Source organism: Nonomuraea sp. B19D2, from assembly GCF_040137845.1.
Lineage (GTDB): Bacteria > Actinomycetota > Actinomycetes > Streptosporangiales > Streptosporangiaceae > Nonomuraea.
In genome coordinates this window covers 1-202,422 of record NZ_JBEFAK010000017.1, presented here as the reverse complement: position 1 = coordinate 202,422, position 202,422 = coordinate 1, and the positions used below count along the sequence as shown (strand labels likewise).

The following is a 202,422-nucleotide window of genomic DNA, read 5'->3' as shown; positions in this document are numbered from 1 at the left end:
GGCGGGGGGGGCGGCGGGGCGGCACCACGGCCGCCGCGCCGCACGGCCAGAGCCTCTTCTAGCACTCGATCACGTTGACGGCGAGGCCGCCGCGTGACGTCTCCTTGTACTTGTCCAGCATGTCCCGGCCGGTGTCGCGCATCGTCTTGACCGCCTTGTCGAGCGAGACGAAGTGGCGGCCGTCGCCGCGCAGCGCGATCCTGGCCGCGGTGATGGCCTTGTTGGAGGCCACCGCGTTCCGCTCGATGCACGGGATCTGGACCAGGCCGCCGATCGGGTCGCAGGTCAGGCCCAGGTTGTGCTCGATGCCGATCTCGGCGGCGTTCTCCACCTGCTCGGGCGTGCCCCCGAGGACCTCGGTGAGCCCGGCGGCGGCCATGGCGCAGGCCGAGCCGACCTCTCCCTGGCAGCCCACCTCCGCGCCGGAGATCGAGGCGTTCTCCTTGATCAGCACGCCGACCGCGGCCGCCGTGAGCAGGAAGCGGATCACGCCGTTGTCGTCGGCACGGGGGATGAAACGGGTGTAGTAGGTCAGGACGGCCGGGATGATGCCGGCCGCGCCGTTGGTGGGGGCGGTGACGATGCGGCCGCCGGCGGCGTTCTCCTCGTTGACCGCCAGCGCGAAGAGCGTCACCCAGTCCATGGCGTGCAGCGGGTCCTTCTCCGGCGACTCACTCCGCAGGCGCCGGTGCAGCCCGTTCGCGCGCCGCTTGACGCGCAGCCCGCCTGGCAGCACGCCCTCCCGTGAGATCCCGCGGTGCACGCACTCGGACATGACCCGCCACAGGTCCAGGATCCCCGCGCGGATCTCCTGCTCGGTGCGGCCGAACGCCTTCTCGTTCTCCAGCATCAGCCGGGAGATCGACAGGCCGGTGTTGGAGCAGTGCTTGAGCAGCTCCTCCCCGGTGGTGAAGGGGTAGGGCAGGACGGTGTCGTCCGGCTTGATGCGGTCGGCGCCGGTGGCCTTCTCGTCCACGACGAAGCCGCCGCCGACCGAGAAGTAGACCTTCTCCCGCAGTTGCTCGCCGTCGGCCGTGTACGCGGTGAAGCGCATGCCGTTCGGGTGCTCAGGGAGGGAGAGCTTGCGTTCGAAGATCAGGTCCTGGCCGACCACGAAGGGGATCTCGTGCGTCCCGTACAGCTGGACCGTGCCGGACTCGCGCATCCGGGCCAGCCGGGCGTCGATGGAGTCGACGTCCACCAGCTCGGGCTTCTCGCCGGAGAGGCCGAGCAGGACCGCCTTGTCGCTGCCGTGGCCCTTGCCGGTCAGGCCGAGCGAGCCGTACAGGATGGCCTCGACCTGCGCGACCTGCGAGAGCAGGCCGTCGTCGTGCAGGCCGCGGGCGAACTTGTGCGCGGCCGCCATCGGGCCTCCCGTGTGGGAGCTCGACGGGCCGATGCCGATCTTGAACAGGTCGAAGACACCGATGCTCATGTCAGGTATTCCGTCGCCGCGTCCAGCAGCCACTCGGCCAGGTAGGCCGCGAACGACGAGCGTACGAGCACCAGGAACCCCTCCTGCTGGGGCAGCAGCACGACCTGGGCCCGCGCCAGCGTGGTCTGCGCGCACGAGCCCGGGCCGAACACCGAAGGGTGCAGGTCGATCGCACATCCGTGGGCCAGCAGATCGCGGGCTCGCGGGCCGCCCACCAGCAGGGTGGTGCGCTGCGCCGAGACGTCCACCACGGACCCGTGCCGGTCGCCGAGGGCCGCGCGCACCGGCTCGGCGGCGTATTCCCCGTCAGGGCCGATCACCAGCCACTCGTCGGGCCCCAGCCAGGCCACCGTCACCTCGCCCGACCGCACGGTGGTGCCCGGCGAGACCGGCAGCGGGACGCCGAGGGCCGCCCCGATGTCCGCGGCGGCCGGGCTCTCCGGGTCCACGCGCACGTTGACCTGGCGAAGAAAGGGGATCTCGGCCAGTGTCAGCGCCTCACTCTTCGACGCGGTCGCGAACCGGTCGGCGAAGGCCGCTGCCGGACTCCTGCGCTCAGCCATCGCGGCGCGCTCCTTCCGGGTCGTACAGAACGTGAGAGGTCACGGTGACGGGCACCAGCCCGTCGCCGACAGGGGCGTAGAGGCGCGCGCCGACGCGTTCCCGCCCGCCGCTGACCAGGGCCAGTGCGAACGTACGGCCCAGCGCGGCGCTGCGGTAGCTCGAGGTCACGTGCCCGAGCATCGGCACGGGCGGCTCCGGCAGGCTGGAGAACTCCACCAGGTGCGTCCCCTCGGGCAGCAGCAGCTCAGGGTCCTCCGGCAGCAGCCCGACGAGCTGCTTGCGGTCCACACGCGACGTGTCCGCCCGGGCGAACGACCGCTTGCCGATGAAGTCGGCCTTCTTCTTGGAGACCACCCAGGACATGCCCAGGTCCTGCGGCGTGATCGTGCCGTCGGTGTCCTGCCCGACGATCGGGTAGCCCTTCTCGGCGCGCAGCACGTGCATGGTCTCGGTCCCGTACGGCGTGACGACCTCGGTGCCCATGATCGCCTCCCACAGGGCCAGGCCCTCCCATGAGGTCACGTTGATCTCGTAGGCCAGCTCGCCGGAGAAGCTGATCCGGCACACCCGCGCCGGAATGCCCGCGACCTCGGTCTCTCGCCACGTCATGAAGGGGAAGTCGGCCGCGCCGACGGCCAGGCCGGGGGCGAGCCCGGCCAGCACCTCACGCGACCCGGGACCGACCAGCGCCACAGTGGCCCACTGCTCGGTGACCGAGGTGCAGTGCACCCGCAGCCATGGCCACTCGGTTTGCAGCCACTCCTCCATCCAGTCGAGGACGGCCGCCGCGTTGCCCGTGGTGGTGGTGACCAGGAAGTGGTCCTCGGCGAGCCTGATGACGGTGCCGTCGTCGAAGACCATGCCGTCGGCCCGGCACATCACGCCGTATCTGATGGCGCCGACGGCCAGCGTGCTCATCATGTTCGTGTACAGCAGGTCGAGGAACGCCGCCGCGTCGGGTCCGATCACGTCGATCTTGCCGAGCGTGGAGGCGTCCATCGCCGCCACGCCTTCCCGCGCCGCCCGGCATTCTCGCCGGACCGCGGCCTCCATGTCCTCGCCGGGGCGGGGGTAGTACCACGGCCGCTGCCACTGCCCGACGTTCTCGAACAGCGCGCCGTGAGCGACGTGCCACTCGTGCAGCGCGGTGACCCGGACCGGGTCGTGCAGCGCGCCGCGGTCGCGACCCGCCAGCGCCGCGAAGCTCACCGGCGTGTACGGCGCGCGGAACGTCGTGCTGCCCAGCCCTCCCACCGGGACACCCAGCGCCTGCGCCGCCACGGCCGTGGTCAGCAGGCCGGAGGTCTTGCCCTGGTCGTGGGCGGTGCCCGCGGTGGTGTAGCGCTTGACATGCTCGACGGAGCGCAGCCCCGCACCGGTCGCCCGCAGGACGTCGGCCACGGTCACGTCCCGCTGCAGGTCGGCGAAATGCGTCCCGTAGTCCTCAGCCGGCACCAGCCAGTACGGCACGCCCGCGGTCACGTCTCCGGCGGCCGCCCCCACGACCTCGACCGCCTGCCGCGACGTGCCGGGCACGAGTGTGCCCAGCGCCTCGTCGTAGCGCAGGGTTCCGCCGGACTGGCTGAACAGGTGCACGACCGGGTTCCACCCGCCGGAGACCAGCAGCAGGTCGGCGTCGAGGGCGCGCTCGCCCGTAACGGCTCCGGTCCCGGTCAGCCGTCCCACCAGGACCGAGGAGACCTCCGGGTCGCCCAGCGCGGTGGTCACCACGTGTCCGGCCAGCACCTCGATGCCTCGCGCGGCTGCTTCGGCCCGGTACGGGGGCTCGGGCCGCACATCGACGATGGCCGCTACCTCCACGCCCACGCCGACGAGGTCGAAGGCGGCGGCGTAGGCGCTGTCGCCGGCCGTGAACACCACCGCGCGACGGCCGGGGAGCACGCCGTACCTGTTGACGTAGGTCCGCGCGGCACCCGCCAGCATCACCCCCGGCAGGTCGTTGCCCGCGAAGGCGATCGGCCGCTCGTGCGCGCCGGTCGCCAGCACGACCCGCCGCGCCCTGATGCGCCATATGCGCTCCCTGGCCACGTGTGCCGGAGCCGCGCCGCCGAGGTGGTTGGTGCGCCGTTCGACGGCGACGAGGTAGTTGTCGTCGTAGTAGCCGAAGACCGTGGTGCGCGGCAGCACCGTGACCTCGGGCAGGCCCGCCAGCTCGGCCGCGACCGCCGCCGCCCACTCGGCGCCCGGCCGGCCCTCCACCTCTTCGGCGGTGCCGAGCAGGCCGCCGCCGGGCTCGGGCCGCTCGTCGGCGAGGATCACCCGGGCGCCGGTGCGCGCGGCGTCCCTGGCCGCGGCCAGCCCGGCGGGGCCCGCGCCCACCACCAGCACGTCGCAGTGGGCGTGGATGGCGTCGTAGCGGGCCGGGTCCGGTTCGGCGGCGAGGCGGCCCTGACCGGGGAGCCCGCTCGCGACCAGGCCGTCGTACAGCTCGACGGTGGTCGCGGTCAGCATGGGCTCGGGGAACGGCGCCTCGATCTGCACCAGCGCGCTGGGCTCCTCGCTGCCCGCGGAGAAGACGCCGCGCGGGCGGCCCAGCTTGACGCTCGTCGCGACCTGGCGGACGCCGTTGGCCAGCAGCGCCGAGGCGAGCGTGTCGCCGGGGTGCCCGGTGTAGTCGCGGCCGTCGAAGCGGAAGCGGAGCGTGCGGGTGCGGTCGATCCGCCCGCCGGTCTCGCGCCTCACGGCGTCACCGGCCGGGGCTCGCCCACCCGGTAGACGGAGTGGATCTCGTTCGTGGCGGTGTCGCGTACGGCGTTGAACCAGCGGCGGCAGCCCGCGGAGTGGCTCCACCGCTCGGCGAACGCCCCCTTGGGGTTGTCGCGGAAGAACAGGTAGCGGGCCCACTCCTCGTCGGAGAGCGCACCCGGGTCCTCCGGGTAGGCGACGTGGGCCTGGCCGCCGTAGTGGAACTCGGCCTCGTCGCGAGGGCCGCACCAGGGACAGGGGATCAGCAGCATCGTGGCGTTTCCTCAGTGCGCGACCGCGGCGGCGCCGTGCTCATCGACGAGCGCCCCGGTGACGAAACGGTCAAGGGAGAAGGGAGCATTGAGCGGGTGCGGCTCGTCGTTGGCCACGGTGTGGGCGAAGCACCAGCCCACGCCCGGTGTCGCCTTGAAGCCGCCGGTGCCCCAGCCGCAGTTGAGGTAGAGGCCCTCGACCGGGGTGAGGCCCATGATCGGTGACGCGTCCGGGGAGACGTCCACCACACCGCCCCAGGTGCGCAGCACGTGCGCCCGGGCGAAGACGGGGAACAGCTCCAGAGCCGCGGCCATCTGACTTTCGATGATGTGGAAGGCGCCGCGCTGGCGGTAGGAGTTGGCCGCGTCGATGCCTGCCCCCATGACGAGCTCGCCCTTGTGCGCCTGGCTGACGTACACGTGCACGGCGTTGGACATGACGACCGTGGGGTGCACGGGCTCCAGCAGCTCCGAGACCAGTGCCTGGAGGGGGTGGCTCTGCAGGGGCAGGTCGATCCCCGCCGTGGCGGCCACGACCGAGGTGTGGCCGGCGGCGCACAGCGCCACCCGGCCGGCCGCGATCGTGCCGCGGGTGGTCTCCACGCCGGTCACCCGGCCCTCGCTCACCCGCAGCCCGGTGACCTCGCAGTGTTCGACGAACTCGACGCCGAGCGCCGCGGCCGCCCTGGCCAGCCCCCACGCGACGTGGTCGTGTTTGGCGATCCCGGCCCTGGGCTGGAAGGTGGCGCCCAGCACCGGGTAGCGGACGTCGGGGGAGACGTTGACGATCGGGCAGACCTCCTTGACCTGCTGGGGGTCCAGCCACTCCGCGTCCACGCCGTTGAGCCGGTTGGCCTCGACCCGTCGCACGCTGTCGCGGACGTCCTGGAGGCTGTGCGCGAGGTTGAGCACGCCGCGCTGGCTGAACAGCAGCGGGTAGTCGAGCTCCTCCTCCAGCCCCTCCCACAGCTTCAACGCGTGCTCGTAGATGCCGGCGCTCTCGTCCCACAGGTAGTTGGAGCGGATGATGGTGGTGTTGCGGGCCATGTTGCCGCCCGCGAGCCAGCCCCGCTCCAGCACGGCGACATTGGTGATGCCGTGGTTCCTGGCCAGGTAGTAGGCGGTGGCCAGGCCGTGCCCGCCGCCTCCGACGATCACCACATCGTAGGACGCCTTGGGCTCGGCCGCGCTCCACAGCCGGTCGGGGTGCTCGGGCAGGTCGGCGCCCGGGGTGCGAGGGCTCATCGGACGCCTCCGTAGAGCGGGTGCTTGCCGGCCAGGGCCTCGACCCTGCCGCGCAGGAAGGACACGTCCGCCTCGGGCAAGAGCGCGTGCACGATGATGTCGGCCACCTCGCTGAAGTCGCCGGGGCCGAACCCGCGCGTGGCCAGCGCGGGGGTGCCGATCCGCAGGCCGGAGGTGACCATCGGCGGGCGCGGGTCGAACGGCACCGCGTTCCTGTTCACCGTGATCCCGGCGGTGTGCAGCCGGTCCTCGGCCTGTTTGCCGTCCAGCTCCGACTCGCGCAGGTCGACCAGGACGAGGTGCACGTCGGTGCCGCCGGTCAGCACCTGCACGCCGGCCTCGGCGGCGTCGGACGCGAGCAGCCGGTCGGCGAGGATCCTCGCGCCCTCCAGCGTGCGCCGCTGGCGGTCGCGGAACCCGTCCGCCGCGGCGATCTTGAACGCGACCGCCTTCGCCGCGATGACGTGCTCCAGCGGCCCGCCCTGCTGGCCGGGGAAGACCGACGAGTTGATCTTCTTGATGAGGTCGTCCGTGGAGAGGATCACCCCGCCGCGCGGCCCGCCGAGGGTCTTGTGCGTGGTCGTGGTGACGACGTGGGCGTGCGGCACGGGGGAGGGGTGCAGGCCCGCGGCCACCAGGCCGGCGAAGTGCGCCATGTCGACCATGAGGTAGGCGCCCACCTCGTCGGCGATCCTTCTGAAGGCCGCGAAGTCCAGGTGGCGGGGATAGGCCGACCAGCCGGCGATGATCAGCTTGGGCCGGTGCTCGCGGGCCAGCCGCTCGACCTCCTCCATGTCCACCAGGTGGTCGCTCTCGCGCACGTGGTAGGCGACCACGTTGTACAGGCGGCCGGAGAAGTTGATCCGCATGCCGTGCGTGAGGTGGCCGCCGTGGGCCAGGGCGAGGCCGAGGATGGTGTCGCCGGGTTCGAGCAGGGCGGCCATGGCCGCGGCGTTGGCCTGGGCGCCGGAGTGCGGCTGCACGTTGGCCGCTTCGGCGCCGAAGAGCGACTTCACCCGGTCGATGGCGATCTGCTCGATCACGTCCACGTGCTCACAGCCGCCGTAGTAGCGCCGGCCCGGGTAGCCCTCGGCGTACTTGTTGGTGAGCACCGAGCCCTGCGCCGCCATGACGGCGACGGGCGCGAAGTTCTCGGAGGCGATCATCTCCAGCGTCGAGCGCTGGCGGTCCAGCTCGCCGTCGATGGCCGCGTGGATCTCCGGGTCGACCACGTCCAGCGGAGTGTCGATCATGTGACGTCCTTTCCTAACCGCGCAGCCGCTGCATCGTGGGGTCGAAGAGCGGTTCCTCGGCGACGACGGCGCGTACTCTCCGGTCGAAGTAGCCGATGGTCACCTCCTGGCCGGGGGCCGCCAGGGAGGCGGGCAGCCAGGCGTAGGCGATGCCGCTGCCGATCGTGTATCCGTAGGCGGCGCTGGTGACGTAGCCGACGGCGCCGTCGCCGTCGTAGACGGGCTCCTTGCCCATGACGAGCTCGTCGGTGAGCAGGCACGTGAGCCGGCGGCGCACCGACTCCTTGCGCTCCAGCAGCGCCTCGCGGCCGACGAAGTCTCCCTTGTCCAGCTTGACGGCGAAGCCGAGCCCGGCCTCGTACGGATCGTGCTCGAAGGTCATGTCCGTGCCGAAGGACCGGTAGCCCTTCTCCAGGCGCAGGCTGGTGAAGGCGCCGCGGCCGCCAGCGAGTACGCCGTGCTCCTGCCCGGCCTCCCACAGCGTGTCCCAGAGCTTGAGTCCCAGATCGGCGGTGGTGTAGATCTCCCAGCCGAGCTCGCCGACGTACGACAGGCGCAGCATGGTGACCGGCACGTTGCGGATGTAGCCGCGGGCGCCGCGGAAGTAGCGCAGCGCGGTCAGGTCGATGCCGGTCAGCGGCTGGACCAGGTCGCGGGCACGCGGCCCCCACACGCCCACGCAGCAGGTGCCCGCGGTGATGTCGCGGACGTGCACGTCACGCGGCCGCCGCCGGTCCAGCCAGTCGAGGTCGAGGTTGCCGTTGGCGCCGAGCTGGAACAGCTCGGGCCCCAGCCGCGCGACGGTGATGTCGCTGCGGATGCCGCCGTCGGTGTCGAGGAGCAGGCAGTACGTCACGGAGCCGACGGACTTGTCCACGTCGCCTGTCACGAGGGACTGCAGGAAGCCCACGGCGCCCGGGCCGCTGACCTCAAGGCGCTTGAGCGCGGTCATGTCGTACATCGCGACGGATTCCCGGGTGGCCTGCGCTTCCGCGCCCACGATGGGCGACCAGTACTGCGCGGCCCAGTCGCCGGGCTCGGGGATGTCACGGCCCTGCAGCAGCGGGGCGTTGGCGCCGTACCACTGCGGCCGCTCCCAGCCGGAGGCCTCCAGGAAGATCGCGCCGAGCTCCTGCTGGCGGGCGTGGAACGGGCTGGTCCGCAGCGGGCGCGGGTGCTCCATGGGCTGCAGCGGGTGGATGATGTCGTAGACCTCGACGTAGTTCTGGCAGCCGCGCTCCAGCACGTAGTCAGGCGCGAGCTGGTGCGGCTCGAACCGGTTGACGTCGCATTCGTGCAGGTCGAAGGAGGAGCAGTGGCCGTCGACCAGCCACTCGGCCATGGCCATGCCGACCCCTGCGGAGTGGGTGACCCAGACGGCCTCCGCCACCCAGAAGCCCTTCACGTCCCGCGACTCGCCCATCAGCGGCATGTGGTCGGTCGTGAACGAGAACAGCCCGTTGATGCCCTCCTCCACCTTGGCCGACTGCGTGGCGGGCAGCAGGCTCTGGGTCTCGGTCCAGGCGTCGGCGAAGTCGTCGGGCGTGAAGGTCAGCACCGACGGCATGACCTCGGCGGCGTCGATCGAGAGGATCTCGTCGGGGCTGATCGGCATCGGCCGATGACCGTAGTAGCCGATGCCCAGCGTGTCGTACCGTTCCCGGTAGTACAGATCGGCGTCCTGGTGGCGCAGGATGGGCCTGGTCGCCTCCTCGGTCTGCCCGGCCAGGTCGGGGATCTGCCCGGTCCAGGCCAGCTGGTGGGCCACCGGCGTGAGCGGCAGCTCCATCCCGACCATCCTGGCCACCCGCGGCCCCCAGATCCCGGCGCAGCAGACCACCAGGTCGGCGGGGATCTCGCCCTGGTCGGTGACCACCGCGGCGACCCGGTCGTCCTCGGTTCTGATGTCCAGCACCTCGTGCCTGGCCAGGACCCGCACTCCGCGCTCCATCGCCCTGACGAGCTGCGCGTTCACCGCCTTGACCGCCTTGGCCAGCCCGTCGGTGGGGATGAACAGGCCGCCGAGCACCCTGCCGGGGTCCAGGAGCGAGTGCTTGGCCACGCACTCGGCGGGGGAGAGCAGGTGCGCCTCCAGACCCCACGACACCGCCCAGCCGTGGCGGCGGCGCAGCTCGGCGAGGCGCTCCGGCGTGGTGGCCACCTCGAGCCCGCCCACCTGGTGGAAACTGTCCAGCTCGACGAACTTCTCCACGGTGTAACGGGCCATCTGGGTCATGGTCTTCGAGCCGTTCGTCTGGAAGACCAGGCCAGGAGCGTGCGAGGAGGAGCCGCCCGTCTCGGGGACGTCTCCCTGGTCGACCACTGTGACGTCGGTCCAGCCGCGGGCCGACAGCTCGTCGGCGAGTGCCGCGCCGACCACGCCGGCCCCGATGATGACGACTCTCGGGCCCGTCATAGCCACCTCCGTTGTTGCGAAATATGCAACCCAACGCGCTTTCCGCAACAAGCGTCGCTTGCGGGGTTGCGGGTGTCAAGAGGCGTTCTGTCTAATTCCGTACGCTCTGGCCGGCTCGCTGAACGCGCGCGAACCCGGCCCGATCGCGGGGTGCGATCGTGCCGGGTTCGCACACGTAGGTCAGCTCTTGGGCAGCCAGGCCTTGACCTTGTCCGGGTTGCCGGCCACCCACTTGGCGGCCGCCTCGTCGGCGGTCATCTTGTCCTCGGAGATGTACTTCGCCACGAGGTTCTGGTCGTCGTTGGTCCAGGTGAAGTTCTTGACCAGCTGGAAGGCGGGACTGCCGGAGTCGGCGAACTTCTTGCTCACGATCTTGTCGAGCACGTACGGCGGGTAGTCGCAGGCCACCTTGGCCGGATCGGCGTCGCAGCCCTCGGTGTACGCGGGCAGGTTGACGCGGACCAGTTTCATCTCCGCCCAGAACCACTGCGGGTCGTAGAAGTAGGCGAGCAGCGGCTTCTTCTGTGCCTCGGCCTGCCGGAACGAGGTGATCAGAGCCGCCTCGCTGCCGCCGGTGACGACTTTGTAGTTCAGCTTGAGGTTCTTGACCAGGGCCTCGTCGTTGGTGACGTACGACGGATCACCGTCGAGCAGTTGACCCTTGCCGCCCGACTCGGAGGTCTTGAACAGGTCGGCGTACTTGTTGAGGTTCTTCCAGTCGGTAATGTCCGGGTACTTCTCGGCCATCCACGGCGGCACGTACCAGCCGATGGTGCCCTTGTTCCCGGTCGGCCCCGCGTCGACGGCGACCTTCTGGTCCTCGATGTACTTCTTCTTCAGGTCGGCGTGGCCCCAGTTCTCCACGATCGCGTCGACCTCGCCGGTGCCGAAGCCCTGCCAGGCCACCTCTTCCTTGAGGTCCTTCTTCACGACCTTGCAGCCCAGGTTCTTCTCGGCCACGTGGGCGATCACCGCCGCGTTGGCCTCGTAGCCCACCCACGGGTTGATCGCGAGGTTGAGGGTCCCGCACGCCTTCGCGCTGCCGCCGCCGCCGGCGGCAGCCGGGGTCTCGCCGACCTTGGCTCCCGCGCAGGCGTTGAGAAGGAGGCCCATGCCGGTTACCAGGACAAGTGCCCGGATCCTCCCGCTTCTTGAATTCATCATGTGGTCCTCCTGATGGTTCCCCGGGCCGGCGCGGGCCCGTGTCGGTTACTTGTGCGGTTGCCCCCTGTGAGCGGCCGCGTCTGCGCGCTCTGTGGCGGCGCGCATGATGCGGTCGAGCACGATGCCGAGCACGACGATCGCGAGCCCGGCGGCCAGCCCCTTTCCTCTGAGCTGGTGCTGCGAGAATCCGGCCACGACGTCGTAGCCGAGCGCCCCCGCTCCCACGAGGCCGCCTACGACGACCATCGAGAGCACGTAGATGAGTCCCTGGCTCGCCGCCAGTGTCACGCCGCTGCGGGCCATCGGCAGCTGGACCTTGGAGATGAGCTGCCAGGTGCTCGCCCCCGCCGAGGTGGCGGCCTCGACCGTGGTGGGGGAGACCCGTCTGATGCCCTCGGCCACCAGCTTGATCGCGACGGGCGCCGCGAAGACCACGGCCGCGATGATCGCGGTGAACCGCGTCGGGCCGAACAGGCCCAGGATCGGCACCAGGTAGACGAAGGCTGGCATGGTCTGGCCGGCGTCGAGCACGGGGCGCAGCACGGTGTCGGCCCGGTCGTTGCGGCCCATCCACACCCCCAGCACCACGCCGAGAATCATGACCAGGATCGTCGCGACCAGGGTCGAGGCCAGCGTGACCATGCTGTCCTGCCAGAGCCCGAGCAGGACCAGCGCCGCCAGGCCGACCGCGGTCGCCAGGGCCGCCCGCGCGCTGCCCACCAGCAGGGCCACGGCCACGATCACGGCGAAGACCAGCCACCACGGAGAGCCGGTCAGCAGCGACTCGAACGGGTTGAGCAGCCCGTTGGTGAGCAGGTTCTTGACCGCGTCGGTGAAGCCGACCAGGCTGTCCTGCGCCCAGGCGCTCGCCCCGTCGGCGGCGCGGCGCACATAGGGGCCGACGTTGGCCTGCACCGGGAACTCCGCCGCCCAGACGTAGGTGTACGACAGATAGCCCAGCACCGCGGCGACGCCGAGCACGCCCGTCACCTGCAACCGCCGAGCTCCGGGAGTGAGCAGCCGGCCCGCCCTGCGCTCGGCCTCCACCCGGCGGCTGGCCGCCGAGGTCACCCGGTCGAGCACCACCGCCATGATGACGATGGCCAGGCCCGCGTTGAACGCGGTGCCCACGTCCAGGGTCTGCAGCGCCTTCAGCACTGTCTTGCCCAGGCCCGGCGCGTCGATGAGCGCCGCGATGGTGGCCATGGACAGGGCGGCCATGATCGTCTGGTTCACCCCGACGATGATCGTCTGCTTGGCCATCGGCAGCCGTACGAGCCGTAGCGACTGGGCGGTGGTGGCGCCCAGCGAGGCCCCCGCTTCGAGGGTGTCGGGCGAGACCTGGCGGATGCCGTGGGCGGTGATGCGGATGGCAGGCGGGACCGCGTAGATCATCGTGGCGACCGTCGCGCTGGCCGGGCCGATGAGGAAGAAGAGCGTGAGCGGCGCCAGGTAGACGAACGTCGGCATCGTCTGCATGAAGTCCAGCACCGGGGTGACCAGCCGGTGGAAGCGGTTGCTCATCCCCGCCCACACCCCGAGCGGGATGCCGACGGCCAGCGACAACGCCACCGCGGTGAGCGTGAGGGCGAGCGTGTCCATGCTCTCCTCCCACAGCCCGAGCAGCCCGAAGGAGATCAGGCCCGCCGCCGTGAGCAGCGCCGACTTCCTGTTGCCGTACAGCAGGGCGATCGCGGTCGCCAGGCCCGTCACGCCCAGCCAGCCCAGCACGGGGACCGGGCGCCCGAAGGACGGCTGGCTGATCAGCGCCTGGACGAGCGTCACGGCCTGGTCCAGGAAGAGCCGGATGTAGTTGACGAAGTAGAGGAAGAACGGATTGCTGTTCCTGCCGTCGTCGATGGCGTCCATGGCCTCGTTGAGCGTGCTGTGCAGCGGCGTCAGCTCGGCGCCGCCGAGCTGCAGCGTGTCGCGCCCGTTCAGCAGCGCCCACCCCAGTACCCAGAGCGCGAGCACCGCCAGCAGCAGGTACTTGCGGCCGCGCAGCCGCGTGGTCACCGCCGTCACAGCGCTTGTCGCCTGGCCCGTCACGGGCGCCATCAGGACTGCCCTCCCGCGATGACCTCCAGGATCTCCGCACTGGTGACCACGCCCAGCAGGGCGCCGTTCTCAGTCACGCGGACCGGCCGGTCGGCCGACATCACGCTGTGCACCGCGTCCCGGATGACCACGTCGGGGCCCAGCTCGGGCCCGTCCAGGGGCTCGTCCGGCTGCGGGTCGCGCATGATCCAGCGCAGCGTCAGCACGTGGGAACGCGGTACGTCGCTGACGAAGTCCTTCACATAGTCGTCGGCCGGCGCGCCCACGACCTCGTCGGGCGTGCCCATCTGGACCAGCTCTCCGTCGCGCATGATGAGGATGCGGTCGCCCAGCTTGAGCGCCTCGCTCAGGTCGTGCGTGATGAAGATCATGGTCTTGCCGACCTCGTGGTGCAGGCGGATGACCTCGTTCTGCATCTCGCGCCTGATCAGCGGGTCGAGCGCGGAGAACGGCTCGTCGAACATCAGCACCTCCGGGTCGGCGGCCAGCGCGCGGGCCAGGCCGACGCGCTGCTGCATGCCCCCGGAGAGCTGGTCGGGATAGCAGTTCTCGAAGCCGGTCAGGCCCACCAGCCCGACGACCTCGCGCGCCCTGACATAGCGGTCCTGCTTGGGCACGCCGCGGATCTCCAGCCCGAAGGCGACGTTGTCCAGCACGCACCGGTGTGGCAGCAGGCCGAAGTGCTGGAAGACCATGGCCATGCGGTGCCTGCGCAGCTCCCGCAGCCGCTTCTCGTCGGCCTTGCGGACGTCGTCGCCGTCGAGCAGGATCTCGCCGGCCGTCGGCTCGATCAGCCTGGTGAGGCAGCGGACCAGGGTGGACTTGCCCGAGCCGGACAGGCCCATGACCACGAACACCTCGCCCCGCCGTACCGAGAAGGACACGTCGCGGACGGCGGCGACGCATCCGGTCTGCTCTTTCAGCTCCATGCGACTGAGCGTGCTGCCGACGACGCGGTCAGCCTTGGGCCCGAACACCTTCCAGAGCCCCTTCACCTCGAGGATGGGGGGTGTCTCGGTGCCGAGCGGAGTGCGTTCGGTCAGTGACGGTGCGGTCATGACCACCTCTTGTTCGTCAGGGCGTTAGTTCGCTGGGAACCACCGCTGGGGGCGTGGGCGGATGTTCTGCCAGACATGCTTGATCTCGCGGTACTCGTCCAGGCCGGTGGGCCCGAGCTCACGGCCGATGCCTGACTGCTTGAAGCCACCCCACTCGGCCTGCGGCACGTAGGGGTGGTAGTCGTTGATCCACACCGTGCCGTGCCGCAGCCGGCCCGCCACCCGTTGCGCCTTGCCGGCGTCCTGGGTCCAGACCGCGCCGGCCAGGCCGTACTCGGTGTCGTTGGCGAGGCGCACGGCCTCGTCCTCGGTGGTGAAGCGCTCGACGGTGAGCACCGGGCCGAAGGACTCCTCTCGCACCACGCGCATGCCCTGCTTGCACTCGTCGAGCACGGTGGGGCGGTAGAAGAAGCCGTCGCCCGCCACGCGGTGGCCGCCACAGCGCAGGACGGCGCCCTCGGCCAGGCCCGCCGCCACGTACTCCGCGACCTTGGCCAGGTGCGCCGCGGAGATCAGCGGGCCGGTGTGCGCGTCCGGGTCGAAGGGGCCGCCCAAGCGGATCCGCTCCGCCCGCCGTACCACCTCGTCGACGAAGACGTCGTGCAGCGAGTCCTCGACGAGGAGGCGGGCGCCGGCCGAGCAGACCTGGCCCGAGTGCAGGAACACCGCGGTGAGGGCGAAGTCGACCGCGGTCTCGACGTCGGCGTCGGCGAAGACGATGTTGGGGTTCTTGCCGCCCAGCTCGAGCGCCACGCGCTTGACGGTGGACGCGGCGCTCGCCATGATCCGCCGTCCCGTGGCCACGCCGCCGGTGAACGACACCAGGTCCACGGCGGGGTGCTCGGCGAGTGGCGCACCCGCCTCGGGGCCCGGGCCGAGCACCAGGTTGGCCACGCCCGCGGGCAGGCCCGCCTCCTCCAGAGCGCGCATCAACAGGATCGAGGTGCTGGGTGTGAGCTCGCTGGGCTTGAGCACGAAGGTGTTGCCGGCGGCGAGTGCGGGGGCGACCTTCCACGTCGCCTGCAGCAGCGGGTAGTTCCACGGCGTGATCAGGCCGCAGACGCCGACGGGCTCGTGGACGATGCGGCTGATCGCGTCGTCGCGGCCGGTGTCGATCACCCGCCCCGCGTCGGTGCCGGCCACCCCGGCGAAGTAGCGCAGGCTGGCGATGGAGTCGTCGACGTCGTACTCGCTCTCCACGAGCCGCTTGCCGGTGTCGCCCGACTCGGCCCTGGCGAACTCGTCGCGGTCGCGTTCCAGCAGGTCAGCTACCCTGTAGAGGAGCGCGCCGCGCTCGCGGGCCGGGGTCTGCGGCCAGGGGCCCGCGTCGAAGGCGTGCCTGGCGGCCTCGATCGCGGTCGCGGTGTCGGCCGCTGTGGCCTCCGCGACCGTGGCCACCAGGCTGCCGTCGGCCGGCGAGTGGATGTGCCGCCGCCCGCCGGCGATCGGCCTCGTCCACTTGCCATCGATGTAGAGGTCGGTCATCCGGCACACCTCAGATCGTTGCGCATTGCGCAAACTAGTGCTCAATGGGGAACAGGATTGACCGGTTGCTGGGGGTTCGTCAAGGCCCTGGGGGAATCACTGGCCGAAACCATACGTTGTGATGAAGTTTCCCCCTTGGTCGGACAGTGGTTCCCGTCTTGACGGACCGGCTCCTCTCGGTTCACGCTGTTGCGTATAGAACACCAAATTGCGTAATGTGCAACCCCAAGGGAGGGGCGATGGCTCCTGGGCGCGAGTTCATCCTCACCGTCTCCTGTGCTGACAAGCCGGGCATCGTCTACGCGGTGAGCAGCTTCCTCATCCAGCACGGTGGGAACATGCTGCAGAGCAAGCAGTTCAACGACCGCAAGGGCGGCGGCTTCTTCATGCGCGTGCACTTCGCCTCCCAGGACGGGCTGGAGGAGCTGCGTGCGGGCTTCTCGTACGTCGCGGAGTCCTTCCAGATGAGCTGGCAGCTCAGGGACGCGGCCATGCCCATCCGTACGCTGATCATGGTGTCGAAGTTCGGTCACTGCATGAACGACCTGCTCTTCCGCCGCCGGGTCGGCGGCCTGAACATCGAGATCCCCGCGGTCGTCTCCAATCACCCGGACCTGGAGCCGATGGCCGCCTCCTACGGCGTCCCCTTCCATCATGTGCCCGTGACGCCGGACGGCAAGGCCGAAGCCGAGGCCACGGTGCTGCAGCTGGTCGCCGAGTACGAAGCGGACCTGGTGGTGCTCGCCCGCTACATGCAGGTCCTGTCGGACGACATGTGCAAACGCCTGGAGGGGCGGGCGATCAACATCCACCACTCCTTCCTGCCGGGCTTCAAGGGCGCCAAGCCGTACCACCAGGCGCACGAGCGGGGCGTGAAGCTCATCGGGGCGACGGCGCACTATGTCACGGCGGACCTGGACGAGGGGCCCATCATCGAGCAGGACGTGGCCAGGGTGGACCACGAGCTGGACCCTGACGACCTGGTCGCCGTCGGCAGGGACGTCGAGGCTCAGGTGCTCGCCAGGGCGGTGAAGTGGCACAGCGAGCAGCGGGTGCTGCTCAACGGCGACCGCACGGTCGTCTTCCGCTGATATTTCGGTGTTTGAGGCGGTTGTTGGAGGCGGTGGGGGAGTCCCCACCGCCTCCGTCGTTGTCTAGGAGCGGTGCCGGTAGAACTCGGTCGTCTCCGGCGGCAGGGGAGTGTTGCCGAGGATCAGGTCGGCCGCCTTCTCCGCCAGCATCATGACCGGCGCGTAGATGTTGCCGTTCGTCACGTACGGCATGGCCGAAGCGTCCACCACCCGCAGCCCGTCCACGCCGTGCACGCGCATGCTCTCGGGGTCGAGCACGGACATCTCGTCGACGCCCATCCGGGCCGTGCAGGAGGGGTGCAGCGCCGTCTCGCCGTCCTTGGCCACCCAGTCCAGGATCTCCTCGTCGGTCTCGACGGAGGGCCCCGGTGACAGCTCGCCGGTGCTGTACTCGGCCAGCGCGGGCTGGTCGAGGATGCTCCGGGTCACCCGTACGGCCTCCACCCACTCGCGCCGGTCCTGCTCGGTGGAGAGGTAGTTGAAGCGCAGGGCGGGCTTTCGCCGCGGGTCGATGCTCTTGATCTTCACGGAGCCGCGGGCGTCCGAGTACATGGGGCCGACGTGCACCTGGTAGCCGTGCCCGCCCGCGGGCGCGGAGCCGTCGTAGCGCACCGCGATCGGCAAGAAGTGGAACATGAGATTGGGGTAGTCGACGTCGTCGTTGCTGCGTACGAAGCCGCCGGCCTCGAAATGGTTGGTCGCGCCCGGCCCCTGGCGCAGGAACAACCACTGGGCCCCGATCCACGGGTGGCGCCACTTCTGCAGGTTCGGCTGCATCGAGACGGGCTTGCCGCACCCGTGCTGGATGTAGACCTCCAGGTGGTCCTGGAGGTTCTCGCCCACGCCCGGCAAGTGGTGCACGACGTCGACGCCGAGGGCGCGCAGCTCGTCGGCGTCGCCGACCCCGGACAGCTGGAGGAGCTGCGGCGAGTTGATCGCGCCGCCACACAGGATGACCTCTCCCGCTCGCACGGTCCCGCCGTCGTACTCGACGCCGACGGCCCGCTTGCCCTCGAAGAGGATCCGCGTCACGAACGTCCGCGTCCGCACTGTGAGGTTCGGCCGCTTCATCACCGGGTGCAGGTACGCCCTGGCCGCGCTGAGTCGGCGACCCCGCCGGATGTTGCGGTCGAAGCGGGCGAAGCCCTCCTGGCGGTAGCCGTTGACGTCATCGGTCAGCGGGTAGCCGGCCTGCTGCACCGCCTCGAAGAAGGCCGTGAAGAGCGGCGTGCTCGCCGCCCCCCGCTCCAGCGCCAGCGGTCCCGCGTGGCCCCGCCAAGGGGTGCCCGGGTCGGCCAGGCAGTTCTCCATGCGCTTGAAGTAGGGCAGGCAATGGGCGTAGTCCCAGGTCTTCATTCCGGGATCGGCGCCCCAGCGCTCGTAGTCCATCGGGTTGCCGCGCTGGAAGATCATGCCGTTGATGCTGCTCGAACCGCCCAGCACCTTCCCGCGCGCGTGGTAGATCCGGCGGCCGTGCATGTGCGGCTCGGGCTCGGACTCGTACTGCCAGTCGTAGAAGCGGTTGCCGATCGGGAAGGGGAGCGCCGCCGGCATGTGGATGAAGACGTCCCAGGGGTAGTCGGACCGGCCTGCCTCGAGCACCAGCACTCGCGTGCCCGGATCTGCGGAGAGCCGGTTCGCCAGGGCACAGCCCGCCGAGCCGCCTCCGACGATCACGAAGTCGTACTGCTGTGACGTCATGTTGCCTCGCCTCGCTCGCGCGTTTCAGGGAATCGTAGCGTTATGCGCATTTCGTTGCACTACTCGCAACAACAGATCTTTTTTGGGGCTTCGGGTCGCGTGAGTTCCTTAGAGCACTTAGAGTTTCGCTATGAGCAACGAATCCGGCAGCGGAGGCGTGCAATCGGTCGACCGAGCGATCAGCGTGCTCGAGATCCTCTCCCGCCGGGGTGAGGCCGGCGTCAGCGAGGTGGCCGCCGAGATCGAGGTGCACAAATCCACCGCCTTCCGGTTGCTCGGCGCCCTGGAGGCGCGCGGCCTGGTCGAGCAGGCGGAGGACCGGGGCAAGTACCGCCTGGGCTTCGGCATCATCCGCCTGGCCGGAGGCGTCAACACCCAGATGGACCTCGGCCGGCGCAGCCGTCCCATCTGCCAGCGGCTGGCCGAGGAGATCGGCGAGACCGTGAACATCGCCGTGCTCCGCTCCTCCTACGCGGTCAACCTGGACCAGGTGCGCGGGCCGTCCGCCGTCACCGCCTACAACTGGGTCGGCCAGCTCACCCCGCTCCACGCCACCTCCAGCGGCAAGGTGCTCCTGGCCCACCTCGACGACGGGCAGCGGGCGAAGCTGCTGTCGGAGGGGCCGCTGGAGCCGCTCACGAGCCGCACTGTCACCGACGTGGCCGAGCTGGAGAAGCAGCTCGCCGAGACCAGGAAGAGGGGCTATGCCTACTGCCTGGAGGAGCTGGAGGACGGGCTGAACACCATAGCCGCGCCCATCCGCTCCTACCACGGGGACGTCGTGGCCGCGGTGAGCGTCTCCGGGCCCGCCTACCGCTTCAACGCCGAGCGCATGCACGAGCTCTCCTCCGTCCTCATCAGCGGCGCCGACGAGATCAGCGCGCGGCTCGGCTACTCGGGCTAGCCCGCGCCAGCCGCACCACCACGCTCTTCGACGTCGGAGTGTTGGACGTCTCGGCCACCGAGTCCAGCGGCACCAGCACGTTGGTCTCGGGGAAGTAGGCCGCGCAGCACCCGCGCGCCGTCGGGTACGAGATCACCCTGAAGCCCTTCGCCTTGCGCTCGCCGTCGGGCCACTCGCTGATCAGATCCACCACGTCCCCATCGGCCAGGTCACGCTCCGCCAGATCGTCGGGGTGAACGAACAGGACGCGGCGGCCCGCCTTGACCCCGCGGTAGCGGTCGTCCAGGCCGTAGATCGTGGTGTTGTACTGGTCGTGGCTGCGGACCGTCTGCAGCAGCAGCCGTCCCGGTGGCACCCGCAGCACCTCCAGCCGGTTGACGGTGAAGTTGGCGCGGCCGGTCGCGGTGGGGAACCGGCGCTCGTCCCTGGGCGCGTTGGGCAGCGCGAAGCCAGCCTCGGCCCGCGCGTTGAAGTCGGTGAAGCCGGGAACCACCCGGGCGATGCGGTCCCTGATCGCGCCGTAGTCGCGCGCGAACTCGTCCCAGGGCACGCGCGGGTCGTCGCCGAACAGCTCGCGAGCCAGCCCGCACACGATGGCCGTCTCCGACAGCAGGCTCGGTGCGGCGGGTCCCAGCCGGCCCTTGGAGGCGTGGACCAGGCCCATCGAGTCCTCCACCGTCACGTAGCCCGCGGCGTCGCGCTCGGTGCGGCCGAGCGCCGGCAGGATGAGCGCCTGCTCGCCGCAGACGGCGTGGGAGCGGTTGAGCTTCGTGGACACCTGCACGGTCAGCCGGGTACGGCGCAGCGCCGCCTCGGTGACCTCGCTGTCGGGCGTGGCCCTGACGAAGTTGCCGCCCATCCCGAAGAACACCTTGACCGCGCCGTCGCGCATCGCGCGGATGGCCTCCACGGTGTCCAGCCCGTGGTGGCGCGGCGGGGCGAAGCCGAACTCCGCCTCCAGCGCGTCCAGGAACTCCGCCGACGGCTTCTCGTAGATCCCCATGGTGCGGTCGCCCTGAACGTTGGAGTGCCCGCGCACCGGGCACACGCCCGCACCCGGCCGGCCGACGTTGCCGCGCAGCAGCAGGAAGTTGACCACTTCCCTGATCGTCGCCACGGAGTTGCGGTGCTGGGTCAGGCCCATGGCCCAGCACACGACGACCGAGCGCGCGCCGCGGACCTCCTCGGCCGTCTCCTCCAGCTCGGCCCTGGACAGCCCGGTCGCCTCCAGCACGTCCGCCCAGTCGAGGGCGGTCAGATGCCGCCGCCACTCCTCGAAGCCGTACGTGTGCTCCTCGACGAACTCCCTGTCGGCCGAGTCGAGCAGCAGCAGCGACAGCGCCTGGAAGAGCGCCATGTCGCCGTTGAGCCGGATCTGCAGGAAGCGGTCTGCGAGCGCGGTGCCCGAGCCCAGCCCGGAGGGCCGCTGCGGGTTCTTGAACCGCAGCAGCCCGGCCTCCGGCAGCGGGTTGACCGCGATGATCCGCGCTCCGCCGCGCTTGGCCCGCTCCAGGGCGCTCAGCATGCGTGGATGGTTGGTGCCGGGGTTCTGCCCCACCACGAAGATGAGCTCCGCGCGGTGCAGGTCCTCCAGCGTGACCGTGCCCTTGCCGATGCCCAGCGTCTCGGTGAGCGCCGAGCCGCTCGACTCGTGACACATGTTGGAGCAGTCCGGCAGGTTGTTGGTGCCGAAGCGGCGCACGAGCAACTGGTAGGCGAAGGCCGCCTCGTTGGACGTGCGGCCGGAGGTGTAGAACACGGCCTCGTCAGGGCTGTCGAGGGCACGCAGCTCCTCCGTGATGACCCGGAACGCCTCCACCCAGCCGATGGGCCGGTAGCGGTCCGAGCCCGCGGCCTTGTACATGGGCTCGGTGAGCCGGCCCTGCTGCCCCAGCCAGTAGTCGCTCATCCCGGCCAGCTCGCCGACCGGGTGGGCGGCGAAGAACTCGCTGGTCAGCCGCCGCGTCGTGGCCTCCTCGGCGACCGCCTTGGCGCCGTTCTCGCAGAACTCCGCCGGGCTGCGATGCTCGCCCTCCGGCCAGGCGCAGCCCGGGCAGTCGAAGCCGTTCTTCTGGTTGACCCGCAGCAGGGTGAGGACGGTGCGGCCGGCGCCCATCTGCCGATAGGCCATCCGCATGGCGTGTCCCACCGCGGGCAGCCCGCCCGCCCAGTCCTTGGGGGAGCCGACCCGGAGCCCCTCGTCCTCGTCCGCCATGCTCAGCCGATCCGGTTCTGTACCCACTCGTGGAAGGCGCCGATGTGGTGCTCGCTCGGCACCAGCACGCCGCCCTTGGCGTACGTGCGCGAGCTCATCCGCGGTTGGGTACGCTCGCACGCGTCGAAGTCCTGCTGGTTGACGCGGTGGAAGAGCTCGACCGACTTGTCCAGGTCCGTGCCGCTCGCCACCACGCCGGGCAGGTAGAGCCAGTCGCACTCGATCACCGTGCGGTCGACGGCCAGCGGGAACATCCGGTGCAGGATCACGTGGTCGGGCACCAGGTTGACGAAGACCTGCGGCTTGATGGTGATCGCGTAGTAGCGCCTGTCCTGCTCTTCGCTCACCCCGGGGATGCGGTCGAGCCCGGCGGACCCGTCGACGGTGAAGCCCTGGATCTCCTCGCCGAACTCGGCGCCGTGGCCGACGAAGTACTGCGCCGCGTAGCCGTCGGCGAACTCGGGCAGCACCTCGGTCAGCTCGGGGTGGATCGTGGCGCAGTGGTAGCACTCCATGAAGTTCTCGATGATGAGCTTCCAGTTGGCCTGGACGTCGTACACGATCCGCCGCCCGACCTGGAGGTTCGGCACGTCGTAGTTGTCGATCAGGTCCAGCGAGCCGAGGCGCTCGGTGACCGCGCCGAGCACGTCGTCCTCGAAGGAGGGCGGATCGTCGGCGAGGCAGACCCACACGTAGCCGAGCCACTCCCGCACGTGCACCTTGACCAGGCCGTACTCGACCCGGTCCAGGTCGGCCATCTTGGTCAGGTTGGGCGCGGCGACGAGCTTGCCCTCCAGGTCATAGGTCCACGCGTGGTACGGGCACTGGAACGCCCGCTTGACCTCGCCGGACTCCTCCGTGCGGATGGTGGCGCCGCGATGGCGGCAGACGTTGAAGAACGCGCGCACCGACCCGTCCCTCGCCCTGGTGACGAGGATGCTCTCGGCGCCGACCTGCACGGTCTTGAACGCCCCCGGCTTGCCCAGGTCGGACGAGCGCACCACGCAGAACCACATCGACTCGAAGATGTTCTTCTGCTCCAGGGCGAAGATCTCAGGGTCGACGTAGTAGCGACCGGGGAGGGTGGGGATCACGCTTGACGTGGTCACGGGACTACTCCTGTGGGGGTGCGGGCCGGGTCAGTGTCCTCGGCGGATCCAGTCCTCGAGCTGCGGAGCCTCGGATCCGATGGTGGTGTCGTCACCGTGCCCGGTGTGCACCACCGTCTCGCCGGGCAGGGTGAGGAGCGTTGTGCTGATCGACTTGATGATCGTCGGGAAGTCGCTGAACGACCTGCCCGTGGCGCCGGGGCCGCCGCGGAAGAGGGTGTCCCCGGAGAACAGAACGCCCAGCGTGGGCACGTAGAGGCAGACGGCGCCTGGGGCGTGCCCCGGGGTGTGCAGCACGTGCACGGCCGTGCCGCCGACGCGCAGGATCTGCCCGCCCGCCAGTGCCAGGTCCGGCGTGGCCACCGGGTGCGTCAGCTTCCACAGCACCTCGTCGCCGGGGTGCAGCAGGACGGGCGCGCCGGTGAGGGCTGCCAGAGCGGGCGCTGCGTTCACATGGTCGTCGTGCGCGTGCGTGCACACGATCCCCACGACCCGGCGCCCGCCGACGGCCTCGGCGATGGCGGCGGCGTCGTGGGCCGGGTCGATGACCAGCACCTGGTCGCCGTCGCTCAGCAGCCAGACGTTGTTGTCGACCTCCCAGGTGCCCCCGTCCAGGCTGAACGTTCCCGAGGTGACCAGGTGCTCGACGCTCATTAGAGCACCACCACAGAGCGCAGCACGTCGCCGTGGTGCATCTTCGCGAAGGCCTCCTCGACGCCGTCCAGGCCGATGGTCTCGGTGACGAAGGCGTCCAGATCGAAGCGGTCCTGCAGGTAGAGGGAGACCAGCAGGGGGAAGTCGCGGCTCGGCAGGCAGTCGCCGTACCAGCTGGACTTGAGTGCCCCGCCGCGGCCGAACACGTCCAGGAGAGGCAGCTCGAGGGTCATCTCCGGGGTGGGCACGCCTACGAGCACCGCGGTGCCCGCCAGGTCGCGCGCGTAGAACGCCTGCTTGAACGTCTCGGGACGGCCCACGGCGTCGATCACCACATCGGCGCCGTTGCCGCCGGTCAGCTCCCTGATCGCCGCGACCGGGTCGGCCTCCTTGGCGTTCACCGTGTGCGTGGCGCCGAAGCCGCGCGCCCACTCCAGCTTCCTGTCGTCCACGTCCACCGCGATGATCGTGGTGGCGCCGGCCAGCTGCGCTCCGGCGATCGCCGCGTTGCCGACGCCGCCGCAGCCGATGACCGCGACCGAGTCGCCGCGGCTGACCGCTCCGGTGTTGACCGCCGCGCCGAGGCCCGCCATCACGCCGCATCCGAGCAGGCCCGCCGCCGCGGGGGAGGCGGCCGGATCGACCTTGGTGCACTGGCCCGCGGCCACCAGCGTCTTCTCGGCGAACGCGCCGATGCCGAGCGCCGGGCTCAGCGGGGTGCCGTCGGCCAGCGTCATCTTCTGCACGGCGTTGTGCGTGGCGAAGCAGTATTGCGGCCGGCCGCGCAGGCATGACCGGCACGACCCGCACACCGCGCGCCAGTTGAGGATGACGAAGTCGCCGGGCGCGACGTCGGTGACGCCCGCACCGACGGCCTCCACCACGCCCGACGCCTCGTGGCCGAGCAGGAACGGGAAGTCGTCGCTGATCCCGCCCTCCCGGTAGTGCAGGTCGGTGTGGCAGACGCCGCAGGCGAGCACCTTCACCAGCGCTTCCCCCGGGCCGGGGTCGGGGACGAGGATCGTCTCGAGGCCGACCGGCTTGCCCTTGCCCGTCGCGACCACGCCGCGTACTTCATGAGCCATTGATTCACTCCTGGTTTCAAACCGCCGCGGTCTCCAGCTGGCGGCGCCAGCGGGAGAAGAGGCGGACCTGGTTGACACCCAGCACAGCCACCGGCCGCTCGCCCTGCCGGTAGACGGCGAGGAAGCTGTGATCGGCAGGGTCGCCCTCCTCCACCACGACCGTGTCGGCGTGGTGGGCCCGCCCGATGAACTGGATCTTCACATCGAACTGGTCGGACCAGATGTAGGCGGGCCGCGGCCGCGCGGGCCGGGTGGCGCCGCCCGACAGCAGCGTCTCCGCCGCGACGGTGGCCCGCAGGCGCGCGCCGGTCCAGTGCTCGCACCGATCGTGCCTGCCGAGTGCCGGGTCGAACCAGGCCGCGCAGTCGCCGACCGCGACGATGCCCGGCACCGGCGTGCCGCCGTCCTCCGCGTGAACGGCCTGACCGCCCTCGTCGCAGATCACCCCGTCGTCCAGCAGCAGACCGCTGCGCTCCAACCAGGCGACGTTGGGCACGGCGCCGATTCCGACGACGACCACGTCCGCGGGCAGGAAGGCGCCGTCGGCCAGCCGCACCCCGGTGACCCGATCCTCGCCCGTCAACGCCGCCACCCTCGCGCCACGAAGCAGCCGGACGCCGCGCCTCTCGTGGAGGGCGGCGATGGCCTCGGCCATCCGGGCTCCGACCAGGCCGGCCAGCGGGGTACTCCCCGAGTCCACGAGCGTGACCTCAAGGCCCAGATCGCAGGCCGTGGCGGCGACCTCGGTGCCGATGAAACCACCGCCGATGACGACGATCCGCTTCGCGCCGGTCAGGTCGCGGCGCAGGGCGCGGGCGTCGTCCAGAGTGCGCAGGGTGTGGACCCCGGCCAGGCCCTCCGTGCCGGGGAGCCGGCGGGCCGAGGCGCCGGTCGCGATGACGACACCGTCGGCCTCGACATCACTGCCATCGCTCAGCGTGACGCGGCGGGTGGCGGCGTCCAGCCCGATGGCGGCCACGCCGAGCCGCCACTCGGCGTCGAGGTCCTCGCCGTCGGACTCCAAGGCCAGGTCGGTCTCGTCCAGCGCGCCCCTGAGAAAGTCCTTGGACAGCGGGGGACGGTCGTAGGGCCGGTGGGTCTCCTCGCCGACGAGGACCAGACGGCCGTCGTAGCCCCGGGCGCGCAGCGCGCGGGCGGTCAGCAGCCCGGCGAGCGAGGCGCCGACGACGCAGACGCTTCTCACGCCTGTCCCTTCAGGGTCACGCCGGGAGGCAGGTTGGGCTCGGCGTCGGACGGCACGACGAAGATGACGTCGTTCTCGACCACCACGCGGTGCGTGCGGACCGGGCGCTTGGCGGGCGGGGCGTCCACCTCGCCGGTCCTGAGGTCGAAGCGCGACGCGTGCAGGGGGCACTCGATCTCGCAGCCCTCGAGCCAGCCGTCGGCCAGCGAGGCGTCCTGGTGGGTGCAGGTGTCGTCGATGGCGTAGATCTCGCCGTCCTCGGTGTGGAACACCGCGATGGGCGGATCGGCCTCGACCCGGAGGGCCTCGCCTCGCGGCAGAGAGGCCAGAGGGCACGCTGGAATCATCGAGTGCACACCCCGTTTCACAAAGAGAAACATCAAGCGCTATACGCAACAGCGTGAGGGTATGGAATGCAGATGTCAAGCATGATTTGTCTGCTTCGTGGTGGTGACGGTAAGCGTGTCACGCTTTCCCGTTTCCGCGATGAAGCGTGCACCGGTCCCCGCTGGGCGGCCGTCGTGGCGGGGAGGCTGCACCGCGCAGCTCAGGCGGTGTAGGCCGCGGTGAACCGTTCGACGGCGTCCCAGAGCTCGCCTTCGCGCCGCGGGTCGTACGACTCCTGCGACGAGCGGGCCACCCGGCCCCGGTCGACGTAGGACCCGGTCGGTGCCCTGGTCGTGCCGAGGACGACGTCGGCGAGGTGGCGTCCCGCCGCGCGGCGGCTGGTCGCGAACGGCGTGAGGGTCATCACCGGCAGGATTCGACGCATCGCGAACCGGGCGAGGGCGCCCGCGTCGCGGGCGAGGCCGGTGCCGGGAACGAACCCCGGGTTGTAGGCGACGACGTCGATCCTGGCCTGTAGGCGGCGCGCGTACTCGTGGACGAGGTAGATGGCGGCCAGCTTGCTCGTCGAGTACGCGGTCCGCCCGCCGGCCGCTCTGTCCGGCTTGGCGAAGGCTCCCGTGCGGGCGAGGACTTCCGGCGACCGCCAGACCGGCCCGGGCACCATGCCCATGTTGTGCCTGAAGTCGCCGAAATGGGTGTCGCTGGCGGTGATGACGATCCGGGCGGGAGCGGCGAAGCGGTCCTCGAGCAGGCGGACGAACAGATGGTTGGCGAGCACGTTGACCGTGAATGTGGACTCGAACCCGTCGGGCCCCTCGGTGAGCGCGTTCGTGTGCTGCAGGCCCGCGTTGCCCACGAAACCGCGCAGCGGCGGCAGCTCACCGCGGTCGAGCCGGTCCCGGATCTCGACGGCGGCCGAGTAGACGCTCGCGAGGGAGCCGAGGTCCGCCTCGACATGCGAGACCGCGTGCCCACCCGCGCCGAGCTCCGCGGCCGAGCGAGCACCGGCGGATCCGCGGGCGACGGCGAGGAGATGCGCGTCCGGTGATTCGCGCAGAATGCGCTCGGCGGCGACACGGCCGATCCCGCGGGTCGCGCCCGTCATCACGATGGTGGACTGCATGGGAGGCTCCTTCACTGGTCAAGCCGATGGGGGCCGGCTGGGCGCACCGCACCACGTTCGCCGCTCTCGCCACCGCCGGCCAGTGCCGTGCCTGTACCTAGGACCGGCAGTACCCAGGCTCGTTCCGGCGCCCGGCGGTGAGAATGAGCCCATGGCCACCTCCCGCTCCGGCTTCGGCACACTCCTGCACGCCTGGCGCGACCGTCTCTCCCCGGTCGACGCCGGCTTCCTCGACACGCCCGGCCGTCGTGCCCCGGGACTGCGCCGCGAGGAGCTCGCGCAACTGGCCGGGCTGTCGGTCGACTACGTCCTGCGCCTGGAGCAGGGACGCGCGAAGAACCCGTCGGCCCAGGTCGTCGGCGCCCTGGCCCGAGCCCTGCAACTCTCTCGGGCAGAGCGCGACCAGCTGTACCGGAGCGCCGGGCTCCTGCCGCCACAGGATGGCACGATCAGCACGCATGTGCCCCCCGGCATCCAACGGCTCGCCGCGCGCCTCGGCGACGTCCCGATCGGGGTGTTCGCCGCCGACTGGACCATCGTGTGGTGGAACACCATGTGGAGCGCCCTGTTCGGCGACCCCTCCGCGGTCCCGGTCGCCGAGCGGAACCTCGCACGCGCGCTGTTCGGCGACGGCGCCGCACACGCCTCGTTGCTTCCCATCCGGTCCGAGCGCGGACAGGACGCCTTCGCCGCGTCGATCGTCGCCGACCTCAAAGACGCCAAGTCCCGCTATCCCGCAGACCCTCGGCTCGATCGTCTCGTGCACGACCTGCGAGAAGTGTCCGACGCCTTCGCGCGTCGCTGGGCCACCGAGACCGTCGCCACCCAGCACACCACAGACCGCAAGACGGTCCGGCATCCAGAGGCCGGCGACATCCTGCTCGACTGCGACGTCCTCATCGTCCCGGGGGAGGACCTGCGCATGGTCACCTACACGGCGGCGGCCGGAAGCAGCGACGCGGGCAAGCTCGACCTGCTTCGCGTCACAGGCGGCCGTACCACCCCCGTGCTCCCCTCCAGTGGCGGGTGAGCCGTCCGTCGGGGCGTGCGTCCTGACAGGAGGCAGCCGCGGGGGACCGTCAGTTCACGCCGAGGTCGGTGCAGTGTGCGATCGTCGCATCGTCCGCCGCCACCGCGTGGAGCTTCTCCGCCTGCCGGACACGATGGATGATTTCGGCGGGTCCGCTCGACGCCAGGACGGCCATGACCCCTGGCCAGTCGGTGAGCCCGAACCGGTCCACGATGCGGCTGGCTCCGTTGCTGAGCAGGACGGCGCCGGTCAGCTCGGAGATCGGACAGCTTCCTGTGATCGCCTCCTCCGCCGCCCGCGGGTCGTCCTTCGCGACCCAGAAGCCGCCCGGCTGGTTCCGGTTGGCACGCAAGTCTCGGAGGACTCGGTGGTACTCGTCGCTACCCTCGGTGGCGGCCTCGAGCGCGGGCAGGTACGACCGGCTGATGATCACCTCTCGGGGATCGGAGACGACGAGCGGCGCACCGCCTGCTCTGTCGAGCACGAGCACCGAGTCACCGAGCACCAGGTGCTCGATGAGGCCGCCGGACAGGCGCAGGACGGCTACGGTCGCCGACGGACTGATGGGGGCGGCGACGTCGCAGGTGTCCCGGTGATCGTCGGTCACCTGCTCGATGGCCTCGGCGAGCAGCGCCGGGAGGCTGCGGTCCCGTACGAGTGACAGGAGACTGAGGAGCCTTCCTCCTAGGCGCCCGGCGTACCAGGCCACGCCGTGCCTGCAGGTCGATTCGCTGCCGGGGATGCCGGCGCCGTCGATCAGCACCGCTGCCGTCGGTACGGCGCCGGTGAAGTCCTCGTTCGGGTGGCCGGTCCGTGCCGCAGCACTCGTCATCGTCACCCGCATGTCCGGCCGCCCTCCCGCCCGCAAAGGCGTCGATCATAACAACTACCGCCGACCCCGCTCGGGGACGCACACGGCGCGGGCTCTGCGCCGGCATCTGCGGCGCGTCGATGAAAGTTTCCGTCTTCTTGGCGTGTTCGCCCAGCTCACGCGCAGCTCTGCTTGACCGGCCAGTGCCGTGCGGAGAGCTTGGTCTCAAGTCTTACGGAGTTGGGAGTCCGATGAGTCACACCCCTCGCCGGTTGCCTGCCATCCTGCTTCCTGGGTTCCTGGTCGCGCTGTGCGCCTTGGTGCCCTTGATGCAACAGTCCGCCGACGCGATCAGCGACCCGCCCGGCCCCGTGACGGGCAATGCCACCTACTTCGACGGACTCGGCATGCCGTACGGCGGCTGCGGCCTGCCGCAGGCGAACCTCGACTCACCGGATTTCGTCGCGCTCAACGTCTACAACACGCCCGGCGACTACACCTTCTACCCTCGGCCGCTGACGGGGGCCAATCTCAGCAAGGCCGGATTGTGGAACAACGGTCTGAACTGCGGCCGCTACGTGCAGGTAGAGATCGGCGATTTCTGCACGGGCACCAACGACGGCGCGCAGAACCAGCAGTTCTGCCGCGGCGGCTCCTGGGTCGCCGACGCCTACAACGGCGCGAGACTGACCATGCTCGTCGCCGACAGTTGCGGTGACTCCAACGCCTGGTGCCGCGACGACCCCTACCATCTGGACCTGGCCAAGGACTCACTCAACCGGTTCGTGAAGAACGGCGCCGCGGTCGGGGACATGTATCCCAGCCATTGGAACAACCGGCGCATCACCTGGTCGTTCATCCCCGCGCCCGACTACAGCGGCGACATAGACATCGGGTTCCTGCAGTCCGCCCAGGTCTGGTGGCCGGCCATCTCCGTCTCGCACCTGGCCAACGGCATCCACGGCGTCGAGTACTTCGCTGATGGAGCGTGGCGGACGGCCCAGATGAACGGCGACATGGGGCAGTCCTACGTCATCGGCGGGACCACGTCGGGCGCCAGTCAGTTCCAGATCCGGGTGCGGGACGTCACAGACACGCTGATCAACGGTGGGCGCGTGTACAGCTTCACGCTTCCGTCGGCCTGCAACCCGCAGTGCGGCACGCCGTACACCAAGGTCAGCTACACCACCTCAGAAGGCTCGCCCGCCACGCCCACGGTGACACCCACCGTCACGCCCACGCCCACGGGCGGCACTGGAGTCTCCTGCGGTGTGCACTATCAGGTCGCCAACGCCTGGCAGGGCGGCTTCACGACCAACGTCACCGTACGGAACACGGGCACCACGACCTTGACCAACTGGACGATCACGTGGACCATGCCGTCCGGCGTGACTTTGATCAACGCCTGGAACTCCACCATCACGTCGTCGGGTGCCACCTGGACGATCAAGCCACCGAGCTGGGCCACGAGCCTGGCGCCGGGCGCGTCGGCCACCTTCGGCTTCCAGGCCAACGGTCCGTCCACGCCCGGCCCGGCCGACATCATCTGCTCCTAGGCTGGATGCGGCCGCCCCAGGTGTGTCCTGAGCCCCGTACCTGACAGTCGTTTTGACCCTTTGAGTACCGGTATTGACCTTATTGATCTGTTGGCTTCGGCGATCGATCATCGAGGGCAGTAGCGCTTCCTCACCTCAGGAAGGATCTCCATGATTCGTCGCGCATCGCTGGCCGTCCTGCTCGCCCTCGGCACCCTCACCGCGATCAGCTCGCCCGCGCACGCCCGCGCCTGCAGGATCGACTACCACTGCGAAACGTACTACTACACCGACTCCGACCGCACCACGCTGACCGGGATCAAGTACGAGAACTGCGTCGGGGACGAGTGGTGGGTGGGCGAGCGCGGGTCGTATCCGGTGTTCTACGAGACCCCCTGCTGATCAGCTGGTGACGCGGAACGTCGCGTCCTGCCGGTCACCGGCGCTCGAACTCGAACTCAGCGGATCGATGCCGAGCGCGAAGTCGGCGTGCCGGACGAACCGGTCGGGGAGGTTTGAGGACTTCAGCCGCACCCAGTTCGGCACGCCCCACCGGGAGACCAGGCCGTTGTACTCGGCGGCGCTGATGCCGGCGATCGAGCCGTGTTCGGCGTTGAGCGGGGGTGTGTAGGTGCGCTGGTTGAGCGCCGTCCAGGCGTTGCCGCCGACGTTGGAGGTGGACCAGGCGTAGTAGTCGTTGTTGACCGGGCTGAAGGAGTCGCCCCACAGCCACCAGCCGGTGCCCGCGTTGTTCTTGATCAGCAGCGGCGCCTCGATGGCGTTGCCCTGGCGCAGGCCGCTGGTGTAGGTGGTGTAGCTGTTGGGGGCGCCGGTGGTGGAGCGGGCGCCGTAGGTGGAGCCGTTGTTGGCGGAGTAGACGATGCCGTACTGGCCGCGGGAGGTGTCCCAGAAGGCGGTCGGCGCCCAGGTGTTAACGCAAACAGAGCGACCGTCAAGAGCCGGCCCAGCGTGGACTTCGCCGCACAGGCCCTGCACCTGATCGATCAGCGCTGGTCGACCAGAACCTCGATGGTGTAGTCCTGGGCGCAATAGCAGTGGTCCCCGTGCTCCACCGCCCGGCCCGCCGAATCGAAGGCCGTGCGGGTCATCGTGAGGACGGGTTCGGCGGGCCGCAGCCGGAGGTGGCGACGTTCCGAGACTGGTCGCCGGGCTTGAGCCGGCCACTGGCGATCGCCGCGCGCAGTTGCTCGGCCAGCTGGTGGTAGAGGGGAACAGGGGAGGAGCGATCGACCGTCAAGTCCACTTGGACTGCCACAGTGTCAGAGTAACTTCTCAATATGACGTTACGCCAAGATGTCAGGACAAAGTCTTGACGGAAGCCATGGTGGCGAGGCAGGCTTCACATCATGCCGACCGCCCTGTCCACGGGCGGGTCGCGGCGCGCTCGAGGGCATGAAGCGTCGCGGCTCTGGCTGACACTGCCGAGGGTCCGTCGCGTTTCCGAGATCGAAGGGATCGAGCCATGACCACCCTGTCCACCCCGCCGGTGGGCGACCGGATCGCCTCCCACACCCACGCGCTCGTGGCGGCACTTCATCCGAGCGTCCAGCACCGGTTTGCCTCGGCGAGTGCGGCGGGGGCGTGATGACGGCGTACGACCTGGTGGCCATGGGCCGGTGCGGGGTGGACATCTACCCGCTCGACCACGGCGTCGGCCTGGAGGACGTGGAGCGGTTCGGCAAGTTTCTGGGCGGCAGCGCGACCAACGTGGCGGTGGCCGCGGCCCGGCACGGGCGCCGCGCGGCCATCGTCACGCGCACCGGCCGTGACCCGTTCGGCCGCTTCGTCCGCCGGGCGCTGCGCGGCTTCGGCGTCGACGACGCCTTCGTCGGCGAGGTCGACGGGCCTCCGACGCCGGTGACGTTCTGCGAGATCTTCCCTCCGGACCATTTCCCGCTGTACTTCTACCGCTATCCGATCGCGCCCGACCTGCTGATCGAGCCGGACGAGATCCCGTTCGACGCGGTCCGTGCGGCCGGGGTCTTCTGGGCCACCGTCACGGGGCTGTCGCAGGAGCCGTCACGCTCGGCGCACTTCGCCGCCTGGCAGGCTCGCGGCCGCCGCCCGCACACCGTCCTCGACCTGGACTACCGTCCGATGTTCTGGCCGGACCCCGGTGAGGCGGGCGCGCAGATCGGCAAGGCCCTGGAGCACGTCACGGTGGCGGTCGGCAACCGGGAGGAGTGCGCGGTCGCGGTCGGCGAGACCGACCCGCGGCGCGCGGCGGACGCCCTGCTGGAGCGGGGCGTGGAGCTGGCGATCGTGAAGCAGGGGCCCAAGGGCGTGCTCGCGGCGACCGCGGACGAGCGCGTCGAGGTGCCGCCCTTCCCGGTGACGGTCGTCAACGGCCTCGGCGCCGGCGACGCCTTCGGTGGCGCGCTCGTCCACGGCCTGCTCAGTGGCTGGGACCTGAACCGGATTCTCCGCTTCGCGAACGTCGCGGGCGCCATCGTCGCCGCGCGGCTCGAATGCGCCGACGCGATGCCGACGGAGGCCGAGGTCGAGGCAGTGCTGAAGAGCTCTGAGCCGAACAGTGGGAAGGAAGGACGATGACGACCCAGACGCCGAGCCGCCCCGGCATCGCCGATCTGACCGAGATCCGGGTACGCGAGCCGCGCCGGATCGCCGAAGGCTGGGCCGCCCGCGCGCGGCGCGACCTGGCGGGCGCGGACGGCCGGCTGCTGATCGTGGCCGCCGACCATCCGGCCCGCGGCGCGCTCGGCGTGCGCGCGGACCACCGGGCGATGGCCTCGCGCAGCAACCTGCTGGAACGCCTCATGACGGCGCTTTCGCGCCCCGGTGTGGACGGCGTGCTGGGCACACCCGACATCCTGGACGACCTGCTGCTGATGGGCGCGCTGGAGGACAAGGTCGCCATCGGCACGATGAACCGGGGCGGCCTGCTGGGCGCGGTCTTCGAGTTCGACGACCGCTTGACGGCCTACACCCCGCAGGAGATCGCCGGCCGTGGCCTGGACGGCGGCAAGTTGCTCACCCGGATCTGCCTGGAGGACCCGGGCACGGTGGCGACGCTGGAGGCGAGCGGCCGGGCGGTCACCGAGTTGGCCGCGCACGGTGTCATGGCGATGGTGGAGCCGTTCCTGTCGGTCCGCGAGCAGGGGCGCGTGCGCAACCTGCTCGACCCCGACTCGACCATCACCTCCATCCACATCGCCGCCGGGCTGGGCGCCACCAGCCGGCACACCTGGCTGAAGCTGCCCGTGGTCGACGAGCTGGAGCGGGTCATGGACGCCACGACGCTGCCGACCCTGCTGCTGGGGGGCGATCCCACCGGCCACCCGGACGAGACCTACGCCGCATGGGGGAGAGCCATGAGACTACCCGCCGTGCGGGGGCTGGTCGTGGGCAGGACGCTGCTGTTCCCGCCGGACGGCGACGTGGCCGCGGCGGTGGACATCGCAGCGGAGCTCGTACACGGAGACAGGCCATGAACGACAACGAGCGCTGGGTCCGGCCGTACGGCTCGGTCGCCGATCATGCGGGGCGCCGTCACAAGGCCGGGCTCGCAGGACGCGAGAGCGTGTTCGCCGGGCCCACCGACGTCGCCTACGTACCGAAGGGCTCTCGTCTGACGATCGACTCGGGCGACCGCCCGGCGAGGATCGCCTTGTGCGGCGCGAAGGCGGCCGAGCCACTGCCGTTCCGGCACCTGGCGGCGGCCGACGTCCCCGTCGAGCACCGCGGCGCGGGCGCGGCCTCCCGCCAGGTGCGGAACTTCGGGATCCCGCAGGTGCTCGACGCCGACTCGATCATCGCGTGCGAGGTGGTCACGCCCGCCGGCAACTGGAGCTCGTACCCGCCGCACAAGCACGACGAGGAGCGCGACGGCGTGGAGACCGAGCTGGAGGAGATCTACTACTTCGAGGTGCAGGCAGAGCCCGGCGCACCAGAAGGCGCGGACCCGGTCGGCTACCAGCGGGTCTACGGCACCGCCGAACGTCCCATCGATGTGCTCGCCGAAGTCCGCACCGGGGACGTCGTCCTCGTGCCGCACGGGTGGCACGGTCCCGCGATGGCCCCGCCCGGCTACGACCTCTACTACCTCAACGTGATGGCCGGCCCTGGCGCGACCCGGGCCTGGCTGATCTGCGACGACCCCGCCCACGCCTGGGTACGCCGGACGTGGGCCCGGCACCCGGGAGGAACCCGATGAGCGGCACGGTACGCCTGACCGTCGGCCAGGCCGTCGTGCGCTTCCTGGCCGCGCAGTGGAGCGAGCGCGACGGGCGGCGGCAGAAGCTGTTCGCCGGGTGCTTCGGGATCTTCGGTCACGGCAACGTCGCCGGGCTCGGCCAGGCGCTGCTGCAGGACGAGCTGGCCGACGGGCCGGACGGGCTGCCGTACGTACTGGCCCGCAACGAGCAGGCGATGGTGCACACGGCGGTGGCCTACGCCCGCCAGAAGGACCGGCTCCAGACCTGGGCCTGCACGGCGTCCGTCGGCCCCGGCTCGACCAACATGCTCACCGGGGCGGCGCTGGCCACCGTCAATCGGCTGCCGGTGCTGCTGCTGCCCTCGGGCACGTTCGCCACGCGGGTGGCCGGGCCGGTCCTGCAGGAGCTGGAGGCCCCGTACGCCGCGGACGTCACCGTCAACGACGCCTTCCGCCCGCTGTCGCGCTTCTTCGACCGGGTGAACCGGCCCGAGCAGCTGCCCTCGGCGCTGCTCAGCGCCATGCGGGTGCTCACCGACCCGGCGGAGACCGGCGCGGTGACGATCGCGCTGCCGCAGGACGTGCAGGCCGAGGCGGACGACTGGCCGGTGGAGCTGTTCGAGCGGCGGGTGTGGCGGGTGGGCCGGCCGCTCCCGGAGGCAGCCGACCTCGAAGAGGCCGCGGCGCTCATCTCCGCGGCCCGGCGGCCGTTCGTCGTGGCCGGCGGCGGGGTGCACTACTCCGGCGCCGAGGACGCCCTGCGTGCCTTCTGTGAGGCGACCGGCATCCCGGTCGGTGAGAGCCAGGCCGGCAAGGGCGCGCTGCCGCACGGGCACCCGCAGGCGATGGGCGCCGTGGGCTCGACCGGCACCACCGCGGCCAACGCGCTCGCCAGGGAGGCCGACCTCGTCATCGGGATCGGGACCCGTTACAGCGATTTCACCACCGCCTCACGCACCGCCTTCCAGCACCCGGACGTGCGCTTCGTCAACATCAACATCGCCCGCTTCGACGCCGGCAAGCTCACGGGCCTGCCGGTCGTGGCCGACGCCCGCGAGGCCCTGACCGCGCTCACCGAAGCGCTGGACGGCCACCGCGTGGAGCCGGCCTACCGCGAGCGCCAGGCCGCCCTGTGGCGCGAGTGGGACGCCCGCGTGGAGGCCGCCTACAACCCGCCGGAGGAGGTCACCGATCGGCTCGCCGACGGCGTGCTCACCCAGGGCACCGTGCTCGGCCGCGTCAACGAGCTGTCCGACCCGCGGGACGTGGTGGTGTGCGCGGCCGGTTCCATGCCGGGCGACCTGCACAAACTGTGGCGGGTTCGCGATCGCAAGGCCTACCACGTCGAGTACGGCTACTCCTGCATGGGCTACGAGATCCCCGGCGGCATCGGCGTCCGGCTGGCCGACCCGGACCGGGACGTCTTCGTCATGGTGGGCGACGGCTCGTACCTGATGATGCCGACCGAGCTGGTCACCGCCGTCCAGGAACGCGTCAAGATCATCGTGGTCCTGGTCCAGAACCACGGCTTCCACTCCATCGGCTCGCTGTCCGAAGAGCTCGGCTCGCAGCGGTTCGGCACCAGCTACCGCTTCCGCAACGAGGCCGGCGGCCGCCTGGACGGTGGCCGGCTGCCGATCGACCTCGCCGCCAGCGCCCGCAGCTTCGGGGCCACCGTGATCGAGGTACGCGACCGCGACGGGCTCGACCAGGCGATCAAGGACGCCAAGGCCGCTCCGGCGGACGGCGGCCCCGTCGTCATCCACGTCGAGACCGACCCGATGGTGCCCGCCCCGGACAGTGAGTCCTGGTGGGACGTGCCCGTCAGCCAGGTCAGCGAGCTCGGCACCACCCGCCGCGCCTACGAGCGGTACACGGCGCGCAAAGCCGCGCAGCGCCCGTTCTTGGGCCCGCACGTGGCCCCGCCCGGCAAGACCTGACTCTGAATGATGCCCCGCGACCGGGAAGGACCAGTACGTTGACCACCCGCATCACCCACCTCATCGGCGGCCGCTCCTGGGAGGGCGCCGCCGAGCGCACCGGCGACGTCCACAACCCGGCGACCGGCGCCGTCACCGGCCGCGTCGACCTTCGGCGGCTGGAAGAGCAGCCTGTTCGGGGACACCCACGCGCACGGCACGGAGGGCGTGCACTTCTTCACCCGCGGCAAGGTCGTCACCTCCCGCTGGCTCGACCCCAGCCACGGCGGGCTCAACCTCGGCTTCCCGCGGAACGACTGACGGCCACTCACGAAAAGAATGGAATCTTCATCGCCGGAATTAATTAGCCGAGATCAGCTCAGCACCTACTCAATCCGGATTCCCAGAAAAATCGGCGGTCCGCAAGTCATGCTCAGTCCTTAAGAACGGTCAGCGGGTGGTCATGAGGGTCAGGCTTTCGTCCTTCACCGAGGTCGCGACGCCCCGGGTGACGCGGTATTCGGCGAGGTCGGGACCGTCGCCGTCGATGATCTCCTGGGCCGCGAGGCGGCCGAGTTCGGGTGCGAGGTTGACGCCGCTGTGGGTGACCAGGTGATAGAGGCCGGGGGCGTCGGGGTGCGTGCCCGCCAGCGGCAGCCCGTCCGCCGGCACGGGCCGGACGCCGAGGCGGACACCGGCCAGCCGGGCGGTGCGCAGCGCGGGAAGGACGCGCTGGCCGCCGGCGTGCAACCGTTCTGCCAGGGCGTCGTCGCTCTGGGCGGGCAGCAGCGCGTCGACGGGCCAGGAGATGGAGCAGATCCGGTCTCCGGGGGCGGGGCGCAGGTCCACCTCGGGCGTGGCCAGGATGGCGCCGAGCCGAAGGCCGGGGACGGGGGTGCTCTCGCCCACCAGCCCGGGGATCTGGTTCATGGGGAGGTCGGTGCCGGCGAGCGCCGCGATGCGGTCGGCGTCCGGGCCGGTGCAGTTGACCACCCAGTCGGCTTCCCAGCGTCGCGTACCGGTCTCGACGCCGGTGACGGTGTCGCCACGGCGGATCAGCGCATCTGCCCGCAGGCCGTACCGGATGTCGGCGCCGAGCGTGGCGGCGCGATCGAGCAGGCGCTGAACGAAGAGCGGGGCGTCGTACCACGCGCTCTGGTCGTGGACCACGAGTTCGCTCGCCGTGCAGGCCGCGGGGTCGACGGCGGGGGCGAGTTCGCGCAGCTCGGACGGGTCGGCGATGCGGCAGGGATGCCCCCAGGACTCGAGGCGGACGGCCCGCTCCCTGAGCCCCCGCTGGCTTTCCTCGCTGTCACCCCACTGGATGGCGGGCATGGGGTGCCGCCACGACGGGCCCCCGAGCTCCTCGGCCAGCGTGGCGTGCAGGGCGGCGCTGGCGCGGTTCAGCTCGTAGTAGGTGCGCGGGGTTTTCAGGTGGGTGACGTCCATGGAAAAGGTCGCGCTGGAGGTTCCCGCGGCGGGGCCGCCGGCTTCGATGACGACGACCTGAGCCCCTGCGACGGCCAGGTGGTAGGCGACGGAGGCACCGAGCACTCCGGCGCCGAGAACGATGACGCGGGACACGTGGATATCTTTCCTTCGGGGTCAGAGAACCTTGCTGAGGAATGCCCGGGTGCGCTCGTGCCGGGGTTCGCCGAGCACGGCGCCGGGGGGCCCGGATTCCACGACGACCCCGTCGTCCATGAAGACGATGGTGTCGCACACCTCGCGGGCGAATCCCATCTCGTGGGTGACGATGATCATCGTCATGCCGTCCGCGCGCACCAGATCGCGCATGACGTCCAGGACCTCGCCCACGAGTTCGGGGTCGAGGGCCGAGGTCGGCTCGTCGAACAGCATGAGATCGGGCCGCATCGCCAGGGCGCGGGCGATGGCCACGCGCTGCTGCTGGCCGCCGGACAGCTGGTCGGGGCGGCTGTGTGCCTTGTCGGCCAGTCCCACCCTGGCCAGCAGGCCCTGGGCGCGCTCGCGTACCTCGGCCTTCGGCTCCTTCTTGACCATGATCGGCGCCATCATGACGTTCTCGAGCGCCGTCATGTGCGGGAAGAGGTTGAAGCGCTGGAAGACCATCCCGATGTCCACCCGCTGGGCGGCGATCGCCTTGTCCGGCAGTTCGTAGACCTTTCCGTCACGCTCCTCGTAGCCGATCAGGCGGTCGCGGAAGTAGAGGCGACCGGCGTCGATGCGTTCGAGGTGGTTGATGCAGCGCAGGAAGGTGGACTTGCCGGACCCAGACGGGCCGATCAGAGCCAGCACCTCTCCCTCCGCGACCTCCAGGTCGATGCCTTTGAGGACGTCGAGCGTCCCGTAACGCTTGTGCACGCCTTCCGCGCGGATGAGGGTCTTCATCTGCTGAACCTGCGTTCGATGTAGTGCTGCCCGGCGTTCAGGACCGTCGTGGCCACGAGGTACCAGAAGCACGCCACTGTGAGCAGGGGGACCTGCTGGAAGTTCCTGGAGTAGATGCCCTGGATCGAGGTCAGGAGCTCTGGCACGGCGATGGCGAAGACGAGGGAGGTGGTCTTGAGCATGGAGACCGCCTGGTTGCCCGTCGGCGGGATGATGACCCGCATGGCCTGGGGAAGGATGATCTTCCGCAGGGTCTGGAAGCGGGTCAGGCCCAGGGCGTGGGCCGCCTCCGTCTGGCCGTGGTCGACGGAGGTGATGCCGGCCCGCACGATCTCGGCCATGTAGGCCGCCTCATGCAGGCCGAGGCCCAGCACCGCCGCGGTGAGCTGGGTGATGATCTGGTTGGTGTCGAACTCGAAGAACGTCGGCCCCCAGGGCACACCGAGCCCGATCTTCGGCACCACCGCGGACAGGAAGTACCAGAACAACAGCTGCACCAGCAGCGGCACGCCGCGGAAGATCCAGATGTAGAACGCGCTCAGCGCCGACAACAAGGGGTTGGGCGACATCCGCAGGACAGCCAGCACGACACCGCCCGCGACGCCGACGACCATGGCGAGCAGCGTGAGCAGCAGCGTGGTGCCGAGCCCGCTCAGGACCGCGGGGGAGAAGAGGTACTCGCCGACCACCTTCCACTCCATGCGCGGGTTGGCCACCCAGCCCTGCAGCAGGAAGATCACCAGGAAGCCGAGGACGACCGCGCTCACCCAACGCCCCGGATGGCGGAGCGGGACGGCCTGGATCCGCTCCCGCGGAGCCGGGGGTGCGGTCTGCCCGGTCGTGGTCACGACTCGCCGCCGTTGATCACGGCTTTGTCGAGGGCGCCCGACGACATCTTCCACTTGGCGAGGATCTTGGTGTAGGAGCCGTTGTCCATCAGCTTCTGCAGCGCCTGTTGCACGGCCTTGGCCAGGTTCTGGTCCTCCTTGTTGACGAGGATCCCGTACGGGAGGAAGCGGTAGGGCTCGCCCACCTGCTTCATCCGGCCACTGGACTGCTCGGCCTGGTAGGTGATGGTGGGTGTGCCACCGATGAAGGCGTTGGCCCGGCCGGTGGAGACGGCCTGCAGACAGCCGACCGTGTCGGGGAACACCAGCACCTGGACCGCGGGCTTGCCCGCATCCGTGCACTTCTTCTTCTGCTGCTCGGCGTCGTCGGCCTGGGCGGTGCCCTGCTCGACGGCCGCCGTCTTCCCGCAGAGGTCGTCGAGCGACTTGATCGCCTGAGCGTCCTTCTCCTGGACCAGGAGCGAGCTGCTGGTCTTGAAGTAGTCGACGAAGGTGACCTTCTCGCGGCGTTCCGGCTTGTCGAGCATCGCCTGGATGGCCAGGTCGTAGCGGCGTGCCTGCACGCCGGCGATGAGGCTGTCGAAGCTGGCCTGGCTGAACGTCACTTCGACGCCGAGCACCTGGCCGACGGCCTTCATCAGCTCGGGTTCCAGACCGATGACCGTCTTGTTGTCGGTGTCGAGGAATACCAGTGGTGGATAGTTGTGACCCGCCGCGACGTTGAGCGTGCCACTCGTTTTGATCTTGTCGGGCAGAAGGTCGTGGAGTTCCTGACTCTTCTGCTGCGCTGGGGCGGCCGCCTGGGAAGCGTCGCCTCCAGAACAAGCTGTCAGGGACAGGAGTCCCGCCAGGCCGAATGCGGCGGCTGCTTGGGTGAACCGCATCGCGCAGGACACCCCCTCTCGGGCTTAGTGCTACGTTCCGTAAACACAAATATTGGGGGTCCGTTTAGATACGACAAGGTGATCGAGCATGCGCATTGGTGCACATGCTGTTCAGTCCTGCTTATCCTTTTTCTCGATCTGACCAGCCAGCCGGGGATCGCATCGCCTTATGATGGTTCGCGGTCTGGTGATGCTAGTCGCCGGACTGTTAAGTTGTGTCGATGCTTACTCCGGTCCAGTTGCAGGCCATCCGTGAAGTGGTCGCCACCGGTTCGCTGAGGACTGCCGCCAAGCGACTCGGATTCACCCCGTCGGCCATCTCGCAGCAGGTCTCCTCGCTGGAGCGGACCCTGGGCGTGCAGCTGTTCGAGCGCCTGCCGCGCAGCATCCGGCCCACCGCTGCGGGGGCCGAGCTGGCCCGCAAGGCCGCCAGGCTGCTGGCCGAGCTCGAGGCGGCGGAGGAGGAGATGCGTTCCTTCGCCACGACCCACCGGGGCAGACTGCGGCTCGGCAGCTTCTGGTCCGCCGGATTCCGGCTGGTGCCCGCCGTACTGGCCGAGTTCCTTCGCGACCGTCCCAACGTGGACATCCGCTACGAGGAGGGCGATCCGCACCGGACCATCCCCGCTGTGAACGAGGGGCAGCTCGACCTGGCCGTGGTCTTCGAGTACGGCATGGTGCCGCACAGCCGGCCGAAGGACCTGACCATGACGTTGATCATGGAGGAGCCGCTCTACGTGCTCGTGCCGACCGGCCATCGGCTGGCGGCCAGGAAGCGCATCCAGTTCGGCGAACTGTCCGCCGAACGATGGATCTCCTACACCGAGGGGATGGACGCCTCACTCAACCTGTCACACATCTGCGCGGCCAGCGGCTTCGACCCCGACGTGCTGTTCCGCACCAACGACTACAACCTGCCCTTCGAGCTCGTACGCAAGGGGCTGGGGGTGGCGATCGTGCCGGAGCTGGCGATGATCGAGTCGCGCGACGTGTGCGTGTTCCGGCTCGGCGACCCCTCCCAGGTGCGCAGGGTCTTCACCGTGTGCCGCGCCACCGACCCGAACCCCCTGCTCGGCCACGCGACGAACATGCTCATCAACGCCGCGGAAGCCCTGCACCGGCGGACGGACCTCCCCGTCGCCGTATGAGCCCGGCACAGCGCCGGTGGCACCTGGACCCATGAGAACTCGTATCCGCCGGGCCTCATGCAACACGCCGCGACTTGTGATCCTCTTGGAGCTGGCTGGTTCCCGAGGCGTCAAGACCCTGCGGCACAGCCGTACACGCCTCGCAGGCGGCGTCCGGCGGCGGCGAACGCCGCCACGACACGTTCCAGCTGGGCCTCGGTGTGGGCGGCGGTGATGCTGACCCGGATGAGAGCCTGGCCGGGCGGGACACCGGGCGAGATCATGGCGGTGGTGAAGACGCCTTCGTCGAACAGCTCCCGCCACAGCTGGAAGCACCGCAGGTCGTCGCCGACCGGCACCGCTATGACCGGCCGATCGGAGGGGACGACCGCGTACCCCATCGCAGCCAGTTCCCTGCTCAACCGCTCGGCCGCCGTACGCAGGCGATGGCGGCGCTCCGGCTCCGTGGCGATGATCTCCAGGGCGGCCAGCGCGGCCGCGGCGCACGCCGGGGACAGCGCGGCCGTGAACACCATGGACCGCGCGTAGTGCCGCAGGTAGGCGATGATCTCCTCGGGGCCGGCCACCGCGCCCCCGAGGGTGCCCAGCGCCTTGGAGAAGGTGATGGTCGGCAGATCGACCGCGCCCAGGCGTACGGCGTCGATCAGGCAGGCGTGGACCAGCCGGTCGCCGATCACCGTGTCACCGGGCCCGATCAGCGCCTCGAGGGCGAGATTGGCCAGATAGCCCGCGCTGGTCACCATGACCGCCGCTCGTCCCAGGAAGCCCGCCAGCCGCGCTTCGAGCTCCTCGTGCAGAGCGAGCGGGCCGTTGCTGAGGCGTGAGCCGCCGCTGCCGGTGCCCAGCCGCCGCGTCGCCTCGACCGCCGCCTCCTTCACGCGTTCGTCGCCCGACAGGCCGAGGTAGTCGTTGGAGCCCGCCTGCACCAGCACCCGCCCGTCGATCACGACCTCGCCCCCACCCGGCCGCTCCTCGATCGCCTGGTAATAGGGATAGACGCCGAGGTCCTTCACGAACTGGTATGTCTCGGGCAGCCGGCATTTCGCGAACACGTCGACCATGGGCTCTCGCCTCCTGAGCGGGGATCCCGGTGTACGGCTCTCGCGAAGAAGTCTGCGTGACCGTCGCGAGCGTTGTGCGGTTGAGAGGGAGTTCGGCGGTCCGGAGGCTCATCCCGGCAAGCGGGCGGTGAGCGAGGGATGTCCCAAAGATGGCAACGTCCTGATCAGGAGGAGGGCAGGCGCCGCGCGCCGCGGCTGACGGCCTTGCCCGGATATGCCATCGTTGCTGGTCGCAGCAGCGCCCGGGAGCCGCCGTCGCACCGAACACGCCAGGGGCGCACTCGCGCCCGATCATGAGGAAGGCTGGCCAGCGGAGGCATGACCGGCAGGCGACAGATCCCGATCAGCAGCAGGAGCACGATCACCACCCGGAGCAGGCGGGGGAAGCGGCGCCGGGTGCGGCTGAGCGTCGCGCAGGTCGCCGGCGGCGCCCTGGCCGCGCTCACCGCCGCGATCGCGGCCTCCTACCTCGGGGTGGCGGGCACGGTGATCGGCGCGGCGGTGATGAGCGTGGCCACCACGGTCGGCACCGACATCTACGCCCAGTGCCTGCGGCGCACCGGCAACAAGGTCAGGCAGCACACCACGACCGGCTGGCGGAAGCGCTGGGGCCGGCCCGGAACCGCGCCGTCCGCCAAGCCGTCGCGTCCGCCGCGCGGGCGACTGGGGTGGCTCCGCCTGGGCGCAGGGGCTGCTCTGGTGTTCACGATCAGCTTCGGTGGCATCCTGATCTACCAGATCCTCGCCGGGCAGACGGTGGCCGACCAGGTGAACGTCAAGACCGGCGAGAAGGCCGAGCCGAGCAGGCGGCACGGCCCCAAGGAGCGGCGCACCGAACCCGTCCTGCGGCAGCCGCGCCCCCGCCCGGCCACGCCGACACCCTCTGGCGCTCGATCATCGCTCCCCTCGCCCACGCCGTCCCTGGCCGGCACGCAGGTCACCGCGACCGCTGCCCCGAGCGGCACGGTGTCCACCACGCCCCCGCACAGCCCGACGGCCGAACCGGCAGCCACACCACCCACCCCGGCACCCTCTGGGCAACCGTCTCTCGACAGCACGCCGCCCTCACCGGCACCCGTACCCGCGCCGGCAACGCGGGGGCATGGGAACGCGGGAGGATCGCTGGGGAAATCCCTGGGTGTCTCCCGGAGGCGTGAGGTCAGCCGCCGCGCATAGCGTCGTCGAATCGGACGGGGGAGTGCCATGGCGACGTACGGCATCGAGGCGATCAGGCAGGTAATGGGACGTGCAGTCAGAAAGCGCGCACGTAGGTGGTGACGGACTTGAAGGTGGCGAAACCGGCGCGCTCGTAGAGTGCGACCGCGCCCGTTCCGTTGGCGGCGTCGACGCTCAGCCCCGCAGTGCCGTACCCCTGGGCCTTGAACGAGGCGAGAGCATGCGCGATCAGCGCGCTCGCCACGCCCTTTCCGCGCCACTCCTCGACGGTGGCGACGATCTGGATCCAGGCCTCGCGCACGCCGGCGGCCGCCGTGTCCGCCTCCCGGTAGTGGGTCAGCAGGCAGCCCACCGCGGTCCCGTCAGCCGTGGCCAGGAACGAGCCTTCGGGGCGGAAGTCGGTTGTGCCGGTGATGAGGCGCTTCCAGCTGTCCGGGGTGTGCGGTGTGCTGCCCCAGTGCTCGCGGAAGGCGGCGTTGCGTACCATGCGGGCCTGTTCGTCGAGCGCCGGCGTCCAGGTGACGATCGTGACTCCGTCGGCAACCCGCGGCGGCGGGACCGGCGCGGCCAGATCGCGCCGCCTGCTCTGGAAGACGCGCGTGGGGGAGAACCCTGCCTCGTCAGCGAGCTTGGCCAGGTCATGGTTGCCGTCATGGACGTGCAGGTGGAGATGGAGAGGTTTGCCGGGGTAGTGCCTTTCGTGCAGCATGGGGGCGGTCTTGAGAGACCAGTCGATGATCCGTCTGCCGTAGCCGCGCCTGCGGTGGTCAGGGTGCACGCCGCCGCCCCATAGCTCCATCAGGTGGACGGGGTCCGCCGTCTGCCTGACCGGGGCCAGCCCGAGCGCGACGATCCGGCCGTCGCGCCTGGCGGCGAGCGTGCCCTCCGGCAGGTTGAGCAGTGGATTGGCCAGGCGCTCTGCCATCTGCTCCACGGTGGCGTGGCTGCCGGTCCTGTCCACCGCCTCGACGGCGGCGGCGAACTCGGCCCAGGCCGGCGCGTCATGCGTGGTGAGCGGTCCCCACTTCACATCCATGATCTCAGGCTAGGACAAAGGGCCCGTGTGGCTAGGTTCCCTTCTTGGCGGGCACGCATGACGAGCCCAGCGTGTCCAGCTGGCCGGATTGCTCGGTGCGTGGACGCGGCGAGCGCGTGGCGGTAGCCGTACTGGTCGGAGAAGGGGTGGCTGGTGCGGTGCGGACCGCCTGTGCCGACCCGCGGGAGCGCGCGATGGCAACCCTTGCCGCCCGGCGGATGCGCGGAAAATCCGGGTAGGCCGGGTTGTACGCGGGCGGAACGAAGTTCAGCTTGGACACGCGGGCGTTCTTGACCTGCTGGGCGAGCGGCACCAGGTCCTGCAGCAGGTCAAGCGGGATGTCGGTGCGGAAGGTCTGCTTGGCCGCGTGGGCCAGGGCGTTGAACTTCAGCAGCACGTTGCTCGGGTTGAGCTGGGTGAGCATGGCGTTCATCACGCACTGCTGGCGGCGCATCCGGGTGCGGTTGTCGCCGCCCGCGCAGGTGCTGCCCGGATGGTCGCGGGCCCGGCCGTACCAGAGGGCCTGGGTGCCGTTGAGGGTGCGGGTGCCGGCCTTGACCACGCCGCCGTCGGCGCGGCCCACGCCGTAGCAGATGTCCTGCTCGACATTGATCGTGACGCCGCCGAGAGCGTCGATCAGACGCGCCACGCCCCACATGTTGACGAGCATGTAATAGTCGATCTTGAGGCCGAGGATCTGGCCGAGCGCGCCCTTGACCGCCTCCGGGGCGCGGGTGGGGGAGTGGCCGGCGACCTCGGGGTGCGTGTCGGCGTAGGCCCAGATGCCGTTGATCAGGTCGGCGGAGCCGCGGCCCTGGCCCGGTGGCAGCCAGAAGTTCTTCGGCGGCGGGAACCGCTTGGCCAGCATGGAGCCCGGCGGGAACGGCGCGTTCTCCATCTCGCGCGGCAGCGCGAAGACCACCGAGTCGCCCGTGCGGACGTCGATGCTGACCACGTTGATGCTGTCGGTGCGGATGCTCACCCCCTTGCGCGAGCCCGCGCCGTCGCCGCCCAGCAGGGCGATGTTGAGCCGATTGCGCCCTCGCCACGGGTCCTTGTGATCGACCGGCTGGGAGGGCGAGGAGTTGAAGACGGCGCCGAGTGCGTCGTTGGAGGTGTGGGCGGTCGTGGCGACCAGTCCGAAGGGCAGCGCCACGGCCACCGACAGCACGCCCGCGACGGCGCCCGTCCCGACCTGGCCCCGCCTGCCGAGCCTGCCGGGGCGCAGCACGATGTAGGAGCTGATCACGACCGCGGCCCAGCCCAGCCCGGCCACCGCGCACAGGACTATGAGCACGGCCAGCCAGGTCGGGTCAAGGAGCAGACCCGCCAGTGCCTTGCCGTTGATCAGCGCGACCATGACGCCGACCAGCAGCACCCCGAAGATCCCCACCATGATCAGACCGGTACGCCTGCGCCCGGCGCGCAAATGCGCGGCACCCGGCACAACGATCGACGCGAGCGTCCAGCCGATCACGGACGGAGCAGTCCACCTGCGCATCCGCTCTCCCCCTGGGCAACATTTGCCCCATCGTGCAAGGAATTTAGCAAATTGGGATGCCGGAGGTGCCGATGTAGATCAAAAGGGTCATCAAGTTCGGGGCGCGAGCGGGCCCGAGCGCGTGATCGTATTGTCGGAGATCACCCCCGATGTGAAGATCAGAGAATGCCTCGTTCAAGAACGGTCCTGCCGGTGCTTGCCGTCGTCGCGTCCGCGCTGCTGATCAGTGCAAACGCCGAGGCGTCGGCGGACCCGCCGTTACCCTCGGCGATCTTCCGCGCCACGCACAACAGCTACTCGGGCAACGTCGACGGCGCCAGGAGCTCGATCGCCTACCAGCTCGACCACGGCATTCGCGTCATCGAACTCGACATACACGACAACGACTACGCCGCCGCACGCGACTACTCCATCGGCCACGACTCCCCGGGCAACCTGGTCGATCACACGGGAAACCCCGCCTCGAACCTCCTGCGCGACTGGCTCAACGTGATCAACACCTGGTCCACGCAGCACCCCACCGCCGCACCGATCGTCGTCGCGCTCGACATCAAAGACGACCTGACCGACAACGCCTCGTACGCCGCGGGCAACCTGGCCGCGCTCAACCAGGAGCTCGCCTCCGTCTTCGGCACGCGGCTGTTCCGGGCTGAGGACTACCCGGCGAGCCCGCCGACGGTGGACGCGCTGCGCGGCCGGGTGCTCCCGGTGATCTCCGGCGACGGCAAGACCCGCACCCTGTACAAACGCGACATCGGCTACCACCCGGCCGTCGCGATCAACGGCCGCGGCCAGGTCGTGGAGGTGCATGACTCGGGCGCGGGCGCGCTCTGGTACTGGACCGGCACGTACGGAGCCGACGGCCGCGTGAACTGGCTACGCCACGGCAAGTACGACAACGGCGTCACGCCGGCGGTCGCACTGAACGACAACGGCGACCTGATCGAGGTCCACCAGTCCGAGAACGCGACCACGCTGTGGTACCGAGTCGGCCATCTCGGCGCCGATGGCGAGATCACCTGGTCGTCCAGCCGCCGCTACGATGACGGCGTGCTGCCGACGGTCAGGTTCACCGACGCGGCAGGCACCCAGGTACGCGAGATACATCGCAGCCAGAGCAGCAGCCAGAACTGGAATTGGCACGGCGTGCTCAACGCCGGCGCGATGACGGTCTCGTGGAGCGGCAACGCCAAGACCTCCGACGCCCGCTACGACAAGACCACCTCCGCCAGCGGCACGTCACGTGTGCACGTGTGGACCGGCGCCGACGGCCCGACCCCCTCCCAGACCCTGCGGCTGGACACCGACAGGCACACCGGCGACCGCATCCGCTACCAGCAGACGGCCTTCGACGAGTTCCAGCAGGGCGACAGCGCGGAACTCCAGCAGGGCGCGCTGTTCTACGCGGCGCCCGCCACCGCGTCCTCGTTCATCACCGCGGCACGGCAGGCCGGGCGGCTCGTGCGCGGCTGGGACTTCGACTCGGCGGGCAACGCCACCGACCCGCCGGCCACTTATCCGGCCACCAACTACCCGTACCGCACCTGGTACCAGGACCTCCTCACCCGATCCGGGGCTGTCGAGTGATCCGGTAGGCGCGCGCCTTTGCCGTATATCGAATTCTGGCAGACGCTGCCGTGACCTACGCTGTACGCATGCGCGTGACGATGCGGGAGGTGGCGGATCGGGCCGGCGTCTCGATCAAGACCGTCTCGCGTGTGGTGAATGGCGAACCGCACATCCGCCCGGAGAAGGTGCGGCGGGTGCACGCGGCGATCGACGAGCTCGGCTGGGTGCCCAACCGGACTGCCCGGGCGCTCAGGACCGGGCTGATCGGGGTGGTGGGCATCGCCGTCACCGAGCTGCGCCGCCCGTATCTCGCGACTCTCGTCGAGGCGCTCGTCACCGAGGCGGATCGCCGCGGAATGCTCGCCGCCGTCGAGCCGACGCACGGCGATCCGGCCCGGCTGGAGGCGGTACTCGCCGCCCGGGGGAAGACGTTCGACGGCGTGGTGCTCATCGGCCCGACAGCCCTGGTCGCCGATGGGTTGGACGACCGGCCGATAGTGGTTGTGCAAGGTGGTGCGGTCGGGGTGGACAGCGTCGATGAGGACGTCGCGGAGGCGGCGGCGCTGGTGGCTCGCCACCTCGCCGTGATGGGCCGGTCCCGCCCGGCTCTGCTCGGAGCGGATCAGGCTCGGATGCGCATGGCACTCGCCGAATCCGGCATCGACCCGGCCGCCGTACCGTGTGTGGATCTCGGTGAGGTGGCCGACCGGCGCGCGGGCGCGCGAGCCGCCGTACAGGTGCTGGCGGAGCACCCGGACGTCGACGCGCTGCTGTGCGCCAACGACGAGGTGGCGCTCGGGGCTCTCGCGGCGCTCGTCAAGCATGGAGTGGATGTTCCGGGACGGGTGGCGGCCGTGGGATACGGCAACCTGGAGGACGGACGGTTCTCGACGCCGTCGCTGACCACGATCGACCCCGGGCCTGCCCGGTTGGCGCGCAGCGCGCTGGAGCTGCTCGCCGATCGCCTCGCCGGCACGGCGCCGCGACAGCCGCGCGTGGTCGTGTCGCCGGTCGAGCTGGTACGACGTGAGTCCACGCTCGGCCGGGGTCCGCGATGAAGCGCCCCACGCTCGCGGATGTCGCCGTGCTGGCCGGAGTCTCGGCGAAGACCGTGTCCAACGTGCTCCTCGGCCGCCCGCATGTCTCGGCCGCCACCCGGGCCAAGGTCCAGGCCGCGATCGAGGAGGTCGGCTACGAGGCGGGACATGCCACGAGCCAGGCCGGACGCGGGCTCGCCTCGGGCCGGACCGGCCGGATCGCCGTCGTCGTGCCGAACCTCTACCAGCCGTACTTCGCGGAGAACGCAGAGCGCCTCATCCTGGCCCTGGCCGAGCGCGGGTTCACCAGCACGCTGCGGATCGCCCACGGCGGGGCCGGTGAACGCGACGCGGTGCTCGGCTTGACGACCACCGACGTCGACGGCGTCATCATCTGCCCGCACCACCTGACCGACGATCTGCTCGCCGGCGCCGTCCCGCGGTGCCCGACGGTGGCCCTCGGCGGCGGGCCGATCAAGACGCTTGACTGCGTGCTGATGGGGGAGTACGCGGGGTTCGTGGCGATCACCCGGCATCTGCTGGCCACCGGCCGGCGCCGGCTGGCGTTCGTCTGGAACGGTCCGGTTGGCGCCGTCCCGACCGGCGACCGGTACTCCGGTTTCCTCGCCGCCCTGGCGGAGTACGGCATCGAGCATGACCCGTCGCTCGTCGCCAACAGCTCGGACTGGGACCGCCGGGCCACGGGTTACGAGGCGATGGTGGGGCTGCTGCGGCGCTCCGGCCCCGAGTTCGACGCCGCGGTGTGCGTCAACGACACGATGGCCGTGGGCGTGCTGAAAGCCCTGCACGCGCACGGGATCCGCGTCCCCGAGGACGTCGCGGTCACCGGCTTCGACGACACGGACGAGGGCGAGTTCACCATCCCGTCGCTGTCGTCGGTGAGCCCCGATCAGGGCTCGATGGTGGCCGCCGCCGTACGCCTGCTCATCGAGCGCCTTGACGGTTACGACGGCGAGGCCCGGCAGATGCATACCGGCACGCACCTGCTGATCCGGGACTCATCCGCGTCGGCCTGACCTACCCTCACCTGTTGATTTACCTATTTGTCCCACTTGTTGTCTCGTCGTTGACATCGCTGAACGAATGTCCCTAACATCGCTGAAACATTCACCGAGACCTCGGTCACCCCCTCCGTCCCCCCTTAGGAGGACCGCATGGCCACCTCACCCTTCCTGTCCCGCCGGGCTTTCGTCGTCGCGGCCGGAGCAGCGGGCCTCACCGCACTCGCCGGCTGTTCCGGCAAGAGCTCCAACAGTGATCCGAACACGCTGCGGATCGCGGTCAGCAAGCATCCGCTGACCAAGCCGATAAGCACGATGGAGTGGCCCAAGCAGCTGGAGAAGATCGCGGGAGTGAAGATCCAGTGGCAGGAGATCTCGGCCGACTGGGACCAGAAGAAGTCCACCATGCTGGCGGCCGGCGACGTGCCGGACCTGATCGTCGGCACCAATGCGATCACGAATTCCGACCTGGGCACGTACCGGACGCTGTTTGAGAACCTGGCCGACGACCTGGACGCGTTGCCGAACGTGAAGGCGCTGTTCGCGGCGAAGCCGCAGCTGAAGTCGATGGCCACGTTGTCCACCGGCGAGATCTACTCGGTCCCCGGCTACAAGCGGTTCTGGCCGACGACCGTCACCCACCAGTACATCAACAAGCAGTGGCTCGACCGTCTCGGCCTGAAGGTCCCGACCACCTGGGACGAGTTGTTCACCGTTCTTGTCGCCTTCAAGGAACAGGACGCGAACGGGAACGGCGACAAGAACGATGAGATCCCGATGGACTGGTCGCCCGTCGGCACGGGCGGCTTCGGGTACTTCCAGCCCAGTGTGCTGCTCGGCAGCGTCGGCCTGCCGATCGCGGGCGGCGGTGGCCAGGGCTACTTCCTCGAGGACGGCAAGGTCGGCAATTTCCTCGTCGACGAGCGCTACAAGCGGGTGATCCAGTTCATCCACCGTTGCTACGCCGCGGGCCTGGTCAGCAAGAACGTCATGACGCAGGACTACTCGGCGTACCAGGCGGTCGGGCGCGGCTCCGGCAAGGTGGCCAAGGTCGGCTTCAGCTGGGGCTGGACGGCCAGTGACCGGTTCGGCGCCGAGCTGGCCGACCAGTACGTGGCGATGGCGCCGCTGCTCGAGAAGGCCGGCCAGACCACGCCGGTGGCCTGGTCGTACGACTCCAACAGCGAGAACTTCCCGTCGAACCAGATCGTCATGTCCGCGAAGACGGGCAACAAGCAGGCAGCGCTCAAGATCATCAACGCCTTCTACGACAAGGAGATGTCGCTGCAGGTGCTGTGGGGCGATCTCGGCAAGTACGTCAAGAAGGTCAGCGACAAGGAGTACGAGGTGCTCCCGCCGGCCGACCCCAAGACCGACCCGTCGACCTGGAAGTGGACGGTCACGATCGCCGACGCCGGCCCGACCTGGATCCGGGACGACATCGAGGTGAAGCTGCCGACCGACCTGGACGAAGCCGTCGAACAGACGAAGCCGCTGCAGGCGGCTCTGGAGAACATGGACGTGAAAAAGGACGTCTACCCGTTCCAGTTCATCCAGATGACGCCGGACGACACCAACCAGCTGGCGCTGAACAACACCACGATCCTCAACGGCACGATGACGAAGTTCGCCGAGTGGATCACCAAGGGCGGCATCGAGGATCAGTGGGACAAGTACGTCCAGCAGATCCAGAGCTCCGGCCTGCAGAAGAACATCGACGTCTACCAGCGCTACTACGACGAGTACGTGAAGACGCACTGATGACGGAATCGCTCGTCGCAGCTCGCAAGCCGGTGGCCGGCACCCGGAGGCGTGCCGGCCTGGGCCTCGGCCGGCATGTCAGCAGGTACTGGCAACTGTGGCTCATGGTCCTGCCGGCCGTGGGGTTCATCGCCCTGTTCATGTACGTCCCGATGTACGGGATCCAGCTGGCCTTCCGGGAGTTCGACTTCACCGCGGGTCTCACCGGCGGGAAATGGGCCGGCCTGAAGTACTTCCAGCAGTTCTTCGACAGCCCGCTGTTCTGGCCGTTGCTGCGGAACACGTTCGTCATCAGCATCACCACGCTCGTGGTGGGCTTCTTCGCGCCGATCGCGCTGGCGCTGATGATCAACCAGATCGCCGGCGGCCGGCGCAAGAAGTTCATGCAGACGGCGACGTACCTGCCGCACTTCATCTCGATCGTGGTCATCGTCGGAATGCTGCAGGCGTTCCTCAACCCGTCCACCGGACTGCTCACCCAGGTCTTCGCCTTCTTCGGCCTCGACGAGGTGAACCTCCTCGGCGACACCTCGGCCTTCGTGCCGGTGTATGTGATCTCCGACGTGTGGCAGCACTGCGGGTGGAACAGCATCATCTACCTCGCCGCGCTGTCGCGGGTCGACCCCCAGCTGTACGAGGCGGCCAAGGTGGACGGCGCGAACCGGCTGCAGCTCATCCGGCACGTCGACGTCCCGAGCATCGTGCCGACCATGGTGATCCTGCTCATCCTCACCATGGGCGGCGTACTGAACACCGGTTTCGAGAAGGTGTGGCTGATGCAGAACACCCTGAACCTGCCGGTGTCCGAGGTGATCGCGACGTACGTGTACAAGATCGGCATCTTCAGCACGCAGTTCAGCTACGCCACCGCGATCGGCCTGTTCAACACGGTCATCAACTTCGTGTTCCTGATCGCCGCCAACGCGATCGCCCGCCGCGTATCGAACTGGAGCCTGTGGTGAGCGGAACCTACCTGCAGAGCAAGGGATTCTTCCGCAACAGGACACCGGGCGACGTCGTCTTCATGCTCGCGCTCGGCGCGATCTGCGTGGCGGTCCTGTTCGCGGTGATCTACCCGGTCTACTTCGTGGTGATCGCGTCCGTGAGCAATCCGTCGCTGATCTCCACCGGTGAGGTGTGGCTGTGGCCGAAAGGCATCAGCTTCTTCGGGTATGAGCAGATCTTCAACGACGACCGGATCTGGACGGGCTATCGCAACACGTTGCTCTACAGCGTGGTCGGAACCGCGCTGAACCTCGTCGTGACCATCCCCGCGGCGTACGCCTTGTCGCGGCCGGAGTTCCGTCCGCGGCGGATCCTCATGTTGTTCTTCGTGTTCACGCTGTTCTTCAACGGCGGTCTGATCCCGACCTACCTGCTCTATCGCGATCTCGGCCTGCTGGACAACTGGCTGGTCTTCGTCCTGCCGTCCGCGGTGAACGTCTACAACCTCATCATCGCCCGCGCGTTCTTCGAGCACTCCCTGCCGAAGGAGCTGTTCGAGGCGGCGTTGCTCGACGGCGTGTCCTACCTGCAGTACTTCGCCAAGGTCGCGCTGCCGTTGTCCAAGGCGATCATCTCGGTCATCGGCCTGTACTACCTGGTCCAGCACTGGAACGACTTCTTCACCGGGCTGGTGTTCGTCCGCGACAACAGCCTGCAACCGCTGCAGATCGTGCTGCGTGACATTCTCCTTTCCAATCAGGCGTTCGCCGGTGGCGCCGGAACCGGCGGAGGCAGCGGCGTCGGCTACGACCAGCAGTACGCCGACCAGATCAAGTACGGCGTGATCGTCGTCTCGAGCCTCCCGGTCCTGGTGCTCTACCCGTTCCTGCAGCGCTACTTCGAGAAGGGCGTACTCATCGGGTCGGTGAAAGGCTGATGAAACGCGTCCTCACCTGGCACACGAGGGCGGGCGAGGTCGGCCTGCTGCTGGTCAAGCTGCACCTGCTGTGGATCGTCTGGAGCCTGGCCGGCGGCATCGTGCTCGGCGTCTTCCCCGCGACCGCCGCGGTGTACGGCGTCATCCGCGGCGAGTTCCTGAACTCAGCCGCACCTCGCGAGTTCCGCCGGCTCTGGCGGCAGGAGTTCCGCACCGCCAACGTGGTGGGCTATGTCTTCGCGGCGGCCTGGGCGGTGCTCCTGCTGGACCGGCGGCTGCTGGAAGCCGCCGACCTCGGTGTCGTCGAGCCGTTGCTCGGTGCGGTGCTCTGGCTCATGACGCTGTTCGTGTCGTGCATGACCGTGAACGTCTGGATCCTCGCCGCCCACTTCGCTGAAGGACCGTTCGCGCTCGTCCGCCGGAGCGCGATCCTCGTCCTCGCCCGCCCGGTCCAGGCGCTCGTCACGCTGCTCGTGGTCGGCGTGATCCTCTGCGCGTACTACCTCGTCCCGGGGCTGGTCCCGGTCTTCGGCGTCGCCGTACCGGCCTTCGCCTCTTTCGCCTACGTCTGGGGCACCGCGGTCCTGCCAACGGCTTCGGGCGCGTGAGGGTCTGCCCCGCTGCCGCTCAATGACCTGCCATTTCATAACCACCGTGTTTGGAGCCTTTTGTGACCATCACCCCAACCGCTGCTGTGCGGGCTCGTACCCCGCTGCCGCTGACCGCGGTCACCATTGATGACGGGTTCTGGGCGCCGCGCCGTGAGCTGATCCGTACCCGTACGTTGCGGCACCAGGAAGGCCAGATGCGCCGGCCCGGCCAGCAGTTCGACGCCTTGAGCCTGTCCTGGCGGCCGGGGGACCCGCATGAGCCGCACATCTTCTGGGAGAGCGACGTCGCCAAGTGGATCGAGGCCGCCAGCTACTGCCTGGCCACCACCGATGACCCCGAGCTCGATCAGGCCGTCGACGAGGCGATCGAGCTGCTGGCCGGCGCGCAGCAGGACGACGGCTACCTCAACGTGTACTTCACCGTCGTCAAGCCGGGACAACGCTTCACCGACCTCCGCGACGCCCACGAGCTGTACTGCGCCGGCCATCTCATCGAAGCCGGTGTCGCCCACTTCGAGGCGACCGGCAAGACGCGGCTGCTCGACATCGTGCGCCGCTACGCCGACCTGATCGACACCGTCTTCAGCCCCGACGGCCCCTGCGCCGGCGGCTACTGCGGGCACCAGGAGATCGAGCTCGCGCTGGTCAAGCTCTACCGCGCCACGGGTGAGCGCCGCTACCTCGACCTCAGCCGGCGCCTCATCGACTGGCGCGGACACCAGCCCTACTACTTCGAGCTCGAGCTGCAGCGCCGCGGCACCCCCGGCTACTTCGGCACCACACTCCCGCGGCGGCCCGAGGACGTGCAGCGGTTCCGGGAGTACAACCAGAGCCACCTGCCCGCGGTCGACCAGGCCGAGGTCGTCGGCCACTCGGTCCGCGCGATGTACATGTACAGCGCGATGACCGACCTGGCAGGCGAGTACGACGACGACCGGCTGCTCCAGGCCGTGCGGCGGCTGTGGGCCAGCCTCACCACCAAGAAGCTGTACGTCACCGGCGGACTCGGCTCCGACCCCCGCATCGAGGGCTTCGGACCCGACTACCACCTGCCCGACGCGCACGGCTACGCCGAGACCTGCGCCGCGATCGGCCTCGTCCAGTGGGCGCAGCGGATGAGCAACCTCACCGGCCACGGCCACTACATCGACACCCTCGAACGCGCCCTGTACAACGGCGTGCTCAGCGGCGCCTCCGCCGACGGCACCCACTACTTCTACGGCAACCCCCTGGCCAGCGACGGCACCGTCACCCGGCAGGAATGGTTCGACTGCGCCTGCTGCCCGCCCAACCTGGCCCGGCTGCTCAGCGAACTCGGCCGCTACGTCTACGCCCAAGGCAGCAACGAAGCCGTCGTCAACCTCTACGTGGCCGGCACCGCCCGCTTCACCCTCACCGCCGGTGAGGTCATCCTGCGCCAGGACACCCGCTACCCCCACGACGGCCGCCTGGCGGTCACCGTCACCCCCGCCGCCGACGAGGCCGAGTTCACCCTGGCCGTCCGCATCCCCGACTGGAGCCGGCAACCTGCCGTCACCGTCAACGGCGAACCCGTTCACCAGCCCACGCTCCGTGACGGCTACCTCGTCCTCTCCCGCAGCTGGCGGAGCGGCGACACGGTCGAGATCGACCTCGACATGGCGGTCCGCCGGACCTGGGCGCACCCCGCCGTCGCCTCGGCCGCCGGCAGACTCGCCCTCGAACGCGGGCCGGTCGTGTTCTGCCTGGAAGGCGTCGACCACGACTGCGCCGTACACACTCTCTCGCTCGCCCGCGACGTCCCCATCCGCGCCGTCCCCGACGAGCGGACCGGCGTCGTCACCCTGCACGCCGAAGCCACCGCCGAAGCCACCGCCGAAGCCACCGCCGAAGCCACCGGTGGCGACCAGCTGTACAGCGACCGCCCACCCGCTCGACGCGGCGCCGCGCTGACCGCCGTGCCCTACTTCTCCTGGGCCAACCGCGGCCTCTCCGACATGACCGTCTGGATCCGCGACGGCGGTCCCGGCGCGATGCCGGCATAAACCGCGTTTCGCCCGCCCGCGCCCGGAGCCCCTATGATCATCGGTAGCTGGAAGGCCGGAGCCGCGAGAAAGGACCGTCCGGTGGCGGACAACTTGGACGCATGGAAGGCCAGCATCGACACGACCAGGCCCAGCATCGCCAGGGCTTATGACGTTGTCCTGAACGGCAAGGATAACTTCGAGGTCGACCGCGCCTTCGTCGCCGAGATCGTGAAGGTCGTCCCCGAGATCTACGACGTGGCGACCTACAACCGGGAGATCCTCGGCCGAGGTGTGCGGTTCATGTGCGCCGAAGGTGTCAGCCAGTTCATCGACCTCGGCTCGGGTCTGCCGACCGTCGAGAACACCCACCACGTGGCGCAGCGGGCGAACCCGCAGGCGAGGGTGGTGTACGTCGACAACGACCCGATGGTGCTGGCACACGGGCGGGCGCTGCTGGCGGAGAACGAGAACACCTCGGTCGTCACCTCCGACCTGCGCGACCCCGCGGCGATCCTCGCCGACCCGGCCGTTCGCAAGCTCATCGACTTCGACCGGCCGGTGGGCGTGATGCTGGTCGGCATCCTGCACCACCTGCACGACGACGAGGACCCCAAGGGGATCGTCGAGGCGTACATGGAGGCGGTGCCGCCGGGCAGCCATCTGTTCGTCACGCACTTCTGCGACTCCAGCCAGGAGGCCCGGGACGCGGAGAAGAAGTACCTCGCGCTGCTCGGCACCGGACGGTTCCGGACCCCGGAGGAGATCACCGCGTTCTTCGACGGCTACGAGCTGCTGGAGCCGGGCGTCGTGCCGCTGCCGCTGTGGCGGCCGGACGGGCCGGTGCCGAGCCACCTGAGCGTGGGCCAGCGGCTCATGTACGGCGGCATCGCCCGCAAGGGATAGCGGAACCGCCAGGACGGACGGCACTCTCCATCGCCATGACCTCCCGAACCGGTGAATCACCTCAACTGGCCGTACTCCGCGGGCTGCTGCGCGAGGAGAAGCCGCCCTCACCGTCCCGCGCCTGGCGGGCGATACGTGAGCTGGTTGTCATGGATTACGGCATCGACACCACGGCCGCAACCGAACTCGCCGCCGACTTCGCCGTGATAGCGGAGCCGCCGACGGACAGGCTGCTCAAACTCTGGCCAGCTGTCACAAACCGCGGCCAATTCGCCCGCCTCCTCCTCGCTCCCGCCTTCGCTCGAGAGCACCGCACCGAGCTCGACCTCGGCAGGAAACACCCTCTGGAGGGCGTGGGCCACCTGACGACGCTCCGCCGCTTACGCATCTCGCGCCGTAAGGACATCACGGACCTGGGCGAGATCGCCGCCCTCAGCGACCTCGCCCACCTCGATCTCGACCAATGCCCTGAGATCTCCGACCTGGACGCGCTCGCCGGCCTCACCAAGCTGACCACCCTCGCCCTGAGCGGTTGCCGCGCGGTCACCGACCTCGCCCCGCTCAAGGCGCTCACCGGCCTCGAAGAGCTCAATCTGTCCAGGACCGGCATCAGTCATCTCGCCGACCTCGCGGAGCTCACCGCTCTCACCGAGCTGAACCTCTCCCACTGCCGCCATCTGGAAGACCTCGAAGGGCTCAGCGGCAAACCGGCCTTGACCACCCTGAAGATCGATGGATGCGCCCGGCTCACGTCCCTGCAGGGCCTCGGCACCCATCCCGAGATCAACCGCCTCGACCTGAGTGGCTGCGCCGAACTCACCGACCTGCGCGGGATCACCGGCCTCACCGGACTGGAGGTGCTCGTGATCCGCGACTGCGCCGGCCTCGCCTCGCTCGCCGACATCGAGCAGCTGCCGGCGCTCCGCTGGCTCTCGATCGTCGACAGCCCCAATGTGCGCGATCTCTCGCCTCTCTCCGCCGCGCCCGCGCTGCGTGAGCTCCTCCTGTCCGGGCTGCCCCTCACCGACGCCTCCTCCATCCCGCGCTCGGCGTCACTGAACGGGCTTACCATCCGCTACTGCGACGAGCTGGAGACCCTCGACGGACTCGACGGCCTGCCCGCCCTGTCCGAGCTGTGGCTGGACGGATGCCGCGCGCTGCGCACGCCGGGAACCGGTCACGACCTCCCGGCGTTGCGCCGGCTGACCCTGTGGGGCAGCCCCGCGCTGGAAGACCTCGGTGGCATAGCCGACCTTCCGGCACTCGCCGATCTGTCGTTGTTGAGACTCCCGGACGACCTCGCGCCCGAAGGGCTGCGCGGCCGAGCCCCGTTCGAGGTGATCCGCAGCCATCGCGACCACGATCCCCGCTGGCAGGCCGCCATTTCTCAGGCGCTCGGCAAGAAAGTGCGGATGGTCAACGGCTGGCTCGAAGTCCTCGACGAACCGCTGGACACTGCCTGACCCCATATATAGGCGGCACGCGACCGAGGCCGTGGCGCTGGGCGAACTGGCCGAGGGCGTGGATGTGGCCCAGCTCGCGTACGAGATCGACGCGCTCGGCGAGATGGTCGTCGTCCACTCCCGCCTGCACGATGGGCCGGCCTCCCTCGTCCACGCCCGCCGCGCGGTCCTGCAACGGCTGCGCGCTCTGTCCCGACCCTGCGCTGCTCCCGGAGAACTGATCATGACTGAAATACGAGCCGGTCCAGGTGCATTTCGACGATCTCGACGCCATGGGCCTGCTGCACAACTCCCGGTACTCCTTGCTGGTCGAGCGGGCGATCGGCGCGTACTGGCAGCGCCTCGGCTGGGCGCACGACCCGGTGCGGTCGGCGTTGCGTACCGCCGCCGAACCGCTGCTCCGCACAGCCGCGGCAGGTTGACGAAGTCGTCCTGACACCCCGGCTCCGGTAGCCGGGGCGGCAGGAAAATCGTTCGCTCCCCCCGTACGCGCTGCGGCACCATGGCCACGGTGGGTGTCGGCACGCGGGGAGGGGGAGGGGCTGTGCTCGGATCACTCGGGGACTCCAGCGGCGGTCCATCAAAACGAAGATCGGCGGTGCTGCTGGCACTGCGCTACTACTGCGGTGAGCTGGTGCGCCAGCGGCGGGTCACGGTGCCCACGCTGATCCTGCCCGCGATGGGGAACATCTGCCTGTTCTATCTGGCGCCGCTGGCGGTGGCCGGGCTTGTGGGGCATCTGTCCGGCGGCGGGGACGGCTCCGTCGCCGCGCTGCTGCCTTATGTGCTCGGCTTCGGCGCGGTGCTGCTGGCGGGCGAGGCGCTGTGGCGGGTGGGGCTGCACTTCCTGAACCGTACGGACGCCCGGGGCATCGAGCGGCTCGGCGTGGTGGGCATGGACGCGCTGCTGGCCAAGGACGCCGCGTTCTTCCATGACAACTTCGCCGGTTCGCTGACCAAACGGGTGCTGTCATTCTCCGGCAGCTTCGAGTCCTTCGTCGACACGCTCACCTTCTCGATCATGGCCAAGCTGGTGCCGCTGGCCTTCGCCTCGGTGGTGCTGTGGCGCTACCACCCGCTGCTGGTCCTCGTTCTCGTGGGCCTCATCGTCGTCACCGGCTTCCTCGTCGCCCCGCTCATTCGCCGTCGCCAGGAGCTGGTCGACAAACGCGAGGCCGCCAAGGTCCGGGTGTCGGGCCACGTCGCCGACGTGCTGGCCAACATGGAGACGGTCCGCGCGTTCGCCGCCGAGGATCGCGAAGCCACCGAGCATCGGGCCAGGGTCGCCGAGCAGCGCAAGCTGACGCTGCGTTCCTGGGACTACAGCAACCTCCGGGTGGACACCGTCGTCGCTCCGCTGTCGGTGCTCACCAGTGCCGTGGGCCTGCTGCTCGCAGTGGCGCTCCGAGGCGGCCTGGGCGTGGAGGCCATCGTGGTGACGTTCACCTACTACACCAACACGATCAGCATCATGTTCGAGTTCAACCAGATATACCGGCGCATGGAGAGCGTGCTCACCGAGGCCGCCCAGTTCACCGAACTGCTCCTCGTGCCGCCGACCGTGGTGGACCCGGCCGACCCGCAGCCGCTGCGCCCGGCCGACGCAAGCGTGCGCTTCGAGCGGGTGAGGTTCGCGCACGACAATGGCCCGCCCCTGTTCGAGGGCCTGGACCTGAACGTCGCCAGCGGCACCAAGATCGGGCTGGTCGGCCAGTCGGGCGGCGGCAAGACCACCCTCACCCGGCTGTTGCTGCGCCTCATGGACGTCGACGGAGGGCGGATCCTGATAGGCGGCCAGGACATCACCCGGCTGCGCCAGGCCGACCTGCGCAGCCTTGTCGCCTACGTCCCCCAGGAACCCGCCATGTTCCACCGGTCGGTGCGTGACAACATCGCGTTCGCCCGGCCGGGCGCCACCGATGCCGAGATCCTCCAGGCCGCGCGGGCGGCGCACGTCACGGAGTTCGCCGAGTCCCTGCCGAACGGATTCGACACCTTGGTCGGCGAGCGTGGCGTCAAGCTCTCCGGCGGCCAGCGGCAACGCCTCGCCCTGGCGCGCGCCATCCTGCGTGACGCCCCGATCCTGCTGCTGGACGAGGCGACCAGCGCCCTCGACTCCGAGAGCGAGCTCCTCGTCCAGGAAGCCTTGTGGCACTTGATGCAGGACCGTACGGCGCTCGTGGTCGCGCACCGCCTGAGCACCGTCGTCCGGATGGATCGGCTTGTCGTGCTCAACCGGGGACACATCGTGGAGCAGGGCACCCACGGTGAGCTGCTCGAGGCCCAAGGTCCCTACGCCCGGCTCTGGCACCACCAGTCCGGTGGCTTCCTGGTTGACGACGACGCCCCGGACGCGGTCATCGGGCGAGGGTCATAGCCACAGGCGCACGGAGAGGGCCGCGAGGAGGATGATGATCGAGGCGGCGATGAGGACCTTCCCGAGGGTGGAGACCGGCTTCAGCCTGCTCAGTCCGGGACGCCTGCGATACCACGGCCTCCGGCCGTCGCCGTCGTCCTCGGGGGCGGTCATGCGGTCGAGGCCGGCCTTGACGCTGTTGGCGACGGACGTTCCGGCCAGGCCCAGCTCGCGCACCGCGCCGCCCGCCAGCGTGTGCAGCATGGTCGAGGCCGTTCCGGCGGCGCTCACGGCCACCATCGCGAGCAGGAAGGTCTGGGGAGGGCGGTCCAGGTCCGCGAGGATCTCCTCGATGTCGGCCGAGGTGAGCAGCCGGCGATGGCTCACCCAGAGCACATCCTGGTAGTAGAGGATGCTCTCCTCGGCGGCGCAGATGGAGCTGATCGCCTCGATGAGATAGCGGTGTCGCGTCAGCCCGTACTTGACGGCCTCCATGGCCCGTGGATCAGTGGGCACCGCGCGGCGGTCCGCCTCGGAGACGACGATGTCCAGCACCTTGCGGTTGCGGGACCGGACGGCGACGTGGAACAACTCGTCCTCCGACATGCCGTCCAGGATCTTGTGCAGGTGCTGGGGTCCCTGCAGGTTCGCGATGAGCAACCGGCCCGAGGGAGCGCTCCGCGGCAGGAGCCGGCTCAGCGCGGCGAGCAGCGCCGGCGGGAGGTCGGGCTCCGATCGGCGCGAGCCGCCCAGATCGACCAGCATCTCCTCGACGTCGGCCGCGTGCATCGGCGAGGCGTACAGCAGCCGTAGCAGGATCTCGAAGAAGTTCCGCACGACGGCCGAATCGGCCAGCCTTTCTGGCGGGCGGATGGGGTTCGCCCTGATGAACACCCGGTAGGTCTTACGGTCCCGGTCCGGCACCCGCTCGCGGGCCCGCTGCGCCAGCTGCGTGTTGAGGACGCCGAGCCGCTGCTCCTCGGCGTTCGCGATGCTCTCACGGCACTGGTGCAGCAGGTGCTCCACCGAGGGTTTCGGCGGGCGTACGACGGCGGTGTGCTGGTCGGGCGCGGCGGGGAGCCGAGGGGAGGTACGGCCGCGGAGCAGCCTGGACGCCGCGGCGCGGTGGGACACGTTGTCGAAGTCGCGCGGCTCCGCCAAGGTGGCGAGCCACCTCATCAGCTCGCCGAGGTCGTCGCCCTGATAGCGCTCCAGTTCCTTCTCGTAGAACAGCGCCTGGGGCGGGTACGACTCCGCCGGCTCACCGGCCTCCCAGGGCAGCTCCCACGTCCCGTGGGTGGGCGACACCTCGGCGAAGGACAGGCGGATCCGGTGCCGGGAGGCGCTGTTGGTCCACGTCGAGACCGCGAGCGTGTGGCGGAACCCGTACGGAAGCAGCGCCGCCACGGCGTCGAGGAAGTCCAGCCGCCGGTCCATGGACAGATGGCCGGCCCGCACCACGCACACGGGCCGCCCGGTGAGCAGGAGCGCCGCCGCCCGCCGGGCCGTGCCGTTCACCTCACCGGCGAGATGACGCTCGTCGTACGCCGCGAGGGAGAGCTGGAAGGGCCGGTCGCCGGAGAACTCCCCCTCCCGCAGCGCCTCGTACAGGGCCCGGTACGACACCCTGGACGGCTCGGAAACGACGTCCGCCCAGCGTACGCAGACATAGTGCGTCATCGCGTACGGGCGTTGGAAGCCGTCCTGGGATTTCGGCTCGGTCTGCAGGGACAGCCCCAGCCAGGGCTCGCCGTCAGGGCCGGCGGCGAAGTAGCTGGTCGCCACCCGGGGGAGGGCCTTGGGCTCCATGGTGCCGGAGGTGAACGCCTTGAGCCACATGCCGAAGTCGGCGTTGCTGATCGCGCCCGTGCTGCAGCCGATCACACTGTAGTCGTCCAGGCTCTCCGGGGTCTTGCCGAGAATCGCCCAGTGGGCGGTCAGTCCTCCCATCGTCTGCTCCTCATCGCGCCGGGCCGGAGCATGCGGCCGAGCCAGATCACGGGCTCCATCACGTTCAGGGGGCGGACGGCCCCCCGGATCGTCAGCCCGCCGTTCGCGTTGTCGATGACGTTGAGAAAATCGTCGGCGTCGAAACGGCCGAAATCCTCATCGATAAACAGGCCCACCGAAGACGTTACGAAGTACCTGATGCGGTCCTCGTGGAAGAACGCCTCGATCAGGTCGAGGATCATCTCCGCGTTGTGGTCCTGGGCCTCCCGGCACAGCAGCCGGAAGAAATCGCGGACCCGATCCTCAGGCACACGGGGGATCCGCAGCTCATCGGTGGGATCCCGTTCCGTGTACCCCTCTTCCATCGCGATTCTCAGCACCCTGGGGTCGTCGTACTTGGTGATGCAGACCGCGATGTAGTGGGGCAGTTTGCCGTCCTCGTACTCGTCCCCGACGAGCATCCGCCCGGCGACCTCGTGCAGCGCGGCGTCCAGGTGTTTGAAGGCGTCGCCCACCCGGGCCTCCCGGTCCGGGTCGAACATGTAAATCAGCCCGCGGCTCTTGACCAGGCTGTCGACCAGCGCCTTCTTGTCGATGTTCGTCTCGGACTCGGCGTACAGGTCGCCGCGCAGGTCCAGGAAGTCCAGCTTGACCTTCGGCGCCTTCGTCACCTGCGTGGTCCACGGCCACCACCATCGTCTGCGCGGCGCCTCCGCCGGGCCGATGATCATCCAGCTGTAGTGGGTCAGCGCCTCGGTCGGGGCCGGGAACGTGCGCGCCTGCAGCAGCGTGTTGCGGAGCTTCGCGAGTTCTGTCCGGGACACCGGGTTCTCCCCGATGAGCCGCCAGCCCGCGTCGGGGGCCTTGTTCAGTGCGATGCTCAGCGCCGCCAGGAAGGCGGTCTTGCCGCTGCCCGAAGCCCCCCACATCGCGATGTCGGGCTCGCGACCGCGCTCAGGATCGCCGGGGGCGGAGTCAGTGTCGACCACCGATGTCCTCATTCTGGGAGACGAAGGGAAGGGAAAGCGCGGCGGCAGGCTCGCTCGCCAGGCCGAGCCGGATGACGAGTTCTTCCGCGTTCACCGCATCCACCTGGAACAGCGCGGCCGAGCCGAGCCGATGCCAGGGGGACGAGGGGGCGGGCGGACTGTCGCAGATGGCCGCGCTCCTCAGCTCGAGGCGCTGTTCCAGCTCGTGCAGCAGCGCCAGCCAGTCGTGCCGCGAGGGGCAGGGAGGCACGCGGTCGAGGCCGGACCGCGGAGGATGCGGCGGGCGCGCCCCGATGGTGAGCAGCGCCGTCCGTGGGTTGCCCTGGTGGGAGAGCAGCCGGGCGTGCACCTCCGCGAGCACGTCCTCGAGCTGGGCGGCGTTCGGGTAAGTCGGCGCGGTGGGCTGCAGGGACTCCAGGGCGGCCCGTGCCTGCGCCGTGGAGGCGGACCAGACGGCCAATCTCGGCCGGGTACGGTCCGCGTGCCTGGTGCCGAACACGTGGGTGCCGTATCCCACGACGGACACCTCGAGCTGCTGGAGGTCGAGACGGCGCTCGGCGAGGAGGTCGATGACGTAGCCGGCCCAGTGGCAGCGGGCCTCGAACTCCTCCATGGTCCCCGCCGTCTCTATGGCGCACACCAGGTGCGCGGGCCGGGGCGCGGGTCCCAGCCGGTCCGGCAGTGCGGCCACCACTTCCGCCCACGGACGCGTGTCCGGCTGGAGGCCGGGGATCTCGGGGAAGCGGACGACGCCGGGCCGTTCCAGCACCGCCCGCAGCACATGCCGTCCGGGCGGCAGCGGCGCGTGCTCCACCGACACCAGCTCCGACGGCTCGAGCAGGCCTGACCAGGCGGAGACCGCGAGCAACATGCCGGTCGGCGCGGTGCAGGTGACGGTCACCTGGGCCTCGTCCCCGGGCTTCGCGCCGGAGCCGAAGAGCCGCCGTCCCACCAGTTCGAGCCGGCCGTCGTCCGCGCGCTTGCGGGCCACGATCAGGTCGTACGCATGACGCAGGGGCGCGCCGGCGACCAGTTCGGCGAGCAGCTCCCCGACCTTGACCCCGGGCGCCTCGACGACCTGGGCCGACGGGCGCCGTTGTCGCAGTGCGCGTAGGGCCGCCTCCTGTTCGGGCCCGTCGGCGGAGCGCACCACCAGCACTGGGTCCTCCTCGTCGGCGGAGATCAGATCGTCGGCGACCCGGAGCACCGCGTCGAAGACCTCATCGCCAGAGGCGGTCAAGGTGGACCACTTGGCGGCGGCTCTGCGCGTGTCGTACGGCGTGCCGACGTCGTCGACGCGGACCTCGAAGATCCGTATCCCGGCGGCGTCGATCTCGGCGACGGCCAGCCGTTCCCTGAACGAGGCGATCAGATCGGTGAGATCGGCGCGCAACCCGCCCTCTGCGAAATGGTTCAAAGAATCTCCCGCCAGATTCGAACGTTTATTCGTTGCAAACCACGTTTTGACATAATTGGCGGGACGTATGGCGATAAAGGCGGATTATCAATTCTCTGTCCGATTTCTGGTGGTTTGTGATCGCTCTTTGCTCCTTGGGGAAGCGGCGGGGGCTGCCGAACATAGTCTCTTGCGATAAATCAAGATTGCCGGTTGTTTATGGTAGTCAGTGGATTACTCACGGGGTAGGGCGTACAGCGCCCTGTCCCTTCTCCCCGGAGCCGCGCGTGGTCGGTAGATGGTTGATCGTATTGTCAGGTGCCCGTCCGGATGTGCTCGAGCAGTGCAGGGGGGAGCGCGCCAGGTTTCACGGCCTGGGTGGCGCCATCCTGACCACGGCCTGCATCGCCGCCATCTCCATGACATTCGCGCTCGCCTCTGCGCTCAAGGTGTTCCTGCCGGTCGCCGTCCTGATCGGCCTCGTCTGGGGCGTGGCGATCCTGAGCCTGGACCGATGGCTCGTCACGTCCCTGCCGGTCCAAGGCGGGCGGCGCTTCTGGCTCGCCCTGCCCCGCGTGCTCCTCGCGTTGCTGCTGGGCGCCGTCATCTCCACGCCGCTGGTCCTGCAGATCTTCAAGCCCGAGATCGATGCCGAGATCGTCGACATCCAGCAGGAGAAGGCCGACGCGTTCACCCGCACGCAGCAGGGGGGCGAGACCGGCCGGCGCATAACAGCGCTGCAGAAGTCCGCGGCGGCACTGCAAGCTGTGATCGCCTCCCGCGGGGAGACCGCTCTCGATCCGGCGGCCGATCCCCGGATCCAGGAGCTGAGCAAGTCGCGCGAGCAGGCGGTGAAGCAGCGGGACAAGTTCTACCAGGAATGGCAGTGCCAGCTGTACGTCGGGCCGCCCAAATGCGCGAAGAAGGGGTCCGGGCCTCTTGCGAAGGCGGCGGAGGAGGCGTACAGAGCCGCCCGCGACCGGGTGAATGAGATCAACCAGCAGATCGAGCAGCGCAAGAAACAACTCGGCGACACCCAAGAGGCCGGAAAGGCGAGCAGGCTGGCCCAGGCGGAGCAGGACCTGCGCGGCGTGCAGGCGGAGCTGGACAAGCTGACCAAGCAGCAGTCGGGGCTCCGGGACGGCTTCGCCGCCGAGATCACGGGGTCCGACGGCCTGATGCTGCGGCTGGAGGCGCTCGGCAGGGTGTCGCAGGACAACGCGACCCTCAACATGGCCAGGCTCTTGCTGTTCCTGTTCATCCTGCTCATCGAGTGTCTGCCGGTCCTCGTCAAGCTGATGCAGCGGCCTGGTAGTTACGACACGATCGTGGCCGCGTTGGAGAAGCAGGAGATCGAGACGGCCATCGACAAGATCTACAAGGCGGACAGACGGCCGCGGCGGGCCGCCTGGGGAGAAGGCGCGACCCGGCCGTACATCGCGGACGAACCCCGTACCGAAGTTTTCCACCAATCCGGCACGCCGTCCTCGCCCCCGCGGGCGGAGCACCTCGAGCCCAGGAGCTTCGAGGACGAGGCGCTTCGCAATCTCCGCGACAATCGTGCTTCCCGGCCGGTCGGTACCGGTGACGGTCGGCGCGCTGAGCCCGCCGGACTGAACGATGATTGGTGACCGCATCGCCGGCCGGTTCGTCATCGAGGCGCACCTGGGGGCCGGCGGCATGGGACGGGTCTGGCGCGGCCGGGACTGCAAGCTCGACCGCGTGGTGGCGCTCAAGCAGGTACGCGCGGACGTCGGGCGCCCGGCAGAACTGAAGAAACGGGCGGAAGTGGAGGCGCAGGCGCTGGCCCGGATCGACCACCCGGGTATCGTCCGGGTCCTCGACGTGCTCGACGTCCCGGACGGCCCGTGGATCGTGATGGACTACGTGCGGGGCGACGCGCTCAGCAAGCGCATCGAAGGGGAGATCCTGTCCGAGCCCGCCGTGGCGCGGATCGGCGCCCAGGCGCTCGACGCGCTCGCCGCCGCCCATGCGGTGGGGGTGTTCCACCGCGATGTGAAACCGGACAACATCCTGATCACCGCTGCCAAGCAGGTCGTCCTGGTGGACTTCGGGATCGCCGCCATCGAGGGCCACGAGCGCATCACCATGCTCGGTCAGGTGGTCGGCACCCCGGACTTCACCGCCCCTGAGCGGCTACGCGGCGAGCCGGCAAGCGAGGCGTCCGATCTCTGGTCGCTCGGCGCCACCCTCTACACGGCCCTGGAGGGACGTCCGCCCTTCCACCGGAGCTCCGGGGACGCCACCAGGAACGCCATCCTCGCTTTCCCGCCGCACCCCATGATCCGCACGAGCAGCCTCAAATCGACGATCAACCGGCTGCTGGTCAGGAGCCCGGACAACCGGATGAAGGCCGGTGAGCTGGCGCGGGAACTGGAACAGGTCGCCAGGGGCAATTTCCGGGCGGGGCCCCGTGGGACATCGCAGGGCTCCACCACGGGACCGCCCCCGCCCCCGCCCCTGCTCCCGCCTCCGCCTCCGCCTCCGCGAGTGGACAGGGCGAATGGGGCCGGAGGGATGAGCGGCGGCGGTTCCGGAGCGAACCGGAGCCGCGGCCGAGTCGGGAACGGCGCGGGCACGGATGGTGGCGTGGCAGCGCAACGAGTGCGCCGGGCGCTCGCCGGTGCCGCCGCCGCGGAAAGAGGCTCGATGGTCCTCGCGCTGCCCGCCGGCGAGGCGGCGGTGCTCCTCTCCCAGCAGTGGCAGTTGTTCACGACCGCCGCGGTGGAGGAGATGTGCCGCCAGCCGGCGAAGAGCGCGAAGATCCTGGGAATGCTGCTCCCCGGCCGCATGGGCTGGCTGCTGGACCAGGTGCGCGACCCGGACCTCGTGGCCGGGGTCGTACTGGCGATGGACACCCACCACCGCGGACGCGTGCTCGGTCACATGCACGACCGGCACTCCGCGGCGGCCATCGAGGCGATGGCCGCAATCGATCTCCGGCAGGCCGGCCTGGCGGTCGCCGCGATGCCGGAGGGCCCGGCCGGTCAGGCGCTGAGCCGCCTTCCGCCCGCCACGATCGCCGGGCTGCTCGCGCATTGCCCGCCTTACCGCCGCGACCGGCTGCTGCCCCTGCTGCCGTCCGCGACCCGGGAGGCCGTTGAACGGAAACCAGCCGCCGGAGGATAGGCGGGCACGATGGTTAACAGCTGTTGCGCTACGCCCGTAGCGCAATGTCTGTCCCCAATACAATGGCGGGCATGGACACGACCACCCCAGCCCAAGGTGGCGCCCGCAGCCGCAACCGGCGGGGCCAGGGCGAACGGCTGCGCGAGGAGATCGTCGCCGCCGCGCTCCGGCTGCTCGACGAACTCGCCGACGACCAGGCGCTGTCGCTGCGCGCCGTGGCACGCGAGATCGGCATCGCCGCGACGTCCGTCTACATCCACTTCGCCGATCGGGACGCCCTCGTGTTCGCGGCCATGGAACGCTGTCACAGCGATCTCATCAACGCCATCGACCAGGCGGAAGGCGCATCCGACGGCCCGGTGGCCAAGCTGCGCGCCCGGGTGCTCCTCCAGGGGCAGTGGGCCTACCAGCACGCGGGACTATATAAGGTGCTCCACGAGAGCACGCTCAACCAGCGGATGGAGATGCCGTTCAAGAAGGTGCTCGGCGAGCGCACCGCGACGGCGATCCAGCGCTGCATGGACGCCGGGCTCGCCCCGGCCGGCGACGTCGCCACGGTCGCGCTGGACCTGAGGGCGGCCGTCCACGGCGCCGTCTCGATGCGCCTCAACCAGCCGGACCTGGTGCTGCCGCCGCTGGAGGAGCAGGTGGACCGGTTTCTCACCAAGCTGGTCGGCGTCTCGCTCTGACCGCTGCGCCGGCGTGACCGGGCGCGTCGATGGCCGCTTTGAGCGATCGGGGAGTGCGGCCGACCATCCGGCGGGCCAGGCGGGTCAGGTGGGTGTGCGCGGTCACTCAAGATGTTGATGAAGGTGACACTGGCGTTGAGCATGGCCGGGTGTGGAACGACCCCGCCGAGGGTGCTCGGTCGGGGTCGTGGTGTTCAAACTGGCGTGGTGATGGTCAGTCTGGCGCGGCGGATTCGTTGACGGCGGTGCGGGCGGCGGATTCGTCGACGATGGTCTTGCCGGCGGCGTAGGTAGCCATCAGGGACAGCCGTCCGAGGTTGTTGACCGAGCGGGGATAGCCGCGGGCGGTTTCGTGGATGAGAGCGATGGCGTCGTTGCTGAAGAGCGGGCCGGAGCGGCCGGCGAGGGTCATGTGGTGCCGGATGTAGTCGGCGGTCTCCTCGGGCGTCATCCCGGTCATGTGGTAGCGGACAGAGATGCGCTGGTCGAGAGCGGCCAGCACCCCGAGCTTGATCTTGCGCTTGAGCGTGGGCTGGCCGATCAGCAACGTGGCGAACGGGGAGGAGCTGTCCATGTCGAAGTTGGTCAACATGCGCACCGATTCGAGCTGATCGTGGGCCAGCATGTGCGCCTCGTCGATCACGAGCACAGGTGTGCGGCCCCGCTCTGCTTGTTCGGTGGCCAGCGTGTCGCTGGCTTGGGGGATCAGGGTGGCCCTCTGGTTCTTGGGGACACCGCCAAGGGCGGTGACGATGGCGGTGTGGATGCCGCGTACTCCGACGTCGGGGTTACCGAGGTAGATGGCGATGTGCCGGGCTGGGTCGAGGCCGAAGATCGCGGCTCTGGTCGCGGCGGTCTTGCCGACTCCGACTTCGCCGGTGACCACGCCCAACGCTCGTTCGGCGACGCACCAGGCGATGCGGGCGATGGCTTCGGAGTGGGCGGCATGGCGGTGCAGCATGGCGGGGGCCATGGATGGCCGGCTGCGCGGACGCGCCGTTCCCGACCCCGACCCCGGCGGCGCTGACCGAGGCGTTCAAGTGGAGCGAACGCCGGCAGGTCCGCAAGACCAGCACGGTTCAGCTCTTCTCCAACTTCTACGAGGTCGACGCGTCCTTGATCGGCCGCACCGTTGAACTGGTCTTCGACCCGTTCGATCTGAACATGGTCGAGGTCCGCTGGAACGGCAGGCCACAGGGGATGGCGATCCCGCAGGCCATCACCCGCAACGCCCACCCCAAGGCCAAACCCGAGATGCCCGCCACGTCCGAACCTACCTCGACCGGCATCGACTACCTGCGGCTGCTGGAGACCAGCCACGACCAGCAACTGGCCACCGGCATCAACTATGCCGCCCTCACCGACCCCCGCCAGCAAGCCCCTGACCAGGGCAGCGGCCACGGTGTCGACGAAGAACACCCGGGCGATGATGCGCCATGACCGGCGAGGACGACACCCAGCCCGGCGGCCCCGGCAGCGATGCCGCAGTCGCTCCCGACTCGCCCCAGCCCCTCGACCGGCCTGCCCCTCAGGCCACCCCGGCCCTGCCGATCCCAGTACCTGACCCCTCCAGCATTCGCTCTGCCCGGTCCCGGCGACGAGAAAGTGACGACGACTCTCCCATGATGGACAAGCTCCAGGGCTCTTCGGCCTGAGCAAGACCCCGTTCGGCCGGGGCCTGGCCGCAGGGGTGTCTGACCGGTCTCGGAGTGGACCCGCCGGTGATAGGCGGTCTCCACCCAGGCCGTGAACAGCCGGTTCAGCTCGGTCAAGCTGGTGACCTTCGTCCCCGAGGTTTCCCCGTCACCGGCGATCTCGACCAGGAACTGGCGCCTGACCTCGCCGAACCACCGCTCGATCTTCCCCCGGCCTTCCGGACGGCCCGGCGCCGAATGCGCGATCTTGATGCCGAGGCGGGCTGCGGCTCGCTTCACCGCGGCGTCGACCATCGCGCTGCCGTTATCGAAATAGATCATCTGCGGGACGCCCCGCGCCGCGAGCGCGGGGCGAAGAGCGGCGGCCAGGCGGACGGTGTCTTCGAAATAGCCCCACCGATGACCGACGATCAGGCGGCTGTGGTCGTCGATGAACGCGAAGAGAAACGTCTTTCGACCTGCGATTTTAGGGCCGTGAAGCGCATCTCCGGTCCAAAGATCATTGGGATGGGTGGCCTCGAACCGGCCGAACGCGCGCGGGGCCTGGCCGTCCGGGCGGGTGTTGAGCTCGAGCCGGTCGAAGTGCCGGATCAACGTCCGCGCCGACGGCGACCAGCCCGAGGCGGACCGTAAGATCCGCACGATCTGCGCCGCGGTCCGCTCCGGCTTCTCCCTCTTCAACGCCGCCGCCAGGTTCAGCACCTGCTCCGGCGTCCGCGGCGTCACGTTACGCGGATGCGGGACCAGCGCCTCGAACCCGCCCTCCCGCCAGTCGCGGATCCACCGGTCGATCGTCCCTCGCGACACCAGGATCGGTTCCCCGAACGGGCCCTCGCGCGTGCTCCCGGCCAGCGCCCGCACCAGTCGGCCCCGCTGCCGGGTCGTCAGCTCCGGATCAGCCGCCTCCCGGATGAGCTGATATCGCCACAGCCCCACCTTCTGGGCGCGTTCGGCTCGCCGACGCGCCTCCTCATCGGCCTTCGACACCCTCGCACCACTCCCTCGATGATCGACGACAAAGATCACCGGGAATGGTGCCGCGCTCACATCACCGCTCCCAAGAGCGCACTCGTGTTGATCAACTCGCCTCGACCGGGTGGCGCCAGCAGACGACCGCCGGTCACCGCGCAGGCCACCAGCCACGGGGACAACGCGTCGACGAAGGAGCCCCCGGCGAAGCGCCGCCCCACCGCCATGGACAAGGCGACGACGGCGGCCACCGCGTCGGCGGACGCGGTCTGCGTCGCTGCGGGAAGGACCAGTTGCGTGCTGCCCGCCACCCGCACCAGCACCGTGGTGAAGACGGCCCGCACCCGCTCGGCCGACACGGCGAACCGTCGCAGCCAGCCCCGAACCGTCGACGGCGGGCGGTCCAGGCCGGCAGCGATTCGCCGATGCCCCACGCCCCGGGCCTTCGCCTCCAACGCGGCCCCGACCACCTCGACCCCGTCAGCCCGCCGCAGCAATCCTGTGACCGGCAGCAACACGTGCGTCCGCGCGCACGAGCTGCACCGCGTCCGCCGAGGCCGCACCTCGATCAGCGCCTCGCCCATGCCCCGCAGCCGGCGTCGACGCCCGAAGCCCCATCCGGTCAGCGCTCCCGCGCACGACGGGCACGTGATCTCACCTGCTCGTAATCGCCGCTCGACCTCAGCCGCGTCGACCTCTACCGTGATCAAGGTGCCTCCGGGCACGCTCGCACGGCCCTCCCGAGGTCGCCGCCAATCGATATCGGGAGGGCTGTTGCCATGTGACTCACGTCACTCTGAACACGGCCATCGTGACGGCCGACCTCCCGATGATCAACCAGGACGATCCGATTGATCTCCTAGAGGTCCCGGTAGTTATCCCGGAAAGTCCAACGAACATAGCTCTGACCTGCATGGATAGATCTTGGCTCGCCGTCCAGTGATCGTGTTTCTCAAGAAGTCTCAGCAAGTCAGCAGCAACCTCGTTGGTTTGCCGCCATTACTACCGGGACCCCGACGCGTCATGAGAAGGTCGACTCCTTCGGCGCTGGGTCGTCGGTCCAGCCCAGCCGCTTGATCACATACGCCGAGGACCCGTCACCCTCCTGGATGGCGAGCAGTTGCCCGCTGTCCCGATCGATGATGATCTGCTGACGGGTGGGCGCTTCGCCGTAGGTCAGCGCGACCCCGATGCGGCCGTCGATGTCGGTGACGTCGTTCTCCACCCGCACACCCGGCAGGCCGGCGAGCACACGGTAGAGCGCGGCCCTGGTGGCAGGGGTGCTCTCGACGTCGAGAAGGAGCCATTTGCTCGCCCCCCACAGCCAGGCCTCTGGGGTCTCCTTGTCGTTGGCCCGCAGCATCTCGGCCTTGAGCGCCTCGGGTTCGGTGGGCAGTTCCGTCACGGGCTTGGTCGTCATCTTCAGCGGGGTGAAGTAGGTCTTTCCCGACAGGCAGCCGTCGCACAGGTCGGGCGAGCCCGCGTCCTTCCACGCCTGTGCGTCAGTGGGCGTGAGCGGTTTGGCGGAGACGGGTCCGCGCTGTGTCCGATACCCGCGTTGCCGGCTCGCCCACAGCACGTCCCTGACCCGCTGCTCGACGGTGTAGGTCGCGGTCTTCATCCGCGCCACCTGCACCATCTCCCGCCGCCACCACGCCCCGGTTCCCGGGGGCTGGGCGGCCAGCCGGTCGGCCGCTGCGGCAAGCACCGCGTCCGCCTCCGGCACCGCGGCCGTCTGGACGTCCGCCCCGCCCAGGAGAGGCACCGCCACGAAGCCCCCGGCTACCACCGCGCTGACCGCCACCGCCGCGAGCATCACCTTGGGCCAGACCGGCCAGTGCCGCCGCCGGGCGGCGCCCAGCATCCGGGCGCGGGCGGCCATCACCGTGGCGTGGTCGGCGGGCGGCACCTGCGGCATCACCTCGTCGATGAGCTGGAATTCCTTCATCACACCTCAACTCCCAATGCGTCACGAAGCTTGGTTCTGGCCCGGCTGAGCCGGGAGGCGACAGTGCCGTAGGCGATGCCGAGCGCCGCCGCCACCTCGTCGTAGGTCAACTCGCCGTAGGCGATGAGCAGCACCACGTCGCGTTCACCGCGCGACAGCCCGGCCAGTGCGGCCGAGAGTTGCCGTACGGTCACCCGCGCCGCGACCCGATCCACCACCCGCTGGTCATGGCTGTCCTCGTCGGCAGGCGGCCCCGACCTGGCCAGTGCCCGGTATCGCCGCAGCTCGGCACGTCGGTGCCGGCCGATGAGTTTGGTGGCGACGCCGTACAGCCAAGGCCTGATGCCGCCTTTGGCGGCGTCGAAGCCGTCACGCCGGCGGAAGGCGATCAGGAAGGTCTCGGCGGCGAGGTCCTCGGCGACGTCGAGGTCGAGGCGGCGGCCGATGTAGCTGCGAATCTCCTCGTAGTGGGCATCGAAGACGGCAGAGAATCGCTCGGGATCGGCGACCGCTCCGTCGAGGAACGTGGTCATGCATGGGTCTCTCTCGCCGGGAATATCGGACACTAGTGACTGCCCGGTCGCCGCCAACCCTTCCATGTGAGTTTCACAGCCGCTCAGCGAGTCCCGCATCGAGATCTCATGCTCACGGTGGCGTCGCGCACGAAACCGGACACGCCCAACCCACCCATAGGTCAAAGATCAACACCATCAACGACCGACAACCCTGCTACGTCCTCATGCAGAGTGGCGCGGAACAGTGGGGCTGATCGGCGAGGCCCGCGACGTGGGCCGCCGTCGAGGGCGGATGCTCGGCCAGTTGGGCGACGGCGATCCTGAGCTTGGCCCACTGCCTGAGCCGGGCCAGGGGAACACCCACCGCGGATCTGGCCAGGGCGCGTAGGCGGGACGTCGAAAGGCCCACCTCGGCGGCCAGGTCCGCCAGGCGCACGGGCTCGGTGAGGTGGTTCAGCGCGTACTCCACACGCGGGTCCAGGACGGGAGGGCCGCTGAGGAGAGGCGTCAGCTCCGCGCGCAGGCTCGGCAGGTCGGCGTCATGGTGCAGGCGGGCCGCGTCCAGGAGGCGACGTACGCTCGCCTCCTGGAGTGGCAGCGGACCGGCGGCGCTGTGCCAAGAGCCGCCGTGCCAAGAGCCGCTGTGCCAAGGATCGCTGTGCCAAGGATCCAGGAAGACCGCCACGTACGGCCCCGAGGTGAGACAGACGTGGGCCAGCTGCGGCGGGACGATCAGTCCAGCGGCTCGCAGCGGCGCGTGCCCTTCGCGGCGGACTTCGACGTGGCCGTGCTGGGACAGCACCACCTTCCATGCGGGATGCGCGTGATGGGTGACGGCCGCGGCACGGTCCTCGGCGAACGCGGTCAGGCCCGGAGCGAGGACGAGCCCTCGCCCGAAACGTTCAAGACTGTGGGGGCTGTCCGATCCGACCATCACTTCATGGACGTTATCGCAACGCTCGCTCTCGCTGGTCTGCTGCTCGTTTCGGGGGTGACGCACTGGGTGTTCCCGGCCTACTACCGCACGCTGGTGCCGGGATGGGTGCCCTTGCCGGGGCCGGTGGTGGCGGTGACGGGAGGGTTCGACGTGCTCGCGGGGCTGCTCACGGCGGCGCCGGCCACGCGGACGATCGGGGCCGCCGGGGCCGCCGTACTGATCAGCGGATACCTGATCTCGCACGTGGACGCGCTCGTTCACGCCAGGCGGGACGATCCCAGCCCGCTGCGGCGCCCCGCGGGTGCGATCGCCCGGATCCTGGTCAACCTCGGCTACATCGCCTGGGCCGTTGCCGTCGCGGCGGCCTCTCGCTGACCCTCCATCAGCGATCGGGGCCGGTGCCGCGGAACGGGTCGCCGGCCGGCAGCCAGGCCGTGCCGGCGTCCAGGCCGAGCGTGCCGACGTCACAGGTCAGTGCCTCGACGGTGGCCTGTACGGCCTCGCGGGTCTCGCCGCGCTGGGAGACAAGGGCCCAGGTCCAGTACGGTGCCGGGTTGGCGACCGGGCGCTTGACGAGGTCGGGCGGGACCGGCGCGGTCTGGCCCTTCGGCGAGTTGACGACGGGACGGCGGAGTCGGCGTACGTGGTCGAAGAAGGTCGGGCCGGTGACGCCGCCGTCGGCGATGTGCACGGTGCGGGCACCGGTGTCGCGGGCGAACTCCTCGGCGTAGCGGTTCCAGGAGTCCCAGGTGGCGGTGTCGGCGTCCAACAGCACCGACGTGTCCCTCGCCTGGACCGGGGACGCGTCGGCGCCGGTGGAGATCGCGAAGAGCCGGTCCGCGCCGATCAGCCGGGCCTCGAGGTCGTGGGCGGCCAAGTCACCGGTCTGCACCCAGCAGATGGCCAGGTCGATGGTGCCGTCGGCGACCCGGGTGGCCTGTGTGTGCGAGGGCATGACCCACGCGTCGACGTGCAGCTGCGCGACGCCGGACACGCGGGCCGCCAGTTGACGTAGCCGAGTCGGACCGGTTCGCTGACCGCCATGCCAGCCGCAGAACGGCGCAGCTCGTCGGCCTGGTCGAGCAGCGCCCGGGGCTGGTCCAGCAGGGCCTGCCCGGAGGCGGTCAGCGTGACAGAGCGGCGGTCCCGGTCGAACAGGCGTACGCCCAGATCCCGTTCCAGGGCCTTGATCTGCTGGGAGAGCGACGGGCCAACGCCGTGGAGGCACTCTGCGCGCCCCAGACGCGCTCTGCGCAGCCACCGCCGAACCCCGCTGCCACCTGTCGTTGGGAGCAGAAGTATGAGCTGTGGTGCCGCTTCTGCTACGAGTTCGGGCAGTGGCGGTTGAGTTTCTGCAACGAGATGCAGTAACAACTAGCGACTTCGGCCAAACCAGCGCATGCGCCCCACACCTTGCCCGGCATCCGACTCGATACGGTTGAGTTAACCCATGGCAGGCTCTGCGATGGCCCGCGTCAACAAGAAGTAAGCGATTGACCAAGTGTCCTTCAGTCCGAAATCTGATCAGCCACGAACTGTGCATAGAGGCTGGAGCTCCGAAATGCATAGGAAATCGTCTCTAGTGCTACTCGGCTCGGCACTCCTCGTCAATCTTGCGATCGGACTTCCCGCAACGTCGCGGGCTACATCGACCACTCCCGGCACTACGCGGCACTCAGTAACCGCTACTAGCGATATACATCTTGTAGCTTCCCAGAACCAGCCGGTTCCGGATTGTCGAGAAGTGCAGTGCGCCACATACGCGGAGGGATACGCAGCTGGGGTGGCAAGGGGCAGAAGCTGCGACTACCCGCAACCGACAGGGCGGTACGCGTCCGAGTGGCATGCCGGCTATGTTGCCGGACTCGGGGCAGGAAATGTTGGAGGTCCCAGTCTTTGTGGCTAGACCAGCGATCGGTCAACCCGTCTCTTGCGAGGCGGACGGGCGTGTTGGTATTTCCGGCAGCTGCCGGCACCCTCGGATCCGACCTAAGGGTGGGCTTAGCCGGGGACGCCCCTTGGGAAAGGGGTCATCCTCGCATGGCTTTTGCTCTCCTGGAGGCTCACCTCACGATGGAGGGGTGCTAGCGAAGACCTGACGCACTCGCGTCCGTGTGCGGGACTCCAGATACACGTGATACAGGGCTGCGGCAGTATGCCCTTCACGGTGGTCATCGACATTCAGATCGAAAAAGTTGAAGAACTTCTCCCGCGAAAGCGCGCTGCCCTTGCGGGTCGTCGGGCAGAGGGCGGCGGCGCTCGGCGCGGTGGCCGCGATCTTCGTGATCGCCGCCGACGCGCCCCACCGTGTCCACGCCGCCCGCCGCGTCGTGGCCGAGGACTGATCGTCGACAGGAGAGAACACCATGGCCGACACCGAGGCCCAGATCCTGCACACCGTCCTGGACTGATGGAGGACCGCAGTCAACGCACACGACCTTGGACGTGTCGCGTCGTACTTCACCGAAGACGCGATCTTCCAAGGCCTGCACCCTTACAGCGTCGGTCCCGCCGGCGTGGCCGAGTACTACGACGCGCAGCCGATCGGCCTGACCGCCTCGTACACCATCCTGGAGACCCGGCGGCCGGCCGACGACCTCGTTCTCGGCTACATGAGCGTCGACTTCGCCTTCGCTGGTCGGCCGACCTTGAGTGTCTACCTCGGCGTGATGCTGCGCCAGATCGGCGGCGACTGGCTCATCAGTCACTACCAGGTTTCATGTCTCCCATAAGTGGGCGCGGCTTGAGCGCTTCAGGCGGCGGGAGGGTGAGGACCGCGCGGACGGCGGCCTTCAGGCGTTCTCGGCTGTCGGCTCCGATCACGGGCCGGCCGTCTGTGGTGGGCTCAGTCAACGCCCGGCGGAACACGGCGGTCGGCAGGTCGACCACGCACAGCGTCACCACCTCGACGCTCGCCCCGTCCGCTCGGCCCCACAGCGCCCGCGACAGGCGGGTCAGCAGTGCCACCAGCCGCTTGTCCAGGGCGAACATCTGCTCGGCCAGCTCCTGCGGCACCTCGGGGCCGAGCAGCTGGTCCCGGCGCACCGTCACGAGCATCCGGGCCGCGGCGGGGCGGCGGTCGGCGAACACCGCGGGCGCGCTCGCCGCCGCCACCACTGCCTCGACCGCCGACTCGCGGTCGCCCCCATGCACCGCGTCGACGAGCTCGACCTGCAGATCCAGGAAATCTCCCGCCGCCCTGAGCCACAGCCGCCCGAGCAGCACCGGCAGCGATCCGAACGCGTGGTAGATCGCGCCGTTCGACACCCCGGAGGCCGCCGCCAGCCCTCGCACCGTGAACCGCTCGGGACCGCCGTCAGCCACCAGTTGCTCGGCGACGTCCAGCAACCGATCAAGATCATGGATTCGAGGACGAGGCATGTTCGCCATGATAACAGAACATGTGCTCCAAAAGTGCATGCTCGCAACCCGCCGGCCACGGCGACACCTGACCGACTTCTTGGGCTTCGGATCGGTTAGCCATACGGTGTAGCGGGAAGTCCGATTTTGTGCTCCCCCCGGCAGCCGTCGGGAGGGAACGCGTCGTGACCAGGATCGAGGAGCCGCAGCCGGAGCCCATGACCTCCGCCCAGGTCAGCCGCCGGGCCAGGACCGGCCGGTTGATCGCTTCGTGGCTGTCCACCACCGACCACAAGGTGATCGGGTACCTCTATCTCTCGACCAGTTTCACGTTCTTCCTCCTGGCCGGGGTCATGGCGATGGTGATCCGCGCCGAGCTGGTCGCGCCGGGGCTGCAGTTCGTCACGGCAGAGCAGTTCAACCAGCTCTTCACCATCCACGGCACGGTCATGCTGCTCTTGTTCGCGACCCCGCTCTTCGCCGGGTTCGCCAACTTCATCATGCCCCTGCAGATCGGCGCCCCCGACGTCGCCTTCCCCCGGCTCAACATGGTGGGCTACTGGTTGTTCCTGTTCGGCGGGCTCATGGTGGTGGGCGGCTTCTGCACCCCTGGCGGAGCGGCCTCCTTCGGCTGGTTCGCCTACACCCCGCTGTCCACCGTGGACTTCAGCCCCAGCGTCGGGGGCGACCTGTGGTTGATGGGGCTGGCGCTCAGCGGTCTTGGCACCATCCTCACCTCCGTCAACTTCGTCACCACCATCATCTGCATGCGGGCGCCCGGCATGACCATGTTCCGTATGCCGATCTTCACCTGGAACACCCTGCTGACCAGCATGATGGTGCTGATGGCGTTCCCGGTGCTGGCAGGGGCGCTGCTCGTGCTGGAGTCGGACCGCAAGCTCGGCACCCACGTCTTCGACGCGGCCAGCGGCGGCGCGATGTTGTGGCAGCACCTGTTCTGGTTCTTCGGCCACCCCGAGGTGTACATCATCGCGCTGCCGTTCTTCGGCATCGTCACCGAGGTGATCCCGGTGTTCAGCCGCAAGCCGCTCTTCGGCTACATCGGCATGGTCGGCGCCACCATCGCCATCGCCGGGCTGTCGATGACCGTGTGGGCCCACCACATGTTCGTCACCGGCCAGGTGCTGCTGCCGTTCTTCTCGTTCATGACGTTCCTCATCGCCGTCCCTACCGGGGTGAAGTTCTTCAACTGGACGGGCACCATGTGGCGCGGCCATCTCTCCTTCGAGTCGCCGATGCTCTTCTCGGTCGGCTTCCTGGTGACGTTCCTGATCGGCGGGCTCACCGGCGTCATCCTCGCCTCACCGCCCCTGGACTTCCACATCAGCGACACCTACTTCGTGGTCGCCCACTTCCACTACGTGGTCTTCGGCACCGTGGTCTTCGCGATGTTCGCCGGCTTCTACTTCTGGTGGCCCAAGTTCACCGGCAAGATGCTCGACGACAGGCTGGGCAAGCTGCACTTCTGGCTGCTGTTCGTCGGGTTCCACACGACGTTCCTCATCCAGCACTGGCTCGGCGTGCTGGGCTTCCCGCGCCGGTACGCCGACTACAGCGTGAACGACGGATTCACGACGCTCAACGAGATCTCCTCGGTCGGCGGGTTCCTGCTCGGTGGCTCGACACTGGTGTTCCTCTACAACGTCTGGTGGACGTCCCGCCGTGCGCCCAAGGTGACCGTGGACGACCCATGGGGCTTCGGAAACTCTCTGGAGTGGGCCACCTCCTGTCCGCCGCCGCGGCACAACTTCACCTCGTTGCCCCGCATCCGCTCCGAACGCCCGGCCTTCGACCTGCACGTCCCGCACGTTGGCAGGGCACAACTGCCCGCTGAGCCGCAGGCGGAAGGCCCGCCGTCCTAGATCGCCGGGCGTCGGCACACGCCGGCGTCCACACAGTCCTCCGACGGAGGTTTACGGGAAGACGGTGTTGAGTGCGCCGTAGTCGAGGCCGTTCGCGAGGGCCGTGTACGTGCCGCCGCCGAGCAGCTCGGAGGCCGCTCGCGCGGCGTACCCGTAGGCGGACTGGGCGATCGCGGAGCCGACGCTGACTCGGGCGACGCCCGCCGCCGCCAGCTCGCCCACCGGGGGCGCGCCGGGCCCGGCCATCACGTTCAACGGCAGCGGCCCGCCGGCCAGGCGGGTGATGGCGTCCAGGTCCAGCAGGCCCGGCACGAACAGCCCGTCGGCGCCGGCGTCGGCATAGACCCGCGCCCGCGTTTCGACGTCGGCGAGCCGGTCCCCGGGCGCGCCGACCCCGAACAGGTAGACGTCGGTACGGGCGTTGACGAACAGGTCCACCCCGGCGGACTCCGCCGCCGCCCGCGCAGCCGCGATGCGCCGGGCCTGATCCTCGGGCGACAGCAAGGGCGCGCCGTCGGGGCCGGGGGAGTCCTCGAGGTTGACGCCCACCGCGCCGGCCTCGATCACCGCGCGAACGGTGGCCGCGACATCGTCGGGGCCGGGGCCGTACCCGCCCTCGATGTCGGCGGTGACCGGCACGGTCACGGCCGACACGATGCGGGCGACGGCCGCGACCATCTGCTGCCTGCTGAGCCCGTGGGCGTCGGGTGCTCCGTTCGCCCAGGAGACGCCGGCGCTGGTCGTCGCGATCGCCTGCGCGCCCGCGGCTTCGATCAAGGCGGCGGAGGCGGCGTCCCAGGCGTTGGGGAGCACGAGCACCGTGCCCCGGTGCAGGGCCCTGAAGCGGGCCGCCTGCGTGATCGTGGTCGGCGTCATGCCGAGATCTCCTTTCGAGGCACGGTGCACGGGTCCCTGGAGGCTGACCAGGAGTTCGTGGCCGATCTCCGCGATCAGCTACGAGAAGCGTCCGGCGATGAGCTCCAAGGATCTTCTGCGGCGCCCTCGCGCGTCCGGCCAGATCCGGACATGTCGCTTGGCCAGGCGTCAGACGAGATGGGCCTCGTAAGCGGCGATGACCAGATGGACGCGGGTACGGGCGCCCAGCTTGGCCAGCAGGCTGCTGACATGTGTCTTCACTGTGCTGAGACTGACGTACAGGCTCCGGGCGATCTCCGCGTTGGACAGGCCGTGGGCCACCAGAACGAGGACCTCGCGCTCCCGTTCGGTGATGTCCAGGCCGCGCGGCGGTGGCGCCGGACTCACGAACCGCCGGATCAGCCGCCGGGTGACGGTCGGCGCCAGCAGGGACTCGCCTGACGCGATGACTTCGACGCTTCTGATCAGGTCGGCGGGCGGAGTGTCCTTGAGCAGGAAGCCGGCGGCACCCGCCTGGAGCGCTCCGTAGACGTACTCGTCCAGGTCGAACGTGGTCACGATGAGCACGCGCGTCTGCGGCCGCTCGGCGCAGATCCGGCGCGTGGCCTCGATGCCATCCATCTCAGGCATGCGTACGTCCATGAGCACCAGGTCGGGACGGTCGCGAGCCGCGGCCGTCACCGCCTGCGCGCCCGTCGCGGCCTCGCCGATCGCGTGGAACCCCGGCGCGCTGTCGATCAACCGGCGGAAGCTGGCCCTGATGAGCGCCTGGTCGTCGGCCACCAGAACCTTGATCACAGCGGCAGCCTCGCCATGACGCGAAAGCCGCGCAGGGGGCGCGCGCCTGCCTGGAACTCGCCGCCGAAGATGCGCACGCGCTCGCGCAGCCCCGTCAGACCGTGTCCGTACGGCCGCGCCCGGCCACGGGTGCCGTCATCGGTGACCTCGACGATCAGCGCGTCCTCCTGCCGTTCGATCCGGACCAGGACGTGGCGGGCTCCGGCATGTTTGAGCACGTTGGTCAGCGCCTCCTGCACGATCCGGTAGACGGTCAGCTCCATCTCCCCCTCCACTTCGCCGTCGATCCTGAGCTCCACCTCCAGGCCCGCCGTCCTGGTCCGTTCGACGAGCTCAGCGAGATCGGCCAGGCCGGGGGCGGGGGCGAACTCCGCCTCGCCGTCCTCGCGCAGCACGCCGAGCAGCCGCCTGGTCTCGCGCAGCGCCGACCTGCTGGTCTCCTCGATCGAGGCCAGCGTGCGGCTCATCTCCTCCGCCCCGCCGACGTGGCACGCCACCCCGGCCTGCACGGCGATCGTGCTGAGACTGTGCCCGATGACGTCGTGCAACTCCCTCGCGATCCGCAACCGCTCCGCCACGGCCTCCGCCCGTGCCCGCTCTTCCGCCTGCGCGGCGAGCTGTTCGGTGTAGAGGCTGCGCTGTCGTACGGCCGTGCCGGCGGCCCAGGAGGCGACCAGGATCGCCAGCACCAGCCCGAGCTGATCGCGTACGTTGCCCGTCAACGGCAGCGCCACCACGCCCTGCACGGTGGCGGCGGCCGCCACGATCAGCGGGCCGACGGCTCTGCCGCGCGTCGCCAGCGTGTACAGCGCTAGGGGCAGGCAGAGCGGGTCGGCGTGCGGGATGAGGAACTCGCGCATGCCGAGCCCGCCGAGCAGGACGACCACGAAAGCCGTGCGCGGCCACAACCGCCTGACCGCTATGGGCAGGCTGGTGGCGAGGGCCGCCGCATAGTCGATCAGGTCGGGCGCCGACGTGTTCCTCGATGAGGCCAGTCCGATGAAGGCGGCCGCGAAGAAGAGGGCGACTCCGGCGTCGATCGTCACCCAGGTCCAGGCCGGCACCCGGCTCAGCAGGGGAAGACGGATCTGTTCGCGCACGGCACGAACCTAACCGCGCCGCCCGGCCGCGCGCATCGGTCTCAAGACCGATGCGCCGCCGGACGGCTCCGGCGGATCGTTGAGGACATGATCGAAGTCAGCGGACTCACCAAACATTTCAGACAGACGCCGGCCGTGGACGACCTCACCTTCACGGTGTCGCCCGGCCGGATCACCGGCTTTCTCGGCCCGAACGGCGCCGGCAAGACCACGACCATGCGGTTGATCCTCGGCCTCGACCGGCCCACCGCCGGACGCGCCACGGTGAACGGCATGTCCTATCAGCACCTCGAAAGGCCGCTCACCCAGGTCGGCGCGCTGCTGGACGCGACCGCGGTGCAGGGCGGACGCCGCGCGGAGCAGCACCTGTGGTGGCTGGCGCGCTCCAACGGGATCTCCCGGCAGCGCATCGGTGGGCTGCTCGAACTCGTCGGGCTCGGCGACGCCGGGCACAAGCGCGTCGGCGGCTTCTCGCTGGGCATGAAGCAGCGGCTAGGGCTGGCCGCGGCGCTGCTCGGCGATCCAGAGGTGCTCCTGCTCGACGAGCCGATCAACGGGCTCGATCCCGAAGGCATCCGCTGGATGCGCGACCTGCTCAAGTCGCTCGCCGCCGAGGGCCGGACCATCCTCGTGTCCAGCCATCTGATGAGCGAGATGGCGGTCACGGCCGACCACCTGATCGTCGTCGGCCGGGGCAGGCTGCTCGCCGACGCCAAGATCACGGAGTTCGTACGGCCCGGCGCGTCGCTGGAGGACGTGTTCATGGAGGTCGTCGGGAAGTGTGCGCCGTGAACACGATCGCCGCCGAGTGGATCAAGTTGCGCACGCTGCGTTCGACCTGGTGGGCGCTGGGCATCGGTGTCCTGCTGTCGCTCGCGCTCACCATGCTCGGCGCCACCACCGTCATCTCGCGCTGGGACCCGGGCCGCACGCCCGACCAGGCAGCCATGGGCATCATTGTGGCCGTCTACGTGGGAGTGATCCTGGGCCAGCTGCCGTTCGGCATGCTGGGCACGATGACGATCAGCGGCGAGTACGCGTCCGGCATGATCGACACGACCCTGGTGGCCATGCCATCCAGAGGGCGGGTGCTGGTGGCCAAGGCGGCGGTGCTGGGCGGGGCCGCGACCGCCGCCTCGCTGCTCATCGCGATTCCCGGCTATCTCTTCGGGCGGCTCGTGGCCGCGGAGTTCCACCCCTCGCTGCTGCCCGCCGAAGTCTGGAAGGTGATCGGCGGCGGCACGCTCATGATCGCGGCGACCACCCTGCTCGGACTGGCGCTCGGCGCGATCCTGCGCAACGGGGCCGTGGCGACCGCGGCGCTGGTGGCGATCGTTCTCCTGCTGCCGTTCGTCGCCAACATGCTGCCCTGGGGCGAGGAGGTCAACAGCTTCCTGCCGACGTGGCCGGCGCTCCAGCTGATCGAGCAGTTGCCCGACATCATGCCGACCTGGGCGGCGTTCACCGTGCTCGCCGGGTGGGCGGTGGTCCCGCTGCTGATCGCAGTGATTGTGCAACGGCTACTGGCGAGCCGGGGCGGGGCCGACTGATTGGCCCGGCACCAGGGTGCAGGGGATGAGGGTGTGCGGAGGGGCGTCCTGGACCCCTTCGAGCTGGTCGATCAGGGCGTTCACGCCGAGGTGTCCCAGCTGGGCGGCCGGTGCCGCCATGACGGTGAGGGACGGCTCGATCATCTCGCCGAACTCGGCGCTGGTCGCCGCGGAGATGACCGACAGGTCGTCCGGTACGGCGCGGCCGAGCGCTCGTGATCCCTTGACCAGCCCCGCCGAGGCGCGCTCGTTCACCAGGATGACGGCCGTCACCTCCGGGAAGTCCTCGCTGAGCCGGCGGGCCGCCTCCCGCCCGCCGGCCGACGTGCCCTCCACGGCGATGACGGCGGCCGGCTCGCCGAGGGCCCCTATCGCGTCGAGGTACGCGGATTTCACCCGCATGATCCAGCCGGGCTCGTTCCCGGACGGGGCCTTCATGCGCAGGGTGACGAGCGCCATGCGCCGGTGGCCGAACGACCGGAGATGCTCGACCGCCTGGTCGATCGTGGTGGCGAAGTCCATGTCGACGAACGGCAGGTCCTCGTTCTCGGTCCGTCCGATCAGCGCGAAGGGGAGCCGTGAGGCGATGAGCCGGTCGACGCGGGGGTCGCGGAGCTGGACCTCCATGAGCAGCGCGCCGTCGACGAGGCCGCCGGCGAGCAGGTGCGACATCTGCTCGTCGTCGTTCACGGGCCACAGCACGAGGTCGTAGCCGCGCGCGCGAGCGCCCTGGGCGGCGCTCATGACGATCTGGTTGGCTGTGGCGTTCGGCCAGGCCTCGCGGCAGGGGTGCAGCAGCGCGAGGATGCGCGTGCGCGAGCTGGCCAGGGCGCGGGCGACGACGTTTCGGCGGTAGTCCAGCTCCTCGATGGCCGCCTCGATGCGGGCCCGGGTCTCCGGCGCGACCCGCTTGGTGCCGTTGATGACGAAGGAGACCGTGGCGATGGAGACATTGGCTCGCTCCGCGACGTCGCGCATCGTGACCATAGATGCTGCCTCCCGGCTCGTGAGGACGCGCGAAGAGCAGGGTAACCCTATCGCGGCTTCTTCGGTAAATCGCTTAACCAGTTATTGACATCACCCGACGACAGGCGCAACATACTTCACATGCGAGCGTGGTTAAGCGCTTTACCGACTGTTGTCCATGTCGTGGGAGCGATGCATCCCGCATCTCCTGGCTCTCTCCGTGACTCATCCGCCAGTCGAATCCTGGGCCGGCGCCGTCAGTGGCGCGAGCAAGTGAGAAAGGAATGTGCGTGAAAATAAACGTCACAGTATGGGGCGAGAACCGCCACGAGCAGGTCGAACCCCGTGTGGCCGAGATCTACCCCGACGGCATGCACAACGCCATCCGCCGGGGCATCGAGGGCTGGCTGGGCGAGAAGGCGACCGTCGCCACGGCCACGCTCGACGATCCCGAGCACGGCCTGACCGAAGAGGTGCTCGCGAACACCGACGTGCTCACCTGGTGGGGTCACGCCGCTCACGCGGAGGTGGCCGACGAGGTGGTCGAGCGGGTGCACCGGCATGTCCTGTCGGGAATGGGGCTGATCGTGCTGCACTCCGGCCACTGGTCGAAGATCTTCACCAAGCTCATGGGCACCACGTGCACGCTGCGCTGGCGCAGCGAGAACGACCGCGAGCTGGTCTGGACGGTGAACCCGACCCATCCCATCGCCCGCGGCATCCCGCACCCCATCGAGATCCCCGCCCAGGAGATGTACGGCGAGCAGTTCGACATCCCGGTGCCCGACGAGCTCGTCTTCATCAGCTCCTTCACCGGCGGCGAGGTCTTCCGCAGCGGATGCACCTTCCGGCGCGGCAACGGCAAGATCTTCTACTTCAGCCCGGGCGACCAGGACTATCCGGTGTACCACCATCCGGACGTCCTGCACGTCATCGCCAACGGCGTCGAGTGGGCGGCCGGCGACCGGTCACGGCGCGAGCTGCCGACCCTGCTCCGCTACGACACGGGCGACTTCTTCAACGGGCACGGCTACCGCGGTGCGATGCACAACAAGGAGCACGCCGAGTGAGCCCTTTCGCCCGGGCCGCCGACCCGGCACGCCCGCTCCGTGTCGTGCAGGTCGGGGCGGGCGCGATGGGCCGCGCCTGGATGGGAACCCTGACCGCCTCCGACGACGTCGAGCTGGTCGGGGTGGTCGACCTCGACACGGACCTGGCGCGGGCGGCCGTACGAGCCGTCGGCGGCGAGGCCGAGGTGGGCGCCTCGCTCAGCGAGCTCATCGCGTCCACCGCGCCGGACGCCGTCGTGAACGTCACCGTTCCGGCGGCGCACGGCGCGGTCAACACCGAGGCGTTGTTCGCCGGGCTGCCGGTCCTGTGCGAGAAACCGGCGGCGCCGACCCTCGCGGAGGCGCTCGTCCAGGCCGCGGCCGCCGAGGCGTCCGGTCAGCTGCTGATGATCAGCCAGTCGCGCCGGTACTTCGCCGCCCTCGCGGAGTTCCGTCGCCGGATCGCCGAGCTCGGCACGGCCGGGCTGCTCACCACCGGCTTCTTCCGCGGCCCGCGGTTCGGCGGCTTCCGCGACGAGATGGAGCAGCCGCTGCTGGTCGACATGGCCATCCACGCCTTCGACGCGGCCCGCTACCTGCTCGGCGCGGAGCCGGTCTCGGTCGTCTGCGAGAGCTGGAACCCGGCCTGGAGCTGGTACCGGGGCGACGCGGCGGCGACGGCGAACTTCCTCTTCGACGACGGCGCCCGCTACGTGTTCACCGGCAGCTGGTGCGCGGACGGTCTGGAGACGTCCTGGAACGGCGAGTGGCGGGCCTCGGGCTCCGCGGGCACGGCCACCTGGGACGGTGAGGACCGCGTCGCCTCCAGTGTCAGCGGCGCGGCCAGCGTGCCGCCGGGAGACGACGAGCAGATCGCCGGAGCGCTCGTGGAATTCGTCGCGGCGCTGCGCACGGGCGTGGAGCCGTCCGGAACGATCGCCCGCAACATCCGCAGCCTCGCCATGGTCGCGGCAGCGGTCCGCTCCGCCGAGTCGGGCCGGCGCGTCGAGATCGACGCGCTGCTGGACGAGGCCTACCGGGACGCGCTGTCCCGTCCCGTGCCCGAGGAGATCCGTACGAGGCTCGAGTCGTGGGGAACGCCGGCGGCCGCGCTCGCGGGCGACATAGTCACGAGCTAGCCGGCATCGGCAGCAGGCCGTGCACGATCGCCCGCACCCCCTTTTCGTAGGTGTCGCGGGCGGTCAGCTCCTCCCAGCGTTCGCCCAGCGCGGCCAGGCGTGGTAGCTCGGCCGCGTCGAGGTTCGCGAACAGCCGGCTGCGATGCGTCGGCTTGCCGCCCTCGCGCCGGCGCCCGGCGGCCGCCCGCGCGCTGATCTCACCCGCGGTGTAGTGCCAGATGATCCGGTACAGGTCCACGGCTGTCTCCGGGGTGAGCCCGGCGCGTACGGCCGCATCGATGATCGTCTCCGGGTACCACAGCGCGTGGACGGACACCAGGTCGTCGGCTCTGAGCACCTCGACGGTCCACGGCACGCCGATCAACGCCTGCCGCATGGCGATGGCGGCGGCCACGATGCGCTCGCCCTCGCCGTCGGGCAGCTCCGGCCTGGGCATGCCGCTCGCGTAGTCGTCGAGGAGCAGCTGGAGCAGCTCGTCCTTGTCCTGGACGTGGTGGTAAAGAGCCATCGGCGTGGTGCCGACCTCGCGGGCCAGCCTGCGCATGGTCAGGCCAGATACGCCCTCCTCGTCGATGATGCGGTGGGCCGCGGACACGATGTCCGCTCTGGAGATCTTGGGGGGCCGCCCCGTGCGCGCCGACATCCTGCCATGCTACTTTCTATACATGTATAAAAAGTCCCCTTGGGCGGCCGTCGGCGTACTCGCGTTCGCCGTGGCCGTGGGAACCCTGCAGATGACCGCGGTGGTGCCCCTGCTTCCCGTGCTGCAACGCCAGCTCCAGGTGCCGCTCACCTCCGTCTCCTGGACCGTGACCTCCGCGCTGCTGTCCGGCGCGGTCTCCATCCCGCTGCTGTCGCGCCTCGGTGACCTGTACGGCAGGCGGCGCGTGGTCATGGCCACCCTCGGCATGCTGATCGCCGGGGCGCTGCTGAGCGCCGTGGCCACCACGCTTGTCCTGGTCATCGCCGGCCGGGTGCTGCAGGGCGTGGCCGCGCCCCTGCTGCCGCTGTCCATGGGCATGGCCAGGCAGCAGGTGGCACGCGACCGGCTCCCGACGGCCATCGGCGTGCTGAGCGCCATGATGGGGGTCGGCAGCGGCGCGGGCATGATCCTCGCGGGCCTGGTCGGCGGCACGTACCAGGCGCTGTTCTGGATCCTGGCCGGGCTCGGCGCGGTCGCTTTCGTGCTGGTCGCCCTCTTCGTCCCCGAACCTTCCCGGCCCGCGCCCGACGGGCGTCCCGATCTCGCGGGCGCCGCGCTGGTGGCCGCCTGGCTGGTCTGCCTGCTTCTGGCCATCACCAAGGGCGCGGCCTGGGGCTGGACCTCCCCGCCCACCTTGGGACTGCTCGCGGCGGGCGTCGCGGTGTTCGTCATCTGGGTCGCGACGGCCCGGCGTACCGCGTCGCCGCTGATCGAGATCTCCATGCTGACGCACCGCGGGACGGTGGGCGCGACGGTGGCGTCGCTGCTGCTCGGGTTCGCGCTGTTCGGCGTCATCACCACGCTGTCGTCCGTGGCGCAGACGGCGCTGGGCGCCTCTGTGCTCCAGGTCGGCCTGTACCTGCTGCCGACGGCGCTGCTGATGCTGACGGTCTCGCTGTTCGCGGGCCGTCTGATGCGCCGCTTCCCGGCCTCGTCACTGGTCGGCAGCGGATCTTCGCTGGTGGCCGTGGCCGCCCTGTGGCTGAGCCTGGCGCACCACCGCTCGTTCGACCTGTACGGGGCCGCGCTCGTCCTGGGCGTGGGCATCGGCCTCGGCTACGCGGCGCTCGGCACGATGGCCGTCGAACACGTCGAACCCGCCAGGACGGCGGCGGCCGGCGGCGTGAACGCCCTGGTCAGGCTGGTCGGAAGCAGCCTGGCGGGAGCGGTGACCGCGGCCATGATGTCCGGCTCAGGTGCGGGATGGAGCTTCGGCGCCGCGGCGCTCGCGGCCCTGGTCTCAGCGATTTTCGGCTACGCGCATGGTGCTCTGGCCCGGGTTCCCGGCCTGGCGAAGGAGGAGCCGGCATGACCCACGACGACGACACGACGGGCCGGCGGCTGATCGCCTGGGGTGACGAGCTGGTGAAGCCGCACGACGGGTTCCGCCGCGATCTCGCGGAACTGCGGCGTACGTCCAGCTGGAGCCCGAGCATCCGGGAGCACTGCCTGACCTTCTGCGAAGCCCTGCACACCCACCATGCCGGCGAGGACGGCGTGCTCTTCCCGCATCTGGACGGCCTGCATCCCGAACTGGCCGCGGTGCTGACCCGGCTGCGCGGCGAACACCAGGTGGTCGGGCGCCTCCTGGCACAGATCCGGACCCTGCTGGACGCAGGTGGCGGCGCCGAACTCGCGACCGAGCTCGACCGGCTCGGAGCACCGCGCGGTCGTCAGCCCGCCTCGAACCACACGGCCTTGCCTGCGTGGGTGAGATCGACACCCCAGCGCTTGGACAGCAGATGGACCATGAAGAGCCCACGCCCGCCTTCGTCGCTTGGGCGTGCTCCACGGCATTGCTGATCAGGAAAGTGGGCCGGCGGTCGCGGCCGCGTGGGCGGCGCCCCGCCCGGTGGCCCGGGCGACGATCTTGCCTGCCTGGACGCGTACCGCGGCCTCGGTGGCGTCGTCGATGTCCGGGATTCCGATGGCCGAGGCGATGGTGGCGTGGTCGTCGAGGACGAGGCGCAGGGAGGGCAAGGCGTCCGGCGCGAACACGCGTCGCAGGCAACCGGTGAGGTCGCCGATCCTGAGCCGGACGAGACGTCCGAGCTCGGCGGGATCACCGGTGACCACGGCCACGGTGACGCGGTCGCCCGGGTGGGCGGCGCGGACGGCTTCCTCGGCCGCCTCCAGCCGGCCGGCGCCGAGGACCGCGATCACGCCGTCGGCGTCGAACCCGGCCTGGTGGCCGCTGATCTGGTCCGGCAGCTCCGCCGGCGGCTGCCAGGCGTCCCGGACAGCTTGCGCGGGGGCGACGTAGGGCAGGTGCGGCGGGTCCCACGTGTCGGCGAGGTCGAGGCCGGTCAGGTGCCGGCAGGCCTGTGTCACGTCGAAGGGATCCCCGAAACCGGGCGCCGCGTCGGCCAGGTGGCCGGCTCCGTTCAACAGCGTGAGGACCAGCTCGGCCAGCCGCACCCGCCGCGGGTGGCGTGGTACGCGGGACTCCAGCGCGAGGGCGAGCAGCAGCGCCTCCAGCCTGGTGATCTGGGCCAGCGCGGTGCGGCCTGGCTCGTCGTCGAACACCCCGGCCAGCGAGCGCAACTGCAGCTTCCCGCCGGCGGGCGTGTCGCCGGTCAACGGCAGCCGTTCGAGCCAGACGCGAGCGAACGCGCTCAATGCCGCCGCCAGGGAGGACGACGACGGCGCCGCCGCCGCCGCGCCAGGGTGTTCGATCGAGTCGATGAGGACCGCGAGGTAGAGCGCGCGCTTGCTCGGGAAGTTCGAGTACACCGCGCCACGGGTCAGCTCGGCCCGCTCCGCGATCCGGTCGACCTTGGCGTCGGCGTATCCGCGCTCGGCGAACTCCGCCCTCGCCGCGGCCAGCACGGCCGCTCGGGTGCGTTCCTGCTGCTGCGCCCGGGTCAGCCTGGCCACCGCGGCCCCCTCACCTCACTCGGATGTTCGCACCATCTGAACGATACAGCGCACCGCGGACCTGGACCTGTTCGGCGCGGGGGAGCGCTGACCGCTGGGGATCACGGCGGCGTGCTCACCTGGTTGGTGATGTGGTCGACGAAGAGCCGTACGCCGGGCCAGTCCCATCCGCCCGGCCGGGTGACCGCGTACATGCGACGCCGCGCGTCGATACCGGACAGCGGGACGAAAGCGACGTCTTTGCGCGCGGGCAGGAAATCCGGCACCAGCGCGATGCCCAGGTCGGCCTCGACGATGTCCAGCACCAGCTCCAGGCTGTCGGCCCGATGGGCCACGAGGGGTGTGAAGCCGGCCAGCGCGCAGACTCTCGCCACGAGCTCGTCGTCGGCCTTGCCGCGCGAATTGAGCACCCATGACGAACCGGCGTAGGCGGCCAGCGCCGCCGGGGAATCCACCTCGGCCGGCACGTGGCCGTGTGCCGGCACGGCCAGCACCAGAGGCGTCTCGCAGAGCAGCAGCGAGGGGCTGTCGCAGGTCCAGGGCACCAGGTTGTAGTCGTAGACGAAGCCCAGGTCGATCAGGCCGTCGTCGAGCAGGCCCAGCACCTCGTCGGGCTCGTGCTCGTGCAGCTGCGGCCGCAGCGCCGGATGCGAGCGCGCCAGGAGGCGCGCGACCGGCAGCAGGTCACGGGAGATGGCCCCGGCGTAGGCCGCGATGCGCACCACCCCGCTCGGCTCGGCCTGCGGATCCAACGCGGAGCGTGCCTCCGCCACCGCCGCGAGGATTCCCCTGCCGTGCTCGGCCAGCCTGCGCCCGGCCGGGGTGAGCCGTACCCCGCGGCCCGCGGGCTCGACCAGGGCTGTGCCCATCTCCCGCTCCAGCGCCGCGAGCTGCTGGGAGACGGCCGAGGTGCCGTAGCCGGTGGCCGTGGCCACGGCGCGGAGCGTGCCCCGCCGTTCGAGCTCGACCAGCACGCGTAGCAATCGAGTGTCCACCTGGCCAATTATCCACTGATCGCGGACAAACAGTCCGCGATTACGTGGTGGACGCGGATGGTGGCGATCGGCTGACATATATCGCGTGACAAATGCCTCCCTTATCAAGACCTCGCCGGCCGCGTCCCGCCATCAGGTGGGGCCGGTGGCGATGACGGTCGGTTCGATGGCCTGCGTACAGATCGCCGCGGCGGCCTCCACCGGGTTGTTCTCGAGCGTGGGACCGGCCGGAAGCTCCTGGCTCAGGCTCAGCTTCGCCGCCGTGCTGTTCGTGGCCGTCGCCAGGCCGCGGGTCTGGGCCATTCCCCGCGCGGACCTGGGCTGGTCGGTGGTGCTCGGCGTGGTCACCGGGGCGATGACGGTCCTGTACGTGGAGGCCATCGCGCGCATCCCGCTGGCCATGGCCACCGCGCTGGAGTTCCTCGGGCCGCTGGCGGTGGCCGCGCTGCGCCGCTCAGGGCGGTGGGGCCTGGCATGGCCCGCGCTGGCGCTGGCCGGTGTGCTGGCGCTGACCCGGCCGTGGCAGGGCGACGCGGACCTGGCCGGGGTGGCGCTGGCGCTCGGCGCGGCCTCCTGCTGGGCCGCGTACATCCTGCTCACGCAGCGGGTGGGCGAGCGCCTGCCGGGCGTGCAGGGGCTGGCCATCTCGATGCCCGCCGCCGCGGCGGCCACGGCGGTGGTCGGCGTGCCGCAGGCGCTGCCCGGGCTGTCGGCGCAGGTGCTGTGGCAGTCGGCAGCGCTGGCGCTGCTGCTGCCGGTCCTGCCCTACACCCTGGAACTGCTCGCCCTGCGCCGGCTGCCCAGTGCGGTGTTCGGCGTGCTGATGTGCTTGGAGCCCGCGATGGCGGTGCTGGTCGGCCTTGTGCTGCTCGGGCAGGCGCCGGCTGTGGTCCAGGTGGCCGGGATCGCGCTGGTGACGGTCGCGGGGATCGGCGCGAGCCGCATGGATCGTTCGTTGCGTTAACGTGGGTAGCGGATGATCACGAATGGAGGCCGGGGAATGACGGAGCAGGGCGGTGGCGTGTCGGCGGGGATCGACGTCACCAGGCCGAGTGTCGCCCGTATGTACGACTACTACCTCGGAGGAAAGGACAACTTCGAGATCGACCGGGAGGCCGTGCGGCGGGTGGAGAAGGCGATGCCCGAAGTCCGTCAGCTGGCTCAGGAGAACCGGGCCTTCCTTCGTCGCGCGGTGCGGTACATGGCCCGGCAGGGGATCCGGCAGTTCATCGACATCGGCTCCGGCCTGCCCACCGTGGGCAACACGCACGAGATCGCGAAGCAGATCGTCCCGGACGCCCGCGTGGTCTACGTCGACAACGACCCGGTCGTGCTGCAGCACGGTCGCGCGCTCCTGGCGACCGACCAGCACACCGCGGTGGCCGCCGCCGACATGCGGCGCCCGGCCGGGGTTCTGGACCATCCGGAAACCGCCAAGCTCATCGATTTCAGCGAGCCGGTCGGCGTCCTGATGATCGCCATGGTGCACTTCCTCACCATGGACGAGCAGGGTTCGGTCATGAGCGAGCTGCGTGACGCCCTGTCGTCCGGGAGCCACTTCACGGCCACTCACGTCACCCGCGACGGTCACTCGGCGGACGCGGTCGCCCAGATCGAGACCGTGTACGCGGCCACGCCGACGCCCATCTACTTCCGCGAGCACGCGGAGGTCGCCCGCTTCTTCGATGGGTTTGATCTGGTAGATCCCGGTCTGGTCACCATCGACACGTGGCACCCCGACCCGGAGGACCCGGCCCCCGCGGCCACGAGGTGGCTGTACGGAGGTGTCGGCCGCAAGCCTTGAGAGCCACCTGCGGGTGACGGCGGCCGTCATTCCGAGTCCGATTATGATCACTCTGCGTGAGATGCCAACCGTTACGGTCACGAACCGTGTGCTGACAAAGAGTCAACCCGCCATTCGTGTTGATTCTTCGCATCCGCACCTTGAAGTACATCTGCCCCATCGGCATAGTGGACGGACCACAATGCCAGTCGTGGTGGAGGCTCTCGGGGGCGGTGCCGGTTCACGACTGCCCAGCGGCGCATCGCCATGCGCGGAATTGGACAAGAAGGATGAGCTCGCCCCCACCGATCCGTACCAAGCTGCTCAGGATCCTCCTGCTTCCGCTGGTCTCCATGGTCGCCTTGTGGGGGTTCATCGCCTACTCGAGCGCGTCGGAGATCGTCACGGTCTCCCAGGCGCAGGACCGCTGGGAGGCCATCGGCTCGCCGGTGCTGCAGCTGATCGTCGAGTTACGGCGGGAACGCCAGCTCTCGGCGGAGGCGCCACGCGGCACGGCGGCGTATGCGCCGCTGACCGCACAGCGGCGGACCACCGACGCCAAGGTCGAACGCCTGAGCCAGATCATCGGATCGGTTGACGCGCAGTCGGCGGGCGCGACCCCGGCCCAGGTGCACGCGCTGTTGCAATCGCTCGACGGGCTACAGGCACTGCGCGAGTCCGCCGACGGCGGCGCGCTCGCTCCGCCGCTGGCGATCATCGACGCGTACAACAACCTGATCAGCGTCGCCAACAAGCAGTTCAACGACCGCGACGCGCTGAGCGACGTCTCGTCCTTCCGATCGGTGCGCGGCATGGCCGCCTACAGCGCCACGGCCGAATACCTGGGCCGCGAGCACGCCGTGCTCACCAGCACGATGGTGCAGCGGAGGATGACGCCGACCGACCGGGCCGCGTTCGTCGCCGCGTTCACCAGCCGCAGGATCGTCTTCACCAACGCCGAGCGCGATGTCGGTCCCGAGCTGCGGGTGAACTTCGACAAGCTGGTCGACAGCGGCGCGTACCGGCGGCTGGTGGAGACGGAGGACGAGCTGTTCACGTGGGACACCAGCGGTGGCGCGCCGCCGGTGGACCCCGCCGAGTGGAAGAGCGACGTCGACTCCCTCATCGGCGCGATCGACCGCGACACCCAGACGGAGCTGGCCCGCACCACGGCGGAGGCCGAGGCGCTGAAGACCGGGGCGTACTGGCGGATCGGACTGGTCCTGGTCCTCGGCCTGGCGGCGGTGCTGGCGTCGGTGGTGCTGTCGTACCGGTTCGGTCGCTCGCTGATCTCCGAGCTGCGGCGGCTGCAGGGGTCGGCGGTGGAGCTGGCCGAGCAGCGGCTGCCCTGGCTGGTCGAGCGGCTGCGCCGCGGTGACGACGTGGACCCGGCCACCGAGGCGCCCGACCTCGCCCCGGCCGACACGGCCGAGGTCGATCGGGTGGTGCCGCCGTCCGCCGCACGGCGGTCGAGGCCGCGGTGGGCCAGGCGACGCTGCGCAAGGGCGTCGGCCAGGTCTTCCTCAACCTGGCCCGGCGCAACCAGGCGCTGCTCCACCGCCAGCTCGCGCTGCTCGACACCATGGAGCGCCGGGTCGACGAGCCGGACGTCCTGGAGGACCTGTTCAAGCTCGACCACCTGACCACCCGCATGCGGCGGCACGCCGAGAACCTGATCATCCTGTCCGGCTCCGTCCCCGCGCGGCGCTGGCGCGACCCGGTGCCGCTGTTCGACGTCGTACGCGCGGCGGTGCTGGAGGTCGAGGACTACACCCGCGTCACCGTCGTGCCGATGCCGGGCGCCCCGCTCCTGGTCGGCGGCGTGGTCACCGACGTGATCCACCTGGTCGCCGAGCTGGTGGAGAACGCCACCGCCTTCTCCCCGCCCGACACGACCGTGCACGTCCGGAGCATGACGGCGGCCAACGGCTTCGCGCTCGAGGTGGAGGACCGGGGCCTGGGACTGAACCAGGCCAACCTCGACGAGCTCAACGCCAAGCTGGCCGACCCGCCGGAGTTCGACCTGGCCGACAGCGACCGGCTCGGCCTGTTCGTGGTGTCCAGGCTCGCGGCCCGGCACGGGATCAAGGTCTCGCTGCGCCGCTCGCCGTACGACGGGACCACCGCGATCGTGCTGCTGCCCGCCACCCTGCTCGCCAACGTCCAGCCCCAGGTCGCGGCCCCGGCGGAACGCCAGGCGGAGCACGTCGTCGCCCGCGTGAGCAGGCCCATGCGCGCGCTCGGCACGGCTCCCGCCGAGGCCCGGCCCCAGGTCGTCTCCGTGGAGCCCGAGCGCGGGACGTGGTTCGAGGCTCCCGCCCCGAGGACGGATCCGATGACGAGGACGGACCCGATGACCGATTCCGGGCCGCAGCCCGAGCATGTCACCGAGCCGCAGCGCGAGCCTGTCACCAGGCCGCACCCTGAGCCTGTCACCGGGCCGATTCCGACGCCGGTTCCCGGCTCCGCCACGCCTTCCAGCCCGTCCGCCGAGTGGAGCGTCACGGTCCCGGCCCAGGCGGCGGACGAGGACCTGGACGGGCTGCCGATGCGGGTGCCGCAGACGAACATGGCCCCTCAACTCCGTGCCGCCGCCGGGCGCGCGGACCGGCGCACCGTCCCCGGGCGCTCGCCGGAGGAGCTCGCCCAGCTCATGTCGTCCATGCAACGCGGCTGGCAGCAGGGTCGCCGCCAGGCGGAGCAGGGACGAGATCTGTGGAACCGAAAGGACGACCATCCCGATGCCTGACCCCAAAAGTGAACTGAGCTGGCTGCTCGACGACCTCACCCAGCGCGTTCCCGGCATCAGGCACGCCATCGTGCTGTCCGCCGACGGGCTGGCCATGGGCGGCTCCCGGGGCCTGACCCGGGAGGACGCCGAGCACCTGTCCGCCATCTCCGCCGGCAGCCACAGTCTCGCCATGGGCGCCGGACGGCACTTCGGCCTGGGCGGCGTACGGCAGACGATCATCGAGATGGAGGAGGGCTTCCTGTTCGTCACCGCGGCCGGACAGGGCGCCCGGCTGGCCGTGCTCGCCTCGGGCGACGCCGAACTGGGCATGGTCACGTACGAGATGGCACTCCTGGTCAAGCGGGTCGGCGAGCACCTCTCCGCGCAGCCGAGGGGAGCGGCGCCGGCACCCGCCTGGAACGGCGCGACACCGTGACCGGAGAGGATCCCGGGCCGCTGCTCCGGCTGTTCGGGCTGACCGGGGGCCGGGCGAGGCCGCAGGGCGAGTCGTTCGACCTGGTGGCCATCGTCACGACGGTCAGCGGCTCCTTCGAGACCGCGGAACTGATTCCGGAGCACCGCACCGTGCTGTCGGTGTGCCGGACGCCCACGCCCGTGGCGGATGTCGCGGCGCACCTCGAGCTGCCACTCAACATCACCCGGGTGATCCTGGGCGACCTGCGGCGGGAGGGGCTCATCAGCATCGAGCGTCCACGCCCCGTGGCGCAGACGATCGACGAACGGATTTACAGGGAAGTTCTGCATGGACTACGCAGCCTCTGAGCCGGGGGCGACGGCGGTCGCCTCCGCCCTGGCCATCAAGATCCTCATCGCGGGCGGCTTCGGCGTCGGCAAGACGACCATGGTCGGCACGATCAGCGAGATCCGGCCACTGCACACCGAGGAGTTGCTGAGCGAGCGGAGCGTCGGGGTGGACGACACCTCGGGCGTGGAGTCCAAGATCACGACCACTGTCGCGCTGGACTTCGGCCGCATCACCATCCGCGATGGGCTGTGGCTGTACCTGTTCGGCACCCCCGGGCAGGACCGCTTCTGGTTCATGTGGGACGAGCTGGCCCTGGGCGCGCTCGGCGCCGTCGTACTGGCCGACACCCGCCGCCTGGATGACTGCTTCCCCGCGGTGGACTACTTCGAGCAGCGCGGCGTCCCGTTCGTGGTGGCCGTGAACTGCTTCGACGGCGCCCGCCGCTACGACCCGGCCAAGGTGCGGCGGGCGCTCGCGCTGAACGAGAAGATCCCGATCGTGCTGTGCGACGTGCGGGAGCGCGCGTCGGTCAAGGAGGTGCTCACGACACTGGTCACGTACGCGGTGAAGGGCGTCTGACCGGTCCCGGCGTCACAACAGGCCATTCATCCGGTACGCCAGCCGCCCGAGTCGAGGGCGCCGGCCGCCTGCGGGCCCATCAACCCCAGCCCGCCGTCGACGAACACGGTCGTCCCCGTGACATAAGACGAGGACGGGCTCGCCAGGAAGGCCACGACCGCGGCCACCTCGCGGGCGTCCCCGGGCCGGGACACGGGGTAGCCAGGCCTGGTGCCGGGCTGCGGCGGCAGGTCCTCCTGCCCGGTCATCGGGGTGGCGATCTCGCCGGGCGCCACGGAGTTCACGGTGATGCCATACTCCGCCAGCTCCAGCGCCAGGACACGGCTGAGCATGCGCAGCCCGCCCTTGGCCGCGCAGTACGGGCCCGCGCCGACCCTCGGGTACTCCTCGTGAACGCTGGTGACGTTGACGATGCGGCCACCCCTGCCCGACGCGACCATGCGCTTGGCGGCCCGTTGCGCGCACAGGAACGCCCCGTCGAGGTCCACCGCCAGGACGGAGCGCCAGCGTTCGTAGCCGGTCTCGAGCAGCGGCTCGCTCGTGCCGGTGCCGGCGTTGTTGACCAGCACACCGACCCCGCCCAGCTCCTCGGCCAGCTCGTCGACGACCGCCGACGCCCGCTCGGGGTCGGTCAGGTCGTGCCTGCGCACCGCCGGCACCTGGCCCAGCCCGCGTACCAGGCTCGCTGTGTCCTCCGCGCCCTCGCGGTCCATGTGGTACGTGATGCCGACGTCGAAACCCTGCTCGGCCAGGGCCACGGCGGTGGCCTTGCCGATGCCGGAGTCCGCCCCCGTCACGATCGCCACCTGGTCGTACGCGTCACTCATGATCTTCCCTTCGGGAAAGCCGATCCGGCGAAACCGTGCCATTCGGTCACCACTACGGTGGCGTCGTCGTGCAGCTCGCCGTCGTGGTAGTCGAGGATGCTCCTGATCAGCCGGCGTAGCGTCTCCGGGACCGGAAGGCTGGAGCTGCTGTGGCGCACGATGAAGTCCACGAATCGGGTAAGCCCGAACTCGCGGCCCTGGGCGGCGCCGGCTTCGACGATGCCGTCGGTGTACAGCAGCAGCCGATCGCCCGGCTCCAGCTGCTCGTGGCAGACCGTGACGGGCATGTCGAGGTCCAGGCCGAGAGGGTGGGCGGGCGGGCACGTCAACGTGGTGATCCAGCGGCCGCCGCGGATCAGCACCGGCAGCGGGTGGCCGCGGTTGATCCAGGTGAGCAGGCCGGTGCGCAGGTTCAGATCGGCCATGACGGCGGTCACGTACCGGGTGCCGCGGCCGAACTCGCTGATCAGCACGCGCTCGATCGCCTGGCTGTTCGCCGTGAGATCCATGTCCTGGCGGCGGTGATTGCGGCTGGCGGCCATGGCCAGGTTGGCCGTCAGGCCCGCCGCGACGTCGTGGCCCATCGCGTCGAAGACGGCCAGATGAAGGGTGTCGCCGTACAGGGCGTAGTCGAACACGTCGCCGCCCACCTCGTAGGCGGGCTCGATCACGGCGCCCACGGTCACTTCCGGGGTGGAGAAGGTCAGCCGCGGGAGTAGCTGCCGCTGCATCTCCGCGGCCACGTTCATCGGTCTCGAACGCACCAGGCGCTGATACTTGTCGCTCTGCGTGCGCTGGCTGACGACGAGGAGCGCGATCAGCGCGGCCAGCTGGACGGCGGCCTGCGGGACGGCGGCCGTGGCACTGCCGACCCGTAGCAGTCCCAGCCGCTCGGTGCCGTCCAGCAGCGGAACCCACCAGTAGCGCTCGCCGCGGTCCCCGCTCTGCGGCAGGACGCGTACCTCCTGGAAGGCCCGTCCCGCCAGGGTGCCGTCCACCCGCAGCTCGTCGGCCGGCTCGTCATCCGCGTCGCGGGACCGCAGCCGGCGCAACGTCACTTGCTGCAGGTCCGCCAGGTAGATCGCCACCTCCCCGAGGCCGGCCAGCGCGGCGCTCTCGGTGGCCAGCGCCGGCAGGCGCTCCAGCGTGCTCGTGTGGCTGGCCTCGAGCAAGGTGACCAGCATGCGCTCGATTCCGCAGGATTCGCTCATGCCTCCCTACCGGTTCATCACCGACGTCGTGACGGGTCAGGAGCGTCCCCGGCCGGTGATGGCATCCCGGATGCGGTCCACGAGCCCGGCTCCCGGCGCCAGCAGCTTGTTGGCGGGCGGGGTGTCGGGCGCGGCGGGGTGCGGGCGGGTCGGGGCCAGCTTCTTGGCCTTCTGCACCTTGCCCCCCAATTCCGTCAGCTGCTCAGGCGTGCAGGCCTCGCGCAGCCGCGGGAACAGGTCGTTCTCCTCCTCGCGGATGTGGGCGCGGATCTGGCTCATCAGGAGCTCCATGGTGGGCCAGAACTCCCTTTCGTTCGGCTCCAGAGCTTCCAGCCGCTTCATCGTCTGCTCCGCCTCGGCGTGCTCGGTGATCTCCTGGTTGGCCAGCTTGTTGCCGCCGGGCACGTGCTCGCGCACGGCCGGATACAGGTACTCCTCCTCGGCGATCGAGTGCCGGACCAGCTCGATGACCACCTTTTCCGCCAGCGTCTTGGCCGGCTCACCGATGCCGCCGATCATGTGCTCCAGCTCGCCGAACATCTGCTCGACCTCGCGGTGATCGGTCACGAGGACCTCGATCACATCCTGTTGTGTGGCCATGACGGCTCCCTCCGTGTCGTCTGGCTTGTGCCCGCGGACGACGGCGGGTCTACCTTGCCCCGTGCCCGGTGACAGGGGTCAAAACGTGCTGGAGGGCCGGTGCGGCCCAACAAGCCGTCAAGCCGTGGCAACCCAGGGCATATCGCGGACCGACGGGTGCTGGCGGGTGGCTGGACCGGCCGCGCCGACGTCGGCCGGCTCCTGAGGGGCGCGGTCATGAGCCGGGTCGTCGTGATGAATGGGGTGAACGGTGATGAGGAGATCGGCCAGGGCGGCGTGGACATAGGCGATGGCCTGCGTCAGCTCCTCACGTTCGGTTGCGGCTGTGGCGGAGTGATCGAGCTGGCGGGTCAGCGTTCGCAGCCGCGTGCCGAACCGGGCGCACTCACCGATGACGTACGTGGCGACTTCGGCGATATCAGCCCCATCCACCGGTTGGTGATCGATTGTGCTCATCCCATCACACTAGGTTGATCCGTGCGGCAAGGCCGCAAGGCGCGTATACCGGCGGCGAGAACTTGACCTGCGCATTAAACCGTTTGTGGCCCATATGGGCATTCCGCCACGATCAGGTATGACGGTGACACAGGACCTGCTCGCCTACTACGAGCAGGACAGGGAGCACGCTCGGCTTCGCGAAGGGCGCGGCCGGTTGGAGTTCTGGCGTACCCAGGACGTGCTGCGCCGCACGCTTGAGGACCCGGAATGCCGGGCCCTCATGCTCGGCGCCCAGCGCTCGATGGAATCCGTCCCGTCCCTTCTCGGAGTCAGCGGCCACATGCTCACCGTCTCCCGGCGGGAGCGGTGACCAGGCATCGGCGGTTACCGAAGATCCGCAGAAAGCCGTGGCCTTCAGGCCGGGATGAATGCGGTCCCCGTCAGGGGATGGCCCGCCGAAGGCGGGACGGGAATCCTCGCCGTTCACGGCGGGGTGCAGGTCAAGCGACGGAGCCGTAGGAGGGCTTGCCGGCCCACTCGTAGGTGATGTAGACGACGCCGGCGTCGGTGGTGGTGGTGCCGGTGTGCTTGAGCGCGGCCGGGGTGGTTCCCTCGGCGAAGAGCCGCTTGCCCTCCCCGAGGACGACGGGGAAGACCAGCAGGCGGTATTCGTCGACCAGCTCGGCCGCCTGCAGCGAACGGATGAGGTCGCTGCTGCCCTGGACGAGGATCTCGCCGTCGGTGTTCCGCTTGAGCTCGGCCACCGTCTGGGCGGCCTCGCCCACCAGGACCTGGGTGTTGCGCCACGCGGCGGTCATCGGCGTCCTCGTGGTGACGTACTTGGGCATGCTGTTGATCTTGGCGCCACCCTCCTCGTCGGGCACGCTGGGCCAGTACGAGGAGAGGATGTCGTACGACTTGCGGCCCAGGAGCATGCCGTCGGCGCGGTCGAGCTGCTCGCCCATGATCTGGCCGAACCCCTCGTCCACGTACGGGGGCAGCCACCCGCCGTGGGGGAAGCCGTTGGAGTCGTCCTCGCCGGGCCCGCCGGGAGCCTGCATGACGCCGTCCAGCGACACGAAAGTCGAAACCACCAGTTTGCTGGCCATCTGCCACTCCTTGTCCGACGGGTCTCTCGAGACCCGCTGTTTTCATGTGCCCTCAGTGTGGCGAAGGCCGTTTAAGGATTCCTTATGGCTTCCCTAAGGCGCGGGCGGAGACCGGCGTACGCGTCTCGCGGCACGGAAGGGGCAGCCCAAAGCGGCCCGCCCTCGCGCCGTAAGACGTGAGGGCGGGCCCCTAACCTGAGCGGCCGTCACTTCTTGAAGACGCCCTTGACCTTCCGGCCGGCGTCCTTGATCTTCTCTCCGGCCTGCTTGGCGCCTCCCTTGGCCTCGTCGGTGCGCCCCTTTTCCCGCAGCCGTTCGTCGCCGGTGGCGTGCCCGATCGTCTTCTTCGCTCGCCCCTTGAGCTCCTCGGCCTTGTTGCGGATCTTGTCCTTGGCGCTCATGTCCATGCCTTTCTGGTCGTATCCCCCCGGAAGCTCCGTATCCCCCGGACGCACTTCCACTTTCCGGACAAACGACGCAGAAACCCCGGCACTAGCGCGGGATCCTCAGTTCACGGGCGTGAGGGGGGCGCGCCCGGCGAGGACGGCGGCCGCGTTCGCCACCGACAAGCCGCACATCCGCTCGCGCGTCGCCGTTCCCGCGCTGCCGATGTGCGGTGTGAGCACGGTGTTCGGGAGCTTGGCCAGCTCGGGGTCGACCCGCGGTTCGTCCTCGAAGACGTCCAGCCCGGCGGCGGCGAGCGCCCCCGACCGCAGCGCCTCGATCAGCGCCCGCTCGTCGACGATGCCGCCCCTCGCGGTGTTGACCAGGATCGCCGTGGGCTTCATGCGGCGCAGCGCGGCGGCGTTGATGAGGTGCCGGGTCTCGGGCGTCAGCGGGCAGTGCAGGGTCACCACGTCGCTGCGCCCAAGGAGCTCGGGCAACGGCACGAACTCGACGCCGAGGCGGTCCTCGTCGGTGAGCGGCGAGGACGTGGGCGTGGCGAGAACGGACATGTCGAACGCCCGGGCGCGACGGGCCACCGCCCGCCCGATCCTGCCGTACCCGACCACGCCGAGGGTCGCGCCGGCGCTGAGGTCGATGCCGAGCATCATCCGCGGCCCCCAGATCCAGGGGGTCCCTTCGCGGATCAGCCGGTCGCCGTCGAGCACGCGGCGTGAGGTGGCCAGGATCAGCGCGAAGGCCAGGTCGGCGGTCGCGCCGTCCAGGACGCCGGGGGTGTTGGTCACCCGCACGCCGCGCTCGGTGGCGGCGGCCACGTCGATGTTGTCGTAGCCGACAGCCGTGTTGGCGACCACGCGCAGGCCGGGCCCCGCGGCGTCGAGCACCTCCGCGTCGATCCGCTCGGTCAGCGTGCACACCACCGCCGCCGCGCCCGCCACGTCGCGCAGCAGCGTGGCACGGTCGGGCGGCTCCTCCCCGCCGACGATCACGGGATGGCTCAGCTCGCGGACCTTCGCCATGGCGGCGTCGGTCAGCGTGCGGGTGACGTAGATGTGGTTGTCCATCTGCCCTTCTCCGTCGATGGGACCGGCCCCCACTACTATGCCGCGACCGTTCGCGGCGGGAGGCGGCGGGATCGGGCCGGAGCCCGCCTCACCGGGCCGCCGCTCGTTCCTGATCGTCCGTGACGCCGTAGGCGGTCGCCCGGAACAGGAAGGAGGCCCAGGAGCGGTAGGGCCGCCAGGCATCGGCCAGCTTCCGGTACGCGGCCGAAGGCGCGTCCTCGGGCAGCCCGTACGCCTCGCGCAGGATGCCGAACAGGCGTGGCTCGTCGCCGGGGAACGCGTCGGGGGCGCCCGCGCCGCGGATCAGGATCAGGCCCGCGGAGAACGGCCCGACGCCGGGCAGGGCGCGCAGCTCGGCGAGGGCCTCCTGCGGGTCGAGCGCGCGCAGGTGCTGGGCGGTGAGCAGGCCGTCGAGCGCGGCCTGGGCGAGGCCGCGCAGCCACTCCTCCTTCTGCGCGGGCAGGCCCAGCCCGCCGGCCTCCAGCAGCGTCACGGGCGGGGGGAAGGCCGCATACGTCCGCCCGTCCACGGTGACCTGCGCGCCGTAGCGCTCGGCGATGCGTTGCTTGATCCGGGAGGCGATGAGCATCGAGGAGCGCTGCACGATGACCGCCCAGCACGCGGCCTCCCACGGGCTCCAGAAGCAGACCGGGCGCAGGCCGGGGGAGAGCCGCTGCAGGTCGCCGAGCACCGGGTCGGCCTGCCCGAGCGCGGCGAAGCCGGTGCCGTCGACGTCGAGGGAGAGGATGCGCGCCACCTCACCCCGGATGCCCGGCCCGGCCGGGCGGGTCGTGGCGACGGCCACGCCGCCCGGCGCGGCGGTCACCCGCACACCGATCGGCAGCCAGTCGGACTCGGCGCAGTAGGCGAAGCGCAGCGCCTGCCCGTCGGACGGCAGCGTGCTGGTGGCCGGCCAGTCCTCGACGAAGCGCAGCGAGGCGCCGAAGTCGAACGGGCCCTCGGCGGTGAGAGTGAATCCGTGCGTGGTCATGCGCCGCATGGTAGGGGCCCGGGCCGACATGCCGGCCCTCCGGGCGGTGAATGTGCTGGATGCGGGGGTAGAGGCCGGGCGTAGCCGGAAGGAAGGGGATGGTCATGGGCCGCATAGGGGAGTGGCTGAAGAAGGTGGAGAGCCTGGCCAGAGGGCATTCCAGGCAGGCGGACCAGCTGCTGGACCGCGCCGAGAAGCTCGCGAAGGAGCGGACCGGCCACAAGTACGACGAGCAGATCTCGAAGGGCGCCGACGCCGTGCAGCGCCGCTACGGCGGTGGCCGCGGCGAGGGCGGCGTTCAGGAAGAGAAGCGGCGCGAGGGCGGGAGCTGAGCCACGCTCACCTGTCCTCGACGAAGGTCAGGTAGCGGTCGGCTGAGCGGCGGACGGCCTCAGCGCCGTCCGCGTACACGACGCGCTTCCACCAACCCCCATAAACCCTGTCGAACGCGTACGGCTCCAGCAGGTCCAGGGCACGGCGCACTACGTGCGGACGTTCGGGGATGAAGTTCGGGTAGCTGTAGATGAAGCTCACCCAGCGCCGGTCCTGGACGACCGTGAGGATGTCTCCCGAGAACAGGGCGCCCTGGGACGACGAGTGGAGCACCTGGCCGCCCTCGAAGTGCACGCCCGCGTTGATCAAGGTGAGGTCCTCGGACAGCCGGTGCGTGTCGCCCTCCCAGAAGACCACCGCGTCGTCCGGCCTGCCCACCCACTGCCTGTCGGAGGCGTGGATGTACACGGGGGCGTCGAAGGCGTGCGCCCACTCGATCATGGAGCCGTAGAAGTGGGGGTGGCTGATGGCGATGGCCGCCACTCCGCCCAGCTCCCTGACCTGGGCGACCAGGTCGTCATCCAGGTAGGAGACCATGTCCCAGAGCACGTTGCCCTCGGGCGTGCGGATGAGCAGGGCGCGCTGGCCGATGGCCGTGGGCGGGGCGGTGCCGACGCCGATCACGCCGGGGCCCTCCTCCTCGACCCGGCCCCGATGGCCCTCGGCCGCCAGGCCCGCCATCGTGGTCCACCGCTGGCCGTCCCAGCCGACGTACTGGCGCTCGTCCTCGCAGATCGGGCAGTCGGGGCGCGGCTCGCCGTACTGGACGCCGCATGTGCGGCAGATGGGGAGATCCGACGGTGGCATGCGGCCAGCATATGACCTTGAGCGCTCCGATACGGTGATCGCATGGTCAGAGGCGGGTTGCTGGTGGCGGGGACCACGTCCGACGCGGGCAAGAGCGTGGTGACCGCCGGCATCTGCCGGTGGCTGGCCCGCAGAGGCGTGCGCGTCGCGCCCTTCAAGGCGCAGAACATGTCGCTCAACTCGTACGTCACCGCGGAGGGCGCCGAGATCGGCCGGGCGCAGGTCATGCAGGCGCAGGCCGCGTACCTGGAGCCGGTGGCGGACATGAACCCCGTCCTCCTCAAGCCGGGCAGCGACCGCCGCAGCCAGGTCGTCCTCATGGGCAGACCGGTGGCGGACGTGGACGCGATGGAGTACGGCGCGCTCAAGGACCTCCTCCGCGCCACGGCTCTGGAGGCGCTGGAGAGGCTCAGGAAGCGGTACGACGTGGTGGTGTGCGAGGGCGCGGGCAGCCCCGCCGAGATCAACCTGCGTCGCGGCGACATCGCCAACATGGGCCTGGCCAGGGCCGCCGGCCTGCCGGTGATCGTGGTCGGCGACATCGACAGGGGAGGGGTGTTCGCCGCGTTCTACGGGACGGTGGGCCTGCTGGACGCCGACGACCAATCGCATATTTCCGGATTCGTCGTCAACAAGTTCCGCGGCGCCCGTGAGCTGCTGGAGCCCGGGCTCGACATGCTCAGGCAGCTGACGGGGCGTGCGGTGTACGGCGTCCTGCCCTGGCTCGACGGGCTCTGGCTGGACGTCGAGGACTCGCTCGCCCTGGACAGCCGCAGGGTTGCGGTGCGCGCGCCGTACGGCCGGCAGACCCTCAGGGTGGCGGTCGTGCGGCTGCCGAGGATCTCGAACTTCACCGACCTCGACGCCCTGGCCGCCGAGCCGGGGGTCGTGGTGCGCTTCATCACCGATCCGGTCGAACTGGACGACGCCGACCTGGTGGTGCTGCCCGGGTCGAGGGCCACGGTCAGCGACCTGGCGTGGCTGCGTGCGCGGGGGCTGGCGGCGGCGATCATCGACCGGGCGGGGCCCGTGCTGGGGATCTGCGGCGGGTTCCAGATGCTCGGCCGGGAGATCGTGGACGAGGTCGAGTCGGGGGAGGGGAAGGTCGAGGGGCTCGGCAGGCTGCCGGTGCGCGTCGAGTTCGCGGAGGAGAAGCGGCTCGGGCGGCCGGAGGGCACGGCGTACGGGCAGCCGGTGCGCGCGTACGAGATCCACCACGGGGTGGCCTCGGTGGACGGGGGCGAGCCGTTCCTCGACGGCTGCCGGGCCGGGAACGTCTGGGGCACCGCCTGGCACGGCGCCCTGGAGAACGACGGATTCCGCCGGGCGTTCCTGGCCGACGTGGCCGAACGGGCCGGGCGCGACTTCGTACCGGCTCCGGACACGGACTTCGCGGGGCTCAGGGAGGAGCGGCTCGACGCGCTCGGCGACCTCGTGGAGCGGCACCTCGACACGGACGCGCTGCTCCGTCTCATCGAGCACGGCCCTCCGGACGTCCCGTTCCTGCCCCCTGGCGCACTTCGTTGACGGCGCGGGCCTGGCGTTGGACGTCGATCCAGGCGTCGATCTGTTCCCAGTGGTCGTACAGCCACCGGATCCGCTCCGCCCGCTCCCGCGGCACCTCGGCGGCCGGCACCCGCCACCACTTCGCGGTGATGTGAGCGCTGACGGGCAGTTTGCGCCAGACGTCCGCCAACGTGATGAGGTCGTCGAGCCCGGTGTGTGCGACGAAGATGACGTCCGCCGACGGGCACGCCTCGAGAGCCGTGATGGCGCCCTTCGGCCTGGGCGGCAGCAGGTGGTCCAGGCCGCGCGCCCGCTCGGCCTCCTCGGCCAGCCCCTTCTCCTCCAGCCGCCTGATCGCCAGCCCGCGGCGGCGCGGGGTGAAGTTGCCGCCCTCGGGGAAGATCACCAGGGCGTCCTGATCGCCCATCGTCGCGGCGAGGCGGCGGATCTCCTCGATGATCCGCTCCTGTCCGGACTCGCGGGGGACGAACGCGTTCGGCAGCCGGTTGATCACCACGTCCAGCGAGGGGTCGTACTGGAGCGCGGCCTTCATGACGATGCGTGGCCGCCGTTCATATATCGCTAGAAGGTGATAAATCAGCAAAAATGAGTCGCCGGGCCCCGCATGCCGCGCCAGCACGATGACCGGCCGGGTCAGCCGGGCGGCCCGCTCCTCGGTCGTCAGCTCGGGCTCCTCGATCTCCAGGGTCAGCCGGAAGATCCGCACCGCATTCGCGTACACCCTGGACAGGAACCATCTGATCAGCGCGTAGTGCCGGTCCTGGCGCCGGGCCCCGCCCGCCACCCACAGCCACAGGCAGGCGATCAGCACGGCCGACTCCAGAGCCAGCCATGCCGTGCCGAACCAGACGAACCTCGGCCCCCGGCGCTGCGGCGGCGGCAGGCGCAGCGAGGCCGCCGCCGTGACGACGAGCCAGAACGGCAGCGTCACCAGCATGAACACGGTCATGACGATGACCAGAGGAGCCAGCACGAGCCGGCGCAGGATACGTGGTGGGAGCACAGCGGCCTCCCTGGAACGGTCTACCTCTCATCCTCCTCTGTTCCGCAAATAGTGCGAAGAGGCGGTGTAGGCCCGCTCGATGCAGGCGGAGATCTGCGAGACGTCGCGGTAGCGCAGCGTGGAGAGCGGCCGGGTCACGCCCGCGGGCAGCACGTGCACCTCCACCCCTGGCGGCAGGCTGGCCATGTCCTCGGCGAAGCGGTGCCTGCGCGCGATCTCGAACGCCACCATGCCCACCTCCCAGAACCGCCTGGGCGGCGACAGCGGCCGTTCGATCCGCCCGACGTGCAGGACGAAGACGCGCTTGGCCCCGAGCCGCACGGCCCGGCTGATGGGGATGCTGTGCACCAGCCCCCCGTCGTAGAAGTGCTCGCCGCCGATCACGACGGGCGGCAGCAGCCCCGGCACCGCGCACGACGCCAGCACCGCCTCCACCAGCGGCCCTTCCGCGAACCAGTGTGCCGCGGCCCGCTCGACCGAGGCCGCCACGCACTGGAAGGGCACCTCCAGGTCCTCGATCTGGGAAATCGGCACGGTCTCGCTCAGAACATCGCGCAACGGTGCGATCGGGTGCAGATGGGTGCCGGTCCTGGCCAGCGTGGACAACCGGGCCACCCATGAGCCGGCGAACGCCGTACGTACGACATCGGAGCGCCACAAGGACACCAGCCGGGCGACCGCCTCGGAAGGGGCGGCGGCGATGACCGCGCCGTTCAGCGCGCCCACGGACGTGCCCACGACGAGGTCGGGGCTGATGCCCGCCTCGTCGAGGGCCTGCAGCATGCCCACCTCGTGCGCGCCGAGCACACCTCCGCCGCCGAGCACGTACGCCGTCTCCACGCAACCCACCCTCTCGTTGCCGCGCCCCGGAAGCAAAGCCATCCGCACGCTGCCTGACCTGCCCGGTGACGGACGGGGGCGGCCGGCCGGCGTGGGTCGCCGGCCTCAGTCCGTGACGGCGAGGCGGATGCCGAAGCCGACGATGACCACGCCAGTCAGGCGGTCGAGTGCGCGCCGTACGGCGGGCGAGCGCAGGAAGCCGCTCATCAACGACGCGAACCCGATCAGCACCACGCTCCACAGCAGCCCCTCGGCCACGTGCACGCCGGCCAGCAGCAGCCCCATGAGCGCGTGCGGCGCCCCGTCCGGGATGAACTGCGGCAGCATGGCCACGTAGAACGCCCCGACCTTGGGGTTGAGCAGGTTCGTGACCAGGCCCCGCGTGAAGCCGCTCATGAACCGCACCGCCTGCTCCGGCTCGTCGTGCGCCGCCTGCCTGGCCAGGATCATGCGCAGGCCCATCCACACCAGGTACGCCACCCCGGCCCAGCGCAGGATCTCGTAGCCGAGCCGGGAGGCGGACAGGAGCGCCGACAGCCCCGCCGCGGTGAGCACGCCCCAGATGAGCGTGCCGACCTGGATGCCGAGCGTCACGCCCCAGGCCGGCCACCTGCCCGCCAGCACCGACGTTCGCAGGATGAGGGCCGTGTCGAGGCCGGGGGTGAGCGTGAGAAGGGCGACTACGGCGGCGAACGACCAGACTGATCCTGCGATGTCCATGCGGTCAGGGTATGAGGAGGAGTTTCCCTGTCGTGCGGCGGGCCGCCAGGTCCTCGTGCGCCTGCCGCGCCTCGGCCAGCGGGTAGCGGTGCGAGACGTTGATGGTGAGTTGTCCCGCCGCGATCCACCCGAACAGGTCGGCGGCGCGCTGGCGCAGCTCGGCACGCTCGGCTATGTAGTGGACGAGCGAGGGCCTGGTGAGGAAGAGCGAGCCGTGCTTGTTGAGGATCTGCGGATCGATCGGGGGGACGGGGCCGCTCGCGGCGCCGTACAGGGCCATGAGGCCGCGCGGGCGCAGCACCTCCAGCCCGCCGTCGAACGTGGCCTTCCCGACGCCGTCGTACACGACGTCGATCTTGCCGCGCAGCGCCGCCACGAAGTCGTCGTAGCGCAGCACCTCGTCGGCCCCCGCCTCCCGGGCCAGCTTCTCCTTCTCGGCGGTGGAGACGGTGGTGTGGACCCTGGCGCCCTTGAGCTTGGCGAGCTGGATGAGCAGCTGTCCCATGCCGCCGGCTCCGGCGTGCACGAGCACCTCGTCCCCTTCCCGCACCTCGTAGGTGGAGTGGGTGAGGTAGTGGGCGGTCATCCCCTGGAGCATCGCCGCCGCCGCCACGTCGGCCGGGACGCCGCCGGGAACGGGCACCGCCCGATCGGCCGGGATCACGGCCTTCTCGGCGTAGCTCCCCAGGACGTTGGCCCAGGCCACGGTGTCGCCCACGGCCACCCCCTGCACCCCGGGCCCGACGGCGGAGACGGTGCCCGCGCCCTCGGAGCCGATGGGGGTGGGCAGGTTGAGCGGATACGCGCCGGAGCGGTGGTAGATGTCGATGAAGTTGACACCGCTCGCGGCGACGTCGACCAGGATTTCCCCTTCGCCGGGGACCGGGTCGGGCCGCTCGACGTATTCGAGAACCTCTGGACCGCCCTGGGCGGAGACGATGATGGCATGCATACCCATAGTCAACTCCGCGGCTGCCGGATCATTCCACCCGGGTCGAAAGTCGATCGCCCTCCAGCCGCAGTCCGTCAGCCGATCCTGGCCAGGGCGCCCGCCTCCAGGGCCACCCAGATCGCCCCGTCGGGCCCAGCCGTCAGCCCATGAGGCTCGGCCTGCCGCATGGCACCGTCACCGATCCTCTAGGGTTCCTTCTGGCCGCGTAGCTCGAAGTCGTCGAACGTCGTCTTCAGCATCGACCTCTCGTCCTTCGGCGTACGGGCGAAGAGCCCCACGTAGCCGTTCCCGAGCCCGTTCGGGTCATCCACCTGGTGGACCTGCTGGTCGTTCACCCACATCGTCAGCCGCACGGCCGATCCGACCTGCTCGCACGACGCCACCAGCCGGGCCTTGCCGGGCAGCTCGTCCACCTGCACCGGCTGGGCCAGCGTGCCGCCGGCCCCGTCCACGATGCGCCGGATCCTGGCCTTTCCCGTCGTGTCGAGGGCGAACTCGTAGTACGTGTCGTCATCGTCCACGTTGTGGCAGTACACGCCGTACTCGCCGGTGCCGGTGTGCCTCTTGACCTCGGCGGTGACGGCGACGACGACGGAAGACGGCAACATCGGCGTGGGCGTGGCCGAGGGGCTGGGCGTGCCGGTCGGCTTGGCGATGAGGAAGGGTATGGGGGCCTTCGCCCACCGCTCTTCCGATCCCTTCTCGACATCCAGCCCGTATGTTCCGTCCGTCCGGTATCCGTAGCTGGCCGAGGCGTCGGGGTCGTACGTGCCGGTCCAGCCGCCGGAGGTCTGCGTGAAGTCCTCGCGGTAGAGAACGCCCAGGTCGTCGGGCGGCCCGCTGGGGGCGAACACCGCCCACGCGGCCACGGACCCGGCCACGAGCACCGCCGTGGCCGCGGCGATCCCGGCGATCAGCTTGGCGCGGCCGCCCTTGGACGGCTGCTGGACGGACGTGTACGCCGTCGTGGCCTGCTGCCAGGCCACCTGCACGGTCTGCGCCGCCTGCTCGGGCGCGGCCGACCGCCCGACGAGGTGGTCGAGCAGCTGCTGCGCGGTGGGCCGCATGGCCGGGTCCTTGTGCAGCGCCGCCCTGACCAGCTCGCGCAGGGCGGGATCGACGTCGTCCAGGTTCGGCTCGGTGTTGAGCACCTGATAGACGATCGCGGGCAGCGTGTCGCCGCCGAACGGCGCCCTCCCGCTGGCGGCGAACGCGATCAGGCTGCCCCACGAGAACACGTCGCAGGCCGGGGACACCGGCTCGCCCCGCAGCACCTCGGGAGCCATGTAGCGGGGCGTGCCGACCAGCTCGCCGGTGCCCGTGACGCCGCCCAGCGTGTCGAGCGCCCGCGCGATGCCGAAGTCGATCACGCGTGGTCCGACCGGCGACAGCAGCACGTTCGACGGCTTGAGGTCCCTGTGCACCACCCCGGCGCCGTGGATGGCGGTCAGGGCGGTGGCCACGCTGACGGCCAGCGCGTCGAGGCTGGAGCCGCGCAGGGGGCCGGACTGGCCCACGGCCGCTTCGAGGTTCGGCCCCGGCACGTACTCGGTGACGACGTAGAGCTGGTCGCCGTCGAGAGCGGCCTCGAGCACCGCGGCCGTGCAGAACCTGCGCACCCTCCGGGCGGCGTCCGCCTCCCTGCGAAAGCGCATGCGGAACTGCTCGTGCTGGGTCAGCTCCGGGTTGATCACTTTGACGGCGACCCGCTGCCCAGCGGGGTCCTCGGCGAGATGGACCGTGCCCATGCCGCCGCGCCCCAGCACGCTAAGTAACCTGTAGCGCCCAATGTGGGAGGTTTCACCGCTCACGCCGCGCAAGCTTACCGATACGTCGCGGGCCTCGCAGGTGGACGTGTACGCCCTTGTGTGAGGGAAGGAGCCGGGGTGACGAACCCAGCGTACGACTTGCGCTGGAAGCCGTAAGAACATATGTTCGACTTATAAGCGCACCCGTCTTCCCCCGGGTGGCTCAGCATACGACCAGAGCCGCGGGGAGAAAGCGTCTTGAGCAGACTCTATGGCGATCCGATAGAGGTGTGGACCAGGGACGGGGAGCCGACCCAGTTCGTCTGGCGCGACCGGCTCTATCTCGTCCGCCGGGTCCTCGACCACTGGGTGGTCGCGCGCGAGTGGTGGAAGACCGGCGACGGCGATCCGGGTGAGCGCAAGTTCTGGCGGGTGGAGGCCAGCCCCGGGCGTGAGGTGGGCTCGTACGAGCTGCGTTACGACACCGCCGGCAGCGGCTGGCTGCTCCTGAGGGCGTGGGACTGATGGCGCCGCCGTTCCCGCACCTCAGCGTGTGCTCCGCGTACTCCATGCGCTTCGGCACGGCCTTCCCCCAGGCGCTGGTGAGCCGGGCGGTCGAGCACGGGATGGACATCCTCGCCCTGACCGACCGCGACGGGCTCTACGGCGCGATCAAGCACGCCCAGGCGTGCGCGGAGGCCGGGATCTCCGCGGTCTTCGGCGTGAACCTGGCACTCGACGCCCTACCCCCGCTGCCGGGGCTCGGGGTGCCCGGGCTGGACATGCCCGGGCGGCGCGCGCCGCGTCCCAAGACCGGGCCGGACGCCGAGGACCGCGTCACGGTGCTGGCCCGCGCCAAGGGCTGGTCCCGCCTGTGCCGCCTGGTCACGGCCGCGCACTACGCGGCCGAGCGCGGCACGCCCAGGGTGAGCCGCGAGCTGATCGGCGAGTGGGCGGGAGGCCCGGGCGGGGAGCACGGGTTCGGCGCCGAGGACGGGCTCGTGGTGCTGCTCGGCCCCAGGTCCGACGTGGGCCGCGCGGTGGCCGAGCGGCGCGACGAGCACGCCAGGACGCTGCTCGGCCTCTGGCGCGCCGCGGTGCCCGGAGTGGTGATCGAGCTGGTCGACCAGTACGGCTTCCGCGACGCCACCACGGCCGTGCGCATGCTCGGCCTGGCCGAGTCCATGGGCGTCCCCGCCGTGCTGACCAACGCGGTGCGCTACCTCGACCCGGCCGACCACCAGGTCGGCGACGTGCTCGACGCGGCCCGCCAGCTCGTCCCGCTGCACCCGCGCCACCTGGACCGCATGACCTCCCACGCCTACCTCAAGAGCACCAAGGAGATGCGCCAGGTGGCGACCAAGGTCTGCGGCGCGGACCAGGAGCGGGTCGCGCGGCTGCTGTTCACCACCAGGCGGCTGGCCGAGGCGTGCTCGGTGAACCCGGACGGGCTGCTCGCGCTGCGGAGCGACCCGCCCGACCTGCACCTGCCCGAGATCGGCCGCGACCCGGTGCCGCTGCTGCGCCACCGGGTGGAGGACGGGCTGATCAGACGCGGCCTCGACCGCTCCGGCGACGCCAGACGACGCCTCAGGGACGAGATGGCCATCATCGAGCGCAAGCGCCTGTCCGGATATTTCATCGCCGTCGCCGGCATCACGGACATGATCCGCGGCATGGGCGTCCGCTGCGCCATCCGCGGCTCGGGCGCGGGCAGTCTGGTCAACTACCTCATCGGCATCGGCGAGGTGAACCCCCTCGACCACGGCCTGCTCATGGAGCGCTTCCTGTCGGAGGGCCGCGTCGGGCTGCCCGACATCGACGTGGACGTGGAGTCGGCCCGCCGCCTCGACTGCTACAAGGCCATCTTCGAGCAGTACGGCGAGGCCCGCGTGGCCTGCGTGTCCATGATGGAGACCTACCGGGCGCGCAGCGCCATCCGCGACGTCGCGGGGGCCATGGGCCTGCCGCCGCACGAGATCGACGCCATCGCGAAGGCGTTCCCGCACATCAGGGCCAAGCAGATCACCGCGTCCCTGCACGACCTGCCCGAGCTGCGCGACAGCCGGCTCGGCGAGGCAGGGCTCGACCGGGTGTTCCGGCTGGCGGAGAGGCTCGACGGGCTGCCCAGGCACATCGCACTGCACCCGTGCGGCGTGCTGATCGGCAACGGGGGCCTGCGGGACAGGACGCCGGTGGAGCGCAGCCTGCTGGAGTTCCCGATGTCGCAGTTCGACAAGGACGACGTGGAGGAGGCCGGGCTGCTCAAGCTCGACGTGCTGGGCGTGCGGATGCAGTCCGCGATGGCGTACGCGCTGAGCGAGATCAAGCGGGTGGACGACGTGGTGGTCGAGCTGGACACCCAGAGCGGGGACGACCTCGGCGTCCAGTACGTGCCGCACGACGACCAGGACACCTACGACATGATCTGCGCCAGCCGCACCCTCGGCTGCTTCCAGATCGAGTCGCCGGGGCAGCGCGAGCTGGTCGCCAAGCTGGAGCCGCGCAAGATGCACGACCTGATCGTGGACATCTCGCTGTTCAGGCCGGGGCCGGTCAACTCCGACATGGTCACCCCCTACCTGGAGGCCAGGCACGGGTGGCGCAAGCCGTACTACCCGCATGAGAGGCTGCGGGGCCCGCTGAAGGAGACGCACGGCGTCGTGGTCTTCCACGAGCAGGTGCTCAGGGTCATCGAGGTGATGACGGGGCGGGACCTGTCGTTCGCCGAGATGTTGCGGCGCACGCTGGCCACGCCGGAGGGGCGGGAGCTGGTGCGCAAGACGTTCGTGCCCATGGCCAGGGCCAACGGCTTCGACGACGCGGCCGTCGAGCGCGCCTGGCAGGTGCTGGACGCGTTCGGGGCCTTCGGCTTCTGCAAGGCGCACGCGGCGGCGTTCGCGCTGCCCACGTACCAGTCGGCCTGGCTCAAGCGGCACCACGCGGCGGCGTTCTTCGCCGGGGTGCTCACGCACGAGCCGGGCATGTACCCGCCGCGCGTCATCATCGACGAGGCCAGGCAGTGCGGGATCAAGATCCTGCCGCTCGACATCAACAAGTCGGGCAAGGACTGGCAGGTGGAGCGGCTCGGGCTGCGCGTGCGTCCATCCTCGCTGGCGGGCGCCTCCTCCCCGGTGCGCAGGGAGTTCAAGATCGGGGAGATCGGCAAGGGGTACGCGTTGCGGGTGCCGTTCTCGGCGGTCAAGGGGGTGAGCGAGGCCGAGGTCGAACGCATGATCGCGGGGCAGCCGTACACGTCGCTGGCCGACTTCTGGGACCGTGCCCGGCCCTCCCGGCCGACCATCGAGCGGATCGTCCAGGTCGGCGGGCTGGACGCGCTCCACGACCTGCACCCGGGCGGGCCCCGCTGGCGTCCCGGCGAGCTGACCCGCCGCGACCTGATCGCCCAGGTGGGCACGCTCGAGCGGGGCTCGCCGATCGGCGTGTGGCCGGGCGCGCACGCCTCCAGGCGCTACACCTCGCGGCCCGCCAGCGTGCAGGCGCCGTCGGTGCAGCTCCCGCTGGGCTTCACCGAGCACCTGCCGCCGGGGGAGCTGCCCGAGATGACGGAGACGGAGATGGTCGAGGCCGAGCTGGAGATCCTGGGCATCGACATCAGCCGCCACGTCATCAGCTTCTACGACGAGCTGCTCGACGGGATCGGAGTGGTACGTTCCAGGGATCTCCTGAAGCAGCGCAATGGAGCGTGGGTGCTGGTCGCGGGGGTCAAGGTGGCCACGCAGACGCCTGCCGTGCGCTCGGGGCAGCGGGTCATCTTCACCACGCTCGACGACTCGACGGGGCCGGTCGACCTGACGTTCTTCGAGTCGGTGCAGGGGCGGTGCGCGGCGACGGTGTTCGGCTCCTGGCTCATGGTGGCCAAGGGGGTGGTCAGGCGCACGGGGACGCGGGCGGTGTCGCTGCGGGCGGTGGACTGCTGGAGCCTGTCGGACCTGGCCACGCTCTGGCGCTCGGAGGGCATCGAGGCGGTCCGCGCCCTGCTCGCGCAGCCGCCGGCCAAGGCCGCGGGGGTGACGGGCCGCAAGATCGAGTACGCCAACGGCTTCCGCCTCTCGCCCTACTCCGACCTCGGTCCCGCCATCACCACCCCGCCCGGGCGACTCTGGCACGCCAGCCCGGGCAGCTCCGGCCCCACAGCGGCCTGACGCGCCGCCTCGCCGGCGGGCCGCAGGCGCGTCCGGACGGTCAGTCGGGGCGCGGGGCCGGGTCGGCGGTCACCGAGCGGAGCAGGGGCCGGCTCAGCGCCCCTGCGGCGATCACGCCGGCGAAGCCCACGACGACGCAGCCCACCAGCGTGAGCACGCCCACCGCGTTGATCCCGCCGATCATGAACGGCACCGCGCAGAACACCCCCACCAGGATCGCCCCGCCCCCCATGACCGTCAGCGGGATGAGCGTCTCCGCCCGCCGGGCCCGGTCGAGCACCTCCAGCGGCGTGCCGGCCAGCCGCAGCAGCCCGTACGTCTGCCGCCGGTCCAGCACGGACGACGCGGCCGTGATCCCCGAGCTGGCGATGGCCACCAGGAACGACACCGACAGCACCACGATCGTGCCCACCCGGACGTCGGAAAGGAGCTGATTGCCGAACCGCTGGTCGTCCGTCCCCGTCGTCGGAGTACGCCCGGGGACGAGCCCGGCGAGCGCGGTGCGTGCCCGGTCGACCGTGGCCGTGTCGGCGTGGCTGCCCAGGGCGGCGACCACGACGCGGTCAGCGGACCGTCCGGTGACCTTCACCGTCGCGGTGACCCCCGCGGCCCGCAGCCGGTCGCGGGCCTGGTCCGCGACGGCCGCCGCCTGCGCGGCGGGCGCGGAGACCCGGAGCTGGGCAGGCGCCTGGTCGCCGTCGAACGCGGCCGGGCTGAGCAGGCCGAGGAAGCCCGCGACGAAGCCGGTCAGAGCGACGCCGCTCACCGTGCGCCAGGCGGAGCGCGGATCGTCGACCAGCCGGCGGCCGGCCAGCAGCCGCGCGGGCGCCCAGGCACTGCGGGCGGTGATCCGGCCGATCATGCCGATCACCCACGGACCGGCCAGGTTGATGCACAGGAACGCCAGCCCGAGAGCCACCGACACGATGGCGACGCTGGTCCCCCTGGTCAGCATCGGGAACACCGCCAGCACGGCCACGAGCGCGAGGACCCGTACGAACCGCATGCCGGGCGGCGTCTCACGCTTGGCCACCCCGAGCGGGCTCACCACGACCCGCCGCAGCCCCACCACGGCGGACAGGCCCACCAGCAGCGGCACCGCCACCAGCACCGTGGCCAGGATCAGCGGGGAGGGGAACAGGTCGGAGACGAACCATCCACCGCCTCCGATCGGGATGCGGGCCAGCAGCGGCGCGGCGAGCGCGTAGCCGACGGTGCCGAGCAGCGCGCCCGCCAGCGCGACGATCACCGCCTCGGCCACGGTCATGCGGACGACCTGCCCCGGCGTCGCGCCCACCAGTCTGAGCGTCGCCAGCCGCTGGTCGCGCCTGGCGACCGTGAGCCGGGCCGCCGCGCCGCCGAACACCAGCAGCGGCACCACCATGAGCACGCTCGCGACGAGGGTGAGCGCGCGGTACGCCTCGGAGTCCTCCGACGGGGCGCCCGCGAGACCGGCCACCCGCGCCGGCCCCTTGCCGATGATCCAGTCGTCGCTGCGCGCGGCCGTCATCTCGGGCGCGTCCGGCTTGTGGCCGACGACCGCGACCAGCTCGCCCGGGTAGACCAGCGCCTCATCGCCCAGTACGCCCCTGGGACCGGGGTAGCGCTCGGCGAGCTGGTCGGCCGGGAGCTGCCTGGCCAGCTCGGCCAGCGCCGGGGACAGCCACACCTCGCCAGGAGCGGGGAAGCGGGGCAGCCCGGGTGGCGGGGGCGCCCCGGCCTCGAGCGCGGCCAGGTCGACGACGGTGATCGCCTGCTCGCCGACGAAGTCGAAGCGGGCCGCCTCGATCGCGACCGCGCCTTCCTTGGCAGGAACGGGGTTGCGCCAGGCGCCGCGCTCGCCCCTGGCCTCGAAGGCGTAGTTCGCGGCCACGGCGAACAGCAGCAGCGCCGTGGCCACGGCGACGGCGCCCAGCGTGAGCCAGGTGCCCAGCATTCCCTTGCGGCCGCCGCCCTTGAGCAGCCGCCAGGTCAGGTCGAGGTTCACGCCGTCCTCCGGGGTGCCGGGAGCGTCAGGTCGAGGTTCACGCGCGTGCCCCGCTCGCCGCCAGGAGGTGGCCGTCGCGGACCTCGACCGTGCGGTCGCACCAGGCGGCCACGTTCGGGTCGTGGGTGACGACGATCAGGCAGGCGCCGTTGTGCTTGGTCGCCTCCACGAGCAGGCGCATCGTGTCCTGCCCGGTCTGCTGGTCGAGCGCGCCCGTGGGCTCGTCGGCGAACACCACGGCCGGCTTGCTGACCAGCGCCCGCGCGATGGCCACCCGCTGGGCCTGCCCGCCGGACAGCTCACCCGGCCGCCTGGCCTCCATGGAGTGCAGGCCGAGGGGCGCGAACCACTCGCGCGCCTCGTGTACCGCCTGGGCCCTCGGCACCCCGCCCAGCATGAGCGGGAGCGCCACGTTCTCCTCCGCGGGCAGCTCGGGCAGGAGCTGGCCGAACTGGAAGACGAAGCCGAAGCGGGTGCGGCGCAGCGCGCTGCGCTTGCGCTCACCCATCGCGTCGATGCGCTGCCCGAGCAGGTGCACCTCGCCCGCGTCCGGCTTCATGATCCCGGCCAGGCAGTGCAGCAGGGTCGACTTGCCGGAACCGCTCGGCCCCATGATCGCCACGGCTTCGCCGGCCCGTACCGTGATGTCCACGCCGCCCAGGGCGACCGCCTGCCCGAACCTCTTGGTCAGGGCTCTTCCAACAAGCACGTCGTTCATGCCGTACAGACTTCCGGCCGGGCAGGGGGCGGCGGATCGGCCGTGCGACCATTTCCGCCTCGGCCGAACGGCTGATCCTTAAAGTAAGGGCCGTGACTATTCGGGTTCTCATCGCCGACGACCAGCAACTGGTACGAACCGGCTTCCAGATGATTTTGGACGCACAACCGGACATGGAGGTCGTCGCCGCGGTGGCCGACGGCGCGGAGGCGGTGTCCGAGGCCAGGCGGCTCAGGCCGGACGTATGCCTGCTCGACATCAGGATGCCCAAGCTCGACGGGCTGGAGGTGACCCGGGCGCTGGCCGGTCCCGGGGTGGAGAACCCGCTGCGGGTGGTCATCGTCACCACGTTCGACCTGGACGAGTACGTGTACGGAGCCCTGCGCTCCGGCGCGACCGGCTTCCTGCTCAAGGACAGCGGGCCCACGCTGCTGATCGAGGCGGTCAGGGCCGCCGCGGCGGGCGACGCCCTGGTGTCGCCCTCGGTGACGGTACGGCTGCTGCAGCACCTGGCCCAGCCCAAGCGGGCCGCGCCTCCCATGAACGACCCGCTGACCGACCGCGAGCTGGACGTCGTGCGCCTGATAGCCAGGGGCCGCACCAACCAGGAGGTGGCCGCGGAGCTGTTCGTGTCGCTTTCCACCGTGAAGACGCATTTGGGGAGCATCTTCGCCAAGCTCGGTGTCCGCAATCGAGTTGAAATCGCAGCTTGGGCGTGGGAATCCGGCGTCGTGAGCTGATTAACAACGGGGCTCCCGGGATACAAGTGAATCAGAACCTCAGCGCATGGCCCGGGGGGAGAACAACGTGCGCTACGCCCAGGTACCACCGACGAGAGCCGCCTCTGCCGTATATGTGACGCTTGCCGCCCAGGTCCTCTCCCTCGGCGCCCTCGTGATCTTCGAACACGCCCGCGGCCGTCACCTCGCCGCCCAGCTCGCCGCCTTCGGGGGCCGCCCGCAGGGGGCCGACGCGGAGGCCGTGGTGGGGGCGGTGACGGTGTTCGCGGTGCTCCTGATGCTGGTGGCGGGCACCTCGATAGCGGCGGCCGCCGCCTACGTGACCTGGCTCGTGCGGGCCAGGCAGGCCAACGACCGCTCGGCCACCTCCGGCCCCGTGGCCGCCGCCTGGTTGATCCCCGGTGTCAACCTGCTGGCGCCCGTGGTGCTGGTGGACGAGCTGTGGCACGGCATCAGACCGCCCGCGGGGCGCCGGGGGCGGTGGGTGGCGCTGCTGGCGGCGTGGTGGCTGAGCTGGCTCGCCACGCTCGCGCTGGTCACGATCCGGGTCCCGCTCGCCTCGTCCGGCGGCGGCCTGACGGGGGTGGGGGTTCTGGAACTGGCCTGCCTGTCTCTGGCCGCCCTGCTGTGCGCGGCGACGGTACGCGAGCTGACGCGGCTGCAGTGCACCGCCCGCGCTCCCCGGGCCGCCGAGCCCGGCACCGTGCACACGTTCTCGCCCCAGCAGCCGCATCCGGCGCCGGGCTCCACCCCGATCGGCCGCACCGGCTAGACCGGCGCCGAAGAGCGACCGCCTCCCCGCATCGGCGCGACTGCCGTCACCCCGCCCAAGGGGGCTCAGCCGAGGACCAGGTCGCGGATGAGCCTCAGCGAGGGCTCATCGCGCGGGCCCATGACCAGGAGGCTCGTGACGGGGCTCTTGTGCCAGAGCTCCAGACGTTCCTTGATCCGCCCCGGCGGGCCGACCAGCGAGATGCCGTCGGCCAACTCGTCCGGGATCGCCCGGAACGCCTCGTCCTTCCGGCCGGAAAGGTACAACGATTGGATGTGTTCCGCGGCATCGGCGTAGCCCATCCGGCCGATGATGTCGGCATGGAAGTTGCGGTGCCTGGCCCCCATGCCGCCGATGTACAGCGTGAGCATCATCTTCACGCCGTCCAGCGCGGCCCGCACGTCGTCGGAGATCACCACCATCACCATGGCCGCCACGTCGAAGCCCTCGGGAGCGTCCGCGAGCGCCTCGCCGTACATCTCATCGATCTTGGCGGGGAACGCGAACAGCGGCAGCCAGCCCTGGGCCAGCTCGGCGGCCAGGGCGACGTTCTTGGGCCCTTCCGCACCGAGATACAGAGGGATGTCCGTGCGGAGCGGATGCGTGATGAGCTTGAGTGGTTTGCCCAGGCCGCCCGCGAGCGGGAGCGGGTAGTGCGGGCCGTCGCTGGTGACCGGCTCCTCGCGGCGCCATGCCCTGCGCATGATCTCGACGTACTCGCGGGTCCTGGCCAGGGGTTTGGCGAACGGCTGGCCGTACCAGCCCTCCACGACCTGCGGGCCCGAGGCGCCCACGCCGAGCAGCAGGCGGCCGCCCGTGAGGTGGTCGAGGGTCATCGCGGTCATCGCCGTCGTGACGGGCGGTCTGGCCGACATCTGGGCGATCGAGGTGCCCAGCTTGATCCGGCTCGTACGCGCTCCGTACCAGGCCAGGGGGGTGAACACGTCGCTGCCGTACGCCTCGGCCGTCCACACCGAGTCGTAGCCGAGCCGCTCCGCCGCCAGCACCGACTCGGTCGCGTCGTCAGCGTGGCGCTGCCAGTAGCCAAGGTTCAGGCCGAGTTTCATGTGACACCTCCGGAATTAAGTTCTATTACCGCTGTGGCAGCTCAACGTGTCAATGGTTGATCTTCCGGGGAAGTGACAGTCTGTGATCAAGGGTCTGTGTCGTCTCGCCTGCCTTCTGCTTCTCCTCCAGTTGGCGGCCGGGACCACGACGGCCGAGGGCAAGCCCCGGCCGAACATCGTGCTCGTGCTGGCCGACGACCTCGAAGCGGGGGCTCTGCCGTACTTTCCGAACATCACTGAGCACCTCGTACGCGAGGGCGCCTCGTTCGACCGGTTCTTCGTGACGAACTCCTGGTGCTGCCCGTCCAGGTCGTCGATCCTGCGCTCCCAGTACGTCCACAGCCATGGCGTGCTGACCAACACCGCGCCGGAAGGGGGCTTTGATCGCTTTCACGAGCTTGGTCTGGAACGTTCCACAATTGGGGCTTGGATGCAGCAGGCCGGATATCGCACGGCGCTGATGGGCAAATACCTCAATCACTACCCCGGGGCGACGGCCGAGGAGGCGTTCGTGCCGCCCGGTTGGGACGAATGGGACGTGCCGGTCCGTGACCTCTACGAGGAGTACGGCTACCGGCTCAACGAGAACGGGGCCCTGTTCGACTACGGCTGGACCGAGCAGGACTACCTGTCGGACGTGCTGGCCCGCAAGGCCGGCGACTTCATCGCGGGCTCGACGGGGGAGCCGTTCTTCCTGTATCTGGCGCCGATCGGCCCGCACAACCCGGCCAACCCCGCCGTCCGGCACGCGAACGCGTTCGCCGGGGCCACGGCGCCGCGGACGCCCTCGTTCAACCAGACGGACGTGAGCGCCGAGCCGCTCTGGTTGCGCGCGAGGCCCGCGATCCCGCAGGAGGGCATCGACGAGATCGACGAGCGCTACCGCGCCAGGATGCGGGCCATGCTCGGCGTGGACGACCTCGTCGGCGCCGTGGTGTCGGCGCTCCGGCAGGCCGGCCAGCTGGACAACACCTACATCTTCTTCACCTCGGACAACGGCTTCCATCTCGGTACGCATCGGCTCAGGCAGGGCAAGACCACCCCGTTCGAGGAGGCGATCAGGATCCCGCTGGTCGTCCGCGGACCCGGCATCAAGACGAACTCCACGATCAGCCAGCTGGGCTCGACCGTGGACCTGGCGACGACCTTCGCCGAGCTGGGCGGGGCCACCGCGCCGCCGTTCGCGGAGGGGCGGTCGCTGGCGCCCCTGCTGATGGGCAGGCCGCCGTCGGAGTGGCGCAGGAACGTGCTGGTCGAGTTCACCAGGCCGGCCAACCGGGCGTCGGCCGCCCAGACCCCGGTGCCCAACTATCAGGCACTGCGTACGGATCGGTACGCCTACGTTCGGTACGAGACGGGCGAGAAGCAGCTCTACGACCTGCACGCCGATCCGGACGAGCTGCACAATCTGGCCGCGAGCGCCGATCCCGCCCTCCTGGCCAACCTCGATGAGCGGCTGACGGCGATGACGGCCTGCTCGGGCGCCGCCTGCCGGCAGGCCGACATGCGTCAATGATCGAACAGCGAGGGGTAGGCGTGTGCCAGGTGCTCGGAGACCGCCTTGGCGGCCTCGTCCGCCTCGCCGCGGTCGACGGCCTCGAGGATGCGTACGTGGTCGGCGCGCAGGATCGACGTGTCGCCCAGGCGCTGCACCGCTTCGACCGAGTATCTCCGCATCGAGTCCCGTAGTGAGCGCATGATGGCGGCGATGAGCCGGTTGCCCGACGCGTCCGCTATCGCGCAGTGAAAGGCCGTGTCGTGCTCCACGAACTCCTCCGCGGACTTCGCCGCGTCCATCCCGGAAAGAGCGGCGGCGAGCGCGGATGTGTCGGCTTGTGCGGAGGCGGCGTGGGCGGCGGCCCACTGCTCGATCATGTGGCGGGTGTCGATGACCTCGCGCATCTCCAGGCTGGCCAGGCCGAGGTGCAGCCTGAGCAGGTCCGACAGTGCCGTGTCAGGGCGCGAGGTGAGCACGGCCCCCGCGTCAGGCCCCCTCCCCACCTGCGAGGACACGACGCCGAGGGTCTCCAGCACGCGCATGGCCTCGCGTACCGACGAGCGGCTGACGCCGAGCTGCTCGGCGAGCTGGCGTTCGGCGGGCAGCCGGTCGCCCGCCGTGAGGCCGTCCTCGGTGATGCGCCGCTCGATCTGTGCGAGGACGTCCTCGAACGTCCGCGTTCGCTTGACCGGACGCCAGCCGCTGTCGTCCAACGGAGCCCCCTCATGGTGGCCGGGAAGGATGTGGTTCGGTATGGTCTGACCATACTGTGGTCGGACCATAGAGTGGAAGGAGAGCCGTGCGAGTCGCCCTGTTCATCACGTGCGTGAACGACACGCTCTTCCCCGGCACCGGCAAGGCCGTCGTGTCGCTCCTGCGCAGGCTCGGCTGCGACGTGGACTTCCCCGCCGCCCAGACGTGCTGTGGCCAGATGCACGTCAACACCGGTTACCGGGAGGAGGGCGTGCGGCTGGCCCGCCACTTCACCGAGGTGTTCGCCGGGTACGACGCCGTCGTGGCGCCGTCGGGGTCGTGCGCGGCCATGGTTCGCGAGCAGTATCCGAAGCTGGCCAGGCCGGGCAGCAGGGGAGCGGCGGCCATCGCGGAGGTCGCGCCGAAGGTGTACGAGCTGTCCGAGTTCCTGATCGACGTGCTGAAGGTCGAGGACGTAGGCGCATATTTCCCGCACCGGGTGACATATCACCCGACATGCCACTCGCTCCGCGGCCTCCACCTCGGCGACCGGCCCACCAGACTGCTGAAGAACGTGCGCGGCCTGGAGCTGGTCCCGCTGCCGGGGGCCGAGGAGTGCTGCGGATTCGGCGGCACGTTCGCGGTCAAGAACCCGGCCGTCTCCGCAGCCATGGGCGCCGACAAGACCCGCAACATCCTGGACACCGGCGCCGAGGTGCTCTGCGCGGCCGACAACTCGTGCCTGATGCACATCGGCGGCACCCTGAGCCGCCAGAAGACCGGCGTCAGGACGATGCACCTGGCCGAGATCCTCGCATCTACGGAGGAGGCCCAATGAGCGCGACTTTCCTCGGCATGCCTGGAAATTTCCCGAAGAACGCCGCTGAAGCGGTACAGAACTCGCAGCTTCGCTACAACCTCCGCAAAGCCACTCACACCATCCGCGGCAAGCGAGCGAGCGTCGTCGGCGAGCTGCCGGACTGGCAGGAGCTCCGCGCGGCCGGCAAGGCGATCAAGGACCACACCCTCCGCAACCTCGACCGCTACCTGATCCAGCTCGAGGAGGCGGTGACCGGGGCAGGCGGGACCGTCCACTGGGCCAGGGACGCCGCCGAGGCCAACGCCATCGTCGCGGGCCTGGTCAAGGCCACCGGCGAGACCGAGGTGGTCAAGGTCAAGTCGATGGCCACCCAGGAGATCGAGCTCAACCAGGCGCTGGCCGAGCAGGGGATCACCGCGTACGAGACGGACCTGGCCGAGCTGATCGTCCAGCTCGGCGACGACTTCCCCAGCCACATCCTGGTCCCGGCGATCCACCGCAACCGGTCGGAGATCCGCGAGATCTTCCTGGACAAGATGCCCAAGGTCCCCCCGAACCTGACCGACGACCCGCCGGCCCTGGCCGAGGCCGCCCGGCTCCACCTGCGCGAACGCTTCCTCAAGAGCAAGGTCGCGATCTCCGGGGCCAACTTCATGGTCGCCGAGACCGGCACGCTGGTCGTGCTGGAGTCGGAGGGCAACGGCCGCATGTGCCTGACCCTCCCGGAGACGCTCATCAGCGTCGTCGGGATCGAGAAGCTCCTGCCCTCCTGGCGGGATCTGGAGGTGTTCCTCCAGCTCCTGCCGAGAAGCTCCACGGGCGAGCGGATGAACCCCTATACGAGCATGTGGACGGGCGCCGTCGAGGGCCAGGACTTCCACCTGGTGCTCCTGGACAACGGCCGCACGGACGTGCTCGCCGATGAGGTGGGCCGCCAGGCGTTGCGCTGTATCCGCTGCTCGGCCTGCCTGAACGTGTGCCCGGTGTACGAGCGCGCGGGCGGCCACGCGTACGGCTCGGTCTACCCGGGCCCGATCGGCGCGATCCTCACCCCGCAGCTCAGAGGCATGTCGTCGGACCTGGACGCCTCGCTGCCGTTCGCCTCCAGCCTGTGCGGCGCCTGCTACGAGGCCTGCCCGGTCGCCATCGACATCCCCGAGGTCCTGGTGGACCTGCGGGCCAAGGCCCCGCACGCGGCGGCCGAGCGGGCCGGCATGAAGGTGGCGGGCTGGATTCTCAACGACCACGAACGGCTCGCCAAGGCCCAGCGCGCGGCGTCCCGCCTGCGCGGGCTCGTACCGAAACGTCTGCCCGGGCCGCTGTCGGCGTGGACGGACACCAGGGACGTGCCGGAAATTCCGGAAGAATCCTTCAGAGACTGGTGGGAGCGGAATGAGCGCGCGTGAGGAGATCCTCGCCAGGATCGGCAAGGCCGTCGCCGGGGCCGAGGACGTCGAGATTCCCCGGAACTATCGGACGGCGCAGCAGGGGGCCGACCTCGTGGGCCTGTTCGCCGAGCGGGTGGACGACTACCGGGCCATCGTGCACGTGCTCCCCGCCGCCGAGGTGCCCGCCAAGATCGACGAAAGCGTCGCAGACCGCCGCATGATCGTTCCCGACGGCTTCGACCGCGAGGGCGGCTGGACCGACCTGAACACGGCCGACGGAGTGATCACGTACTGTGCCGTGGCCATCGCGGAGACCGGCACGATCGTGCTCGACCACGGCCCCGGCCAGGGCACGCGGGCGCAGACGCTGGTGCCCGACTACCACCTGTGCGTGGTGCGGGCCGACCAGATCGTGGCCGGGGTGCCGGAGGCCGTCGCCCGGCTCGACCCGGCGCGCCCGCTCACCTGGATCAGCGGCCCGTCGGCCACCAGCGACATCGAGCTGAACCGGGTCGAGGGCGTGCACGGCCCCCGTACCCTCGAGGTGATCATCAGTACCTGAGCACGGCCGCCACGTCCTTGACGGCGTCGGAGAACCACAGCTCCGCGTCCGTCATCGCGGCGGCCCTGGCCAGGGCGGCGTCCGCGCGCTCCTTGACCGGCTCGCCCACGCCCCAGCGCTGCAGCTCGTTCGGGTCGGTGGAGAGCTGGGTGCCGCCCTCGCCGATCCAGATGGGATTCGGCAGCTCGCCGGGCGTGAGCACCGCGTGCACCCGGCCCTCGCGCAGCGCCTGCGCGACGCGGGCCATCCCGGCGGGCCCGGACATCTCCTGGTGCCGCTCCAGCAGCTCGGCGCGCCTGCGGTCGAGCCACTGGTCGAGCGCCCGCTCCACGTCCTCCTCGAACTGCCCGTGATTGTTGCGGCTGCCGTGCTCGACCATCATGACGCGGTCGGCGGACTTGGTCCCGAGGTGATGCAGCAGGTACGAGCGCGACTTCGGCTCGCCCGCGACCAGGATGAGCTCCGCGCCGATGCGGCGGACCTGCTCGTCGATCTCGCGGGCGACGGCCACGGCGTTCTTCTCCCAGGCCTCGTCCACCGCCCGCTCGTACCGCTTCTGCGACCAGCCGCCCTGCGCGGTCTTCTGCAGCGGCCAGTCAGCCGCCGCCACGACGGCCCTGCGCGGCGACCCGCCGCCGAACACCGTCAGCTCGGCCCCGGCGTGGTCCACGATCACCCGCAGGTGCGGGACGTTCTCGCCGCGCATCATGAGCATGGGCGTGACGTGCGGCAACGGCGAGCACCTGGCCAGTTCGTGCGGCGCCCGGGGGAGTGCCTCGGATAGCACCACGTCGCCGTGCGTGCCGAACATCGCCCGCCCGGGGGCGGGCCGCTGGGACTCCTCCTCCAGCGCCTCCAGGGTGGCCTTGTCGGCCTCGTCCTCGAGCGGGTCGCGCACGCCGCGCCAGTGGGCCTCCCGTTCTGTCCCCGTGTACGCGCCGAAGTAGACGGACGCGTACGGGCCGCGCCGCTCGTACAGCGGTCGGATGAAGTCGAGCCGCACCACTCACCACCTCCGCTTCTCTACGCCGAGACCGAGGGCCTTGGCCACTTCGGCCACGTTCGCGTACCGGCGGTCGGGGAGGGACTGCACCATGTCTGCCACCTGGTCCGGTGCGCCCGCGTTCTCCGCGTGCTCCACCAGATCGTCCTTGGACGCGGGCCAATGAGCGTCGCTCAACCATTTCGCGAGGTCGCTGCGGATGTCGACGCCCCGTTGCGTGATGCCTGACGGGGTGCCGGGCTCGTGCCCCGGCGGGTACGACCGCTTCGGCTCCTCGCCGGACGCAGGCATGGCCTCGGGCTCCTTCCACTCCTCGGCGTGCGTGGTGCCGCCGCCGCGAACCATGCCCTCGGTCTCGTGCTTCTGCTGGTCATCCAGGCGTGGACCGTGCTTGTCGCTCCGACGTTGCTCCATAGTCCCCTCACTCCTCTCAATTGCGCCCCTACCCCCGCTTTCGTGGGCAAACATCGCGACTGTGTACCCTGCCGAGCGTGTTCGACCCCGACGTGAGCATCGCCACCGAACGGCTTACGCTCCGGCCGTTCGGCCCGCAGGACACCGCCAGGGTCCGGTCCATCGTGCGGTCCGGCGCCCGTTTCCTCCCGCCCGGAGCGCCCGCCAAGCCGTCCGGCGTCGACCAGTGGCTGTCGAGCGGCGTGCACGAGCTGCGCCGCTCCGGCCAGGGCCTGCACCTGGCCATGGCCGACGCGGAAGGGCACGTCGTGGGCGCGATCAGCCTGTTCAAGACCTCGTGGAGCGCGGGCACGACCGAGGTCGGGTACGGCGTGCACCCCCTCTACCGGAGCCGCGGCTTCGCCACGGAGGCCGTGCGCGGGCTGGTGAGCTGGGTGTTCGCGGCCACCCGGCTGCGCAGGATCGACCTGACCGCCAACCTGGACAACCTCGCCTCACTCCGCGTGGCGCTGAAAGCCGGCTTCACCTGGGAGGGCGTGCTGCGCGACGCGGTGCTGGACGAGGACGGGACGCACGACCTGGTCGTCTTCGGCCTGCTGCGCCAGGACAGCCGGGTGCCGTCCGTCGCCCTGCCCAAGACGGAGTTGCGTACTCCGAGACTGCTCCTGCGGGCGCCGTCCCTCGCCGACGTGCCGGACCTGGCCGCCACCGCCGCCGACCCCCTCACCCAGGCCAGGACCGGCGTGCCGCGCGACTACACGCAGGAGCACGCGCGGGCGTTCGTCGACTTCTCCGAACGGATGCGGATGAAAGGCGCAGGGATCGGCTGGACGGTCGAAGAGCTGGAGACCGGCCGTTTCGCCGTCAACGTGGACCTCAGAGACCTCGACTGGAGCAACCGGACTGCCGAGGTCGGCTACATGACCGCGCCGTGGGCCCGCGGCAAGGGGTACGCGGGCGAGGCCGTGGTGGCGGTCGCGCGCTGGTTGTTCGAGCGGCACGGCTTCTGCCGGCTCCAGCTCCGCGCGGCCGTGACCAACGCGGCCTCACAGCGGGTGGCGGAGAAGGCGGGCTTCGTCCGCGAGGGGATCGCGCGCTCCTCAGTGGGCGGCGAAGACCTGATCGTTTACAGTCTCATCCCGTCCGACCTGGCCTGAGGGCACACCGGACTGACCCTCGTACCCTTTGTGAAACCCCTCCGCACCCGTCACCCTTGTGGTGAGGACGGTGAGGCGCAATGATCACGGTGGTCGGCTGGGACGGGCACGAGTTCTCGGCCAAGGCGGTGGAGAAGCTGCACGAAGCGAGTCTGGTCGTGGGTCCCGACGCCATTCTCGGCCGGCTCAAGCTCACCGCGCCGGCCGTGGCCGACGACTCCCTGCTGGAGGTCCTCGACGACCATCTGGAGCACGGCGAGGGCCCGGCCGTCGTGGTCGCGGAGGGCGATCCCGGCTTCTTCGGCGTGGTCCGCAGGCTCCGGGCGCACGGCATCAAACCGGAGGTGCTCCCGGCGATCTCGCTCGTCAGCCGCGCCTTCGCGTGTGCCGGCCTCAACTGGGAGGACGCGCTCGTCGTCGCCCCGTCGGGCCCGGGCGGGCTCGACCGGGTCGTGAACGCCTGCCGCGCCCATCCCAAGGTCGCGCTGCTGGTCGCGCCGGGCGTCGGCCCCGGGGAGATCGCCAGGGAGCTGGCGCCGACCACGCCGCGCGCGCTGATCGTCTGCGAGGACCTCGGCGGTCCCGACGAGCGGGTCACGCACAGTCGCATGGGGGAGGCGACCACCAGGCCGTGGAAGGACCCCGACGTGGTCCTCGTCATCGACCCACTGCACCAGCCCAAGGAGCCGAGCTGGGTGGCCGGCGCCCGGCCGGGCCCCGCCGAGTGGGCGCTGCCGTTCGAGAGCGCGCTTCCGGCCGAGGTACGGGCGTTCATCCTGGCCAAGCTGGGTCCCCGGCTCGGCGACCTGGTCTGGGACGTGGGGGCGGCCGCGGGCGAGATCGCCGTCGAGTGCGCCAGGATGGGCGCGGCCGTCGTGGCCGTCGAGCGCGACGAGGAGTCGTGCGCCAGGCTGCGCGCCAACGTGCTGGAGCACGGCGTCAAAGTGGCTCTGACCAGGGGCCAGGCGCCCCCAGCGCTGGAGCCGCTGCCCGACCCCGACGCCGTCTACGTGGGCGGTGGCGGCATCGACGTCGTGGTCGCCTGCGCCGCGCGCGGCCCGCGCACGCTGGTGTGCGCGCTCAGGAAGGTCGAGCAGGTCTCGGCCGTGCTCGAACGGCTGCGCGAGCACGGCTACCGCGGCGAGGGCACTCAGATCCTGGCCTCGAAGCTGACGCTCGACCCCGACGGCTCGCACCATCTGACCGCATCTGACCCGGTATTCGTGGTGCACGCGACACCCGCGCACACAGCGTGACCTGTCCCCTACCGGGGCGCATCGGTTATCCTCGCGTGTCTTTGTCTACCGGACCGGAGATTCCCTCACGATGAAGCCGCCGCTCCTGCTGATCGGGCAGGGCTCACAGGACGACGCCTACGCCGCGGAGTTCGGCAGGTTCGTACACCGGCTCCGCTGCCGGCTCGACCAGACGGGCGCCGACGTCTCCGGCGGTTATCTGGAACGTGCCTCGCCCCGGCTGAGCGACTCCGTGGCCTCCCTGGTCGCCAAGGGTTATCACCGGCTCGTGGCGCTCCCGCTGAGCCTCAGCAGGCTGGGCGAGGAGTTCCCCGCCGCGATGGAGCTGGAGCAGAAGCGGCACCCGACGCTGATGTACGACTACGGCCGCCCGCTGGGCCCCGACCCCCGGGTCCTGTCGCTGCTGGCCGAGCGGCTCAACGAGGCGGCCACGGAGATCTCCAAGCCGCGCTCGCTGGAGCTCGTGGGCGCCAGGCCCCGGCTCCGCGCGGTCGACGCGCCCCCTGCCGACGATCCCCTCACGCACGTCGAGCCGGGTGAGACGGCGATCGTGCTGGTCGGCGAGGGCTCCACGGACGCGGCGGCCAACGCCGAGATCCACCGGGTCTCCCGGCTGTTCTGGGAGACGCACGCCTACGACTTCATGACCGTCGAGACCGCGTTCGTGTCGGTCACCCCGCCCGGGGTGCCCGGCGGGCTCGAGCGCTGCCGCCGCCTGGGGGCCAAGCGCGTGATCGTGGTGCCGTACCTGCTGTTCGCGGGCGGCATGCTCGAGCGCGTGTGGGCCCAGGCGCTGGCGTACGGCGCCGGGCACCCCGATCTCGACATTCGCTGCGCCGAGGTGATCGGCGACTGCGAGACCCTCGCCGACGTCGTGATCGACCGATACGAGGAAGCGCTCCAACTCGTCCCGTAAGTGGAGGTTTGCCGTGCTCGCTGAGACGCTCGCCGCGATCCGCCCCGCCGATCCTCGCGCCATCGCCGAGGCTCGGGCGTACCAGGACCGCCTTACCAAGCCCCGCGGTTCACTGGGCGCGCTGGAGGAGATCGCGGTACGTCTCGCCGGCGCGGCCGGCGTGACGCCGCCGCCGATGCCCGAGCCCGCCGCGCTGGCCATCTTCGCCGGCGACCACGGCGTGCACGCCCGCGGCGTCACCCCGTGGCCGCAGGAGGTCACGGTGCAGATGGTGGCGAACTTCCTGGGCGGCGGCGCGGTCGCCAACGCCTTCGCCGCCCAGGCCGGCGTGTCGGTCACGGTGGTGGACGTGGGCGTCGCCGCCGACCTGCCCGACGCGCCCGGCCTGGTCAAACGCAAGATCGGGTACGGCACCGAGGACATGTCGAAGGGCCCCGCCATGAGCGTCGACCAGGCGGTCAGGGCGCTGGAGGCGGGGATCGCCGTGGCCCGCGACCTGGTGGCGTCCGGCGCCCGCTGCCTGATCACCGGCGACATGGGCATCGCGAACACCACGGCCTCCGCCGCCCTGATCGCCGTGTTCGCCGGCCGTGACCCGGCCGAGGTGACCGGCAGGGGCACCGGGATCGACGACGAGACGTACGAGCACAAGGTGGACGTCGTCCGCGACGCCCTGCGCACGAACGGCCTGTCGGGAGCCCTGATCTCGCCCAGCGAGGCGCTGCGGGCGCTGGCCGCGGTCGGCGGGTTCGAGCACGCGGCCATCGCCGGCTTCATCCTGGGCGGCGCCGCGGCCCGCGTTCCGGTGATCCTCGACGGCGTCATCGCCGGCGCCGCCGCCCTCGTGGCCGCCGCGCTCGACCCCGCCGCGCTCGACCACTGCGTGGCGGGCCACCGTTCGGCCGAGCCCGGCCACACCGCCGCGCTCGCCCACCTCGGGTTGCGCCCGCTGGTGGACCTCGAGCTGCGGCTGGGCGAGGGCTCGGGTGGCCTGCTCGCGCATCCGATGGTCTGCGCGGCCGTACGGGTCATGCACGACGTGGCCACGTTCGACTCCGCGGGAGTGACGGAAAAGCCCGCGTGAGGAGTTGATCAGTGTCCCGTTACGGCCCCATGTACGGCCCCGACATCACGTTCCTCGGCGTGGACCGTTGCGACCTCGACGATCCGGCCTCGTACGAGGGCGCGGACGTGGTGATCGTGGGCGCCCCCTTCGACGGCGGCACCAGCAACCGCCCCGGCGCCAGGTTCGGCCCGATGGCGCTGCGCCAGGCCTGCTACCTGCCGCACGACGGCTCCAGGCCCAGCCTGGCGCTGCGCGTGGACGCCCTGCGCGACCTGCGGGTGCTCGACGCGGGTGACGTCGAGTGCTATTCGGGCGACGTCGAGGGCTCGCTGGCCGCGATCGAGGAGGCCGTGCACCGCGTGGCCGCCTCCGGGGCGATCCCGCTGGTGCTCGGGGGCGACCACACGGTGGCGCTGCCCGACGCGCGCGGCACCGCAAGGGCGTACGCGGCCGGCCGTACCTCGATGATTCACTTCGACGCGCACGCCGACACCGGCGACAGGTTCCTGCAGTTGAAGCGCTCCCCACGGCCGAAGCCGGGGATTTCAGCCGTCCGGTGTCCCGTCTACGCGGCGACTCCAGACGCTGTTGCTTGGCGTTTCACCTTCCGGTCCTGCAAGTGCAGGTTTCCGCGCCCCAGCCCGCGCAGCCGGTCTGACCTGCGCGAGCTCCGCCCTCCCGGCGGTGAGTAGCACCGGGCAGCTTGATTGTCACTGCCAGTGCTGGAGAGATTACCCATAGCGTCTGTCGTTTCGCAGGAGCTTTCGAGAGAAGGGGGCTTGCTCCTATGGGCGAAGCCACGCGCCCGCCACCGGCACACCCGAGCCGAGTGGGCTGACCGCCAGGCAGCTGCTCGACGCCGTTCGCCGGATCTGCTACGAACTGCCCGTTGCCGGGATGGAAGTGGTCGAGGTGGCGCCGCCGTACGACCACGCGGACATCACCGCGTACCTCGGGAACCGGGTTATCCTTGAGGCGCTGTCAGCGATGGCCAGACGCCGTAAGGACGAGCAGGGCGGGCCTCGCTGGGATCCGCGGCAGCCCCTTCTCGACGGTCGTTGACCCGTGCGCAGCAAACGACGCAGTCAGAGCCGGTAGGTTTACCTCCAAACATAAACCTTCGCGAACGGGAGATTCCCCCCATGGGTCCCTACCTCCTCGGCCTGCGGCTTTCCGGCCGCCGGGTTCTCGTCGTGGGCGGCGGGCGCGTCGCGCAACGGCGGGTGCCCGCGCTGCTAGAGGCCGGTGCGGAGGTCACGGTCGTGTCGCCGAGCGTGACGCCGGCGCTCGACGACCTGATCGCCGCCGGCAGGGTCACCTGGCACGCCCGGCCCTACGAGGTCGGCGACTGCGACGGGGCCTGGCTCGTGCAGGCCTGCACCGACGACAGGTCCGTCAACACCGCGGTCGCCGCCGAGGCGGAGGCCAAGCGCGTGTGGTGCGTGCGGGCCGACGACAAGGACGCCTCCGCCGCCTGGACGCCCGCCACGGGGCGGGTCGACGAGATCAGCGTGGCGGTCACCGCGGGCGGCGACCCGCGCAGGGCCGCCGGCATCAGGGACGCGGTCGTGGGCGCGCTGCGCGACGGCACGGTCGATGCCCGGCGAAACCGCACTAAACCGGTCGGCGTGGCCCTCGTCGGCGGCGGTCCAGGCGACCCCGGCCTGATCACGGTGCGCGGGCGGCAGCTGCTCGCGCAGGCCGACGTGGTGGTCGCCGACCGGCTCGCGCCCCGGGCCCTGCTCGACGAGCTGGCCCCCGACGTCGAGCTGATCGACGCCGCCAAGGTCCCCTACGGCCGGTCGCTGTCCCAGGAGACCATCAACGAGCTGCTCATCGACCGCGCCAGGCAGGGCAAGTTCGTGGTCAGGCTCAAGGGCGGCGACCCGTTCGTGTTCGGACGCGGCGGCGAGGAGATGATCGCCTGCGCCCGCTCCGGCATCCCCGTGCTGGTGGTGCCCGGCATCACGAGCGCCGTGGCCGTGCCCGCGGCCGCCGGGGTCCCTGTGACGCACCGGGGGGTCAGCCAGGAGTTCCACGTGATCTCCGTGCACGTGGCGCCCGACGACCCGAAGTCCACCGTCGACTGGCCCGCGCTGGCCCGTTCCCAGGGCACTCTGGTGCTGCTGATGGCCGTCGAACGGCTGCCGAAGGTGGTCGAGGCGCTCCTTCGAGACGGACGTTCCCCGGAGACTCCCGCAATGGCGGTACAGGACGGTACCCTTCCGACCCAGCGGGCGGTCATCGCTTCGCTTTCCACCGTGGCCGACCGCGTGTCCGCGGCTGGGATCCGGCCGCCGGCGATCGTCATCGTCGGCGACGTCGTGAGGGTCGGCCAGGAGGTCGAGATGGTTCGAGCGGAGCGCTTGCCGTGAACACGGCCATGGATGATGGGCGGCAGGAGGCGCCGGGGGAGCAGACGTTGAGCTTCCGCCCGGTGAGTGACGAGGACCTGGCCGAGGGCCGGGACGACGACGGCTTCGACGCGTTCGGCACGAAGGGCGCACGGAGGGCTTCCGGCGCCGCGGGCGGCCGGGATGCTTCCAAGAAGTCTTCGCCTTCCGCGGGCACTGGGGCGTCGGAGGAAGCTGCCGCCGGCGCCTCTTCGGAGGAGGCCGAGGACACCCCGCCTTCCGAGGTGCCAGAGGCTTCGGAGCAACCACCGGCTGCTGCGGAGGCCGCCGAGCCGACTGACGCCGAGCCGTCCGTCGAGTGGGATCCGGCGGCGACCGCCGAGTCCACCGCCGGGTCGGCGGGCGAGCCCGCCGACCCGGCGGATCGGGGCGTGTCCGGCGAGCCCGCCGCCGACGTGGCTGAGTCCGAGCCGCCGTCCCTCTTCGTGAAGCCGGCGGCGCTGGGCGGCCCGGGAGCCCGCAAGCCGACTTTCGCCGTGCACGATGCGCCCTACGCCAGGGAAGCTCCTGACGTACACGACGAGCCTGGTGCACGGGATGAGGCGGAGCGGCCGAGCACCGAGCAGCACCGCCCCGAGCAGCCGCCGACCGGCGAGCAGCCTCAAGCCACTGCAGCGGACGACGAGACGCCTCAAGTCACGGCGACGGACGATGAGCAACCGCAGGACGCGGACGCGCAGGACGCTGACGTTAGTGACGCGCAGCACGCGGATGCGGGTGACGCACAAGAGGCTGACGTGAGTGACGAGCAGCCCCAGACGGAGCAACCGCAAGGCGAGCAGGCTCAGGACGAGCGGCAGCCGGGCGGCGGCGAAGGGCCCGGGGAAGACGAGCCCCAGGCAGGGGCGCAGCGCGGGGAGGAGTTGCCCGCCGAGGCCGTCGAGGCGCTGACGGCGGCGCTCGACACGCTCAGGGAGACCGTCGCGCAGCTGCGCTTCGGCCTGGACCTGCCCGGCGTCGACGAGGCCAAGCAGGCGCAGGCCGACCTGCTGGCCCAGCTCGAGGGCTACGTGCTGCCCCGGGTCAAGACCAGCACCGCCCCTGCCCTCATCGTGATCGCGGGCTCCACCGGCGCGGGCAAGTCGACCCTGGTCAACACGCTGGCCGAGAAGAACGTCTCGCGCACCGGCGTACGCCGCCCCACGACCGGCATCCCCGTGCTGGTCTGCCACCCGGACGACCGGGAGTGGTTCGCGGAGGGGGAGCTGCTCGGCGGCCTCGAACGCCTCGACAGGCTGTCCCCCGAGGCCGGGAGGAGCAGCGTGGTCGTCGTCGCGACCGAGAAGCTCCCGCAGGGCGTCGCGCTGCTCGACACCCCCGACATCGACTCGGTCGTCGAGGAGCACCACGAGGTCGCGCACCGCATGCTCGACGCCGCCGACCTGTGGATCTTCGTGACCACGGCGGCCCGCTACGCCGACGCCCCCGCCTGGAACCTGCTGAAGCTGGCCAAGGAGCGCGGCGCCCGGCTCGCGATCGTGTTGTCGCGAGTGCAGCCCAGGGCGTCCGAGGTCGTGCAGAAGCATTTCGTACGGATGCTCACCGAATACGGCCTGGGCGAGATCGACAGGTTCGTCATCAACGAGTCGAAGGTCACCGACGGCAAGCTGCCCGACAGCGAGGTCACCGACCTGCGGCTCTGGCTGGCCGAGCTGTCGGTGGACGAGGAGCGCAGGGCCCAGGCGGTGCGCGAGACGCTCAACGGCGTGCTCAACAGCTTCCGCACCCGCGTACCCGCGCTGGCCAGGCACCTTGAGGGGCAGGTCGCGTTCAGGACGGAGCTGCGCAGCGACGTGGAGGCGGCCTTCCAGAGTGCGCTCAGCCAGATCGACAAGGCGTCCAAGAACGGCTCGCTGCTGCACGGCGAGGTGCTGGCCCGCTGGCAGGACTTCGCCGGCTCCGGCGACCTCATGCGCTCGCTGCAGCTGCGCAAGCGCGGCCGGACGGCCAAGCAGGCGCCGGAGCGGGTGCTGGCGTTCAAGGCGGCGATCCGCGCCGGGCTCGAGTCGGTGATCGTCGCCGCCGCCAACCGCGCCTGCGAGGAGGTGGTCGCGCGCTGGCGGCACCGCTCCGAGCTGGGCGCCACGCTCGCGGAGGGCCTCGACCGGCCGTCCGACAATCTCGTACGTCACACCGGCCGCGCCATCGCGTCCTGGCAGGAGCACCTGAGCGAGCTGGTCCGCACTGACGGCGTGGCCAAGCGGTCGGTGTCGAAGCTGGTGTCGTTCGACCCCGACTCGCTCGCGTTGATCTTCACTGTGGCGATGTTCAGCGGGAGCAACGGCGAAGGGGTGCCGCACCGGCTGGTCAACGCCCTGCTCGGTGCGGAGTCGCTGCGCGGCATCGGCGCCAAGGCGCTCAGCGATTTGCGGGCCAGGATCGGCATGCTGTTCGACGAGGAATCCATGCGTTACGTACAAGCGCTCGACTCCGCGGGCATCCCGGACGAGTCCGCGGCGACCCGCCTCTACCAGGCGACGTACAACCTCGAGGTCGTCCGATGACGACCATGACCACCAGGTCCGGGCTGGCATCGCGGCTGTCCGCGCTCACCAAGATGGTGGAGCACGGTCCGGGGCGGCTGGACAGGAAGCTGCTCAACGAGGCCAACGCACTGCTGCAGCAGGCGGGAGAGCGGCTCAAGCTCTCGTCCGAGCACACCGTCGTCGCCCTGGCGGGCGGCACGGGCAGTGGCAAGTCGTCGCTGTTCAACGCCATCTCGGGGCTCGAGCTGTCGCCCACCGGCGTACGCCGGCCGACCACCGCCCGCACGCACGCCTGCGTGTGGGGGCTGGAGGGCGCGGGGCCGCTGCTCGACTGGCTGCAGATCCAGTGGCGGCACCGCTTCTCCCGCGCCAGCGCGCTCGACAAGAGCGACAGCCAGCTCCACGGGCTGATCCTGCTCGACCTGCCCGACCACGACTCGATCAGGGCGCTCACCGACACCGAGGCCGACCGCCTCATCGGCCTGGCGGACCTGGTGGTGTGGGTGCTGGACCCGCAGAAGTACGCCGACGCGTCCACGCACCGCCGCTACGTGACGGAGCTGGCCGGGCACGAGGCCGTGACCGTGTTCGCGCTCAACCAGGCCGACCGGCTCACCAAGGAAGAGCTGGCCGAGCTGGTCATCGACCTCAACGACCTGCTGCGCCGCGAGGGCGTCGAGCATCCCAGCGTGGTCCCCACCTCGGCGGTCACGGGCCGGGGCATCGAGAGCCTCAGGAGCGTCATCGCGACGGCGGTCGCCCGGCGGCGGGCCGCCATCCAGAAGCTGGAGGCCGACCTGCAGCGGCTGGAGCAGCGTCTCAGCAAGGCGATGCCGCTGGGCGAGGCCCTGTCGGCGCCGTCCGCGGTGGACGAGGCCCGCCGCATGGGGCTGACGGACGCCCTGTGCGACGCGGTGGGCGTGCCTGCCGTGGGCGAGGCCATGGAGAACGTCTACGCGGAGCGGTCGAACCAGTGGGTGGGCTGGCCGTACCCGCGGTGGTTCTCGAAGTTCCGCTCGGACCCGCTGAAGAGCCTGCGTCTGCAGGACGTGGGGGAGGAGATCCGCGGCATCACGACCGGTTCGGTGAGCGCGCAGTCGGCCGAGGTCGCCAATGCCGTGCAGGCGCTCGCCGACGGGCTGTCCGTGGGGATGCACCCCGTGTGGCGGACTGGAGTGCACCAGGCGGCGAGGTCCCGCGCCGGTCAGCTCCCGCAGGCGCTGACCGAGGACCTCACAGAGGTGGCGCCGCAGCTGGATCGGGTGCCCGCGTGGTGGCGGGTGCTGAAGGTGTGGCAGCACGCCCTGGTGGTGGCGTTCGTGGCGGGACTGGCCTGGCTGGCGGTCGGCCTGCTGATGCCCGGCCAGTTGCCTCCGGCGCTGGAACTCCTGGGCGACAGCGCGGCCTTGCCGTGGGTGGGGCTCATGATGGCCTCGGTGCTGGGGCTCGGAGCGCTGTCGGGGATCGCCTCCCGCAACTTCGTCGAGCTGGGGGCCTCGCGGGAGCGGGAGCGGTTGGAGCGCGAGATGAGGCGCCGGGTGGCCGCTGTGTCGGCGACGATGGTCGTGGAGCCGGTGGAGCGCGAACTGGCCCGCCACCACGCGTTCTACACGGCCCTGAGAGACCTGTCGGTCTGACGCCTCCCCGGCTTTGCCGCAGCCGGGGGAGGCGTTGCCTGGCCCGCCGCGTGCGCCACGGCGGGCGGCAACCCTTCCCCCGGCCTTCGCCGCTGTGCCTGGCGTCTTCCGCCCCGGGCCTGTGCCGCTGTGGGTGGCAGTTTCCACCTACGGGCTCCGCCACGGCGGGTGGCGGCTTTATCCCCAGCCCCGGTCACCACGGACGCCTCCATCCACAGGACCGCGTTCCAGAGCCCGGGAGCAGACCCTTCCCCGGCACCCTTTCCCCAGATCGCGGGCAGCCGGCCCGCCGCATGGGAGGCACGGGATGAACGACATCTACATCACGCTCACTGGCAACGTCGCGGCAGAGCCGAGGCAGTACAGCTTCGAGGACGGCAGCAGGGTCACCTCCCTGAAGGTGTTTTCTTCACATCGCTACTTCGACAAGAAGACGGGCCAGTGGATGGACGGCGACAGGGTGTGCTTCACGGTCCGCTGCTGGCGCACGTTGGGAGACAACGTCGCCTCCTCCATCCGTGCAGGACACCCCGTGGTGGTCTCAGGCAAGCTGCGCATCCGCGAGTTCGGCCCGGAGGGTGATCGCCGTTTCGTGCCCGAGATTGAGGCCAACGCCGTGGGGCACGACCTGCGCTGGGGCACCGGCATGTTCACCAAGCCAGACCGTTCGGGCACCACGTCGATGAGCAGGGAGATGCGCGACCGCCTGGACGACGAGACCCGAGACTGGGCCATGGGCAGCACCCGCAGCGTCCGAAGCCTCGCCCGCTCAGGATCCATGACGGAGGCCAACCCGTTCCACGCCCTGGAAGCCGACCGCTCCCTGGGGACGGACTACGACGCGGTACGCACTCCGGCAGCGGACGGCGTCACCCCGCCCACGTTGGGAGACGAGGGCAACACCGTGCGCTCCGTCAGCGAGGAGAGCAGCACCGTGCGCTCTCTCAGAGAGGAAGGCAGCACTGCAGGCTCTCTGAGCGGAGAGGGCAGCACTGCAGGCTCTCTGAGCGGAGAGGGCAGCACTGCAGGCTCTCTGAGCGGAGAGGGCAGTGCGGTGCGTTCCTCGGAGGCAGAGGACGGCACTACGCGCTCCGTTGGGGACGAGAACCGCACTCTGCGAAGCCTGGGAGCGGAGGGCGGCACAGTGCGCATCCTGGGCGCCGAGGCTGACGAGACGACATCCATGGGGGACGGCGACGAAGATGGCGACGCCGAGCAACTGACGATGGAGGAGCGAGTAGCGGCATAGGCGCACGTGCAGGGGCACCGGCCGCCCATCCGGTGCCCCCACATCACGGCCCTCGCTGGAGGGCCAGGCCGCCGCCCGTGAGCGCGGTCGCCATGGCGGGCGACCGAGGGTGTTCGCGACGACAGGATCGCCTACGCCCGGTCCTTGCGCGCGCGGGGCGTGGCCGTGCCCGACATCGCCCGCAGGCTGGTCATCCCCACTGGTAAGAACAAGGGCAAGCATTGTTCCGTTGCCGGCGTCTACCGCGTCCTTACTGACAACGACGCGGCATCAGCCGAGGGCTGACTCGTCAGTGCCTGTTCCTGAGTTTTGATCTTGTTTGGTCAGTTGCGAGACCTGCGCTGTGAAGCTGAGGCGTACGTGATGAGGATTGGGTAGCTGCCTGGTGCTGCCGGTACAGTGAACGACAAGACCTCGCCCGAAAGCGAGGTTCTTGCGGCGGTGGGGCCCGCCGCCCCGATCGAGGGAAACCGCGGCCATGTTCGCCGCCAACGGTCCCTACCAGGGGAGATGTGTGTCGTTCTGGTAGGGAGGACCATATGCAGGAGCCTGTTGCGCCCGTCGATTCCGACGTCGATGTCCATGTCCCGGCCATGCGGGCGGAGCTGCGCCCGCAGGCCTGGCCGGTGCTGGCGGCCATCTCCGCCGGCGGCGTGCTGGGCGCGCTCGCGCGTTATGGGCTCTCCACCGCGCTGCCCCACGCCCCGACCGGCTTCCCGTGGTCCACGTTCGGCATCAACGTGTCCGGCTGCCTGCTGATCGGCGTGCTCATGACGCTGATCGACCAAGTGTGGACGGGGCGGCGGCTACTGCGCCCGTTCTGGGGGGTGGGCGTGCTGGGCGGCTACACCACCTTCTCCACCTACGTCCTGGACATCCACCAGGCGATGCGGGCCGGCGCGCCCGGCGTGGCCCTGGCCTACCTGGCCGCCACGCTGGTCGCCGCCCTGCTGGCGGTCTGGGTGGGCGCCGCGGCGACCAGCCAGGCGCTGGCGCTGGGCCGGCGCCGACGCGAGCAAAGGGGACCGCGGTGAAACTGCACGGGCCGGCGCTGCGGCTGAGCGTCTTCGTCGGCGAGAGCGACCAGTGGCATCACCGGCCGCTCTATCACGAGATCGTGCATCGGGCGCACGCGGCCGGCCTGGCCGGCGCCTCGGTATTGCGCGGGATCGAGGGCTACGGCGCCTCCAACCACATCCACACCACGCGGATCCTGTCGCTGTCGGAGGACCTACCGGTGGCCGTCATCATCGTCGATGCCGAGGAAAAGATCCGCGGCTTCCTGCCCCAGCTGGACGAGCTGATCAGCGAGGGACTGGTGATCCTGGACGAGGTCGAGGTGATCCGCTACGTGGGCCGCACGGCCGGGCAACCGGGCGGACACGGGGGCGGACACGGGGGCGGACACGGCGGCGGACACGGCGGCGGACACGGGGGCGGCCGATGACGGTGCTGCTGGTGGCCCTCGGGGCCGCGATCGGAGCGCCGCTGCGCTACCTGACCGATCGGCTGGTGCAGTCCCGGCACGACTCGGTGTTCCCCTGGGGCACTCTGGCCGTCAACCTGGCCGGGTCGTTCATACTCGGCCTGCTGGCGGGACTGCCCGTCGGCGCGGCATGGTCGGCGCTGCTCGGCACCGGCTTTTGCGGCGCGCTGACCACCTACTCCACCTTCAGCTACGAGATCCTGCGGCTGATCCAGGACGGCTCGCGTTTCTACGCGCTCGCCGGCATCATCGCCAGCGTGGTGGGCGGGCTCGGCGCCGGGGCGATGGGGCTGCTGGTGGCACAGGCTGTCACGGGCTGACCGGCCGGAAGTCATCGCCACCAGCGCGTCCGCACCTGATAGGCCACCTCGTAGGCCAGCCGTGCCCCTCCGGAGCGTGCCGTAGTTGCTCCAGCGCGTCGGCGTCGGCCACCGGGTCGAGCTGGTCGGCGTCCACCATCACCAGCATGCGCAGGTTGCCCGGATCCCCGATGCCGCCGGCGACCGCCCGCACGGCGGCTTGCACGCTGTCGGCCTCGGCCAGCACGATCAGCCGATACGACCAGCCCGTGATGACGGCATCGCGCCCAAGACCGGCCTGGATCCGGACGGGCAAGCCGGCCATGGCCACCGTCCCGGGATCTCATGTGTCCGCCTCGACTGCCGGGATGAACGAACCAGTCTGGTGATCCGTTCCGATGGGCGATCAACCCCTGCTGGAGAGGCGCCGCGAATTCTTCCTGCTGGCTCGGCTGCCACCGCGTCACACGGTGATAGTGGCGGCTGCGAAAGCCGGGAACGAGCGATGTGCTGACGTAGCCGTTCGTACCGATCGGCCGGAACTCCAGTGGCCGGACCGCACCGTCCTTGACGGCGAGGATGATCCGCGCCATCTAGTTGTGCCATACAACAAGATGGTTGTAGGGTCGAACCATGGCGGATGAGCGTGAGCTTCAGGATGCCGTGGCCCGGTTCGTCCGCGCCTTCGGCCTGCATCAGCCTGACCAGACCCCCTGCGGGCGGCCGATCCCGGTGTCGGAGGCGCACGCGCTGGGCGAGCTGGCCAGGGACGGCGCGCTGCGGCAAAGCGAGCTGACGCAGCGGCTGCGCCTGGAAAAAAGCACCACCAGCCGCCTGGTCACCCAGCTCATCAACCGGGGCTGGGCCGAGCGCATCCCGGCCCCGGACGACGGGCGCGGTGTGCTGGTCCAGCTCACCCCCGCCGGCAGGAACGCCGCCGAGCAGCTGGCCAAGGCCAGAGCGGCGCGCTTTTCCTCGATCTTGGACCGCGTCCCGGAAGGGGAACGCGGCGGCGTCCTGCACGCCCTGGAAATCCTCACGGAGGCAATAGATGAACCTTGAGAAGCGACGTAAGAATCGGCGTGTCCCGCTGCTGCTGGCCGGTCTGGCGGTGATCGCCGCCGCCTCGGCCGGGTACGCGCTGGGCGGCCAGAGCGGTCAGAGTGAGGCTCAGGCGCTGTCGGCCCGCCAGGCGGAGGTGGCGGCCAAGAGCCGCCAGGTGATGCCGTTCGACCTGGAGCGCACCATGCACCGCTTCGCCAAGACCGGCACCGGGGGCATGCAGACCGTCACCGCGAAGGACCCCGCCGACGCCCAGCAGATCAAGCTCATCCGCGAGCACCTGACCGAGGAGGTCGCGCGCTTCAGCAAGGGCGACTTCGGCGATCCGGCGTCCATCCATGGCGGCGAGATGCCCGGGCTGCGCGAGCTCGAGGCCGGCCATGACCGGATCGACGTCCGCTACGCGGAGGCGTCCACCGGAGCCCAGATCACCTACACCACCTCCGATCCGACCCTCATCAAGGCGCTGCACGCCTGGTTCGATGCCCAGGTCACCGACCACGGACAGCACGCCCAACACGGATAACCTCGCCACCCCGGTAGCCGGGATCTCCCCGAAATCCGCCGCGCACCTCCTGACGAAACCGGCGGATCAGCAGACTCCGAATATACCCAACCCCCGTACGGCTCCTCTATGGTTGTTGCGCATCTGTCGCAATAACGAAGGAGACGTTCATGCCCGACATCAGCCCGGCGGTGCGGCGACCACTCGAACTGCGAGGGCTCGGCCTCCGGTTACGTGAGTGGACACAGGAGGACCTGCCGGTCATGGCCGAGCTTTTCGACGATCCGGAGATGGATCGTTGGACGCCACTGCGCTCCCCCTTCGACTTGGCCGCCGCCACGGCGTACCTCGCCAAAGCCCACCAGGCCAGGGCGGAGAACCGCGGCATCAACCTGGCTATCAATGTCGAGGAGGATCGGCCACGGGGAGAGGTCCTGCTCCGCCGTACGGGAAACCCGGGTGAAGGAGAGATCGCGTACGGAATCGGCCGCCGGTACAGACGGCAGGGCCTGGCCAAGCGGGCTGTTGAGCTGATGACTCTTCATGCCCTCCAGGACTGGGAAATGACCCGGATACTTCTCCGCATCGAGCCCGCGAACGAAGGCAGCCAGGCCGTTGCCGCCTCCGCGGGATTCCGCCTGACGAATGACGCCCCGGTCATCCGGGAGCGAGAAGAAGGCCCCTTCACGCTGCTTACCTGGGAGCGCACCAGTTGAACGGTGGTGCTGTGCCGTGTCCGCGAGACCGGAACGACCGACGATGACCGCCACCAGTTCGGCCGAGGCGCCCTCATGCAGCGTGCACTGATGACCGCGACAACGAAGGAGAGTTTCATGCCCGACACCAGCCCGCCGGTGCGGCGGTCGTTGTTCCTGCACGCGCCGATCCGGCGCACGCCACGCGTGCTGCTGGAGCAGATGCTGGCCCTGGTGGATGACGACACCCCGGCCGACGGCCCCGACGGCCCTGTCGCGGTGTTGGAGCGGCGGCTGGCCGAGTTGCTCGGCAAGGAAAGCGCGCTGTTCTTCCCCAGCGGCACGATGGCCCAGCAGTCGGCGTTGCGCGTGCACGCCGACCGGCGCGGGCGTCGCACGTTCGCCGCTCATCCGCAGTCGCATCTGGACACCTGGGAGGAGCAGGGTTACAACGCCGTCCACGGCCTGCGGATGCGCCGTACCGGCGACCTGCACGAGCTGATGACGGCCGCAGACTTGGCGGCGATCGGCGAGCCCCTCGCCGCGGTCGTCTGGGAGTTGCCGCAGCGCGACATCGGCGGGCTGCTGCCCGACTGGGACGAGCTGTGCGAGCAGGTCGCGCTCGTGCGCGCCACCGGGGCCGCCGCGCACCTGGACGGCGCCCGGCTGTGGGAGGCCCAGGCCTACTACCGTCAGCCGTTCGACGAGATCGCCGCCCTGTTCGACACCGTCTACGTCTCGCTCTACAAGAGCCTGCAGGGCGTGCGCGGCGCCGTGCTCGCCTCTGACGCGGCCACCGTGGAGGTGGCAAGGGTGTGGCGGCAACGGCTCGGCGGCGGCATCCGCGACGCCTGGCCGCTCGCCCTGGCCGCGCTGGTCCACCTCGACACCCTGGCCGAGAAGATGCCCGCCTACCGCGAGCACGCCATCGCCATCGCCGCCGCGATCAATGCGGACGGCGCCGCCCGCGCCTACCCCGACCCACCGCAGACCCCGCTGTTCCACATCCACCTGCCCGCCGACCGGCGCGCCGTCGAGCAGGCCGGCGCGGACATCCTCGCCGAGCGCGGCATCCAACTCTGGGGCCGGGTACGCTCCGCGTCCGAGCCCGGCCGATGCGCCTTTGAGGTGAGCGTCGGCGAGAACGCCATGGAGTTCACCCCCGACGAGGTGGTCGGCCTCATTCACGACGTGCTCGACCGCGCCGCCTCCCTCGAGGCTCCGTCGGTGCCGGCCGGATCGGCCGCCGGTCGCACATGAGCGGGCCGGGTGCCGGGCTCGGGCAGTCGCCCCGATCCCGGCCCCGGACGGCGCGGCGCCGCCCCAGGAAAGGCGCGGCCCGCGTCGTCATCCGCGCACACCTGACGTACGGGACCTGGAGGGCGGTCGCGAGCAGGAGGCGCTGGCGGAAGCAGCGCAGGCGTGCAGAAACGCAGACGGAGATTGGGGTGGAGGGGTGGAGGGGGGAGGAGGGGGGCACCGGCCGTGGTTCCCGTGACTAACACCCCGAGGGCGGCCGATGGTGTGTTTCCCACGGCAGATGGCTAGAGCATCTGTCAGGTCCAGATCACGCCCTGCACCATGGTTGCTCCTTTCCGGCACGGCTGTCCAACACGGCCTGCCCTTGGCGTGAGCAGGTGTGTGTAGTCATTGCCAACGTATCCGTTCCCATCGCACATCGCACACTCCGCAATTATTGTGTTACACATCGTTAGTCAGGGAGGAGACGAGATGGCGGCGACCAGTCACGCCTCGATCAGGTCTGGCGACGGTGTGTCAACTCTGGCCGGCCGCTGGCCGTTGCTGGGCCAACGCCGCCCGCTCGTGGTCTACCTGTGCGCGATTGTCGCTCTGGACCTGGCCGCAATCATGGTGTGCGCCGTGACCACTGTCTTCCAGTGGCGCGACCTGCTCACGTTCGGCGCTCTCATGGCGTGCGGCGCGGTCTGCATCGAGGCCACCCGCAGGCTGGGCATGCCCGCCGGGGTCTCGCGGGACCTGTTGTCGGCCTGGTGGCTACCGGTGGCGCTGCTTCTGCCGCCGCTGTATGCCATTTTCGCGCCGATCGTGCTGCAGGTCCTGCTGCAGGTGCGGGTGCGCGCGACCGTTCTCTACCGCCGGGTGTTCACCTCGGCCGCTATCGGGCTGGCCGGGTGTACGGCCTCCGTCGCGTTCCACTGGTTCGTCGATGACCCGTGGGTGCTGTCGCAGGGGAGCGGCCCGCCGATCCTCTACGCGGTGGCCGCGGCCGTGCTGTTCTCCCTGCTCAACATCGCCCTCATCGCGATCGCCGCGCACACCGCCGACCCGGACATCACGTGGCGGGAGGTCCTGTGGGACCGGGAGAGCATGATCCTGGACATCGTCGAGCTCTGCCTGGGCGTCACGGTCGCGATCGGCTGCGGCCTGAACCTGGCTCTGCTGATCCTGGCGCTGCCGCCGGTGGTGCTGCTGCAGCGCAGCCTGCTCCACGCCCAACTCCAGGCCGCCGCCCGTACCGATGCCAAGACGGGCCTGCTGAACGCCGCCGCCTGGCAGCGGGAGGCCGACACCGAGATCGTCCGAGCGCGCCGGACGGGCGGCACCCTGGCGGTCTTGATCATCGACATCGACCACTTCAAACGGGTCAACGACGCCTACGGCCACCTGGTCGGCGATCAGGTGCTGGTGGGCGTGGCGTCCACGTTGCGCACCCAGCTACGGGACTATGACGTGGTGGGCCGGTTCGGGGGCGAGGAGTTCGTGGTCCTGCTGCCGGGCGCCGACGGCCGCGAGGCCCGCCAGGTCGCCGAACGCCTCCGCACCCGCATCGGCCACATGGCGATCCCCGCCGACGACAACCTCATCAGGGTGACCATCTCGGCCGGGGTGGCTCTGATGAGCATCCATGGAGACGACCTGATCGACCTGCTGGCCGCTGCCGATCTGGCGCTTTACCGGGCGAAGGAACTGGGGCGCGACCGCGTCTGCATCCCTGCCGTGCAAGCACCACCCCGGAGCTCCCTCCCCAACGACACCACCTCCTGATCCTCGCCGACGAGAGCACCTCTGGTCCGTCGTCGCCTACGAGACCGCCTCCCGGCTCCGTCCCCTCAGGGGCGTTGCCTCCTGGCTTCCTCTCCCAGCGACGCCGCCTCCCGACTTCGCCCCGATCGCACCGACTCTGACGGTGACACCTGGTCTTCAACGAGACCGCCGACTCGGACGGGCGTTGTCCTGCGCCGCTGTCCGCAAAGACGATCCATCCCGCCGTTGGCGGACATGGCGCTCAGTCGTGGGGGCGGCGCTCACGGGGCTGTGGTGCGTGGGACGGGCGCGGTCGCCGTAGGCGGGATCCCGTCGTTCGGGGCGTTGCGGGAGGAGCGGCGGAAGCCCAGGCTCGGAGCCCCTAAGCTAGAGGGCATGCCGGAGTACATCTACACGCTGCAGCGCGTGCGCAAGGCGCACGGCGACAAGGTTGTCCTTGACGACGTCACGCTGTCGTTCCTGCCCGGAGCCAAGATCGGTGTCCTCGGCCCGAACGGCACCGGAAAGTCGACGCTGCTCCGGATGATGGCCGGCCTGGAGCAGCCGTCCAACGGGGATGCCAAGCTCATGCCGGGCTTCACGGTGGGCATGCTCCAGCAGGAGCCGCCGCTCAACGAGGAGAAGACCGTCCTCGGCAACGTGCAGGAGGGCGTCGCCGAGACGATGGCGATGCTCCAGCGCTACAACGAGATCGCCGAGCAGATGGCCACCGACTACAGCGACGAGCTGCTGGAAGAGATGGGCAAGCTGCAGGACCAGCTCGAGCACCGCAACGCATGGGACCTCGACAGCCAGCTCGAGCAGGCCATGGACGCGCTGCGCTGCCCGCCGCCCGACGCCGACGTGACGAAGCTGTCCGGTGGTGAGCGTCGCCGGGTCGCGCTGTGCAAGCTGCTCCTCGAGGCCCCCGACCTGCTGCTGCTGGACGAGCCGACCAACCACCTCGACGCCGAGAGCGTGCAGTGGCTGGAGCAGCACCTGGAGAAGTACGCCGGCACGGTGCTGGCAGTCACCCACGACCGCTACTTCCTCGACAACGTCGCGGGCTGGATCCTGGAGCTCGACCGCGGCCGCGCGTTCGCGTACGAGGGCAATTACTCCACCTACCTGGAGGCCAAGGCGCAGCGCCTCAAGGTCGAGGGCCAGAAGGACGTCAAGCGGAAGAAGCGCCTGGAAGACGAGCTCGAGTGGGTCCGGTCCAACCCGAAGGCCCGCCAGACCAAGAGCAAGGCCCGGCTCCAGCGGTACGAGGAGATGGCCGCGGAGGCGGACAAGTACCGCAAGCTTGACTTCGAAGAGATCCAGATCCCGCCGGGCCCGCGCCTGGGCACCACGGTGATCAAGTCCGACACTCTGACCAAGGGGTTCGGCGACCGGCTGCTGATGGAGGACCTGACGTTCGACCTGCCGCGCAACGGCATCGTGGGGGTCATCGGTCCCAACGGCGTCGGCAAGACCACGCTGTTCCGCATGATCACCGGTAGCGAGACGCCCGACACCGGCTCGATCACGGTCGGCGACACGGTCAAGATCTCGTATGCGGACCAGAGCCGCGGCGGCATCGACCCGAACAAGAACGTCTGGGAGGTCGTCTCCGACGGGCTCGACCACATCAAGGTCGGCAACGTGGAGATGCCGTCGAGGGCGTACATCGCGGCGTTCGGGTTCAAGGGGCCCGACCAGCAGAAGAAGGCTGGGGTGCTCTCGGGCGGCGAGCGCAACCGGCTCAACCTCGCGCTCACCCTCAAGCAGGGCGGCAACGTGCTCCTGCTCGACGAGCCCACCAACGACCTCGACACGGAGACGCTGTCGTCGCTGGAGAACGCCCTGCTCGACTTCCCGGGCTGCGCGGTGATCACCTCGCACGACCGCTGGTTCCTCGACCGCATCGCCACGCACATCCTGGCGTGGGAGGAAGGGTCGAACTGGTTCTGGTTCGAGGGCAACTTCGCCGACTACGAGAAGAACAAGATCGAGCGCCTTGGTGCCGACGCCGCCCGCCCGCACCGTGTCACGTACCGGAAGCTCCACCGCGACTGAGTGCCGTCTCAAGAGCACAACCCCTATCTCGTACGGCACGTCACGGGCGGCACCACCCGCCGCCCGTGACTGAAGGGCTCACAGTCAGCTGCTGATCAGAGGGCTGACCTGGAGTTTTACGCCGCGGTGTGGGCTTGGCCCACGCCAGCCGTGATCAGCGTGGAGGCGCTCAAGCGCGCAGACCATACTGACGCATGGCGACGTGAGAAGCCCGCCCAGCGTCGCCAAGAGCCGCTTGACTGCCCGCCAGGATGCCTAGTCCTGGCTGGGGGATTCAGTGGCCGGCGCCTGCGTCATGCTGGCCGCCTGCTGGAGGAGTCTCTGACTGCCCACCCTGGTGGCCCCAGCCGGTACGACCCTGCTCGCTCGGCCCACTGTTCCCCCAGCCTTTCGGCAGCCAGTCGGTCCACGACGTCGACTTCTTCTGGTGCCAGCCCTTGTGACCTGGCGCCCTCTCGCAGAACCCGCCGTACTCGCACGGGCCCTTCTTCTTCTGGTGCCATCCCTTGTGACCGCGATCCCTGTCGCAGAACTCGCCGTATCCGCACGCTTCCTTCTTCTTGTGGTGCCAGCCGCCGTGGCCCTCCTCCCTGGCGCACCCTTCAGATTTCCTGCACCAGCTCCCCTTCTTCTGGTGCCAGCCCTTGTGACCCAGTTTCCGCTCGCATCCGCCCCACCCGCACGGGACTGATGCGGTCATGGTCAAGGTGGGCGTTGCTTGGGCGGCCGCCTGGGTGGTCTCGAGACCGGTCGGGGCTACGAGCGTCGAGGCCATCAGTATCCCCGTTGCGAGGATCTTCTTTGTCATCTCCATCCGCCCCCATGTCTCTATCGAGGCGACAAACTCGTCCGTTCTGTACCTTTTGTCGGGTTTCATGCTAGGCGTCGATCATGCCGATTTCGCCCCAGGCAGGGGTAGTGAACGGTCACAGATCCGGCAAGCGAGACATCCGCCGTAACGTGCGGGTAAGTAAGCCAGCAAGAGGCGCGCCGCAGCTCTGTACGGCGCGCCGAGCCCGCGAGCTGCGCAAGCCGGGAGGGCCGATGCCAACCAACGAGACTCCGTCGCTCTATGACCGCCTCGGAGGCGTCTACAACATCGCCACGGTGGTTGACGACCTCATCGATCGGATCATGACCGATCCCCGGTTGAACAAGAACCCGGCCGTGAACGAGGCTCACCATCGGGTCTCCCCGGCAGGCTTCAAGTTCTTGGTCACGGAGATGGTCTGCTGGGCCGGGGGCGGTCCGCAGCAGTACTCGGGACGGCCCATGGGCGATTCGCACCGCCACCTGGCCATCACCGATGACGAGTGGGATGCCTTCATGGATGACCTGCATCTGACGCTGGCGAAGTTCCAGGTGCCGGCTCGGGAAGAGAAGGAACTCGTCGACATCGTCGAGAGCACGCGTGAGGCCATTGTCATGGTTCCTCCGCTGCGGCCGGGGCCACCGAACCCGTAGCCTTCCCGGCTGCCAAAAGGAGCACCGCGGCATGAACCGCATGAACCTAATTCTAGAATTCCCGGGCCTATAATCGGCGCGTGGCACGTAAGTCCTCGTGGGAGTGGAGCCGTACCGCCCAGACCCGCAAAAGCATGCTGCAGGCGGCTCGCGAGGTCTTCGGCGAGCACGGCTTCGCCGAGGCCAACGTCTCCGAGGTGGTCGCCCGCGCCGGGTCCAGCGTCGGGAGCCTCTACCACCACTTCGGCGGCAAGGCCGAGCTGTTCCTGGCCCTGTACGAGCACCACCAGGCGGCGCACGAGGAGGCGTCGGCCGCCAGCGTGGCCAAGGCCGAGCAGGAGGGCGTGGACGACCCCGTCGAGCTCCTGATCGCCGGGGCGCGCGCGTATCTCGCCGGGGCGTGGGAGCGGCGTGACCTGGTCAGGCTGTTCATCGAGGGGGACGGGCCGCCGGGGTTCGAGCTGATCCGCCGCACGCGGGGCCGGGAGTGGGTACGCCAGAACGCGGTGCTGCTGAGGGCCGGCGGCGAGCCGCTCGACCGGTTCATGGTGGCCGTGCTGACCAGCATCATCGAGGAGGCCGCGCGTGAGGTCGCCGCCTCGGATATGGAGGAGGACGCGCAGGAGGTCATCGAGGCGGCGATGACGCTGATCCGCCGCCTCGACCCCCTCAAGGTCCTGGAGGAGGGCTGACCTCAGGGCGGGAGGATGGTGGCGCGCCCCCGGCCGAGCACCACGGTGCCGTCGTCCTTGGCCAGCGCTCGCCCCGTCACCCCGTACGTGCACAGCCCGTGCAGGATCGGCCGGTCGAACCCGGCTCTGGCCGCGAACTCGGGATCGCTGTACAACGGGTTGTAGTCGCCGGACAGCCGGTAGATCAGCGCCTGCTCCGGCCGCGTCGGGTACGTCACCTTCTGGTCAGGCGCCCGAACTCTCGTACAGAATTTGATTCTAGGATTAAAATCTAGAAATAGTAGGGTAATCCTGACGCAAGGCCACATGTCCCGGGCGGGTACGGTTGCGGACGTGGTTGAACGTTCCCAGCCCCAGCGACACGTCTACCCCCGGACGGTGAGATTCGCCGACATCGACTCCCAGGGCCACGTGAACAACGTACGTTTCCTTGACTACCTGGAGGACGCCCGCTTCGGCATGTTCCACATCGATCCGTACACCGCGGGCGATGAGCCGTTCAAGGGCCTGGTGGTGACCCGCCACGAAATCGATTACCGCCGCCCGCTCGGCTTCCGCGCCGACCCGGTGCTGGTCGAGACGTGGGTGACCGAGATCAGGGCGGTGCGGTTCGCGCTCCAGTACGAGATCCGCGACGACCGCGAGGTGTACGTCACCGCCAAGTCGGTCCTCGCGGCCTACGACGTGGAGCGGGCGGCCCCGCGCAGGCTCAGCGAGGGTGAACTGGCCTACCTCAAACGCTTCTCGTGAAGCGCTGGCTGATGCTGGCGCTGGGCGTCAACGCGCACACCAGCGTCACCTTAGGACTCGGCGGCTTGCCCCTCATCCTGCCCGAAATACAGCGACATTTCAGTGTTTCGTTGCCGATGGCGGGGATCATCGCGAACGCCCCGGGCATCGGCATCCTGTTCGCCCTGGTCGCCTGGGGCGCGCTGGCCGACCGGCACGGCGAGCGGCTGGTCCTGGGCACGGGCGTGGGCCTGGCGGCCGTGCTGTTCGCCGCGGTCGCGTTCGTCGAGCGGACGTGGGCGGTGATCGCGCTGCTGGCCGTGGCCGGCGCTGCAGGCTCGGCCGCGCTGGTCGGCGGCGGACGGATCGTGCTGCGCTGGTTCGAGCCGCCGGAGCGCGGCGTCGCGATGGGCCTGCGCCAGGTCTCCTTCACCCTCGGCATGGCCATCGGCGCCTTCGTCCTCCCGCCGGTCGCGCGGGCGCACGGCCTGCCGGGCGTGCTCACCGTCTGCGCCGCCGTCAGCCTGCTGGCCGCCGTGCTGGCCGCGCTCTTCCTGGCCGAGCCGCCGCACACGATCTCCGGGTCCGGCACCGCACCGGTGGGCACGCCGTACCGGCAGCCCGCTCTTTGGCGGGTGCACGCCACCAGCGCCCTGCACGTCGTGCCGCAGATCGTGGTCAGCACGTACGGCGTGACCTGCCTGGTGCGCCTGTACGGCTGGGACAGCGTGGCGGCCGGGCAGCTGTTCGGGGTGGCGGCGATCGGCGGGGCGGCGGTGCGCATCGCGGCCGGGCGCTGGTCCGACAGGACCGGCCTGCGCATGCGGCCCCTGCTGCTGATCACCATCGGCAGCCTCTGCGTGCTGGCGCTGCTGGTCGCCGGCACGCTCACCGGCGGCTCGCTCGGACCCGCCATGCTCGCCCTGGCCGCCGTGATGACCGTGGCCGGCAACGGGCTCGCCTACCTGGCGGCCGGCGAGCTGGCCGGACCCGCCTGGGCCGGTCGGGTGCTCGGCACCCACAACACCATCCAGAACACCGTCTCGCTCGCCGTGACGCCGCTCGCCGGCGTGCTGATCGAGCACGCCGGGTTCTGGGCGGGTTTCGCGGCGGGCCTGGCCTGCGCGCTGCTGTCGCTGCCCGTCATCCCTGCCCGTGGCGAGCGCCCGCGCGGGCTATGAGTCTCGCCGCAGCCACACCGCGGTGTCGGGCGGCAGCAGGCCCCGCTTGAGCGGTCCGCTCGACAGCAGCACGGCGTCGTGCTCGGGCAGGTGTACGGGCCCGAGGCCACAGTTGATGGCGCAGGTCAGCGGGCCGCGGGTAAAGAAAAGCGCACCCTCGGGAGAATCCAGCCACTCCAGGGTGTAAGGAATTGATCGTGCCAGGTCACGGCGGTGGGCGAGGGCCCGGCGGTAGAACTCCAGCGTCGAGCCGGCGTCCCCTTCCTGCTTCTCGACGCTCAGCTCCGCGAACATGGGGGGCTGCGGCAGCCACGGCTCGACCCCGCCCGGCGAGAACCCGTACGAGGGGGTGTCCACCGTCCACGGGATCGGCACCCGGCACCCGTCGCGCCCGGGCAGCTCGCCCTTCGACTGGAAGAAGACCGGGTCCTGCCTGGCCTCGTCGGGCAGGTCGGTCACTTCGGGCAGCCCCAGTTCCTCGCCCTGGTAGAGATAGGCGGAGCCGGGCAGCGCCAGCATCGTCAGCAGCGCCGCTTTGGCCCGCGCGAGGCCCGTGCCGGGGTCGGCCGCGTCGTAGCGGGTGCGGTGGCGTACGACGTCGTGGTTGGACAGCACCCACGTCGCGAACGGCACGGCGGCCAGGGTGTCCTCGATGACCTTCTTGAACGCCGTCGGCGACCAGGGAGCCTGCAGCCAGGCGAAGTTGAAGCTCTGGTGCAGCTCGTCGGGGCGCACGTAGAGGGCGAGGTCCTCGGAGCTGTCCGTCCACACCTCGCCCACGGCCATCCGCTCGCCCGGATAGCCGTCCAGCAGCCTGCGCCAGTCGCGGTAGACGTCGTGCACCTCGGGCTGCCCCCACACCGGCGAGACCGACTTGAACGACTGGTCGCCCACGTCGGGCAGCCCCTCGGCCTTGTAGAGCCCCATCGCCACGTCGATGCGGAATCCGTCGACGCCCCGGTCCAGCCAGAACCGCAGGATGTCCAGGAACTCGGCGTGCACCTCGGGATTGCGCCAGTCGAAGTCGGGCTGCCCGGGAGCGAACAGATGCAGGTAATACTGCCCGTCCGCCACCTTCGTCCAGGCGGGCCCGCCGAACGTGGACTGCCAGTTGTTGATGGTGTCGCGGAAGATGTACCGGTCGCGCCGCTCGCCCCGCAGCGCCGCCTGGAACCAGGGATGCTCGGACGAGCTGTGGTTGGGCACGACGTCGACCAGCACCCGCAGCCCGTGGTCGTGCGCGTCGGCGACCAGCGACTCGCAGTCGGCCAGCGTGCCGAACAGCGGATCGACGCCGCGGTAGTCCGCCACGTCATAGCCGCCGTCGGCCATGGGGGAGGGGTAGAAGGGCGTCAGCCAGATGGCGTCGACCCCCAGCCGCTGGAGGTACGGCAGGCGCTCGCGCACCCCGGTCAGGTCGCCGACGCCGTCTCCTGAGGCGTCGGCGAAGCTTCGAACGTAAATTTCGTAGACGACGGCGTCACGCCACCAGGGGATATCCATGTGGCGTGTCATGCCCGTTATGTAGGTGAGTTCACCAGGCTGTGGGCCGCGTAGACCAGATAGTCCCAGAGCCTGGTCTCCTGCTCCTCCGGCAGGTCGAGCGAGTCGACCGCGTCACGCATGTGCCGCAGCCACGCGTCCCGCTCGGGCTCGCCGATCACGAACGGCATGTGCCGCATGCGCAGCCTCGGGTGACCGCGCTGCTGGCTGTAGGTGTTGGGCCCGCCCCAGTACTGGATCAGGAAGCCCCGCAGCCGCTCCTCGGCGGCCGTCAGATCGGGCTCCGGGTAGAGCGGCCGCAGCAAGGGGTCTTCCGCCACTCCCTCGTAGAAGCGGTGGACGAGGCGCCGGAAGGTTTCCTCGCCCCCAACGGCGTCATAGAAGGAGGTCTCGCTCACGCTCATAGACTATGCGGTGGCGACCAAGGCGATGCCGGCGGTGTCGAGCGCCGCCTTGACCCTGATCCTGAGCTCTCTCGACACCTGCGCCTGCGCCGTGGGCAGCGTCTTGGCGGTGATGCGGAAGACCAGCGAGCTGTCGGACAGCTGCTCGACGCCGAACACCTGGGGCTCTTCCACGATCTTGCTCTCGCGCAGCTCGGCGTCGGCCCAGATCTCCTCAGCCACGTGCTCGAGCAGTGCCCGCACCTTCGTGAGGTCGGTGTCGTAGGCCACGGGGACGTCGACGTAGGCCCGCGACCAGCCCTGAGACTCGTTGCCGACCCTGGTGATGGTGCCGTTGCGGACGTACCAGACGCGGCCGTCGGCGTCGCGCAGCCTGGTGACGCGCAGGGTGACCGCCTCCACGGTGCCGACCGCGGCGCCCGCGTCGATGACGTCGCCCACGCCGTACTGGTCCTCGAGCAGCATGAACATGCCCGCGATGAAGTCCTTGACCAGCTCCTGCGCGCCGAAGCCGATGGCCACGCCGAGGATGCCGACGCTGGTCAGCAGGGGTGCGATCGGGATCGTCAGCCGGTCGAGCACGGTCAGGACGGCGGTGCCGAGGATGACGATGGAGGCGACGTGCTTGAGCACCGACCCCATGGTCTCGGCCCGTTGCTTGCGCCGCTCGTGCAGCAGCGCGTCGATGCCGTCGGGAGCCGCGTTCTTACGGAACCTGCTGGCGATCGACCCACCCGTCGCCGCGCGGTCGACCACTTTCGTGATGATCCTGTGCGCGATGTTGCGGATCACGAACGCGAACACGAGGATCAGGACAATGGTGATCGCAGTCGCCGCCACTGTCGCCCAGGTCTCATTGTCGAGCATCCCGGCTAGCGTAGAGCAGAGCGGGTCATTTTTGCACGTCACGCTCACTGCCTGAGCCATACTTCCCAGATCGAGCGTGCTCGATGGGGAAGCGGGTGGTGGCGACGGTGTCACCAGCAGTAACACTGGGTAGATCCCCCTCCGGAAGCGGTTCGGTCGGCTCATTGGACCGTTTCGATCCAAAAATACCGCCGACCGGACCGCCCGCCGTCACATCACGCCGGGGAAGACGGGGTCGCCTGCTCTCTGGGCCGCGGAGGGAGAGAGCGGACGCTCCGATGACGGACGGCTCGGGACGGGACACGCACCCGGAAGCATGTCCCGTGCCGGTTCCGGGAGGGATCCCCCGAACACCTGCCCGGCGGACCAGGCAGGTGGCTTCACGCAGGCGCGGCACGACGTCCGGCCGCGCCTGGGGCCGGAACCGGCGGGGCGACCAGGGCTCCGGCATACGGGAACCCTCCGCACCGGCCGCCCCGCCGGCTCCGTTGACGCCGTCGTGGGTGCGGTGAGCCGTGGTGGCTGCGCTCCACCCGGGTCACCGCGTCGTCACTCCCCCACGGCGGCCAGCACGCGTGCGACCTTGGTGGCCGCCCCAGCCGGATCGTCGGCCTTGTGCATCCGCTCGCCCCAGGACCAGCAGTACCACCAGTCCTGCATGTCGGACGTGCTCGTGGACCGACAGGTGACGTTCTCCGACAGGCTCGTCGCGTTCGGGTTGATGACCCGTGCGAACGTACGCCCGCCCTGTGTCTGGACCACCCGTGCGAGCAGTCCGTGAGCGCCGAGCTCTGACACGAGACGGTTCAGATGCTCGAAGTTGTCGTCCCCCACCGTTAGTCCCCTCCCTCTTTGGGAATCTGGCTGGTGCGCCAAAGATGGCTCATGTCAACGGCGTGTGCAACGGTGGTCCCCCGCTCACAGGGAGTTGCTTCTACCTCATGGGTTGTAAGAAACAGTCCCTCGGAGGACGATCCTTATCCGTAGGCTTGGAGGCGGGCGTTTCCATCCTGCCGACATTGGTTCACACTCTTGGGTAGGCGCACAGCGACGTGGACGCTACGCTGAGTCACCAAGTGTGGACCGGTCGAGACACGCGCGAGAGGGGCCGGGATGGCCGGCAGACAGCACAGGGAAACGGAGATCGCCCGGCGGATCAGGGCCAAGGGCCTGGCCGCCGGGCGGACCTCGGCCCAGATAGCTGACGAGATCCATGAGCAGTGCACGTCACAGTTCGGCACCAGCCGCATCAAGGCACACCGCCTGTCGTACGGCATCGCGTTGGCAGACGTCGTCGAGCAGATCAGAGCCCTGTTCGAGCGCGACGACAAGTCGATGCCCGGCATCGGCGAGACGTTGCTGTCCGCCTACGAGAGCGGGCTCAAGCGCCCAGGGCCCGAATACATGCACTACCTGTGCACCGTCTATCGCGTCGAGCCGCATGAGCTCGGCTACGACGGGCCGTGCATCTGTGGCCGCGGGCACCGCCTGCAGGCAGTGCCCAGTATCGTCGCAGAGGCCAAGCAGCGGCCGTTATTGCCGACGGAGCGGGAGTTGCTGCTCACGCCGATGGTCACCGAGTCGGAGGCCGAGGAGGACGAGAACATCCTCCGCCGCACGCTGCTCAACCTGCTCAACCCTGAGACCCGCTTGGTCACCACGCTCGACGGGCCCATTCTCGGCGCGTGCGAGGGCATCAGACGCCGGATGGACGAGACACTCGTGTCGGCCACCGTGTCCGCCGCGATGCTCGACCAGTGGGAGGAGGCCACGCTCAGTTTCGGCCGTCAATACACGACGACGGCCCCGCTGCGGCTCCTGTGCGACGTGCTGCTCGAAATGAGCGCCGTGCGTACGGCGATGTCCCGCCGCCAGCCCATCGACCTGCAGGACCGCCTTCTGCGGATGGCGGCGCAGCTGTCGGGGCTGAGCGGCATGATCATGATCAATCTCGGTGACCACCGGCTGGCCCGCTCCTTCTTCAGGACCGGGCGCACCGCGGCCGACGAGACGGGCGACCGCGCGCTGCGCGCGTGGATCACCGCCCGCGAGTCGCTCGTCCCCCTCTACTTCGGGGACGCCCGCGAGGCGCTCAACCTGGCGAAGAAGAGCCGCGACCTGGCCGGCTCCACGCCCTGCCCCGCGCAGGCCATGGCGCCGGTCGTCGAGGCCAGGGCGCTGGCCATGCTCTCCGGGTCAGAAAGCAAGAAAGAGGTCGTCGACCAGGCCAAACGCGCACTGGCCAGGGCCCGCAGCGCCTTCTCCCACATGAAGACCGAAGACCAGGAGGACATGGCCTTCGGCTACACGGAGAAGCAGCTCTACTTCTACCAGGGCGACGTGCTCACCAAGCTCGGCCAGACGCTGGAGGCCGAGGTGGTGCTCGACCAGGCGCTGGAGAAGTACGAGGACCACATCCTCGACCAGACGCTGATCCGGCTCGACCAGGCCCAGTGCCGCCTGATCTCCGGCGAGGTCGACTCCGCGCTGGACATCGGCACCAAGGCGTTGCAGATGGTCAGTGACGAGTATCTGACCGACTTCATCATGCGTCCCGCCCTGGCGCTCGAACAGGCGATCATGGCGCGCGACGCCAACCATGCCAAACTCGAGGAGTTCAGGGCCGAGCTGCGCCGGCCCAGGGCGGCCCAGCTGAAGGGGGGCGGTGCATGAAGTTGGAGATCCGGCGCTATCGCTGGTCCGACCTCGACACCATCCTCGTCCTCCACCGGATCTGCCTCGCCGAGGTGGGGCTGATGCCGGGCGACGGCGTCTACTACGACGACGACTTCCCGCGCATCCAGGAGATCTACGTGGCCTGCGGCGGCGATTTCCTGGTCGGCGAGGTCGGCTCGCGGGTGGTCTCCATGGGCGGGCTGAAACCCGTCGACACGTGCACGGCCGAGATCTGCCGGCTGCGCGTGCATCCCGAGTACCAGCGGCGCGGCTTCGGCGCGACCATGCTGCACGCTCTGGAACAACGCGCGGTGGAGCTCGGCTTCGAGCGCGTCAGAGGCGACACCACGCTCAACCAGGAGGCCGCCCTGGCGCTGTACGAGCGCCAGGGATGGCGTGAGCTCTCCAGGCACCGGGTCGGTGACCTGACCGTCGTCTACGGGGAGAAACGGCTGATCCCTCGCGTGGTCGTCGAACTCTAGAAGCCCTTCTCGCGCAGGCCCCAACCTCACCCCTCCGGGGCCGTGCACGTGCTTTCCCCGGTGCCCCTTCCCGGGCCCTCCCGGCGTGCCCCTTCCGCCGGCGTCTCTTCCGTCACCCGCCGCATCGCGCAGCGACTGCCGTTTCTGAAACGGTCCCTCTCTCTGCCGCGGATATGGATGTACGAACCCGCGGGTGAGGCTCTTAACACCGAGTTGTAGAGGAACCTCACCGGCTGCTCCCTGTACATCTGCGACTGCGAATAGTAGTGGCATGCTTTTGCCATGGCAGTCGTACCCGCTCCCCGCCCCCTCTCGGGAGCCGTGCTTCTGTTGTTCGTCAGCGCCGCATGGGGGTCGGCGTTTCCGCTGATGAAGGATCTCATCCACCGGTTACCAGTCGAGGATCTGCTCGCCGAGCGCTACCTGATCGCCGCGCTCACGCTCCTCCTCATCCGGCCGGGTTGCCTTCGGGGGCTGCCACGCAAGACGTGGTTCAACGGGGTCGTTCTCGGGGTCATGTTCGGGGTCGGTCAGGCCGGCCAGGCCATCGCGCTGCACAGCCTGCCGTCCTCCTTGTCCGGCTTCGCGGTCGGCTGCAGCGTGGTGATCACGCCCATCCTGGCGCTCGTCGTGTTCAAGGCGAAGGTCCAGCGGCGGATCTGGGCGGGGGTCGTGCTCGCGCTGGCCGGCATGACCGTGTTCACGCTGCTGCGCGGGATGGAGGATCACGAGGTCTCCGTGCTGGCGCTCGGGGTCACGCTGGCCGCGGCCGCGCTCTACTCCGGCCACACGCTGCTGCTCGCGCAGTTGTCCAAGCGCGGGGAGCCCTTCCACGCGTACGCGCTGACCGTGATCCAGCTCTTCACCATCGGCCTGCTCACCGGGGTCGTGGCCGTGCGTGACGGGATCTCCTTGCCGTCGAACGGTCCCGACTGGCTGATACTCGGGCATCTTGCCGTGGTGTCGTGCGCGCTGGGGTTCCTGGCCCGCTCGTACGGTCAGGCGCACGTGCCTGCCGTGCCGAGCGCGATCCTGATGTCGTCGCAGCCCCTCTGGGTGGCCGCGATCTCGGTGATCTGGTTCCAGGAGAAGGTGGACTGCAGCATGATCGTCGGCGGCGGTCTGATGGCCGGCGCCATGCTGCTCGCCCTCCCCTCCAGGACCGCCGCCCTGGGGAAGGAGCACTCCCACGGCAGGCGGGATCTGCTCGCCGTCACGGCGCGGGCGGCCAGGGCGCTGGCCGATCTGAGGATCAAACGTGAGGATCAGTTGCGCCTCGACGGCGCTCCCCCTCCGTACATCGACAAAAGTGCCTGCATGAACACCGGGTCCTGCCCCTGGCACGCCCGTTCGCTCAAGGGCGGCGGGGAGCCCAGCCTCGAGCGGCTGATCGAGCGGGCCACGGTCATCGTGCGGGCTCGAAATCTGCCGGGGGTGGGGTGCTGCCAGTCGCTCACGCTGCTCGGGCGGTGCCTATGTGACTTGATGGAGGAAGCCGAGCAGGCCCGGGCGAAGGCATTGCCCCGCTGGTTTCGTTCCCAATAGGTTAGAAGTGTCAATCAAAAGGGCAGCGCTTTTTATCCTTTGACCTCTCACTTATTCACCATAAATCTTGATATTCGGCGGGGTGCCCTAATAATGGGGAATTAGCCCCAATGGAGAGGTACGTCATGAAGCGCATCATTGTCCGCAAGCCAGGCACCGTGCGACTCGCGGGGACCTCCAGCGTCATTCACAAGGGGTGACTGAGGCGAGGTCCCATCTCAGAGTCCAGGGCGAACCATCCGCTCAAGACAGGGCCGCGCGGCTGATGACGCCGTTGATCGACGGACATCGCCGGCCGCGCGGCCCTTACACTGTCGCCGCCGCCCTGCTGCGTCATCTGGTGCCGCGGGCTCTGGAACGGGACGGTTACCTGGTGGCGGCCCATGACATCGAGATCCGGGCAGCGGCGCCAGAGCTGGCCGATCTCGTGCCGGCCAGGCGGGTCACGATCGACGCCGGCCTGTCCGACGACGAGCGCATCCTCGTGCCCGCGCCCCGGCGTACGCTGCGGCTGGCCAACGGGCTCGCGGAGTTCTTCCGCGACGCCGTACGCCCTGGGCAGGCGATCGCGGTGTGCAACGGCGCCGAGGCCGACCCGACGGACACCGAGCTGCTCGACGTCATGATGCGGCGCATCCCTCCAGAAACGCTCACGATCACGTTGTACTCCGGCGGTCCCGAGCCTCCCCCCGACACCCGTGGCGCGGACGAGCTGTGGGCCCTGGTGGACCGGTGCATGCGCGACGGCTTCCTGCATGCCGCCGCCGAGCTGGGGGAGCGCGGCATGTCGCGGACCGAGCCGGGTGGCGAGCGCTGGTGGCGCTTCGCCCAGCGCACCGCGACCGCGCTCGGCGGTCTCGGCCGCACCGACGACGCCCGGACGGTGTGGGACCGGGTGCGCTCGGCCAGTCAGGATCCGGCCATGCACGCCGCCAGCGCGTACGGCACCGCCATGCTCGACGCCCGAGACCCCGACCCCGCCCGCCGCGACCTGGGCCGGGCCAGGCGGTGGATCAACGAGGCCATCGCCATCTCCAGCCTGCTGCCGGACCCCGCGGAACGGGCCTTCAAGCTGGGCTTCGACCGCAACGGCCTGGCGCTGATCGAGCTGCGGCACGGCGAGCTGGGCGCGGCCCTGTCGCTGGTCGAGTCGGCCATCGAGTTGGCGGGCGAGCTGGGTGACCGGCATCCGCTGCACAGGATGGTGCTGCTGGCCAACCGGGCGCAGCTCCTGGCCGCGCTCGGGCACGTCAAGGAGGCGCTGGAGGACTACACGGCGGCGATCGCGCTGGACCCCGCCTTCCCCGACTACTACCTGGAACGGGGGAACCTGCTGTGCAAGCTCGGCCGGCACGAGGAGGCGCTGGCCGACTTCGAGCGGGCCATTCGGGCCGGGCCGCCGCTGCCCGAGGCGTACTACAACCGGGCGGAGCTGCGTACCGTGCGGGGCGACATCGAGGAGGCGCTGGCCGACCTGGGCCGGGTGATCGAGCTCGACCCCGCCTACCTGGACGCGTACATCAACCGGGCCGGGCTGCTGGCCGCCGCGGACCGGGACGAGGAAGCCAGGGCCGACGTCGCGGCCGGGCTTGTCCTGGCGCCCGGCAACCCGCACCTGCTCACGGTGCTGGGGCAGCTGGAGACGGCGGCGGGGCGGCTCGGGGAGGCGCGGGAGGCGCTGGACCTGGCGGTTGAGCGCGCGCCCGGGCTCGCGGCCGCCTGGGGGAACCGGGGGGTGCTGCGGTACGCGGCCGGGGACCTGGAGGGGGCGGTGGACGACCTTTCCCGGGCCATCGGACTCCAGCCGGAGCCCGACCTCTACACCAACCGCGCCGTCGCCCTGCACGCCCTCGGCCGGGACGCCGAGGCCGAGGCGGACGAGCGCCGGGCCGGCCTCTCGTGACGCCCCGGGGCGCGCGGGTCCTGACACCCTCCCGGGCGTCCCGTCGCCTGGCCTCGCCGATCTAGATCGTGAGCAGGCTCTTGCCGGTGACCGTGCGGGCCTCGATGGCGGCGTGCGCCTCGGCGGCGGACGTCAGAGGATAGGTGGCGCCGATGGCCGGGCGCAGGCGTCCGGCGGCGGCCTGCGCCAGCGCCTCCCTGGCCAGCTCGCGCAGGTCCACCTGGGGCCAGGCGACCGCCGTCACGCGCGGGTCCGGCGTGGTCATCGGGCCGCCCGCCATCCCGTACGCGCTCAACCGGCCCCCGTCCTTGAGCAGCCCCTGCGCGGCCGCGCCGAGCTCGCCGCCCACCCCGTCGAAGACCAGGTCCAGGCCGCCGGTCGCGTCCCGTACCTGCCGCGTCCACGCAGGGTCGGTGTAGTCGACCGTCAGCTCCGCGCCCAGGCCCGCCGCGAGCTCCCGCTTGGCGGCGCTGCTCGCCGCGGCCACCACACGGGCCCCCGCGGCGACGGCGAGCTGCACCAGCAGGCTCCCCACGCCGCCGCCCGCCGCCTCGACCAGCACCCACTCGCCGGGCTTCGGGGCGGCGGCCCGCGCGAGGCCCACGGCGGTGCGGCCGTCGGCGAGCAGCGCCACCGCGACCTCGGGCGACAGGCCGTCGGGGATCGGGATCAGGTCGGCGGCGTCGGCCACCGCCAGCTCCGCGTAGCCGCCGTAGCCGCCCAGCGTGCTGACCACCCTTGCGCCGGCCAGCGCCTCGTCCACGCCCGCACCCGTCTTGACGACCGTGCCCGCGACGCCGTTGCCGAGGATCGCCGGCAGCTCGGCCCGCCGCGGTCCCCGGTCGGCGCGTACCTGGGTCTCCACGAACGTGATGCCCGCCACCGACACCTCCACGAGCACCTGTCCAGGCCCGGCCACGGGGTCCGGCACCTCCTCCACGACCAGCATCTCCGGCCCGCCGTACTGCCTCAATACCACTGCACGCATGTCAGTCTTCCCGTCTATCGGAGCGATTCGCTCCGAAATTCTAATATCCTGTACGGCATGGGCACACGCGGGAGGCAGGCCGAGGCGGCACGGAACGATCTGCGGCTGTTGCGCGCGGCGCACGAGGTGTTCACGACGCAGGGGTTCGACGCGCCGGTGTCGGCCATCGCCAAGGCGGCGGGCGTGGGCATGGGCAGCCTCTACCGCCGCTATCGCACCAAGGAGGAGCTGCTCCAGCGCCTGTGCGTGATCGCCATGGAACGCGGGGTGGCGGCGGCCGAGGCCGGGCTGAACGAGCCGGATCCGTGGGAGGGCCTGTGCCGGTACATACGCGCGTGCGTCGGTTACCGGGCAGGCGCCCTCGCGCCGGTCGCGGGCACCATCGAGGTCACGGACGAGATGTGGCGTACGGCGAGGAAGGCCACGGAGCTGGCCGACGGGCTGATCTCCCGGGCCCGTGCGGCCGGCGTGCTGAGGAACGACGTGACCACGCTCGACATCTCGCTGCTCATGGAGCAGTTCAGCCGCCCGGCGCCCGGGGGCGAGCATCCGCACGTCAAGGAGCGCCTGCTGACCATCGCGCTCGACGGCCTGCGCGCGCCTGGGGCGAGCGAGCTGCCCGGCGAACCTCCGAGCACGGAGTGGTACGAAGGCCGTTGGGGGAGTGCCCCTTAGGTCTACGGTTGGAAACGTGGGCTTCAACGAGCTGCTGAAGGACCTCGATCCCAGTGCCAGCGTCCAGGCCGCGGGCATCAGGCGCGGCTATGGCGGGCCACCCGCCCGCACGGTGAGCGTCACCGCGGGCCTGGCGCGACTGCGCTGCGCGTCCCTGCTCAAGCCGTTGTACGCGTGGGTGAGCGCGGCCCGCATCCCCGACGCCGACCGGTGGCGGCGGCACGCCGAGCCCGCCGTGGTCGTGTCCTCCAACGCCGACACGCTCAACCTGTGGCTCGCCGTTGGCCCGCGCGTCATCCTCGACGACCTCCGCCGGCGCACCGGCGTCGCCTGGTCGCCGCCCAACGGCGACCCCTCCCGGTTCGGCTCGGTCGAGGTGGCCGCCGACGAGGTGGCGACCGCGTACGCGGTGCTCGCCCAGGCCGCCGTCGCGGGCGACCCGGTCGCGGAGACCATCATGGGGTGGATGCGGCAGGTCAGCGCGTCGCAGGCGTTCGGCGCGCGTGAGGCCATCCGATCGCCGGGGGCGGGGGTCAAGAGCGGCTGGTACGGCGCGCCGGACGAGACGTGCCTGCGCACGCACACCGTGGCCGTCCTGCCCCGCGGCGGCACCCGGATCGCGGTGGCCGTCGGGATGACCTCGCTGCCGTACACCGACGTACGCGAGCGCGAGGTGTACCAGGAGAAGGTGGGCAAGGGGCTGCCCGTGGAGCCCGAGCACGAGAAGGTGGCGGGCAGGCTGCTCCGCGAGCTCCTGGTGACGACGCTGGACGAGCTCGGTCACTTCCGCGACGGGCCGGACCGTCCCCACAGGGCGCCGAGCTGAGTCAGTCCCGCAGAGCCCCGACCCGTGTCAGTCCCGCAGAGGCCACCGACCCCGTGTCAGTTCCACAGCGGGAGCGAGCTGCCCGCGCCGCGTTCGACCGCGGCCGTGTAGAGGGCCTGGGCGGCGGCCGCGTCCTGGATCGCGGTGCCGGTGGAGTCGAAGACGACGATCTCCTCGGCGCTCTTGCGGCCCTGCGCCGTGCCCGCGACGATCTCGCCGAGCTCGGCCCTGACCGGGGTGCCGGGGCGGTGGTGCAGCTCGCCGACCTCGGCGCACTGGTGCGTGACGTCCGTGACGAGGACCGCGGAGGCGAGGAGGTCGTCGTGGAGCTCACGCTTTTCCGGGGCGTCCGAGCCGACCGCCGCGACCAGGGCGCCCGGTCTCACGTCCGTCATGCCCAGGTACGGGCTGGTGGCGGGGGTCAGGGTGACGACGACGTCCGCCTGGCTCGCCGCGTCGTGGGCCGTCAGAGCGCTCTCCGCGTTCTGCCCGGCCGCGAACCGCTCCGCCTTGGCCCGGTCGCGGCCCCAGACGATGACGCGTTCGATGGGACGTTCGTGGCGGATCGCCGCGATGTGGGCGGCCGCCTGGGCGCCGGTGCCGAGCACGGCCAGGGTGGAGGCGTGGGGGAGCGCCAGGTGGCGTACGGCCACCGCGGTCGCGGCCGCCGTGCGCAGCCGGGTGACGGTGGCGGACTCCAGGAACATGAGAGGCTGGCCGGTCGAGCCGTCGAACAGGGCGATGACGCCGACGATGCTGGGCAGGCCCAGCGTGGCGGGGCGGTCGTAGAAGCAGGCGCCGATCTTCACGGCGACGATGCCGTTCAGTCCGCCGGCCTTGATGTGGAACTCGCCGGGCGGGCTGTCGAGGTGGGCCAGGCGGCTCGGCGGGGTTTCGCTTCGGGCGTACGATGCGAAGGCTTGTTCGACGAGGTCGGTGTAGGCGGACGCCGGGAGGAGGCGCTCGATCTCGGATCGGGTGAGCATGAGCACGGTTTTGCATAATTTCTGATTTTTCCTACTTCGTCTAGGGGTTATGGTGATATTTACTGTTTTGGGGGGATGTGGGGCTTGGCCTGCGGCCGGACAGGCCTGCAGCGGGTACGTGGTGGAGGCGGAGGGTTTCCGCGTCTTCATCGACCCCGGCTACGCCACCCTGCCGCGGCTGCTCGAGCGCATGCGGGCGGACGAGGTCGACGCGGTGCTGGTCACCCACGGCCATCCCGACCACTGCGCCGACCTGAACCCGCTGCTGCGCGCCCGTGCGCTCGCGGACGTCCCGGCTCCCGTGTTGCCGGTGTACGCCCCGCCGGGCGCGCTGGATGCCGTGCTGGCGCTGGACAACCGGCGCATGCTGGCGGGCAGCTTCGTGGCGCATGACCTGACGCCCGGCGTGCCGTACGGGATCGGCCCTTTCCGGCTGGACGCGTTCGACCTGCCGCACCACGTGCCGAACGCCGGCCTGCGGCTGAGCGCGGGAGGCCGCGTGATCGCCTACACCGGTGACACCGGGCCGTCCGCCGAGCTGGTGGCGCTGGCGGCGGGTGCGGATCTGCTGGTGGCCGAGGCGACATATCCGGAACGGGTGCCGGAAGAGGATGCACGGTACCTGTCCAGCGCTCTGGATGCGGGCCGTACCGCGTCATCGGCGGGCGTGGCCCGCCTGCTGCTCACCCATCTGTGGCCGGACACGCCGTCGGAGCCCGCGCTGGCGGCGGCGGCGAAGTCGTACGGCGGCGACCTGTCCGTTGCCTCGGCGGGCACCACGGTGCGCCTCGCCTAACGCGTGAGCTTCTCGATCACCTCGGCCAGCTCGGGCGGCTCGACCCCGTCAGGCAACTCCTCGGCCCACGCGTAACCGCGGTAGGTCTCGCGCTCCTCCTCGGTGAGCTCTCCCGGCTCCACTGTGGGCCGGGCCTCGTCGAATGTGGCCAGGAAGAACGGCTCGGTCCGCACGTAGCGCACCCCGAGCCACGTGAAGTCGCGCGCCACCTCGACGAACCGCTCCTGCACCGCCGATCCCGGCAGTCCGGTCTCCTCGGTCAGCTCCCGCTTGGCCGCCTCCAGCGCCGTCTCGCCAGGGTCGATGCCGCCGCCGGGCGGCTCCCGGACGTCCATGCGGCTGACCGAGTCGTACCAGTGCAGCAGCAGCACCCTGCCGTCGCGATCCAGGCAGACGACACGGGCGGCCGGGCGATCGCTGCTGCCCGTTCGGGCCTCTTCTCCCGCTGTGGAGTTCACCGGACAGACGTTACACAGCGGTCAGGGCTCGGGTTGCTCCTCGTCCAGGACGAGCGCGAGCAGCCCTGGGAAGCGGCCGTCGAACTCGTCGCGGCGCAGGCGGTTGAGCCGCCGGGCGCCCTCGTCACGCTGCTCGAGCAGCCCCACGTTGCGTAACACCGAGAAGTGGTGGCTGAGCGTGGACTTGGCCACGGGCAGGTGGGAGAACGTGCCGCAGGCGCGCGCCCAGTCGGGGGCGCCCGCCAGCTCCCGCACGATGCGGCGGCGGATCGGATCGCCCAGCGCGTCGAGGGCGGCCTGCAGCGAGACCTCGAGCGGGGACGTGTGCGTCAGGCCGCGTGTCCTGTTCGACTGTGGTCGAACACCAGTGTAGTGTTCCATCTCGATCGAACATCTTACGCGAGGGGAGCGGCCGTGGACATCGGGCGCGTCGGAGTGTGGCATCCCATGATCAGCAAGGCCCCCGCCGAGGAGTCGCGGCGCGCGGCGGCCCGGATCGAGGAGCTGGGCTACGGCTCGCTCTGGGTCAACGAAGGCGGAGGCAGCAAGGAGCCGCTCACCATGTCCGCCGTCCTCCTGGCGGCCACCGAGCGCATCGCGGTCGGCACCGGCATCGCCAACCTCTGGGCCCGTGACGCCATGGCCATGGAGGCGGGGCGGGTCGCGCTGGCCGACGCCTTCCCCGACCGTTTCCTGCTGGGCATAGGGGTCAGCCACGGCTCCCTGGTCAAGGGCCGCGGCCACGACTACACCAAGCCCCTGACCGCGATGCGCTCCTACCTGGAGGGCATGGACCAGGCCGGCCAGATCCTCCCCAGACCGCCGTCCCCGGCCCCCACGATCCTGGCCGCCCTGAGGCCGAAGATGCTGGAGCTCTCCAGAGACAGAGCCGACGGCGCCCACACCTACTTCGTGCCTCCGGAGCACACCTCCCAGGCCCGCCAGATCCTGGGCCGGGACCGCCTCCTGATTCCCGAGCAAGCGGTCGTCCTGGAGTCAGACCCCACCCGCGCCCGCGAGATCGCCCGCGCCCACCTGGCCTACTACCTGACGCTGCCCAACTACCTCAACAACCTGCGCACGCTGGGCTTCACGGACGACGACTTCGCCGACGGAGGCAGCAACCGCCTGGCGGACGCCATCGTGGCCTGGGGCGACGCGGGCGCCGTCACCAAGCGCATCCAGGCCCACCTCGACGCGGGCGCCGACCACGTGGCCATCCAGCCCCTCTCCCCGGATGCGCCCGACCTCGCCCACGCCCTGACCCAGCTGACCGACCTCGCGGGTCCCCTCGGCCTTTAGCACTCTCACGCGGTAAGCGCCGCTCGGATAAACGTCACGCCGCCCGCGCGGCGTGACGCCAGCGACCGCCGCTATGTGTGATCGTCACCGTTTCATCGCGCCGTCGGCAATGGCATCCGCCGCGTTGCCGATGGCCACCCCGACGATCTCAAGGCGGCGCACCAGCTCCCGCTCCTTCATCGCATCCGCCGTCAGCTCTGCCGAGAAGATGCGCGAGATCTCATACTGGTACATCCGCCGGATGGCCCCGCCGGTCTTCTTCGCCTCCAGGGCGTCCCGGGCCACGGCGGACGGGCGGGAGGCGAGGTCGCGGACGGCGCTCTCCAGGGCTTCGATGCCGACGATGACCTGGTCGAGCATGGGAGTGAAGCGGATCTGGTCGGGGACCCGGTAGAGATGGGATTCGCGGACGAAGTCCCGCAAGGAGTCCAGCACGTCGTCGATCGCACGTGACAACCGGAACAGGTCCTCCCGGTCGATGGGCGTGACCACGGCCGTCTTGAGCTCCTCGATGAGGCTGGCGCGTTCCTCGTCGCCGAGGTGTTCGATGACGCGCATCTGCTCGTGCGCCCCCGTCCTGCCGACCTCGCCACCGATCATGGCCATCGCCAGCCAGGCGCCCTCCTTGGTGGCCGCGAGCTGGCCGAGCAGGGCCTCGGTGAGGGCGCTGTCCATGCGACCGGTCATGAGGTCGCGGATCCGCCGCAGCCGCTTCACTGCCCCGCCCCAGTCGAAGAGCAAAGGCGCGTCACCTTCGCCGTCCCTTCATGAGAGTCCCATGCCCGCGAATCCCTTCACGAGCACCGCCAGCGCCCAGCCCAGCAGCGCGCTCGCCGGCAGCGTCAGGCACCAGGCTGTGACGATCTTGACGGCGGCGTACCAGCGGACCCGGCCGCCGCCCTGTGCCACGCCGGCGCCGATGAGCCCACCGGCGATGGCCTGGCTCATACTCACTGGCATACCCACGGCCGCGCACGCGATTACCGCCACGCCCGCGGCCAGCTCGGCCGCCACTCCGTGCGCGGGCCTGGAGACGATGAGCTCGCGGCCGAGCGTACGGCCCGCCTTGGGGAGCCCGTACAGGGTGCCGAGCCCGAAGAGGAGGGCCACCAGCGACGTGTACGGCAGCGGCGCGTCCGAGAAGCCGAACGCGATCATGAAAACCGCCAGCATCTTCTGCCCGTCGTTGGCCGCGTAGGCGACGCTCTGCAACAGGAACCCCGCCTGGTGCCAGCGCCACAGCCCCTGCGCCGTGGTGCTCACCAGCAGTACCCGGATGAGCAGCCCGGCCAGCGCCCCGCCCACCAGGGGCGCCGCCACGCCGAACGCCAGCACCAGCAGCACCGACCCCGGCGACACCGGCAGTCCCCAGCCCAGCCCCGCCCCGGTGAGCCCGCCCACGATGGCCAGCGTGAGGCTGGTCGGCCGGCCCTTCGCGCTCAACCAGGCCACCACCGCCAGTGACGAGATCACCGCGATGGTCATCGCCGTCGCCCCGCCGGGCGCGCGGAACGAGGCCAGCCTGGTCACGAACGTCACCGCCACCTGGTGCGTGACCACCGGGACGGTGACCACGAGCAGCACGAGCACGAGGACGCCGGTGGCCGGACGGATCGTGGGCAGCTTGAGCCCGGTGGCGAGGAGCGCGCCCCCATCGTTGACCCCGGACACGACGGCGAAGAGCCCAGCGACCACGATCAGTACGACGGCCTCCAAACAGACGCACTCCATCCCAGCCCATGGGACAACCCTCATAACGGAAGGACCGGGTTGCCCCTCCCAAACCCGTGATATCCCGATAACTACCCGGGATCGACCGGATGATGGACGATCGGCCGCGGAGCCTCCGTCCGGTACGCTCTGTGATGGCCGCCGGTCCGATCTGTTGCCAAGATCGGCTCAGCGGCGACCGATGACCCGACGCCCGCGAGAGTGAAGGCAATGACCGGCTCCGCCGAATACATCCTGACCCTGTCCTGCCCCGACCGGCCCGGTGTGGTGGCCGCCGTTTCTGGCCTGCTGGCCGGAAAAGGGTGCAACATCATCGAGAGCCAGCAGTTCGGGGACCGGGTCGGACAGCGCTTCTTCATGCGCGTGCAGTTCGCGGGGGCACTGGGCGAGGACGAGCTCAACGGGGCCTTCGCGGCGCTCGCACCGGACTTCGCCATGGAGTTCAAGCTTCGCGAGGTGGCCAGGAAGCCGCGAGTGCTGATCATGGTCAGCAAGTTCGACCACTGCCTGAACGACCTGCTCTACCGCGTCAGGTCGAAGGCGCTGGACATCGAGATCGTCGCGGTCGTCTCCAACCATCCCGACCTGCGCCCGCTCACGCAGTCGTACGGGATCGACTACCACCACCTGCCGATCACGCCGGAGACCAAGCCCAGGCAGGAGGCCGAGGTGCTGGCCCTGGTGGAGCACTACCAGGTGGATCTGGTGGTGCTGGCTCGCTACATGCAGGTGCTGTCGCAGGAGCTGTGCGAGAAGCTGAGCGGGCGGGCGATCAACATCCACCACTCGTTCCTGCCGTCGTTCAAGGGCGCCAAGCCGTACCACCAGGCCCACAACCGCGGCGTCAAGCTGATCGGCGCCACGGCCCACTACGTGACCTCCGACCTGGACGAGGGGCCGATCATCGAGCAGGAGGTGGCCAGGGTCAACCACAGCCACTCTCCCGAGGACCTGGTCGCCATCGGGCGCGACGTGGAGTGCGTGACCCTGGCCAGGGCGGTCAAGTGGCACGCCGAGCAGCGGGTGCTGCTCGACGGGCACAAGACGATCATCTTCCCGCGCTAGGGGCGCTCAGCGGCGATACGTCCCGCACGGGGAGCGCGTGGTGCTCGCGGTACGCGCGCAGCCGCGGCACCTAGGGCCGCAGCGCAGCGCTGGGGTGGCCTCGACCATGGCCAGCCCCAGCTCGCTCATGCCGCCCGGACTATAGCCCCGTGTGCCGCGCGAGGAAGGTGAGCGTGTCGGCCGACAGGTCGACCGTCCTGCTCACCGACCGCGCGCCGTGCCCCACCTCGGTCTCGTTGCGCAGCAGCACCGGTCGGTCACCCGTCGAGGCGTGCTGCAGCGCCGCGCACATCTTCCACGCGTGCAGCGGGTGAACGCGCGTGTCGGACTGGAAGACGGTGAAGAGCGTCGCCGGGTACGGCACCGCCTCCTTGACGTGGTGGTAGGGCGAGTAGCCCAGCAGCCAGCCGAACTGCTCGGGATCCTCGGCCGTGCCGTACTCGACGTTCCAGGTGGCGCCGAGCCCGAACTTCTCGAACCTGACCATGTCGAGCAGCGGCGCCGAGCAGGCGACGGCCGCGTACAGCTCGGGGCGCTGCGTCAGCGCGGCGCCCACCAGCAGGCCGCCGTTGGAACCGCCGGAGATGCCGAGCTGCTCGGGCGTGGTCACGCCGGTGGCGATGAGGTGCTCGGCGGCGGCGTGGAAGTCGTCGAACACGTTCTGCTTGTTGCCGAGCATGCCCGCGCGGTGCCAGTCCTCGCCCTCCTCGCCGCCGCCGCGCAGGTTGGCGATGGCGTAGACGCCGCCGGCCTCGACCCAGGCCAGGATGGACGCGGAGTAGCCGGGGGTCATCGACAGGCCGAAGCCGCCGTAGCCGTACAGGATGGTGGGGCGCGGACCCGCGGTGTCGTCGTCGGGGGAGATGACCAGCATGCGGACGTCGGTGCCGTCCTTGGACCGGTAGACGACCTGCGAGGTGCGCACGGGGGGCACCTCGACCGCGCCGGGGGAGGCCGCCCAGAGCGTGGTCTCGCCCGTCCTGGCGTCGTAGCGCTGGATGGTGGGCGGCGTGGTGTTGTCGGTGTAGCCGAACCACGCCTCGTAGCCGCCCTCGGGCCGCTCGGTGATGCCGCCTATGGAGCCGAGCCCCGGCGTGGGCACCTCACCGACGCGCTCGCCGGTCTCCAGGTCGTGGACGGTGATCTCGCTGATGGCGTGGCGGGTCCAGCCCACCAGCATGACCGGGCGCTCCAGGTCGTCGAGGATCGCGAAGTCGCTCAGCACCGCCTCGGGGTCCTCGGGGATGAGGTCGCGCCAGTTCTCGAAGGCGGGAGCGGCCGGGTCGGCGACGCACACCCGGCCCCTGCGCGCGTCGCGGTCGGTGTGGATGTAGAGCTTGCCGTCGCGGCCGAACAGCAGCCCCACCTGCGCGTCCACGCCCTCCTGCACGACCTGCAGGTCGGGCCGGTCGATCGGGGACGCGGTCAGGTCGGCCACCCAGATGTCGTTGCGCGGCGCGGTGCCCTCGTGCGCCGACACCTGCAGCCAGCGCCCGTCACGCGAGACCGAGACGCCGTAGTAGTTGGTCATCTTCAGGCCCTCGCCGAAGATCATCACGTCGTCCTCGGTGGAGGTGCCGACGCGGTGCAGGTAGACCCGGCGGTGGAACTGCTTCTCGTTCTCCGGCACCTCGGTGCTGGGCAGCCTGCGTACGTAGTAGAAGGCCTCCCCGCCGGGCAGCCAGGCGACGGGGGAGTAGCGGCAGCGGTCGATCGGGCCCTCGACCCGCTCGCCCGTCGTGACGTCCATCACGTAGAGAATCGACTCCTCGTCGCCGCCCACGGAGATCTGGTACGCCAGCAGCCGCCCCTCCTTGTCGGGCTGCACGGCGTCCAGCGTGGTCAGCCCCGACGCATCGATCGCCATCGGGTCGATCAGCGCCCGCTCGGTCCCGTCCGGCTCGACGACGTAGTAGACGGCGTGCTCCTGGTCGGGCGTGCGGCGGGAGAAGAAGTGGCGCCCGCCGCGCCAGGCCGGCGCGCCCACCGAGCCGGATCTGAGCAGCTCGGCGATGCGGCTCTTGAACCGCTGCTGCCCGCGCTGCCGGCTGAACAGCTCGGCCTGCGCGAGCAGCCATCCCTTCGTCTCGGGACTGTCTGGATCCTCGAGCCACCGATAAGGGTCGGGCACGGGCGTGTCGTGCAGGATGTCGACGGTGTCTTCGCGGCGTGCGGTCGGGTACGGCTCCAGCTTCATGCTGGGAACACTACTGCCAAAGGACATGCGTAAAGCGCTGGTGAAGCGGGCATAAAACGTATCGTGTGTCCCTCTGGTCCATTCCGGCTAGAGGTTTTTGGGGTGGCGGGGACCACGCTGCAGACGCCAGACTTGGTGACAGGACGGTGCCGTGGTGACCATCCGCTGGACCGTCCGGCGGAGGTCCACGTGACGGAAGCACGAGTGCCCCAGGAGGGGCCGACAGTCGGGACATGCCGCGGCATGTCCCCTTTGATACGCGCGCAGCAGGGAGAGGCCCGATGATGCGCCAGGTCCTGCTGCTCAACGCCACCTACGAGCCACTGACCACCCTCTCGCTGCACCGCGCCGTCGTGCTGGTGCTGCGGGAGAAGGCCGACGTCGTCCACCGTGACGGCAGGGGCGCGGTGCTGCGCTCCGCGAGCCGTACGCTCGACGTCCCCTCGGTGATCAGGCTCCGGAGATATGTCCGCATCCCCTACCGGTCGCGCATCCCCCTGACCAGGGCCGCCCTCATGCGGCGCGACGACTACCGCTGCGCCTACTGCGGGCAGCGGGCCGAGACCATCGACCACGTCATCCCGCGGTCCAGGGGCGGCACCCACACCTGGGAAAACTGCGTCGCATCCTGCACCACGTGCAACCACAGGAAGGCCGACAAGTACCTGGAGGAGCTGGGGTGGACGCTGCGCGTCGACCCGGCGGTGCCACGGGGCGCCCACTGGAGGCTCATCGGCGCCTCGCTCGCCGGAGACCCGCAATGGGCGCCTTACCTCGAGGCCGCGGCCTGAAACCGCTTTGTCCCCGCATGCCGGCGCCTGACACCATGGGTAGGCATGTGGACCTTAACCTCGGACGTTGAGGAGTACGCCGCGGTCGCCGAGCCGTTCCTGCTCGGCGACCCGGTGCGCAACACGGTCGCGCTCACCGTCCTGGCCAACCTGCGGGCCGGCATGCCCGTCAAGGATCCCCGGTTCGGCTGGTGGACGGCCGGTGGCGAGCTGCGGGGCGCGTTCTTCCACACGCCGCCGCATCCCGTCGGGCTCGCCGACATGCCCGTCGAGGCCGTCGCGCCGCTCATCGAGGCGCTCGGCGGCGCGCTCCCGGCGGTGGTGGGCCGGGTCGAGCTGACCGCGGAGGCCCAGCGGGTGCTGGGCGCGCCCAAGCGGGTGGTGCCGGAGCGGCTCTACCGTCTGGGCGCGCTCGCCGTGCCCGACGTGCTGGGCCACGGCAGGCTCGCCGTGCCGGCAGACTTCCCGCTGCTGGTGAGCTGGTATCACGCGTTCGGCGACGAGGTGGGCATGAGCGATGGCGACGTGGCCGACCGGGTGTCGGGGCGGCTGGCGGCCCGCGAGCTGTTCGTCTGGGAGGCGGGCGGGGCGCCGGTCTCGCTGGCCGGGCTCTCCCCGGCGGCCGGCGGAGTCTGCCGCATCGGCCCGGTCTACACGCCGCCTTCGTGCCGCAGGCACGGCTACGGTTCCGCGGTCACGGCGCACGCCAGCGCGGTCGGCCTGGCGGAGCGCTGCGACGAGGTGGTGCTCTTCACCGACCTCAACAACCCCACGAGCAACGCCATCTACCAGTCGATCGGCTACGAGCCCGTGTCCGACTACGCCCACGTGAATTATTCTTAGGCCATGCCGCGTTACGACTTCCGCTGCCGCGCCTGCGGCTCCACGTTCGAGGTCTCCCGTCCCATGTCGGCCTCCAACGACCCGGCGCCCTGCCCTGAGGGGCACGACGACACGGTGAAGCTGCTGTCCACGGTGTCGATGACGGGCGGCGCGGCCGCGCCCAGGCCGAGTGGCGGCGGCTGCTGCGGCGGAGGGTGCTGCGCCTCCTAGAACACCTTGGCGGCGCTGACGATCTCCTCGGGTCCCGCCAGCGCGTCCACGGCCAGCCGGGAGAGCCGCTCGACCGTGGCGATTCCCGTCTCCATGGTCGGGCTGCGCTCCGACAGGACCGCGATCAGCAGTTCGTGTCCGCGTAGGTGGAGGTGTCCCACGCTGTTGATCGTCCACAGCCCGCCGTGCGCGTCGGCGGGCAGCCACCCGTTCTTGAGCGCCACCTCGCCGCCGGCCGCGCTGACCCCCCACGCCTGCGACGACTGCACGGTGGACATGAGCTTGAGCGCGTAGCGCCGGTCGCGGGCCGGCAGCGGTCCTTCGGGGTCGGTGAGTTGTTCCAGCACCTTCACCTGGTCGGACGGGCGGCTGAGGGTGGTCCCCCAGTAGAGCCCCGGTCCCGGCTCCGTGTGCTCGATGCCGAGCCGGCGCAGGACCTTGGCGAACCCGTCCCGGCCGCCGATCGTCATGTAGAGCTCGCCTGCGCAGTCGTTGTCGCTGTCACGGATCATCCGGGAGGCCAGGTCGCGCTCGTAGTCGCTCAGCCCGCCGCGCTTGGCGAGGAGGAACGCCAGCAGGATGTCCACCTTGGCCACGCTGGCCAGCATGAACGGGGTGTGCTCGCGGAAGGCGTACCTGGTGCCGGTCGTCCGGTCGTAGACGGCCAGCGCCGCGCGGCCGGGACGGTCGCGCAGGTAGCGATCCAGGGACTGGTCGAGAGCGCGCCGTGCGGCAACGGACAGCACGCTCTCGACGACGATCCCGCCGGTCTGCCGGACGGGGGTGACGGGGGGCGGGACGGCTATCGAAGGGCCGGCACAGCCGGCCACGGCCAGGAGGGCAGAGACGAGCGAGAACCTCCGAACACGCATGTGCCGGAGCCTGTCACTCGCCACCCCAAAGGCCGGGGGCGCGGCTGGTCAAGCGCAGGCCAGTTTCTTACGCGGCCCTGGTCCGCTTTCTACGCTGAAACGGCAGGAACCGGTCAGCCAGGTGCGGGCGGGACGGCGTGAGCGTGGGCTCGACCGCGATGATCCGGTCGAACCTGAACGCCCTGATCGCCCGGCGCATCCTGCACACGCCGACCAGATACCAGTATTCGCGGTGGACCAGGCACGTCACCGGCTCGACGTCGCGCGTGGTGACGGTGCCCGAGGCGTCGCGGTAGTGCAGGCGGATCATCAGGCGGCTGGTGATGGCGTCGGCCATGAGCCTGGCCCTGGAGGCGACCTCCACGGGCAGCGGCTCGGTCAGGGTCGTGAGCGTGGTGGCGATGACGTCGTCGTCGAGCTCCAGGTGCTCGAACGCGTGCTGCAGGCCACGCCGTGCGGTGACGGCCTGGGGGCCCGCTCCGAGGTGGGCGAGGGAGAGGGCGAGGGCGGCGATCTCGGCGGTCGTCAGCGGGCGAGTATCGTGCTTCACGACTGTCGTCATACCCCAAGAATAGGGATGAGGACCGACATTTTTCGAAAACCTGTGCGGCAGGTAAGAACCCTGTCGCCTGCCGCACGGGTCGTAGTTACCGCGACAACTGGGTCAGATCGCGCGAGGCACCCGTGGACGCCGACGTCGTCATCGCCGCGTACGCCTGCAGCGCCGCGCTCACCGGCCGGTTGCGGTCGCGCGGCCGGTATCCGCCCAGGTCCGCCAGAAGCCGCTCGCGCCGCGTGGCCAGCTCGGCCTCGGGCACCCGCAGCTCCATCGACCGGTTGGGGATGTCGATGTCGATGATGTCGCCGTCCTCGACCAGCGCGATCGCGCCGCCCTCGGCCGCCTCCGGCGAGGCGTGGCCGATCGACAGGCCGGAGGTGCCGCCGGAGAAGCGGCCGTCGGTGATCAGCGCGCAGGCCTTGCCGAGCCCTCTGCCCTTCAGGAAGGACGTCGGGTAGAGCATCTCCTGCATGCCCGGGCCGCCCTTGGGGCCCTCGTAGCGGATGACCACCACGTCGCCCTCCTTGACGCGCCCGCCGAGGATGCCCTCGACCGCGTCGTCCTGCGACTCGAACACCACCGCGGGTCCGCTGAACTTCCAGATCGACTCGTCCACGCCGGCCGTCTTCACCACCGCGCCGTCACGCGAGATGTTGCCGTAGAGGATGGCCAGGCCGCCGTCCGCGGTGTAGGCGTGCTCCAGGTCGCGGATGCACCCGGCCGCTCGGTCGAGGTCGAGGTCGTCCCAGCGGTTGTCCTGCGAGTACGCCTTGACCGTGCGGACGTTGCCGGGGGCCGCGTGCCACAGCTCGACGGCCTCGGGCAGCACCGTCGGCGACTTCGCGTCCCAGGAGGCCAGCAGGTCGGCCAGCGTGCCGCCGTTCACGGTGGGCACGTCGCGGTGCAGCAGCCCGGCCCGGTCGAGCTCGCCCAGGATGGCGGGGATGCCGCCGGCGCGGTGGACGTCCTCGATGTGGTACTTGTTCGTGGCCGGGGCGACCTTGCAGATGCACGGGACACGCAGCGAGAGCTCGTTGATCTCCTTGAGCCCGAAGTCCACCCCGGCCTCGCGGGCGGCGGCCAGGATGTGCAGGATCGTGTTGGTCGAGCCGCCCATCGCGACGTCGAGCGTCATGGCGTTCTCGAACGCGTCACGGGTGGCGATCGAGCGCGGCAGCACCGACTCGTCGTCGTCCTCGTAGTAGCGGCGGGTGATCTCGACGAGCTGCCGGCCCGCGTCCTCGAACAGCTTCTTGCGCGCCTTGTGCGTGGCCAGGATCGTGCCGTTGCCCGGCAGCGCCAGCCCGATGGCCTCGGCCAGGCAGTTCATGGAGTTGGCGGTGAACATGCCGGAGCACGAGCCGCAGGTCGGGCAGGCGCTCTCCTCCAGCTCCAGCAGCTCGGCGTCCGAGACTGCGGCATCCGCCGCAGCGATCATGGGGTCGATCAGGTCGAGCTTCTTGCCCGGCGTCGCTGTGTTGTTTCGCGCGTCTCCGACACGACCTGCCTCCATGGGGCCACCGGAGACGAAGATCGTCGGGATGTTCAGCCTGAACGCGGCGAGCAGCATGCCCGGCGTGATCTTGTCGCAGTTGGACACGCAGATCAGCGCGTCGGCGCAGTGCGCGTTGACCATGTACTCCACGGCGTCGGCGATCAGCTCGCGCGACGGCAGCGAGTAGAGCATGCCGCCGTGGCCCATCGCGATGCCGTCGTCCACGGCGATCGTGTTGAACTCCCGCGGGATCGCCCCGGCCTCCCTGATCGCCGCGGACACCACGTCGCCGACATCCCTGAGATGCACATGACCCGGCACGAACTGGGTGAAGCTGTTGGCCACCGCGATGATCGGCTTGCCGAAGTCGCTCCCGGCTACGCCGGTCGCCCGGAGCAGGGCCCGGGCACCGGCCATATTCCTGCCGTGGGTGACTGTACGTGACCTGAGGGCGGGCATTGCGCATCTCCCATCGCTAGCGAGTCTTCACATGTTACGGCCACCTGCCCGGCACCTGAGACGCGTGTCCACACATCGGACAGTCGGTTACCGGATCGAGCCCGAAAAAGACGCCGTCCGCGGCCGAACTCGTGTTACAGAGATCAAATGAGCAACGGGGCAGTCATGCTCGACGATCCCGCCAGGATCGGCAACTTCATCCATACCTTAGACCGTCTGTGCCGCAGGCCGGCCAGGGGCGAGGGGGTCCAGGACTCGCCGCACGCCGCCAGGCAGCCGCTGCTGGCCAGGTGGCGGGAGGGGAAGGACAAGAGGCAGCACCTCGACCGCATGGGGATCCCGCTGGTCGAGCTGAGCGAGGCAGGCGACTGGCCGGAGATCCTGACGCCGCAGGGGCGGCAGGCCGTCCACGTCATCTCGCCGGGGATCCCGCGTGCGCGCCCCGACATCCAGCCGGGGGAGCCGGTGCCGGAGACCCTCTCCCGGATCGTCACCGCGCTGCGCGGCACCAGGCTCCGCTTCCCCCGCCACGAGCTGACCGCCCAGCTCGTGGCACGGCTGGCCGAGTCCGACGGAAACCCGGACCAGGCGCGCCGTGTCCTGCGCGAGTCCGACCGCAACTGGGGATGGGGCGTCGACACGGCCGACCGGGGCGCCGAGCACGTCCCTTTCCCGGTCAACCTGTTGCTCAAGCTGTTGCCCGGCTTCCTGCACGACCTGAGGCTCAGCGGGCGCGTGCCCGGCCTCGGCGGGCGCTTCCGCTGGCTGCGGCAAGCGTTGTCGCAGGACGACCCCAAGCCGCCCGGCGTCGTGGCTCTGCTCGCGGACCTGGACCCGGGCGACGAGCGGCGCGTGTCGCGACTGCTGCTGCGCGCGTTCATGGACGACCTGATCAGGCAGTACCGGCGCTCCCCGCTGCACGTGCGCGGGGCGGGCCACGTCTTCTACCCGCTCCTGCTGCTCAACGAGAACGGCGAGGGGCTCGTCGAGCTCATCGAGGAGCGGCGCGCGGACCTCGGCAGGTTCGACCCGGTCGTGGTGGTCTCGTACAAGTCCGACGCGGTTCTCCTCGAGGACGACGAGGAGCCGCTGTGGCGGCTCATCCGCTGGCGGCGCGAGCTCGTCACGGCCGAGGACCCCGCGTCCTGGCGGCGCGTGCTCGACACGCCGCTGACCATCTCGGCGCCGCCCGTTCCGTCCGACCTGTCCAGGTACGACGTCACGGACGCCACCTGGGTGCCGCCCGCCCGCGTGGCGCCCTGGTGGTCGTCGTGGACCGCCATCGCGCTGTTCTGGATGGCCCTGGCCGGCGCGGTCGGCGCGTACGCGGGCCAGACCGCCGCCTGGCACCGGACCGCCTGTGCCACCGGCCTGTGGACGCCGTGGACGGAGAGCGGCAGGCAGCTGGCCGGCACCGAGTGCGTGGGCGTGGCCGAGCCCAGTTACCTGTTCTCGCCGGGCAACGCCGAGATCCGGCAGGTCCAGGCCGTGCTCCAGCGGGAGAACGAGCGGGCCGCCCAGCTCCACGCGGCCGGCGAACGGCCGTACGTGACGATCGTCTACCTGGCGGCGCTGACCTCGACGGACCGGGACACGCTGGCCGCCGCCCGCGAGGGCCTGGCGGGCGTGGCCATCGCGCAGAAGCGGCAGAACGGCTCCGCGGGGCCCAGCGAGCCGCTCGTCCGCATCCTGCTCGCGAACGCGGGCGGCAGGATGCAGCACGGCTCGAGCATCGCCAGGCTGCTGCTGCGCTACCGCGATGAGGAGGCGCCCATCGTGGGCGTGGTCGGGCTGGACCAGAGCCGCCAGGAGACCGTCGCGGCCATCCAGGAGCTGGGCAAGGCCGGGCTACCGATGGTGGCCTCCACGCTGTCGGCCGACCGCCTCGTGAACGAGTCGCCGTTCTACTTCCAGGTGGCCCCGCAGAACTCCAGGCAGGCGTGGATGGCGGCGGCCTTCGCCGACTCGCTGGTCAAGAAGGGCGAGGTGGCGCGGAAGGCCCGGGTGTACTACTCGCATGACGTGACCGATTACTACGCCTCCAACCTCAAGAGCCGGGTTCTCGCCCGGCTCGAGGAGCGCGGCTTCGCGGTCGAGGGGTTCAGGTTCACGCCCGTCGGGGGCGCCAAGCCGGGACCCGAGGACAGGAGCGACGACGCCTACGCGGGGGAGCCCAGAGACGCCGGGGTGTCGGCGTGCGGGTTCGACGGGCTGGTGTACTTCGCCGGGCGCGGCATCCCCGACTTCGCCGAGTTCGTGAAGGGCGTGGCCGACAAATGCGGGGGCGCGCCGCCGGTCGTCCTCGGCGGTGACGACGTCACCAGGTACGTCGCCGACGTGCGGGTCAGATCGGAGGTCAGCGGCGTGGGGTACTACTACGAGTCGTTCGCCGCGGCGCCGAACAAGTGCGGCGAGCCGCAGCGCCACGACTTCTACGCGGACCTGTTCGCCACGTTCCCCTTCGAATGCAAGGAGCCGGGGCCGGGGCGGACGCTGGACGGGCACGCCGCGCTGACCTACGACGCCACGGAGACGATGATCACCGCGATCCGGCGGCTCGGCAAGGAGCGGCACCGCGTGCCGGTGAACTCGTACACCGTCTGGCGGCAGCTCGGCACCCTGTACACGCCGGACCAGAGCGGGCACGCCATCGAGGGCGCCACGGGCGCGCTCGACTTCGGCGCGGGCTCGCCCCGGCAGTACCCGCTGGACAAGGCCGTGCTGATCCTGTACGCCAAGGGCGCCGAGCGGCCCACTCAGGTGGGCGTGTGCGGCGACATCACCCGGGCCGGCCGGGGCGAGTTCTTCCCGTGGTGCGGCTCGATCCCGGAGATCTACCGCTAGACCCGCAGAGGGCCCCGTCGAAGTGCGGAGGTGGCGCCGTCACCTCCTGCCGCATATCAGAGCTGCGCGGGGAGCCGCACGGCGGCGAGCTGGGTCGACTGGCCCACCAGGCGGCCCTTGTCGTCCCAGATGTGAGCCGCCTCGTCCATGCGGTCGCCGCCGACGTCCGTGGCCGACAGCCGTACCCTGATCGGCCCGGGAGCGGGCAGCCTGCGGATGTACGCCGACAGCTGGATCGTCGGCACCCACCCGGACAGCCCCAGGTCGAACGACACGGGCGGCACCGGGTCGAGCGCCACCAGCAGGCTCAGCGGGTCCCAGTCCGAGCCGTCGGCCAGCCGCTGCCAGCTCGCGATGACGCCGCGCCTGGCGGGGGCGCCGAACGCGAAGGACAGGTGCTCGGGAACGATGCGCTCCTCGACCACGGACATCAGCGGCACGGTGAGGTCCGTGCCCGGGGGATCGGTCGGGGCCAGGAAGCACTGGTCCTCGGGAGGCAGCTCGACCGGCTCGTGCGCCGACCACCAGGGGTCCGAGTCGTCCAGCAGTCCGAGCGTGATGTGCGACTCGACGCGCGTACGGCCCTCCTGCACCAGCGCGGCCCTGACCTGGGCCACGCTCCTGCCGACCCGCAGCGTCTCCACCCGCGCCAGGGCCTCGCCGGGCTCGGGCGGCTCGATGAAGGAGCCGCTGACCGCCGTCACGTGCGGATGGCCCGCGCCCGCCGCGCTCTCGGTCGCGGCCCTGGCCAGCACGGCCAGCAGATAGCCGCCGTGCAGGCGGTTGCCGACGCTCCACTGGGCGTCCAGCACGGCATCGAACTCGCCGTCGCCGCGAGCGGTCAATGCGGTCGCTTCCCGAAAATTCCCCATAGGAGATCAGCTTGACATCGTTAACCTGACGGCGTCAACCTGAGATCATGACCACCAGACGCGTACGTGCCAGACGCGGAGAAGGCGTGCTGCTGCGGGAGGAGATCCTGCGCGCGGCGGAGGACCTGCTGGCCGAGTCGGGCAGCGAGGACGCGCTCACGCTGCGCGCGGTCGCCATGCGGGCAGGGGTGTCCACGCCGTCGGTCTACATGCACTTCGCCGACAAGGAGGCGCTCGTCGAAGCGGTGTGCATGCGGGTCTGGGGCGAGTTCGGCCGGATGTTCAGCGAGAACCTGGGCGGTGACCCGTTCATCGCCCTGGGCAAGTGCGGGCGCGCGTACGCCCGCTTCGCTCTGGAGCACCCGGTGCAGTACAGGGTGCTGATGATGCGGGCCTCATCGGGGCCGGGCGTGCCTCCGGCCGCCGCCGAGTGCTTCCGTCACATGGTGAACGCGGTCTCGGCCTGCGTGGAGACCCGCGTGCTCGAGGGCGATCCCGAGGAGGTCGCGCTGGGCCTCTGGTCGGCCGTGCACGGCTGCGTCTCCCTGCTGATCGCCCAGCCCTCGTTCCCGTGGCCGCGTGACAGGGAGGCGCTCATCGACCACATCGTGCGCATCGCCGGGTTCGGCACCGCGCTGTACTCGCGCCTGCCCCAGAAGCTGCCGCCGAGCACGCAGCTGGCCGCCGCCCTGGACGACTTCGGCGCCCGACTGGCGTCGGACGCCGGAGAGCCGGCTTAGTCGTCGCCGTACCGGGCGGGCAGGACCTGGGCGGCGATGTCGTAGATCCGGTCGATCTCGCCGTCGGTCAGCGCCCGCTCCCGCTTGGTGATCCACCTGCGGGCGCGGTCGCCCTGGTAGACGTCCACGCCGCGGATGGTCATGATCTTCCACGGCACCGGGGGGCCGTAGATGGCGAGCGAGGGCACGACCGAGACCTCGCGGCCGAACGACTTGGTGATCAGCTCGCTGGCCTGCGACGCCTCCCACTTGGCCTCGGTGAGGCGGGCCTTCTTGTCGAAGGGGCCGTGGAAGAGCTTCTTGCCCATCTGCACGCGTACCGGCAGGCGTTTGTCCCACTTCTCGGAGTCGACCGCGTACACGCCGGTCGGGCCCACCACGAGATGGTCGATCTGGGCCTCGCTGTTGGGGATCGCCCGGGCGTGAAGTGTGCGGTAGCCGCTGCGCTCGAGCTTGCGCAGCTGCGCCTCGGTGCGGCGCTCCGCCACAGACGTCCGCCGCCAGGCGGGCACGGAGGAGTGGGAACGCGCGCGATAGACCGCCTCCAGGATGGCCGCGATCACACCCGCGGTCACGCCCACCCGCCAGTCGCTCACAAGGAAGCCCACCACCACGGCGACGGCGATCGCCAGCAGCACACGGTTGCGCAGGCGGCGAAAGCGTGGTTGTTGCAGCAGGCTACGCACGTACGCGCGTTCGACCGGCGCGTACGTGGAGGTGGGCGCCGAAGGCTTCGCGGCGGCGGTCTGCTCGCTCTCTGGCCGGTCGCTCACCCAGATCGGTGACGCGTTGTGACCGTCTTCTCGCTGGTTGTCGGAGTCCACGTAACTCACCGTAGCTCGGAGATCGGAACGATTCCTAGTGTTGCCCTGTCCATAGTTTTATGGCCCAGCTCATCGTGTTCCACGCGCGTTATGCGGGTATGTTCTACATTCTTCTCTAGAGATGTCGTCTCGCTTTTGATCTTACCTGGTGGACACTCCCGGGGTGGGTCTGGCCCGGTGCGCGCATCGGGATTACGTTTCTTGTGTGCACAGCGCGGGCGAGATTCTGCTCTTCCTCATCGGGGTGTCGTTGGGGCTGTTCGTGGTGATCAGCCTGCTGGTCATGCTGCCGGGCCGCGGGGCGCAGCGCCGGATCGAGTCCGGCCCGGTGTGGCTGGGCGGCCCGTCCAGGAGCGAGCGCGGTGTCAGCACCTCGGACCTGGTGCTGACCGACCGGGTGGCGCACTGGGCGGACGTTCCGGAGCACGACTGGGTGGCCGCCGCAGAGACGGCCGAGCCCGGCAGGCACGTCGGCGGGGCCTCCGCCGGATGGTGAGGTGACGATGCGAGGACTGACCGTCGCCCAGGCCGACGACGTCAGACGGGCCATGCTCGCCGCGGAACGGCGCAGCGGGCTCCGCTTCGGGGTGTTCCTCGGGGAGCCGGTGGGCTCACGCCGTCACTTCGCCGAACGCCTGCACGCCGCACTGGGCGAGGAGGCCGGCGACGCCGTGGTGATCCTCGTGGACCTGCGCGGCCGCGCCCTGGAGATCGTGACGGGGGAGCGCGCCAGGAGGCGGCTGTCGGACGGGGCCTGCCGGTTGACGGCGATGTCGATGGCCACGGCGTTCAGCGCCGGCGACCTGGTGGGCGGCCTCCTCTACGGCATCGCCGCCCTCGCCGAACAAGCCACTGCCCGCCGCTGATCCCCACAGCCTTCGGCGCGTGGCTAGAGGCGTTCGAGGAGCCCCGCGATGTGCTCGCTGACCCCGCTCAGCAGCGTCGCCGGCTCGATCGGCGCAGACGCGATGGCCGAGAACAGCGCCGGCAGCCCAGGCAGCGGGAACCCGTCGTCCTTGAGGGCCGAGCCCCCGACGGCGTTCTTGTCGAGCGCGCCGCGGCTGCGTTCCCAGGCGTCCAGCACCTCCTCCGGCGACGGCACCCCGAACCCGTGCCCCACCGGAGCGGCGTGCCGCAACCGGACGAGCGGGGTCTCGGCGAAGGCGAGCGCCGTGCGGGCGCGGAGCTGAAGGTCGGCGCGGGGCTCCGGCGAGATCCAGTCCATGGCCGTGCACGGGTTGCGGCAGGTGGCGACGCAGACGGCGAGCGCGCCGGCCACCTGGCTGTGCTGCCGGTCGAAGTACGCGCGCCAGCCCTCGGCCGGCTCCGTGGAGACCCGCAACGTCCGGTTGGTCGCGGACTGCTCGGACTTGGTGTGGTCGCACTCCCGGTCGCCGATCACGCCGAAGCGGCTCCCCGGCGCGCTCAGCCCGTCGGGCCAGCGGACGGGGTCGCCGGCGTGGCCGAGATGGGGCTCGAAGGCCAGCAGCGGCAGGTACTCGCTGGCGATGTGGACCGCGGCGATCATCGGGCTCAGCTCGCGCCGGTGCCACCGTACGGCGATCACCTCGAGCAGCAGGCCGTACGCGGGCCGCAACGAGTCGAGCGCCCCGCGGGGCTGCTCGCGCGGCGTCTGCGGCATATGGCACGCCCGCGCGCGCCGCCGCAGCTCGGCCGGGACGCCCTTGGCCTCGGCCGCGAAGTCCTCCGCGTCGAGCGAGAGCAGCCGGTGGCCGAACTCGCACACTCCGGCGATCTCCGCGGTAGGCGCGAGCGCACCGAGGTCCGCGAAGGCATAGCGGTGGGCAAGAGCGATGAGCAGGTCACGAGTCGAGTCCACCCGACGACTCTCTCATGGCCGGCGAGCGGTTGAGAATGATCATGGACACGGGGAGCGGATGCACTGGATCTCCCCCGGCGGGCCGCTGACCGTGGGGTCGGAGGACGGGGGCGGCTCCTCGGGGCCGGGCGTGGTCGGCTCCTCGGTCGGGGGCTTGGGCTCGGAGGTGGTCGGCGTGGGGGTGGGCGTCCTGGTCGGGGTGGTGCTGACCGTGGCGCTGGGGCTCGGCACGGGCGTGGTGGTGTGGCCCGGCTTGGAGGTGGGGACGCGTCTGGCCGGAGGCGTGGAAGGCCTGGCGGCGCTCGAGGAGGGCGGCGAGGAGAGCCCGGTGACCACGGTGACGTCCACGGTCGGCGGCACCTCCTCGGTGCTCGCCTGCTGGGCGGGACGCAGCCAGATCGAGCCCGCCACGGCCGCCGACACCACCACGGCGGCGGCCATCGTGAGCACCGCCCGCAGCGCGCGGTGGGGGCGGTGCGGGCGCGGCGTGGGCTGCGGTGTGTCCGGGGCGGCCAGCGCCCTGCGGGCGGCCTCCGCCATCAGCGTGGCCGTCTGCCAGCGCCGGTCGGGCGTCTTCTCCAGCGCCCGCGACACCACCTGACGCGGCGCGGGCGGCACGTCGTCGGGCAGTCGCGGGACGGGGGAGTTGAGGTGCTTGAAGATGATCTGTACGGGCGTGTCGCCCTGGAACGGCAGCCGGCCCGTCAGGCACTCGTACGCGACGACTCCGAGGGCGTAGACGTCGACCGCGGGCGTCACCTCGCTGGCCGTGGCCATCTCGGGAGCGCAGTAGCCGGCCGAGCAGAGCATCGTGCCCGTGGCCGTCAGGTGGCCGGCAGAGACCGAATGGGCGATGCCGAAGTCGGTGAGCACCACGCCGCCGTCGGGCCTGACCATGAGGTTGGCCGGCTTGACGTCGCGGTGGACGATGCCCTGCGCGTGCGCGGCGGCCAGCGCGTCGCCGACCTCGGCGACCAGCCGCATGGCGGCCGCGGGACCGAGCGGGCCGCGCCGCAGGACACGGTCGAGCGACTCGCCCTGGATGTACTCCATGACCAGGAAGCTCACCTGGCGGCCCTCGACGTCGCAGACGCCGTAGTCGTAGACGTCGACCACGCCTGGATGCCGGAGGGTGGCCATGGCCCTGGCTTCGTTCTGGAACCGCTGGGTGAACGTCGGGCTCTCGCTCAGCGCGGGCATGAGCACCTTGACCGCCACCGCCCGCCCGAGGACCGTGTCGTCGGCATGCCACACCTCGCCCATGCCACCGCCGCCCAGGCGGCCGGCGAGCACGTAGCGATCATTGAGGGTGGTCCCCGCGCCTAGCACGTAACCGAGGCTAACACCGCACCTCAGCTGCCAACGTCAACTCGGTGAACACCGCCCCGGGCGCGAAGGGCCCCCGCCGGCGGCGGGGGCCCTCGAAAGCGGCGCGTCAGGCGGACGCGGCGTCCTTCTCCCTGTTACGCAGCGCCCGGCTGACGCCGTCGGCGCCCTCCAGGATGAGCCGCCGCAGGGCCTGCGGCGGCTGCTCGGCCTCCAGGTAGTCCTCGGCCGCCTTCACGGTCTCCGGCTCGATGAGCAGCGCGGGGAAGCACCCCACCGCGAACGTCGATGCCTGGTCGAACGTCCACTCCCGGTAGATGCGTCCCACCTCGGCGAAGTACTTCTCCCGGTACGGCTCCAGCAGCTCGGGGTGGTGCGGGTCCTGGAACCCCGTGATCGTCGTGCGCGCGATGTGGTTGGCCAGCTTGCCGCCCACCACCCGCTCCCAGGCGGCGGCCTTGGCCTCGGCCGTCGGGATCGCGGCCCGGCACAGCGCCGCCGAACGCTCACCCGTCGCCGTAGGGTCCCGCTCCAGCTCGGCGTCGATGTCGGCCTCGCCCAGCCGTCCGCCGGAGACCAGCGCGTGCGTGAGCGTCCAGCGCAGGTCGGCGTCCACGCTCAGCCCGTCGGGGACCTCGGAGCCGTCCAGGATGCGCTGCAGCACGTCGAGGTCCGCGTCGGAGACGGCCACCGGCGCGAACGCCTGCAGGAACGCGAGCTGCTGGTCGGAGCCGGGAGCGGCCGAGCCGAGCAGCGAGCGCAGCTCCGCGGCCAGCACCGCCAGGCCCTCGGGCCGCCAGGCCGGGTCGGCGTACTGCTGCGTGGCCATGCGCGCCTGCCGCAGCACCGCCTGCAGGACCGTGATGTCCTTGAGCGTGCCGGCGCCCGAGACGACCAGCTTGACGTAGTCGCGGGTGGCCATCTCGCCGTCGCGGGTCATGTCCCAGGCCGCCGACCAGCACAGGGCCCGGGGCAGCGACTCGGTGAACGCCGTGATGCCGCCGTCGACCAGCGTGCGCATCGACCGCTCGTCGAGGCGGATCTTCGCGTAGGTCAGGTCGTCGTCGTTGAGCAGCACCAGGTCCGGCTGCTCCTCGCCGACGAGCTGGGCCACGCTCGTACGGGCGCCGACCACGTCCAGCTCGACCCGCTTGGTCCGCTTGAGCTCGCCGTCCACCAGCGAGTACAGGCCGATCGCGACCCGGTGCGAGCGCAGCGTCGGGTGCTCGGCGGGCGCCTCCTGCAGCACCTCGAAGCTGGTGAAGCGGCCGCCGGACACCTCGAACGAGGGCCGCAGCGTGTTCACCCAGGAGGTCTCCAGCCACTCCTTCGACCAGGACGACAGGTCGCGGCCGGAGGTCCGCTCCAGGGCGTTGAGCAGGTCCTTCAGCTCGGTGTTGCCCCAGGCGTGCTCGGCGAAGTAGTCGCGCACGCCGGCCAGGAAGTTGTCCAGGCCGACGTAGGCCACGAGCTGCTTGAGCACCGAGGCGCCCTTGGCGTACGTGATGCCGTCGAAGTTGACCTCGACCGCCTGCATGTCCGGGATGTCCGCGGAGATGGGATGGGTCGAGGGAAGCTGGTCCTGGCGGTAGGCCCAGGACTTCTCCACGTTCGCGAACGTGGTCCACGCGCCCTTGCCCCACCTCGTGGCCTCGGCCTGGGCGAGGACGGACATGTAGGTGGCGAACGACTCGTTCAGCCACAGGTCGTCCCACCAGCGCATGGTGACGAGGTCGCCGAACCACATGTGCGCCATCTCGTGCAGGATCGTCTCCGCGCGCCGCTCGACCACCGCGTCGGTGACCCGGGAGCGGAAGACGTAGTCCTCCAGGAACGTGACACAGCCCGCGTTCTCCATGGCGCCGGCGTTGAACTCGGGCACGAAGCACTGGTCGTACTTCCCGAACGGGTAACGCACCCCGAACACCTTGTGGAAGAAGTCGAACCCCTGCCTGGTGACCTCGAGGATGTTGTCGGGGTCGAGGTGCTCGGCCAGCGAGGCGCGGCAGTAGATCCCCAGCGGGATGCCGTCGTGCTCGGCGGTCACCTTGTGGTAAGGCCCGGCCACCAGCGCGGTGATGTACGTCGACATGACCTGGGTGGGCGGGAACTCCCACCGCCTGGCCGCCGGCACCGTGCCGTGCTTGCCGCTCTGCTCGGGCAGCTCCTCGACATTGGAGACGGCGGCGTTGGAGACGACCTCCCAGTCGGCCGGGGCCAGCACGGTGAGCTGGAACGTGGCCTTGAGGTCGGGCTGGTCGAAGCAGGCGTACATGCGGTGCGCGTCGGCCGTCTCGAACTGGCTGTGCAGATAGACCTTCTTGTCCACCGGGTCGACGAAGCGGTGCAGGCCCTCGCCCGTGCGCATGTAGCTGCAGTCGGCGTCCACCCGCAGCTCGTTGGCCTCGGCCAGCGAGGGGAGCGGGAAGCGCCCCGCGTCGGCGTCGTACGCCGACACGTCGAGGTCCTTGCCGTTGAGCGTCACCTTGCGCACGTCGGCGCCGTGCAGGTCGATGAAGGTGGACTCGCCCGGGCGGCTGCTGGTGAAGCGGACCGTCGTGACGCTCTCGAAGCGCTCGTCTCCCTCCGTCAGGTCGAGTGCGACCTCGTACGACTCGACCTTCAACAGCCGGGCGCGCTCACGAGCCTCGTCCCGGGTCAGGTTGCCTGCCAAGTTGCGCTCCTTTTCACCACTTCATCGAAGTTTGCCGGTATGTACCCGTGATGGGAATATGCCGTGGACCACCTCAGGTTATGGCCACACGTGACTGAAAAGATTCCCGTGGACCTGTGGTTCGATCCTGCCTGTCCCTTCGCATGGGTGACGTCACGGTGGCTTCTCGAAGTCGAGAAAGTACGCCCCATCCAGCCGCGCTGGCGCATCATGTCCCTCTCCGTCCTGAACGAGGACAAGGACGTCCCGGACGAGTACCGCGAGTCGACCAAGCGTGCCATGGGCACCGTCCGCGTGGTGGCCGCGGCCGCGGCCAAGCACGGCGAGCAGGCCGTCGGCCCGCTCTACACCGAGCTCGGCACCCTCCTGCACAACCAGGGCCTGGGCAAGGAGCCGGAGCGCCTGCGCGAGGTCAGGGAGCGCGCGCTCGAGGCCGCGGGGCTCGAGAAGGAGCTCGCCGACGCCGCCGACTCCGAGGAGTGGGACGACGCCATCCGCGCCTCGCACAACGAGGGCATCGACCTCGTCGGCCAGGAGGTCGGGACGCCGGTCATCCGCGTCGGCGCCAACGCCTTCTTCGGACCCGTGATCACCAAGATCATTCGAGGGGAGGACGCGGGCCGGCTCTGGGACGGTGTGCTGGCTGTCACTGCGTTCGATGACTTCTTCGAGCTGAAGCGCAGCCGGACGAAGCGGCCGCAATTCGACTGACAGTCTCATTTTCCCGGGGTCAATCATCGTACGCTGACGGAAGAACGCTGCTTGCGGTGTAGAAGACTTATCCCCTTGGTCGGGATGAGCCCTCGCATCGTCCTGAGGTGCTGACAGGATGGTGGCTATGCGTCAGCTGTACATCGGCGGCTCCTGGACCGCTTCTGCGTCGGACGAGCCCATCGAGGTCGTCAACCCGGCCACGGAAGAGATCATCGACCGGGTGCCCGCGGGCTCCCCCGACGATGTCGAGGCCGCCGTGGCGGCGGCCAGGGGAGCCTTCCCCGGCTGGGCCGACATGGCCGCCGCAGAGCGCGGCAAGCTTCTCGGCGACGCCGCCGAGCTGCTGAAGCAGCGCTCCGAGGAGATCGCCAAGACCATCGCGACCGACATGGGCGCGCCGCTGGGCTTCGCGCTCAAGGTGCAGACGCTCATGCCGGCCACCGTTCTGTCGTCCTACGCGCAGATGGCCGAGAGCTATCCCCGCGAGTCGCGCATCGGCAACTCGACGGTGGTCAAGGAGCCGATCGGGGTGGTGGCGGCGATCACCCCGTGGAACTACCCGTTGCACCAGATCGTGTGCAAGGTGGGCCCGGCGCTGGCCGCCGGCTGCACCGTGGTGCTCAAGCCGAGCGAGGTGGCGCCGCTGGCGGCGTACGCGCTGGCGGAGATCTTCGCCGAGGTGGGCCTGCCCCCAGGCGTGTTCAACCTGGTCAGCGGGCGTGGACCGGTCATCGGCGAGGCCATGGCCGCCCACCCCGAGGTGGACATGGTCTCCTTCACCGGTTCGACGACGGCCGGGCGCAGGGTGGCCTCACTGGCCGCGGAGTCCGTCAAGCGGGTCGCGCTCGAGCTCGGGGGCAAGTCGGCGAACATCATCCTGCCCGACGCCGATCTGGCGCTGGCCGTCAAGGTCGGCGTGGCCAACTGCTTCGTCAACGCCGGCCAGACCTGCTCGGCCTGGACCCGCATGATCGTCCACCGCGACCAGTACGACGACGCCGTCCGGCTGGCCGTCGAGGCGGCGCGCGGCTACATCGTGGGCGACCCGTTCGACGAGTCGACCAGAATCGGCCCGCTGGTGTCCGCGATCCAGCGCGACCGCGTGGTCCGCTACATCAACCGGGGCCAGGAGGAGGGCGCCAGGCTCGTGGCGGGCGGCACCGAGCGGCCGCACGACCGGGGCTACTACGTCGAGCCCACGGTGTTCGCGGGGGTGGAACCCGGGATGACGATCGAGCAGGAGGAGATCTTCGGGCCCGTGCTGTCGCTCGTCCCGTACACGACCGAGGACGCCGCCGTCCAGATCGCCAACGGCACGAAGTACGGCCTGGCCGGGGCGGTCTGGTCCGGCGCCGAGGACCGCGCGGTCGCGGTCGCCCGGCGGCTGCGCACGGGCCAGGTGGCCATCAACGGCGGCCGGTTCAACCCGCTGGCGCCGTTCGGCGGCTACAAGCAGTCGGGCGTGGGGCGCGAGCTGGGCGAGCAGGGGCTGGAGGAGTACCTCGAGACCAAGGCCATGCAGTTGTAAGGGGCGCGCCGGAGCTGGGGCGCGCCCCCGGGAGCGGGTGCCGGTCAGACGAGCAGGCCGCCGCTGGCGATCAGGTTCTGGCCGGTGATCCAGCGTGAGTCGGGGCCGGCCAGGAAGGCGACCACGGAGGCGATGTCGTCGGGCTGCCCGAGCCGTTGCAGCGCCGTGAACGCCGCGGTCTGCGCCAGCGACTCCGGCGGATTGGTGCCCCGCAGCATGTCGGTGTCGGTGGCGCCGGACGAGACCGCGTTGACGGTGATCCCGCGCTCGCCCAGCTCCCGCGCCGCCACCTTGGCGAACTGCTCGATGGCCGCCTTGCTGCCGCAGTAGAGCGACAGGGCGGGAGCGGGCACCTGGGTGTTGAGCGTGGAGATGTTGACGATGCGCCCGCCGTCGCGCATCACCCGCGCGGCCCACTGCATGGCCAGGAAGACCGAGCGGGTGTTGACCGCGAACACCCGCTCGTACTCCTCGTCCGTGATCTCCGCCATGAGCTTCTGCCCGAGCACGGCGGCCGCGTTGTTGACCAGGATGTCGAGCCCGGGCAGCCGCGACTCGGCCGCACTGAACAACCGCGCCAGGTCCTCCTTGCCGCCCAGATCCGCCTGTACGGCGTGCGCGCCCGTCTCCTTGGCGACCTGCTCGGCGGCCTCCGCTGAGCGCTCGTAGCAGAAGACCACCTCGGCTCCGTCGGAGGTCAGCCGCTCTACGATGGCCTTCCCGATGCCCCTGGATCCCCCTGTGACCAATGCGCCTTTCCCGGAAAGTATGCTCATTCGATCAACCTATGCTCTGAGCATGATCTTGCGCGCCTCGTTTCGCGGCAGGCGATCCACGTAGAGCTTGCCGTCCAGGTGCTCGGTCTCGTGCTGGAAGCAGCGTGCCAGCGACCCGCGGGCCTTGATCCGCACCGGGCGCTGCAGCCTGTCGAGGCCCTCGACGCTCACGCCCGCGGCGCGCCCGACCGGGGCGTAGATCGGCTGGTGCGTCTGGCGATCCGGCACGGACAGGCAGCCCTCCTCGTCCACCACCTCTTCGTCGTCGTCGACGGTCAGCACCGGATTGATCATGTGGCCCTTGCGCCCGGCGATGTCGTACACGAACAGCCGCCTCGACACGCCGATCTGCGGGCCGGCCAGGCCCACGCCGTTGACCGCGTACATCGCCTGGAACATCTCCTCGATCAGCCGGCGCAGCTCGCGGTCGAAGTCCGTCACGGGGGCGGCGGGCGTGCGCAGGACCGGATCGCCGATGACGCGGATCTCACGCATGAGTCTCTACTTTCGTAAGGGGTGGAAACCGGTAGGGGTCCTTACTCTAGCCAGCGACTCTCATCGGCGGGGCCTGTGGAAGACTGGGCGGGTGCGTGTCTACATCGGTGCCGACCATGCCGGCTATGAGCTCAAGAACCACCTCGTGTCCTGGCTCAAGGACCACGGTCACGAGGTGACCGACTGCGGTCCTTTCGTCTACGACCCCGAGGACGACTACCCGGCGTTCGTGCTGCGCGCGGCCGAGGGCGTCGCGGGTGACCCCGCGAGCCTGGGGGTGGTGATCGGAGGTTCGGGCAACGGCGAGCAGATCGCCGCCAACAAGGTGCGCGGCATCCGCGCGGCCCTGGCCTGGAGCGATGAGACGGCCCGGCTGGCCCGCGAGCACAACAACGCCAACGTGATCAGCGTCGGCGCGCGCATGCACTCCACCGAGGAGGCCACCGGTTTCGTCGAGGTCTTCCTGGCCACGGCCTTCTCCGGCAGCGAGCGGCACAGCAGGCGCATCGCCCAGCTGACCACGTACGAGACGATCGGCCAGCTGCCCTCGCTGCCCTAACCCTTGCGCTTGGTCTCGCGCTTGGGCATCTCGTCGCGCAGAGGCCGCCGGTCGGCGGCCTCCTGCTGCTCCTTCGACGGTCTGGACACGTCGCGGGCACGCATGGCGACGGTCGCGGTGATCTGCAGGCTTTGCAGGGCCATGCGTCCGACTCTACGTCAGAACACCAGACCTCCCCACGGTTTCGGGCTCCACGACATCGCGGTGGCCAGCGCGCGCACCGAGCCGGGGGAGTGCTCGCGCAGCAGGCCCGCCTCCAGCGACTCCGCCAGCAGGCCGGCGCCCAGGTACGCCGAGCCGAGCGCGGACACCGGCAGCGTCACGTCCGGCTCGTCCTCGACCTGCTTGCACTCGGCGCCCGCCGGGTCGGCGGTGAGCCGCCAGCGCCCCGCGTTCCACGGGCACACGTCGTCCTCGACCTCGATCACCACGTCGACCGCCGCCGAATAGGAGCGTGCGGCCAGCGCCTTGTCCACCTCGACCACGCGTACCCACAGCTCGTCGTGCATGCTCGCGCGCAGCCGGCGCTGGTCGGCGAGCAGCGCGATCAGGGGGTCGTCCACCGGTCTGCCGCCCGACTCGACTTCGGAGACCAGGTCGCGGTCCAGGATGCTGCGCCAGAGCAGGGCGTAGGCCGCCGGGTCGGTCGCCTCCAGTTCCTGCAGCTTCAGCTCCCCGGCGGGGAGACCGTTCGCGTCCCAGCTCGCCTTGACGCGGAACAGCGCGTAGCCGCGCAGACCGCCGTCGTCCTCGGCGAGGACCGAGCGCAGCGGCCCGTTCCCGTGCTGGTCGAAGTCCTCATCGGCCAGCACGTCGTCCCAGATCGAGGGCTTGCGGTCGTAGCGTCCGGGCCGCCGGGTCGCCACGGAGGCGAACAGCCTCTCCAGGTCCGCGCGTACGTCGGCGGGGCTCGCCACCCTGATCCGGAGCGACGGGTCCGTCGGAGCGTTCCTGACGAATGCCGAGCGGGTCTTGTCGATGCGGAAGAACAGGGACTGCGAGGCACGGCCGTATCCGTAGCGGCCGTAGATGGCCGACTCGGAGGCGTACAGGGCGGCGACGCTCTCGCCGCGCTCGCGGATGTCGGCGAGCTGCCTGCGCATCAGCGCGGACAGGATGCCGCGGCGGCGGTGCGAGGGCAGCACGCTGACGCTCGTCACGCCCGCGACGGGGAGCCGCCCTCCGGGCACCGTCATCGTGAAGCTCAGGATGGAGGTGACTCCTGCGATCAGGTCGCCGTCGAAGGCCGCCAGAGTGCGGTCAAACTCGGTCTGGGGCTTCCACCGCTCCGCCTGCCGCGGGTGTGGCCGCCAGTTGAACCCCTCATCGAGCACCCGCGTGTAGGCGGGCCACTCGGATTCGTCAATCGGACGGATCGGGTACGTCATTCGTCCACGGTAGGAGCGGGCAAAGGGGGAGAGCCACCCAATATCCGTGCTTAATGATCAAGGGCTTGGTCAAGTGGGCTGCCCAAACACGGGTCAGACCGATACAGTCGGGGCCATCATGAGTTCCCGACCGGCGCCGTTGATCCCGCCACGGGTCCGTGCGGTCCTGGTGCGGGTGCCCTTTCTGGTGGCTGCTGTGCGGTTCGCCCGCCGCGGACCGCTGGCCCGCGACCGCAACCTGCTCATCACGCTGACCACGCTGGCACTCGTCATCGGGGTCCTGGCGGCGAAGGTCTCCACCGAGTGGTTCTCGCCGTCGCTGCTCATCCTGGTCACGCTGATCGGCGGCCTCCAGCTCCGGCTGCGCAGCCTGATCAAGCTGCTGGTGGCGGTCGGGGGCGCGCTCGGCTACATCGCGCTCACGCTGGGCGTGAGCCGCATCGGGCTGGGACTCACGGTGACAGTTGCGTTCACCACCGTGCTCGCCCTGCTGATGGCCCGCACCAGGGGCAAACTGGGCGTTCAGGGCCTGCGTGGCGACGCGATGCTGCTGGAGCTGCGCGACCGGCTCAAGAGACAGGGCGAGCTGCCCCCGATGCCCAAGGAGTGGGGCGCCAAGGTGGTGCTCAAGCAGGCGGGCGGGTCCTCGTTCGGCGGTGACTTCCTGGTCTCCATGCGTGACGGCAACTCCGTCGAGATCGCGCTGGTCGACGTGTCCGGCAAGGGGGTCGACGCGGGCACCAGGGCGCTGCTGCTGTCGGGCACGTTCGGCGGGCTGCTGGGCTCGGTCGACGACTTCCTGCCCGCGTGCAACACGTACCTGCACCGGCAGCGGGGCGACGAGGGGTTCGTGACCGCGGTCCATCTACGCCTCGACCTGGACACCGGCGACTACACGATCACCTCGGCCGGGCACCCGCCGGTGGTGAAGTTCGACGCGGGCACCGGGAGCTGGCAGGTCGCCTCGGCCAAGGGCGTCGTGCTCGGTGTGGTGCCCGACCTGCACTGCGAGCCCGACAGCGGCACCCTGCGCAAGGGCGACGCGCTGCTGCTGTTCACCGACGGGCTGATCGAGCAGCCCGGCCGCGACATCGACGCCGGGCTCGACCGGCTGCTCGGGGAGGCGGAGCGGCTGCTGCCCTCCGGGTTCCGCGACGGCGCGAGGGCGCTGGTCAACGCCATGGCCTCGGGGCACAACGACGACTGCGCGCTGGTGCTGATCTGGCGGCCCTAGAGGGTGCGAACTGTTCGGCAAGCGACGCGGCTACGCCGATGTCAGATCGGGCCCGGCGCCGAGGGTGGCGAGCAGGCCGCGGCGGACCAAGGGCAGGTGCTCGGCTATCAGTATCCGAATCAAGACGTCCCCTCTGCCATCACCCAGAGTGATTGTTTGGGTGTGTACTGTCAATGCCTGCAAAAGGCGCAAAGCCGTGAAGGGCGGCTCGTTCGACTACCCTGGGGCTGTCGGACCCTGCGTCCGCCCCCTGTCGTCGGTTACGGAGCGCGCATAGATGAACTGGCTCTATCTCGTGGGGATCGTCGTCTTCCTGCTCGGGCTGATGTTCTCCATCGCCCTGCACGAGATCGGCCACCTGGTGCCTGCCAAGCTTTTCGGCGTCAAGGTGACCCAGTACATGGTCGGCTTCGGCGCCACGGCCTGGTCGCGGCGGAAGGGCGAGACCGAGTACGGCATCAAGTGGATCCCGTTCGGCGGCTACATCCGCATGATCGGCATGCTCCCGCCACGCCCCGGCGACGACCCGAGCAGGCTCAGGAGCACCTCGACGGGGCCGTTCCAGGGCCTCATCGACTCGGCACGCGACGCCGCGCAGGAGGAGGTCCGTCCCGGCGACGAGGACCGGGTCTTCTACCGGAAGAAGTGGTGGCAGAAGGTCATCATCATGTCCGGCGGCCCGGCGATGAACTTCGTGCTCTCCTTCGTCTTCTTCACCATCCTGCTGGTCGGCATCGGCCTGCCCACCTTGGCCCCGATCGTGTCGCCCGACACCAACACGTGCGTGATCCCGATGTCCGAGCAGCGCAACACGTGCAAGCCCACCGACAAGCCGACCCCGGCAGCCCAGGCGGGCATGAAGCCCGGCGACCGCATGGTCTCCTTCGACAACCAGAAGATCAACTCCTGGGACGACGCCATGCGCCTGATCCGCTCCCACAGCCCCGGCCCCGTCGCGGTCGGCATCATCCGCGACGGCAAGCCGATGACGCTCAACGTCATGCTCATCGCCCAGGACCGGCCCAACCCGCAGGATCCGACGAAGATCGACAAGAACGTCGGCTTCCTCGGCGTCCTGCCCACCGAGGTCATGGAGCGGCAGAGCGTCGGCCAGGTGCTCGGCTACATGGGCGAACTGACGGGCCGGGTGGCGGGCTCGATCCTCAACCTGCCAGAGAAGATGGTCGGCGTCTGGCACGCGGCCTTCTCGGGCGAGAAGCGCGACCCCGAGGGCCCCGTCGGCGTCGTGGGCGCGGGCCGCATGGGCGGCGAGATCCTCGCCTCCGACCTGTCCAACGAGAAGAAGATCGCCATCTTCGTCAACCTGCTGGCCGGGTTCAACCTGGCGATCGGCATGTTCAACCTCATCCCGCTGCTGCCGCTCGACGGCGGCCACATCGCCGGCGGGTTGTGGGAGGGCATCAAGCGGGCGTACGCCAGGATCATGCGACGGCCGGAGCCGGCTTACGTGGACATCGCCAAGGTGCTGCCGCTGACGTACGCGATCGCGTTGGTCATGGTGATCATGGCCGGCCTGCTGCTCTACGCCGACCTGGTCAACCCGCTCACGCTGACGGGCTGACGGCCCGCCTCGGCCACTCATGACGCCTCGCTGCCGCAGATGACCTCGCCGCCGTACCAGCCCCAGATGTAGTACACCGTGGCGAAGCCGACACCGGCCGCCGCGAGCCCGATGCCGGGGCCGTACCGCCCGAAGGTGCCGGGCCCGCCGCCGCAGTCTTCCGGCCGGCCACAGGCGGGTGCCGTCGTCCAGGAGCACCACCGCCCGGCGGAACGGCCAGCCGCCCACGTGGACCTGAACCGGTACGCCATGCTGGCTCCGCTTGCGCCGGGGCATCCGGTCCAGCGCCGGGTCCCAGTAGACGCGCTGAAGGTAGCGCCGCACGGGCCCGCCGCCGACGGGCTCCGCGGTGAGGCGGAGGTAGCCGGCGAACCACCGGCCGCCCCTGGCCTCGACGGTCAGCAGCCGGGGCGCGGCCCGCCAGACCACCGCCGGCGCCCTGGCGGCGCGGAGATCGAGCAGCAGCCGCGGGCCCAGAAGCAGCAGCAGGCCGGAGACGGCCGCGAGCAGCCCCAGCAGGATGCGCGCCGGCCAGTCGCACGGCGGCGGGAACTCGCCGTCACGGCCGGGGAAGACCAGCTCGTCCGGCCGCGCCGGGTCGTAGCGGATGGCCAGGCCCGCCCCGGGGCGTCCGTACCACCGAACGCCCCACTAACCCCACCACACCACCCCGTTCCGCCCCCGGCACGATGACAACGGCCGACGGCGGGGGAAGTGCCGCGCAGGCTCAGACATCGGCGGGGGCGTCTCAGCCAAGCACTTGGACAAGCAGCAGGCCCCTCCCGGCTCGGAAGGGCCTGCTGACCTGGTCGGGGCGACAGGATTTGAACCTGCGACTTCTTGCTCCCAAACGAAGTTCCGTGATCGATTGAACTGGGCCTTTGCCCTGGTAGACGAGCGTTTAGTGTGCAGGGTTGTGCACTGCTGAGCGGGGTGATGCGCTCCTGATGTCACGCAGTTCGTCACTCTGCGCTCTCCGCCGCACTGCATTTCCCGTTCTCCGCTCGGGGTCATGACCGTGGAGCTGGCGCGCACCGATGCAGTATGCGTTGCAGTAGGCCCTCACCGGGCAGCATCCACGGCACCCGTGGATGCCTGTTGCCATGCCGAGGAAAGATGCCTAGAAGGAAGGGAGATAGTGCGGCCATCCCTCAACGGTGTGCACGTAGCCGTCATGGTCAGTGATCGTGACCGGCGCATTGACGTCCGCGAACGCGCTCGGGGACAGGTAGCGGAGGTAAACCGCGCTGATGATCGCCGCCGCGACGCTGGTTATTAGGGTTACCTTATGCCCCGCGATCTTGGCTGCCACCTGAGCCGGGGTGTTGAAGCTCATCGTCGCGAGTACAGTCCCGATGGCAGCGATCAGGACGATGGCCCCCGCCACCCTGACGTGAATCTCCTCGGCTCCCATCATCGCCCTGGCCAGCGTGTCCGCCATGCGCTGGGCGAGCATTGCCTGCCGTACCCCTGCTGCAATGAACTCGGCGACCCGGCGGTCGGCGGTGCTCATGGCTTCTGAGGACGACCAGACATCCGCCAGCGCATCGCGAACCGCAGGAAAGTCGTGACCGAAGATGGCGCGCAGTTGCTCCGCGGTGTGCCCCCACTGATTTACCGCCCTGATGAGATCTTCATCGGAGGGCACCATCATGAGCAGCCAGACCCCCGTTCCGAGAGCGAAGGCAGCGCAGATGTTCCGGGCGGTATACAGCCGCAGTAAGACGGCCTCGTCCACAGTCGCGATGTTGAGCACGACGAACTGAGTGACGGAAGCCGTCACGGCAGTGGGGATCATTCCCGCAAACCCGAAGGTGGCTCTCGAGACCTCGTCCACTCGTCCTTCTTCGGGCAGAGGGGTCCATCTCGGGATGTCCCCGTTCGTGCCCGGCGGAGCCTGGACCACCTCGATTAGCCGTCGCACGGCCGCGTTGTCGGCGGAGTAGTACTGCTCGCTGGTCTTACCCAACTTCTCCCCGATCTGCTTGGCCTCCCAGTCTCCGCGGTTCAACTCCTGCACGAACTCGTGGAGAAACTTGTCGTGCTCCTTTCGCTGCCCCTCGCCGAGAATGCTTAGAGCGTTCTCCGGAAGCGCGTACGGTGTCGCGACACCCCGAATCTTCTCCGCCGTGAACAGGAGGGACAGGTGTTCCAGACCATGATGATCGACATCGAATCCTTCATACCTTGGCATGTTCGCCTTCCCGCTCTGACTGGAGTTGCTTCGGTTCGATGGACACATCAGGGCTTGCAGCCGCGCAGCAGCATAGTCGGCTCTTGGGTGGCGCTGGTGGACGGTCATCGCCAACGCGTCGGTCACCAGCGCAGTACGCATGTGGTCAGCCATCGCCCAGCCGACGATGCGGTGGGAGAAGACGTCCAAGACGACCGCGAGGTAGATAAGCGGGTTTGAAGACGACGAAGTTCTACGCGATCATGAAGACGGGTTGGCGATCGCGCCCAGCGACCACACCGTGGAACGAGCCGTGAACGACTGGTTGTCCTACGGTCTCAACGGACGCGACGAAGACACGATCAAGCTTTACCCGAACATCTGTCGCACCCACGTGGTTCCCGGTCTGGGCAAGCGGAAGCTTCGCGACCTTCGAGCCGAAGACGGGGACAAGTGGCTCGCCGCCAAGGCCGTCACGTTGAGCACGAGAACATTGCAGATCATGCACTCGTGTCTGAACCGAGCCATCAAGCGAGCCATGGCGCGAGACAAGGTCAAGCGCAACGTCGTCGAGCTGTGCAACGTGCCCACAGGTACAGCAGGACGCCCATCCAAGGCACTGACCTTTGCTCAGGCTGACGCTGTACTCCAGGCGGCAGAGGGAACCCGCATGCACGCCTACATCGTGCTGTCCCTGCTCACTGGTGCTCGTACAGAGGAGCTGCGGGCGCTCACGTGGGACCATGTGGACCTCGATGGAGATTCGATCCTGCTGGTTAACTCGTCTCAGGCTGCGAGAGCGAGTTCTGCCAGTTCGAGGCGGGCGAGGTGGCTGGTGCGGGTCCGGTCGAGCGGGTGTCCGTTCCACCAGGCATCCAGGCGGATGAGG

The 202,422-nt window shown here is 70.2% G+C and carries 197 protein-coding genes and 4 pseudogenes; 104 read left to right on the top strand and 97 right to left on the bottom strand.

All coding sequences use genetic code 11. The features are described 5' to 3' along the window. Positions 1–58: 58 nt before the first annotated feature. The 11 genes from ABN273_RS29800 to ABN273_RS29750 all read right to left on the bottom strand — a co-directional run bounded on the left by ABN273_RS29800 (position 59) and on the right by ABN273_RS29750 (position 15,656). Positions 59–1,435 carry an L-serine ammonia-lyase gene (locus ABN273_RS29800; RefSeq protein ID WP_349452358.1) on the bottom strand — a complete coding sequence of 459 codons (1,377 nt, stop codon included), beginning with the start codon at positions 1,433–1,435 and terminating at the stop codon, positions 59–61. Beyond that, positions 1,432–1,998 carry a sarcosine oxidase subunit gamma gene (locus ABN273_RS29795; protein WP_349452357.1) on the bottom strand — a complete coding sequence of 189 codons (567 nt, stop codon included), beginning with the start codon at positions 1,996–1,998 and terminating at the stop codon, positions 1,432–1,434. Before ABN273_RS29795 ends, ABN273_RS29800 begins: the two co-directional genes overlap by 4 nt. Further along, positions 1,991–4,702 carry a 2Fe-2S iron-sulfur cluster-binding protein gene (locus ABN273_RS29790; RefSeq protein WP_349452356.1) on the bottom strand — a complete coding sequence of 904 codons (2,712 nt, stop codon included), beginning with the start codon at positions 4,700–4,702 and terminating at the stop codon, positions 1,991–1,993. The genes ABN273_RS29795 and ABN273_RS29790 overlap by 8 nt, the downstream gene beginning before the upstream one ends. Beyond that, on the bottom strand, positions 4,699–4,977 hold the full coding sequence (locus tag ABN273_RS29785; protein ID WP_349452355.1) for a sarcosine oxidase subunit delta: 279 nt from the start codon (positions 4,975–4,977) through the stop codon (positions 4,699–4,701). The genes ABN273_RS29790 and ABN273_RS29785 overlap by 4 nt, the downstream gene beginning before the upstream one ends. Before the next feature lie 12 nt (positions 4,978–4,989). Beyond that, on the bottom strand, positions 4,990–6,222 hold the full coding sequence (locus ABN273_RS29780) for a sarcosine oxidase subunit beta family protein (protein WP_349452354.1): 1,233 nt from the start codon (positions 6,220–6,222) through the stop codon (positions 4,990–4,992). Beyond that, entirely contained in the window at positions 6,219–7,475 is a 1,257-nt protein-coding gene (glyA, locus tag ABN273_RS29775) for a serine hydroxymethyltransferase (RefSeq protein WP_349452353.1), read from the bottom strand. Before glyA ends, ABN273_RS29780 begins: the two co-directional genes overlap by 4 nt. A 13-nt stretch (positions 7,476–7,488) precedes the next feature. Then, a complete protein-coding gene (locus tag ABN273_RS29770) occupies positions 7,489–9,891 on the bottom strand; it encodes a GcvT family protein (protein WP_349452352.1) in 2,403 nt (800 codons plus the stop codon). A 180-nt stretch (positions 9,892–10,071) separates the two neighbouring features. Beyond that, positions 10,072–11,055 (bottom strand): ABC transporter substrate-binding protein, encoded by a 984-nt coding sequence (locus tag ABN273_RS29765; protein WP_349452351.1) that lies wholly within the window; start codon positions 11,053–11,055, stop codon positions 10,072–10,074. 45 nt (positions 11,056–11,100) lie between these two features. Further along, positions 11,101–13,113: an ABC transporter permease gene (locus ABN273_RS29760; RefSeq protein ID WP_349452350.1), complete on the bottom strand. Its 2,013-nt coding sequence runs from the start codon at positions 13,111–13,113 to the stop codon at positions 11,101–11,103. Next, positions 13,113–14,171 carry a quaternary amine ABC transporter ATP-binding protein gene (locus tag ABN273_RS29755; protein ID WP_349452349.1) on the bottom strand — a complete coding sequence of 353 codons (1,059 nt, stop codon included), beginning with the start codon at positions 14,169–14,171 and terminating at the stop codon, positions 13,113–13,115. The genes ABN273_RS29760 and ABN273_RS29755 overlap by 1 nt, the downstream gene beginning before the upstream one ends. Positions 14,172–14,195: 24 nt before the next feature. Further along, the gene (locus tag ABN273_RS29750) at positions 14,196–15,656 is read right to left on the bottom strand and encodes an aldehyde dehydrogenase family protein (protein ID WP_349452348.1); all 1,461 of its coding nucleotides are present in this window, start codon (positions 15,654–15,656) and stop codon (positions 14,196–14,198) included. Between the two features lie 239 nt (positions 15,657–15,895). On the opposite strand from ABN273_RS29750, the gene purU (ABN273_RS29745) reads away from it, so the two are divergent. Further along, positions 15,896–16,747, top strand: coding sequence for a formyltetrahydrofolate deformylase (purU, locus tag ABN273_RS29745; RefSeq protein WP_349452347.1), 852 nt, complete (start codon positions 15,896–15,898; stop codon positions 16,745–16,747). Positions 16,748–16,810: 63 nt separating this feature from the next. On the opposite strand, the gene betA is transcribed toward purU (ABN273_RS29745), so the two are convergent. Continuing rightward, a complete protein-coding gene (gene betA / locus ABN273_RS29740) occupies positions 16,811–18,448 on the bottom strand; it encodes a choline dehydrogenase (protein ID WP_349452346.1) in 1,638 nt (545 codons plus the stop codon). 130 nt (positions 18,449–18,578) lie between these two features. On the opposite strand from betA, the gene ABN273_RS29735 reads away from it, so the two are divergent. Continuing rightward, positions 18,579–19,352 carry an IclR family transcriptional regulator gene (locus ABN273_RS29735; protein WP_349452345.1) on the top strand — a complete coding sequence of 258 codons (774 nt, stop codon included), beginning with the start codon at positions 18,579–18,581 and terminating at the stop codon, positions 19,350–19,352. On the opposite strand, the gene ABN273_RS29730 is transcribed toward ABN273_RS29735, so the two are convergent. The 7 genes from ABN273_RS29730 to ABN273_RS29700 all read right to left on the bottom strand — a co-directional run bounded on the left by ABN273_RS29730 (position 19,324) and on the right by ABN273_RS29700 (position 27,090). Next, positions 19,324–21,567 carry an FdhF/YdeP family oxidoreductase gene (locus ABN273_RS29730; protein WP_349452344.1) on the bottom strand — a complete coding sequence of 748 codons (2,244 nt, stop codon included), beginning with the start codon at positions 21,565–21,567 and terminating at the stop codon, positions 19,324–19,326. The two genes, ABN273_RS29735 and ABN273_RS29730, sit on opposite strands and share 29 nt — an antisense overlap. Positions 21,568–21,569: 2 nt before the next feature. Then, positions 21,570–22,676, bottom strand: coding sequence for an aromatic ring-hydroxylating oxygenase subunit alpha (locus ABN273_RS29725; protein ID WP_349452343.1), 1,107 nt, complete (start codon positions 22,674–22,676; stop codon positions 21,570–21,572). Between the two features lie 30 nt (positions 22,677–22,706). Further along, positions 22,707–23,330, bottom strand: coding sequence for an MBL fold metallo-hydrolase (locus tag ABN273_RS29720; RefSeq protein WP_349452342.1), 624 nt, complete (start codon positions 23,328–23,330; stop codon positions 22,707–22,709). Beyond that, on the bottom strand, positions 23,330–24,415 hold the full coding sequence (locus tag ABN273_RS29715) for an S-(hydroxymethyl)mycothiol dehydrogenase (protein WP_349452341.1): 1,086 nt from the start codon (positions 24,413–24,415) through the stop codon (positions 23,330–23,332). The genes ABN273_RS29720 and ABN273_RS29715 overlap by 1 nt, the downstream gene beginning before the upstream one ends. A 16-nt stretch (positions 24,416–24,431) precedes the next feature. Next, positions 24,432–25,619: an NAD(P)/FAD-dependent oxidoreductase gene (locus tag ABN273_RS29710; RefSeq protein ID WP_349452340.1), complete on the bottom strand. Its 1,188-nt coding sequence runs from the start codon at positions 25,617–25,619 to the stop codon at positions 24,432–24,434. After that, positions 25,616–25,966 carry a bifunctional 3-phenylpropionate/cinnamic acid dioxygenase ferredoxin subunit gene (locus tag ABN273_RS29705; protein ID WP_349452339.1) on the bottom strand — a complete coding sequence of 117 codons (351 nt, stop codon included), beginning with the start codon at positions 25,964–25,966 and terminating at the stop codon, positions 25,616–25,618. The genes ABN273_RS29710 and ABN273_RS29705 overlap by 4 nt, the downstream gene beginning before the upstream one ends. 200 nt (positions 25,967–26,166) lie before the next feature. Next, positions 26,167–27,090 (bottom strand): SDR family NAD(P)-dependent oxidoreductase, encoded by a 924-nt coding sequence (locus ABN273_RS29700; RefSeq protein WP_349452338.1) that lies wholly within the window; start codon positions 27,088–27,090, stop codon positions 26,167–26,169. Positions 27,091–27,241: 151 nt separating this feature from the next. Between ABN273_RS29700 and ABN273_RS29695 the strand changes: the two genes are divergently transcribed. Further along, positions 27,242–28,120 carry a helix-turn-helix transcriptional regulator gene (locus ABN273_RS29695; RefSeq protein WP_349452337.1) on the top strand — a complete coding sequence of 293 codons (879 nt, stop codon included), beginning with the start codon at positions 27,242–27,244 and terminating at the stop codon, positions 28,118–28,120. Positions 28,121–28,169: 49 nt separating this feature from the next. On the opposite strand, the gene ABN273_RS29690 is transcribed toward ABN273_RS29695, so the two are convergent. Continuing rightward, a complete protein-coding gene (locus ABN273_RS29690; protein ID WP_349452336.1) occupies positions 28,170–28,952 on the bottom strand; it encodes a protein phosphatase 2C domain-containing protein in 783 nt (260 codons plus the stop codon). A 230-nt stretch (positions 28,953–29,182) separates the two neighbouring features. On the opposite strand from ABN273_RS29690, the gene ABN273_RS29685 reads away from it, so the two are divergent. Together ABN273_RS29685 and ABN273_RS29680 are read left to right on the top strand one after the other, a co-directional pair. Beyond that, positions 29,183–30,487, top strand: coding sequence for a cellulose binding domain-containing protein (locus ABN273_RS29685; protein ID WP_349452335.1), 1,305 nt, complete (start codon positions 29,183–29,185; stop codon positions 30,485–30,487). Between the two features lie 150 nt (positions 30,488–30,637). Further along, on the top strand, positions 30,638–30,868 hold the full coding sequence (locus ABN273_RS29680) for a hypothetical protein (protein WP_349452334.1): 231 nt from the start codon (positions 30,638–30,640) through the stop codon (positions 30,866–30,868). Here the strand turns inward: ABN273_RS29680 and ABN273_RS29675 are convergent, their stop codons facing one another. From ABN273_RS29675 to ABN273_RS29670, 3 genes are read right to left on the bottom strand one after another with little or no spacing between them, the layout of a single operon-like run. Then, complete coding sequence (locus ABN273_RS29675) at positions 30,869–31,462, bottom strand: AbfB domain-containing protein (RefSeq protein ID WP_349452333.1); 594 nt, start codon at positions 31,460–31,462, stop codon at positions 30,869–30,871. 8 nt (positions 31,463–31,470) lie between these two features. Further along, positions 31,471–31,575 carry a hypothetical protein gene (locus ABN273_RS59655; protein ID WP_502911150.1) on the bottom strand — a complete coding sequence of 35 codons (105 nt, stop codon included), beginning with the start codon at positions 31,573–31,575 and terminating at the stop codon, positions 31,471–31,473. Further along, positions 31,572–31,742: a GntR family transcriptional regulator gene (locus ABN273_RS29670; RefSeq protein ID WP_349452332.1), complete on the bottom strand. Its 171-nt coding sequence runs from the start codon at positions 31,740–31,742 to the stop codon at positions 31,572–31,574. The genes ABN273_RS59655 and ABN273_RS29670 overlap by 4 nt, the downstream gene beginning before the upstream one ends. Positions 31,743–31,949: 207 nt before the next feature. Between ABN273_RS29670 and ABN273_RS29665 the strand changes: the two genes are divergently transcribed. The 6 genes and pseudogenes from ABN273_RS29665 to ABN273_RS59650 form a co-directional block, all read left to right on the top strand. Continuing rightward, positions 31,950–32,072, top strand: a complete 123-nt coding sequence (locus ABN273_RS29665; RefSeq protein ID WP_349452331.1) for a hypothetical protein — start codon at positions 31,950–31,952, stop codon at positions 32,070–32,072. Then, positions 32,072–33,040 carry a 5-dehydro-2-deoxygluconokinase gene (iolC, locus tag ABN273_RS29660; RefSeq protein ID WP_349452330.1) on the top strand — a complete coding sequence of 323 codons (969 nt, stop codon included), beginning with the start codon at positions 32,072–32,074 and terminating at the stop codon, positions 33,038–33,040. The genes ABN273_RS29665 and iolC overlap by 1 nt, the downstream gene beginning before the upstream one ends. After that, positions 33,037–33,939, top strand: coding sequence for a Cgl0159 family (beta/alpha)8-fold protein (locus ABN273_RS29655; RefSeq protein ID WP_349452329.1), 903 nt, complete (start codon positions 33,037–33,039; stop codon positions 33,937–33,939). Before iolC ends, ABN273_RS29655 begins: the two co-directional genes overlap by 4 nt. Next, the gene (iolB, locus tag ABN273_RS29650) at positions 33,936–34,661 is read left to right on the top strand and encodes a 5-deoxy-glucuronate isomerase (RefSeq protein ID WP_349452328.1); all 726 of its coding nucleotides are present in this window, start codon (positions 33,936–33,938) and stop codon (positions 34,659–34,661) included. The genes ABN273_RS29655 and iolB overlap by 4 nt, the downstream gene beginning before the upstream one ends. Further along, the gene (iolD, locus tag ABN273_RS29645) at positions 34,658–36,601 is read left to right on the top strand and encodes a 3D-(3,5/4)-trihydroxycyclohexane-1,2-dione acylhydrolase (decyclizing) (protein ID WP_349452327.1); all 1,944 of its coding nucleotides are present in this window, start codon (positions 34,658–34,660) and stop codon (positions 36,599–36,601) included. Before iolB ends, iolD begins: the two co-directional genes overlap by 4 nt. 123 nt (positions 36,602–36,724) lie before the next feature. Further along, positions 36,725–36,901 (top strand): annotated as a pseudogene (locus ABN273_RS59650) (methylmalonate-semialdehyde dehydrogenase (CoA acylating)); the annotation flags it as partial. A gap of 129 nt (positions 36,902–37,030) precedes the next feature. On the opposite strand, the gene ABN273_RS29640 reads toward ABN273_RS59650, so the two are convergent. Genes ABN273_RS29640 through ABN273_RS29625 form a run of 4 tightly spaced genes read right to left on the bottom strand, consistent with a single transcriptional unit; the run spans position 37,031 to position 40,682 of the window. Beyond that, positions 37,031–38,164 carry an NAD(P)/FAD-dependent oxidoreductase gene (locus ABN273_RS29640; protein WP_349452326.1) on the bottom strand — a complete coding sequence of 378 codons (1,134 nt, stop codon included), beginning with the start codon at positions 38,162–38,164 and terminating at the stop codon, positions 37,031–37,033. A 21-nt stretch (positions 38,165–38,185) separates the two neighbouring features. Beyond that, positions 38,186–38,950 (bottom strand): amino acid ABC transporter ATP-binding protein, encoded by a 765-nt coding sequence (locus ABN273_RS29635; protein WP_349452325.1) that lies wholly within the window; start codon positions 38,948–38,950, stop codon positions 38,186–38,188. Beyond that, entirely contained in the window at positions 38,947–39,798 is an 852-nt protein-coding gene (locus tag ABN273_RS29630; RefSeq protein ID WP_349452324.1) for an amino acid ABC transporter permease, read from the bottom strand. Before ABN273_RS29630 ends, ABN273_RS29635 begins: the two co-directional genes overlap by 4 nt. Then, positions 39,795–40,682 (bottom strand): ABC transporter substrate-binding protein, encoded by an 888-nt coding sequence (locus tag ABN273_RS29625; protein WP_349452323.1) that lies wholly within the window; start codon positions 40,680–40,682, stop codon positions 39,795–39,797. Before ABN273_RS29625 ends, ABN273_RS29630 begins: the two co-directional genes overlap by 4 nt. Before the next feature lie 221 nt (positions 40,683–40,903). On the opposite strand from ABN273_RS29625, the gene ABN273_RS29620 reads away from it, so the two are divergent. After that, on the top strand, positions 40,904–41,830 hold the full coding sequence (locus tag ABN273_RS29620; RefSeq protein ID WP_349452322.1) for a LysR family transcriptional regulator: 927 nt from the start codon (positions 40,904–40,906) through the stop codon (positions 41,828–41,830). Between the two features lie 110 nt (positions 41,831–41,940). On the opposite strand, the gene ABN273_RS29615 is transcribed toward ABN273_RS29620, so the two are convergent. Continuing rightward, positions 41,941–42,891 carry an aminotransferase class I/II-fold pyridoxal phosphate-dependent enzyme gene (locus ABN273_RS29615; protein WP_349452321.1) on the bottom strand — a complete coding sequence of 317 codons (951 nt, stop codon included), beginning with the start codon at positions 42,889–42,891 and terminating at the stop codon, positions 41,941–41,943. 318 nt (positions 42,892–43,209) lie between these two features. Here ABN273_RS29615 and ABN273_RS29610 point away from each other — a divergent pair, with 318 nt between their 5' ends. Continuing rightward, a complete protein-coding gene (locus ABN273_RS29610) occupies positions 43,210–44,067 on the top strand; it encodes a hypothetical protein (protein WP_349452320.1) in 858 nt (285 codons plus the stop codon). A gap of 76 nt (positions 44,068–44,143) precedes the next feature. Here the strand turns inward: ABN273_RS29610 and ABN273_RS29605 are convergent, their stop codons facing one another. Beyond that, entirely contained in the window at positions 44,144–45,103 is a 960-nt protein-coding gene (locus ABN273_RS29605) for a GNAT family N-acetyltransferase (protein ID WP_349452319.1), read from the bottom strand. Positions 45,104–45,134: 31 nt separating this feature from the next. Continuing rightward, on the bottom strand, positions 45,135–46,604 hold the full coding sequence (locus tag ABN273_RS29600) for an LCP family glycopolymer transferase (protein WP_349452318.1): 1,470 nt from the start codon (positions 46,602–46,604) through the stop codon (positions 45,135–45,137). Positions 46,605–46,769: 165 nt separating this feature from the next. Here ABN273_RS29600 and ABN273_RS29595 point away from each other — a divergent pair, with 165 nt between their 5' ends. The 13 genes and pseudogenes from ABN273_RS29595 to ABN273_RS29540 all read left to right on the top strand — a co-directional run bounded on the left by ABN273_RS29595 (position 46,770) and on the right by ABN273_RS29540 (position 61,235). Beyond that, positions 46,770–48,191 (top strand): PI-PLC domain-containing protein, encoded by a 1,422-nt coding sequence (locus ABN273_RS29595; RefSeq protein WP_349452317.1) that lies wholly within the window; start codon positions 46,770–46,772, stop codon positions 48,189–48,191. A gap of 68 nt (positions 48,192–48,259) precedes the next feature. Next, a complete protein-coding gene (locus ABN273_RS29590; RefSeq protein WP_349452316.1) occupies positions 48,260–49,231 on the top strand; it encodes a LacI family DNA-binding transcriptional regulator in 972 nt (323 codons plus the stop codon). Further along, entirely contained in the window at positions 49,228–50,247 is a 1,020-nt protein-coding gene (locus ABN273_RS29585; RefSeq protein WP_349452315.1) for a LacI family DNA-binding transcriptional regulator, read from the top strand. Before ABN273_RS29590 ends, ABN273_RS29585 begins: the two co-directional genes overlap by 4 nt. A 138-nt stretch (positions 50,248–50,385) precedes the next feature. After that, on the top strand, positions 50,386–51,993 hold the full coding sequence (locus ABN273_RS29580) for a type 2 periplasmic-binding domain-containing protein (protein WP_349452314.1): 1,608 nt from the start codon (positions 50,386–50,388) through the stop codon (positions 51,991–51,993). Then, positions 51,993–52,955, top strand: coding sequence for an ABC transporter permease (locus tag ABN273_RS29575; RefSeq protein ID WP_349452313.1), 963 nt, complete (start codon positions 51,993–51,995; stop codon positions 52,953–52,955). Before ABN273_RS29580 ends, ABN273_RS29575 begins: the two co-directional genes overlap by 1 nt. Next, a complete protein-coding gene (locus tag ABN273_RS29570) occupies positions 52,952–53,875 on the top strand; it encodes a carbohydrate ABC transporter permease (protein ID WP_349452312.1) in 924 nt (307 codons plus the stop codon). The genes ABN273_RS29575 and ABN273_RS29570 overlap by 4 nt, the downstream gene beginning before the upstream one ends. Further along, on the top strand, positions 53,875–54,483 hold the full coding sequence (locus ABN273_RS29565) for a YesL family protein (RefSeq protein ID WP_349452311.1): 609 nt from the start codon (positions 53,875–53,877) through the stop codon (positions 54,481–54,483). Before ABN273_RS29570 ends, ABN273_RS29565 begins: the two co-directional genes overlap by 1 nt. A gap of 62 nt (positions 54,484–54,545) precedes the next feature. After that, a complete protein-coding gene (locus tag ABN273_RS29560; protein ID WP_349452310.1) occupies positions 54,546–56,510 on the top strand; it encodes a glycoside hydrolase family 127 protein in 1,965 nt (654 codons plus the stop codon). A gap of 81 nt (positions 56,511–56,591) precedes the next feature. Next, on the top strand, positions 56,592–57,395 hold the full coding sequence (locus ABN273_RS29555) for an SAM-dependent methyltransferase (protein ID WP_349452309.1): 804 nt from the start codon (positions 56,592–56,594) through the stop codon (positions 57,393–57,395). Between the two features lie 35 nt (positions 57,396–57,430). Beyond that, positions 57,431–58,858 (top strand): leucine-rich repeat domain-containing protein, encoded by a 1,428-nt coding sequence (locus ABN273_RS29550; protein ID WP_349452308.1) that lies wholly within the window; start codon positions 57,431–57,433, stop codon positions 58,856–58,858. A gap of 31 nt (positions 58,859–58,889) precedes the next feature. After that, positions 58,890–58,967: pseudogene (locus ABN273_RS59645) on the top strand (hypothetical protein); the annotation flags it as partial. Positions 58,968–59,106: 139 nt separating this feature from the next. Then, the gene (locus tag ABN273_RS29545; protein ID WP_349452307.1) at positions 59,107–59,280 is read left to right on the top strand and encodes an acyl-CoA thioesterase family protein; all 174 of its coding nucleotides are present in this window, start codon (positions 59,107–59,109) and stop codon (positions 59,278–59,280) included. 122 nt (positions 59,281–59,402) lie between these two features. Next, complete coding sequence (locus ABN273_RS29540; protein WP_349452306.1) at positions 59,403–61,235, top strand: ABC transporter ATP-binding protein; 1,833 nt, start codon at positions 59,403–59,405, stop codon at positions 61,233–61,235. Here the strand turns inward: ABN273_RS29540 and ABN273_RS29535 are convergent. From ABN273_RS29535 to ABN273_RS29525, 3 genes are read right to left on the bottom strand one after another with little or no spacing between them, the layout of a single operon-like run. After that, complete coding sequence (locus ABN273_RS29535) at positions 61,230–63,164, bottom strand: hypothetical protein (protein ID WP_349452305.1); 1,935 nt, start codon at positions 63,162–63,164, stop codon at positions 61,230–61,232. The genes ABN273_RS29540 and ABN273_RS29535 overlap by 6 nt on opposite strands. Beyond that, complete coding sequence (locus tag ABN273_RS29530; protein ID WP_349452304.1) at positions 63,152–64,153, bottom strand: hypothetical protein; 1,002 nt, start codon at positions 64,151–64,153, stop codon at positions 63,152–63,154. The genes ABN273_RS29535 and ABN273_RS29530 overlap by 13 nt, the downstream gene beginning before the upstream one ends. Continuing rightward, positions 64,140–65,570 (bottom strand): hypothetical protein, encoded by a 1,431-nt coding sequence (locus ABN273_RS29525; RefSeq protein WP_349452303.1) that lies wholly within the window; start codon positions 65,568–65,570, stop codon positions 64,140–64,142. Before ABN273_RS29525 ends, ABN273_RS29530 begins: the two co-directional genes overlap by 14 nt. Before the next feature lie 311 nt (positions 65,571–65,881). On the opposite strand from ABN273_RS29525, the gene ABN273_RS29520 reads away from it, so the two are divergent. The 3 genes from ABN273_RS29520 (at position 65,882) to ABN273_RS29510 (ending at position 69,388) form a co-directional block, all read left to right on the top strand. Then, positions 65,882–67,180 (top strand): DUF4407 domain-containing protein, encoded by a 1,299-nt coding sequence (locus ABN273_RS29520; protein ID WP_349452302.1) that lies wholly within the window; start codon positions 65,882–65,884, stop codon positions 67,178–67,180. Beyond that, a complete protein-coding gene (locus ABN273_RS29515) occupies positions 67,170–68,699 on the top strand; it encodes a serine/threonine-protein kinase (protein ID WP_349452301.1) in 1,530 nt (509 codons plus the stop codon). The genes ABN273_RS29520 and ABN273_RS29515 overlap by 11 nt, the downstream gene beginning before the upstream one ends. A gap of 71 nt (positions 68,700–68,770) precedes the next feature. Continuing rightward, on the top strand, positions 68,771–69,388 hold the full coding sequence (locus tag ABN273_RS29510; RefSeq protein WP_349452300.1) for a TetR/AcrR family transcriptional regulator: 618 nt from the start codon (positions 68,771–68,773) through the stop codon (positions 69,386–69,388). A gap of 214 nt (positions 69,389–69,602) precedes the next feature. On the opposite strand, the gene ABN273_RS29505 is transcribed toward ABN273_RS29510, so the two are convergent. Then, the gene (locus tag ABN273_RS29505; RefSeq protein ID WP_349452299.1) at positions 69,603–70,361 is read right to left on the bottom strand and encodes an ExeA family protein; all 759 of its coding nucleotides are present in this window, start codon (positions 70,359–70,361) and stop codon (positions 69,603–69,605) included. Positions 70,362–70,363: 2 nt separating this feature from the next. On the opposite strand from ABN273_RS29505, the gene ABN273_RS29500 reads away from it, so the two are divergent. Further along, positions 70,364–70,828, top strand: coding sequence for a Mu transposase C-terminal domain-containing protein (locus tag ABN273_RS29500; protein WP_349452298.1), 465 nt, complete (start codon positions 70,364–70,366; stop codon positions 70,826–70,828). Here ABN273_RS29500 and ABN273_RS29495 read toward each other — a convergent pair. From ABN273_RS29495 to ABN273_RS29475, 5 genes are all read right to left on the bottom strand, one after another. Further along, entirely contained in the window at positions 70,735–72,030 is a 1,296-nt protein-coding gene (locus tag ABN273_RS29495) for a DDE-type integrase/transposase/recombinase (protein ID WP_349452297.1), read from the bottom strand. The two genes, ABN273_RS29500 and ABN273_RS29495, sit on opposite strands and share 94 nt — an antisense overlap. Before the next feature lie 56 nt (positions 72,031–72,086). Beyond that, a complete protein-coding gene (locus ABN273_RS29490) occupies positions 72,087–72,722 on the bottom strand; it encodes a hypothetical protein (protein WP_349452296.1) in 636 nt (211 codons plus the stop codon). Between the two features lie 311 nt (positions 72,723–73,033). Then, the gene (locus ABN273_RS29485) at positions 73,034–73,960 is read right to left on the bottom strand and encodes a CU044_5270 family protein (RefSeq protein ID WP_349452365.1); all 927 of its coding nucleotides are present in this window, start codon (positions 73,958–73,960) and stop codon (positions 73,034–73,036) included. Next, the gene (locus ABN273_RS29480; protein ID WP_049557647.1) at positions 73,960–74,493 is read right to left on the bottom strand and encodes an RNA polymerase sigma factor; all 534 of its coding nucleotides are present in this window, start codon (positions 74,491–74,493) and stop codon (positions 73,960–73,962) included. Before ABN273_RS29480 ends, ABN273_RS29485 begins: the two co-directional genes overlap by 1 nt. A 196-nt stretch (positions 74,494–74,689) precedes the next feature. Beyond that, on the bottom strand, positions 74,690–75,412 hold the full coding sequence (locus tag ABN273_RS29475; RefSeq protein ID WP_349452295.1) for a helix-turn-helix domain-containing protein: 723 nt from the start codon (positions 75,410–75,412) through the stop codon (positions 74,690–74,692). Positions 75,413–75,415: 3 nt separating this feature from the next. Here ABN273_RS29475 and ABN273_RS29470 point away from each other — a divergent pair, with 3 nt between their 5' ends. After that, entirely contained in the window at positions 75,416–75,787 is a 372-nt protein-coding gene (locus ABN273_RS29470) for a DoxX-related protein (protein WP_349452294.1), read from the top strand. Between the two features lie 7 nt (positions 75,788–75,794). Here the strand turns inward: ABN273_RS29470 and ABN273_RS29465 are convergent, their stop codons facing one another. Both ABN273_RS29465 and ABN273_RS29460 read right to left on the bottom strand, forming a co-directional pair. Next, on the bottom strand, positions 75,795–76,406 hold the full coding sequence (locus tag ABN273_RS29465; protein ID WP_349452366.1) for a hypothetical protein: 612 nt from the start codon (positions 76,404–76,406) through the stop codon (positions 75,795–75,797). 128 nt (positions 76,407–76,534) lie between these two features. After that, positions 76,535–76,786 (bottom strand): annotated as a pseudogene (locus tag ABN273_RS29460) (LysR family transcriptional regulator); the annotation flags it as partial. Positions 76,787–77,607: 821 nt separating this feature from the next. Between ABN273_RS29460 and ABN273_RS29455 the strand changes: the two are divergent. Both ABN273_RS29455 and ABN273_RS29450 read left to right on the top strand, forming a co-directional pair. Further along, positions 77,608–77,757 carry a hypothetical protein gene (locus ABN273_RS29455; protein WP_349452293.1) on the top strand — a complete coding sequence of 50 codons (150 nt, stop codon included), beginning with the start codon at positions 77,608–77,610 and terminating at the stop codon, positions 77,755–77,757. Positions 77,758–77,928: 171 nt separating this feature from the next. Next, entirely contained in the window at positions 77,929–78,144 is a 216-nt protein-coding gene (locus ABN273_RS29450; protein WP_349452292.1) for a hypothetical protein, read from the top strand. On the opposite strand, the gene ABN273_RS29445 is transcribed toward ABN273_RS29450, so the two are convergent. Next, entirely contained in the window at positions 78,113–78,793 is a 681-nt protein-coding gene (locus ABN273_RS29445; protein ID WP_349452291.1) for a TetR/AcrR family transcriptional regulator, read from the bottom strand. The two genes, ABN273_RS29450 and ABN273_RS29445, sit on opposite strands and share 32 nt — an antisense overlap. A gap of 197 nt (positions 78,794–78,990) precedes the next feature. On the opposite strand from ABN273_RS29445, the gene ctaD reads away from it, so the two are divergent. Beyond that, a complete protein-coding gene (gene ctaD / locus ABN273_RS29440) occupies positions 78,991–80,655 on the top strand; it encodes an aa3-type cytochrome oxidase subunit I (RefSeq protein WP_349452364.1) in 1,665 nt (554 codons plus the stop codon). A 51-nt stretch (positions 80,656–80,706) separates the two neighbouring features. On the opposite strand, the gene ABN273_RS29435 is transcribed toward ctaD, so the two are convergent. The 3 genes from ABN273_RS29435 to ABN273_RS29425 all read right to left on the bottom strand — a co-directional run bounded on the left by ABN273_RS29435 (position 80,707) and on the right by ABN273_RS29425 (position 83,429). Next, positions 80,707–81,531, bottom strand: a complete 825-nt coding sequence (locus ABN273_RS29435) for an isocitrate lyase/PEP mutase family protein (RefSeq protein ID WP_349452290.1) — start codon at positions 81,529–81,531, stop codon at positions 80,707–80,709. Positions 81,532–81,699: 168 nt separating this feature from the next. Continuing rightward, positions 81,700–82,329, bottom strand: coding sequence for a response regulator (locus tag ABN273_RS29430; protein ID WP_349452289.1), 630 nt, complete (start codon positions 82,327–82,329; stop codon positions 81,700–81,702). Then, positions 82,326–83,429, bottom strand: a complete 1,104-nt coding sequence (locus tag ABN273_RS29425) for a sensor histidine kinase (RefSeq protein WP_349452288.1) — start codon at positions 83,427–83,429, stop codon at positions 82,326–82,328. Before ABN273_RS29425 ends, ABN273_RS29430 begins: the two co-directional genes overlap by 4 nt. 87 nt (positions 83,430–83,516) lie before the next feature. Between ABN273_RS29425 and ABN273_RS29420 the strand changes: the two are divergent. Together ABN273_RS29420 and ABN273_RS29415 are read left to right on the top strand one after the other, a co-directional pair. After that, a pseudogene (locus ABN273_RS29420) lies at positions 83,517–84,155 on the top strand (ABC transporter ATP-binding protein); the annotation flags it as partial. Between the two features lie 62 nt (positions 84,156–84,217). Further along, a complete protein-coding gene (locus ABN273_RS29415) occupies positions 84,218–84,979 on the top strand; it encodes an ABC transporter permease (protein ID WP_349452287.1) in 762 nt (253 codons plus the stop codon). Here the strand turns inward: ABN273_RS29415 and ABN273_RS29410 are convergent. Then, on the bottom strand, positions 84,950–85,966 hold the full coding sequence (locus tag ABN273_RS29410) for a LacI family DNA-binding transcriptional regulator (RefSeq protein ID WP_349452286.1): 1,017 nt from the start codon (positions 85,964–85,966) through the stop codon (positions 84,950–84,952). The genes ABN273_RS29415 and ABN273_RS29410 overlap by 30 nt on opposite strands. A 269-nt stretch (positions 85,967–86,235) precedes the next feature. On the opposite strand from ABN273_RS29410, the gene ABN273_RS29405 reads away from it, so the two are divergent. Continuing rightward, positions 86,236–87,015 (top strand): ThuA domain-containing protein, encoded by a 780-nt coding sequence (locus ABN273_RS29405; RefSeq protein ID WP_349452285.1) that lies wholly within the window; start codon positions 86,236–86,238, stop codon positions 87,013–87,015. Further along, positions 87,012–88,133, top strand: a complete 1,122-nt coding sequence (locus tag ABN273_RS29400) for a Gfo/Idh/MocA family protein (RefSeq protein WP_349452284.1) — start codon at positions 87,012–87,014, stop codon at positions 88,131–88,133. Before ABN273_RS29405 ends, ABN273_RS29400 begins: the two co-directional genes overlap by 4 nt. Here the strand turns inward: ABN273_RS29400 and ABN273_RS29395 are convergent. Next, complete coding sequence (locus ABN273_RS29395) at positions 88,123–88,776, bottom strand: TetR/AcrR family transcriptional regulator (RefSeq protein ID WP_349452282.1); 654 nt, start codon at positions 88,774–88,776, stop codon at positions 88,123–88,125. The genes ABN273_RS29400 and ABN273_RS29395 overlap by 11 nt on opposite strands. Before the next feature lie 22 nt (positions 88,777–88,798). Between ABN273_RS29395 and ABN273_RS29390 the strand changes: the two genes are divergently transcribed. Together ABN273_RS29390 and ABN273_RS29385 are read left to right on the top strand one after the other, a co-directional pair. After that, positions 88,799–90,148, top strand: a complete 1,350-nt coding sequence (locus ABN273_RS29390; protein ID WP_349452281.1) for an MFS transporter — start codon at positions 88,799–88,801, stop codon at positions 90,146–90,148. Then, entirely contained in the window at positions 90,145–90,639 is a 495-nt protein-coding gene (locus ABN273_RS29385) for a hemerythrin domain-containing protein (RefSeq protein WP_349452280.1), read from the top strand. Before ABN273_RS29390 ends, ABN273_RS29385 begins: the two co-directional genes overlap by 4 nt. On the opposite strand, the gene ABN273_RS29380 is transcribed toward ABN273_RS29385, so the two are convergent. Both ABN273_RS29380 and ABN273_RS29375 read right to left on the bottom strand, forming a co-directional pair. Continuing rightward, positions 90,640–91,713, bottom strand: coding sequence for a TetR/AcrR family transcriptional regulator (locus ABN273_RS29380; protein ID WP_349452279.1), 1,074 nt, complete (start codon positions 91,711–91,713; stop codon positions 90,640–90,642). A gap of 101 nt (positions 91,714–91,814) precedes the next feature. Then, positions 91,815–92,708 carry a LysR family transcriptional regulator gene (locus ABN273_RS29375; protein ID WP_349452278.1) on the bottom strand — a complete coding sequence of 298 codons (894 nt, stop codon included), beginning with the start codon at positions 92,706–92,708 and terminating at the stop codon, positions 91,815–91,817. Positions 92,709–92,859: 151 nt separating this feature from the next. On the opposite strand from ABN273_RS29375, the gene ABN273_RS29370 reads away from it, so the two are divergent. From ABN273_RS29370 to ABN273_RS29340, 7 genes are all read left to right on the top strand, one after another. Further along, positions 92,860–93,672, top strand: coding sequence for an EamA family transporter (locus ABN273_RS29370; protein WP_349452363.1), 813 nt, complete (start codon positions 92,860–92,862; stop codon positions 93,670–93,672). A 36-nt stretch (positions 93,673–93,708) separates the two neighbouring features. Beyond that, positions 93,709–94,512, top strand: coding sequence for an SAM-dependent methyltransferase (locus tag ABN273_RS29365; protein ID WP_349452277.1), 804 nt, complete (start codon positions 93,709–93,711; stop codon positions 94,510–94,512). A gap of 269 nt (positions 94,513–94,781) precedes the next feature. Then, entirely contained in the window at positions 94,782–96,134 is a 1,353-nt protein-coding gene (locus tag ABN273_RS29360) for a nitrate- and nitrite sensing domain-containing protein (protein ID WP_349452276.1), read from the top strand. Next, the gene (locus ABN273_RS29355) at positions 96,074–97,240 is read left to right on the top strand and encodes a sensor histidine kinase (protein WP_349452362.1); all 1,167 of its coding nucleotides are present in this window, start codon (positions 96,074–96,076) and stop codon (positions 97,238–97,240) included. The genes ABN273_RS29360 and ABN273_RS29355 overlap by 61 nt, the downstream gene beginning before the upstream one ends. Beyond that, the gene (locus ABN273_RS29350; protein WP_349452275.1) at positions 97,233–97,658 is read left to right on the top strand and encodes a roadblock/LC7 domain-containing protein; all 426 of its coding nucleotides are present in this window, start codon (positions 97,233–97,235) and stop codon (positions 97,656–97,658) included. Before ABN273_RS29355 ends, ABN273_RS29350 begins: the two co-directional genes overlap by 8 nt. Further along, complete coding sequence (locus ABN273_RS29345; protein ID WP_349452274.1) at positions 97,655–98,005, top strand: DUF742 domain-containing protein; 351 nt, start codon at positions 97,655–97,657, stop codon at positions 98,003–98,005. Before ABN273_RS29350 ends, ABN273_RS29345 begins: the two co-directional genes overlap by 4 nt. After that, positions 97,986–98,567, top strand: a complete 582-nt coding sequence (locus tag ABN273_RS29340) for a GTP-binding protein (RefSeq protein ID WP_349452273.1) — start codon at positions 97,986–97,988, stop codon at positions 98,565–98,567. Before ABN273_RS29345 ends, ABN273_RS29340 begins: the two co-directional genes overlap by 20 nt. 26 nt (positions 98,568–98,593) lie before the next feature. Here ABN273_RS29340 and ABN273_RS29335 read toward each other — a convergent pair whose 3' ends face one another. The 4 genes from ABN273_RS29335 to ABN273_RS29320 all read right to left on the bottom strand — a co-directional run bounded on the left by ABN273_RS29335 (position 98,594) and on the right by ABN273_RS29320 (position 101,661). Next, positions 98,594–99,394 (bottom strand): SDR family oxidoreductase, encoded by an 801-nt coding sequence (locus ABN273_RS29335; protein WP_349452272.1) that lies wholly within the window; start codon positions 99,392–99,394, stop codon positions 98,594–98,596. Next, positions 99,391–100,605, bottom strand: a complete 1,215-nt coding sequence (locus ABN273_RS29330; protein ID WP_349452271.1) for a PP2C family protein-serine/threonine phosphatase — start codon at positions 100,603–100,605, stop codon at positions 99,391–99,393. The genes ABN273_RS29335 and ABN273_RS29330 overlap by 4 nt, the downstream gene beginning before the upstream one ends. 36 nt (positions 100,606–100,641) lie before the next feature. Beyond that, a complete protein-coding gene (locus ABN273_RS29325) occupies positions 100,642–101,205 on the bottom strand; it encodes a hemerythrin domain-containing protein (RefSeq protein WP_349452270.1) in 564 nt (187 codons plus the stop codon). A gap of 117 nt (positions 101,206–101,322) precedes the next feature. After that, on the bottom strand, positions 101,323–101,661 hold the full coding sequence (locus tag ABN273_RS29320; RefSeq protein ID WP_349452269.1) for a hypothetical protein: 339 nt from the start codon (positions 101,659–101,661) through the stop codon (positions 101,323–101,325). Positions 101,662–101,779: 118 nt separating this feature from the next. On the opposite strand from ABN273_RS29320, the gene ABN273_RS29315 reads away from it, so the two are divergent. Further along, a complete protein-coding gene (locus ABN273_RS29315; RefSeq protein WP_349452268.1) occupies positions 101,780–102,013 on the top strand; it encodes a hypothetical protein in 234 nt (77 codons plus the stop codon). Between the two features lie 130 nt (positions 102,014–102,143). Here ABN273_RS29315 and ABN273_RS29310 read toward each other — a convergent pair whose 3' ends face one another. The 4 genes from ABN273_RS29310 to ABN273_RS29295 form a co-directional block, all read right to left on the bottom strand. Then, positions 102,144–102,752: a dihydrofolate reductase family protein gene (locus tag ABN273_RS29310; RefSeq protein WP_349452267.1), complete on the bottom strand. Its 609-nt coding sequence runs from the start codon at positions 102,750–102,752 to the stop codon at positions 102,144–102,146. A 206-nt stretch (positions 102,753–102,958) separates the two neighbouring features. Further along, the gene (locus ABN273_RS29305) at positions 102,959–103,153 is read right to left on the bottom strand and encodes a CsbD family protein (protein WP_349452266.1); all 195 of its coding nucleotides are present in this window, start codon (positions 103,151–103,153) and stop codon (positions 102,959–102,961) included. Between the two features lie 105 nt (positions 103,154–103,258). After that, positions 103,259–104,221, bottom strand: a complete 963-nt coding sequence (locus ABN273_RS29300) for a 2-hydroxyacid dehydrogenase (protein WP_349452265.1) — start codon at positions 104,219–104,221, stop codon at positions 103,259–103,261. Positions 104,222–104,309: 88 nt separating this feature from the next. Then, positions 104,310–105,212 carry a DNA-3-methyladenine glycosylase family protein gene (locus ABN273_RS29295; protein ID WP_349452264.1) on the bottom strand — a complete coding sequence of 301 codons (903 nt, stop codon included), beginning with the start codon at positions 105,210–105,212 and terminating at the stop codon, positions 104,310–104,312. A gap of 104 nt (positions 105,213–105,316) precedes the next feature. On the opposite strand from ABN273_RS29295, the gene ABN273_RS29290 reads away from it, so the two are divergent. Then, positions 105,317–105,544, top strand: coding sequence for an antitoxin (locus ABN273_RS29290; protein ID WP_349452263.1), 228 nt, complete (start codon positions 105,317–105,319; stop codon positions 105,542–105,544). 7 nt (positions 105,545–105,551) lie between these two features. On the opposite strand, the gene ABN273_RS29285 is transcribed toward ABN273_RS29290, so the two are convergent. After that, positions 105,552–106,352: an MBL fold metallo-hydrolase gene (locus tag ABN273_RS29285; RefSeq protein ID WP_349452262.1), complete on the bottom strand. Its 801-nt coding sequence runs from the start codon at positions 106,350–106,352 to the stop codon at positions 105,552–105,554. A gap of 42 nt (positions 106,353–106,394) precedes the next feature. Here ABN273_RS29285 and ABN273_RS29280 point away from each other — a divergent pair, with 42 nt between their 5' ends. Then, positions 106,395–107,879 (top strand): cobyric acid synthase, encoded by a 1,485-nt coding sequence (locus ABN273_RS29280; RefSeq protein ID WP_349452261.1) that lies wholly within the window; start codon positions 106,395–106,397, stop codon positions 107,877–107,879. On the opposite strand, the gene ABN273_RS29275 is transcribed toward ABN273_RS29280, so the two are convergent. From ABN273_RS29275 to ABN273_RS29255, 5 genes are all read right to left on the bottom strand, one after another. Beyond that, the gene (locus tag ABN273_RS29275; RefSeq protein ID WP_349452260.1) at positions 107,824–108,882 is read right to left on the bottom strand and encodes a 1-acyl-sn-glycerol-3-phosphate acyltransferase; all 1,059 of its coding nucleotides are present in this window, start codon (positions 108,880–108,882) and stop codon (positions 107,824–107,826) included. The two genes, ABN273_RS29280 and ABN273_RS29275, sit on opposite strands and share 56 nt — an antisense overlap. A 27-nt stretch (positions 108,883–108,909) precedes the next feature. Further along, the gene (locus tag ABN273_RS29270; protein WP_349452259.1) at positions 108,910–109,722 is read right to left on the bottom strand and encodes a patatin-like phospholipase family protein; all 813 of its coding nucleotides are present in this window, start codon (positions 109,720–109,722) and stop codon (positions 108,910–108,912) included. Positions 109,723–109,827: 105 nt separating this feature from the next. Continuing rightward, on the bottom strand, positions 109,828–110,442 hold the full coding sequence (locus tag ABN273_RS29265) for a LysE family translocator (RefSeq protein WP_349452258.1): 615 nt from the start codon (positions 110,440–110,442) through the stop codon (positions 109,828–109,830). Positions 110,443–110,446: 4 nt separating this feature from the next. Beyond that, positions 110,447–111,394 (bottom strand): quinone oxidoreductase family protein, encoded by a 948-nt coding sequence (locus ABN273_RS29260; protein WP_349452361.1) that lies wholly within the window; start codon positions 111,392–111,394, stop codon positions 110,447–110,449. A 185-nt stretch (positions 111,395–111,579) separates the two neighbouring features. Continuing rightward, positions 111,580–113,205 (bottom strand): serine/threonine-protein kinase, encoded by a 1,626-nt coding sequence (locus ABN273_RS29255; RefSeq protein WP_349452257.1) that lies wholly within the window; start codon positions 113,203–113,205, stop codon positions 111,580–111,582. 195 nt (positions 113,206–113,400) lie between these two features. Here ABN273_RS29255 and ABN273_RS29250 point away from each other — a divergent pair, with 195 nt between their 5' ends. Together ABN273_RS29250 and ABN273_RS29245 are read left to right on the top strand one after the other, a co-directional pair. Next, positions 113,401–113,667 carry a DUF6504 family protein gene (locus ABN273_RS29250; protein WP_349452256.1) on the top strand — a complete coding sequence of 89 codons (267 nt, stop codon included), beginning with the start codon at positions 113,401–113,403 and terminating at the stop codon, positions 113,665–113,667. Then, positions 113,667–117,308: a DNA polymerase III subunit alpha gene (locus ABN273_RS29245; RefSeq protein ID WP_349452255.1), complete on the top strand. Its 3,642-nt coding sequence runs from the start codon at positions 113,667–113,669 to the stop codon at positions 117,306–117,308. The genes ABN273_RS29250 and ABN273_RS29245 overlap by 1 nt, the downstream gene beginning before the upstream one ends. A 40-nt stretch (positions 117,309–117,348) precedes the next feature. Here ABN273_RS29245 and ABN273_RS29240 read toward each other — a convergent pair whose 3' ends face one another. Together ABN273_RS29240 and ABN273_RS29235 are read right to left on the bottom strand one after the other, a co-directional pair. Continuing rightward, complete coding sequence (locus tag ABN273_RS29240; RefSeq protein WP_349452254.1) at positions 117,349–119,295, bottom strand: FtsX-like permease family protein; 1,947 nt, start codon at positions 119,293–119,295, stop codon at positions 117,349–117,351. Positions 119,296–119,332: 37 nt separating this feature from the next. Beyond that, a complete protein-coding gene (locus ABN273_RS29235) occupies positions 119,333–120,013 on the bottom strand; it encodes an ABC transporter ATP-binding protein (protein WP_349452253.1) in 681 nt (226 codons plus the stop codon). Between the two features lie 92 nt (positions 120,014–120,105). On the opposite strand from ABN273_RS29235, the gene ABN273_RS29230 reads away from it, so the two are divergent. Together ABN273_RS29230 and ABN273_RS29225 are read left to right on the top strand one after the other, a co-directional pair. Further along, complete coding sequence (locus ABN273_RS29230; RefSeq protein WP_349452252.1) at positions 120,106–120,753, top strand: response regulator; 648 nt, start codon at positions 120,106–120,108, stop codon at positions 120,751–120,753. Between the two features lie 46 nt (positions 120,754–120,799). Further along, positions 120,800–121,525: a DUF4328 domain-containing protein gene (locus tag ABN273_RS29225; RefSeq protein WP_349452251.1), complete on the top strand. Its 726-nt coding sequence runs from the start codon at positions 120,800–120,802 to the stop codon at positions 121,523–121,525. A 65-nt stretch (positions 121,526–121,590) separates the two neighbouring features. Here ABN273_RS29225 and ABN273_RS29220 read toward each other — a convergent pair whose 3' ends face one another. After that, a complete protein-coding gene (locus tag ABN273_RS29220) occupies positions 121,591–122,592 on the bottom strand; it encodes an LLM class F420-dependent oxidoreductase (protein WP_349452250.1) in 1,002 nt (333 codons plus the stop codon). 82 nt (positions 122,593–122,674) lie between these two features. On the opposite strand from ABN273_RS29220, the gene ABN273_RS29215 reads away from it, so the two are divergent. Further along, entirely contained in the window at positions 122,675–124,108 is a 1,434-nt protein-coding gene (locus tag ABN273_RS29215; RefSeq protein ID WP_349452249.1) for a sulfatase family protein, read from the top strand. Here the strand turns inward: ABN273_RS29215 and ABN273_RS29210 are convergent. After that, positions 124,102–124,803: a FadR/GntR family transcriptional regulator gene (locus ABN273_RS29210; protein WP_349452248.1), complete on the bottom strand. Its 702-nt coding sequence runs from the start codon at positions 124,801–124,803 to the stop codon at positions 124,102–124,104. The two genes, ABN273_RS29215 and ABN273_RS29210, sit on opposite strands and share 7 nt — an antisense overlap. A gap of 86 nt (positions 124,804–124,889) precedes the next feature. On the opposite strand from ABN273_RS29210, the gene ABN273_RS29205 reads away from it, so the two are divergent. Genes ABN273_RS29205 through ABN273_RS29195 form a run of 3 tightly spaced genes read left to right on the top strand, consistent with a single transcriptional unit; the run spans position 124,890 to position 127,553 of the window. Continuing rightward, positions 124,890–125,621, top strand: coding sequence for a (Fe-S)-binding protein (locus ABN273_RS29205; RefSeq protein WP_349452247.1), 732 nt, complete (start codon positions 124,890–124,892; stop codon positions 125,619–125,621). Further along, positions 125,618–127,009 (top strand): lactate utilization protein B, encoded by a 1,392-nt coding sequence (locus ABN273_RS29200; protein ID WP_349452246.1) that lies wholly within the window; start codon positions 125,618–125,620, stop codon positions 127,007–127,009. The genes ABN273_RS29205 and ABN273_RS29200 overlap by 4 nt, the downstream gene beginning before the upstream one ends. Next, positions 126,996–127,553 carry a LutC/YkgG family protein gene (locus ABN273_RS29195; RefSeq protein WP_349452245.1) on the top strand — a complete coding sequence of 186 codons (558 nt, stop codon included), beginning with the start codon at positions 126,996–126,998 and terminating at the stop codon, positions 127,551–127,553. Before ABN273_RS29200 ends, ABN273_RS29195 begins: the two co-directional genes overlap by 14 nt. Here the strand turns inward: ABN273_RS29195 and ABN273_RS29190 are convergent. Beyond that, positions 127,543–128,556, bottom strand: a complete 1,014-nt coding sequence (locus ABN273_RS29190; RefSeq protein WP_349452244.1) for a baeRF2 domain-containing protein — start codon at positions 128,554–128,556, stop codon at positions 127,543–127,545. The genes ABN273_RS29195 and ABN273_RS29190 overlap by 11 nt on opposite strands. 3 nt (positions 128,557–128,559) lie before the next feature. Next, positions 128,560–128,970 carry a DUF2795 domain-containing protein gene (locus tag ABN273_RS29185; RefSeq protein WP_349452243.1) on the bottom strand — a complete coding sequence of 137 codons (411 nt, stop codon included), beginning with the start codon at positions 128,968–128,970 and terminating at the stop codon, positions 128,560–128,562. Positions 128,971–129,047: 77 nt separating this feature from the next. Here ABN273_RS29185 and ABN273_RS29180 point away from each other — a divergent pair, with 77 nt between their 5' ends. The 14 genes from ABN273_RS29180 (at position 129,048) to crcB (ending at position 142,957) form a co-directional block, all read left to right on the top strand. Continuing rightward, entirely contained in the window at positions 129,048–130,127 is a 1,080-nt protein-coding gene (locus tag ABN273_RS29180; protein ID WP_349452242.1) for a GNAT family N-acetyltransferase, read from the top strand. An 80-nt stretch (positions 130,128–130,207) separates the two neighbouring features. After that, positions 130,208–131,383: a bifunctional cobalt-precorrin-7 (C(5))-methyltransferase/cobalt-precorrin-6B (C(15))-methyltransferase gene (locus ABN273_RS29175; protein ID WP_349452241.1), complete on the top strand. Its 1,176-nt coding sequence runs from the start codon at positions 130,208–130,210 to the stop codon at positions 131,381–131,383. A 70-nt stretch (positions 131,384–131,453) separates the two neighbouring features. Beyond that, positions 131,454–132,299 (top strand): sirohydrochlorin chelatase, encoded by an 846-nt coding sequence (locus ABN273_RS29170; RefSeq protein ID WP_349452240.1) that lies wholly within the window; start codon positions 131,454–131,456, stop codon positions 132,297–132,299. A 13-nt stretch (positions 132,300–132,312) separates the two neighbouring features. Next, positions 132,313–133,383, top strand: a complete 1,071-nt coding sequence (cobT, locus tag ABN273_RS29165; protein WP_349452239.1) for a nicotinate-nucleotide--dimethylbenzimidazole phosphoribosyltransferase — start codon at positions 132,313–132,315, stop codon at positions 133,381–133,383. 11 nt (positions 133,384–133,394) lie between these two features. Beyond that, positions 133,395–134,057: an arginase family protein gene (locus ABN273_RS29160; protein WP_349452238.1), complete on the top strand. Its 663-nt coding sequence runs from the start codon at positions 133,395–133,397 to the stop codon at positions 134,055–134,057. A 52-nt stretch (positions 134,058–134,109) separates the two neighbouring features. Next, a complete protein-coding gene (locus ABN273_RS29155) occupies positions 134,110–134,427 on the top strand; it encodes an arginase family protein (RefSeq protein WP_349452360.1) in 318 nt (105 codons plus the stop codon). 80 nt (positions 134,428–134,507) lie between these two features. After that, a complete protein-coding gene (gene cobA, locus ABN273_RS29150; RefSeq protein ID WP_349452237.1) occupies positions 134,508–135,740 on the top strand; it encodes a uroporphyrinogen-III C-methyltransferase in 1,233 nt (410 codons plus the stop codon). Continuing rightward, positions 135,737–138,283, top strand: coding sequence for a dynamin family protein (locus ABN273_RS29145; RefSeq protein ID WP_349452236.1), 2,547 nt, complete (start codon positions 135,737–135,739; stop codon positions 138,281–138,283). Before cobA ends, ABN273_RS29145 begins: the two co-directional genes overlap by 4 nt. Continuing rightward, positions 138,280–139,902 carry a GTP-binding protein gene (locus ABN273_RS29140; RefSeq protein WP_349452235.1) on the top strand — a complete coding sequence of 541 codons (1,623 nt, stop codon included), beginning with the start codon at positions 138,280–138,282 and terminating at the stop codon, positions 139,900–139,902. Before ABN273_RS29145 ends, ABN273_RS29140 begins: the two co-directional genes overlap by 4 nt. A 307-nt stretch (positions 139,903–140,209) precedes the next feature. Then, positions 140,210–141,151, top strand: a complete 942-nt coding sequence (locus ABN273_RS29135) for a single-stranded DNA-binding protein (protein WP_349452234.1) — start codon at positions 140,210–140,212, stop codon at positions 141,149–141,151. A gap of 144 nt (positions 141,152–141,295) precedes the next feature. Next, positions 141,296–141,436, top strand: coding sequence for a hypothetical protein (locus tag ABN273_RS29130; RefSeq protein ID WP_349452233.1), 141 nt, complete (start codon positions 141,296–141,298; stop codon positions 141,434–141,436). 254 nt (positions 141,437–141,690) lie between these two features. Continuing rightward, positions 141,691–142,185 (top strand): fluoride efflux transporter FluC, encoded by a 495-nt coding sequence (locus tag ABN273_RS29125; RefSeq protein WP_349452232.1) that lies wholly within the window; start codon positions 141,691–141,693, stop codon positions 142,183–142,185. Continuing rightward, positions 142,182–142,598, top strand: a complete 417-nt coding sequence (locus ABN273_RS29120; protein ID WP_349452231.1) for a DUF190 domain-containing protein — start codon at positions 142,182–142,184, stop codon at positions 142,596–142,598. The genes ABN273_RS29125 and ABN273_RS29120 overlap by 4 nt, the downstream gene beginning before the upstream one ends. Then, the gene (gene crcB, locus ABN273_RS29115; RefSeq protein ID WP_349452230.1) at positions 142,595–142,957 is read left to right on the top strand and encodes a fluoride efflux transporter CrcB; all 363 of its coding nucleotides are present in this window, start codon (positions 142,595–142,597) and stop codon (positions 142,955–142,957) included. The genes ABN273_RS29120 and crcB overlap by 4 nt, the downstream gene beginning before the upstream one ends. Here the strand turns inward: crcB and ABN273_RS29110 are convergent. Continuing rightward, positions 142,947–143,261 carry a hypothetical protein gene (locus tag ABN273_RS29110; RefSeq protein WP_349452229.1) on the bottom strand — a complete coding sequence of 105 codons (315 nt, stop codon included), beginning with the start codon at positions 143,259–143,261 and terminating at the stop codon, positions 142,947–142,949. The two genes, crcB and ABN273_RS29110, sit on opposite strands and share 11 nt — an antisense overlap. 308 nt (positions 143,262–143,569) lie before the next feature. Here ABN273_RS29110 and ABN273_RS29105 point away from each other — a divergent pair, with 308 nt between their 5' ends. The 6 genes from ABN273_RS29105 (at position 143,570) to ettA (ending at position 150,265) form a co-directional block, all read left to right on the top strand. Then, a complete protein-coding gene (locus ABN273_RS29105; protein ID WP_349452228.1) occupies positions 143,570–143,998 on the top strand; it encodes a MarR family winged helix-turn-helix transcriptional regulator in 429 nt (142 codons plus the stop codon). Continuing rightward, on the top strand, positions 143,988–144,524 hold the full coding sequence (locus ABN273_RS29100; protein WP_349452227.1) for a hypothetical protein: 537 nt from the start codon (positions 143,988–143,990) through the stop codon (positions 144,522–144,524). Before ABN273_RS29105 ends, ABN273_RS29100 begins: the two co-directional genes overlap by 11 nt. Positions 144,525–144,673: 149 nt before the next feature. Continuing rightward, entirely contained in the window at positions 144,674–145,219 is a 546-nt protein-coding gene (locus tag ABN273_RS29095) for a GNAT family N-acetyltransferase (RefSeq protein ID WP_349452226.1), read from the top strand. Between the two features lie 117 nt (positions 145,220–145,336). Further along, positions 145,337–146,458: a threonine aldolase family protein gene (locus tag ABN273_RS29090; RefSeq protein ID WP_349452225.1), complete on the top strand. Its 1,122-nt coding sequence runs from the start codon at positions 145,337–145,339 to the stop codon at positions 146,456–146,458. A 471-nt stretch (positions 146,459–146,929) separates the two neighbouring features. Continuing rightward, positions 146,930–148,225: a GGDEF domain-containing protein gene (locus ABN273_RS29085; protein ID WP_349452224.1), complete on the top strand. Its 1,296-nt coding sequence runs from the start codon at positions 146,930–146,932 to the stop codon at positions 148,223–148,225. Positions 148,226–148,600: 375 nt separating this feature from the next. Further along, positions 148,601–150,265 (top strand): energy-dependent translational throttle protein EttA, encoded by a 1,665-nt coding sequence (gene ettA / locus ABN273_RS29080; protein WP_349452223.1) that lies wholly within the window; start codon positions 148,601–148,603, stop codon positions 150,263–150,265. A gap of 274 nt (positions 150,266–150,539) precedes the next feature. On the opposite strand, the gene ABN273_RS29075 is transcribed toward ettA, so the two are convergent. Next, on the bottom strand, positions 150,540–151,142 hold the full coding sequence (locus ABN273_RS29075; RefSeq protein ID WP_349452222.1) for a hypothetical protein: 603 nt from the start codon (positions 151,140–151,142) through the stop codon (positions 150,540–150,542). A gap of 14 nt (positions 151,143–151,156) precedes the next feature. Between ABN273_RS29075 and ABN273_RS29070 the strand changes: the two genes are divergently transcribed. Both ABN273_RS29070 and ABN273_RS29065 read left to right on the top strand, forming a co-directional pair. Further along, a complete protein-coding gene (locus ABN273_RS29070; protein ID WP_349452221.1) occupies positions 151,157–151,729 on the top strand; it encodes a group I truncated hemoglobin in 573 nt (190 codons plus the stop codon). Positions 151,730–151,809: 80 nt separating this feature from the next. Then, positions 151,810–152,421, top strand: a complete 612-nt coding sequence (locus ABN273_RS29065; RefSeq protein WP_349452220.1) for a TetR/AcrR family transcriptional regulator — start codon at positions 151,810–151,812, stop codon at positions 152,419–152,421. 2 nt (positions 152,422–152,423) lie between these two features. Here the strand turns inward: ABN273_RS29065 and ABN273_RS29060 are convergent, their stop codons facing one another. Next, complete coding sequence (locus ABN273_RS29060) at positions 152,424–152,729, bottom strand: MaoC/PaaZ C-terminal domain-containing protein (protein ID WP_349452219.1); 306 nt, start codon at positions 152,727–152,729, stop codon at positions 152,424–152,426. Positions 152,730–152,754: 25 nt separating this feature from the next. On the opposite strand from ABN273_RS29060, the gene ABN273_RS29055 reads away from it, so the two are divergent. Beyond that, positions 152,755–153,171: an acyl-CoA thioesterase gene (locus tag ABN273_RS29055; RefSeq protein WP_502911149.1), complete on the top strand. Its 417-nt coding sequence runs from the start codon at positions 152,755–152,757 to the stop codon at positions 153,169–153,171. Continuing rightward, positions 153,168–154,331: an MFS transporter gene (locus ABN273_RS29050; protein WP_349452217.1), complete on the top strand. Its 1,164-nt coding sequence runs from the start codon at positions 153,168–153,170 to the stop codon at positions 154,329–154,331. The genes ABN273_RS29055 and ABN273_RS29050 overlap by 4 nt, the downstream gene beginning before the upstream one ends. Here the strand turns inward: ABN273_RS29050 and ABN273_RS29045 are convergent. The 4 genes from ABN273_RS29045 to ABN273_RS29030 all read right to left on the bottom strand — a co-directional run bounded on the left by ABN273_RS29045 (position 154,326) and on the right by ABN273_RS29030 (position 157,939). Continuing rightward, the gene (locus ABN273_RS29045; protein ID WP_349452216.1) at positions 154,326–155,834 is read right to left on the bottom strand and encodes a glycoside hydrolase family 13 protein; all 1,509 of its coding nucleotides are present in this window, start codon (positions 155,832–155,834) and stop codon (positions 154,326–154,328) included. The genes ABN273_RS29050 and ABN273_RS29045 overlap by 6 nt on opposite strands. Before the next feature lie 17 nt (positions 155,835–155,851). Next, the gene (locus ABN273_RS29040) at positions 155,852–156,232 is read right to left on the bottom strand and encodes a globin (protein WP_502911148.1); all 381 of its coding nucleotides are present in this window, start codon (positions 156,230–156,232) and stop codon (positions 155,852–155,854) included. Between the two features lie 9 nt (positions 156,233–156,241). Then, positions 156,242–157,105 carry a mechanosensitive ion channel family protein gene (locus ABN273_RS29035; protein WP_349452214.1) on the bottom strand — a complete coding sequence of 288 codons (864 nt, stop codon included), beginning with the start codon at positions 157,103–157,105 and terminating at the stop codon, positions 156,242–156,244. Between the two features lie 549 nt (positions 157,106–157,654). Further along, a complete protein-coding gene (locus tag ABN273_RS29030; RefSeq protein WP_349452213.1) occupies positions 157,655–157,939 on the bottom strand; it encodes a hypothetical protein in 285 nt (94 codons plus the stop codon). Positions 157,940–158,218: 279 nt separating this feature from the next. On the opposite strand from ABN273_RS29030, the gene ABN273_RS29025 reads away from it, so the two are divergent. The 4 genes from ABN273_RS29025 (at position 158,219) to ABN273_RS29010 (ending at position 163,711) form a co-directional block, all read left to right on the top strand. After that, positions 158,219–159,778 carry an NsdA family TPR-like regulatory protein gene (locus tag ABN273_RS29025; RefSeq protein ID WP_349452212.1) on the top strand — a complete coding sequence of 520 codons (1,560 nt, stop codon included), beginning with the start codon at positions 158,219–158,221 and terminating at the stop codon, positions 159,776–159,778. After that, positions 159,775–160,263 carry a GNAT family N-acetyltransferase gene (locus tag ABN273_RS29020; RefSeq protein ID WP_349452211.1) on the top strand — a complete coding sequence of 163 codons (489 nt, stop codon included), beginning with the start codon at positions 159,775–159,777 and terminating at the stop codon, positions 160,261–160,263. Before ABN273_RS29025 ends, ABN273_RS29020 begins: the two co-directional genes overlap by 4 nt. A 282-nt stretch (positions 160,264–160,545) precedes the next feature. Beyond that, positions 160,546–161,808, top strand: a complete 1,263-nt coding sequence (locus ABN273_RS29015) for a DMT family transporter (RefSeq protein WP_349452210.1) — start codon at positions 160,546–160,548, stop codon at positions 161,806–161,808. A gap of 265 nt (positions 161,809–162,073) precedes the next feature. Next, a complete protein-coding gene (locus tag ABN273_RS29010) occupies positions 162,074–163,711 on the top strand; it encodes a tetratricopeptide repeat protein (protein WP_349452209.1) in 1,638 nt (545 codons plus the stop codon). 61 nt (positions 163,712–163,772) lie between these two features. Here the strand turns inward: ABN273_RS29010 and ABN273_RS29005 are convergent, their stop codons facing one another. After that, complete coding sequence (locus tag ABN273_RS29005; protein WP_349452208.1) at positions 163,773–164,699, bottom strand: zinc-binding dehydrogenase; 927 nt, start codon at positions 164,697–164,699, stop codon at positions 163,773–163,775. A 57-nt stretch (positions 164,700–164,756) separates the two neighbouring features. Here ABN273_RS29005 and ABN273_RS29000 point away from each other — a divergent pair, with 57 nt between their 5' ends. Then, positions 164,757–165,374 carry a TetR/AcrR family transcriptional regulator gene (locus tag ABN273_RS29000; protein WP_349452207.1) on the top strand — a complete coding sequence of 206 codons (618 nt, stop codon included), beginning with the start codon at positions 164,757–164,759 and terminating at the stop codon, positions 165,372–165,374. Positions 165,375–165,390: 16 nt separating this feature from the next. Next, positions 165,391–166,200: a hypothetical protein gene (locus ABN273_RS28995; protein WP_349452206.1), complete on the top strand. Its 810-nt coding sequence runs from the start codon at positions 165,391–165,393 to the stop codon at positions 166,198–166,200. 56 nt (positions 166,201–166,256) lie between these two features. On the opposite strand, the gene ABN273_RS28990 is transcribed toward ABN273_RS28995, so the two are convergent. Beyond that, positions 166,257–167,186, bottom strand: a complete 930-nt coding sequence (locus tag ABN273_RS28990; RefSeq protein WP_349452205.1) for an ornithine cyclodeaminase family protein — start codon at positions 167,184–167,186, stop codon at positions 166,257–166,259. 49 nt (positions 167,187–167,235) lie between these two features. Here ABN273_RS28990 and ABN273_RS28985 point away from each other — a divergent pair, with 49 nt between their 5' ends. After that, positions 167,236–167,982 (top strand): MBL fold metallo-hydrolase, encoded by a 747-nt coding sequence (locus tag ABN273_RS28985; protein WP_349452204.1) that lies wholly within the window; start codon positions 167,236–167,238, stop codon positions 167,980–167,982. Here the strand turns inward: ABN273_RS28985 and ABN273_RS28980 are convergent. Both ABN273_RS28980 and ABN273_RS28975 read right to left on the bottom strand, forming a co-directional pair. Next, a complete protein-coding gene (locus ABN273_RS28980; protein WP_349452203.1) occupies positions 167,979–168,440 on the bottom strand; it encodes an NUDIX domain-containing protein in 462 nt (153 codons plus the stop codon). The genes ABN273_RS28985 and ABN273_RS28980 overlap by 4 nt on opposite strands. Before the next feature lie 21 nt (positions 168,441–168,461). After that, positions 168,462–168,821 carry an ArsR/SmtB family transcription factor gene (locus ABN273_RS28975; protein ID WP_349452202.1) on the bottom strand — a complete coding sequence of 120 codons (360 nt, stop codon included), beginning with the start codon at positions 168,819–168,821 and terminating at the stop codon, positions 168,462–168,464. A 33-nt stretch (positions 168,822–168,854) separates the two neighbouring features. Between ABN273_RS28975 and ABN273_RS28970 the strand changes: the two genes are divergently transcribed. Further along, positions 168,855–169,742, top strand: coding sequence for an LLM class F420-dependent oxidoreductase (locus ABN273_RS28970; RefSeq protein WP_349452201.1), 888 nt, complete (start codon positions 168,855–168,857; stop codon positions 169,740–169,742). Positions 169,743–169,826: 84 nt separating this feature from the next. On the opposite strand, the gene ABN273_RS28965 is transcribed toward ABN273_RS28970, so the two are convergent. Together ABN273_RS28965 and ABN273_RS28960 are read right to left on the bottom strand one after the other, a co-directional pair. Then, entirely contained in the window at positions 169,827–170,483 is a 657-nt protein-coding gene (locus tag ABN273_RS28965) for a DUF47 domain-containing protein (protein ID WP_349452200.1), read from the bottom strand. A gap of 24 nt (positions 170,484–170,507) precedes the next feature. Continuing rightward, entirely contained in the window at positions 170,508–171,458 is a 951-nt protein-coding gene (locus ABN273_RS28960) for an inorganic phosphate transporter (RefSeq protein ID WP_349452199.1), read from the bottom strand. Between the two features lie 225 nt (positions 171,459–171,683). On the opposite strand from ABN273_RS28960, the gene purU (ABN273_RS28955) reads away from it, so the two are divergent. After that, the gene (purU, locus tag ABN273_RS28955) at positions 171,684–172,538 is read left to right on the top strand and encodes a formyltetrahydrofolate deformylase (RefSeq protein ID WP_349452198.1); all 855 of its coding nucleotides are present in this window, start codon (positions 171,684–171,686) and stop codon (positions 172,536–172,538) included. Positions 172,539–172,677: 139 nt separating this feature from the next. Here purU (ABN273_RS28955) and ABN273_RS28950 read toward each other — a convergent pair whose 3' ends face one another. Then, positions 172,678–174,735, bottom strand: coding sequence for a prolyl oligopeptidase family serine peptidase (locus tag ABN273_RS28950; RefSeq protein ID WP_349452197.1), 2,058 nt, complete (start codon positions 174,733–174,735; stop codon positions 172,678–172,680). 284 nt (positions 174,736–175,019) lie between these two features. On the opposite strand from ABN273_RS28950, the gene ABN273_RS28945 reads away from it, so the two are divergent. Genes ABN273_RS28945 through ABN273_RS28935 form a run of 3 tightly spaced genes read left to right on the top strand, consistent with a single transcriptional unit; the run spans position 175,020 to position 176,579 of the window. After that, a complete protein-coding gene (locus ABN273_RS28945) occupies positions 175,020–175,526 on the top strand; it encodes an HNH endonuclease (protein WP_349452359.1) in 507 nt (168 codons plus the stop codon). Between the two features lie 45 nt (positions 175,527–175,571). Continuing rightward, complete coding sequence (locus tag ABN273_RS28940; RefSeq protein WP_349452196.1) at positions 175,572–176,369, top strand: GNAT family N-acetyltransferase; 798 nt, start codon at positions 175,572–175,574, stop codon at positions 176,367–176,369. Between the two features lie 3 nt (positions 176,370–176,372). Then, entirely contained in the window at positions 176,373–176,579 is a 207-nt protein-coding gene (locus ABN273_RS28935) for an FmdB family zinc ribbon protein (protein ID WP_349452195.1), read from the top strand. Here ABN273_RS28935 and ABN273_RS28930 read toward each other — a convergent pair. From ABN273_RS28930 to ilvD, 3 genes are all read right to left on the bottom strand, one after another. After that, positions 176,576–177,451 (bottom strand): serine hydrolase, encoded by an 876-nt coding sequence (locus ABN273_RS28930; protein WP_349452194.1) that lies wholly within the window; start codon positions 177,449–177,451, stop codon positions 176,576–176,578. The two genes, ABN273_RS28935 and ABN273_RS28930, sit on opposite strands and share 4 nt — an antisense overlap. A gap of 67 nt (positions 177,452–177,518) precedes the next feature. Beyond that, positions 177,519–178,013: a helix-turn-helix transcriptional regulator gene (locus ABN273_RS28925; RefSeq protein WP_349452193.1), complete on the bottom strand. Its 495-nt coding sequence runs from the start codon at positions 178,011–178,013 to the stop codon at positions 177,519–177,521. 85 nt (positions 178,014–178,098) lie between these two features. Beyond that, positions 178,099–179,964: a dihydroxy-acid dehydratase gene (gene ilvD / locus ABN273_RS28920; RefSeq protein WP_349452192.1), complete on the bottom strand. Its 1,866-nt coding sequence runs from the start codon at positions 179,962–179,964 to the stop codon at positions 178,099–178,101. Between the two features lie 147 nt (positions 179,965–180,111). Between ilvD and ABN273_RS28915 the strand changes: the two genes are divergently transcribed. Further along, positions 180,112–182,808, top strand: coding sequence for an ABC transporter substrate-binding protein (locus tag ABN273_RS28915; RefSeq protein WP_349452191.1), 2,697 nt, complete (start codon positions 180,112–180,114; stop codon positions 182,806–182,808). A gap of 56 nt (positions 182,809–182,864) precedes the next feature. On the opposite strand, the gene ABN273_RS28910 is transcribed toward ABN273_RS28915, so the two are convergent. Further along, on the bottom strand, positions 182,865–183,653 hold the full coding sequence (locus ABN273_RS28910) for a thioesterase family protein (protein ID WP_349452190.1): 789 nt from the start codon (positions 183,651–183,653) through the stop codon (positions 182,865–182,867). A gap of 74 nt (positions 183,654–183,727) precedes the next feature. On the opposite strand from ABN273_RS28910, the gene ABN273_RS28905 reads away from it, so the two are divergent. Continuing rightward, entirely contained in the window at positions 183,728–184,420 is a 693-nt protein-coding gene (locus ABN273_RS28905) for a TetR/AcrR family transcriptional regulator (RefSeq protein ID WP_349452189.1), read from the top strand. Here ABN273_RS28905 and ABN273_RS28900 read toward each other — a convergent pair. Then, positions 184,417–185,244, bottom strand: a complete 828-nt coding sequence (locus tag ABN273_RS28900; RefSeq protein WP_349452188.1) for a nuclease-related domain-containing protein — start codon at positions 185,242–185,244, stop codon at positions 184,417–184,419. The two genes, ABN273_RS28905 and ABN273_RS28900, sit on opposite strands and share 4 nt — an antisense overlap. 205 nt (positions 185,245–185,449) lie before the next feature. Here ABN273_RS28900 and ABN273_RS28895 point away from each other — a divergent pair, with 205 nt between their 5' ends. Then, on the top strand, positions 185,450–185,740 hold the full coding sequence (locus ABN273_RS28895) for a hypothetical protein (RefSeq protein WP_349452187.1): 291 nt from the start codon (positions 185,450–185,452) through the stop codon (positions 185,738–185,740). Between the two features lie 7 nt (positions 185,741–185,747). Further along, positions 185,748–186,110: a DUF5130 family protein gene (locus tag ABN273_RS28890; protein ID WP_349452186.1), complete on the top strand. Its 363-nt coding sequence runs from the start codon at positions 185,748–185,750 to the stop codon at positions 186,108–186,110. A 23-nt stretch (positions 186,111–186,133) separates the two neighbouring features. On the opposite strand, the gene ABN273_RS28885 is transcribed toward ABN273_RS28890, so the two are convergent. From ABN273_RS28885 to pepN, 3 genes are all read right to left on the bottom strand, one after another. Next, a complete protein-coding gene (locus ABN273_RS28885) occupies positions 186,134–187,084 on the bottom strand; it encodes a hypothetical protein (RefSeq protein WP_349452185.1) in 951 nt (316 codons plus the stop codon). A 39-nt stretch (positions 187,085–187,123) separates the two neighbouring features. Continuing rightward, the gene (locus tag ABN273_RS28880; protein WP_349452184.1) at positions 187,124–188,413 is read right to left on the bottom strand and encodes a serine/threonine-protein kinase; all 1,290 of its coding nucleotides are present in this window, start codon (positions 188,411–188,413) and stop codon (positions 187,124–187,126) included. Positions 188,414–188,519: 106 nt separating this feature from the next. Further along, the gene (gene pepN, locus ABN273_RS28875) at positions 188,520–191,084 is read right to left on the bottom strand and encodes an aminopeptidase N (RefSeq protein ID WP_349452183.1); all 2,565 of its coding nucleotides are present in this window, start codon (positions 191,082–191,084) and stop codon (positions 188,520–188,522) included. A 63-nt stretch (positions 191,085–191,147) separates the two neighbouring features. Here pepN and ABN273_RS28870 point away from each other — a divergent pair, with 63 nt between their 5' ends. Both ABN273_RS28870 and ABN273_RS28865 read left to right on the top strand, forming a co-directional pair. Continuing rightward, on the top strand, positions 191,148–191,795 hold the full coding sequence (locus ABN273_RS28870; protein ID WP_502911147.1) for a mycothiol-dependent nitroreductase Rv2466c family protein: 648 nt from the start codon (positions 191,148–191,150) through the stop codon (positions 191,793–191,795). 127 nt (positions 191,796–191,922) lie between these two features. Further along, positions 191,923–193,326 carry an aldehyde dehydrogenase family protein gene (locus ABN273_RS28865; RefSeq protein WP_349452181.1) on the top strand — a complete coding sequence of 468 codons (1,404 nt, stop codon included), beginning with the start codon at positions 191,923–191,925 and terminating at the stop codon, positions 193,324–193,326. Between the two features lie 44 nt (positions 193,327–193,370). Here the strand turns inward: ABN273_RS28865 and ABN273_RS28860 are convergent, their stop codons facing one another. Beyond that, positions 193,371–194,102 carry an SDR family oxidoreductase gene (locus ABN273_RS28860; protein WP_349452180.1) on the bottom strand — a complete coding sequence of 244 codons (732 nt, stop codon included), beginning with the start codon at positions 194,100–194,102 and terminating at the stop codon, positions 193,371–193,373. A gap of 9 nt (positions 194,103–194,111) precedes the next feature. Beyond that, the gene (gene def / locus ABN273_RS28855; protein WP_349452179.1) at positions 194,112–194,597 is read right to left on the bottom strand and encodes a peptide deformylase; all 486 of its coding nucleotides are present in this window, start codon (positions 194,595–194,597) and stop codon (positions 194,112–194,114) included. A gap of 91 nt (positions 194,598–194,688) precedes the next feature. Between def and ABN273_RS28850 the strand changes: the two genes are divergently transcribed. Further along, positions 194,689–195,156 (top strand): ribose-5-phosphate isomerase, encoded by a 468-nt coding sequence (locus ABN273_RS28850; protein WP_349452178.1) that lies wholly within the window; start codon positions 194,689–194,691, stop codon positions 195,154–195,156. Here the strand turns inward: ABN273_RS28850 and ABN273_RS28845 are convergent. Then, entirely contained in the window at positions 195,153–195,299 is a 147-nt protein-coding gene (locus ABN273_RS28845) for a hypothetical protein (protein WP_349452176.1), read from the bottom strand. The two genes, ABN273_RS28850 and ABN273_RS28845, sit on opposite strands and share 4 nt — an antisense overlap. A 15-nt stretch (positions 195,300–195,314) precedes the next feature. Continuing rightward, on the bottom strand, positions 195,315–196,544 hold the full coding sequence (locus ABN273_RS28840) for a GNAT family N-acetyltransferase (RefSeq protein WP_349452175.1): 1,230 nt from the start codon (positions 196,542–196,544) through the stop codon (positions 195,315–195,317). Positions 196,545–196,662: 118 nt separating this feature from the next. Between ABN273_RS28840 and ABN273_RS28835 the strand changes: the two genes are divergently transcribed. Both ABN273_RS28835 and ABN273_RS28830 read left to right on the top strand, forming a co-directional pair. Then, positions 196,663–197,778, top strand: a complete 1,116-nt coding sequence (locus ABN273_RS28835) for a PP2C family protein-serine/threonine phosphatase (protein WP_349452174.1) — start codon at positions 196,663–196,665, stop codon at positions 197,776–197,778. A gap of 277 nt (positions 197,779–198,055) precedes the next feature. Next, a complete protein-coding gene (locus ABN273_RS28830; protein WP_349452173.1) occupies positions 198,056–199,360 on the top strand; it encodes a M50 family metallopeptidase in 1,305 nt (434 codons plus the stop codon). Positions 199,361–199,377: 17 nt separating this feature from the next. Here ABN273_RS28830 and ABN273_RS28825 read toward each other — a convergent pair whose 3' ends face one another. Both ABN273_RS28825 and ABN273_RS28820 read right to left on the bottom strand, forming a co-directional pair. Next, entirely contained in the window at positions 199,378–199,611 is a 234-nt protein-coding gene (locus ABN273_RS28825; protein WP_349452172.1) for a hypothetical protein, read from the bottom strand. An 869-nt stretch (positions 199,612–200,480) separates the two neighbouring features. Next, the gene (locus ABN273_RS28820; protein WP_349452171.1) at positions 200,481–201,743 is read right to left on the bottom strand and encodes a hypothetical protein; all 1,263 of its coding nucleotides are present in this window, start codon (positions 201,741–201,743) and stop codon (positions 200,481–200,483) included. A gap of 103 nt (positions 201,744–201,846) precedes the next feature. Here ABN273_RS28820 and ABN273_RS28815 point away from each other — a divergent pair. Continuing rightward, the coding region (locus ABN273_RS28815; RefSeq protein ID WP_502911146.1) for a site-specific integrase at positions 201,847–202,422 on the top strand (576 nt) is incomplete at its 3' end.

What these genes read in the sequence shown, in the direction of transcription:
- ABN273_RS29505 (WP_349452299.1), bottom strand. Translation starts at nt 70,361, where the DNA reads ATGGCCCCCGCCATGCTGCACCGCCATGCCGCCCACTCCGAAGCCATC.
- ABN273_RS28840 (WP_349452175.1), bottom strand. Translation starts at nt 196,544, where the DNA reads ATGACGTACCCGATCCGTCCGATTGACGAATCCGAGTGGCCCGCCTAC.
- ABN273_RS29625 (WP_349452323.1), bottom strand. Translation starts at nt 40,682, where the DNA reads ATGCGGTTCACCCAAGCAGCCGCCGCATTCGGCCTGGCGGGACTCCTG.
- ABN273_RS29310 (WP_349452267.1), bottom strand. Translation starts at nt 102,752, where the DNA reads ATGGCCAGCAAACTGGTGGTTTCGACTTTCGTGTCGCTGGACGGCGTC.
- ABN273_RS29705 (WP_349452339.1), bottom strand. Translation starts at nt 25,966, where the DNA reads ATGATTCCAGCGTGCCCTCTGGCCTCTCTGCCGCGAGGCGAGGCCCTC.
- iolC (WP_349452330.1), top strand. Translation starts at nt 32,072, where the DNA reads ATGACGGCGTACGACCTGGTGGCCATGGGCCGGTGCGGGGTGGACATC.
- ABN273_RS29135 (WP_349452234.1), top strand. Translation starts at nt 140,210, where the DNA reads ATGAACGACATCTACATCACGCTCACTGGCAACGTCGCGGCAGAGCCG.
- ABN273_RS29480 (WP_049557647.1), bottom strand. Translation starts at nt 74,493, where the DNA reads ATGACCACGTTCCTCGACGGAGCGGTCGCCGATCCCGAGCGATTCTCT.
- ABN273_RS29600 (WP_349452318.1), bottom strand. Translation starts at nt 46,604, where the DNA reads ATGCGCAGGTGGACTGCTCCGTCCGTGATCGGCTGGACGCTCGCGTCG.
- ABN273_RS29110 (WP_349452229.1), bottom strand. Translation starts at nt 143,261, where the DNA reads ATGGCCGGCTTGCCCGTCCGGATCCAGGCCGGTCTTGGGCGCGATGCC.
- ABN273_RS29385 (WP_349452280.1), top strand. Translation starts at nt 90,145, where the DNA reads ATGACCCACGACGACGACACGACGGGCCGGCGGCTGATCGCCTGGGGT.
- ABN273_RS29390 (WP_349452281.1), top strand. Translation starts at nt 88,799, where the DNA reads ATGTATAAAAAGTCCCCTTGGGCGGCCGTCGGCGTACTCGCGTTCGCC.
- purU (WP_349452347.1), top strand. Translation starts at nt 15,896, where the DNA reads ATGGCTCCTGGGCGCGAGTTCATCCTCACCGTCTCCTGTGCTGACAAG.
- ABN273_RS29085 (WP_349452224.1), top strand. Translation starts at nt 146,930, where the DNA reads ATGGCGGCGACCAGTCACGCCTCGATCAGGTCTGGCGACGGTGTGTCA.
- ABN273_RS29305 (WP_349452266.1), bottom strand. Translation starts at nt 103,153, where the DNA reads ATGAGCGCCAAGGACAAGATCCGCAACAAGGCCGAGGAGCTCAAGGGG.
- ABN273_RS29095 (WP_349452226.1), top strand. Translation starts at nt 144,674, where the DNA reads ATGCCCGACATCAGCCCGGCGGTGCGGCGACCACTCGAACTGCGAGGG.
- ABN273_RS28975 (WP_349452202.1), bottom strand. Translation starts at nt 168,821, where the DNA reads ATGGAACACTACACTGGTGTTCGACCACAGTCGAACAGGACACGCGGC.
- ABN273_RS29005 (WP_349452208.1), bottom strand. Translation starts at nt 164,699, where the DNA reads ATGCGTGCAGTGGTATTGAGGCAGTACGGCGGGCCGGAGATGCTGGTC.
- ABN273_RS29550 (WP_349452308.1), top strand. Translation starts at nt 57,431, where the DNA reads ATGACCTCCCGAACCGGTGAATCACCTCAACTGGCCGTACTCCGCGGG.
- ABN273_RS29045 (WP_349452216.1), bottom strand. Translation starts at nt 155,834, where the DNA reads ATGGATATCCCCTGGTGGCGTGACGCCGTCGTCTACGAAATTTACGTT.
- ABN273_RS28940 (WP_349452196.1), top strand. Translation starts at nt 175,572, where the DNA reads ATGTGGACCTTAACCTCGGACGTTGAGGAGTACGCCGCGGTCGCCGAG.
- ABN273_RS29010 (WP_349452209.1), top strand. Translation starts at nt 162,074, where the DNA reads ATGACGCCGTTGATCGACGGACATCGCCGGCCGCGCGGCCCTTACACT.
- ABN273_RS29175 (WP_349452241.1), top strand. Translation starts at nt 130,208, where the DNA reads ATGATCACGGTGGTCGGCTGGGACGGGCACGAGTTCTCGGCCAAGGCG.
- ABN273_RS29105 (WP_349452228.1), top strand. Translation starts at nt 143,570, where the DNA reads ATGGCGGATGAGCGTGAGCTTCAGGATGCCGTGGCCCGGTTCGTCCGC.
- ABN273_RS29125 (WP_349452232.1), top strand. Translation starts at nt 141,691, where the DNA reads ATGCAGGAGCCTGTTGCGCCCGTCGATTCCGACGTCGATGTCCATGTC.
- ABN273_RS29605 (WP_349452319.1), bottom strand. Translation starts at nt 45,103, where the DNA reads ATGGATGTGAAGTGGGGACCGCTCACCACGCATGACGCGCCGGCCTGG.
- ABN273_RS29260 (WP_349452361.1), bottom strand. Translation starts at nt 111,394, where the DNA reads ATGCATGCCATCATCGTCTCCGCCCAGGGCGGTCCAGAGGTTCTCGAA.
- ABN273_RS29015 (WP_349452210.1), top strand. Translation starts at nt 160,546, where the DNA reads ATGGCAGTCGTACCCGCTCCCCGCCCCCTCTCGGGAGCCGTGCTTCTG.
- ABN273_RS29365 (WP_349452277.1), top strand. Translation starts at nt 93,709, where the DNA reads ATGACGGAGCAGGGCGGTGGCGTGTCGGCGGGGATCGACGTCACCAGG.
- ilvD (WP_349452192.1), bottom strand. Translation starts at nt 179,964, where the DNA reads ATGCCCGCCCTCAGGTCACGTACAGTCACCCACGGCAGGAATATGGCC.
- ABN273_RS29755 (WP_349452349.1), bottom strand. Translation starts at nt 14,171, where the DNA reads ATGACCGCACCGTCACTGACCGAACGCACTCCGCTCGGCACCGAGACA.
- ABN273_RS29765 (WP_349452351.1), bottom strand. Translation starts at nt 11,055, where the DNA reads ATGATGAATTCAAGAAGCGGGAGGATCCGGGCACTTGTCCTGGTAACC.
- ABN273_RS29485 (WP_349452365.1), bottom strand. Translation starts at nt 73,960, where the DNA reads ATGAAGGAATTCCAGCTCATCGACGAGGTGATGCCGCAGGTGCCGCCC.
- ABN273_RS29100 (WP_349452227.1), top strand. Translation starts at nt 143,988, where the DNA reads ATGAACCTTGAGAAGCGACGTAAGAATCGGCGTGTCCCGCTGCTGCTG.
- ABN273_RS28860 (WP_349452180.1), bottom strand. Translation starts at nt 194,102, where the DNA reads ATGAGCATACTTTCCGGGAAAGGCGCATTGGTCACAGGGGGATCCAGG.
- ABN273_RS28925 (WP_349452193.1), bottom strand. Translation starts at nt 178,013, where the DNA reads ATGACGACAGTCGTGAAGCACGATACTCGCCCGCTGACGACCGCCGAG.
- ABN273_RS29585 (WP_349452315.1), top strand. Translation starts at nt 49,228, where the DNA reads ATGAAGCGCCCCACGCTCGCGGATGTCGCCGTGCTGGCCGGAGTCTCG.
- ABN273_RS29470 (WP_349452294.1), top strand. Translation starts at nt 75,416, where the DNA reads ATGGACGTTATCGCAACGCTCGCTCTCGCTGGTCTGCTGCTCGTTTCG.
- ABN273_RS29800 (WP_349452358.1), bottom strand. Translation starts at nt 1,435, where the DNA reads ATGAGCATCGGTGTCTTCGACCTGTTCAAGATCGGCATCGGCCCGTCG.
- ABN273_RS29025 (WP_349452212.1), top strand. Translation starts at nt 158,219, where the DNA reads ATGGCCGGCAGACAGCACAGGGAAACGGAGATCGCCCGGCGGATCAGG.
- ABN273_RS29170 (WP_349452240.1), top strand. Translation starts at nt 131,454, where the DNA reads ATGAAGCCGCCGCTCCTGCTGATCGGGCAGGGCTCACAGGACGACGCC.
- ABN273_RS28985 (WP_349452204.1), top strand. Translation starts at nt 167,236, where the DNA reads ATGGTGATATTTACTGTTTTGGGGGGATGTGGGGCTTGGCCTGCGGCC.
- ABN273_RS29785 (WP_349452355.1), bottom strand. Translation starts at nt 4,977, where the DNA reads ATGCTGCTGATCCCCTGTCCCTGGTGCGGCCCTCGCGACGAGGCCGAG.
- ABN273_RS29590 (WP_349452316.1), top strand. Translation starts at nt 48,260, where the DNA reads ATGCGCGTGACGATGCGGGAGGTGGCGGATCGGGCCGGCGTCTCGATC.
- ABN273_RS29330 (WP_349452271.1), bottom strand. Translation starts at nt 100,605, where the DNA reads ATGAGCGAATCCTGCGGAATCGAGCGCATGCTGGTCACCTTGCTCGAG.
- ABN273_RS28990 (WP_349452205.1), bottom strand. Translation starts at nt 167,186, where the DNA reads ATGCTCACCCGATCCGAGATCGAGCGCCTCCTCCCGGCGTCCGCCTAC.
- ABN273_RS29075 (WP_349452222.1), bottom strand. Translation starts at nt 151,142, where the DNA reads ATGAAACCCGACAAAAGGTACAGAACGGACGAGTTTGTCGCCTCGATA.
- ABN273_RS29715 (WP_349452341.1), bottom strand. Translation starts at nt 24,415, where the DNA reads ATGGCTCATGAAGTACGCGGCGTGGTCGCGACGGGCAAGGGCAAGCCG.
- ABN273_RS29320 (WP_349452269.1), bottom strand. Translation starts at nt 101,661, where the DNA reads ATGAGCACAATCGATCACCAACCGGTGGATGGGGCTGATATCGCCGAA.
- ABN273_RS29225 (WP_349452251.1), top strand. Translation starts at nt 120,800, where the DNA reads ATGGCCCGGGGGGAGAACAACGTGCGCTACGCCCAGGTACCACCGACG.
- ABN273_RS28830 (WP_349452173.1), top strand. Translation starts at nt 198,056, where the DNA reads ATGAACTGGCTCTATCTCGTGGGGATCGTCGTCTTCCTGCTCGGGCTG.
- ABN273_RS29035 (WP_349452214.1), bottom strand. Translation starts at nt 157,105, where the DNA reads ATGCTCGACAATGAGACCTGGGCGACAGTGGCGGCGACTGCGATCACC.
- ABN273_RS29610 (WP_349452320.1), top strand. Translation starts at nt 43,210, where the DNA reads ATGACCGGCAGGCGACAGATCCCGATCAGCAGCAGGAGCACGATCACC.
- ABN273_RS59655 (WP_502911150.1), bottom strand. Translation starts at nt 31,575, where the DNA reads ATGACCCGCACGGCCTTCGATTCGGCGGGCCGGGCGGTGGAGCACGGG.
- ABN273_RS29070 (WP_349452221.1), top strand. Translation starts at nt 151,157, where the DNA reads ATGCCGATTTCGCCCCAGGCAGGGGTAGTGAACGGTCACAGATCCGGC.
- ABN273_RS29335 (WP_349452272.1), bottom strand. Translation starts at nt 99,394, where the DNA reads ATGAGTGACGCGTACGACCAGGTGGCGATCGTGACGGGGGCGGACTCC.
- ABN273_RS29795 (WP_349452357.1), bottom strand. Translation starts at nt 1,998, where the DNA reads ATGGCTGAGCGCAGGAGTCCGGCAGCGGCCTTCGCCGACCGGTTCGCG.
- ABN273_RS28950 (WP_349452197.1), bottom strand. Translation starts at nt 174,735, where the DNA reads ATGAAGCTGGAGCCGTACCCGACCGCACGCCGCGAAGACACCGTCGAC.
- ABN273_RS29355 (WP_349452362.1), top strand. Translation starts at nt 96,074, where the DNA reads ATGGAGCGCCGGGTCGACGAGCCGGACGTCCTGGAGGACCTGTTCAAG.
- ABN273_RS29690 (WP_349452336.1), bottom strand. Translation starts at nt 28,952, where the DNA reads ATGACGAGTGCTGCGGCACGGACCGGCCACCCGAACGAGGACTTCACC.
- ABN273_RS29350 (WP_349452275.1), top strand. Translation starts at nt 97,233, where the DNA reads ATGCCTGACCCCAAAAGTGAACTGAGCTGGCTGCTCGACGACCTCACC.
- ABN273_RS29340 (WP_349452273.1), top strand. Translation starts at nt 97,986, where the DNA reads ATGGACTACGCAGCCTCTGAGCCGGGGGCGACGGCGGTCGCCTCCGCC.
- ABN273_RS29565 (WP_349452311.1), top strand. Translation starts at nt 53,875, where the DNA reads ATGAAACGCGTCCTCACCTGGCACACGAGGGCGGGCGAGGTCGGCCTG.
- ABN273_RS28835 (WP_349452174.1), top strand. Translation starts at nt 196,663, where the DNA reads ATGAGTTCCCGACCGGCGCCGTTGATCCCGCCACGGGTCCGTGCGGTC.
- def (WP_349452179.1), bottom strand. Translation starts at nt 194,597, where the DNA reads ATGCGTGAGATCCGCGTCATCGGCGATCCGGTCCTGCGCACGCCCGCC.
- ABN273_RS29445 (WP_349452291.1), bottom strand. Translation starts at nt 78,793, where the DNA reads ATGCCTCGTCCTCGAATCCATGATCTTGATCGGTTGCTGGACGTCGCC.
- ABN273_RS29090 (WP_349452225.1), top strand. Translation starts at nt 145,337, where the DNA reads ATGCCCGACACCAGCCCGCCGGTGCGGCGGTCGTTGTTCCTGCACGCG.
- cobA (WP_349452237.1), top strand. Translation starts at nt 134,508, where the DNA reads ATGGGTCCCTACCTCCTCGGCCTGCGGCTTTCCGGCCGCCGGGTTCTC.
- purU (WP_349452198.1), top strand. Translation starts at nt 171,684, where the DNA reads ATGACCGGCTCCGCCGAATACATCCTGACCCTGTCCTGCCCCGACCGG.
- ABN273_RS29735 (WP_349452345.1), top strand. Translation starts at nt 18,579, where the DNA reads ATGAGCAACGAATCCGGCAGCGGAGGCGTGCAATCGGTCGACCGAGCG.
- ABN273_RS28845 (WP_349452176.1), bottom strand. Translation starts at nt 195,299, where the DNA reads ATGGCCCTGCAAAGCCTGCAGATCACCGCGACCGTCGCCATGCGTGCC.
- ABN273_RS29235 (WP_349452253.1), bottom strand. Translation starts at nt 120,013, where the DNA reads ATGAACGACGTGCTTGTTGGAAGAGCCCTGACCAAGAGGTTCGGGCAG.
- ABN273_RS28865 (WP_349452181.1), top strand. Translation starts at nt 191,923, where the DNA reads ATGCGTCAGCTGTACATCGGCGGCTCCTGGACCGCTTCTGCGTCGGAC.
- ABN273_RS29515 (WP_349452301.1), top strand. Translation starts at nt 67,170, where the DNA reads ATGATTGGTGACCGCATCGCCGGCCGGTTCGTCATCGAGGCGCACCTG.
- ettA (WP_349452223.1), top strand. Translation starts at nt 148,601, where the DNA reads ATGCCGGAGTACATCTACACGCTGCAGCGCGTGCGCAAGGCGCACGGC.
- ABN273_RS29780 (WP_349452354.1), bottom strand. Translation starts at nt 6,222, where the DNA reads ATGAGCCCTCGCACCCCGGGCGCCGACCTGCCCGAGCACCCCGACCGG.
- ABN273_RS29060 (WP_349452219.1), bottom strand. Translation starts at nt 152,729, where the DNA reads ATGTGGCCTTGCGTCAGGATTACCCTACTATTTCTAGATTTTAATCCT.
- betA (WP_349452346.1), bottom strand. Translation starts at nt 18,448, where the DNA reads ATGACGTCACAGCAGTACGACTTCGTGATCGTCGGAGGCGGCTCGGCG.
- ABN273_RS29695 (WP_349452337.1), top strand. Translation starts at nt 27,242, where the DNA reads ATGGCCACCTCCCGCTCCGGCTTCGGCACACTCCTGCACGCCTGGCGC.
- ABN273_RS29315 (WP_349452268.1), top strand. Translation starts at nt 101,780, where the DNA reads ATGACGGTGACACAGGACCTGCTCGCCTACTACGAGCAGGACAGGGAG.
- ABN273_RS29195 (WP_349452245.1), top strand. Translation starts at nt 126,996, where the DNA reads ATGAGCGCGCGTGAGGAGATCCTCGCCAGGATCGGCAAGGCCGTCGCC.
- ABN273_RS29655 (WP_349452329.1), top strand. Translation starts at nt 33,037, where the DNA reads ATGACGACCCAGACGCCGAGCCGCCCCGGCATCGCCGATCTGACCGAG.
- ABN273_RS29635 (WP_349452325.1), bottom strand. Translation starts at nt 38,950, where the DNA reads ATGAAGACCCTCATCCGCGCGGAAGGCGTGCACAAGCGTTACGGGACG.
- ABN273_RS29750 (WP_349452348.1), bottom strand. Translation starts at nt 15,656, where the DNA reads ATGACCGACCTCTACATCGATGGCAAGTGGACGAGGCCGATCGCCGGC.
- ABN273_RS28930 (WP_349452194.1), bottom strand. Translation starts at nt 177,451, where the DNA reads ATGCGTGTTCGGAGGTTCTCGCTCGTCTCTGCCCTCCTGGCCGTGGCC.
- ABN273_RS28945 (WP_349452359.1), top strand. Translation starts at nt 175,020, where the DNA reads ATGCGCCAGGTCCTGCTGCTCAACGCCACCTACGAGCCACTGACCACC.
- ABN273_RS29595 (WP_349452317.1), top strand. Translation starts at nt 46,770, where the DNA reads ATGCCTCGTTCAAGAACGGTCCTGCCGGTGCTTGCCGTCGTCGCGTCC.
- ABN273_RS28935 (WP_349452195.1), top strand. Translation starts at nt 176,373, where the DNA reads ATGCCGCGTTACGACTTCCGCTGCCGCGCCTGCGGCTCCACGTTCGAG.
- ABN273_RS29535 (WP_349452305.1), bottom strand. Translation starts at nt 63,164, where the DNA reads ATGGGAGGACTGACCGCCCACTGGGCGATTCTCGGCAAGACCCCGGAG.
- iolD (WP_349452327.1), top strand. Translation starts at nt 34,658, where the DNA reads ATGAGCGGCACGGTACGCCTGACCGTCGGCCAGGCCGTCGTGCGCTTC.
- ABN273_RS29140 (WP_349452235.1), top strand. Translation starts at nt 138,280, where the DNA reads ATGACGACCATGACCACCAGGTCCGGGCTGGCATCGCGGCTGTCCGCG.
- ABN273_RS29395 (WP_349452282.1), bottom strand. Translation starts at nt 88,776, where the DNA reads ATGTCGGCGCGCACGGGGCGGCCCCCCAAGATCTCCAGAGCGGACATC.
- ABN273_RS29685 (WP_349452335.1), top strand. Translation starts at nt 29,183, where the DNA reads ATGAGTCACACCCCTCGCCGGTTGCCTGCCATCCTGCTTCCTGGGTTC.
- ABN273_RS29720 (WP_349452342.1), bottom strand. Translation starts at nt 23,330, where the DNA reads ATGAGCGTCGAGCACCTGGTCACCTCGGGAACGTTCAGCCTGGACGGG.
- ABN273_RS28905 (WP_349452189.1), top strand. Translation starts at nt 183,728, where the DNA reads ATGACCACCAGACGCGTACGTGCCAGACGCGGAGAAGGCGTGCTGCTG.
- ABN273_RS29245 (WP_349452255.1), top strand. Translation starts at nt 113,667, where the DNA reads ATGGCGCCGCCGTTCCCGCACCTCAGCGTGTGCTCCGCGTACTCCATG.
- iolB (WP_349452328.1), top strand. Translation starts at nt 33,936, where the DNA reads ATGAACGACAACGAGCGCTGGGTCCGGCCGTACGGCTCGGTCGCCGAT.
- ABN273_RS29295 (WP_349452264.1), bottom strand. Translation starts at nt 105,212, where the DNA reads ATGACCACGCACGGATTCACTCTCACCGCCGAGGGCCCGTTCGACTTC.
- ABN273_RS29370 (WP_349452363.1), top strand. Translation starts at nt 92,860, where the DNA reads ATGACGGTCGGTTCGATGGCCTGCGTACAGATCGCCGCGGCGGCCTCC.
- ABN273_RS29185 (WP_349452243.1), bottom strand. Translation starts at nt 128,970, where the DNA reads ATGGAGCAACGTCGGAGCGACAAGCACGGTCCACGCCTGGATGACCAG.
- ABN273_RS29760 (WP_349452350.1), bottom strand. Translation starts at nt 13,113, where the DNA reads ATGGCGCCCGTGACGGGCCAGGCGACAAGCGCTGTGACGGCGGTGACC.
- ABN273_RS28915 (WP_349452191.1), top strand. Translation starts at nt 180,112, where the DNA reads ATGAGCAACGGGGCAGTCATGCTCGACGATCCCGCCAGGATCGGCAAC.
- ABN273_RS29770 (WP_349452352.1), bottom strand. Translation starts at nt 9,891, where the DNA reads ATGACGGGCCCGAGAGTCGTCATCATCGGGGCCGGCGTGGTCGGCGCG.
- ABN273_RS29700 (WP_349452338.1), bottom strand. Translation starts at nt 27,090, where the DNA reads ATGCAGTCCACCATCGTGATGACGGGCGCGACCCGCGGGATCGGCCGT.
- ABN273_RS28890 (WP_349452186.1), top strand. Translation starts at nt 185,748, where the DNA reads ATGCGAGGACTGACCGTCGCCCAGGCCGACGACGTCAGACGGGCCATG.
- ABN273_RS28825 (WP_349452172.1), bottom strand. Translation starts at nt 199,611, where the DNA reads ATGGCGTACCGGTTCAGGTCCACGTGGGCGGCTGGCCGTTCCGCCGGG.
- ABN273_RS29410 (WP_349452286.1), bottom strand. Translation starts at nt 85,966, where the DNA reads ATGGTCACGATGCGCGACGTCGCGGAGCGAGCCAATGTCTCCATCGCC.
- ABN273_RS29200 (WP_349452246.1), top strand. Translation starts at nt 125,618, where the DNA reads ATGAGCGCGACTTTCCTCGGCATGCCTGGAAATTTCCCGAAGAACGCC.
- ABN273_RS29435 (WP_349452290.1), bottom strand. Translation starts at nt 81,531, where the DNA reads ATGACGCCGACCACGATCACGCAGGCGGCCCGCTTCAGGGCCCTGCAC.
- glyA (WP_349452353.1), bottom strand. Translation starts at nt 7,475, where the DNA reads ATGATCGACACTCCGCTGGACGTGGTCGACCCGGAGATCCACGCGGCC.
- crcB (WP_349452230.1), top strand. Translation starts at nt 142,595, where the DNA reads ATGACGGTGCTGCTGGTGGCCCTCGGGGCCGCGATCGGAGCGCCGCTG.
- ABN273_RS29000 (WP_349452207.1), top strand. Translation starts at nt 164,757, where the DNA reads ATGGGCACACGCGGGAGGCAGGCCGAGGCGGCACGGAACGATCTGCGG.
- ABN273_RS29580 (WP_349452314.1), top strand. Translation starts at nt 50,386, where the DNA reads ATGGCCACCTCACCCTTCCTGTCCCGCCGGGCTTTCGTCGTCGCGGCC.
- ABN273_RS29500 (WP_349452298.1), top strand. Translation starts at nt 70,364, where the DNA reads ATGGCCGGCTGCGCGGACGCGCCGTTCCCGACCCCGACCCCGGCGGCG.
- ABN273_RS29325 (WP_349452270.1), bottom strand. Translation starts at nt 101,205, where the DNA reads ATGGCCACACAACAGGATGTGATCGAGGTCCTCGTGACCGATCACCGC.
- ABN273_RS29290 (WP_349452263.1), top strand. Translation starts at nt 105,317, where the DNA reads ATGGGCCGCATAGGGGAGTGGCTGAAGAAGGTGGAGAGCCTGGCCAGA.
- ABN273_RS29360 (WP_349452276.1), top strand. Translation starts at nt 94,782, where the DNA reads ATGAGCTCGCCCCCACCGATCCGTACCAAGCTGCTCAGGATCCTCCTG.
- ABN273_RS29620 (WP_349452322.1), top strand. Translation starts at nt 40,904, where the DNA reads ATGCTTACTCCGGTCCAGTTGCAGGCCATCCGTGAAGTGGTCGCCACC.
- ABN273_RS29680 (WP_349452334.1), top strand. Translation starts at nt 30,638, where the DNA reads ATGATTCGTCGCGCATCGCTGGCCGTCCTGCTCGCCCTCGGCACCCTC.
- ABN273_RS29265 (WP_349452258.1), bottom strand. Translation starts at nt 110,442, where the DNA reads ATGGACATCGCAGGATCAGTCTGGTCGTTCGCCGCCGTAGTCGCCCTT.
- ABN273_RS29300 (WP_349452265.1), bottom strand. Translation starts at nt 104,221, where the DNA reads ATGGACAACCACATCTACGTCACCCGCACGCTGACCGACGCCGCCATG.
- ABN273_RS29730 (WP_349452344.1), bottom strand. Translation starts at nt 21,567, where the DNA reads ATGGCGGACGAGGACGAGGGGCTCCGGGTCGGCTCCCCCAAGGACTGG.
- ABN273_RS29280 (WP_349452261.1), top strand. Translation starts at nt 106,395, where the DNA reads ATGGTCAGAGGCGGGTTGCTGGTGGCGGGGACCACGTCCGACGCGGGC.
- ABN273_RS29615 (WP_349452321.1), bottom strand. Translation starts at nt 42,891, where the DNA reads ATGGTCGACGTGTTCGCGAAATGCCGGCTGCCCGAGACATACCAGTTC.
- ABN273_RS29020 (WP_349452211.1), top strand. Translation starts at nt 159,775, where the DNA reads ATGAAGTTGGAGATCCGGCGCTATCGCTGGTCCGACCTCGACACCATC.
- ABN273_RS29510 (WP_349452300.1), top strand. Translation starts at nt 68,771, where the DNA reads ATGGACACGACCACCCCAGCCCAAGGTGGCGCCCGCAGCCGCAACCGG.
- ABN273_RS29665 (WP_349452331.1), top strand. Translation starts at nt 31,950, where the DNA reads ATGACCACCCTGTCCACCCCGCCGGTGGGCGACCGGATCGCCTCCCAC.
- ABN273_RS29220 (WP_349452250.1), bottom strand. Translation starts at nt 122,592, where the DNA reads ATGAAACTCGGCCTGAACCTTGGCTACTGGCAGCGCCACGCTGACGAC.
- ABN273_RS29285 (WP_349452262.1), bottom strand. Translation starts at nt 106,352, where the DNA reads ATGCCACCGTCGGATCTCCCCATCTGCCGCACATGCGGCGTCCAGTAC.
- ctaD (WP_349452364.1), top strand. Translation starts at nt 78,991, where the DNA reads ATGACCTCCGCCCAGGTCAGCCGCCGGGCCAGGACCGGCCGGTTGATC.
- ABN273_RS29575 (WP_349452313.1), top strand. Translation starts at nt 51,993, where the DNA reads ATGACGGAATCGCTCGTCGCAGCTCGCAAGCCGGTGGCCGGCACCCGG.